Consider the following 230,686-nt stretch of genomic DNA (forward strand, 5'->3'; position numbering starts at 1 on the left):
GGTGTGTGCCGGTGGAGCAGACGCAGGGCGACGGATGGCTGGAGTCGGAGCAGGTGCGGGCCCTGCAGGGGTGGCTGGGAGAGCGGGTACCGGGGTATATGCAGCCGGCGATCTGGCTGGGCACGGCAGCGTTGCCGCAGACGCCGAACGGGAAGGTGGACCGTCAGGCGCTGCGCGCGCGGGCGCTGCCGGAGCGGGAACAGGAGCTAGAGCAGGCCCAGGGCGTCGACGCGGCACTGGTGCAAGGGGTGCGGATAGAGGGACTGCGTGCGCAACTGGAGTTGCGTCTGCAGGGGGTGTGGGCGCAGGTGCTGGAGCGGACGGCGGTAGGGCGGGAGGAACGGTTCCTGGAGGCGGGCGGCAACTCGGTGTCGGCGGTGCTGCTCGCAGAGCGGATCGAGGCGGAGTTTGGTCAGGCGTTCGCGGTGGCGCAGGTGTTTGCGCATGCGAGTGTAGCGGCGCAGGCGGCCTACCTGGAGGGACGGCGTCCGACGTCCACAGCATCGGCGGCTTCGGCAGCACCGGAGGTGGAGCTGGAACCGGTCGCGCAACGGCCCGTGTCGTTGGAGCCCGGTTCAACCGAAGCTGAACCCGAAACAGGAATTGCCGCAGACACCCTGGCGATCATCGGCATGGCATGCCACTTCCCCGGTGCCGAAGACCATCGCGCGTTCTGGGAGAACCTGCGCACAGGTCGCGACAGCGCGAAGGTGTTCAGCGCCGAAGCGCTACGCGCCGCGGGCGTACCGGAGCGGCTGATCGCCGATCCGCAGTACGTGCCGGTGCAGTACGGCATCGAGGGCAAGGCCTGGTTCGACGCCGAATTCTTCAACCTGTCGCCGCGCACCGCGGGCCGGATGGACCCGCCATTCCGCCTGCTGCTGCAGCACGCGTGGGCCGCGATCGAGGATGCTGGCTACACGCCCGAAGCAATCCCCGACACGGCCGTATTCATGGCGACGGGCGGCCCGCTGCGCGTAGCCGAGCCGATGGAAGAGGGTGCTCCTGGCAACTCCGACGATTACGTCGACTGGCTGCTGGCGCAGCCCGGCACCGTCGCCACCATGGTTTCGTATCAGCTCGGACTGCAAGGCCCGAGCTATGCCGTCCACGCCAATTGCTCGTCGTCTCTCGTGGGCGTGCACGCTGCCGCGCAGAGTCTGCGGAGCGGTGAAGTACGGACGGCCCTCGTCGGCGCGGCCAGCCTGTTTGCCGAGGACAGCCTGGGCTACCGCTACGAACCCGGCCTGAATTTCGCCAGCGATGGCCATTGCAAGACCTTCGACGCACGCGCCGACGGCCTCGTGGCCGGCGAAGGTGTGGCCGTGATCCTGCTCAAGCGCGCCCGCGACGCGGTGGCCGACGGCGACCATATCTACGCGCTGCTGCGCGGCGTGGCGGTGAACAACGACGGCGCGGACAAGGCCGGCTTCTATGCACCGAGCGTGCGCGGCCAGTCGGCGGTGATCGAACAGGCGCTGCGCCAGGCGCGCATCGATCCGGCGCAGATCGGCTACGTGGAAGCCCACGGCACCGGTACGCGGCTGGGCGACCCGATCGAAGTCACTGCACTGAGCGAAACCTACCGGCGTCACACGGACGCGCGGCAGTACTGCGCGATCGGCTCGGTCAAGAGCAACCTGGGCCACCTGGACACGGCGGCGGGGCTGGCGGGCTGCATCAAGCTGGCGCTGAGTCTGGAACACGGCGAGATTCCGCCGACGCTGCATTACCAGCAACCCAACCCGGCGATCGATTTCGCCGCTTCGCCGTTTTACGTTGCCGAACGGCTGCAGCCCTGGCCGCCCGGTCCGCGGCTGGCTGGCCTGAGCGCCTTCGGTATCGGTGGCACCAACACCCACGCCATCCTCGAGGCTTATCTGCAGCCGGCCACACGAACGCAGCACGAACCGGCGCCCGGCATGCTGCAGGTCCTGCCGTTGTCGGCGACGCAGGCGGAACGCTTGCCCGTGTATGCCCGCCGTCTCGCCGATTTTCTGCGCAGTCCGCAAGCGGCCGGGCTATCCCTCGCGGACGTCGCCTACACCCTGCAGACAGGCCGTCGGGCGATGAAGGCGCGTTGTGCCTTCGTCGCTGCGGATGTCGGCCAGTTGCTGGCGGCGCTGGATAGCTATGCCGGCTCCGCCGTGACAACGGATGCCACTGCCGCAGCCCCGACGGCCCTCGCAGCGTCGACGGATGCCACGGCCGCAGCCCCGGCGGCCCTCGCAGTGTCGACGGATGCCACGGCCGCAGCCTCAGCGGCCCTCGCAGTGACGACGGATGCCACGGCCGCAGCCCCGGCGATCCTCGCAGTGCCCACGGATGGCTGGCAACTGCAGCGCGACGCCCACGCCCTCGCCGCCGCCTGGCGACAGGGCGAGCAGGTGGACTGGGCGGTCCTGCAGGCGGCGGCGCCCTGGTCGGCGCGCCGCGTCAGTCTGCCCACCTATCCCTTCGCGCAGCAGCGCTGGCAGCGTGCGGAGGCTCGTTCGGCGCCAGCCGCGCACGCGGCCGTGCTGCATCCCTTGCTACATCGCAATACCTCCGACTTCGCCGGGCAACGCTACAGCTCGCGATTCAGCGGCAAGGAATTTTTCCTGGCCGATCACGTCATGGGCGGCCACCGTGTCTTGCCTGGCGTGGCCCATCTGGAAATGGCCCGCGCGGCGTTGATCCTCGCTGCGGCCGCGCCACTGGTTTCGGTCGAGTTGCGCGACGTAGTGTGGATTCGTCCGATCGGTGTGGATGCTGCACTGGACGTTCATGTGGCTCTGCGGCCGCAAGCCGATGGCGCAGCGAGTTTCGAAATCTATAGCCATCCCGATGGCGCGGGCGAACCGATCGTACACAGCCAGGGCCGGGCGATCCCGGTCCAGACAGTCGAGGCGGCGCGGCTGGAACTCGACGCGCTGCGCGAGCGGATCAACCGGCCGCATCTCGATGCAGAAGCCTGTTACCGCGGTTTCGAACAAAGCGGCGCGCACTACGGGCCGGCCTTTCGGGCTATGGAGCAGTTGTGGCTCGGTGACGGACAAGGCCTCGCCAGGCTGGTCTTGCCGATGGCCGCGCGCAGCGGCGCCGATCGCTACGGCCTGCATCCGGGCATGCTCGACGCTGCCGTGCAGGCGGCCTTTATCAGCATCGATGCAATGCGCGCCGCGGCCGGCGTCGCTGGGGCGGAACAGGGCGGCTCACTGCCCTTTGAGCTGAAAGCCCTGCAACTGCTGGCACCTTGCCAGCAACAGATGTGGGTCTGGGTGCGGTATGCCCAGGGCGCCGGTGTGGGCGACAAGGTGCAGCGCATGGATGTGGATCTGTGCGATGAAGAAGGTCAGGTCTGCGTGCGCCTGCGTGGCCTGGCCCGCCTCGCCACGTCGGCGCCGAAGCCGGCCGAGTTGCCATTGCCATTGCCGTTGCAACTGCCGCAATGGACGGACGCACCCCTCGATGCCGACGCCACCGAGCCCGCCTACGCACAGCGCCTTCTGCTGCTGTGCGCAGTGCCAGCACACGGACTAGAACCCGAATCGACTGTCGAGCGTATCGAGCGCGTGCGCTCGGGCCCAGGTCTCGACAGCGTCCAGGATTACGCCTTGCGTCTGCTGTCTCGCGTGCAGACCTTCGTGCGGGAAAAGCCGCGCGGACGCTGTCTGCTGCAGATCGTCATCCCGATCGACGGCGACCTGGCCTGTCTGGCGGCACTTTCCGGGCTGGTGCATTGCCTGCGCCTCGAGCATCCGGGCGTCAGTGCGCAGTTGATCACGGTGGACCCGGATATCTCCGCCCAGGCGCTGTCCGTCCTGCTGCGCGAAGAGCGCCGGCAGAACGCCGACGCCCATGTCCGCTATTGGCAGAACCGGCGCCAGCGCAAGATCCTCCAGGCCCTGGCGATCGCGGCTCCGGCCTCAACGCCGCAGCCGTGGCGGCAGGGCGGCGTCTATCTGATCACCGGTGGGGCTGGCGGTCTCGCGCGCGTGTTCGCGCAGGAGATCGCAGCACGTTGCGAAGGAGCCGGCATCGTCCTGCTGGGACGCTCGGCGCTCGCCCCCGCGCAGGAGGCCTGGATGGAGCGCCTGCGCCAGGACGGCACGCGGGTGATCTATCGTCAGAGCGACGTCACCGATGCCGCGGCGGTCGCGGCTGCAGTGCAGGCGGCGCAGGAACTGGGGCAACTGCGCGGCGTGCTGCACGCGGCAGGCGTTCTGCGCGACGGTCTGCTGTTGAACAAAACCCAGCAGCAGGCGCAGGCGGTACTGGCGCCCAAGCTGGCGGGAACCCTGATCCTGGATCAGGCGACGCGTCAGCTCGACCTGGATTTCTTCGTGTTGTTTTCGTCGGTATCGGCGCTGGGCAGCGTGGGCCAGAGCGATTACGCCGTAGCCAATGCGTTTCTGGACGAATTCGCAGCGTGGCGCCATGCCGGCGTGGCACGCGGCGAGCGCCGCGGACGCAGCCTTTCCATTGCATGGCCGTTGTGGGCGGAAGGCGGCATGCGGCCGGAAGCGGCCGCGCTCGCCGGGGTGCCCGATGCGTTGCTTCCGCGCGCGCTGTCCAGCGCGCAGGGGTTGGCCTGTTTTTACGAGGCGCTCGCCTGCGGTCATACGCAGGTCGTTGTCTCGGCCCCGGCCCAGGTCCCGGCCTCCGCGCCTGCCACCACGCCGGCGGCGCTCGCCACCGCTGCGACAGTGCCCACCATCACACCAGAGGCGTCCGCGCCGGCGCCGGCGGCGCGCATCAGTGCGGCGCTTTCCGCATCTCCGTCCTCGTATAAGGCTGCTTCCATGGCTAGCGCTGCCGTTTCCTCCATCGACACCGAGGCCCTGGGCGCGCGCCTGCGCGGCGTCGTGCTGGGCCTCGTCACCCAATTGCTGGGGGTAGCGGCAGGACAGGTCGACCTGGACGAAGAGTTCAACGCCTTCGGCTTCGACTCGATCAGCTTGACCAATCTGGCCAACCGCCTCAATCAGGAACTGCGGTTGAACCTGACGCCGGCGATCTTCTTCGAGCATGCCTCGGTCAATCGCTTTGTCGAGCATCTGCTGGACGAGCACGTCGAGCGCCTCGGTGCGCTGGTGCCGGACCGTCCGGTCGCCGCCGCGGTAGCGCCACCGGTCATTCAGCCCGCGCCTGTCATCGCGGCAGTATCGCCGGCCCTCGAGTCGGCGCCTGTCGCCGCAGCGATCCCGGCCACCCCCGACCCGACGACCGCCCCGGCCGCAGACACAGACGACATCGCGATCATCGGCATGAGCGGACGCCTGCCGATGGCCGAGGACCTCGACCACTACTGGGACAATCTGCTGGCCGGTCGCGACTGCATCAGCGAGATTCCGGCCGACCGCTGGGACTGGCGTGAGATCTACGGCGATCCCCTGCGCGAGCCGAACCGGACCGATGCGAAATGGGGGGGCTTCATCGACGGGGTCGCCGATTTCGATCCGCTGTTCTTCGGTATCTCGCCGCGCGAGGCCGAGGCGATGGATCCGCATCAGCGCCTGTTGATGAGCTATGTGTGGCAAGCGCTGGAGGATGCGGGCTACACGCGTCAGGCGTTGTCCGGCAGCGATACCGGCGTGTTCGTCGGGTTGGGCGGCAGCGATTACGGCCAGCGGGTAGTGGCGGCCGACGGCGGCGTGGAGGGGCACACCCTGATGGGTCTGCTGCCGTCGATGGCGCCGGCGCGCATGAGCCACTACATGAACTGGCACGGCCCCAGCGAATTCATCGATACGGCCTGCTCATCGTCGCTGGTCGCGGTGCACCGCGCAGTGCAGGCGATCAAGGCCGGCGATTGCGGCCTGGCGGTGGTCGGTGGAGTGATGGCGATTCTCTCGCCGACCTCGCACATCGGCTTCAGCAAGGCCGGCATGCTGAGCAAGGACGGTCGCTGCAAGACCTTTTCCAGCGAGGCAGACGGTTACGTGCGCGGCGAGGGCGTCGGCATGCTGGTGCTCAAGCGCCTGTCCGCGGCCCGCGCCGATGGCGACTGCATTCACGCGGTGATCCGCGCCAGCGCGGTCAACCACGGCGGCCGTGCCAACACGCTGACTTCACCGAATCCCGCGGCGCAAGCCGAGCTGATCGAGCGCGCGTATCGCAAGGCCGGCATCGCGGTCGAGCAGGTCGGCTATATCGAAGCGCACGGTACCGGTACGAAGCTCGGCGATCCGATCGAAATCAATGGACTGAAAAGCGCCTTCAAGGCGCTGGGGCACGAAGGGCGCAGCGGCTGGTGCGGGCTGGGCTCGGTGAAGACCAATATCGGCCACCTGGAGTTGTCCGCGGGGGTCGCCGGTTTGCTGAAACTGGTTCTGCAATTGCGGCACCGGACGCTCGTGGCCAGCCTGCATTGCGAACAGATCAATCCGTATATCGAACTGGAAGGCAGCCCGTTTTATCTGGTGCGTGAAAACCGTCCCTGGCCGGAGGGGCGCGACGCCGCCGGTCGGCCGGCGCCGCGCATGGCCGGAGTCAGCTCGTTTGGCTTCGGTGGCGTCAATGCGCATGTTCTGGTGCAGGAATACACCCCGCACATTAACGCGGTCGCCGACGACGAACCTGCGCTGATCGTGCTGTCAGCGCGGAACGAGACCTCGCTGCGCGAACGCGCCCGCGCGCTGCTGGCTTATCTCGAGCGCCGCGGGCTGGACACGGCGACGAGCGTTGCTGCCCCCGATGAGCGCGTCGCGCTGGAACAGCGCATACGCCTCGTGCTCGCCGACCTGCTGGGCGTCGATGTACAGGAGATCAGCGCCGAAGAAAGCTTCGAGAACTACGGCCTCGACACCCTGGCCAGGAACCGCCTGGCGGCGGCTCTCGAGGAGGTGTCGCCCACGGTGCTGGCCAGCGTGTTGCGCGCCACCTCGGCGGCGCAACTGGCCGAGGTTTTGCTGGCTGAGACCGGTCGTCCGGTGGCGTCGGCCGACGGCCCGGCGGTGCGCCTGCGCGATCTGGCCTATACGTTGCAAGTCGGACGCGAGCCGATGGAGCACCGGCTCGGTTTCGTCGCGGCCTCGTTTGCACAGTTGCGGGAGCGTCTGCAGGATTTCCTCGCGGGACAGGACGGCGTGGCGGAGCTCTATCAAGGGCAGTTCAAGGCCGGCAGAAACAGCCTGGCTCTGCTGAGTGCCGACGACGATATGGACAGCACCGTGGCCTCATGGGTGGCCAGGAAGAAATACGCGTTGATGCTCAGGATGTGGGTCAACGGTCTGGAGATGGACTGGCGCCTGTTGCATGCCGGCAGGCAGCCGCAGCGCATCAGCCTGCCGGGCTATCCGTTTGCCAGTCAACGCTGCTGGATAGGCGAGGCGCCTGCGGCGCCGGTGCAGGTGGATCAGCGCGCTTTTGCCATCGCTGAGCCGGGTGAAGCACCCGAATCGGCACAACTGCTGCTGCCCGTGTGGGACGCGGCCTATCCCGAACTGCTCGAAGCCGTGTCGCCCGCAGGACAGGTCCTGTTCTGCGGCGACGATCGGGCGCTGGACGCGTGGCGTGCCAACGGCGCAACCCAGCAACCGATCGTGGTGCCGCCGGACGCCAGCGTCGAAGCCCTCGCTGCGCAACTCGGTGCAGCAGGCGTCATCGGCGAAGTACTGTTCGTGGCCCCCGATGCGCTCGACGCCGGCGCTCATGATTCGATGCTGATCGAGGCGCAGCAACAAGGCGTGCTGCGCCTGTTCCGCCTGGTCAAGGCGCTGCTCGCCGCCGGCTACGGTTTGCGCGATCTGGTCTGGACCATCGTCACCACCCAGGCCGTGGACATCGGCGACGGCAGCCCGCTGCGGCCTGCCCATGCCGGCGTGCATGGCCTCGCTGGGGCGATGGCGCGCGAATATCCGCACTGGCGCCTGCGCGTCGTCGACGCGGCATCGGACGAGGCGATCGACTGGCCGTTGTGGCGCCGTCTGCCCTATGCCGACGATGGCGCCGCCTGGTGCCGACGTCGCGGCGAGTGGTTCCGCCAGAGCCTGCTGGCGTATCGTCCCGATCTTACGCCGACGCCGCTGCCTTACCGGCAGGGTGGCGTGTATCTGGTGATCGGCGGTGCGGGTGGTCTCGGCGAGGTATGGAGCCGGCACATGATCGAGCGCTACCAGGCGCAGCTGATCTGGTTGGGGCGCAGCGCGATGAACCCGCAGATCCAGCAGCGCATCGATGCGCTGGCGAAACTGGGACCGGCCCCGCGCTATATCCAGGCCGATGCCTGTGACGAGGCTGCCTTGCGCCGCGCGAGCGTCGAGATCGGCGCGGCGTATCCGCGTCTGCACGGCATCGTGCATTCGGCTCTGGTGCTGGCCGACCAGGGTCTTGCATCCATGCAGGAAGCGGAGTTCGCCGGCGCGCTGGCGGCCAAGGTCGATACGGCCGTCCTGGTGTCGCGCGTATTCGGCGGCGCGGCGCTGGACTTCGTGCTGTTCTTCTCTTCGATGATGTCTTTCGGACGCGCGGCGGGGCAGAGCAACTATGCCGCCGGCTGCGTGTTCACCGATGCATATGCGCGCCGCCTGGGCCAGCTGTGGTCCTGCCCGGTGAAGACCATCAACTGGGGCTACTGGGGCAGCGTCGGCATCGTCAAACATGCCGATTACCAGGCGCGCATGCGCAAGGCTGGCGTGGGCTCGATCGAGCCGGCTGAAGGTATGGCGGCACTCGACACGCTGCTGCGCACGCCGTTACCGCAACTGGGCTTCATCAAGACGCGCGCCGGCGTGTCGGGCGACACGGTGCGCCAGTATGCCCGCGAGATTCCCGCGCTGACCGCGCAGATAGTCCTCGATACAGCCTCGGTTCCGGCCGCGCCGGAACGCGCGGATCTGCTATTCGCTGACCCGCATCTGGAGCGCCTCGTCAAGGGATTGCTCGCACGTCAGCTCGATGCGTTAGGCGATCGTCCGGTCCTGCCGCTTTACCATCGCTGGCTGGCCGAGAGCCGGCGCGTGCTCGCCGAAGCACTCCCTCCCTCAGCTACGGCCGATGCGTTATGGCGCGAGTGGACGGCCTATGCGCAGACACATCGCCGCCGCGATGGCAGCGCGCCCGAACTGGAGCTGCTGCAGCATTGCCTGCAGGCGCTGCCCGAGATCCTGAGCGGACAGCGCCCTGCGACCGAGGTGCTGTTCCCGCAATCCTCGCTGGCGCTGGTCGAGGCGATCTACCGCGGCAATCCGGTCGCGGATCTGTTCAACGGCCAGCTTCAGCAATGGGTCTCGGCCTACGTACGTGAGCGCCTCGCGCACGACCCGCAGACGAAGCTGCGCATCCTCGAGGTCGGCGCCGGCACCGGCGGCACCAGCGTCGGTCTGCTGGCGGCCTTGCAGCCCTGGCGCACGCAGATCGCGGAATACAGCTTCACCGATGTCTCGCGGGCTTTTTTGATCCAGGCGCAGGAGCGCTTCGCCACCGATTTCCCCGCTCTGGTCACACGGCTCTTCGACGTGGAGCAGCCGCTGGCCGGGCAGGGTGTGCCCGCCGATCATTTCGACGTGGTGGTCGCCGCCAATGTGCTGCACGCCACCGGCGATATCCGGACTGCCTTGCGCAATGCGAAGGCAGCCTTGCGCAGCGGCGGGGTGCTGCTACTGAACGAAATCGCTGGTCAGTCGCTGTTCACCCATCTGAGCTTTGGCTTGCTGGAAGGCTGGTGGCGCTATCGCGACGAGGCCGTGCGGCTGCCGGCCAGTCCGGCGCTGAGTCCGCTGAGCTGGCAGCGTGTGCTGCACGGCGAAGGCTTTGGCGAGATCGGCTTCCTGCTGGAAGGGCAGCATGAGCTCGGTCAGCAATTGATCGTCGCTCAGAGCGATGGGCGGGTTCGGCAGTCTTCGGGCGGAGCTGGGGTGTCTGTAGTTGCTTCGGCAGCAACGGTGGCAACGATGGCTTCGGCGGCATCGGTGACTGCGCCGGTGGCGGCCGCCGTCGCCGATGAGGTAGCGGTTGCGATGGCCGCGCCGGTCGCGATCGACGCTGGCGTGGCGCGCGTACTGCTGGAAGCGCTCTGCCGCACGCTGAAACTGGATGCGGCGCAGGTCGATCCGCAGATGGCGTTCTCCGATTACGGCGTCGATTCCATCCTGGGTGTGGGTCTCGTCAAGCAGCTCAACGACCGTCTGGGCATTGAACTCAACACCACGATTCTGTTCGAGCACAGTTCGCTCGAGCGCCTGACCGCGCACATCCTGCAGCGCTACCGCAGCGAAGCGACTGTCGCCCTGACGGCAATTGCTGTTGCTGCACCGAACGCCAGTGCCTTGACATCCGCCGGCACTGCACCTGCCGCCGCTGTTCTGACAGCCGCCGTCACTGCACCGACCGTCGCTGCATCGGCATCCGGTATCACCGCACCAGCCGCCGCTGTTCTCGCATCCGCTGTCGCTGCATCAACTGCCGCCGTCGCGGCACAGCCCGTCGCTGCACCGGCCGCCTATGTCACTGCATCGAAACAGGAACCGGCTGACGCGCCCGGGCGTTCCGGGCAGTTCGACACTGTCCCGACCAGGCACCGCGAAACCGACACCACACCCATCGAAATCGCCGTGATCGGCATGTCGGCCCAGGTGCCAGGCGCCACCGACATCGAAGGCTTCTGGCACAACCTGATGCACGGCGTGGACGGCGTCACCGAGCTGCCCATCGACTACATGGACCGCTCGCGCAAGGACGGGGCGAGCCAGGCCTACTACCAGTGGGGCGGCACGCTCGCCGAGCGTGCCTGCTTTGATCCGCAGTTCTTCAGCATCTCCCCGCGCGAAGCGAAGTCGATGAGCCCGCACCAGCGCCTCGTGTTGCTCGAGAGCTGGAAGGCGCTCGAGGACGCCGGCTACGATCCGAAGAGCCTTGCCGAGCGCAACGTCGGCAGCTTCGTCGGTGCAGAGCCCGCCGGCTATTTTCACGAGACCTTCACCGGTTCGTCCGATGCCATCATCGCGGCGCGGCTGGCCTATTTCCTCAATCTCAAGGGGCCGGCGCTCGTGGTCAACACCGGCTGCTCCTCGTCGGCCACGGCGCTTCACCTCGCGTGTGAAAGCCTGCGCCACGGCGAGAGCGAACTGGCGCTCGCTGGCGGCGTGTTCGCCGTGCTCAACGAAACGGGCCTCGTCAGCCTCGCCCAGCTGGACATGCTGTCGGCCAGCGGACGCTGTCACAGCTTCGATGCCGCCGCCGACGGCACAGTGTTCTCTGAAGCGGTCGGCATGGTGGTGCTCAAGCGCCTCGACGATGCCGTGCGCGACGGCGATCCGATCTACGCCACCATCGTTGCCAACGGCATCAATCAGGACGGCGCCAGCAACGGCATCACCGCGCCCAACGGCATGGCGCAGGAACGGCTGCTGCTGGAAACCTGGCGCAAGTTCGGCATCGATCCGCGCCGCATCGGCTATGTCGAGGCGCATGGCACCGGTACGCGCCTTGGCGACCCGGTCGAGGCCAATGCCTTGCAGCGCGCCTTCCGCGTCCATACGCAGGACGAGCGCTATTGCGCGGTCGGCAGCGCCAAGGCGCATGTCGGCCATACCGCAGCCGCCTCGGGTGTGATCGGCCTGATCAAGCTGCTGTTGAGTTTCAGGGACGGCCGCACGCCTGGTCTGTTGCATTTCCGCGAACTGAACCCGCTGATCGAATGGCAGGAATCGCCGTTCTTCATCCCGACGGCCAGCCGCGAGTGGCCCGCAGAACCTGGGCGTCCGCGCATGGCCGCGCTCAACAGCTTCGGCCACAGCGGCACCAATGTGCATCTGGTGCTCAAGGAATATGTCGAGCCGGCCGCCGTGCCCGCCGTTGTGTCTGCGGTGCAGGGGCCGGGCTGGTATCTGCTGCCGTTGTCGGCGGCCAGCGAGCCGCGCCTGCGCGCTTATGCCGGCAAGCTGGCGCAGTTTCTGGAGCGCGAAGCCGTCACCCTGGGCGACCTCGCGCATACCTTGCAGTACGGGCGCATCGCGCTGAAGCGGCGCTGGTGCGTGGTGGCGCGCGACGTGCAGACCGTGCTCGCGCAGTTGCAGGCCTATGCCGACGGAAGTGCCAGTGACAGCGCTGGCGTGCACGGTCTTGCCGATGGCACCTTGCTGACAGATAGCATCGACGCCTCGATTCCTGCGGACCTGGCGGCGTTGGCCAGAGGCTGGGCCAGTGGCGAAAAGATTGCGTGGCCAGCCGCCGCTCATGCCGTGCGCCGCATCCGCCTGCCCAGTTATCCGTTTGCGAGAGACCGTTACTGGGTGGATGGGACGGTGGCCGCGCCCACGCCCGCGCCAACGGTCGCATCCACAGTCACGAGGCGCACACCGGCGCATCCGTTGCTGCACGAGCAGGTCGACATCGAGTCCGGCTCCCGCTTCAACGCCCGCTTCACCGGCGAGGAGGCATTTTTCCGCGACCACCAGATTCTGGGCCGTCCCACCTTGCCCGGCGCGGCGTATCTGGAAATGGCCGCCGCCGCCGCCGCCCGCGTACTCGGCACCGATGCGCTGCGTCTGAGCGCGGTGGTGTGGAGCCGCCCGCTGCAACCGATGGCCTCGGTAGACGTGAGCCTCGAACTGCGGGCGCAGGGAGAGAGCCTGAGCCGCTTGCGCTTCGAGATCTCCGCGGCCGGGCAGTTGCACTGCCATGGCATGGTGGCTATCGACGAGGCCAGCGAGCCTGGACAGCAGGACCTCGGCGCGCTGCTGGCGCGCATGGACGCGCAAAGCGTCGAGCACGCCGAATGCTATGCCGCCTTCGACGCCGTGGGCATCCACTACGGCCCCAGCCACCGCGCGATCGAGCGTCTGCATATCGGCAGGGACGAGGCGCTGGCGCGGCTGGTGCTGGATCGTGCGGCCGTGCAGGACAGCGGCGCGTATCGTCTGCATCCGGGCCTGCTCGACGCGGCCTTGCAGGCCACTCTGGGCTTGAGTACAGGGAGTGCGCGCGGCGCGTACGTGCCGTTTGCGCTGGAGCGCCTGGAAGTCCGGGCGGCGACCGGCCAGCGGTTGTGGGCCTGGGTGCGCTATGCGCAGGGAACCCGTCCCGGCGAGGCCCTGCGCAAATACGATATCGATCTGCTGGACGAGCAGGGTGGCCTGATCGCTCGCCTGTCTGGTTTTGCCTTCCGTCCCGCCGAAGCGCCCGCGTCCGTCGGCGCCGGCGACGGTGCCCTGCTGTGGCGCCGCGACTGGCAGCCGTCTGCGGCACTGGCCGACGGCGGCGCGACGCCGGTACGGCGCAGCGTGCTGATATCGGACCGCGCGGACCGGTTGTTCGACGATCCCGCCGATGGCTCCCTGCTCGCGCACCTCCACATCGACAGCGCGCAGGAGAGTCCAGCGCGGTGGTATGGGCGCGTGCTGGGCGAGTTGTTCGACCTGGTCAAGGCGCAGACGCAGGCGGCGCAGCCTTGCCTGTTGCAGGTCGTCGTGCCGAGCCGCGGCCAGGCGGAGTTGTTATCGGGTTTGTCGGGCCTGCTGCGCACGGCGACGCTGGAATTCCCGCGCCTGTCCACCCAACTGCTGGAGTTCGATGCCGCTCCGGTTGGTCTGGCAGGCCTGCTCCAGGACAACGCCCGACAACCCGCGCAGGCCCACCTGCGTTACCAGGACGGCGTGCGCCTCGCACCGGCCTGGGACGAGGTGGCGCACGCGGCCGATGTGCCCGCGCTGCCCTGGCGCGAGCGCGGCGTGTATCTGCTCACTGGTGGCCTCGGCGGTCTGGGCCGCCTGCTTGCCACCGAAATCCTGGCTCAGGCACCCGGCGCGACGGTGGTGCTGTGCGGCCGCGCCGCACCCGATGCGGACGCGGCACAGTGGCTTGCGCGCACGGGCGCGGCGGCTGGCGGGCTGGTGTATCGCCAGGCCGATGTGAGCGACGCCGCGCAAGTCCAGGCAATCGTCGCCGAAATCGTGGACCGCTTCGGCGCCTTGCACGGCATCGTGCACAGCGCGGGCGTGCTGCGCGACAGCTATCTGCCCGGCAAAACGCCAGCGCAGATCGCAGCGGTGCTGGCGCCCAAGGTGGCCGGCACCGTGCACCTCGATCAGGCCACCCAGGCACTGGACCTGGACCTGTTCGTGTTGTTCGCCGCCGGCGCGGGTGCCCTGGGCAACCCAGGCCAGGCAGACTACGCCGCCGCTAACGCCTTCCTCGACGCCTATGCAGGATGGCGCAACCGGCAGGTGGCAGTGGGTGGTCGCCGCGGTCAGACCGTGGCGATCGATTGGCCCCTGTGGGCCGACGGCGGCATGCGCATCAGCGACACCTTGCGCGCAGCGATCGAAGCCAGCAACGGCATGCGCGCGCTGGAGCGGGACGAGGGCATGAGCGCGCTGTATCGCAGCATTGCCAGTGGGCACGCGCAACTGCTGGTGGGCGCCGGCGAACACACGCGCCTGCGCGCATGGATGCAGCGTCTGCGCGCGGCGCCGGCCGTAGCTTCGGAACCCGTCGCAACGCAGGTTGCAGGTCGCGCGCTGAAGGACCGCACGCGCCAGTTCCTGCTCGACAGCGCGGCGGCCATCCTGGAGCTGCAGGCGCAGGACCTGGACCCGCGCGAAGAACTCAGCGATTACGGGTTCGATTCGATCACCTTTACCGAACTCACTCACCGGTTGAACCGCCAGTTCGATCTCGAACTGGTGCCTACGGTGCTGTTCGAATATCCGACCATCGCCAAGCTGACGGCACATCTGCTGGAGAGCTTCCCGGCAGCGCTCGCACGCGCTTTCCCGGATGGCCCGGCGGTTGCGCAGGCGGCCGCCGCGGAATCCGTCGTGGTGCCAATCCCGGCACCAGTGCCAGCAGCCGCTCCGGCGACAGCTGCCATGCAGCCGCCGACCCGGTCCGATGCAGCCCGTGGCGCCGTGGCGATCATCGGCATGAGCGGCCGTTTCCCCGGCGCCCCTGATCTGGCAGCGTTCTGGCAGGTTCTTGCCGAAGGTCGCGATTGCATCGAGGACATCCCCGCCGACCGCTGGGACTGGCGCGAGTACTACGGCGACGCCGCCGACGGTGGCAGGCAGACCACGGTCAAGCAGGCCGGCTTTATCGAAGGTGTGGCCGAATTCGATCCGCTGTTCTTCGGTATCACGCCGCGCGAAGCCGAACTGATGGACCCGCAGCAGCGCCTGTTGCTGACGCACGCCTGGGCGGCGATCGAGGATGCCGGTTATGCGCCCTCCAGCCTCGCGGGCGGACGCACCGCGATCTTTGCAGGCACCGCGCCCAGCGGTTACAGCAGCCTGATCGAACAGGCCGCGATGGGCCTGGACGGACATAGCTCCACCGGCTCGGTTGCCTCGGTGGGACCGAACCGCCTCAGTTATCTGCTGGATGTGCATGGCCCTAGCGAACCGGTGGAAACCGCGTGCTCCAGCGCGCTGGTGGCGATCCATCGCGCGGTGCGCGCCATCCGCCACGGCGATTGCGAGACCGCGCTCGCCGGCGGCATCAACACCATCGTGCTGCCCGAAGTGCATATCAGCTTCGACAAGGCCGGCATGCTCAGCCCCGACGGACGCTGCAAGACCTTCTCTCGCCACGCCGATGGTTATGGCCGCGGCGAAGGTGTCGGCATGCTGCTGCTCAAGGATCTGGCCGCCGCCGAACGCGACGGCGATGCGATCCACGCGGTGATCCGCGGGACAGCCGAAAACCACGGCGGCCGCGCCAGCTCCCTGACCGCGCCGAATCCCAAAGCCCAGGCCGAGCTGATCAAGGCCGCGATCCGCGATGCCGGTATCGATCCGGCCAGCGTGGGCTACATCGAAACGCACGGCACGGGCACCGAGCTTGGAGACCCGATCGAGATCAACGGGCTGAAGGCGGCATTCGAGGAACTGCGCATCGAGACGGGCGGCCCGGAGCAGGAGCCGGCCATCTGTGGGCTGGGTTCGGTCAAGACCAACATCGGCCATCTGGAACTGGCAGCGGGGGTGGCCGGGGTCATCAAGGTGGTGCTGCAACTGCGCCACCGCACGCTCGCGAAGAGCCTGCATAGCCAGGAGCCCAATCCCTACATCCGTCTGGGCGATAGTCCCTTCTATCTGGTGCAGCAGACCCAGCCCTGGCCTGCGCGCCAGGACGCCTCCGGCCGGTCCTTGCCGCGCCGCGCCGGGGTCAGTTCATTTGGTTTCGGTGGCGTCAACGCGCATGTGCTGCTGGAGGAGTATGCGACCGAGGCTGCACCTACCGCCGATGCGGGCGGCCCGCACCTGTTCGTGCTGTCGGCGAAACAACCGGCGCGTCTGCTGGAGCAGGCGGCGCGCCTCGCCGCCTTCATCCGGGACGAGTCGCGGCCCGGGTTCGCCGATCTGATCTACACCTTGCAGCGCGGCCGCGACGCGATGGAAGAGCGCGTCGCGTTCGTGGTTGCCGACTACCAGGAACTGGCGCAACGCCTCGACGACTTCCTGGGCGGCCGCGCCGGCGCCTGGCTGTATCGCGGCCGGGCGCGTCACGACAGTGAGGCGGCAGCACTCTTCGACAACGAGGAAGAGCAGCGCGAGACGGTGCGCGGCTGGATGGCCCAGGGTCGCCACGACAAATTGCTGCGGCTGTGGACCCAGGGCCTGGAGGTGGATTGGGGCGCGCTTTACAGCGGTGCGCTACCGCGCCGCGCGCATCTGCCCACCTATCCCTTCGCGCGCGAGCGCTACTGGCCCCGGTCCGCCCGAAAGGCCCAGCCCGAAATCCGCGCGAGCCTGCCCATGCAGGCCGCCCATCAAGACGAGCAGAGCCGGCACAGCGCCTTGCTGGACCAGCTCATCCACCGACAGATCAGCACCGACGAAGCCGTGCGTCTGGCGCTGAGTCAGGAACAGTCATGACCGATCAAGTTGCAGGGATTTACCGTCAAGTCGCCGCTGGCCAGATGAGCAAGGCTGAGGCGCTGCAGCGCCTGCGCGAACTGCAGGACAAGCCGTCCGGTAGCGGCGCCGCGCCGGTGTCCAACGCACGCGAGGCGGTGGCGCAGAAGCTGGCGGCACTGTATGCGGGCTTGTCCAAAATCGCCCTCGAAACCATCGATACGCTGGAGCCGCTCGCGTCCTACGGCATCGATTCGATCGTGATCGCCGGGATGAACCGCGAGCTGGGTGTGCACTTCGACGGTCTGTCCAAGACGCTGTTCTTTGAACACCGCAGCCTTGATAGCCTGGCCGGTTTCTTGTGGCAGCAGTATGCGGAGAACTGTCGCGCTTGGCTGAACCTTTCTGCGATTACGACGGTGCCCGCAACTACGATTGCGGACGCGCCTGCAACTTCGCCAGCAACTGCGACGTTGCCCACAGTTGCGACTGCGAACGCAACTACGACTGCGGATGCAACTACGCGCACAACTGCGACTGCGACTGCGCCCACTGCTGAAACAGCATCAGCAACGCCCCCCACCGACACCACCGCCTGGCCCCCGATCGCGATCATCGGCCTGAGCGGCCGCTACCCGCAGGCCGCCGACCTCGACGCGTTCTGGCGCAATCTGCGCGAAGGGCGCGACAGCATCGTCGAAGTGCCCGCCGAGCGCTGGCCGCTCGACGACTTCTTCGAGCCCGACCCGGACCGCGCGATCGCGAGCGGACGCAGCTACGCCAAATGGGGCGGCTTCCTCGAGGGCTTCGCCGACTTCGATCCGCTGTTCTTCAATATCTCGCCACTGGAAGCCATGGGCATGGACCCGCAGGAGCGCCTGTTCCTGCAGACCTCCTGGCACGCGCTGGAAGACGCCGGCTACACCCGCGACAGCCTCGCCGCCCGCTGCGGCAGCCGCGTGGGCGTCTTCGCCGGCGTTACCCGCAACGGCTTCGGCCTGCTCAGCGTCGAGGCCTGGCACGAAGGCAGCACGGTGTTCTCGCAGCCGGCCTTCAGCTCGATTCCCAATCGTGTGTCCTATGCGCTCGACCTGCGCGGCCCCAGCCTGCCGGTGGACACCATGTGTTCCTCCTCGCTGACAGCGATCCACGAAGCCTGCGCGGCTCTCCATCGCGGCGACTGCGTGATGGCGCTGGCCGGCGGGGTGAACCTGTGCGTGCATCCGGCCAGCTATGTGGGCCTCGCCACCGGCAAAATGCTCTCCACCGACGGACGTTGCCGCAGCTTCGGCGCGGGCGGCGACGGTTACGTGCCGGGCGAGGGCGTGGGTGTGGTCGTGCTCAAGCCGCTGGCCGCGGCGCTCGCCGACGGCGATCGCATTCATGGCGTGATCCGCGCCACCAGCGTCAACCACGGCGGGCGCACCAATGGTTTCACGGTGCCCAATCCGCTGGCGCAAGCGGAGCTGATCGCCGAAAGTTTGCGCAAGGCCGGCATCCATCCGCGCACGATCAGCTACGTGGAGGCGCACGGTACTGGCACGGCCTTGGGCGACCCGATCGAAATCAGCGGTCTCGCCCAAGCCTTTGCCCCGCATACCCAGGATCGCGGCTTCTGCGCGCTGGGGTCGGCCAAGTCGAACCTGGGCCATCTGGAGGCCGCCGCGGGCATCGCCGGTCTGACCAAGGTGCTGTTGCAGATGCGTCATGGCGAACTGGTGCCGAGCCTGCACGCCGAGGAACTGAATCCGAATATCGATTTCGACGGCACGCCTTTCGTCGTGCAGCGCTCGCTCGGCCCCTGGGCGCAACCGCATTTGAGCTTGGACGGCGAGGCGCGCAGCTATCCGCGGATTGCCTCGGTGTCTTCTTTCGGTGCCGGCGGCGCGAACGCACATCTGCTGGTTGAGCAATTCGAGGCACCGGCACACGCATCGACGCCGTCGGCATCTGTGCAGCCCCAGGCCATCGTGCTGTCCGCGCGCAATGAAGACCGCTTGCGGGCGATGGCGCAAGCCTTGCTGGAGGTCGTCGAAGGCGATGGTGATGGCGGTGTGGCTACCCCGGCGGCTGGGCTGAGCACCTGGTTGACCCACGAACTGGCCGCTATCGTCGGCGTTGATTCGTCGGCGATCGATGCACATGAGGCCTTGATCGATCTCGGCGTGGACGTTCTGCATCGCACGCGCTGGTATGAGCGGGTGCAGGAGCGCCTGCGCCTGTCCTGGTCGCTCAAGGATTTTCTTGATCAGGGCAGTGTGCAGCAACTGGTGGAAAGTCTGCTGCGCGAGCATGGCAGCGTGCTGTCCGCGCATTTCCCCGTTGCGTCTGTCACTACCGGGCTGTCGCTGGCCGACCTCGCCCATACCCTGCAGACCGGACGCGAGGCAATGCAGGAGCGCCTCGCTTTTGTGGCCGCCGATCTCTCACAGGTCGCCGCGGGTCTGCGCTGCTTTCTCGGTGATGGCGAAGCAGTCGAGTTATGGCACGGTCGCGCGCGGCGCGGCCGCTCGCTGCCGGCCCAGCCGGACGAGGCGCAGAGACTCGCCTGGGTTCGGGCGCAGGAATGGTCGCATCTCTTGCCTGCCTGGGTCGGCGGGCACGAGGTGGCGTGGCGGCAACTGCCGGGCACGCAGGGCGCGCGCCGCATCGGCTTGCCGGTCTACCCCTTTGCCACCGAGCGCTACTGGATCGATCCGCAAAGCCTGCGGCCGAGACCGGCTCGGGAAGTGGCAGCCAACCCCCGGCTGCATCCGCTGGCTCAGCAGCGCAGCGATGTCGCCGACGGGGTCGGTTTTCGCAGTCGCTTCAGCGGTGAGGAGAGTTTTTTTCGCGATCACCAGGTCGGCGGCCGGCGCATTTTTCCCGGCGTGGCCTACCTGGAAATGGCGCGCGCGGCGGCGAGTCTCGCTGCGGGCGGCACCGTGGTCCGTGGTTTGCGTAACGTGGTCTGGGCGCGTCCCGTCGAAGCCGGTGCTGAGGGCGTGGTGGTGGATCTGCGCCTGCAGTCGCAACAGGAGGGCGTCTGGCGCTATGAAGCGCTGGCCGCCGATGGCGCAAGCCACAGCCAGGGCCTCGTGAGCGCGGTGGCACCCGCAGCGTGTGCCGATCTGGATTTGACGCAGTTGCGCGCGCGTATGCAACACGGAACCGTCGAGGCCGCGACTTTCTACGAGGCCTATGCGGCGATGGGTATCGCCTATGGGCCGGCCCACCGCGGTTTCGTGCAGGCGGCGATCGGCGAGGGCGAACTGCTGGCCGAACTCTGTTTGCCTGCGGCTGTGCAGGTGGACGCACACGCTTATGTGCTGCACCCGAGTCTGCTGGATGCGGCCTTCCAGGCCACGCTTGGCCTGTACCTGCTCGGCTCGCGCGCGGATAGCGCCCAGGCGATGCTGCCGTTTGCACTGGAGACGCTGGAAATCCATCGCGCGTGCGGGGAGCGTGTCTGGGCCTGGATCCGCAGCAAGGGTGCCCGGGGTGGCGTAGAGAAATTCGACATCGAACTCTGCGATGCGCAGGGCCGTCTCTGCGTACGCATGCTGGGGTTCTCCTCGCGCGTGCTGGAGGCACCGGCCTCGGCTCCGGCTCTGGCAACCCCCAGCCTGATGCTCAGCACTCCCGCCTGGCGAGCCGCGCCGCTCGCGATGGCCCTGCCTGATCCCGCGCTCAAGCGTCGCGTGTTGCTCGTATCGATCGACTCGCAGCCAGGCTGGCAGGCGGCCGGCCTCGGTGAATCGCTCGAGGCGCGAGCAGCGCAGCCCGAAGAAGCCTGCGTCGCCCTGTATGCCCAGGTCTTCGAGCGGCTGAAATCGTGGCTCGAAGAGAAGCACCGCGAGACCTGCCTCTGGCAGGTCGCGATCGCGGGGCACGGCGTCGAGCTGTTGCTGGCGGGCCTGTCTGGCCTGCTGCGCAGCGCCGCGCAGGAAAGCCGCAAGCTGCTGGGCCAGTTGCTGATTCTCGAAGGGAACGAAGACCGGGCGAGCTTGCAGGCAAGGCTCGACGAGAATGCCGCCCAACCATTCGATGCGCTCGTGCGCTACCACGACGGGCGTCGCGAAACATGGTGTCTGCAGGAACTGCTCGCCGAGGCCACGCCGGCGCCGCTGCCCTGGCGGCAGGACGGGGTGTATCTGCTCAACGGCGGGGCGGGCGAACTCGGCCTGCTGTTCGCCGAGGAAATCACTCGCCGCGCGCCGGGCGCCACGCTCGTGCTGACGGGCCGCTCGGCGCTGGCGGCCGGCCGCCGCGCGCGCCTCGACGCGCTGCGGGAACAGGGCGTGCAGTACGTCTACGAACAGGTCGACGTGGCCAGGCGCGAGGCGGTGGAGGCCCTGGTCGCACGCATCACGGCTGAACACGGACGCCTCGACGGTGTCCTGCATATCGCGGGCGTATTGCGCGACAGCTACATCCTCAAAAAGGACCGCGCGAGCTTCGAACAGGTGCTGGCTCCCAAGCTGCTGGGCACGGCGCATCTGGATCGGGCTACCCGCGGACTGGCGCTGGATTTCTTCGTGATGTTCTCCTCCAGCGCGGCGATTTTCGGCAATTTAGGCCAGGTCGACTACGCGAGCGCCAATGGCTTCATGGATGCCTACGCGGCTTACCGGCAGGCCCAGGGCGGGTGCGGGCGCTCCCTCTCGGTGAACTGGCCGCTGTGGCGCGACGGCGGCATGGGCATGGAGGCGGCAACCGAGGAGATGATGCTCGCCAACACCGGCATGGTCGCGATGCGCACGCAGAGCGGCTTCGCCGCGTTCGCCCGCGCGCTCGTCAGCGGATTGCCGCAGGTGGCGGTGATGGAAGGGCTGGCTGAACGCATGCGTCAGAAGCTGCTTGGCGTGCCGGCGCCGGCCGTGGCGGCTGCTGCCACAGCTGCTGTTGCTGTCGAGTCGAAGGCAGTCGCCGCAGTGTCCACACCGCCCGCATCAGTTGCGCCCGCTGGGGTCGATCTGGGCGAACTGGTTGCGCGGGTGTCGCGCAGCCTGCGCCAGCTGGTCAGCGAGCTGCTGAAACTGGAGCTGGAACAGATCGACATCGAGGACGACCTGAGCGACTACGGTTTCGACTCGATCACCTTCACGAGCCTCTCCAACCGGATCAACAAGCAATTCGGCCTCGAGCTGATTCCGACGATCTTTTTCGAATACCCGGATATCGCCGGCCTTGCGGCCTATCTGGCCGAAGAGCACCAGGACGCCTTGATCGTCAGCCTGGGCATGGCTGTGCCCGTGGCCGGGGTGCTTCACGCGCCACCATCGGACGCGCTTTCCGCAACGCCTATCGACCGGCCCCACGACCCGCTTCACGAGTCATCTTCCGCGCCAGCCCTACCCACACCGGAGCTTCCCATGCCGCAGGCAGCAAGCCGCACGACGCCAGCGCCAGTGCCAGTGCCAGTGCCAGTGCCCGCGACGCCGGAGTCCGCGCCGCGCCGTGGCGTAGCCATCGTCGGCATGAGCGGTAACTTTCCCGGCGCCGATGGCGTGGATGCGCTATGGCAACTGCTGGAGCAGGGCGTCGACGCCATCAGCGAGGTGCCAGCGAGCCGCTGGGACTGGCGCAACTGCCTGCCCGCCGGAGAATCCGAAGCGGTGCGGGCGCGGGTGCGTTGGGGCGGCTTCATCGATGGCGTGGATCGCTTCGATCCGTTGTTCTTCGGCATCTCACCGCGCGAAGCCGAATTGATGGATCCGCAGCAGCGGTTGTTGCTCACCTATGCCTGGCTCGCCATCGAAGATGCCGGCTATGCGCCGCAATCGCTCGCCGGCAGCGACACCGGATTGTTCGTGGGCACGGCGGTGGGCAGCTACGGCAGCCTCGTCGTGCAGGCGGGGCGCAGCCAGGATGCCTATAACTCGACGAGTTCAGTGGCCTCGATCGGCCCGAGCCGGGTGAGCTATTTCCTGGACCTGCACGGCCCCAGCGAGCCGATCGAGACCGCGTGTTCCAGTTCCCTCGTGGCGGTGCATCGTGCGGTGCAGGCCATCGAAAGCGGCGCGTGCGAGTCCGTGCTGGCCGGCGGCATCAATACCATCGCCACGCCGGAGGCGCACATCGCCTTCAGCAAGGCCGGCATGCTGTCGGTGGACGGGCGGTGCCAGACCTTCTCCGCCAAAGCCAATGGCTATGTGCGCGGTGAAGGCGTGGGCGTGCTGTTCCTCAAGAACCTGGCCGCCGCCGAGCGCGACGGCGACACGATTCACGGTGTGATCATCGGTAGCGCAGAAAACCACGGCGGCCGCGCGACCTCGCTGACTGCGCCTAACCCGAAGGCCCAGGCCGCCCTGCTCAAGGCCGCCTACGCGAGAGCCGGCATCGATCCGCGCCAGCTCGGCTACATCGAAGCCCACGGCACGGGTACCGAGCTGGGCGACCCGATCGAGGTCAATGCGCTCAAAAGTGCCTTCAAGGATCTCTATCAGCGCGTCGGCGCCGATACCCCGGCGCAGGCGCACTGCGGCCTCGGTTCGATCAAGACCAATATCGGCCATCTGGAACTGGCCGCCGGCGTGGCGGGCATCATCAAGGTGTTGCTCCAGCTCAGGCATCGCACGCTCGTGCGCAGCCTGCACGGCGAGGAGGTCAATCCCTATGTGCAGCTCGAAGGCAGCCCGTTTTATCTGGTGCAGGAAAATCGTCCGTGGCAGGCGCCGCTCGATGCGCAAGGTCAGCCACAACCGCGCCGCGCGGGCGTCAGTTCGTTCGGTTTTGGCGGCGTCAATGCCCATGTGGTGATCGAGGAGTATCCGGCGCGGGCGCCGGCCGCAGCCGAGCCGGGGCAAGGCCCGGTGCTGGTGCCCTTGTCCGCGAAGAACGGCGCGCGCCTGCGCGAAGCGGCGGCGCGGCTGGCCGATTTCGCCGCAGCGCACGCCGACGATGCCGCGGTGGATCTCAGGGATCTCGCCTATACCCTGCAGGTGGGGCGCGACGCGATGGAGGTGCGCCTCGGCCTGATCGTGCAGGGCAAGGCCGAGCTGGCCCAGCGCCTGCGAGCATGGCTCGACGATGCAGCCAGCGGTGAGGTGATTCAGGGCGCGCGCGGCAAGGCGCAAAAAGAGGCGCTGGCCGCCTTCACCGGCGACGAGGAACTGGCCGGGGTGGTGGAGAACTGGTGGCACAAAGGCAAGCACGCCAGGCTGCTGGATGTGTGGGTCAAAGGGCTGGAGATCGACTGGACGCGTCTGCAGACAGGCGCCGGGCGCCGGCGCATCAGTCTGCCTGGTTATCCGTTCGCCGATGAGCGCTACTGGCTGAAGCCTGTGGTCACTGCGGCTGCTGTTGCGCCAGCCGATCGGCAAGCGGAACCGGCGTTGTTCTTCGAAGAATCCTGGCAGCAGTATCAACCGCAGCCACAGCCGCTCGCCGCCGCGCGGCCACGGACCCTGCTGTGCTGTCTGTCGCAAACCCGGCATCAACAGGCTTTGCGTGAGGCGCTGGCGCAGCGCTGCCCCGAACTGCAGGTGATCTTCCTGAGTCGTAGCCAGGCCGGGCAGGACCAGCCGCTGGATCCGCGCGAGCGGCGGGGCTGGACCGCTGCGCTGCTTGCGGCGGAGCAGGCCGGCGCGACGATCGATGCGCTCGCCTATCTGTGGCCGCTGGAAGAAGCTGGCCTGCGTCTTGCCGAGGCGGTGCCGGTGGGCCTCGTCCAGGCGTTGGGCGACATGACGACGCGGCCCGCGCGCCTGGTGCTCGGCGGCGAATACGCCGACGAACTCGAACGCAGCCAGCTGGAAGCATGGATTGGTCTCGAGCGTTCGCTGGGACTGGCGCTACCCGGCTGCAAGGCCGCGACGGTCTTGCGCGCAGCAGGGGATTCCGTCGATTGGGCGGTGTGGGCGCAGTTGCTGGACCTCAGCCTGAGTGAGGCCGAGCCACGCAGCCTGCTGGCCAATGAACAAGGCTTGCAGCGTCTGCGGGTGCAGCCGCTTGAGTTAACACAGGCCGGCACACCCGACCCGCAGGCACTGGGTCGTACCGTGCTGATCACCGGCGGCGCCGGCGGCCTCGGCCTGATCTTTGCCCGTCATCTGGCCGCCAGCCGCGGCTGCAATCTGGTGCTGGTCGGTCGCTCGCCGCTGGATGCCGCGCGCCGGGCTTCCCTGCAGGCGCTGCAGGCGGCGGGCAGCGAAGTCCTGTATCTGTCCGCCGATGTCGCCGACGTCGCGGCCATGCGTGAAGTGGTGGCACTGGCGAGAGCGCGCTTCGGCAGCATCGACAGCGTGATTCACGCGGCAGGACTGCAGCATGCCGTGCCGCTGGCCGACAAGCAGGCCGACGACGTTCGGCGCGTGCTCGATCCGAAGATCCGAGGTGCCCTGGTGCTGGACGAGGTGCTGGCAGCCGAGCCGCTGCGCTTCGTTTGTTACTTTTCCTCGAGTTCCGCCGTGCTCGGCGATTTCGGCTCCGGCGACTATGCCGTGGCCAATCGTTTCCTCGCCGCCTATGCGCTGGCGCGCGAGCAACGCCGTGCGCGTGGCGAATGCGCCGGGCGCAGCCTCGCGATCGAATGGCCGTTGTGGCGCGACGGCGGTATGGGCGTCGGCGACGATGAGCGCACGGCCTTCTACCTCAAGACGAGCGGCCAGCGTTTGCTGGAGCGGGCCGCGGGACTGGCGGTGTTCGAACGATTGCTGGCTGGCGCTCCGTCGCGTGTGCTGGTTCTGGTGGGTGAGCGCGAACGCCTGCATGGCTTCCTTGGCCTTGCCACCGTTGCCACTGTTGCGCCCGTCGTCGCGGCGGTGCCTGCTGTCGCGCCGCTGCTTCTGCCGCAGGGCTTGTCGCTGGAAGACAGCGTGGCCGCCGAATTGACCGCCTTGATCGGCCACCAGGTGAAGCTCGCGCCCGAGCAACTGGATGCCGATGCCAGCCTGGCCGACTTCGGTCTGGATTCGATCGGCCTCGCCGAGCTGGCCCGCCAGCTGAGCGCGGTTTACCGCATCGAGCTGGCGCCCTCGATCTTTTTCGCGTACTCGAATATCGCGCGGCTGGCCCAGTATTTTCTCGACAAACATCGTGGCGAGCTGGAGGCGCATTACCGCGAGTTGCGGTCCGGCGCGGTGGCTGTGGTGGAAGCGGAGCCCGTAGTCGCGCCGGCTGCGGCTTCTGGCGACGCTCAGGCCGCAGCGTCCGTAGACACTCGGGCAGCAGTGCCCATTGACACTCAGACGACGGTGCCCGGCGGCGCTCAGGCCGCAGCGCCTGTCGACACTCGGGCAGCAACGCGCGTCGACATTCAGGCAACAGCGCCCATCCGCACTCAGGCAGCCGTGCCCGTCGACACTCGGGCAACAGGGCTCATCGGCGCCCAGGCAGCAACGCCCATCAACACCCCCGCCCAGTCCGGCGTCCAGCCCACGCGGCGCGACGCGAACCCGTCACCGACGGCGCGCGAACCCATCGCGATCATCGGCATGAGCGGGCGCTTTCCCAAAGCGCGCGATATCGACGAGATGTGGCGGGTCCTTGTTGAAGGCATCGACGCGGTGGAGGAAATCCCGTCGGAGCGCTTCGACTGGCGCACCTACTACGGCGGCCGCGAAGTGCAGACGGGCAAGAGCAACAGCAAGTGGGGCGGTTGCATCGACGGCGTACGCGAATTCGATCCGCTGTTCTTCGAAATCTCCCCACGCGAAGCGCTCAGCATGGACCCGCGCCAGCGCCTGCTTCTGCAGGAGTCCTGGAATGCGCTCGAGGACGCCGGCTACGGCCCGCGCCAGTTGCGCGCGGGCACCGTCGGCATCTTCGTCGGCGTGGAAGAGGGCGATTACCAGCGCGTGGCGCCGGATCTGGGCGTGACGTCCAACCATAACGGCATCCTCGCCTCGCGCCTGGCCTATTTCCTCGATCTGAACGGCCCGGTGCTGGCGATCAATACGGCCTGCTCGTCCGCTCTCGTCGCGGTGCATCAGGCGTGCGCCAGCCTGTCGAGCGGGGAATGCGACACGGCTATCGCGGCCGGTGCGAACCTGATCCTCACGCCGGAACCGTATGTGGGCATGAGCCAGGCCGGCATGCTGTCGCCGGATGGCCAATGCCGCGCCTTCGATCAGACCGCCAACGGCATGGTGCCGGGCGAGGCCGTGGCGGTGGTGGTGTTGAAGCGCCTGTCGAGCGCGCTGGCAGACGGCGATCCGATCCGCGGCCTGATCCGGGGCAGCGGCATCAACAACGATGGCCACAGCAACGGCATCACAGCACCCAACGCGCTGGCGCAGACCAGCCTCGTGCGTCAGGTTCAGCGAGCCGCCGACGTGGTGCCGGCGCAGATCGATTATGTCGTGACTCACGGCACCGGCACGCGCCTCGGCGATCCCGTGGAAATCCAGGCGCTGGCCGAAGCCTTCGGGCCGTCGCCAGACGGCGAGGCCTATTGCGCCCTGACTTCGAGCAAGAGCAATTTCGGCCACACCTTCGCGGCCTCCGGTCTGGTCAGCCTGATCGGACTGATGCAGGCGTTCGAGCACGAAACCATTCCGCCCAGCCTGCATTGCACCGAGGAAAGCGACTTCATCGCCTGGCGCGACAGCGCCTTCTACGTCAACAAGACGACGCGGCCGTGGCCGCGCCAGACCCTGCGCCCGCGTCTCGGAGCAGTCAGTTCTTTCGGCATGAGCGGCACCAATGCGCACCTGCTGGTGCAGGAAGCGCCCGCGCTGGCCGTGCCCGTCGCGGCGGCGCCGCCCAGCGTGGTGCTGGCGCTGTCGGCCAAGACGGAAGCGGCTCTGCGCGAACGCCTGCTGGGCCTGCGCGACTGGCTGGCCAGCCCGGCGGCCGCGGCCTGCGAGCTGGCTTTGATCAGCCGTACGTTGCTGGATGGGCGTCATCATTTTGCGCATCGCGCCGCGGTCGTCGTGTCCGACAGGGCCGCGGCCATCGACGCGCTCGAACGTCTCGCAGCAGCGGATGGGACGGACGGGGCTGGCTACGCAGATGGTCCGAACTATCCGGACGGTCCCGCGTATTACCGGGGCAAGCAGCCGCGCGGCTTCAAGGGCGAGGAAGCCCTACGCCAACGTGCTGCGTCCTGGCCCGCGCAACGTCTGGACGATCCCGCTGCCTATCGCACACGGCTGCACGAGCTGGCGCAGCTGCATTGCCAGGGCTATGCCGTGGCATGGTCGGAACTGGACGGCCTGCAGGGGCTGCCCAGGATTCATCTGCCCGGCTATCCCTTCGCACGCGAATCGTATTGGCCCAAGGCGCGGACGCAATCGCTGGCCGAGGGGCCCGCCCAGTCGCCCACGGCTGCTGCTGCCTTCCAGGTAGCGACCCAGGCATCCACCGAGGTGCCCACCCAGGCACTCACTCAAGTGCCCGCAGCAGTGGCATTCGTTCAAGCACCTGCTCAAGCAACAACAGCGGCGGCACCCGCCCAGACACTCGCTCAAGTACCCGCGGCGGCGGCATTCGCTCGAGCATCGGCTCGAGCAACAACAGTGGCAGTACCCGCCCGTCCGATGCTGCGGCAAGACAGGTCCGACGAAACGCAGGGGCAATACACCGCGAACTTCAGCGGCGAGGAATTCTTCCTCACCGACCATCGCGTGCGTGGCCAGTCTGTATTGCCGGGAGTCGCTTACCTGGAGCTGGCGCGTGCCGCGCTCGAAATGCAGATCGGGCGTGCCGTGCAAGGCGGCTTGCAGGTGCAGCACGTTACCTGGGTGCAGCCTTTGCTGGTGGATGCGCCCGGAATCGAGGCGCGCATCGCCCTGCGTAGGCAGGAGAGCGGCGAATGGCGTTACGAGATCAGTAGCGGTGAAGTCGAGCGCCGTCTGCACGGCCAGGGCTTCTTGCGGCTGGACACGTTCGGCGAACCGGCCGCGCTGGATCTGCCGGGGCTGCGCCGCGCCTGCCAGTCAGGCACGCTCGACAGCGTGCCGTGCTACGCCGCCTACCAGTCGGTAGGAATTGAATACGGTCCCAGCTTCCGCGCCGTGCAGCGGGTCTGGGTGGGCGAGGGTGAGGCGCTGGCGCAGTTGCGCCTGCCGGCTACCGTCCAGCAGGGCAGCGACGCTTACGCCTTGCATCCGAGCATGCTCGATGGCGCGTTGCAGGCGAGCATCGGCCTGGCCATGGCGCAGGCGGCTCAGGGCGGGTCCGCGTTGAGCCTGCCGTTCGCTCTCGATAGTCTGGTCCTCTACCGGCCATGCCCGGCAGAAACCTGGGTGTGGATCCGCCCCACACCAGGCGCCCAGAGCAGCCGCGTGCGCAAACTGGATCTGGATCTATGCGACGCGCAGGGAAGGATCTGTGTCGCGTTGCGCGGTTTTTCCTCACGGCTGGTCGTGCAGCCGGCTGCGGCGCAGCCGGCCACTGGCGAAGCACCGGTTGAATCGAACAGTTCCGCCACGGCGCCGATGACCGGCGCGTGGCTGCCGGTCGGACCGACCGTGCTGGCGCCGGTATGGACGGCCCAGCTCGCCGAGCCTGCTCCGGCCTTGCCGGCGCCTGGGCGCCTGTTGCTGGTCGGCGGCGAAGCCGCCCAGCGCGAGACCTGGCAGCATGCCTGCCCGCAACTGATCACACTGAATCCGGACCCGGCGACGACGGTGGACGAACTGCGCCACCACCTCAGCGGGATCGGCGTCATCGACGAACTGGTGTGGATCGCGCCCGCACAAAGCAGCATGAATCCTGGCGACGAAGCGTTGCTGGAAGCCCAGGCTGGCGGCGCGCTGGCGCTGTTCCGTCTGATCAAGGCCTTGCTGGCCGAGGGCTACGCCAGCCGGCGACTCGCCTGGACCGTGATCACGCGCGCCACCCAGCAAGTGCATCCCATGGACGAAGTCGCGCCAGCTCATGCGACCGTGCACGGTCTGGCCGGCGCGCTGGCCAAGGAATATCCGCACTGGCCGCTGCGCTTGCTCGACCTCGATGCGCAGGGCGAGGACCCCACGCCGGCGCTGTGTCGCGCCGTGCCGCCCGGCGTGGGGGATAGCCGGGCCTGGCGGCGCGGCGAATGGTATGCGCGCGAACTGCTGGCGCTGACCGAGCCGACCCGCGGCGAGCGCCCGGCGCCGTATCGTGAGGCGGGCGTGTATGTGGTGATCGGCGGCGCCGGTGGTCTAGGCGAGGTATGGACGCGACATGTGATCGAGCATTACCGGGCCCAGGTCGTCTGGATCGGCAGGCGTGCGCCCGACGCGAGCTTGCAGGCACGCCTCACCGCCCTGTCATCCCACGGGCCGGCACCGGTCTACCTGCAGGCCGATGCCGGTGACCGGCTTGCTTTGGCCCAGGCCCGCGCGACGATCGTGCAGCGCTATGGCCGTATCCACGGCGTCGTGCATTCGGCGCTTGTCTTGCAGGACCGCAGTCTCGCGCGGATGGACGAGGCCACGCTGGAAGCGGCGCTGCGTCCCAAGCTCGACGTGAGCGTGCGCATGGCCCAGGTGTTTGCCGAAGACGCGCTGGATTTCGTGCTGTTCTTCTCGTCGATGATGAGTTTTTCCCGCGCTGCGGGGCAGGGCAACTATGCCGCCGGCTGCACCTTCAAGGATGCGCTGGCCGAGGCGCTCGGGCGCCACTGGTCCTGTGCGGTGAAGGTGATGAACTGGGGCTACTGGGGCAGCGTGGGCGTCGTCGCCGACGCGCGCTACCAGGAGCGCATGAGCCGGGCCGGCATCGGTTCGATCGAGGCGGACGAGGCGATGGCCGCGCTGGAGCGCCTGCTCAGCGGGCCGGACGCGCAACTGGGACTGATCAAGCTGAGCCGTGCCCAGAGCGTGGAAGGCATCCGCGCCGATCTGCGTGGCGAACGCTATGGCGCCCCGGTGCCCGCACTGTTGCCGCAGCTCGCCGCCCGGGCGCTGCCGCCCGCGCATAACGAGCGGCGCGCAGCTGCACAGGCAGCCCTGCCGCCGCAGGCGATGCAGGCGCTGAGCCTGCGCCTGCTGGGTCAGGTCTTGCGCAGCTTCTCGACGGATGGCCGGCATCTGTCTGGCCGCAGCACGGGTCTCGGTCTCGCCGGGCATTACCAGCGCTGGTACGACACCAGCCTGCGCCTGCTGGCCGCGGGTGGGCAGCTGGAACCGCTGACGAACGGCGACTATCGCATCCTCGGCGCGCAGCAGGACGCGTGGCCCGAGTGGGAAGCCGCCCGCGCGCCCTGGCTCGCGGATCCGCAGCAACAGGCCTGGGCGCAACTACTGGAAGTGTGCTTGCGTGCTTTGCCCGACCTGCTGGTGGGACGCCGCAAGGCTACCGACGTGATGTTCCCGAATTCCTCGCTGCGGCTCGTCGAAGGCATCTATCGCGGCAATCCGATTGCCGATCTGTACAACCAGATCCTGTTCGACGCAGTGGAAGCGTATGTGCAGGAGCGCCTCGCACGCGACCCGCAGGCGCAATTGCGCGTGCTGGAGATCGGCGCCGGCACCGGCGGCACCAGCGCCGGCCTGCTGCAACGGCTGGACCGCTATGCCGGGCATATCGCCGAGTACTGCTACACCGATCTGTCCAAGGCCTTCCTGCTGCATGCCGAGCAGCACTACGCGCCGGGCCGGGCGTATCTGCGCACCCAGCGCTTCAACGTAGAGGAGCCGCCGCAGAACCAGGGCATCGCCGTCGATACCTACGATGTCGTCGTCGCCGCCAATGTGCTGCACGCGACCGCGAATATCCGCTGCACCCTGCGGCACGCCAAGGCGCCGTTGCGCGCCGGCGGCGTGCTGGTGCTGAACGAGCTGGGCGAGCTGAGCCTGCTGACCCATCTGAGCTTCGGGCTGCTGGACGGCTGGTGGCTGTATGAAGATCCGGCGCTGCGCCTCGACGGCTCGCCGGGTTTGTCGGCGGGGAGCTGGGAGCGTGTGCTGGCTGAGGAAGGCTATGCGCCGCTGTGGCGTCCCGCCGCGGACTGCAACCTGTATGGCCAGCAGGTGCTGCTGGCACAAAGCGATGGCCGGGTAAAGCGTACCGTGGCCGTGCAGGCGCCGTCCGCCGCGGTGCAGCCGCCCGCCGGTTCGCAGCCGGCTGCGGCTGTTTCGGCACAGTCTGCGCCGGTGTTCGAGCCGGTGTTCGACGCGGTAATTGAGCCCGTGTTTGCACCAGCGCCGCAGGATCTCGAGCAGGCCGTGGCCGATCATGTGCGGGAGCTGCTGCGCGACTGCATCGGCCAGGGACTGGACCTGGATCCGGCGACCATCGAGGCCGATCGCAGCTTCTCCGAATACGGCGTCGATTCAATCCTGGCGGTGCAACTGGTCAACGAGATCAATCGACGGCTGGGCATCGTGCTGCAAACCACGGTCCTGTTTGACTACAGCCATCTGGACGCGCTGGCGGCACATCTGGAACAGGAATTTCAAGAGGCGTTGCGCGCGAGCCTGCCCAGGCAGGCTGCTGCTCCGGTGTCCGCTGCTCCCGTGCCCGTGCCTTCGCCTTCGCCTTCGTCGACGGAGCCAGACAGACGCTCGCCGATGGCTCCGGCCGCGCAGATCGCGCCGGTCGCACACGCCACACACGCCACACACACCGCATCGGCCGCACCGATCGACGGCACCCGCAGACGCGCGTTGATCAGCGGTCCCGGTCAGATTCAAGACCTGCGCCTCGTCGATGCCGAGCCAACGCCGGCCTTGCAGCCGCAGCAGGTGCGCATCGCCGTGCGTGCCAGCTCGCTGAATTTTTCCGACCTGCTGTGCGTGATGGGCCTGTATCCGAACATGCCGCCATATCCGTTCACGCCGGGCACGGAGGCGAGCGGCCTCGTGCTCGAAGTGGGCAGTGCCGTCGGCTCGCTGCGTCCTGGCGACGAGGTGGTCTGCCTGGGGCAGGGCTGTCATGCGTCCGAGGTGATCTGCAACGAGGCCCAGGTCTGGGCCAAGCCACCTCAATTGAGTTTCGAGCAGGCCTGCGCGCTGCCGGTGGTGGCCCTGACCATGATCGATGCGTTCCACAAGGCCGATCTGCAACCGGGCGAAAGCATCCTGATCCAGACCGCTGCCGGCGGCACGGGCCTGATCGCCCTGCAACTGGCCCGTCACTACGGCGCGACGATATTCGCCACCGCCGGATCGCAGGAGAAGCTCGACTACCTGGCGGCTCAGGGCGCGCACCATCTGATCAACTATCGCGAGCAGGATTTCGAGGCTGAGGTGGCCAGGTTGACTGGCGGCCGCGGCGTCGATGTGGTGATCAACACGCTGTCTGGCGATGCCATTGCGAAGGGCTTGCGCAGCCTGGCGCCTGGCGGGCGCTACATCGAGATCGCGATGATGGCCCTGAAATCGGCCCATGCAATCGATCTGTCGGTGCTCAATAACAACCAGAGCTTTTTCAGCGTGGATCTGGCGCGCCTGATCGCCGAGCGGCCGCGCAAGCTGGAGCAGTATCAGCGCGAACTGGCCGTGCTGGTGGAGCAGGGCGTGCTGCAGCCCACCGTGGCGCAGGTATTCCCCTTCGAGCAGTTGCACGAGGCGTACCGCTATCTGCAGGATCGCCGCAATATCGGCAAGGTGGTGGTGCAGGTTCCGCAAGCCGTCGAGCCCGTGCAAGGCGAGCGCGTGCCGACGGCCAGTGCGGCGCAGGCTCCGAATGCCTTCGATGAACCCATCGCGGTGATCGGCATGAGCGGCCGCTTCGCCCACTCTCCGGATCTGGCGAGTTTCTGGTCTCATCTCGCCGACGGTCACGACCTCGTCGACACGGTGTCGCGGTGGGAGCTGGAGCCGGGCGAGGGACGTTGCCGCCATGGCAGTTTCCTCGACGGCATCGATCGTTTCGATCCGCTGTTCTTCCGCATGTCGGGGCTGGAAGCCACCTACATGGATCCGCAGCAGCGCCTGTTCCTCGAAGAGGCCTGGCACACGCTGGAAGACGCCGGCTACGCGGGCGAGGCGGTCAAGGGCAAGCTGTGCGGCGTGTACGTGGGCTGCACCGGCGGCGACTATGCCCACCTGTTCACGAGCGCACCGCCGCCGCAAGCCTTCTGGGGGAATTCCGGCGCGCTGATCCCCGCGCGGATCGCCTATTGCCTGGATCTGCAAGGCCCGGCGGTGGCGGTGGACACCGCCTGTTCCAGCTCGCTGGTGGCGGTGCATCTGGCCTGCCAGGGTCTGCGCGCAGGCGAGACCGAACTGGCGCTGGCCGGCGGCGTCTTCGTGCAATCGACGCCCGGTTTCTATATGGCCGCCAATCCCGCCGGCATGCTGTCGGCGACCGGTCGCTGCCATACCTTCGACGCGAACGCCGACGGTTTCGTACCTGGCGAGGGTGTGGGCGCGATCCTGCTCAAACGGCTCAGCGATGCGATCGCCGACGGCGATCATATTCACGGCGTGATCCGCGGCAGTGCGATCAATCAGGACGGTCACAGCAATGGCATCACGGCGCCCAGCGCCCGTTCACAGGAGCGGCTGGAACGTCAGGTCTACGACCGCTTCGGCGTGCACCCGGAGACCTTGCAGATGGTCGAGGCGCACGGCACCGGCACGCGGCTGGGCGACCCGATCGAATATCACGCACTGAGCAAGGCCTTTGGCCATTACACCCAGCGCCCGGGGTTCTGCGCCCTGGGTTCGGTCAAGACCAATATCGGCCACCTGGCCAATGCCGCAGGCATCGCCGGGATACTGAAGATCCTGCTGGCGCTGCGGCACCGGCAACTGCCGCCTTCACTGCATTTCCAGCGCGGCAATCCGGCGATCGCTTTCGAAGGCAGTCCGTTCTATGTCAACACCGAGCTGCGCCCCTGGCCCGCTGGAGAGCGTGCGCCACGGCGCGCCGCGGTCAGCTCATTCGGCTTTAGCGGTACTAATGCGCACATGGTGATCGAAGAGGCACCGTCTGCGGTGCGTGTGCGTTCAGGTCGCATTGGGCGCGACCTGGAGCTGGTGGCGCTGTCGGCGCGCACGGCAGGGCAGTTGCGTCAGCAGGCGGAGAACCTGCTGGCTTATTGCCAGGCCGAGGCCCAGGCCAGCCTCGGCGATATCGCGCACACGTTGCTTACCGGTCGCGAGCATCGCGGCCATCGGCTGGCCGCGGTCGTGCGGAGTGCCGCCGAGCTACAGCAGGTGCTGACGGCGTGGCTGGAACGGGGCGAGCGCATCGGCCTGCATCTGGGCGAGCTGGACGAAGGCGGCGTGCGCGAACAGGTGGAGCAGCGCCGCCTCGGTCAGGCCGCCATCGACGCGGTCCGCAACGGTCAGTTCGATCGGCTGCAGACGGTCGCCGAGCTGTTCGTGCAAGGCTACAAGCTCACCTATGCAAGCCTGTTCGGTTCGGGTTATCGACGACTGGCTCTGCCGACTTATCCGTTTGCGCAAGAGTTGTATTGGGTCAACGATTCGCTGCAGCGTTCGCCTGCGCCGATGGGTGCCACCACGCCGGCGCCGACAGCAGTGGCGTCCCACGGGCCTGCCGCTGCGCCGGTCGTGGCTGTGTCCGTCGCTCAACCGCAGGCGGGCGTCGCGGCGCGGGCAGCGTTCGCGTCTCCCGTGTCTCACACATCGGCGGCCGTTTCCGGCAAGCCGACGGCAGCGCTACGCGAAGCCAGCGTGGCGTATCTGAAGCAACTGGTCGCCACCACCCTGAGGGTCTCGCCTGCCGAAATCAGTGCGCACGAACCGCTCGAGCGCTACGGCATCGATTCCATTCTGGTCGTGCAGCTCACCGATAGCCTGCGCCAGCATTTCGACAGCGTCAGCAGCACCTTGCTGTTCGAGGTGCAGACCATCGACGCGCTAGCCGAGCGCCTGCTCGCCACCGAGGCGCCCGCTTTGGCGCGGCAAGTGGGACTGGAAGTCGTCGCGCCGGCGCAAGCGGTGGCGGTCGCCGAGGAGCACGTGACGGCAGAAGCGCTGGCGGCAGAACCGGTGGTCGCACAGCAGCCGGTGATTGCGCAGCAACCAGTGGTCGTGCAGCAGCCGGTGATTGCGCGGCAACCAGTGATCGCAGAGCAGCCAGTGATCGCACAGCAACCAGCGGCCGCACAGCAACCGGTGGTCACACAGCCACCAGCGATCGCATCCACCGAATCAGAACAACCCGCAACCCGCGCCGACATGGCCGTGATCGGGCTCAGCGGCCGTTATCCGAAGGCCGCCGATCTGCACGAGTTCTGGCAGAACCTGCGCAACGGCCGCGACTGCATCGACGAGGTGCCGGCCGGGCGCTGGGACTGGCGCGAGTATTTCGACGCCGAACGCGGTCAGGCTGGGCACAGCTATAGCCGCTGGGGCGGTTTCATCGATGGTGTGGATCGCTTCGACCCGCGCTTCTTCCGCATCCCGCCGAGCGAGGCCGAGTACATCGATCCGCAGGAGCGCCTGTTCCTGCAGATCGCCTATCAGGCGATCGAGGATGCCGGTTACACGCCAGCCAGTCTGAGCGCAGACAAGCGAGTCGGTGTCTTCGTAGCGGCGGTCAACAGCACCTACACCTTGCTGCCCAGTCACTGGTCGATCGCCAACCGGGTGTCCTTTGCGCTGGATTTCAACGGCCCCAGCCTCGCGGTCAACAGCGCCTGTTCCTCGTCGCTGACGGCGCTGCATCTGGCGATGGACAGCCTCGCCCACGGCAGCAGCGAGGTCGCCCTGGTGGGCGGCGTAAGCCTCGTGCTGCACCCGGAGCATTTCAACCGGCTCGCGGCCATGGGGATGTTGTCCAGCGACGCCCATTGCCGCCCGCTCGGCGAGGATGCCGACGGCTTTGTCGACGGCGAGGGTGTCGGCGCACTACTGCTGAAGCCGTTGCAACGCGCGGTCGAGGATGGCGACCAGATCTACGGCGTGATCAAGGGCAGCATGCTCAACGCCAGCGGCAAGACCCGCAGCTTCGTGGTGCCCAATGCCGCCGCCCAGGCGCGCCTTGTGACCGAGGCAATGGCACGTGCGGGCGTTGCCGCGGAGACGATCAGTTACCTGGAAGCGCACAGCAACGGTGGCGTGCTCGGCGACCTCACCGAAATGCAGGGTCTGGCCGAGGCCTTTGCCGGCACGGCCGGGCAGGGCCATCGGTGCGCCATCGGTTCGGTGAAATCGAATATCGGCTATTGCGAGTGCGCGGCGGGCATCGCGGGCCTGACCAAGGTTCTGCTGCAGTTACGGCATGGCGAACTGGTGCCGACCCTGCATGCGCAGCGCGCCAATCCGAAGATCGAATTTGCCGGCACGCCCTTCGTGCTGCAGCAGGAACTGGGCGCATGGCCGCGCTCGGGTGATCATCCGCGCCGCGCGGGCGTGTCGGCCTTTGGCATGGGCGGCTCTTACGCCCATGTGATCGTCGAGGAATACATCGCACCGGTATCGCAAGAGCGCGAGGTGCCGGCAACGGCGCTGCCGATCGTCGTGTCGGCGGCGAATGCCGAGCGCCTGCGTGCGGTGGCCGGGCGCCTCGCCAGCTTCCTCGAGAGTGCGACCGGTCGCGAGCTGAGCCTGGCTGACCTTGCCTACACGCTGCAGGTCGGGCGCGAGTCCCTGAGTGAGCGCGTCGGTTTTATCGCCGGGTCGGTGGAGCAGGTGCGCGAGGTGTTGCGTGCCTATGCCGAGGAACGCGAGGTGCCGCTGCCGCTGGTGCGCGCGAGCCTGGGCACGGGTGGCGACGGTTGGGCGAGTTTCGCCGACGACGAGGACTTCGGTCGCACCGTCGAGCAATGGATCGCCCGCGAAAAATACGCCGCGCTGCTGGACCTATGGGGGCGCGGTTATCCGTTGGACTGGCGGCGCCTCCATGCCACACACCGTCCTCGCCGGGTCAGTCTGCCGGGTTATCCGTTTGCCGAGGAAAGCTACTGGCTCCCCGAGGCGTTGCGTTATGCCGGCCTGCTCGAGGACGAAGACGAGGACAACGACGAGGGCGAAACAGACGACTTCGACGCCACGCATTTCGAACCGGCCCAGCCGGCGGGAGAACAGTCTTGAAGTACGACCCGAACACCGGTTTCGGCCACGCGCCGCATTCGCCGGACGATGCCATGCAGACTCGCCCCGATGCCCTCGCGAGGCGCGGCCCGCCAGGGCATGTAGATACGGCCATCATCGGCATGAGTGCCCGCTATCCCAAAGCCGGCGATTGGCGCGCGTTCTGGGAGAACCTGCGCGCGGGGCGCGATTGCATCAGCGAAATCCCGCCTGAGCGCTGGGACTGGCGGGCTCATTACGACGAGTCGCGCGGCACGTCCGGACGCAGCTATACGCGCTGGGGCGGTTTCGTCGACGACATCGACCGCTTCGATCCGCGCTTTTTCTGGATCGCGCCCAGCGAGGCCGAGCATATCGATCCGCAGGAGCGCCTGTTCCTCGAGAGCGCCTACCTGTTGATCCAGGACGCCGGTTATACCCCGGCGAACCTGAGCACGAGCCGGCGCGTCGGGGTTTTCGTCGGCGCCTCGAACAGCAGCTACTCGCTGGTGGCCAGCCAGTCCCAATGGACGCTCGCCAACCGGGTGTCGCATGTGTTCGATTTCAACGGCCCCAGCATGGTGATCAACAGCGCCTGCTCGTCGTCGCTGAGCGCGATCCATGTCGCGCTGGAAAGCCTCGCCACCGGCACCAGCGACGTGGCGATCGCCGGTGGGGTCAACCTGATCATGCATCCCTCGCACTATGCCCGGCTGGCCTCGGTCGGCATGCTGTCGGCCGGCCCGCACTGCCGTGCGTTCGGCGCGGATGCGGACGGTTTTGTCGACGGCGAGGGGGTGGGCGCGGTCCTGCTCAAACCCTTGCAGCGCGCACTCGAGGATGGCGACCAGATCTACGGCGTGATCAAGGGCAGTGCGCTCAACGCCGGCGGCAAGACCTTCCGCTATACCGTGCCGAACCCGCTGGCGCAGGGGCGGCTCGTCGCCGAGGCGATCGCTCGCGCCGGTTTCACGCCGCAAAGCATCGGCTGTGTGGAGGCGCATGGTTCCGGCACCGACTTCGGCGACGCACTCGAGGTCCGCGGTCTCAGCGAAGCGTTCGGTGCGACCGCTGTCGCGGCCCCGTGGTGCGCGCTGGGTTCGGTCAAGTCCAATATCGGCCACGGCGAAGGCGTGGCCGGCATCGCCGGCCTGACCAAGCTGATCCTGCAGATGCGCCATGGCCAGTTCGCGCCCAGCCTGCATGCGCAGACGCTCAATCCCAGGATCGATTTCGCCGGCACGCCGTTCACCGTGCAACGCGAGCTGGCGCCGTGGCCGCGTCCAGCCGGCCATCCGCGTCGCGCGGGGGTTTCGTCCTTCGGTGCGGGCGGCGCGAACGCGCATCTGCTGATCGAGGAATATGTGGCACCCGCCGCGCCCGCCGCATCTGTGGCAGCCAATCCGGACGCGCCCGCGCTGATCGTGCTGTCGGCCGCGAATCCCGATCGCCTGCACGCGGTGGCCCAGCGCCTCGCAGACTTCCTTGATGGCGAGTTCGGCCGCGATATCACCCTGGCCGAGCTGGCCTACACCCTACAAGTGGGCCGCGAGGCCTTGAGCGAGCGCCTCGGTTTTGTCGCCGGGTCGCTCGCGCAGGTCCGCGTCTGTCTGGATGCCTTCCTGCACGATCGTGACGCCGGACAGCTCTTGCTGCGTACCAGCGTGGGCCGTGGCCGCGATGGCTGGACCGCCTTGCTGGAAGACGAGAGCTTCGCCGCCACCGTGCGCGGCTGGGTTGAACGCGGCAAGTACGATCTGTTGCTGAACCTGTGGGGGCAGGGGCAGGCGCTGGACTGGTCGATGCTCTACCGCGAGGCGCGACCGCGTCGTGTGAGCCTGCCGGGCTACCCGTTCGAGGGCGAGCGTTACTGGGCCCCCGCCTCGGTGCGCTATGCCGGGGCGAGGCGCAGCCGGCGCCGGCGACCCGTCGCCGGTCCCGCTGCTGCAGTTTCATCGGCAACTTCGTCGGCAACTTCGTCGGCAACTTCGTCGGCACCGGTCAGCGCAGCCAGCGGAGTGGCAACACCGTTGGCCGCACTGCAAGCCCAGGTGCGTACCGTGGTAGCGGCCCTGCTCAAGGTCGAGCCGGAGGAAATCGAGTCAGGGCAGAGCATCGGCGATTACGGCCTGGACTCGATCGGCCTCACCCATCTCGCCAACCAGCTCAACCTGCGCTTCGGCAGTGCGTTGCAGCCTACCGATTTCATGGAGCTGGAAACGGCCAGTGTCGAGCGCATTGCCCGTCTGCTCCAGCAGCAATTGCCCATCGCCGGCACGACCGGAACACCGGCCCGAGCCCAGCCGCATCCACCTCGCGACACCCAGTCGACGCGTTCCGGCCCAGGTTCCGGCCCGGCTCCCGGTGGCGTACCAGCGACGCACGGCGTACGCGCCACCCGTCACGGCGACCCGTTGCAGGAACAGGTGCGTCAGGCGGTGGCGGCCTTGCTCAAGGTGGACATCGAGGAGGTCGAGCCGGATCTCGACATCAGCGATTACGGGGTGGACTCGATTGGCTTCACCTACCTGGCCGACCGCCTTAACGAACAACACGGCACCCGTCTGCGGCCGACCGATTTTTTCGAACTGGACCAGGTCAGTGCGATCCGGATCGCACGCCTGCTGCGGCAAGCCTTGGCCACGCGCGACGTGAGCGAGGCGGCCCAATCCCTGGTGGCGGCTGGCGGGCGATGAACAGCGCCGCCGGCATCCCGATTCCAAGCTGAGTGGAGGACTTTTTGATGAGCGTTTACATGTTCCCCGGTCAAGGTTCCCAAGCCAAAGGCATGGGCGCCGACCTGTTCGCCGCGTTCCCGGAACTGACCGGGACGGCCGACGACATCCTCGGTTATTCGATCCGAGAGCTGTGTCTTGAGGACCCGCGGCGGCAACTGGGGCAGACGCGCTATACCCAGCCCGCGCTGTATGTGGTCAACGCGCTGTCCTATCGTCGGCGACTGCATGAGCACGGTACGCCGGCCTTCGTGCTGGGCCATAGCCTCGGCGAGTACAACGCGCTGGAGGCGGCGGGCGTGATCGATTTCGAGGCTGGCCTGCGCCTCGTGAGCAGGCGCGGAGAGTTGATGAGCGAGGCGCCGGCCGGCGCAATGGCCGCGGTGATTGGACCCGACGAACAGGCGATCGGCGAATTGATGGCGAGGCATGGCCTCGGCACGATCGACATCGCCAATCTGAATGGCCCCAGTCAGACCATCATTTCCGGGCTGAAGGAAGACATCGCCCGCGCTGCCCCGCTGTTCGAGGCCGAGCAGGCACGTTTCGTACCACTGAATACCAGCGGCGCCTTCCACTCGCGCTACATGGCCGCGGCCCAGCAGGCGTTTGCCAGCTATCTGCGCGAATTCCATTTCAACGCGCCGCGGATACCCGTGATCTCCAATGTCGAGGCGCTGCCGTATCTGGCCGAGCGTGCCGCCAGCCTGCTGGCGGCGCAGATCATCCGGCCGGTGCAGTGGACCCGTTCGATTCAATATCTGCTGGCGCAAGGGCAAAGCGAATTTCTGGAGCTGGGGCCGGGACAGGTGCTGACACGCCTGCTGGCCGATATCAGGAAACACGCGCCTGCCGTGGCTATCCCGGCCCCAGCCCCCGCTGCCGCGGTGGCGAGCGTCACTGCGGCGTCCGTGGTCACCACGCCAGCCTATGACCGCGATCGGGAAATCAGCAGCCTGCAACAGCGTATCGACGACTGGAACCGCCGTTATCCGGTTGGCACGCGCGTCAACGTCGACGCCTATCAACAGAGCCTGACCACACGCACAGCTGCGATGTCGCTGTTTGGGCATCGCGCGGCGATTTACCTGGAAGGCTACAACGGCTATTTCGAGCTGGCCGATGTGCATCCGGTCCACGGAGCCCCGGCATGAACGCAATCCCTAAAAATTACGCGGCGCTCAGCATCAGGATGGAACGGCTGGGCTCGGCGGCTTTCAAGCAGGACCACGGCGTCGACTATCCGTATGTGGCCGGCTCGATGGCGAAGGGCATCGCCTCGGCTCCGATGGTGATCAATATGGGCAAGGCCGGCTTCCTGAGTTACTTCGGTACCGGGGGAGTGGACCTCGCTTCGATCGAGCAGGCCATCCTCGACATCCAGGCCGCGCTGAGCGCGGGGCAACCCTATGGGATGAACCTGCTGAGCAACGCGTCCACGCCGCAGGCCGAAATGGATACCGTGGATCTGTTTCTCAAGCACGGCGTGCGCCGCGTCGAAGCCTCCGCCTACATGCAGATCACGGCGCCGCTGGTGAAGTATCGCGCCCGTGGCTTGCGACGCAACGCGCAAGGCGCCGTAGTCGCGCAGAACATGATTCTCGCCAAGCTTTCGCGCCCCGAGGTGGCCACGCTGTTCCTCAGTCCGCCGCCTGAAAAAGTGCTCGCCGAACTGGTGGCCGAGGGCGCGCTCAGCGCTGCCGAGGCCGAGCTGGCGAAGCACCTGCCGATGGCCGACGACATCTGCGTGGAGGCCGATTCGGGCGGACATACCGACATGGGCGTGCTGTCCACCTTGCTGCCGAGCATCGTGCGTCTGCGCGACGAGATGGTGACGCGTTACGGCTACACGAAGACTGTGCGTGTCGGCGGTGCGGGCGGCATCGGCACGCCGGAGGCGGCGGCGACCGCCTTCATCCTCGGCGCGGATTTCATCCTCACCGGCTCGATCAATCAATGCACGGTGGAAGCTGGTACCAGCGAGGCGGCTAAAGATCTGCTGCAGCAGGTCAACGTGCAGGACATGGACTATTGCCCTTCGGGCAGCCTGTTCGAGCTGGGCGCCAAGACCCAGGTGTTGAAGAAAGGGGTGTTTTTCCCCGCTCGCGCCAACAAGCTCTACGAGTTGTGGAAGAACCACGCGGCCTGGGAAGACATCGAGGCGAAGACCCGCGCGCAGATCCAGGAAAAGTACTTCATGCGCACCTTCGAGGATGTCTATGCCGAGACGCGCGCTTACTTCCTCAAGGCCGCGCCCGGCGAAATCGAGAAGGCTGAAAAAAATCCCAAGCACAAGATGGCGCTCGTATTCCGCTGGTACTTCGTCCACACGATGCGCCTCGCGATGAGCGGTTCGAGCGAGCAGAAAGTCGACTACCAGATTCACTGCGGACCGGCGATGGGTGCCTTCAACCAATGGGTCAAGGGCACCGAGCTGGAGAGCTGGCGCAATCGTCGCGTCGCTGACATCGCGCGTCTGTTGCTCGAAGAAACCGTGCAGCTGCTCAATCGCAGTTTTTTCGCCATGACCGGCTGAGTCGCGTGAGTTCGAGACACCCTCGGCCCCTGCGGTGCCCGGGGCTGCCTCGTTGTGTGTTTGCCTTAAATGCCCGATTGCACTGGCGGTGGCTGTTCTGGCCATCGCTGGTTGTTGAAGCCAGGAGAATGCAGTGCCCGATCTGATCAAGCGCGTGACCGATGGATATGTCTCGATCTCGTTGCTCGAAGCCTGCCGCGCGAGCGGCCTGTGCTCGTTGCTGAAGAGTCAGCCTTGCCTGCCGTCGCAACTGGCCGCGCGCTGCCGGATCGACGAGGCTGTGCTGGATGCCGCCTTGCAGGGCTTGCATGAGGCGGGCTGGATCGAATGGATTGATGGCAAGGTCGCGTTGATTGGGGCGACTGAGTCGTTCGAACTGGTTGAGCGCTGGACCGAAGCCATCGTCGCCTGGAGCCAGGCCGATCTGGTTGCGGCACTGCGCGAGCCGGACGGCCAGGTTCTGCGGCGGTGGCTCGGGCATTCCGCTTCGGCCTGGAAGGGTGTCGACACGGCTCAGGCCGAAGCACTGGACGCCGCCTGGCTGGCGCCGCTGCTGTTCGAGCTGGCGCGTCTCGATGACTCGGCGTTGCTGCAGGGTCGGGAAAGCGCACAGCTGTCTGCCGCCAATGCGGCGGCGCTGCAGGCCGATTTTCTGCGCCGTGGCTGGAGTCTCGCCGAGGGTCCAGGGCTGCGCCTGAGCGCGCAGGGGCTGAGCGTGCTTCAGCATGCGGCGGCGCTCGGGCCATTGCTATTTCTGGCGCGCCGTTTCGGCGCTGGTCGCGAGCGGCTCGCAGCGGCGATTGAGCTTTACCAGGCACAGCGGCGCTGGCGGCACGCGCTCGCCGGATTGCCCGCCGGGGTTGACGTGGTCGACGTGGCCGATGTGAATGACCCATGGCCGACCAGCGTCTATCTGATGGCCGCTGCCGCGATGGGCTGCGTGCCTGAGCGGCCCGACGCCGCGCAGCAACCCGTGCATCCCGGCCCGGCGCGATTCGCGCTGCACCGGTGGACCGCGCGTCCGTATCAGATTCGCCATCCCTCGCTCGATGACCTCGCTATCCTGCGCGCACTGGATCTGGCTAGCTGGCCCGACGGAATGGCCGTTCCCGAGGCCGAACTGCGGCGCCGCATCGAGGTGTTTGCGCAGGGCCAGTTGCTGATCGAGCAGGACGGGCAGGTCGTCGCGTCCCTGTATACCCAGCGCATCGATGCGCTCGATCAGTTGCGGCATACGCCCTATGCGCGGTTCGCCGGAATCCATCAGCCGCACGGCGCGCTGGCGCATCTGATGGGTATCTGCGTGGCGCCGGACCGGCAGGGCTATGGCCTCGCCGATCAGTTGATCGACTACGGTCTCGTCTATCTGGCCAGTTGCGAGGGTATCGACAGCGTGGCGGCGGTGACCCGCTGCCATGAGTATGTCGACGCCGACGGGACACGCTCTCTGGACGAGCACATCCGGAGCCGCGACAGCGAAGGGCGCTGGCAGGAGCCGATGCTGCAGTTTCACGCTTCGCACGGCGCGACGATCCACGAGGTCGTGCAGGACTTCCGCCCGGAAGACCGGGCTAATCACGGGACCGGCGTGCTGATCGAATATGTGCGCTATCGCCAGGGCGCGGCAGGGTCTGCGCCGGCGCAGCAGCGTGGCGCGGTGGCATCGGTCGGTGACGTGACGACCGGTGATCTGGCGATCGGTGACGTCGCGGCCGCGGTGCGGACCAGCATCCTGGAGGTGCTGGGTGACACACGTGAGTCTGCGTACGGTTTGCACGTGCCCTTGATGGAGATGGGCCTCAGCTCGTTCCATCTGCAGCAGCTGCGGCGTCGTTTGGGCGAACGCATGGGGCTGGCGCTGGAGGCGACGTTTTTCTTCCAGCACGGCACACCGGCGGCGGTGATCGAATTCCTGCGTGAGTACCTGCGCGAGCAGGCGGCGACGGATCTGGCTATCGCCAGGGAGGATGGTCGGCAGCAGGCACGTGAAGCGGCACCGGCCGCGCCGACATCAGACACCGCCGCGCCGGTGTCGGGTACTAAGGCATCCGTATCGAATACCGCAGGGCCGATGTCGGATACCGCCGCGACCGTATCCGGTACCGCAGGGCCGGTGTCAGATACCACCGCGTCCGTATCGGATACCGCTGGGTGGGCGTCGGATATCGACGCGTCCGCATCGGATACCACCAGGCCAGTATCGGATACCACCGGCTCCACCGAACGCATCGCGGTGGTCGGTGTGGCCTGCCGCCTGCCCGGCGGCGTCAGCAATCCGCAGCAGTTCTGGACCTTGCTGGAAAACGGTGTCGATGCGATCGGCACACGCAGCCCGGCGTCGCCGTTGTCGACAGACGCGCCGCGGCATGCCGGTTTCATCGACGATGTGGACAGTTTCGATGCAGGCTTTTTCCGCATCTCGCCACGCGAAGCCGAACTGGTCGATCCGCAGCATCGTCTGCTGCTGGAAGTGGTCTGGGAAGCGCTGGAGCAGGCCGGCATGGCGCCAGGGCGCCTCGCTGGCAGCGACACCGGCGTATTCGTCGGCGTGATGGGCCACGACTATGAGCGCCTGCTGCGCCAGCAGGGCAACGCGCAACCCGTCGATCCGTATTTCGCCACCGGCAATGCAACGTCGATTGCCGCCGGGCGCATCGCGTACTACTACGACTGGCATGGGCCGACCCTGGCGGTGGACACCGCCTGCAGTTCTTCGCTGGTCGCCACGCATCTGGCCTGCGAAAGCCTGCTGGCCGGCGAGTGCGGTCTGGCGCTCGCCGGCGGCGTGAACCTGCTATTGCACGAGGACATGTTCGCCGCGTTCGAGCAGGCCGGCATGTTGTCGCCCGACGCGCGCTGCAAGACGTTCGATGCCTCGGCCAACGGCTATGTGCGCGGTGAAGGCTGCGCGGTGCTGGTGCTTAAGCGTCTATCCGAGGCGCAGCGCGACGGCGATCCGATCTGGGCTGTTATTCGCGGCAGCGCGATCAACCAGGATGGCGCGAGCGCGGGGCTGACGGCGCCGAATCAAAAGGCCCAGCAGGCGGTGATCGAGGCCGCGCTGCGCAAGGGCGAGGTGGCGCCGCTGGAGGTGCGTTATCTGGAAGCGCATGGCACCGGCACCCGGCTCGGAGACCCCATCGAAGTGCTGGCCGCCGCCGCTGCGCTCGGCGCGGGGCGCCCGGCCGGACAGCCGTTGCTGCTGGGTTCTGTGAAAACCAATATCGGCCATCTGGAAGCCGCCGCCGGTGTGGCGGGTTTGATCAAGGTCATGCTGTCGATGCGCCATGGCGTGATTCCACGTCATCTGCATCTGCAGCAGCTCAATCCTCATCTGGACTGGGCCGGGCTACCGGTACAGGTGGTCGCCGCGGCGCAGGCCTGGCCGGCGGGACGCAAGCTGGCCGGCGTCAGCAGTTTTGGCTTCAGCGGCACCAATGCGCATGTCGTGCTGGAGGAGTACGTCGCCGAACCGGCGGCGCGCGCGTCGTCAGCGGTGCGGGCTCCGGCGTTGCTTCTGCTGTCGGCCAAACGCCCTGAGCTTCTGCACGCACAGGCGCGGCAGTTGCACGAGGCGCTGGCCGCCCTGAGCGACAAAGACTTGCCGGACCTCGCGTACACGCTGCAAGTGGGCCGCGACGCGATGGAATATCGTCTGGCGCTCGCCGGCAGCAGTCTTGCGGATGTGCAACAGGGGCTCGCGCGCTTCCTCGCCGGCGAAGCCGGCATTCGCCAGCTATGGCAGGGACGGGCCAGACAGGAAGGTGAACTGCTGGGCAGCTTTGTGCTGGACGAGGTCTTCAATGCGTCCATTGCGACCAGCCTCGCTAGCTGGTTTGCAGGCGGCGAAGTCGGGAAGCTGGCTGAGCTATGGGTGCAAGGTCTCGACGTGGACTGGAGCCGTCTGTATGGCGCGCTCAAGCCGCGCCGCATCGGCTTGCCGACCTATCCGTTCGTGAAGGAGCGTCACTGGTTGCCGCAGACGGCGCGGCCTGCCGCGTCGGATATCAGCGGCGCGCCGTTGCATCCCTTGGTACACCGGAATACCTCCGACCTGGCCGAGCAGCGCTACAGCACTCAGCTTAGCAACGACGTCTTCTATTTGCGCGATCACCTGGTGCAGGGACAGCACGTACTGCCCGGCGTCGCCCAGCTGGAATGGGCGCGCGCGGCGATGGCTTTCGCGCTGGGAGAAGCGCCGGCATCCTTGCGTCTGGAGCAGGTGAGCTGGGTGCAGGCGCTGACTGTAGAGCAGCCGCTGGAGGTGCATATCGGCATCAGCGCTGAAGCAGGCGGCCGGCTCAGCTATGAGATCTATCGAGGCCGTGGCGACGATGCCGAGGTCTATAGCCTCGGTTGGGGTCAGCCTGGCATCGACAGTGTGGCGCCCATTGTGGATCTGGCTGCCTTGCGGGCCCAATGCACGCAGCACATGGACGGCCCCGCGTGTTACGCGCGTTTTGCCCGCATGGGTCTCGCCTACGGCCCGGGCTTTCAGGTGCTGACCGAGCTGCGGGTGGGCGACGGTGTGGCGATCGGCCGCCTGCAGGCGCCGGACGGAATCGAGCTTGGGGAGTATCGCTGGTCACCCAGCCTGCTCGACGGCGCGTTGCAGGCCAGCTACGGTCTCGCCGACGAAGCCGCCGGCCTGCAACTGCCGTTTGCGGTCGACAGTGTGGAGCAATGGCACGCGCTGCCCGAACCCGCCTATGCCGTGGTACAGCGCGCCGCCGGCGACAGCGGCGCGCTGCGCAAGCTGGATATCGCCATCGTGGACGAAGGCGGCCGCGTGGCGCTGCGCCTCGCTGGCTTCAGCACGCGCGCCGTGCAGGCCGTCGTGCCGCCGCAGAGCCTGCTGCTGGCACCGCGCTGGCAGGCCCAGTCTGTCGCCGCGGACCGACCGGAGGCGGGTTATCCGACTCACCGCATCGTGCTGTGCGAGGTGGCTGCTGCTGGCCTGGATGCTGTTCTGCCCGCGGCGAGCTGGGTGCATTGGCAAGCTGAAGGCGCCCTGGCTCAACGCTATACCCGTTATGCCGGGCAATTGCTCGGCGAGTTGCAGGCGCTGGCGGCCGCTCAACCGCGGCATCAGGTGTTACTGCAACTGGCCGTGCCCGCGCAGGGAGAGGCGGCAGTGCTACAGGGACTCGGCGGCCTGCTGCGCACGGCGCAGCAGGAATACCCCTGGCTGCACACTCAGGTGATCGCTCTGCCTGCAGACGCTGCGGTGGCCACCCGTCTTGCACAGGAGGCCCGTGAGCCGGTGCCGCGCGTGCGGTATCGCGAGGGCACGCGGGAGACGATGGATTTCGTCGAAGTGCCGCTCGCCTCCTCGGCCATGCCCTGGCGTGAGGGCGGGGTTTACTGGATTACCGGTGGTCTGGGCGGCCTGGGTCTTCTTTTCGCTACGGCCATTGCGCGCCAGGTGCACGCACCGGTGCTGGTGCTGAGCGGCCGGCGCGCGGCTGGCGCCACCGGAGAAGCGCAGTTGCAGAGCCTGCGGGCTCTGGGTGCGAGCGTGGAATATCACGCGGTCGACGTCACCGACGTGGCGGCTGTATCTGCTTTGACGCAGGACATCGTGGCACGCCATGGCCGCCTGAACGGTGTGATCCATAGCGCGGGACTGTTGCGCGATGGCCTGTTGCACACCAAGACCGTCGACGAGCTGCAACAGGTGCTGGCACCCAAGGTAGCCGGCCTGACGGCGCTCGACCAGGCGACGGCAGCGCTCGATCTGGACTGGCTGCTGCTGTGCTCCTCAATGACCGCGGTGCTCGGCAACACCGGACAGGGCGACTACGGTGCGGCCAATGCCTACATGGACGCTTATGCGGTCTATCGCGACGAACGGGTGGCGCAAGGGCTGCGTCGCGGTCGCACGATTTCGGTGAACTGGCCGCTATGGGCCGAAGGCGGCATGCAGATCGATGCCGAGGGCCAGGCCCATCTGCGTCGAACCACGGGCATGCAGGCGCTACCCAGCGATGTCGGGCTGGTGGTGCTCGAGCAGTTGCTGGCCGAGCCGCGGGCTCATAGCCTGCTGCTTTACGGCGAGCGTCCACGGTTGCTGGCCAGCGTGCAGGCGCTCTATCGCGCGCCGGCGCGCATCGAGCCTGTGCGGGCCGCACCCGTCGCAGGGACCGCCGCAGGTATCGCAGAAGGCTTGCGCGAAACGGCGCAGCGTTATCTCACGCGCCTACTGTCGCAAAGCCTGAAGCTGGCGCCGCAGCGCATCGATGCACAGGCACCGCTGGAGCAGTACGGCATCAATTCGATCCTGGTGGTGAGCCTGACACGCGACCTTGAGGCGAGTTTCGGACGCCTGCCGGCGACGCTGTTCTTCGAATACCAGAGCATTGCCGCACTGACCGGCTACTTCCTCGAGCATCACGCGGCCAGTCTTGCGCAGCTGACCGCAAGCCCCGTCGTAGCCCAGCCTGCGGCGGCCACTGCTGGAACCGCTGACCGGGCTACGACCGAAGCGCCGGCCCTGCGTCGCCGCAGCCGTCGCACCTTATCTGGTCTGCCGGCCGCCACGGCGCCGGCGCTGACCGTGGGAGGTCCGCTCGATATCGCGATCGTGGGCCTGAGTGGACGTTATCCGCAGGCGCGCAGCGTGGCCGATTACTGGAACAACCTGCTGCAGGGCGTGGACTGCGTCACCGACATTCCGCCCGAACGCTGGGACTGGCAGCAGTACTTCGACGCCCGCAAGGGTCAGGAGGGTAAGAGCTATAGCAAATGGGGCGGTTTTATCGAGGGAATGGATGCCTTCGATCCCATGTTCTTCGGCATCGCGCCGCGTGAAGCTGAACTGATGGACCCGCAGGAACGGTTGTTCCTGCAATGCGCGTATCACGCCGTGGAGGACGCGGGCTACACGCGCGCAAGTCTGGCGGCATCGGCACGGGTCGGTGAGCGGGTAGGCCAGGTCGGCGTGTTCGTGGGGGTGATGTACGAGGAGTACCAGCTCTACGGTGCCCAGGCCCAGGCGCAGGGACAGGCGCTGAGTCTGTTCGGCAGTGCGTCGTCGATCGCGAACCGGGTGTCGTACCACGGCGATTTCCACGGACCGAGCCTGGCGGTGGACACGATGTGTTCGTCCTCGCTGACGGCAATCCATCTGGCGTGCCAGAGCCTGCGCCAGGGGGGCTGCGCGGTGGCGATCGCCGGTGGGGTGAACGTGACGGTGCATCCGAACAAGTACCTGATGCTGTCGGACCGTCAGTTCATGTCGAGCACGGGCCGGTGCACGAGCTTCGGCGAAGGCGGGGACGGTTATGTGCCCGCCGAGGGAGTGGGCGCAGTGGTGCTCAAGCCGCTGGCGCAGGCGCTGGCCGACGGCGACCAGGTGTACGGGGTGCTCAAGGGCAGTGCGCTGAACCATGGAGGCAAGACGAACGGGTACACGGTGCCCAATCCGGTGGCGCAGGCGCAGGTGATCGGCCAGGCACTGGCGGAGTCGGGGGTACCGGCGCGGGCGATCAGCTACGTGGAAGCGCACGGCACGGGAACGGCGCTGGGTGACCCGATCGAGATCGCGGGGCTGAGCCAGGCGTATGGCGGGAGCACGCAGGAACGCGGTTACTGTGCGATCGGTTCGGCCAAGTCGAATATCGGCCACGCGGAGAGCGCGGCGGGGATGGCGGGACTGACGAAGGTGCTGCTGCAGATGCGGCACGGCCAGCTGGTGAAGAGCCTGCACAGCGAGCGGCTGAACCAGCATATCGATTTCAGCCAGACGCCGTTCGTAGTGCAACGCGAGCTGGGTCCGTGGGTGAGGCCGGTGCTGGAGGTAGACGGTGGGCCACGGGAGTATCCGCGCATTGCGGGGTTGTCGTCGTTCGGAGCGGGGGGCGCGAATGCGCATCTGATCGTGGCGGAAGCACCGGCGTTGGAGCGCGAGGCCACGGTGGTGCCTGCTGCGGTGGTGGTGGTGCTGTCGGCGCGTAACGAGACGGCGCTGCGCACGCAGGCGGAGCAGTTGCTGGCGCACGTGCGGGGGCAGTCGCCGAACCTGGCGGATCTGGCGTACACGCTGCAGGTGGGTCGGGAGGCGATGGAGCAGCGGCTGGCGGTGGTGGCGGGCACGGTAGGCGAGCTGTGTGAGCGGCTGGAGGCATATCTGAAGGGCGATGCGGTAGCCGAAGGGGTGTACAGCGGTGAGCCGCGGCGCAGCCAGGAAGCAATGGCGGTGTTCGGAGGAGACGAGGAACTGCAGGAGGCGGTATCGAAGTGGATGGCACGCGGCAAGCTGGAGAAGCTGGCGGAGTTGTGGGTGCAGGGGTTGTTGATCCGCTGGGAGCAGCTGTACGGCCAGGCTCTGCCGCGCCGTATCAGCCTGCCCACTTATCCCTTCGCGCAGAAACGCTACTGGATCGATGCTGGTCAGACGGCACCCCGTCTGCCGGGTGCGTCCGTCCTGCATCCGCTGCTGCACTTCAATAGTTCGGATCTGCAAGGCCAGCGCTATACCACTGCACTGAACGGCGAGATGGGCTTGCTGCGCGAGCACCAGCTACGCGGTCAGGCCGTGCTGCCTGCCTTTGCCCAGCTGGAGTGGGCGCGGGCCGCGCTGGCGCATGCCCTCGGCGGCGCGACGGGCTTGCGCCTGCAGGACGTGCAATGGCTGCAGCCGCTGGTCGTTGACGCGCCCATGGACCTGCATATCGGCCTCGCCTGGGAGGACGACACGCGCATCGGCTTCGAGATTTACCGCGACGACCGCGGCGACGATGCGTCCCAGCAGGTCTACGCCCAGGGCTGGGCCGAACTCATGACTGCGCCGCAGGCGCCCCAACTGACGCTGGCGGTCCTGCAGGCGCAATGCACGCAACAGCTCGACGGCGGCGAGGCTTATGCGCGCCTCGCGACGGCAGGCTGGTCGCACGGTCCAGGCTTCCAGACACTGAACGAATTGCAGTGGAGCGAGGGACTCGCGATCGGCCATTGGCAGCAGCCCGCGACAGCGCCCACGCAAGACTATGCACTCGCGCCGAATGTGCTGGATGTCGCGCTCCAGGTCGGTCGTCTCGCCTGGCCGGAGCAGGACTGGAGCTGGCCGGCCGCCGTGCAGCAGATGCAGATCTGGGACAGCCTGCCCGCTCAGGGTGCGGTCGTGGTGCAACGACGCCCGGGCCAGGCGGAGCTGGATATCGATTTCGTCGATGACGAGGGCCGTGTGCTGGCGCGTCTGCAGGGCGTGACTGCGCAGTCCTCCGTAGTGCAGGCGTCGCCATCGCAGCAGACCTTGCTGCTGGCACCGCGTTGGACCGCGCAAGCCGCCCCAGCCGCGGGTGTTCGTCCGGACTACACCGCCCACTGGGTGGTGCTGTGCGAACTGGATGCGTCCGCGGCCCTCGAGGCCGAGCTGGCACCGGCGCGCTGCCTGCGCTGGCAGGCCGTCGGCGGGGTGGCCGAACGTTACGGCGTGTATGCCGGGCAGGCCCTCGCGTTGTTGCAGGAGATCGCCGCCAGCGGGCCTCGTGGCCACGTGCTGCTGCAACTGGTCTTGCCGGTCAGCGGCGAGGCGTCGCTGATGCAGGGCTTGAGCGGCATGCTGCGCAGCGCTCGCCTCGAATACCCGTGGCTGCAGATCCAGACGATCGCCGTGGATGGCGCACAAGGACTCGCAACCAGGTTGAACGCCGAAGCGGTCGCGCCGGTGCCTTCCCTGCGCTATGGCGAAGCCGGCCGCGAGGTGCTGGACTTCGCTTCGCTCACCGTAGCCGATGCACCGCCAGCGTGGCGCGATGAGGGGGTGTACTGGATCACCGGCGGTCTCGGCGGTCTGGGCCGGCTCTTTGCAGCGGCGATCGCCGCCGAGGTCAGCCGCCCTGTGTTGATACTGAGCGCGCGCCGCGCGCCCGATGCGGAGCAGACGGCCTTTATCGAGCAACTACGCGAGCAGGGTGCCCGCGTCGAATTTCGCGCGCTGGATACCGGCGATCCTGCCGCCGTCGCGGCGGTGGCCGAGGCCATCCTTGCCGAGCATGGCTGCCTGCACGGCATCATCCACAGCGCCGGCGTACTGCGCGACAGTTTGCTGGTCAACAAGCGCCCGGCCGATCTGCAGCAGGTATTGAACGCCAAGGTCAGCGGTCTGGTCGCGCTGGATCTCGCGACCCGCGACATGGCCCTCGACTGGTTCATGTTGTGCTCCTCGGTGGCCGGGGTGATGGGCAATGCCGGCCAGACCGACTATGCCGCCGCCAACGGTTTCATGGATGCCTACGCGACCTACCGTCAGGGCCTCGTGGCTCTCGGCCAGCGGCACGGTCGCAGCGTGTCGGTGAGCTGGCCGCTCTGGGCAGAGGGCGGTATGCATCTCGATGCCGCCGTGCAGGAGCAGATGCGCCGCAGCACCGGGATGCAGGCCCTGCCGAGCGCGGCAGGACTGGCGGCGTTGCGCGAGGCGCTGGCGGCGCCCGTGGCGCACGTGCTGGTCTTGCACGGCGAGCCGCAGGCCTTGCATGACTATGTCCGCGCGGCCCACCGGGTGGCGGAGAAAACCAGGCCGGCGTCCGCGGTCCCGGCGGGGCGCGGCTACCGACGCGAATTGAAGGGACTGGATCTCGCCGACTGCGTGGCCTGGGATCTCGTCGAGCACACCCATCAACTGCTGCGCATCCCGCGCGATGCGGTCGACACCGAAGCCAATCTCATCGACTTCGGCTACGACTCGGTGTCCTTGACCGCCTTCGCGGCGCGCCTCGACGAGCATTACGGTATCGAACTGACGCCGTCGCTGTTCTTCAGCTATCCCAACCTGGAGCAGTTTGCCGCCTATTTGCTGTCCAGCCATGGCGAAGCGCTGGCAGCGTTTTATCGCAGCGAATCCGACGGAGCTGGTTCTGCCGTCGTGTCTACCGCAGTACCCACCCCTGCGTCCGCGCCCGTCCGTCCGTCGATTCAGCGTCGACGCCGTTCCCCGGTGACCGCCGAGGCGCACGACACCGCCGAGCCGATCGCGATCATCGGCATCAGCGGCCGTTTCCCCGGCGCGCGTTCCGTGGACGAACTGTGGGAGATCCTGCGCGACGGCCGCGAAGTGCTGCAGGCGGCGGGTGCCGAGCGTTTCGCCGCCTGGCCGCCGGAGCAACAGCCGGCTTGCGACCGTATCGGCCTGCTGCCCGGTGTGGCCGAATTCGATCCGCTGTTCTTCGAAATTTCGCCGCGCGAAGCGGAAGCGATGGATCCGCGTCAGCGCCTGCTGCTGCAAGAAGCATGGCGCGCCCTGGAGGACGCCGGCTATGGCAGCAGCCAGTTGCAGCGTCACACCGTGGGCATGTTCGTCGGCGTGGAGCAGGGCGACTATCAGCTGCTCGGCAAGGCCGCCGCGGACGTCACCTCCAATCACGACGGCGTGCTCGCCACGCGCCTCGCGTATGCGCTGAATCTGCATGGTCCGGCCATGGCGATCAATACGGCGTGCTCGTCGGGTCTCGTCGCCGCGCACCAGGCTTGCCTCAGCCTGCGTGCCGGCGAATGCGACACCGCGATCGCCGCCGGCGTGAACCTGCTGTTGACCCCGGCCATCGTGCGCTCGATGGAGCAAGCCGGCATGCTGTCGCCGGAAGGCCGCTGCTACGCCTTCGATCGGCGCGCCAACGGCATGGTGCCGGGCGAGGCGGTCGTGGCCCTGGTGCTCAAGCGGCTGTCGCTGGCCGAAGCGGACGGCGATCCGATTCACGCGGTGATCGTCGGTAGCGGCATCAACTACGACGGCAAGACCAACGGGATTACCGCGCCGAGCGGCGCCGCCCAGGCCCGGCTGTTGCAATCGGTGTACACGCGCCACCGCATCGACCCCGCCGCGCTGGACTATATCGTCACCCACGGCACCGGCACGCCGTTGGGCGACCCGGTGGAAATCAACGCCCTGTCGGAGGCGTTCAAGCCTTATACGCAGCAGTCGCAGTACTGCGCGCTGACTTCGAGCAAGAGCAATCTCGGCCATACGCAGGCCGCTTCGGGTCTGGTCAGTCTCGTGAGCCTCGTGCAGGCCATGCGCCACGAGACCATTCCCGCCAGTTTGCACTGCGAACAGTTGAGCGACCACATCCCCTGGCCGCAGAGTCCTTTCTACGTCAATACCGCGTCGCGGCCGTGGCCGGAGCCGAGCGGTCGCGCACGAATGGGGGCTGTGAGCGCCTTCGGCATCAGTGGCACCAATGCGCATATGGTGCTGCGTGATTACGCGGTGCCAGCTAGCGCCGGGCGACGCGCGGCAGGACTGCCTCTGCTGCTCGCCGTGTCGGCCAAGACCGCCGAGGTCCTGCATCAACGCGTGCAGGACCTGATCGAGGTGCTGCAGGCACGCACCTGGGACGCTGCCGGGCTGGCCGCGATCAGTCACACCTTGCTGAGCGGACGTCAGCACTTCAAGCACCGCTGCGCGGTGGTCGTCCAGGATCGCGACGATGCGATCTATGGATTGCAGCAAGTCCTCTCCCAGGAAAGCCGCGCCAATCTGTTCCGTGGAGTGACAGGCCGCGAGTTCGTCGCGCAAAAGGCGTTGCTCGATTACGGCGATGAACTGGTTGGTCGGGTCGCGGCGTCGTATGAAGCCGCCGCTACGTCGGCACAGTCAGCACAGTCGGCACGGGAGGCCTTGCTTGCGCTTGCGGACATGTATTGCCAGGGCTACGCGCTGAGCTGGCACACGCTGTTCGGTGAGACGCCGCCGCAACGGGTCCACCTGCCCACTTATCCCTTCGCCCGCGAAACCTACTGGGTGGCGCAGGTGGCGACCGCCGACGTTAGCGCCGGAGCAACGGCGCAACTGCACCCGCTGGTCCATCGCAACACCTCCGATCTGAGCGAGCAGCGCTACAGCAGTCGTCTCAGCAGCGCGGCCTTCTTCTTGCGCGATCACGTGGTGCAAGGGCGCTGCGTCCTGCCGGGCGTGGCCCAGCTGGAGTGGGCACGCGCGGCAGTGGCGCTGGCGATGGGCGAAGCGCCGGCGACCTTGCGTCTGGGTCAGGTCGACTGGCTGCAGCCTCTGGTGGTGGAGGAGGCAGAAGAATTCCACATTGCGCTTGCGCCGCAGGAAGACGGCCGCATTGCCTTCGAGATTTATAGCGGCGCCGACGACGACAGCCAGATCTACAGTCAGGGCTGGGCAGAGGCGGTGAGCCCGGCGCAGGCGCCGCATATCGATCTGGCCAGTTTGCGCGCGCGCTGCAGCCAGACGCTCACGGGTGACGACTGCTACGCGCGTTTTGCCGGCATGGGCTTGAATTATGGTCCGGGCTTTCAGTCGCTGGTTGCCCTGCAGGTGGGCGAGGGCGTCGCCATCGGTCATCTGCAGTGGCCGGCGGGCGTGGATCAGCAGGCATACCGTCTGCCGCCGAGCCTGCTCGATGGCGCCCTGCAAAGCAGCATCGGTTTGTATGCGTCGTCGACCGGACTGATCCTGCCTTTTGCGGTCGAGACCGTCGACCAGTGGGGACCGGTGCCAGAGACGGCCTATGCCGTGGTACTGCCCGGCGCCGAAGATACTGAGTCGGTGCGCAAGCTGGATATCAGCATCGTCGATGCGCAAGGGCAGGTCGCGGTGCGCCTCACCGGATTGACCCTGCGCGTGGCCACGCTCGCAGCGCAGCCGCAGACCTTGCTGCTGACGCCGCAGTGGTTGCCGCAACCGGCACCGACGTCGAGCCTGGCGGCTGGTTATTCTGCTCATCGCGTGGTCTTCTGCGAGGTCGCGCCGGTGGATCTGCGGGCGGCTCTGCCGGCTGCTTCCAGTGTTCACTGGATGGCCGAGGGCAGCCTGGGCGAGCGCTATGCCCAGTACGCCGGGCAACTGTGCGCCGAATTGCAGGCGCTGGCCGCAACTCAGCCCCAGGGCAAGCTGTGGCTGCAGGTGGTGGTGCCGGCACTCGGTGAAGGCGCAGTACTGCAGGGCCTGGGCGGCCTGCTGCGCACGGCGCAGCAGGAGTATCCGTGGCTGGTCGCGCAGATCGTCGCTGTGGCGACGACCGAGGACCTGACCGCGCGGCTGGCGGCCGAAGCGGGCTCGCCGGCACCGAGGTTGCGTTACACCGAGGCTGGCCGTGAGGTATGGGACTACGTCGACACGCTGAGGCCCGAGGAGTCGCAGCCCTGGCACGATGGTGGCGTTTACTGGATCACCGGTGGCCTGGGCGGCCTGGGTCGTCTTTTCGCCACGGCCATTGCGCGCGAGGTCCACGCACCGGTGCTGGTGCTGAGCGGCCGGCGCGCGCCCGGCGCCGTCGAGGAAGCGCAGTTGCAGAGTTTGCGGGCCCTGGGTGCGAGCGTGGAATATCACGCGATCGACGTCACCGATGTGGCGGCTGTATCTGCTTTGGCGCAGGACATCGTGGCACGCCATGGCCATCTGAACGGTGTGATCCATAGCGCGGGACTGTTGCGCGATGGCCTGTTGCACACCAAGACCGCCGACGAACTGCAGCAGGTGCTCGCGCCAAAGGTAGCTGGCGTGATGGCGCTCGACCAGGCGACGGCAGGACTCGATCTGGACTGGTTGCTGCTGTGCTCTTCTGCTGCTGGCGTGCTGGGCAATGTCGGGCAGGGTGATTACGCCGCTGCCAATGCCTACATGGACGCTTATGCGGCCTATCGCGATGAACTGCTGTCGCTGGGGCTGCGCCATGGCCGCGCGATTTCGGTGAGCTGGCCGCTATGGGCCGAAGGCGGCATGCAAGTCGATGCGGATACCCAAACGCATATGCAACGCAGCACCGGCATGCAGGCGCTGCCCACCGAAGCCGGCCTCGCTGCCGTCGACGTAGCCTTGAGCCAGGCTGCCAGCCAGGTCCTGGTTCTTCACGGGGAGCGGGCGCGTCTCCTTGCCTATGTGCGTGCTGTTTATACGGCGCCGGCGTTAGAGCCGGAGCAGCCGGGCGCGCCCGAGTCCGGAATGCCGTTGCGCGAAACGGCGCAGCGTTACCTGACACGGCTGCTGTCGCAAAGCCTGAAGCTGGCGCCGCAGCGCATCGATGCGCAGGCACCGCTGGAGCAGTACGGCATCAATTCGATCATGGTGGTGAGCCTGACGCGCGACCTGGAGGCGAGTTTCGGACGTCTGCCGGCGACGTTGTTTTTCGAATACCAGAGCATTGCCGCGCTGACCGGGTACTTCCTCGAGCACCACGCTGCTGCTCTGCAGATGTTGCTGGGCCGGCCGCAGGCGGAAGCCGGCGCGGCCCTGCCGTCGCTCGCGCTGGCCACGCGCGCTGCGCCCGCCGCAGCCGCTGCGCCGGCCCTCCCGGCCCGCGCTACGCCGGCTCGTCGCCTCGCGCGGCGTAGCGTGGCGGCTCCAATCAAGCCACACCAACACGATGCATCGCCCGAGGCGCTGGATATCGCGATCGTGGGCCTGAGCGGACGCTATCCGCAGGCGCGCAGCGTGGCCGATTACTGGAACAACCTGCTGCAGGGCGTGGACTGCGTCACCGACATCCCGCCCGAACGCTGGGACTGGCGCACTCACTACGATGCGGACAAGGGCAAGCTGGGTAAGATTTACAGCCACTGGGGCGGTTTCATCGACGAGGTGGATGCCTTCGATCCGCTGTTCTTCAATATTTCGCCACGCGAAGCAGAACTAATCGATCCGCAGGAGCGGCTGTTCCTGCAATGCGCGTATCACGCCGTGGAGGACGCGGGTTATACGCGCGCAAGTCTGGCGGCATCGGCACGGGTCGGTGAGCGCCACGGCCAGGTCGGCGTGTTCGTGGGGGTGATGTACGAGGAGTACCAGCTCTACGGCGCCCAGGCCCAGGCGCAGGGACAGGCGCTGAGCCTGTTCGGCAGTGCGTCGTCGATCGCGAACCGGGTGTCGTACCACGGTGATTTCCACGGCCCGAGCCTGGCGGTGGACACGATGTGTTCGTCCTCGCTGACAGCGATCCATCTGGCGTGCCAGAGCCTGCGTCAGGGAGGCTGCGCGGTGGCGATCGCCGGTGGAGTGAACGTGACGGTGCATCCGAACAAGTACCTGATGCTGTCGGACCGTCAGTTCATGTCGAGCACGGGTCGGTGCACGAGCTTCGGCGAAGGCGGCGATGGCTATGTGCCAGCCGAAGGCGTGGGCGCGGTGGTGCTCAAGCCGCTGGCGCAGGCGCTGGCCGACGGCGACCAGGTGTACGGGGTGCTCAAGGGCAGTGCGCTGAACCATGGAGGCAAGACGAACGGGTACACGGTGCCCAATCCGGTGGCGCAGGCGCAGGTGATCGGCCAGGCGCTGGCGGAGTCGGGGGTACCGGCGCGGGCGATCAGCTACGTGGAAGCCCATGGCACGGGGACGGCGCTGGGCGACCCGATCGAGATCGCGGGGCTGAGCCAGGCGTATGGCGGGAGCACGCAGGAGCGGGGCTACTGCGCGATCGGTTCGGCCAAGTCGAATATTGGCCATGCGGAGAGTGCGGCGGGGATGGCGGGACTGACGAAGGTGCTGCTGCAGATGCGGCACGGCCAGCTGGTGAAGAGCCTGCACAGCGAGCGGCTGAACCAGCATATCGATTTCAGCCAGACGCCGTTCGTGGTGCAACGCGAGCTGGGTCCGTGGGTGAGGCCGATGCTGGAGGTGGAGGGAGGGCGGCGGGAATATCCGCGCATTGCAGGCCTGTCGTCGTTCGGAGCGGGGGGCGCGAATGCGCATCTGATCGTGGCGGAGGCGCCGGTGTCGGAGCGCGAGCGCGACGCTACGGTGGTGCCTGCTGCGGTGGTAGTGGTGCTGTCGGCGCGCAACGAGGCGGCGCTGCGCACCCAGGCGGAGCAGTTGCTGACGCACGTGCAGTCGCAGTCGCCGAACCTGGCGGATCTGGCGTACACGCTGCAGGTGGGTCGGGAGGCGATGGAGCAGCGGCTGGCGGTGGTGGCGGGCACGGTAGGCGAGCTGTGTGAGCGGCTGGAGGCATATCTGAAGGGCGATGCTGTAGCGGAAGGGGTGTTCAGCGGTGAGCCGCGGCGCAGCCAGGAAGCGATGGCGGTGTTCGGAGGAGACGAAGAACTGCAGGAGGCGGTATCGAAGTGGATAGCACGCGGCAAGCTGGAGAAGCTGGCGGAGCTATGGGTGCAGGGGTTGTTGATCCGCTGGGAGCAGCTGTACGGCCAGGCTCTGCCGCACCGTATCAGCCTGCCCACTTATCCCTTCGCCCGCGACCGCTACTGGGCGCCGAAAAACCTGCCGTCGATCACCGCGCAGGCGGCGCCCGCCGCCGTGCTGCATCCGCTGGTTCACCGCAACACCTCGCATCTGCGCGGCCAGCGCTTCAGCACCGAGCTGAGCGGCGAGTCGTGGCTCTTGCGCGAGCATCGGGTGCAGGGCCGCGGGGTGTTACCCGGCGCTGCCCAGCTCGAATGGGCGCGGGCCGCGCTTAGTCTCGCGCTGGAAGGCGCGGCGGTGCGTCTGCAGCAAGTCAGCTGGCTTCGGCCGCTGGCGGTGGAGGAGACGACCGAGCTGCATATCGCGATACACGCGGAAGACGATGGGCGTATCGGTTACCAGATCTACTGCGAACAGGATGACGATATCGTCGTCTATAGCCGCGGCTGGGCCGAGGCGCTGGCCGGGCAGGCGCCGGCGCCTGTGCTGGATCTGGCCGAGTTGCTCGCGAGCTGCACAGAGCGCTGGTCGCGCGAGGAAGGCTATGCGCGCTTTGAGGCTATGGGTTTGCACTACGGTGAAAACTTCCAGGTCGTAGCGGCCTGGGACATCGGTGACGCCGTGGCCATCGCAGAATTGCGCGCGCCCGACGCCGCCCGGCAGGCCGGCTACGACCTGCCGCCGCATCTGCTCGACGGTGCCTTGCAGGCGAGCCTTGGACTCGCGGCGGAACACGCTGGCCTCAGCCTGCCGTTTGCGGTGGAGCAGGTCGAACAGTGGGCGCCCGTGCCGAGCCCGGCCTATGCGGTTGCGCGCCGCGCGGCCGGCGATAGTGCCGCCGTGCCCAAACTGGACATCGATATCGTCGACGCGCAGGGCCGGGTCGCCGTGCGGCTGAGCCAGTTCAGCCGCCTCGCGGTGGAAGCCCAGGTCGGCGCCGTCATGACATCGCCGGTCACGGAGACAGGCAAGGAATGGACTCTGGCCCCCGCGTGGGAGAGCGTGGACACGGAGGTAGTGCCTGAAGGTTTGTCGCTGGAAGGCATGCTGGCGCTCGGCGAGGCGGACTGGACCGGTCTGGCGGGTCTACGACAGCTGGACTGGGCGCCCGAAGACAGCCGCGAACACCTGACCGCGCGCCTGCGCGACTGCGGAACCTTGCAGCACGTGATCTGGGCGGTGCCGGCTGGCGCGACACGCGTGGCGGTGATGGGCCTGCGGCTGATCCAGGCGCTGCTCGCGCTTGACTACGGCATGCGTCCGCTGAAGTTCAGCGTGATCACCCGGCAGGCGCAGGCGGTGTGGCCTCAAGAGATGGCGGACCCGCAGCAGGCCAGCGTGCATGGCCTGATCGGCAGTCTTGCCAAGGAATATCCGCATTGGCAACTCAGCCTGATCGACCTGCCGGCGCGGTCGACACAGCACGCACCGACCGCAGACCAGTGGCTGGCGCAGCCCGCGGATGCGCGGGGCGATGCACGCGCCTGGCGCGACGGACGCTGGTACCGCCAGCAACTCGTGCCTTGTCTGTTGCCCGCGGTTGAAGCGTCGGCCTATCGACAAGGCGGCGTCTACGTGATCCTCGGCGGCGCCGGCGGCATCGGCGTGGCATTCAGCGAATACCTGATCCGGCATTACCAGGCACAGGTGGTATGGCTGGGACGCCGCGCCGAAGACACGGCCATAGCCGGGGAGCGCGCACGTCTCGGTGAACTCGGTCGCACTCCCTGGTATATCCAGGCCGACGCGACCGACCGTACGGCGCTCGAACACGCTTACACGCAGATCCATGAGCGGCACGGTGCGGTGCACGGCCTCGTGCATGCGGCCATCGTTCTGGCCGATCGCAGCGTGGCCGGCATGGCCGAAGACGTCTTCGAAGCGGCGCTCGCCGCGAAGGCCGCGAGCGCCGAAAACTTCGATGCCGTATTCGGTGCCGATGCGCTGGATTTCCAGTTGTTCTTCTCTTCCCTGCAGAGCTACACCAAGTCCGCGGGCCAAAGCAATTACGCCGCCGGCTGCTGCTATGCCGATGCGTATGCACACGGGCTACAGCAGCGGCGACCGTATCCGGTCAAACGGATGAACTGGGGCTACTGGGGCAGCATAGGCATCGTCTCTGCCGCGGCGTATCGCGAGCGTATGGCGCAGGCCGGCGTCGCCTCGATCGAGCCACCCGAAGCGATGGCCGCACTGGAGCGTCTGGTGGCTTCGCCGCTGAATCAGGTGGCCTTCGTCAAGACCACCACCGGGCACATGCCGCCCCTGCTGGCAATCGACGTACAGGCGCGCATCCAGCTCGCCGAAGCCGCGCCCGCGCTGAGCTTGCCGGTGTTGATCGAACTGCCGAAACCGGAAGCCGCCTATGCGGAGCAGGCGGCAATGGAAGCCCAGCTCGCCCGGTTGCTGTGGGCAAAGCTGAAGGCCTGGGCATGGAACGGGACGCACGCACCTGGCCTCGCGCCAGCCTATGTGTCCTGGCACCAGGCCAGTCTGCGTCTCTTGCAAGAGCAGGAGGCACACGCAGCGACGCACACCGACGAGGCCACGCTGAGCGCGCAATGGCACGCCTACGTGCAGGCGCATCGTGAGGATCAAGCGCTGGGCGCGCACATTCGCCTGGCCGACACCGCACTGCAGGCCTTGCCCGCGATCTTGCGCGGCGAGCGCGCGGCCACCGAAGTGCTGTTTCCCCAAGGCAGCCTGAGCCTCGTGGAAGGGGTGTATCGCAACAATCCGGTGGCCGATTATTTCAATGCAGTGCTCGGTGAACGACTGCTGGCCTATGTACAGGCGAGGCTCGCCCAGGCACCACAGGCACGCCTGCGCATTCTCGAAATCGGCGCCGGCACCGGCGGCACCAGCGAGGGCCTGTTCCGGCGGCTCGCGCCACATGCCGCGCAGATCGCCGAGTACGCCTATACCGATCTGTCGGCCGCGTTCCTGAGGCACGCGGAACAGCACTACGCATCGCTGGCGCCTTATCTGCGCACGCAACGTCTGGATATCGAGCGTGCGCCACTCGCGCAGGGTTTCGACGCGGGCGGCTACGACGTGATCGTGGCCACCAACGTGCTGCATGCCACACGCGACATGCATCGCACGTTGCGCCATGCTAAATCCCTGCTGAAAGCAGAAGGCCGCCTGTTGCTCAATGAAATGGAGGGCACCAGTGTCTTCGCGCATCTGACCTTTGGCCTGCTGGAGGGCTGGTGGCTGGCGCAGGATCAGGCGTTGCGTATTCCCGGCACGCCGGCGCTGAGCTGGACGCGCTGGCAGGACGTTCTGACGGCCGAAGGTTTCCGCCAGGTTGTGGCGCCTGCGTTCGACGCACACCGCTTCGGTCAGCAGATTGTCGAGGCGAGTAGTGATGGGGTAATCCGGGTGCAGACTGCAGTGGCGTCGTCATCGTCATCTGCGTCTGCAGCGGCATCTTCATCTGCATCCGCGTTTGCACCGGCATTTGCATCGGCGGCTACCCCGCGTGCCGCGCGCCCAGCATCAGCGCCGCCGCGCGCACGCGCTGCTGCTGCGGGAATCGGTCGCCCGCAGCTCAAGGTGCGCCAGGCCATCCGCGAGAGCGTGATGCAGGCACTGAAGATGAGCGCCGACCAGTTGCAGGACGACCAGGCGTTCATGTCCTATGGCGTGGACTCAATCACTGGTGTGGCTCTGGTCAATACGATCAATGGGCAATTGGGCCTGCGCCTGCCGACTACCGTGCTATTCGACTACAGCACGATCGACCAGCTAAGCGCGCACATCAGCACCCAGTACGCGCCGCAGCTTGGCAACATCGAGCCGGAGCCGGTAACGTCGGTAGCGACGGTACCAGCGATGCCAGTGGCAACGACGGCGCCCGCGACCAGACCGGCGTACGCGACGGCACCCCTCGCTCCGCCAGCCGATCAGGCACCCCTGCGGACGCCGCACGTGCATCCGAGAGCGCAGCCGCTAACGAGACCACGGCCGGTCGGCGCAGGCTACCACCGCGTCTGGCTCGACCAGCCGGGCAGCATCGATGAAGTGCGCATCGTTGAGGACAGCCTGGCACCGCTGGAAGCGCATGAGGTACGCATCGCAGTGCGCGCGTTTTCGCTGAATTTCGGCGACCTGCTGTGCATCAAGGGTATGTATCCGACCCAGCCGGCGTATCCATTCACGCCGGGCTTCGAGGCCAGCGGCGTGGTGGTCGCGGTCGGCGCCGAAGTGAATCGCGTCGCGCCCGGCGACGCGGTAATGGCCATCGCCGGTACGGAGCTGGGGGCGCATGCCACCGTGCTGACCTGCACCGAGCAGCAGGTGTACGCCCTGCCTCAGGGCCTGTCCTTCGAACAGGCCTGCTCCTTGCCCGTCGTCGCGGTGACGATGATCGAATGCTTTGCCAAAGCCCAGCTCAAGGCCGGCGAAAGCATCCTGATCCAGACCGCCACCGGCGGCACCGGTCTGATCGCGGTACAGCTGGCCCAGCATGCGGGCGCGCAGATCTATGCGACGGCCGGTTCGGCGGCCAAGCTCGACTATCTGGCCGGGCTCGGCGTCGAGCATTGCATCAACTATCTGGAGCAAGACTTCGAGTCGGCGGTGATGCAGTTGACCCAGGGCCGCGGCGTCGACGTCGTGATCAATACGCTCGGTGGCGAGGCGGTGCAAAAGGGCTTGAACTGCCTGGCGCCAGGCGGCCGTTACATCGAGATCGCGATGACGGCGCTGAAGTCGGCGCGCGCGATCGATCTATCGGGCCTCAGCGACAACCAGACCCTGCATAGCGTGGACCTGCGCAAGCTGGGCCGTACTCATCCGGCTGCGCTGGAGCGGGGGGTGCGCGAAATGGTGCGTCTGCTGCAGGAAGGCGTGATCACGGCCACCTTGAGCCGTACCTTCGATTTTGAGCAGATTCAGGAGGCGTATCGCTGGCTGGAAGACCGCCGCAATATCGGCAAGGTCGTGGTCAGCGTGCCACCGGCGTATCGCTATGAGGAGGAAGGTAGCGGTGCACGTGCCGCGATCGAGCCGATCGCGGTGATCGGCATGAGCGGCCGCTTTGCCCGCACGGAAAACCTGCAGGCGCTCTGGCAGGCGCTTGCCGCCGGCGATGACCTGATCGAGGAAGTCAGCCGCTGGGATCTGGACGCGCAGTATGGCCCGGACAGCGAGCCGTACTGTCGCCATGGTGGCTTTCTGCGCGATATCGACGCGTTCGATCCGATGTTCTTCAACATCTCCGGACGCGAGGCGGCCGCGATGGATCCGCAGCAGCGGATCTTCCTCGAAGAGGCATGGCGTGCGCTGGAGGATGCAGGCTATGCGGGCGCGGCGATCGAAGGACGGCGCTGCGGCGTGTACGTGGGTTGCGCGGCGGGCGATTACCAGCGGTTGCTCGATCGGGATGCACCGGCCCAGGCCTTCTGGGGCAATGCGGGCTCGCTGATTCCGGCACGCATCGCCTATCACCTGGACCTGCAGGGACCGGCGGTGGCGATCGACACCGCCTGCTCCAGTTCTCTGGTCGCATTGCATCAGGCCTGTCAGGGCCTGCGTAGCGGCGAGGCCGAACTGGCGCTGGCCGGCGGCGTGTTCGTACAGAGCACCGAAGATTTCTATCTGCAGGCCAACCGCGCCGGCATGCTGTCGCCGCGCGGGCGCTGCCACACCTTCGATCAGCGCGCCGATGGCTTCGTCCCTGGCGAGGGCGTGGGCGTCGTCGTGCTCAAGCGACTGTCGCAGGCGCTGGCCGATGGCGACCAGATCTATGGCGTGATCAAAGGCTCGGGAATCAATCAGGACGGCGCCACCAACGGCATCACCGCGCCCAGCGCGCGCTCACAGACGCGTCTCGAGCGCGAGGTCTACCAGCGCCATGGCATCGACCCCAGACAGATTCAGGTGGTCGAGGCGCACGGCACCGGCACCGTGCTGGGCGACCCGATCGAATACCGCGCGCTGACCGAGGCGCTGCTCGACGGTCGGCCCTCCGGTGAGCACGAAGGACGCTGCGCGGTCGGTTCGATCAAAAGCAATCTGGGCCATACCGCGGCGGCGGCCGGTATCGCCGGTGTGATCAAGTTGTTGCTGGCTTTGCGGCACCGCCAGATTCCGCCTTCCCTGCATTTCGAACAGGGCAATGCGCATATCGATTTCGCCCAGGGTCCGCTGTACGTGCCCACCACCCTCGAGGCGTGGCCCGCGCCTGCCGGCGGACAGCGGCTGGCGGCGGTCAGTTCGTTCGGTTTTAGCGGCACCAATGCGCATGTGGTGATCGGCGAGGCGCCGGCGTCGAGTCGGGTTGTGCCGCAGCGTCCGGCTTATCTGATTGTGCTTTCCGCTCGCACGCAGGACCAGTTGCGTCAGCAGTTGCAGCAATTGCACGCCCACTTGAGCACCACGCCGTCCCCGCTGAGTTCGCTCAGCTACACCTTGCTCATGGGACGGCGCCATTTCGACTGCCGCTGGGCCTGCGTCGCGAGCGATGCGAATGCCTTGATGGAGCAACTGGTCCGCGCAATGGCTGATCAGTCGGGCGCGGAGCCGGATCGGCACGGAACGGCCAGCGGCCCGATCGGAGCCGGCAAGGAAATCACCGACGAGCAGCTCAGCGCGATGCAACGCCGCATGACCGAATACGCGGCCGCGACGACGCGCGAGGTGGCCTGCGATGCCCTGGAGCCGTTGCTCCACGGCTATCTGCAGGGCTTGCCGTTGAACTGGAGCGCGCTGTTCCACGGCGACACGTATCAGCGTATCAGCCTGCCCGGCTATCCGTTCGCCCGCGAACACTACTGGGCACCGGTGCGCCAGAGCGCCACGGTCACCACCGAAGCCGCGGTCCTGCATCCGCTGGTCCATCGCAATACTTCGGACCTGAGGGGCCAGCGCTACAGCACGCGTCTGAGCGAGGTGTCCTGGCTGCTGAGCGAGCATCGCATGCACGGGCGCAAGACCTTGTCCTGGGCCGCGCAACTGGAATGGGCCCGCGCGGCGTTGAGCATGGCGCTCGGCCATGCCGAAGCGATCCACCTCGAGCAGGTGAGCTGGGTGCAGGCGATGGCCGTGGAGCAGGCCCTGGAGCTGCACATCGACATCAACGCCGAGGAGGGCGGCCGGCTCAGTTATCAGATCTATCGCGGCAAAGGTGAGGAGGCCGAGATCTACAGCCTGGGTTGGGGCTGGGTGACCGACCCTGGTCAGGCGCCGAGCCTGGACCTGGCTGGCCTGCGCGCGCAGTGCACGCGGCATCTGGACGGCCCGGCCTGTTACGCGCGGTTTGCCCGCATGGGACTGGACTATGGTTCGCACTTCCAGGTTCTCGCCGGATTGCAGATTGGCGAAGACATCGCCATCGGCGAGTTGCGCGCGCCGGCACGACTCGACCTGCAGGAGTTTCTGTGGTCGCCAGCGCTGGTGGACGGCGCCTTGCAGGCCAGTTACGGCCTGCTGGACGAGCACGATGAACGCGTGTTGCCGTTCACCGTGGACTCGGTGCAGCAGTGGGCGCCTTTGCCATCCACGGCCTATGCAGTGGTGCAGCGCGCGGCGGGCGCCAAACTGGATATCGCCATCGTCGATGGGCAGGGACACGTCGCATTGCGCCTGGGTGGTTTCGCCAGCCGGCTTGCTGAGGCGCCGACAGACGCGCAGACCTTGTCCTGGGTACCGCAGTGGTGTGCGCGTCCGCTCGTTGCAGATGCTTCGGCTGCCGAGGGTTCGGTTCGTCGGGTGATCCTGTGTGAGCTGGATGCAACCGTGCCGTTCAGCATCGAAGGCGCGGATACGGTAGCGAAGTGGCAGCACGACGGAGACCTCGGCGAGCGCTATGCGCGTTACGCCGAACTGCTGCTGGCTGAGGTTCAGGAGCTGGCTGCCAGCCGTCCGCGCAAGCCGGTGTTGCTGCAGATCGTGGTGCCCGCCCACGGCGAGGGTGGCGTGCTGCAGGGCTTGAGCGGTCTGTTGCGAACCGCGGAGCAGGAATATGCGTGGCTGCATGGACAGGTGATCGCCGTGAATGGCAGCGAGGACCTGGACGCGCGCCTGAGCGCAGAGGCCGCGAGCCTCGCGCCCTGGGTGCGCTATGGACAGGCCGGTCGCGAGGTGCTCGAGTATCTGCAGGTGCCTGCGTCCGCGACTGTGACCACGCCCGTGACCGTGGCAACGCCCGTCTGGCGCGAGGGCGGGGTGTACTGGATCACGGGTGGCCTCGGTGGTCTGGGCGTGGTCTTCGCCGAGGCAATCGCGAAGCAGGTACAGCGTCCGACGCTGGTGCTCAGTGGACGTCGCCCAGCTACTGTCGAACAGGAACAGCGGCTCGAACAGTTGCGCAACCTGGGCGCCGACGTCGAGTGCCACATGCTCGATGTAACCGATGCCGACGCCGTGGAGGTGCTCGTGAAAACCATCGTCGCGAAGCACGGCCGTCTGAGCGGCGTGATCCATGCGGCGGGTGTCCTGCGCGACAGCCTGCTGCAGAACAAGCGTGCGGAAGATCTGCAGCACGTCCTGGCGGCGAAAGTGGCCGGCTTGCTGAATCTCGACCGCGCTACCGCCGGACTGGACATGGATTGGCTGCTGTTGTGCTCGTCGGTGGCGGGCGTGCTCGGCAATCCTGGCCAGGCCGACTATGCGGCCGCGAACGCCTTCCTCGACGCTTATGCCGTCTACCACCGCGATCTGTACGCGCAAGGCCGGCGCCGTGCGCGCATGGTCTCGGTGAGCTGGCCGTTGTGGGCGGAGGGCGGTATGCAGATCGACACGGCCACCCAGGACGCGCTATGGCGTGAAGCCGGGGTGCGTGCGATGCCGGGCGCGGCGGGTGTGCAGGCCTTGAACCGCGTACTGGGCGAGGACGCTGCCCACGCGGTGGTTATGCATGGCGATGCGCAGCGCCTGCGCCAGCTGTTCGTCAGTGCGGCAAGACGGCATGCGGTTGAGTCCGAAGCTGTGCCATCGCATGACGGCGATCTGCAAGCGAAGCTGGAGTCCGAACTGACCGCGATGCTCTCCGACCACCTGCAACTGCCGACGCAGGCGCTACGGCGAGAGGCGAAGCTCAGCGAATTCGGTTTCGACTCGATCAGCCTGAAAGCCTTCCAGCTGCTCCTGAACCGGCGCTATGACCTGGCATTGAGCGCGGCGGTGTTTTTCGAGGAGCCCAGCATTGGGGCGCTCGCGACTTATCTGCTGCGCGAACACCGCAGCGCATTCACGCCGGTTGCCGCTGGGGCTGTAGAGACGGTGGCGGCCATCGCTCTTGATGTTCCCGACGTATCCAATACACCCAACGCTCCCAACGCTCCCAACGCCGTTGAAGCGCCGCAGTCGGTCGTGCGCCTGCCACGTGGGCAACGCAAACGCACCCCGGCATTGCGCGAGGCGATTGCGGTGATCGGTATCGACGGCTATTTCCCCGCCGCCGACACCTTGCAGGAGTACTGGGAGAATCTTTCTGCAGGGCGCGACTGCATCACCGAGGTTCCGTCCGGGCGTTGGTCACTCGACGGCTTTTACACCGCAGATGTAGAGGCAGCGATCCAGCAACGCCGCAGCTACAGCAAGTGGGGCGGCTTCATACGCGATATAGCGTCGCTGGATCCGGTCTTCCTGCGCGGCATGGCGGCGAAGGCAAAACTCCAGTTGAGCGACGAGCAGAAACTGTTCATCGGCACGGTGGACCGGTTGCTGACTTCCTGCGGCTACACCGACTTCAAGCTCGACGCTTTACGTCAAGCGCGCGTGGGCGTCTATCTGGGCATGACGGCAGACCGGCCGGCCCAGGCCGCCGCGCCTGCTTCGGCAAGAAACGACTCGCCCGGCACGCTGGCCGGGATGGTGTCGCGGATCTTCCGCTTCAACGGGCCCAGCGTCGCGGTAGACGCACATAGCGCCTCATCGATGACGGCCGTGCACATGGCCTGCAATAACCTGCTGCATGGCGAATGCGATGCGGCGATTGCCGGTGGCGTGTCACTGCTCTATTCGGATACCTATCGAGACGGCTGTCAGATCAACCTGCTCGCGAGCCACCCGGACAGTCGCAGCTTCTCCGAGGAGAAGGACGGCGTCCTGCTTGCCGATGGTGTGGGCGCGGTACTGCTCAAGCGCTTGTCCAAAGCGGTCGAAGACGGCGACCGTATCCTCGCGGTGATCCGTTCGACCGTGGCCGAGTCGGTCAGCAGCGGCCTGTCGGACCTGCCTGAGCCGGATCTGGTCGCGGCATCGATCAAGGAGAATTTCGCCAGGTCGGCGGTCGACCCGCGCACCATCAGTTATGTCGAAGCCGCATCAGCGGGTTTCCCGATCGGCGACATCATCGAGATGTCTGCCACCACCCGGGCATTTCGCGCCTACACCGATCAGCAGCAGTTCTGCGCGCTGGGTTCGGTGAAGGCCAATATCGGGCACGCCACCGCGGCTTCCGGTATCTCGCAGCTGGCCAAGGTGGTTCTGCAGTTACAGCACGGGCGCCTCGCGCCTTCGATCAAGGCCGCGCCGCCCGACGCCCAGACCCAGCTCAGACATTCGCCGTTCTACGTGCAGCAACAAGCCGCGGTGTGGCAGCGGCCGTGGCTCGCGATCGACGGCAGGGAAAGGGAGGTTCCGCGGCGAGCCATGATCAATTCGATGGGGCACGGAGGCTTCTATGCAGGAGCGATCCTGGAGGAGTATCGCGGCCCGGTTCTTGAGAGCGAATAGCAGCGCGGCGTGATGCGTTTGCCGGTTGTTTTGTAGCGTGTTCGAACTTTTATCCCAAAGGGAGATTTCAGATGAGTGCAGAAGCCAATAAAGCCATCGTTACCGACATGTACGACGCCTACAGCAAAAGCGATGGAAAACGGCATTTCGGACACATGTCCGATGACGTCACGGTGACCTATTTCGGCAGTCACCGGTTCTCGCGGACGTATCACGGCAAACAGGATCTGTTCAAAAACTTCATCCCGCACTTCGTGGAGGTGCTGGACGGCCCGATCGATTTCCAGGTCAAGAACATCATCGCTGGCGACGAATACGTCGCGGTCGAAGCGCAAGGCTCGTGCCGGACCAAGGACGGTCAGGACTACAACAATTCTTATTGCATCGTGCTGCGTCTGGAAGAGGGCAAGGTCACCGAAATTCGCGAATACATGGACACCGAGCTGACGAAACGGGTATTCGGCTGAACCACGGCGTCCGATCTGTCGAAGGCGCTGGTGCAGCCGCGCCCTCGACAGATGCGCCCGCCTGGCGGGCGGCTCGGGTCGGCTTTTCGCCGAGCTCATGTCCCTTGAATCACTACCTGAATGTAAGAGGATAGCCATGAAGGACCTTACCCAGGGATCCATAACCCGCCACATCGTCGCTATGGCAGTGCCCATCGGGGTGGGTATGGTGTTCCAGTCGATGTATTACCTGGTTGACCTGTATTTCGTCGGTCGCCTGGGAGCCGATGCGCTCGCTGGAGTGGGCGCTGCCGGCAACGTTTCGTTTCTCGTGATGGCGCTGACCCAGGTGCTGGGCGCCGGCACGGTAGCCTTGATGGCTCAGGCAGCCGGCCGCAAGAATCAGGAGCAGGTTGGGCGGATCTTCAATCAGGCGCTGGTTCTCGCGATCACCAGTTGCCTCGTGATGATGTTGCTCGGCTATGTCCTGACGGGTACCTATATGCGGTCCACGTCGGCCACGCCGGGCGTCGTCGAACAGGGGCGCATCTATCTCTACTGGTTCATGCCCGGGATGGCCTTGCAGTTCGTGCTGACCACGATGGGTTCGGGGCTGCGCGGCATCGGTATCGTCAAACCGACCATGGTGGTGCAATTGATGACCGTGGCGCTCAATATCGTGCTGGCTCCGGTGCTGATCGTCGGCTGGGGGACGGGCCATGCGATGGGCGTGGCCGGTGCCGGGCTGGCCAGTACGCTTTCGCTCGCGGCCGCCGCCCCGGCATTGGCCTGGCATATTCACAAGCTTGGACAGCATGTGCAGATCAAGCGGAGTCTGCTGAAGCCCAGACTGGATGACTGGTGGCGCATCCTGAGCATTGGGCTACCCGCCGGTGGCGAGTACGCGCTCCTGTTTCTCTACTCGGCCGCGACCTACTGGGCCATTCGCGATTTCGGTCCGGCAGCCCAGGCTGGGTTCGGTGCCGGAGCCCGTCTGATGCAGGTGCTGATCCTGCCGGTGCTGGCGTTGTCCTTCGCCGTCGGGCCCATGGTCGGCCAGAACGTCGGGGCCGGCATGCCAGAGCGCGTCCGGCAGACCCTTGTCTCCACGATCGGCCTGATCAGCGCGATTACGGTGCTGCTGTGCCTGCTGCTGCAATGGGGGGGCGAGAGTTTGATCGGCGGCTTCGCGAAAGATAACGACGTGGTGGCACAGGGTACGCAATACCTGCGCATCGCCAGCTGGAATTTCATCGCCCAGGGCGTCATTTACACGTGCTCCAGCGTATTTCAGGGGCTCGGCAATACGCGGCCGGCTTTGCTCAGTTCCGCCGTGCGCCTGCTCAGCTTCGTCCTGCCGGTGGCCTGGCTATCCGCTCGAGGGGATTTCCATATCGTTGAGGTCTGGTATCTGTCCGTCGCCAGCATGTTCCTGCAGGCCGTGTTCAGTCTGTGGCTCGTGCGACGTGAGTTTCGCCTGAAGCTGACGCCCGCCCTGGGGGTGCCTTCGGTCTAGGCGGGTTCGATACTTCGAGAGACGGTGTGGGCCGGTCGTATCGACTGACCCCGTGAGCGGAACTGGGAGAGAGTGATGCTAAGTACCATTGAACAAGCCGCCACCCAGCGGAAGAACGAGCCGGTTAGCGCCGGCACGGTTTTCATGTACGGAGGACAAGGGACGCAATATTTTCAGATGGGGCGTGAGCTGTATCAGGCCAATCCCATGTTCCGCAGACACATGGATGCCTGCGATGACCTGATTCGCTCAGAGCTGGGTTATTCGTTGACGGAAGTCCTCTATCAGGGTGGGCGTTCGTCTTCCACCCCGTTTGAAAACATCCTGCATACGCATCCGGCGCTGTTCAGTATCGGCTATAGCCTGAGCGCCGCGCTGCGGGCCGAGGGCATCGAACCGGTCGCGGTACTCGGCTACAGCCTCGGCGAATATATTGGCCTCGCTAGCGCCGGGTGCCTGCACTGGGACGACGCTTTGCGACTCGTCATACGGCAGGCGCGGGTGTTGGCCGGGCACGGTGCGCCGGGCGGCATGCTGAGCGTATTTTCCGCCGCAGATCAATTCCGGCAGCGGCCCGGTCTCTACGCCGGCTCCGAGCTGGCGGTCGTCAATTTCGATGGCAGCTTCTGCGTATCGGGTGCTCAAGGGAATCTGGAACGGATCAAGCAGCGCCTCGATGACGAGGGAATCATCTCGATGGTTCTGCCGATACAGTTCGCGTTCCATTCCAGCGGTATCGACGGCATCGAGGAAAAGATCCGCGGCCTCGCTGCGGATGTGGTCATCAAGCCGGGCAGGGTGCCGGTTTACTCCTGCATGCTCCGGCGTGCGATTGGCTCTGCTGATCTCGCAGACCCGGGCGAGTATTGCTGGCGCGTCGTGCGCGGCAACGTTCAATTCGACGAGACCGCACGCCGGCTGGCTACCGAAATACCTGCGCCGTTCATGGTGGATCTAAGCGCCACCGGCTCGCTGGCCACCTTCATGAAGTACGCCCGCATCGATGGCGTGAAATACAGCCATTGCATCAACCAGTTCGGCAAGGACGTCGATGAATACAGGTCGCTGATGAGCCGGTTGGGGCGCGCCTAGAGTGCTTCGCTTTGCCGCCGCGTTTGTTTTACCAGACGTTTTACCGAAACCCAGTGCAAACAACATTCTGCTTAGGAGCCGTGCATGCCTTATCGATCGACGATCTATCTGGACTGGGGCGTATTTTTCCTGATCGAAGCCCCGCTGGCCGCGATCAAGCCATTGCTGGTAGCAGGCGTTGAGCCTGTGCTTGCACCGTCCGGCGCCGCGCTACTGACCTTGAACGTCGTGCATTTTCTCGAGGGCGGCGATCAGGTGGAAGTGCCTGCGAATCACGAGATCGACGTCGGTGTGCTGGTCGACCTGGACAACAGTAAATTCTCGGCCGATCTTCCGCAGGCCACGGTGGCCGTATACGTCATCAAGGTGGCTTCGACGGCACGTGGTTACATCGATCAATGCAAGGTCGCGGGCTATAGCGTGACGGACCCAACCACTGCGTTGTCGTTCGAGTTGAACGCATCGACACTCGATGTCAGCGTGCAGGACGCCGACGGCCCGATACTGACCTGCCGCCAGCTCGAGCACGAACTGGAGTACGGCGAATTCACCCGCATCGGCCAGGACGTGATGCACAACGCCGAACACGGGGTGCACCGCGCCAACTACATCTTCAGCGGCGAAGGTCTGACGAAACCCATGACGACTGCAATGGAGCTGCGTATCCATCCGCACCCGTTCCTGGCGGATCTAGGCGTGTCGCCAGGCGTGGTCAACTGCCTCGATCAGTTTGCCCTGAAGCCTTCGTCAAGAGGCTCACTGGCTTTCTATCGCCCGGATGAAGTGGAGGTCGATGAGACCACGCAAGGTGCGGAGAACCAGGCATAGGCGAGCGGCTTTCACGCAGCAGAGGTGCGAGACAGCCGGTAATCGCGAGCATGCTCGCTCACCCATGGAACGATCGTTGTCATCGAGAGCGCGGGCCGCTGCAGGGCGGTGCGCTCTATACATACCGCGGCGATGTGATCGGCGTCGGGCCACAGTTGCCAGAAGTGCCAGCGAGACGGTTCATCTTGCTGGTTCCGATGAACCCATAGCCGGATTCCATCTGTGTCATCGAGACGGAAACCGACCTGATCAAGTGGAATCGACATGCCCATGCCTCTGGCCTTGACGTACGCTTCTTTTAAGGTCCAGTGCTCGAAGAAGCGTTGCTGCCACAATTGCACCGGCATCGCATACAGGCTGCTGGCTTCATCGGAAGTGAAGCAGCGCTCGACGAGATCGAGTGCGTGTTCGCGCGCGCGGATGTGCTCGGTATCGACGCCAAGCGAGGTTCCGTATGCGACGCACAGAATGATCAGTCGTCCTGCATGCGTCAGGTTGAAGGTGAGGCCGCCGGTGTTCTCATTTGCAATCGCGGGCTTGCCGTATCGATTCGATGTGAAGACCCATGCGTCTGGTGCGATCCGGGCGTACTTCGACAACACGATGCGCACCATCGCGCGTGTCACCAGATAGCGGCGCCGATCATGTGCGAAATGCATACGCAATTCCTGCGCACGCTCGGCATCGGTGAGCAAATGCCGGTATTCACGCAGCAATGCTTCGTCGTTTATGCGGTCTGGTTCGGCGCACCAGATATCGATCTGTTGCTGGCCGGTTTGCGGGTTCATGATCGTGTCGTCAAACCGGAATCACATCAACCAGTAGCTATACCGCTTCAATTGAAGCGGCCCGTTCGCCAGATGATAAATCATCGAAGCGACGGCCACCCCGTCACGCGCATTCCATTCAGTTACAGGCCGAATTTCGGTAAGGCATGGGGATGCGCGCAGGACCGATTAGCGAACAGCTCACTCAATGACAAGGAGCAATCAGCATGGGTGCAAGAGTATTTATCACGGGCGGTGCTTCCGGTTTGGGCCGTGCGCTGGCCCAACGTTATGCTCGCGATGGCGCAAGCGTATGCATCGGCGATGTCGACGACATCGCGGGGCAGCAGACTCTGGCTGCATTACTGGCTGAAAACGTCACCGCCCACTACCTGCATTGCGACGTCACCCAGGAGCAACAGTTGCAGGACGCCGCTGCCTGGTTGCAGGCGCAATGGGGCGGCGTGGATATCGTGATCAACAACGCCGGCGTGGCGCAGATTGGCGGAATTACCGAGTCCCCTATCGAGGACTGGCAATGGGCTGTGGACATCAATCTGCTAGGCGTGGTGCGCGGCTGCAAGGCCTTCATCCCCTTGCTGCAGGCTCAGGGCGGCGGCAAGCTACTGAACGTTGCCTCGATCGCTGGTTTGCTCTTTATGCCGAGGTCCGCTGGCTACAACGCGACCAAGGCGGCCGTGATTGCGTTGTCTGAAACCCTGCAACTGGAACTGCACGATAGCCATATCCAGGTCAGCGTGGCGTGCCCCTCCTATTTTCGTACCGATCTAGCCCGCAATATGCGCGCGAGCAATGCGCAGATCAGGCACCTCACGCAACACCTGGTCGAGAAAGCGAGGCTAGGGCCGGAGGAGGTCGCCGAGTTGATTTTTACCGGCGTTGCTCGCGGGGACACGCACATCCTTACTCATCCGGTTACGCGCACCGCATGGCGATTGAAGCGCTGGCTACCGTATAGCTGGTATCTCGGCCTGGTACGTAAGCAAATGGCCAAGGCGGCGGCTAGTACGTCCGCCGTATGAAGTTCCGGTGGTGACTCGCGTAACGGGGAGTGTGCGACCGGTCTCTACGCACACTCACACTGCCTGTTGATCGACGCGGAGGCGCTTCCCGGCGCCTCGAGCACCGCCTTCCATGCGCAAGGCCTCGGAAAGCAAACCTAGGCTCTACACGCGATATCTGCCGGTCGAACGTCCAAAGCGGTGTATCTCTATCCTGATTTCACAAAAATCCGCAACAAAATTTGCAGCCAACCTTTCAATTGAAATTGATTCGCATTTATACTTGCGCCCATTCATCCGGAATATTTTGTAACTATTTCCGATAGCGGCGCACCTTCGTCCTGGTGGGGTATGTCGCGCGAAACGCATTCGCCGGACAGGAAGAAGGACATCTGGAATCATGATTTTTGCCGAACGCCGCAGCGTCGATGCGCTCAGCTCACTTACCCGTTTTGCGGCAGTTGCCGCATTTGCCTTTCTTGCTCAACCCGAGCGCGCATCCGCTGAGGACGCTTCCGCATCGACCAAAACCGCGACCAAAGCCGCGACCAAAACTGCAGGCAGTAGCGAGCCGGTCATGCTCGATTCGATCGTCGTCTCAGGGGACTGGCTCGGCTCCGGCCTCCAGAACAGCGTGAAGACCTTTGCCGGCGCACGCACCGTCGTCAACAAGGACGCGATCAACCAGAGCGGGGCGACGAGTATCGGCGATGTGCTGCGGCGTATTCCCGGTGTGCAGGCCAGCGACAATTCCGGCACCGCCGGCAGCGCGATCTCGCTGAACGTCGGCGTGCGCGGTTTGAGCGGGCGCTACACGCCGCGCTCGACGGTGCTGCTCGACGGCATTCCGCTTGCGGTCGCGCCGTATGGTCAGCCGCAGTTGTCGTTTGCACCGGTCAGCCTCGGCAATATCGAATCGATCGACGTGGTACGCAGCGGCGGTGCGGTGCGCTACGGCCCGCAAAACGTGGGCGGCGTGATCAACTTCAGGACTCGCGAGATTCCCAGCAAACCTGGCCTGACCGCCGACGCCTCGGTGCGGGAAAACATCTACACGAGCGGCGGTGGCAGCAACACGGTGTACAGCACGTTCCTCGGTACGCAACTCGACAACGGCTTGGGTCTCGCGTTGCTGTACTCGGGCATGACCGGGCGCGACTGGCGCGTCGGCAGCGATGAGCGCGTCAACGATCTCGCGCTCAAGTTTCGCTACGAGCTGTCGCCGACCTCCGAGTTCTACGGCAAGTTTTCGTACTACGACGTGAAGTCGCGCACGCCCGGTGGCCTGAGCGTCGCGCAATACAATGCCGACCCATTCCAGAACACGCGCCCAACCGACTTCTGGAACGGCGAGCGTAAGGCGGTCGATCTCGGCTACGTCAATACGTTGTCGGCCAATCAGGAATTCGAGGTGCGTGCGTATTACAACGAAAGCTTCCGCAGTAGTACGTTGATCGATACGACCGGCAGGCTGCTGCAAAATCAACCGCGTAACTACAACACGCTCGGTATCGAACCGCGCTTCACGCAGCGCTTCTCGCTCGGCCCGACGAAAAACGATGTAACGGTCGGCTATCGCTACATCCGCGAGCGCGGCGACGACAACATCAACAACCTGACGCGTGCAACAGGCGTGACTGTGCCGGTCAGCCGGTTCGACAACGCTACCGACGCGCACGCGTTCTATATCGACGATCGCATCGCTTACGGGCGCTGGCGTCTTACGCCGGGCGTGCGCTTCGAACACATCGAGTCGACTCGCCGCAACGACGCGCTCAATCAGACCTACGAGACGAACAACAACAAGCCGCTGCCGTCGGTGAACCTGTCGTATCTGTGGAACTCGTCGCTGACGCTATTCACGGACTACAGCACGTCGTTTGGTCCGGTGCAGAACATACAGCTGAACTCGCAATCCGCCACCAATCCGCTGCGGCCGGAACTGGCGAAGACCTATGAGGTAGGCGCGCGCTGGACGAGCAAACGGATTCACGCTGAGTTGACCGCCTTCAACATGCGCTTCGATAACCAGATCATCCAGATCCCGGGTATTGTGCCGGTCACGTTCCAGAACATCGGCGCGACGCGCCATCAAGGTGTGGAAACCGCAATCGATTACGCCTTCGCCGAAGATAGCGTATTGCGCGGTCTCGACGTGTACGCGAACTTCACCTATACGAAAGCGATCCAGGAGTCGGGTGCGACGTCCGGCCTCGATGTGCCGTTCTACTCGCGTTTCACCGACACCTTGGGCGTGCGCTACGCTACGCACGGGTGGACCTTCAACGTGTCGAGCACACACCAGAGTGCGCAGTATTCCGACACGGCGAACACCGTTGCGGAAACACCTGACGCACGCGTCGGCCGGATTCCGGGCTTCAGAGTGTGGGACGTACAGGCTGACTGGAAGATTCCGGGCTGGAAGGGCAGCAGCCTGACACTCGGCGTCAACAACATCGCGGACAAGCGCTACTACACCCGCAATATCGACGGCAACGCAGGGCGCATGGTCGGCGCGCCGCGCATGGTCTACGCGCAGGGGCATTTCGTTTATTGATGCCGGTTGTGATGCCCGTTATGCGGGGCTTGCATGACTGAAAGCCAGCCCCGCCTGATCCGGACATTGTAGTTTTGCGACAGATTCGGCTAGAATCGCGGTTTGCTGCGGGTTGGGTCATGCCCGCGGGGCCGTATCGTGGATCGTACCGGACCCGGTTTGGCACATGGTTTGAGGAGTGGTAGTTCAGTTGGTTAGAATACCGGCCTGTCACGCCGGGGGTCGCGGGTTCGAGTCCCGTCCACTCCGCCAGCACTGTTGAAAGGCGAACTCCGGTTCGCCTTTTTTATTGCCCGCTGTTGTAATATCGGGCGTTCTGTTTTTGGCACCTGCACGCATGCTCGATTTTTTCCGCAATCACCAACGCCTGATGATGTTCATGCTCATCCTGGTCATTCTGCCGGGACTGGGCTTCGTGGGTATTCAGGGTTTCCGCGGCTTTTTTGACGAGAGCGCGAACGTCGCGAGCGTCAACGGGCACAAGATCCCGCGCGCCGACTACGACAACGCAATGCGTCAGCAGCTCGACCAGGCACGCCAGGCGCTTGGCGCGCAGTTCGATCCGAAAGTGCTCGATACGCCGGAGCGTCGTCGCGATGTGCTCGACGGGCTGATCCAGCAACGCGTACTGGCCGACGAAACGCAACGTCTGCATCTGACCGCCTCCGACGACGCCGTGCGTCGCGTCCTGCTGAACGATCCGATCATCTCGTCGCTGAAAAACCCCGACGGCACGATCGACGTCAATCGCTACAAACAATTGCTGGCGATGCAGGGCATGACGCCCGAGCAGTACGACGAACGGGTGCGTTACAGCATCGCCTCGCAGCAGCTGCCGTCGAGCATCGTGGCCAGCGCGTTCACGTCGAAGACGCTCGTGCAGCATCTGACTTCACTGGCCGACCAGCAACGCGAAGTGCAGGGCCTCGCATTCCACGCGAAAGACTACGCCGCCAAGGTACAGCCTACCGATGCGCAACTGCAGGCGTACTACGACGCGCATCGCAACGATTTCGCCACGCCGGCCACCGCGACGATCCAGTACCTGGTGCTGTCGCCGGCGGCGCTCGCTAACGCCGCGCAGCCGGGTGACGCCGATCTGAAGAAGTATTACGACGACAACATCGCGCACTATCGCACCGAGGGTGAAGTGCGCGCGAGCCACATCCTGATCTCCGCGCCGAAAGACGCCAGCGCTGCCGACAAGGCAAAAGCGAAAGAGAAAGCGGAAGGCGTGCTCGCGCAGATCAAGGCCCACCCAGACCAGTTTGCGCAGATCGCCCAGCAGAATTCGCAGGACCCGGGCTCGGCATCGAAGGGCGGCGATCTCGGCTACTTCACGCGCGGGATGATCGCAGGCGGTCAGGCATTCGACGACGCGGTGTTCAAGCTGAAGAAGGACGAGGTCAGCGACATCGTGCAAACCGACTTCGGTTATCACATCGTCAAGGTGACCGATGTGAAGCCGGCGGTCACGAAGTCGTTCGACGAAGTGAAAGATTCGATCGTGAAGGACGTGAAGGCGCAGCAGGCAGCGAAGACGTTTGCCGACGACGCGGAAGGTTTCACGTCGACCGTCTACGAACAGGCGAAGAGCCTGCAACCCGCCGCCGACAAGTACAAGCTGCAGGTGCAGACCGCGACGGTCACGCCGAAGCCGAACCCCGCACTGCCGCCCGATAATCCGCTGAACAACGCGAAATTCCTCGCTGCAGTATTCGCAAACGACGCGACGACGGCACGCAACAACACGCAGGCTATCGATACCGGCAGCAACACGCTGATCGCCGCGCACGTCACGGATTACAAGCCGGCTGCGGTGCCGGCGCTCGCTACGATCAAGGATGCAGTGAGCAAGAAGGTGATCGCTGTGCAGTCGGCGGAACTGGCTCGCAAGGATGGCGCAGCGAAGCTTGCCGAGCTGGAGAAGTCGAAATCGACGGCCGGGTTCTCGTCGGCACTCAAGGTTTCGCGCAACGACGCACAAGGCGTTCCGCCCACCGCACTGAGCGCGATCTACAAGGTCGATGCGCAGAAGTTGCCGGCCTACGTCGGTGTCGATCTCGGCGACGATGGTTATGCGATCTATCGCGTGAATGCGGTATTGCCGGGAACGCCTGTCGATGGACCGCGGCTCGCCGCCGCCCAGCAGCAGATCGGGCAGGTCGACGCACAGTCGGAAGTGGAAGCGTATATCGAAGCTGTGAAGGCGCGCTCGAAGGTGAAAACGTACGGCAACCTCGACGGTTCGCAGGCCGATAGCGAGTAACGCGTTCTGCTGAGGCAAATAGAAAAGCCCCGCTTTAGCGGGGCTTTTCTTTTGCGGGAGAGTGGTTGCTACAGACGTGTCGAATTTACATCGCCACGAACCCAGTTACCCGTCGCATTCATCAGACGACGCATTACAGGCACGCGCTGATGCTACCCGAGGCGTCGCTGCTGGTGCCGCTGCCTGCACGGAAACCCACCCACGAACCCTGACCGGTCCGTCCCGGACGCACGACTGCGGCCGCGCCATTGGGCGGTTGCTGTCCTGGGACGTAGACGTCGACGGCCTGATCGTTGGCGAGTTCGTTTTGCGACACGACCTGCTGTTGCGTCGAATCAGCCCATTTCTTCGCGATGCATTGAGCGACCGCTCCCGGGGGCTGCTGGCTTTGTCCGACAGATTGCACATTGGCTGCCGGCTGCGCAGCGCACGCAGAAATGGCAACGGTCAAAGCGATAAGCGGTAAGTGTTTCACGTTATCTCCTTCCAAGATCGCTCAAGATTGAGCCGGATTTTCAAGGTCACGCGATAGCGTCGGATCAACCGACATCGGTGGTGTTCCCCGTATTTCGCAACAGGCTGTCAGCGCGCTTGTCAGCGCGGCGAAGCTGGGCGAAGCAGCGGCTTGAGGGCTGGCCACACGTTGTTCAGTAGCACGGGCTGTGCCTGAACAGTCGGGTGCATCTGGTCGGCCTGGAACATGTCCGGCTTGTTTTCAATGCCGGCAAGGAGAAATGGCACCAGCGGAGCACGCATCTGCTTCGCGAGATCGTCGTAGATAGCGTGGAACTTTTGGGTGTAGTCGGGGCCGTAGTTGGGCGGTACGTACATGCCGACCAGCACGACCTTCGCCTGTGCCTGCTGCGCGAGCTGGACGATCGAGCGCAGGTTGTTTTCGGTGGTAGCGAGCGGGATGCCGCGCAGTGCGTCGTTCGCGCCGAGTTCGACGACGACGATGGACGGTTTGAGTCGCTGCATCAACGCGGGCATGCGCGCGAGTCCGCCTGCGGTGGTGTCGCCGCTGATGCTTGCATTGGCGACGCTATAATCGATGCGCTCATCGGCAAGACGTCGGCGCAGCAGTGCGACCCAGCCGCTATCGCGCGGCAGGCCGTATTCGGCGGAGATGCTGTCGCCGAGTACGACGATGGCCGGTGCTGCCGGTGCTGCCGTTGGTGTCGTCGTAGCGGCTGCATACACCGCAGGCGTGACCGCAACAGTCGCAACAACCGCAGCGACGGTTCCCACTGCCACACCCAGTGCAACGAAGCACGCTCTCAACCTACGCTTCACCATGCAAAAGAAAACTGATCCAGTCATTGAAGTACGGGGTTTGTGCAAGAGGGTTCAGGATGCAACGGGCGAACTGACGATCCTCGATGATATCGATCTTTCGATCGAATCCGGCAGCAGTGTGGCGATCGTCGGTGCGTCCGGCTCGGGCAAGTCTACGTTGCTGGGGCTGCTAGCGGGATTGGACAGTGCAAGTTCTGGATCGGTTCGGTTGCTGGGTCAGGAGCTGACCGGACTCGGCGAGGACGAGCGCGCGGCGTTGCGCAATGGTTCGGTCGGCTTCGTCTTCCAGTCGTTTCAACTGATGCCACATCTGACCGCGCTCGAAAACGTCACACTGCCGCTCGAATTGCAGGGCGGGATGACGTCGCGCGACACCGCGTCGCGTGCGAGAGCGCTGCTGGAACAGGTCGGGCTTGGCAAGCGGACCGGCCATTATCCGAAGCTGCTGTCGGGCGGCGAACAGCAACGCGTCGCGCTTGCGCGTGCGTTCGTCACGCATCCGGCCATCCTGTTCGCCGACGAACCGACCGGCAGTCTCGATGCGGCGACCGGGCATGCGGTGATCGATCTGATGTTCGAGATGAATCGTGCGAACGGTGCCACGCTCGTGCTCGTGACGCATGATGTCGAACTGGCGCGGCGTTGCGATAGCACGGTGACGATCGAGGCGGGGCGACTCGCCTGAGTTCGTCCGAATAGCGGCACGTTCAAAAAAACGGCCCGCGCACTGGCGGACCGTATTCCAGCAGGCAAAGCGAAGCGGCTCAGTAGCCGCTTGCCTTCACCATCACAATCACTTCTGTGACTTCAATGCAGTACGCGCCCGTGCGATCAACGCGGACGTCGACGAGTCGTGCTTGCCTACAGCGCCATCCGGCGCAACCAGATCGGCGTCGACGACCTTACCGAGAATCTTGCCCAGCTCGACACCCCACTGATCGAACGGGTTGATATTCCACACCGACGCCTGCACGAGCACCTTGTGTTCGTACAGCGCGATCAGCGCGCCGAGCGAACGCGCCGTAAGCGCTTCGACGAGGATAGTCGTCGTCGGCCGGTTGCCCGGGAACACCAGGTGAGGCACGAGTTCCGGCTTGTCCGGGCCGGCAACCTTGGTCGCTTCTTCGACGGTACGGCCGAGCATCAACGCTTCGCTCTGCGCGAAACAGTTTGCCAGCAGCTTCGAATGATGGCCAGGCAGCGGATGCTCGGACGTGAGCAGCGCGATGAAATCGATCGGCACGATCGTCGGGCCTTGATGCAGCATCTGGAAGAACGCGTGCTGGCCGTTCGTGCCCGGTTCGCCCCAGGTCACGGCCGCGGTCGGGTAGTCGACCGTCACACCATCGAGCCGCGCCGACTTGCCGTTGCTTTCCATCTCGAGCTGCTGCAGATACGACGGCAGGAAATGCAGCGCCTCCGAATACGGTGCGACGAGATAGCTTTGCGAGCCGAAGAAGTTGCGATACCAGATGCCGATCATGCCGAGCAGCACCGGCAGGTTGTGCTCAAGCGGTGTTTCGCGGAAGTGCCGGTCCATGTCATTGGCGCCGAGCAGCAGTTCGTCGAACTGCTGCGGTCCGATCGCGATCATGATCGACAGCCCCACCGACGACCACAACGAGTAACGTCCGCCAACCCAGTCCCACATCTCGAACACGTTTTCTTTGGCGATACCGAACTTGACGACTTCGGCCGGGTTCGCGGACACACCGACGAAGTGTTTCGCGAGTTCGCCTTCGGGGCAGCCGCCCTGCACGAGCCAGTCGCGCATCGAGCGCGCGTTGGTCATCGTTTCGAGCGTCGTGAAGGTCTTCGATACGATGATCGCGAGCGTTTCTTCCGGATCGAGATGCTGCAACACGCGATACAGATCGGCGCCGTCGACGTTCGACACGAAGTGCGTCGAGATGTCCGGCGTCGACAGATGCTGCAACGCATGCGCGACCATCTTCGGCCCGAGATCCGAACCACCGATGCCGATATTCACCACGTGACGGATGCGCTTGCCGGTGTAGCCGGTCCATGCGCCGCTGCGCAGCTGGTCGGCGAACGCCGCCATCTTTGCGCGCTCGGCAAGGATCTCGGCGTGAAAGGGCGCTTGCGGATCGATCGCGCGCAACGCGGTATGCAGCGCCGCGCGGCCTTCGGTCGGATTGACGATCTCGCCTGCGAACATCGCGTCGCGGCGCTTCTCGACGCCGGCTTCACGCGCGAGTTGCACGAGCAGTTTTAGCGTTTCGCCGGTGACGCGGTTCTTCGAAAAATCGACGGCAAGACCGCCGCCCGCGAACGTGAAGCGTTCGGCGCGGGTCGGCGCAGGATCGTTCTCGGGAGCGAACCAGTCGCGCAGGCGTTGATTGCGGATCTGTTCGTAATGGGTTTGCAGCGAGGACCAGGCGGGGAGCGAGTTCGGCATCGTAACTGTCCGTCTAACGAAGAGGCAGGATGAAAGGCGGCGGGATGAACGCACCGCCCAAGGTGCGGCGCCGGTGTGCCGCTGCTTTAAGCGGCGCGCTTCGGGTAATCCGGCCGGCGCAGTTGTTGAGTATAGCGGCGTTGAGTGACAGCGGGCAGACGGAACGTCGCGGTTCACATAGTGCGATTCAATCGCGTGGTGGATAGAACAGCCGGTTCAGCAAGGTGCGTACCATCGGCGCGAGTTCGCCGGCCGTCAGACCGACGGGGCCGTCGCCGCGGGCGGTCAGCGTGTCGGCGGCGAGGCCGTGCAGGTAGACGCCCGCGAGCGCCGCTTCGTAGCGCGGCAGCCGCTGTGCGAGCAGCGCGCCGATCAGGCCACCGAGCACATCGCCGGTGCCGCCGGTGGCGAGCGCCGCGTTGCCGGTCGGGTTGATTGCGATGCGGCCGTCGGGCGCGGCGATCACCGTGCCGGTTCCTTTCAGCACGATAACGCTCGCGAACCGGGTGGCGAGTTCACGCGCTGCGGCGAGCCGGTCGCGTTGTACATGGCGTGTATCGCTCGCGAGGAGGCGTGCGGCTTCGAGCGGATGCGGTGTGAGCACGCAGGGATCGCCGCGGGCGCCGCATGCTGCGACCTCGGCGGCCAGCGATGCGTCATTGGCAAGCAGGTTCAGCGCATCGGCATCGAGCAGCTTCAGTCCGTCGAGACGCAGCACGTCGTGCAGCACACGCGCGGCAGGTTCGCGTGTGCCCATGCCGCAACCTAGCGCGAGCGCGTCCATTTCATCGAGCGGCAGGTTCTCGAGCGCGTGCAGCATCAATTCGGGGTGGGGCGGGTCGTAGGCGGGCGCGCCGCTGCCGATAAACGCCACATGCACTTTGCCCGCACCGGCATGGAGCGCGGCCCGCGCGGCGAGTATCGGTGCGCCGCACATGCCCGTGTCGCCACCGACCACCGCGAGACTGCCGAAGGTGCCTTTATGCGTGGAGAAATCGCGCGGCGGTAGATGCGCGGCGAAGAGGGCGGGTGCGTTGAGCACCGGCGTTGTGGTGTCGCCGTGCGCGGCTGCATCGAGTCCGATCGGCGCGACGCTGACCGCGCCCGCCAGATCGCGGCCCGAGGCCATGAAAAGCCCAGGCTTGGCGCCGATGAAGGTGACCGTATGGGTCGCGCGCACCGCCGCGCTGCCGTCGATCACATTGCCGGTGTCGCTGTCGAGTCCACTCGGTACGTCGAGTGCGAGCACGCGTCCGGTGCGGCGTGCGCGTTCGGACAGACGCTCGGCCAGCACGGCAAACACGCCGTCGAGCGGACGCGTGAGCCCGATACCGAACATGCCGTCGACGAGCCAGCCATAGCGCGCGAATGTTTCCGGTGGCGCTGCGGTGATCGGCACGCCTGCAGCACGTGCGTTGTCGAGTGCCCAGCGCGCGTCGTCGGGTTTGACCTCGACCGGCATGCAGATCTCGACGGCGATGCCGGCGTGGCGCAAGTGCGTCGCGACAACCAGTGCGTCGCCGCCGTTGTTGCCCGGGCCAGCCACGATCCACACGGGATACGCGGCATCGATGGAACCCTTGCGGTCGATCTGCGCGAGCAGGAAGCGGGCGGCGGCTTCACCGGCGCGTGCCATCAGCGTGTGCGGCGGCAGGTGGGACGCGGCTGCGCTTTCGAGCGCGCGCAGATCAGCGACGCTCAGCAGCGGCAACGGCTGATCGATGGGGGTTAGCAACGAGGAGAAATCGGACGACGCGTCGGTCATGGTGTGAGCGGAGGCCGGGGAAGGTCGGTGAATCCGCTCATGGTAGTGCGAATGGGCGCGCGCTGCCGCTATATCGCGGCCGTGCGGTGGCGCGGCCTTCGTTCAGCGTCTGGCAGATTGCTCGAAGCCCGGCGACCTCATCGCGCCGCAACCCTCAGCGTCCAAAACGCTCCGCGCGCAAAGCCGCGACCGTGTCGGGCGGCAGATCGGGCACCGTACCCGATACGAGATCCGCGACGAGCCGCGCGGAGCCGCACGCGAGCCCCCAGCCTGCCGGGCCATGTCCGAGGTTCACAAAAAGCCGCGGATGCAACGCGTTACCGACCACCGGCAAGCCGTCCGGCGACAGCAGCTTCACACCTTCCCACGGCATCGCAGCGGAGATCTTGGCCGCGCCGGGAATCCAGTCATGAGTCGCCTGGCCGAGCAGCGCGAGCGCTTCTTTGGTCAGCGGCTCACCGAGCGGCTTGTCGGTCTGGCCGACACTTTGCAGAACCGCACCGCCGGCAATGCGCAGCCGGTGATTGTTGCGCGTGATCGTAATGCGCTTCACCGCATCGATCACGGTGATGTGCGGTGCGCATTCTTCATGGGCGATCGGTGCGACGAGGGTATGGAGCCGCAATGGATGCAGCGGCAGACTCAGCCCAAGCCGTTCGAGCAACGGCAGACTGCCGACGCCCGCGGCCACCACGACCGCATCGGCGCTGATCACGTCGACTTCGCGCGAACGCAGCGGCTCGCCGACGCGCGGCACGAGTTCGACGGCTGCCCGCTCGCCGTCGACGCGGATCGCCGCCACCTCGCGGCCAAGCTGGAACTGGACGCCGCCCTGGGCATCGAGCGTCTGCTTGATGAGCTTCGCGAACAACGGGCAATTCGCCGTGCGTTCGGTTTCGAACAGCACGCCACCGGCAAAAGCGGGTTCGGTCGGCACGGAATGTTCGAGCGCCGCGCATTCGGCGGCGCTCAGCACGTGATGCGGCACTTCGAAGCGGCGCAGCAGATCGAGCGCGGACTGCGCGCGCTCCCATTCCTGCGCGGTGCGCACGAGATAAAGCTGACCGGTCGATTGTTCGAATTCGAGCCCGAAACGCGCTTCCATGTCGGCCATTGCATCGCGGGCCGACTCGACGAGCGGCCGCAGCCGCGAATATTGGCGGGCGAAAGCGTCGGGTTCCTGCAGCGTGTTCAACTGACGGACGAAGTCGCGTGCCGCGCCGTTAAAGCCGGTCTTGCGGATCACGCCGTTCTTCGCATCCTGGCGATGCGCCATGAAGGTGGGGCCGAACCAGACGTCGAGCGGCGTGGGCAGCACGGTGCCGCTGTGTCCGTAGGTCGCGCCCTGGGCGACGGTCGCGTGGCGTTCGACCACGCACACCCGATGCCCGGCTGCGCGCAGTTGATAGGCGGTGGCGACGCCGACGATCCCGCCGCCAATGACGATGACATCCATGTGTGTGCAATTGACCGGCACGACGCGAGACGTCCGGCGCTCCCCGTATTGCGTGACAGGCCGGGCACGCGGCAAGCCGTTGCACCGGGCTGGTGAAAGGCCGAATGATAGCAGCCAAACGCGCGCTCCGGCGGCGTGCACGCATGCGCGCTGCGTGGATTCGAAGGGCGGTGGGGGTTGCAGCCGGCGTACGCTCGTTGGCGTGCCGGCGCCTGTGCAAAAGAATGTTGTGGAGGGCTCCGGCGGCCGGGGACGGGACCCAGCCGACTGGCTGTGACATTGCCCCCACAACCGTTCCCGATTCAAGCCGGAATGCCATGGCACCGGCCTTGGGCGGGTCTTCCCGGGGTATAATCTGCGACTTCCTTCCGCCTCACGTCGCCCTACGCGCGACTCGTCGACGCAACCTAGCGACCCAACGTCAAGTCCATGGCCCACTTCTCGTGTTTCCCCGGTGCTTCGGCCCTTTCCGATTTCCGTCAAACCCGCCTGCTCGACACGCTGACCGGCATCGACGCCAGCATCGCCGGCGTGCGCGGCCAGTACCTGCATTTCGTCAATGCACAGACGCCACTGACAGCCGAAGATAGCGCGAAGATCGAAGCGCTGATGCACTACGGCGATCCGTTCGAAGCCGCGAACGAACGCGGTACGTCGGAGACGTTTCTCGTCGTCCCACGCTTCGGCACGGTGTCGCCATGGGCCAGCAAGGCCACCGATATCGCCCGGCACTGCGGACTCACGCAGGTGCGACGCATCGAGCGCGGCATCGAATACACGGTGACGCTGAAAACCGGGCTGCTCGGCGGCAAGAAGGCCTTGTCCGAGGAAGCGCGTGCTGCGGTGGCAGCGGCGCTGCATGACCGGATGACCGAAAGCGTTGCGCCGTCGCGCGATCACGCGTTGCATCTGTTCGACGAACTGCCGGCACGACCGCTGCAAACCGTCGACATCCTGAGCGCCGGACGCAGCGCGCTAGAAACCGCGAACGCTGAACTGGGCCTCGCGCTCGCCGACGACGAAATCGACTACCTGGTCGATGCATTCACGAAGCTCGGCCGCAATCCGACCGACGTGGAACTGATGATGTTCGCGCAGGCAAACAGCGAGCATTGCCGCCACAAGATTTTCAATGCGCAATGGACGATCGATGGCGAGGTGCAGGATATCTCGCTGTTCAACATGATCCGCAATACCGAGAAGCTGCATCCGGAAGGCACGATCGTCGCGTATTCGGACAACTCCGCGATCATGGCGGGCGGTATGGCCGAGCGCTGGTTTCCGCGCCAGCCTGGGCAGACGGGGGCGCTGGCTGAGCATTACGGGCGCCACGTCGAACTGACGCACACGCTGATGAAGGTCGAAACCCATAACCACCCGACCGCGATCTCGCCGTTCCCCGGCGCCTCGACCGGCGCGGGCGGTGAAATCCGCGACGAGGGTGCGACGGGCCGCGGTGCGCGCCCGAAGGCAGGGCTCGCGGGCTTCACGGTATCGAATCTCGAACTGCCCGATGCACGCGAAACGTGGGAAAACGCGCGCGATGCCGTGCAGCCGCTCGCACATCGTCGACCGGATGAACAACACGATGCGCAGCAGGAAGCGTACGGCCGACCGGATCGGATTGCGTCGCCGCTGCAGATCATGATCGACGGGCCGCTTGGCGGTGCTGCGTTCAACAATGAATTCGGCCGACCGAATCTCGGTGGTTATTTCCGCGCGTACGAACAGAACGTGGCGGGTCTCGTGCGTGGCTATCACAAGCCGATCATGATCGCCGGCGGCATCGGCAACATCTCGGACCAGCACACGCACAAGCACGATCTGCCCGACGGCACGCTGCTCATTCAGATTGGCGGTCCCGGCATGCGAATCGGCATGGGCGGCGGTGCGGCGAGCTCGATGGCGACCGGCACGAATACCGCGGAACTCGACTTCGACTCCGTGCAGCGCGGCAACCCGGAAATCGAACGGCGCGCGCAGGAAGTGATCAACGCGTGCTGGCAACTCGGTGAACACAATCCGATCCTGAGCATTCACGACGTGGGCGCGGGCGGTCTGTCGAACGCGTTCCCGGAACTGGTCGATGGCGCCGACAAGGGCGCGCGATTCGAACTGCGCAAGATCCAGCTCGAAGAGAGCGGTTTGTCGCCGCGCGAAATCTGGTCGAACGAAGCGCAGGAGCGCTACGTCATCGCCATCGCGCCGGCCGATCTGCCCGCATTCGAAGCGCTGTGCGAACGCGAGCGTTGCCCGTTCGCGGTGATCGGCGTCGCGACCACGGAGCGTCAGCTGAAACTGGTCGACACGGAGCTGCGCGACGACGACGCGCACCAGCCGGTCGATATGCCGATGGAAGTGCTGCTCGGCAAGGCGCCGCGCATGCATCGCGATGTCACGCGCGTCGCTGTGACGCTACAACCGGTCGACGTCACGACCGTCGCATTGCCCGAAGTCGCGATGAGCGTACTGCGTCATCCGACGGTCGCGAACAAGTCGTTTCTGATCACGATCGGCGACCGCTCGGTGGGCGGCACGACCGCGCGTGACCAGATGGTCGGCCCGTGGCAGGTGCCGGTTGCCGATTGCGCGATCACAACGATGGACTACGCCGGTTTCCGCGGCGAAGCGATGACGATGGCCGAGCGCACACCGCTCGCCGTGATCAATGCGCCGGCATCGGGCCGAATGGCGGTCGGTGAGGCGATCACGAATATCGCGGCGGCGCCGATCGTGTCGCTGGACAAGCTGAAGCTGTCGGCGAACTGGATGGCCGCCTGCGGCAGCCCGGGTGAAGACGCTGCGCTTTACGACACCGTGAAAGCGATCGGCATGGAACTGTGCCCGGCGCTCGGCATCAGCATTCCGGTCGGCAAGGATTCGCTGTCGATGCGCACGAAGTGGGACGACCGCGGCGTTGCAAAGGAAGTGGTCGCGCCGGTGTCGCTGATCATTTCGGCGTTCGCACCGGTTGAAGACGTGCGCCGCCATCTCACGCCGCAACTGCGCCGCGCCGACGTAGCGGGCGACAGCGTACTGATTGCAATCGACCTTGGCCGCGGCAAGCTGCGCATGGGCGGCAGCATTCTCGCGCAGGTCACGCAGCAGGTGGGCGATACGGTGCCCGACGTCGACGATCCCGAAGACCTGAAGCGCTTCTTCGCGGCGATCCAGGCGCTGAACCTCGACGGCAAACTGCTCGCGTACCACGATCGTTCGGACGGCGGCCTCTGGGCGACCGTATGCGAAATGGCGTTCGCGGGACACGTGGGCGTGTCGTTGAACGTTGACATGCTGACGCTCGATCCGGATCACGAATCCGATTACGGCGACGCGAAGGACTGGACGAAACAGACGAGCGGCCGTCGTGAGGACCGCACGATCCGTGCGCTGTTCAGCGAAGAGCTGGGCGCTGTGATCCAGGTGCGTGCCGGCGATCGCGACACGGTGCTGGCTGCATTGCGCGAACATGGATTGTCGGCGTGTTCGCATGTGATCGGCAAGCTGAACGACCGCGACACGATCGAGATCTATCGCGACGCGAAAAAGATCTACGATGCGCCGCGCGTCGAACTGCAGCGTGCATGGAGCGAAGTGAGCTGGCGCATCTCGCGTCTGCGCGACAACCCGGCATGCGCCGATGCGGAATACGACGGATTGCTCGATGCATCCGATCCTGGCATGACACCGCAATTGAGTTTCAATCCGGCCGAAGATGTAGCGGCACCGTTCATCGGTAAGGGGGCGCGTCCTCGGGTGGCAATCCTGCGCGAGCAGGGCGTGAATTCGCACCTCGAAACCGCGTATGCATTCGACCGTGCCGGTTTCGACGCGTACGACGTGCATATGAGCGACCTGCTGGCAGGACGCGCGACGCTGGCCGATTTCACGGGGGCGATTGCGTGCGGCGGCTTCTCATACGGCGACGTGCTGGGTGCCGGTGAAGGCTGGGCAAAGACGATCCGTTTCAATGCGCAACTGGCTGACATGTTTGCCGCGTTCTTCGATCGCAAGGACACGTTTGCGCTGGGTATCTGCAACGGCTGCCAGATGATGAGCAGCCTTGCATCGATGATTCCGGGCGCTGAGGCCTGGCCGAAGTTCACGCGTAACAAGTCGGAGAAGTTCGAGGCGCGTTCATCGCTGGTCGAAGTGCAGTCATCGCCGTCGATTTTCTTCGCGGGGATGGAAGGCTCGCGGATTCCGGTGGCCATTGCGCACGGTGAAGGATTCGCGGACTTTTCGCAGCAGGGCGACGCGAAGCAGGTCGCTGTGTCGATGCGGTTTGTCGATCATCGGGGGCAGGCGACTGAACGGTATCCGTTCAATCCGAATGGTTCGCCGCAGGGGATTACGTCGGTGACGACTGCGGATGGACGCTTTACGGTGTTGATGCCGCATATGGAGCGGGTGCATCGTACGGTGCAGATGAGCTGGGCGCCATCCGACTGGAATTCGGACGGGCTTGATGGTAGCCCGTGGATGAGGGTGTTTCAGAATGCTCGGCGGTGGGTGTCATAAAGGTTTTTACGCCTGTGCAGGCGGCTCTGCGTTAGCGCTTCTCTTTTGCCTATGCAGGCGGCTGCGATTTGGCGCCTCGCGGCGCAGGCGTTGCCCCTGTGCGGGGCGGCACTTCCTTTCTTTGCCGCGGCAAAGAAAGGAAGCAAAGAAAGCCGCTCGACACGATAGCGGGTCCTTTCCATGTGCAGCCTTCGTGGTCCGCACCTAAGTGTCGCCCTCGCACTGAAACGTTAGTGGTCCGAGACGAGATCATCTCTCGCACATTGAGCGGCAGTGACAAGGCCATCATTCATCCCGCTCGCACTACGTGCTCACGGTTGGGTGACCACATGGGAAAGCGATAGCGGGATGCAGAGGAAGACTGAGGACCGCAGCCGACAAAACTGCAGAGACAGCCGAAACGAAATCGCGGTGGGACGACCACGCGCGAAGGCGATGGTGGGTCGCAGAGGAAAACTGAGGAACGTAGCTGACAAAACTGCAGCGACGGCAGAAGCGAAATCGCAGTCGGATGACCACGTGGGACGGCGATAGCGGGACGGAGATGAGGGTCGAAGAACGCAGCCGCGAAAACAGCTGAGAAAGCGTCAGCGAGAACGAGAAGCAGAAAGCGGAGGTGGGGCAGCGTTGCGGAAGAGGGATCGCGCGCAACGAATGGCGTTATGCCCATCGGCGGCGAAGCTCGCCGGAGCGGATGAGCGCCTTGTCACTACTGTTGGCGGTGCGAGGTGTGATCTCGTTTCGGACCACTACCGTGTCGTTGCGAGGGCGACACTTAGGTGCGGGCCACGAAGGCTGCACACGGAAAGGACTCGGTAACGTCTCGAGCGGCTTTCTTTGCCTTCTTTCTTTGCCGCGGCAAAGAAAGAAGGTGCCGCCCCGCACAGGGGCAACGCCTGCGCCGCGAGGCGCTAAATCGCAGCCGCCTGCATAGGCAAAAAAACCGGCCGCGAGGCGCTAACAAGAAGCCGCCTCCACAGGCAAAAAGAACGCCACCCGCATGGGTAAACAAACCCAATGCCTACTGGCATACAAAGAAAGAAAAAGGCCGCCCGAAAAGGCGGCCAATTATCACTGGATCTTTGCGTTCTTCCGCAAACCTTCCTCAAACGCCTGCAGCTTCTCCTGCTGAATCTGCTGCACAACCTGCTGCTTAACCTGATCCAGCGGCGGCGGCGTTACAGCCCGCGTGTCATCCAGTCGAATGATGTGCCAACCATACTGCGTATGCACCGGCGCATCGGTCATCTGACCTTTCTGCAACTTCGTCGCCGCAGCCGCAAACTCCGGCACGTAAGCCTTCGGGTCCGACCAGTCGAGATCGCCACCGTTCTTACCCGATCCCGGGTCCTTCGAATATTGCTTCGCCAGCGCCTCGAAACTCGCGCCGCCCTTGATCTTCGCGATCAGGTCCTTCGCCTGCTGCTCGTTGTCGACGAGGATATGGTGCAGGTGATATTCCTTGCCACCCGCATTCTTCACGAGCGTGTTGTATTTCGCGGTGATCTCAGCGTCAGTCGGCTGGTTGTTCTTCACGAAATCTTCGATCAGCGCGCGCAGCACGACAGTTTGCTGCGCCACGGCAACTTCAGCCTTCACATCGGCACGCGCCGGGATGCCGCGACGAACCGCTTCCTGCATCAGCACTTCGCGGTTGATCAGTTCGGTGCGCACAGCAGTTTCCAGCTGCGGCGTGTCCTGCTGACCCTGTTTCCCAAGCTGCGCAATCATCGCGTCGGCTCGTGACTTCGGAATCGGCGTGCCGTTCACAACGGCGATGTTCTGCGCAAACGCAGGTGCAGCTGCAAACGCAGCCAGCAATACCCAGACGCGGGTTTTGTTCAAGGTCATCGGAAGTTTCCTAACGGGAATTGAATTCTTCTGGCGTGTAGGCCGTGATGGCAAGTGCATGAATGCCGCGCTGCATGGCGTCGGCCAGCGCATCATACACCATGCGATGGCGCGCAACGCGTGCGCGTCCAGCAAACGCAGCCGCGACGATCGTCACGCTGTAGTGGCCGCCCGCCGACGCACCCGCGTGGCCCGCATGCTGCGCACTGTCGTCACGCACCTCGAGCGATACAACCGGCGCGAGCGCCGCGCCGAGGCGCGCTTCGATCAACGCAATGCGTTCGGCGGCGTCGGCGTTCAGGAACGCATCGCTCATATCATTCTTCCTTCATGTACTTCGCGAGCCACAGGCTCTGTCCGACGATAAACACCACGAGGCAACCTGTCGCGCCGAACAGCTTGAAATTCACCCAGGCATCGGTGGTGAAGTTATAGGCGACAAACAGGTTCACGATGCCGAGCAGCACGAAGAAGATCGCCCACACGATGTTCAGCTGCCCCCACACCCGATGCGGCAAGGTGATCTGCTTGCCCATCATCGCTTCGATCAGGTTCTTGCCGAACGCCAGCTGCGAAACGATCAGCGCGACGGAGAACGCCCAGTAAAGCACGGTCGGTTTCCACTTGATGAAGGTGTCGTTGTGCAGCACGAGCGTCGCGCCGCCGAACACCGTGACGACGCCGAGGCTCACCCACAGCATCGGGTCGACCTTGCGGTGCCGGAACGCGACCCATGCAATCTGCACGAGCGTGGCGACGATCGCGACCGCGGTCGCGGTGAAGATGCCCCATATCTTGAACGCGACGAAGAACAGGATGATCGGGAACAGATCGAACAGAAATTTCATTGTCGGGTCGGGAAAAACGGAGAATGAACGAAGAGTGAAGCGCGCGGCAGGGCGCACGCTTCGGGTCGCGTTACTTGGGGCCGAATTGTAGCGCAGCCGAATTGATGCAGTACCGCAGCCCCGTCGGCGCCGGACCGTCTTCGAACACGTGGCCCAGATGCGAGCCGCAGTTCTTGCAGCGGACCTCGATACGCAGCATGCCATGCGTGCGGTCGGTCTTCTCTTCGATCACCTCACCGTTGATCGGTTTGAAATAGCTCGGCCAGCCACAACCGGCGTCGAATTTCGTGTCCGATTCGAAGAGCGGGGTGCCGCAGGCGACGCAGTCGTAGACGCCGCGGTCCCAGTGGTCCCAGTAGCGTCCGGTGAACGGGCGCTCGGTGGCCGCGTGGCGCGTCACTTCGTATTCGACGTCGGATAGTTGCTTACGCCATTCGGCGTCGTCTTTCTCGACGGGATAGGTGTCGGTTTTAGTATCTTCCGGGTTCATGGTCGGTCTTGTCTCCAGCTACGGTGAGGAACGCGGGCCGGCCTGTTGCCGGCAGCTCCGCGCGATATGCATGGAATGCGTGGAATGCAGTACGACAGCGCAGCACCTGCGCCTTACGACGAGCAACTGACCTCCAGCGTGCTCGCCCAGTCCGGCGGCAGCGCCGCGTACGCGTCGTGCTCCGGTTGTTCATCGAACGGGCGGCGCAGTACGGCTGCCAGCCGTTCGACTTCCGAAAAGTCCTTTTCCTTCGCATGCCGGATCGCCGTTTCGGCGAGATGGTTGCGCAGGATGAATCTGGGGTTCACCTGGTTCATTGCAATGGCGCGTGTCGCATCGTCGCGTGTTTCCTCGGACAACCGCGCGCGATAGTCGTTCGCCCACGCGTCGAATGCCGGGCGGTCGAGAAACAGGTCGCGCGCTGCAGTGTCGCCGCTCGCATCGTGCTTCGAGATTCGCGCGAGGTGGCGGAACGTCAGCGTGAAGTCCGCGCGGTTCGCCTGCATGATCGAGAACAGGCGGTTTGCAAGCGCGTCGTCGCCAGTGCGTTCGCTTTCCAGGCCGAGCTTGGCACGCATCCGCGCTTCGAGTGCGGGTGCGAAACGCGTCTTGAAGCCTTCCAGCACGCGCTGCGCGTCTTCGATCGCGCGCTCGCTGCGCACGGCTTCGTCGTGCGGGCCGCCGAGTAGCGGCAGCAACCCTTGAGCGAGACAGAACAGGTTCCAGTACGCGACTTGCGGTTGCCGCTGATACGCGTAACGGCCCTGCGTGTCGGAATGGTTGCAGATGTAGTTCGCGTCGAACCCGTCGAGAAAGCCGAACGGGCCGTAGTCGATCGTCAGGCCGAGAATCGACATGTTGTCGGTGTTCATCACGCCGTGACAGAAACCGACGGCCTGCCATTGCGCGAGCAGGTCGGCGGTGGAATGTACCGCTTCGTTCAGAAGCGCGAGGTACGGGTCGTCGGCTTCCCGGCAATGCGGATGGAAGCGGTCGATCACGTGGTCGGCGAGCATGCGCAATGCATCGGTATCGTCATTCGAGTAGAAATGCTCGAAATGGCCGAAGCGCACGAAGCTCGGTGCCACGCGTGTGACCACGGCCGCCGTTTCCATTTCCTCGCGGCGCACCGGCTGGTCGGAGCCGATGACGCAAAGCGCGCGCGTCGTCGGGATGCCGAGGTGGTGCATCGCCTCCGAACACAGGTATTCGCGTATCGACGAGCGCAGCACGGCGCGGCCGTCGCCCATCCGTGAATAGGGTGTGCGGCCGCCGCCCTTCAACTGCAATTCGTAGCGCCGGCCCGCATGGTCGATCTCGCCGAGTCCGAGCGCACGGCCATCGCCGAGCTGGCCGGCCCACACGCCAAACTGATGGCCGGAGTACACCGATGCATAGGGCAGCGCGTCGCCCGGCCAGTCGCGCGTCGTGTTGCCGGCGAACAGCTCGGCGAAATCCGGTTCGCCGGCGACGGACGGTTCGAGACCGAGCAGCGCAGCGGTATCCGCGGAGAAACCGACGACATACGGCGCCGGCAGCGGCGCCGCCGGCAGGCGCGTGAGAAAGCGGCTGCCGAGCTGCGCGAAGGCGCCGTCGCGCGGGCTGCCAAGCCCGTCGGCAAGCGCTTCTATCGACGCCGACAGGACGGAACTGCTTGGGGAAAACGACATATTGAGCGCCTCTGGGTTAGCCGATATTGTAAGGCGGCGCCTGCCGGCCCGCAGGACGTCGATTCGTCGCGCATACGGACGGGGATTGCCGGTGTGCCGCGACGGCGGCCGCGTAGCGAATCGTGTGGCTCGGGCCCGATACTTCAATCGATAACATGGCGAGGAGACGCCCGCATATGACGACGCCGTTGCTGGGACAAATGATGGATGTGCCGCTTACCGTGTCGTCGCTGATCGCGCACGCCGCGCGGCATTTCGGCGACACGGAAATCGTCTCGCGGCGCATCGAGGGCGACATGCATCGCTACACCTGGCGCGACTGCGAACGGCGCGCGAAGCAGCTCGCGCAGGCGCTGATCGCGCTCGGTGTGCAACCGGGCGAGCGGATCGGCACGCTCGCGTGGAACGGCTACCGGCATCTCGAGGCGTATTACGGTCCGCCCGGTTTCGGCGCCGTGTGCCACACGATCAATCCACGGCTCTTTCCCGAGCAGATCGCGTTCATCATCAATCATGCAGACGATAGCTACGTGTTGTTCGACATGACCTTTGCGCCGCTTGTGGATGGGCTCGCGCCGCATTGTCCGAAAGTGCGCGGCTGGATCGCGCTGGGCGATGAAGCGTGTATTGCAGAGCATCTGTCGTCGATGAAAACGCCGGTGCTCAGCTACGAAATGCTGCTCGCCGCGCAGGACGGCGAGTACACATGGCCCTCGCTCGACGAGCGCACGGCGTCCTACCTCTGCTACACCTCGGGCACCACCGGCAATCCGAAGGGCGCGCTGTACTCGCATCGCTCGAGTGTGCTGCACGCGTATGCCGCGTCGCTGCCGGACGCGATGGGTCTGTCCGGACGCGATTCGGTGCTGCCGGTCGTGCCGATGTTCCACGTCAACGCATGGGGCATTCCGCATGCCACAGCACTGACCGGCGCGAAACTGGTGTTCCCGGGTAAGGACCTCGACGGCAAGTCGCTGTTCGAACTGATGGAAGCGGAGCGGGTCACGTATTCCGCTGGCGTGCCGACTGTCTGGCTCGGCTTGCTGAATCACGTGAAGGAAGCGGGCAAGCGGTTTTCGACGCTGCAACGCACGGTGATCGGCGGCTCGGCGTGTCCGCCCGCGATGCTGCGTACGTTCGAGGATGTCTACAACGTCGAGGTGATCCACGCCTGGGGGATGACGGAGATGTCGCCGCTCGGCACGCTCGCGAAGCTCACATGGGAACAGTCGCAGCGTCCCCCCGAAGCGCAGCGCAAGCTACGCGAGAAGCAGGGCCACGTGATCTACGGCGTCGACATGAAGATCGTCGGCGAAGATGGTCGCGATCTGCCGTGGGATGGCGTCGCGTTCGGCGATCTGCACGTGCGCGGCCCGTGGGTGATCGACCGGTATTTTCGCAAGGACGATTCGCCGCTCATCGACGGCTGGTTTCCGACGGGCGATGTCGCAACGATCGATCGCGACGGCTTCCTGCAGATCACCGACCGCAGCAAGGACGTGATCAAGTCCGGTGGCGAATGGATCAGTTCGATCGATATCGAGAATGTCGCGATTGCGCATCCGGCGGTGGCGGAGGCCGCCTGCATCGCGTGCTCGCATCCGAAGTGGACCGAGCGGCCGCTGCTCGTCGTCGTGCGGCGCCCGGACATGAACGTGACACGCGATGAACTGATCGCGTTCTACGACGGCAAGGTGGCGAAGTGGTGGATCCCCGACGACGTCGCGTTCGTCGACGAACTGCCGCACACCGCGACCGGCAAGCTGCAGAAGCTGAAGCTGCGCGAGTTGTTCCGCGACTACGTGCTGCCATCGGCATTGGCCGTCGACAATTGCCCGCTTACCGATGCAGGGACCGACAAACCTGGAGCAAACCCTCTATAGCGACAATAAATCCGGCTGTAAGCTCAGTCGAATTGAACGAGCGTGCTTTTTTGTGTATCCTGCCTGCTGGCCCGCGAATGACGGACAATGATCCGGTTGGGGCGCGACAGCGCGTCGCGCCTTTCTCCGGTTCGCATCGAGGCATGGAGGCAGACAGATGGCAGTGGACTACACGACTCATGACGGCGTAGCCGTCATTACGCTCAACAATCCCCCGGTCAACGGGCTCGGTCTGACGACCCGGGCCGGTATCGTCGAAGGGCTCGAGCGGGCACAGAACGATCCGGCCATCGTGGCCATCGTGCTGACGGGCGCCGGCAAGGCGTTCTCCGGCGGTGCCGACATCACCGAATTCAACACCCCGAAAGCCACCCAGGAACCGACGCTCGCCACCGTCATCAAGGCGGTCGAAGGCAGCGCGAAGCCGGTCGTCGCGGCGATCCATAGCGTCGCGATGGGCGGCGGTCTGGAACTCGCACTCGGCGCGCACTACCGGATCGCTGCACCCGGTGCGCAGATCGCACTTCCTGAAGTCAAACTCGGCATCCTGCCTGGTGCCGGCGGCACGCAACGTCTGCCGCGCGCAATCGGGCTCGAAGCCGCGCTCAACATGATCGTGTCCGGTGCGCCGGTGCTGTCGGAAAAGCTCGCCAGCAGCGGGCTCTTCGATGAAGTCGTCCAGGGCGATCTGGCCGAAGCAGCATTGGCGTTTGCCCGCAAGGTCGGCGCGCAGGCGGGGCCGCATCCGAAGGTGCGCGACCGCAAGATCGAGCATCCGAACGCGGAAGGCTTCATCCAGTTCGCACGCAATAGCGTCGCGGGCATCGCCAAAAATTTCCCCGCTCCGCATAAATGTATCGACGCAGTCGAAGCCGGTGTGAAAGACGGTTTCGACAAGGGTCTCGCGTTCGAACGCGAGTGCTTCATCGCGCTAGTGCAAACACCGGAAAGCCACGCGTTGCGCCATGCGTTTTTCGGCGAACGCGCGGCGAGCAAGATTCCCGACGTACCGTCGAGCACGCCCGTGCGCGAGCTTCGCAAGATCGCCGTGATCGGCGCGGGCACCATGGGCGGCGGCATCGCGATGAACTTCGTTAACGCGGGCTTGCCGGTCACGCTGCTCGAGACGAAGCAGGACGCGCTCGATCGCGGTATCGCGACGATCCGCAAGAACTACGAAGGCACGGTCAAGAAGGGCAAGCTGAAACCCGAAGCGCTCGAACAGCGTATGGCGCTGATCACACCGACGCTGTCCTACGACGATCTGAAGGACGCCGACCTGATCATCGAAGCCGTGTTCGAAGAACTCGGCGTGAAAGAGCAGGTGTTCAAGCGGCTCGACGAAGTGGCGAAGCCGGGCGCGATCCTCGCCTCGAATACCTCGACGCTCGATCTGAACAAGATCGCTGCGTTCACGAAGCGTCCGCAGGACGTGGTCGGCATGCACTTCTTCAGCCCGGCCAACGTGATGAAGCTGCTCGAAGTCGTGCGCGGCAAGGACACGGCGAAAGACGTGCTCGCCACCGTGATGCAGGTCGCGAAGAAAATCCGCAAGACCGCGGTGGTGTCCGGCGTGTGCGACGGCTTCATCGGTAATCGCATGATCGAGCAGTACATCCGTCAGGCGCTCTTCATGCTCGAAGAAGGCGCGCTGCCTGCCCAGATCGACAAGGCCATCGAGAAGTTCGGCTTCGCGATGGGCCCGTTCCGGATGAGCGATCTCGCGGGTAACGACATCGGCTGGGCAATCCGCAAGCGCCGCTATCAGGAACATCCTGACCTGCACTACTCGAAGATTGCCGATCGCCTGTGCGAAACCGGCCGCTTCGGACAGAAGACCGGCGGTGGCTGGTACGACTACAAGGCGGGCGACCGCACCGCATACCCGTCGAAACTCGTCGACGAGATGATCGTCGGCTATTCGCAGGAAACCGCTACCCCGCGACGCAAGATCTCCGACGCGGAAATCGTCGAGCGTCTGGTGTATGCGCTGTCCAACGAAGGCGCGAAGATTCTAGAAGAAGGGATTGCCTCGAAGGCATCGGACATCGACATGGTGTACCTGACCGGCTACGGCTTCCCGCTGTGGCGCGGCGGCCCGATGCTGTACGCGGACACCGTGGGCCTCTACAACGTCGAGCGCGCCATCGGGCGCTATGCGGCGCAGGCGAACGGCGACGGCTGGCAGATCGCGAAGAGCATCGGCGATCTGGCGGCGCAGGGACGCGGTTTTAATAGCTAGAAGCAGCTGAGCGCAGTGTGGTGCGCGAGACTGGCGAGCGAGGTGCAGCGATGAAGGATGCGGGCGACGTGCTGCTGGTAATCGACGTGCAGAACGATTTCATGCCGGGCGGGGCGCTTGCCGTCGCGCACGGCGACGAGATCGTGCCGGTCGTGAACCAGCTCGCACGCGGCTTCAGGCAGGTGGTGCTGACGCAGGACTGGCACCCGGCTGCGCATCGTTCGTTCGCCGCGAATCACGCCGGTCGCCAGCCGTTCGATAGCATCGCGCTGCCGTATGGCAACCAGGTGTTGTGGCCGGTGCACTGCGTGCAGGACACACCGGGTGCCGCATTGCATCGCGACCTCGACGTGCCGCATGCACAACTGGTCATTCGCAAGGGGCTGCGCGCGGAAGTCGACAGTTATTCGGCATTTGTCGAAGCGGACCGCACCACCTCGACGGGTCTTGCCGGCTACCTGCGCGAAATTGGCGCGAAGCGCGTGTGGTGCTGCGGGCTCGCCACCGACTATTGCGTCGCCTGGTCCGCACTCGATGCACGCGCAGCCGGATTCGACGTTGCACTGATCGAAGACGCGTCGCGCGCGATCGATCTTAACGGTTCGCTCGACGCGGCATGGCGACAGCTCGATGCAGCGGGCGTGGCCCGCGTACAGGCTGTCGACGTGCTGCGCTGATTGTGCCGCTGCGTCTCGCTGTTCATGCAGCGAGGCGCGCGACGAACCTCATTCACATTGGAAGCAGGAGACACCATGACTGACGCCGTAATCGTTTCGACCGCCCGCACAGGTCTTGCCAAATCGTGGCGCGGCGGCTTCAACATGACGCACGGCGCGACGCTTGGCGGTCACGTCACGCAGGCTGCGGTCGAGCGCGCGAAGATCGACCCGGCCCGCGTCGAAGACGTGATCATGGGTTGCGCGAATCCCGAAGGCGCGACCGGCGCGAACATCGCGCGGCAGATTGCGCTGCGCGCCGGGCTGCCCGTCACTGTGCCGGGCATGACGGTGAATCGTTTCTGCTCGTCGGGGTTGCAGACCATCGCGCTGGCCGCACAACGCGTGATCGCGGGTGAGGGCGATGTGTTCGTCGCCGGCGGCGTCGAATCGATTTCGTGCGTGCAGAACGAGATGAACCGTCACATGATGGCCGATGGGTGGCTCGCGAAGAACAAGCCGGAAGTCTACTGGTCGATGCTGCAGACGGCTGAGACCGTCGCGAAGCGTTACTCGATTGCGAAGGAACGTCAGGACGAATATGGCGTGCAGTCGCAGCAGCGCGCCGCTGCCGCGCTCGAAGCCGGCCGCTTTGCCGCCGAGATCGTGCCGCTCACGGTGCTGGCCGGTGTCGCAGACAAGGCGAGCGGTCAGCTCTTCACGAAGGAGGTAACGGTCGCCGCCGACGAAGGCATTCGCGCCGACACGACGATCGAAGGTGTATCGAAGATTCGTACAGCGCTGCCCGGCGGCGTGATTACGGCGGGTAACGCGAGCCAGTTTTCCGATGGCGCGTCGGCTTGCGTGGTGATGAATGCGACCGTCGCAGAGCGCGAAGGGCTGCAGCCGCTCGGTATTTTCCGCGGCTTCGCGGTGGCCGGTTGCGAACCCGACGAGATGGGCATCGGTCCGGTGTTCGCAGTGCCGAAGCTGCTCAAGCAGGCAGGTCTCAAGGTCGAGGACATCGACCTGTGGGAGCTGAACGAAGCGTTCGCGGTGCAGGTGCTCTATTGCCGCGACAAGCTGGGCATTCCCAACGAACGGCTCAACGTGAACGGCGGGGCGATCGCGGTCGGCCATCCGTACGGTGTGTCGGGCGCGCGGCTGACCGGCCATGCGTTGATCGAAGGCAAGCGGCGCGGTGCGAAGTTTGTCGTCGTGACGATGTGTATCGGTGGCGGGCAAGGCGCTGCGGGGCTCTTCGAAGTCGTCTGAAGTCGTTCGCGTGTTGCGATGTGGCGGTACGGCGGGCGAGGGCACCGGACAGCCGGTGCCGAGCTGGTCGCTGACGCCGCCTGCGAACGGTTTGCCGTTCAATGCGAGATCGAACCCGTTCGAATCTGATGTTGCCGGGGCGCGCCGCACGCGCGGCTCCCGCGCATCGGAACAACCGGTAACGCAGGCCCACCAAGGGTGTGCGCGCAACGGTTTGCACGGTGTATGCTTGCCGCGTTCCCCCCGCGCGCCGTGTCGACACTCCATGAATCCGTCCAATCCTTCCCGCCTGTCCGGCGACGTCGGCCCGATCTCGGGTGCGCCGGTCAACCCGATCGCCGTGCCGACCGAGGAGAGCTTTCGCGCGCTGGTTCAGGCAATCGAGGACTACGCGGTCTTCATGCTCGATGCCACGGGCCGCATCATCAGCTGGAACGCGGGCGCGGCGAAACTGAAGGGCTATGCGGAGCACGAGATACTCGGTTCGCATTTTTCGCGCTTCTATACCGCGGAAGCGGTCGAGCGCGGCTGGCCCGCCTATGAACTCGAACAGGCGCGCCTGCTCGGCCGCTTCGAGGATGAAGGCTGGCGTGTGCGCAAGGACGGCACGCTGTTCTGGGCGAACGTGATCATCACGGCGCGGCGCGGGCCAGGCGGCGCGGTGGTCGGCTTTGCCAAGGTCACGCGCGATCTGACTACGCAGCGTGAGGCCGACGAGGCGCTGCGCCGCAGCGAGGAGCGCTTCCGCTTGCTGGTCGAAGGCGTGAGTGACTACGCGATCTTCATGCTCGACCCCGACGGTCGCGTAATGAGCTGGAACGCCGGTGCGGCGCATATCAACGGTTATCGGCGCGATGAAATCGTCGGTCAGCATTTTTCGGTGTTCTACACCGCCGAAGACGTGGCGACCGGCAAGCCGCTGCGCGAACTCACCATCGCGCGCGAACAGGGCCGCGTCGAGGACGAAGGCTGGCGCGTACGCAAGGACGGTACGACCTTCTGGGCCAACGTCACGATCACCGCAATCTACGACGAGGCTCGCGAGTTGCGCGGGTTCGCGAAAGTCACGCGCGACATGAGCGAGCGCAAGCGCCTGGAAGAGGTCGAGCAGGCGAGCCAGCGGATGAAGAAATTCCTCGCGACGCTCGCGCACGAACTGCGCAACCCGCTCGCACCGGTGCGCAACGCGCTCGCGGCGATGCAGCTCGAAGAAGGCGTGAGCGAGACAGTGCGCCGTTGCCGCGACACGATGGATCGCCAGATCACGCATCTGACGAGGCTCGTCGAAGATCTGCTCGATGTTGGCCGGATCACGTCGGGGAAGGTCGAGCTGCGAATCGCTCCGGTCGAACTGCGCGACGTACTGGTGCGCAGTGTCGAAGCCGCGCAGCCGTTTATCGATGCGCGCCAGCAGAGTATCGATCTGCAGATGGAGCGTACGTCGATCGTCGTGAGTGGCGACATGACGCGCCTCGTCCAGGTCATACAGAACCTGTTGCATAACGCATCCAAGTTCTCGCCGGAGGGAAGTTGCATCGGCATCCATATGGCGATCGAAAACCGCATGGCGGTGCTGCGCGTTTCCGATGCCGGCTGCGGTATTCCGCCAGACGCGCTGGATACGATCTTCAGCCTGTTCACGCAGATGCCTGCGTCGCAGAACACCGGCGAAAGCGGTCTGGGGATCGGGCTCACGCTGTGCCGCTCGCTGGTCGAACTGCACCACGGATCGATTTTCGCGGCGAGCGCCGGGCCTGGGAAAGGCAGCGTATTCACGGTGCGTCTGCCAGCGCATCCAGAGCTTGCGCCGCTGTCGACGGATGACAAGACGAGCGAGCCCCGGTACGGCACGCCTGGCCTGCGTGTGCTGATCGTCGACGACAACCGCGATTCGGCGGACAGCCTCGCGATGCTGTTCGAAATGAAGGGACATCGCGCGCAGGTTGTCTACCGCGGCGAACATGCAGTCGAGGCTGCGCGCCGGCTGACGCCGCACATCGCGTTGATCGATCTCGCGATGCCTGGCATCGACGGTTTCACGGTGCTGCGCATGCTACGCGCGCTGCCCGAGTTGCGTGGCACGCGCTTTGCCGCGATGACGGGCTTCGGCCAGAGCAGCGATCGCGAGCGTACGCGCGAGGCGGGCTTCGATGTGCATCTGGTGAAGCCTGTCGATATGGCGTTGCTCGACGAATTTATTGCGCTGGCTGCGACGCCGCGCGAAGCCGGTTGAGCGGCGATTACATGCGATTCGAACCTGCCCGCTCGCCGTACGTTGCCACCGTTATTTTGATAGGCTTACGCGCTCATAGCCTGCTGCATTGACAGAACCATCTACTGAACGACGAGGAACACCGTGATACGCCATATTGTGATGTGGAAGCTGAAAGAACACGCCGAAGGTGCGAGCCGTGCGGAAAACGCGCTGAAGCTGAAGGAACGGCTCGAAGGTTGCCGCAACATCGTGCCTGGCATTCTGCATCTGGAAGCCGGCGTTGCCGCACCGGGTCTCGATTCGACCTATGACGTCGTGCTGGTTTCCGACTTCACGGACAAGGCTGCACTCGATGCCTACCAGGTTCATCCGGTGCATGAAGCGCTCAAGTCGTTCGTCGGTGCGGTGCGCGAGACGCGCGAATGTGTCGACTTCGAAGTGTGATCCAACGCAATGACCTCTCCGCGTAAATCCGCCCCTGCCAGCGCCGGGCAGCCGATACTCGAAAGCCCGTTCGTCGATCATCTCGGTCTGCGTCTCGTCAGTGCGGCGGACGGTGCAAGCGAAGTAATGCTGCCGCTTGCACACGATCATATGAACACCTGGGACGTCGCCCACGGCGGCGTCACGATGACGCTCGCCGACGTCGCGCTTGCGATGGCCGCACGTTCACTCGCCGACGACGGCGTCGGCGTCGTCACCGTCGAAATGAAGGTCAACTTCATGCAACCGGGCCGCGGCGAACTGCGCGCGCACGCACGCGTGCTGCACCGCTCGACGACGATGGCTTACTGCGAAGGCGAGATCCGCGACAGCGAAGGCCATTTCGTCGCCAAGGCGCTCGGCACATTCAAGTACATGCGACGGCTTGCGGTCGGCCGTGATGTCAAGCTTCAACGTCTGCGCAGCGATCCGTCCGCGACACCCGGCCCAAGCGACGGCTGACGCCATTGCGCTGGTTTCGTCGATAGCTGCTGTGCCCATTTTTATCAAAGAGGTTCGTCATGACCCAGATCAACCGGCAGATCCTGCTTGCATCCCGTCCGCAAGGCCCCGTCACGCCGGACAACTTCAAGCTCGTCGAGACACCGCTCGCGCCGCTCGCCGACGGCGAAGTGCGCGTGCGCAATCACTATTTGTCGCTCGACCCGTACATGCGCGGCCGGATGAACGACAGCAAGTCGTACGCGGTGCCGCAACCGCTCGATGAAGTGATGATCGGTGGAACAGTCGGCGAGATCGTCGAATCGAAGCACCCGAAGTTCGCAGTTGGGGAGAAGGTTGTCGGTATGTTCGGCTGGCAGGAATATGGCACGTCGAACGGCAAGGGCCTCAACAAGGTCGACGATACCCATGTGCCGCTGTCCGCCTATCTCGGCGCCGTCGGCATGACCGGTGTCACCGCGTGGTACGGCCTGAACCGGATCATCGCGCCGAAGGCCGGCGAAACGGTCGTCGTTAGCGCGGCGAGCGGTGCGGTGGGCAGTGTGGTCGGGCAACTCGCCAAACTGGCCGGCTGCCGCGCGATCGGCATCGCGGGCGGCGCCGACAAGTGCCGTTATGTCGTCGACTCGCTTGGCTTCGATGCGTGCGTTGACTACAAGGCCGGCAATCTGTACCAGGATCTCAAGGCCGCCACGCCCGATGGCGTCGACGGTTACTTCGACAACGTCGGTGGCGACGTGCTCGACGTTACGCTCGCGCGGATGAATGCGTTCGGTCGCATCGCGTTGTGCGGGATGATCGCGGGCTACGACGGCGAGCCGCTGCCGATGAAGCGCCCCGCGTTGCTGCTCACGCAGCGCCTGCTCGTGCAGGGCTTTATCGTTTCGGAACACATGGAGGTGTGGCCGGAAGCGCTGGGGCAACTCGGCACGCTGGTCGCGCAGAAGAAACTGCATTACCGCGAGACTATCGCTGACGGACTCGAGAATGCGCCCGAAGCATTTATGGGTCTGCTGAAGGGCAAGAATTTCGGCAAGCAGCTCGTCAAGCTCGTGTGAGCGTGATGATGGTGTTGCGGCCTGGATGACGATACCGGGCCGTGTACCGAATGCGAGAGACAAGAACGATTCCATTGGGAGACAGCATGTTTCAGTTCGACGGCAAGGTCGCCGTGATCACCGGCGCGGCAAGCGGATTCGGTCGTGCCTTTGCAGAGAAGGGCGCGGCACTCGGTATGAAGCTGGTGCTCGCCGATGTCGACGGTAATGCGCTCGCGCAGACCGTCGAAGCGTTGCGCGCAACCGGCGCCGATGCGATCGGTGTGCCGACCGATGTCACCGATCCCACGCAGGTGGAAGCGCTCGCGCTCGCCGCGCTCGATGCGTTCGGCAAGGTTCATCTGCTGTTCAACAATGCTGGTGTCGGCTCGGTTGGCTTCGTCTGGGAGAGCAGCGCGAACGACTGGGCGTGGGTGTTCGGCGTCAACGTGATGGGCGTCGCGCACGGCGTGCGTGTGTTCACGCCGATCATGCTGCGGCAGAACGAACCGGCGCATATCGTCAACACGGCTTCGGTGGCGGGGCTGTTGTCGCCGCCGTCGATGGGTGTCTACAACGCGTCGAAGCACGCGGTCGTGTCGTTGACCGAGACGCTGTATCACGATCTGAAGCTCGTGGGCGGCCCGGTCGGTTGCTCGTTGCTCTGTCCGGCTTTCGTACCGACGGGCATCGCTAATGCAGAGCGCAGCCGTCCCGACGGGTTGCGCAATGACGCCGCGCCGACCCGTTCGCAGGTCGCGGCCGCCAAGCAACTGCATCGCGCGGTCGAGTCCGGCAAGCTGAACGCCGCCGATGTCGCCAACATCACGTTCGAAGCAATCGACGAGGGCCGCTTCTATATCGTCACGCATCCGCCGATCATGGCGACAGTCCGGATGCGGCACGAAGATATTGAGCAGTTGCGCAATCCGGTCGATCCGATGTCGCTGAAGCCCGAAGTGAAGCCCGACTCGAAGGCCGACTCGAAAGCCAGCGAATAGATCGAACGTGCCGCGCAGGGCGCACCGATGTGCGCCCTGCGTGCCGTCATGGCGCCGTGGCATCATACGGCGCTCATTCCACTGCGTGGCGCGAGCGCGCCGCTTCACCGACCCATGCCGCTGAATCCGAAGATCGCCCAGGTGCTCGAGTCGATCGAGCGTGCCGGGCGCCCGCCGTTTCACACGTTGACCGCGCAGCAGGCGCGCGCATCGTATGAGAAGAGCGCACCGATTCTCGAGATCGCGAGCGCGCCGATGTATGCGGTCGAAGACTGCGCCGTGCCGACACGCGACGGTGCGTCGATCCGCGCCCGGCTCCATCAACCGGTCGAACCGGGCTGGGCGGAGCCGGTCCCTGCGCTCGTTTATTTTCATGGTGGCGGCTTCACGGTCGGCAGCGTCGATACGCACGATGCGCTATGCCGCATGTTCGCGCGCGATGCACGCTGCGCGGTGCTATCGGTCGACTACCGGCTCGCGCCCGAGCACCGGTTTCCGGTGGCCGTGGACGATGCATTCGATGCGCTCACCTGGCTGCACGCCAACGCCGCACTGTACGGCATCGATGCAGCGCGGCTCGCGGTGGGCGGCGACAGTGCGGGCGGAACGCTCGCCACCGTGTGCGCGGTGCTCGCCCGCGACGCCGGTATCGCGCTCGCATTGCAACTGCTTATCTATCCAGGCACGGGCGGCCATCAACAGACCGCTTCACATGCGCGGCTGGCCGACGGTTTCCTGTTGTCGGGCCAGACGATCCAGTGGTTCTTCGAGCAATACGTGCGCGACCCGGGCGATCGCGACGACTGGCGTTTCGCGCCGCTCGACGGCACACGTGGGGCGCCAGGTTTCGGCGGCATCGCGCCGGCCTGGATCGCGGTGGCCGAATACGATCCGCTTTGCGACGAAGGTGTGGCTTATGCGCAGAAACTGCGTGCGGCAGGCAACGACGTTACGCTCGAATGCTATGCCGGGATGATCCACGAGTTCTTCAAGATGGGCGGCTTCGTGCCGGACGTTGCGCGTGCGCATGCGGATGCGACAGCCGCGCTGCGGCGCGCGTTTAGAACGTTTGGCAGCGACTGAGCCCACTCACGGACATGAGTCGCGCAGGTTGACCCAGCGCCGCTGCGCTACCGCTCGACGTTAAACGCGAAGCTACGCTCGAAATCGCCAGGCCGCACGATCCGGTGCGAACCGTCGTCGTCGCTGCGCTCGGCGGCGGTAACGCTGAGCTGCGCGCTCTGGATAACGACGCGCACTGCGGTCGTGCCACGCGTTCCGTATTCACTCCCTTCGATAAAAGCCGCCGACAACGCGCGTTCCCGTTCAAGCGAAAGACCGGTAGCGGGCAATTCGTCATCGCGTGCGAGGCGCGGATCGCGCATCAGGTCGATCAACTGTTCGAGCGGTGCCGCGGGATCTTCTGCGAGCAATGCCCCGAGTTCCGCACGCTTGCGCACGAGCTTCGGCCAGGCGGTGTCGAGTACCGCATTCGAGATGCCATGTGTGCCGGCTGCGAGAAGGGCAGGCGCGGTATCCGCGCGATTGCAGTACCACGCGAGTTCGCGCCGGGTCCAGTCGCCGACCAGCAGGTTGAAGCCGTTATACAGACTGCCGGTACGCGCGACCTGCTGCAGATAATCGAACGGCGTCTCGGCAGCGTCGCTCAGAAAACGACTGACGAGCGTGCCGCGGGTCGGCGCATCGGGCCGCATCTCGTGCGGTGCGCGATAGTTGGTGAGGGCCGCAAAGCGGCCGTCGCGGGTCATGCCGAGCCAGGTGCCGCCACCGGCGAGATCTCGTCCCGCGAGTAACCCCGGCGCATCGCTCCACCACTGCATCGGCTCGGCCGGGCGGCGGAAGAATTCATCGCGGTTTGCGGCCAGCGTGAAGAGCGCGCCGTCGGTTGCGTCGGGACGCCAGTCGAACACAATCAGGCACATCGGTCGAAGTCTCCGGAAGCGGCGGGCCGACCGCCCGCGGTCAACGCGTCAGACTTCAGACTTCGGTCGGCCACGCGTACGGCAGCGGCAGGAAGTGCAGCGCGGGGCCATCGGCGGCACCGAGATGCACCGAGCCGCCTTCGAGTGCCACGAGCTTGATCTCGGCCAGCACGTCGACGCCGCCCGCCGGTGCGGACGCGACATTGACGACCATCCCGCACGGCTGGCCAGGATCGGCGGAATGGAACAGCTCCGCGCCCGCCGCCACCGTCGACGTTTCGCCCGCGACATTCGCGAGCGCGGTACGCCGCTTGATCGTGCCGCGATACTGGCTGCGCGCGACGATTTCCTGGCCCGGATAGCAGCCCTTGCGGAAATTCACGCCGCCAAGCACGTCGAAATTGACCATCTGCGGCACGAACTGTTCGGTGACCGGCCCGGTGATGCGCGGCTCGCCGGCGCGGATATCGAGCCAGTCCCACACGGCCGGCGACACGCGCACGAGCTTGCTATCGAGCGCCGGCAGATGCGCCTCGACTTCGGCCCGCGGCCCGATCCATAGATAACGCAGCCGCGCTTCGGCATCGGGCACGCGGATCAGCGAGCCGAACGGCCCGTCGACTTTCACATGCACGCCATCGGGAATCACGTCGAAGATGCCGGCGAGCGCATGGCGCACGTCGCCGGCCAGACCGACTGCGAGCAGGTCGGCGCTGGCATCGCTGAGCTTCGCCTTGGCGCGCAGCACGAACATCGACAGGCGTTTCTGCACCACGGCCTGCACGTCCTTCGATACCAGCAGGCGGATCGCCTCGCTGTCGCGCCACACGAGAAACGACGCGAGCAGGCGGCCCTTGGGCGAGCAGTAGCCGGCGAGGCGCGCGTTGGCGGCGTCGAGATGCTGGGTGTCGCTCGTGAGCTGGCCGTGCAGGAACGTCGCCGCGTCGTCGCCGGATACCGAGATCACGCCGAACTGCGTGAGCGGCATATAGGCGCCACTCTTAAGTACGGCCTCGAATTGCGCGCTACCGGGGCGCGGCAGCACCGGCAGCGACGCTGCGGCAGCAGGCGACACGGCGGGCGACACGGAAGGGGCGGGAGCGGGTGCGAGCGGGGCGGTCATGGATTGGCGGAGCAGTCAGTTGAGACTTTAGCGGGGGCAAGCAAGTATTATATGGGGTCCTCCCCAGCCATGTTTTGCATGCCCCTCCTGAAAAAATGTCTCGTTGCCGGCACGGCGCTCGTCGTGCTGGCCGCGGCCGCAGCAGCCGGCGGATGTTACTGGTCCCAGGCTCCACTCGTACTGACCCCTCAGCAGCTCGACGTGACGATCAAGCCGCACAGCAGCCTGCGCAGTGTGACGCTGCAACTGCGGCGCGGCGGCGTGCCGGTCGCGACCGAACTGTTCGTGTGGATGACACGCCTGCTTGGCCTGCAGAGCCAGCTGAAGTCGGGCAATTACGAGTTCAAAAGCGGCGTGACGCCGTACGACGTGCTGCAAAAACTGGCGCGCGGCGACGTCAACGAGTATGTGGCGACGATCATCGAGGGCTGGACGTTTCGCCGCATGCGCTCCGAAATCGACGCGAATCCGGCGCTGAAGCACGACACGGCCGGTATGACCGACGCCGATCTGCTGAAGGCGATCGGCGCGCAGGAAGCGCCGACGGGCAATGCGGAAGGGCTGTTCTTCCCGGACACCTACCTGTTCGACAAGAACACGAGCGACCTCGACGTGTATCGTCGCGCGTACCGGCTGATGCAGGTGCGTCTCGACGAGGCATGGACCGCACGCGCGCCCGGTCTGCCGTACAAGAGCGCCTATGATGCGCTGACCATGGCATCGATCGTCGAAAAGGAAACCGGCAAGGCATCCGACCGCTCGCTCGTCGCGGCGGTGTTCGCGAACCGTCTGCGGCTCGGTATGCCGCTGCAGACCGATCCCACCGTGATCTACGGGCTCGGCGACAGCTACGCGGGGCGCCTGCACAAGCGGGATCTGCAGACCGACACTCCTTACAATACGTACACCCGTACCGGCTTGCCGCCGACACCGATCTCACTGCCAGGGGTGGCGTCGCTTCAGGCGGCGCTGAATCCGGCACAGACCAACGCGCTTTATTTCGTCTCCCGCGGCGATGGCAGCGGCCTAAGCATTTTTTCTGACACGCTCGGCGATCACAACAAGGCCGTCGACAAGTACATCCGAGGTCAATGATGGCGCGGGGCAAATTCATCACGTTCGAAGGCATCGATGGGGCGGGCAAGACGACGCACCTTGCCTGGTTCCACGAGCGGCTCGATGCGAAGGTCGCGCCCACCGGGCGCGAGGTGGTCATGACGCGCGAGCCGGGCGGCACGAAGCTCGGCGAGTCGCTGCGCGAGATCCTGCTGCACCGGACCATGGATCTCGAAACCGAAGCGCTGCTGATGTTCGCGGCGCGCCGCGAGCATCTGGCGCAGGTCATCGAGCCGGCGCTGGCACGCGGCGACTGGGTGCTGTCCGACCGTTTCACCGATGCGACGTTCGCCTACCAGGGCGGCGGCCGCGGCTTGCCGCGCGACAAACTCGAAGCGCTCGAGCGTTGGGTGCAGGGCGGTTTCCAGCCCGATCTGACGGTGCTGTTCGACCTGCCGCCGGGAACCGCCAGCGAGCGCCGCGGCGCGGCACGCGAGCCGGACCGGTTCGAAAGCGAGTCGGATGCGTTCTTCACGCGGACGCGGGCAGAATACCTGCGCCGGGCTGAAGAGGCGCCATACCGGTTTGCCATCGTCGATTCGACGCAGAGCATCCCGCAAATTCAGAGTCAACTTGAAAAACTGATTGCAACCTTATGATTTTTAACTGATATAAGTTGCTGTCATGAGCGCTGAAATAGCTCAGCCGATACAAAAGATTCACCTCGTAACTTATTGAATCAAAAGAAAACGATGATTTATCCGTGGCAAACCGACGACTGGAACCGAATGCAGCAACTGCGCGCGCACTGGCCGCATGCGTTGCTTCTCTATGGGCAGACGGGAATCGGCAAGCTGCGTTTTGCGCAGCATCTCGCGCAGGGCATGCTCTGCGAAGCGCCGCTCGCGAATGGCGAGCCGTGCGGCGCGTGCGCGGCGTGCAACTGGTTCGTGCAGGGCAATCACCCCGATTACCGGATCGTGCTGCCGGAGGCGCTGGCGGCTGAATCGGGTTTTGTCTCCAGTGCGGACAATAAGGAGGATCAGGCCGGCAAGGCCGACAAAGGCGACGATGACGGCAAGAAGAGCCGCGCGCCGAGCAAGGAAATCAAGATCGAACAGGTCCGGGCGTTGCTCGACTTCTGCGGCGTCGGCTCGCACCGCGGCGGGGCGCGCGTGGTCGTGCTGTATCCGGCCGAAGCGCTCAATGTCGCGGCGGCTAACGCGTTGCTGAAAACGCTCGAAGAACCGCCGTCGGGTGTTGTGTTCCTGATGGTGTCGGCGCGCATCGACCGGTTGCTGCCGACCATCATCAGCCGTTGCCGGCAATGGCCGCTCGCTACGCCCGGCGCCGATGTCGCCACCAGGTGGCTCGCCGCGCAAGGCATCGACGACGCACCGGCGCTGCTCGCCCAGGCGGGCGGCGCACCGCTGGCCGCGCTGGCGCTCGCCGCCGACGAAAACCGCGCGCTGCGCGACTGGACGCTCAAGCAGCTTGCAAGCGGCGCCGCGTGTGATGCATTCGCGTGCGGCGAGGCGCTGCAGAAGCTGCCGGTGCCGCTCGTGCTCGGCTGGCTGCAGAGGTGGCTATATGACCTGCTGGCGCAGCGCACGGCCGGCACGCCGCGTTATTTCCCTGAAGCCGCAGCGGCGCTGGAGCGCTGCGCGGCGCAGGTCGATGCGAGCACGTTCGCACGCTTTATCCGGACCGTGACGCGGCAGCGCGCGGTCGAGAACCATCCGCTCAATGCGCGCCTGGTGTTCGAGGAACTGTTCCTTGGCTATCGCGCGTTGTTTGGCTGACCTTCGCCCGAGGTTTGACCGCACGCGCTGATTGCATACCCCCCCGCTAGCCGATTTCACCGATGACCACGAATCTCCCCTACCGCAACGCCACGCTCGACGATCTGCCCGCCATCGTCGCCATCTACAACTCGACGGTGCCGTCGCGCAACGTGACCGCCGATCTCGAGCCAGTCAGCATCGAGAGCCGGCTCGCGTGGTTTCACGAGCACGGGCCGGACAAGCGGCCGCTGTGGGTCGTCGAGGACGGCGGGCAGATCATCGCGTGGCTCAGTTTCTCGAACTTCTACGGGCGTCCGGCGTATTCGCGCAGTGCCGAAGTGAGCATCTATCTGCACGAAGATGCGCGCGGCAAGGGACTCGGCAAGCAGTTGCTGGCGGCTTCGCTGGCAGCCGCACCCGCGCTCGGCATCGACACGGTGCTCGGCTTCATTTTCGGCCACAATGAACCGAGCCTGCGGCTCTTCCGCGGTTTCGGTTTCGACGTGTGGGGTACGCTGCCGCGCGTCGCAGTGCTGGACGGCGTGGAGCGCGACCTGGTGATCCTCGGGCACCGCGTCGTCGGATGAGCAACGCCTGAGCGCTACCTGAGCAAACGCCTTTCCCGATACATCGCAGGACACCCTCATGTTTGTCGACTCGCATTGCCACATCAATTTCGAAGGTCTCGCCGAGCGCCTGCCGCAGGTGCTCGAGAACATGCGCATGCATTCGGTGACACACGCGCTGTGCGTGTCGGTCGACCTCGAAACGCTGCCGTCCGTGCTCGAGATTGCGCGCACCTATGACAACGTCTACGCATCGGTCGGCGTGCATCCGGATCACGAGGATGCGCAGGAGCCGGACGTGGCCGGGCTGGTCGAGCTGGCCGGGCACCCGAAGGTCGTCGCGATCGGCGAGACGGGGCTCGACTACTACCGGCTCGAAGGCCGCACCATTGCCGACATGGAATGGCAGCGCGAGCGTTTCCGCACCCATATCCGCGCGGCGCACGCCACCGGCAAGCCGCTGATCATCCACACACGCGCCTCCGCCGACGACACACTGCGCATCATGGCCGAGGAACACGCCGACGTGCCCGGCGGCGTCATGCATTGCTTCACCGAAGCGTGGCCGGTCGCCGAGCGGGCGCTCGCGCAGAATTTCCACATCTCGCTGTCGGGCATCGTCACCTTCAAGAGCGCGACCGAGGTTCAGGACGTCGCGCGCCGCGTGCCGCTCGAGCGCCTGCTGATCGAAACCGACTCGCCGTACCTGGCTCCCGTGCCGTATCGCGGCAAGCCGAATGAACCTGCGTACGTCAGCCATGTCGGACGCTTCATCGCGCAGCAGCGTGAGATGCCGGAAGCCGCACTCGCCGCAGCGACCACAGCGAACTTCTTCCGGCTCTTCAAGATCCCGGTGCCGTGATCTTGATATTCAATATTATCAACAGGATAGGGAAGATACCTAAACTAGAATATGAGAAATAACTCCAGTCAGATCGTCATCGGTTCAGCCTCCGTCGTTCCTTTCATCCGCCTGTCCGCGTTCAAACGCGGGGCAGCCCGGCTCGCGCTGGCCGGCGGACTCGCGTGGGCGGCCTGCGGTGCGTTGCCGGTGCAGGCCGCGCCCGCCGACACGATGATCAAGGCCGTCAAGTTCGACGATGTGAAGGAAGTGACGAAGCAGCTCGCCAACGGCATGGATCCGAACATGACCGACGATCAGGGCCTGCCGCTCCTCGTGCTCGCTGCCCGCGAGAAATCCGACAAGGTCGCCGCCGCACTGATCGCCAATCCGAAGACCAACATCGAGATCGAGGACAAGGCCGGCGAAAACGCGATGATGCTGGCGTCGCTGAACGGCGACATCGACCTCGTCAACCTGCTGATTTCAAAAGATGCCGAAGTCAACAAGAAGGGCTGGGCGCCGCTGCACTACGCGGCATCGAACGGTCATGACGACATCGTGAAGCTGTTGCTCGATCACTCGGCGTACGTCGACGCCGGTTCGCCGAACGGCACCACACCGCTGATGATGGCCGCACGCGCCAATCATGTGTCGACGGTCAAGCTGCTGCTCGATAACGGTGCCGACCTGACCGTGAAGAACCAGCTCGGTCTGACCGCACTCGACTTCGCGAAGCACTACAAGGCACCCGATGTCGTCGAAGGACTGACGGCACGGCTCCAGCAAATGCAGAGCCAGCCACCGGCAGCCCCGCAAAACGGTGCAAAATAACGGTTGCGGCGCGTCCGGTGTCATGCCGGAACGCGCCGCCGGATGCGACACCAGATCGCCCGATAACCGCTTGCTCACATAAAGGATCACCATGCTGCGGGCTTTGATTTGCGCGAGCGCGCTGGCCATACCCTTATCGGCAGCCGCGTTTACCGCGAGCGACCTCAACAGGCTGTGTACGAAAACCGATATCGCGTCACGCAGTGCGTGCGCGGCCTACATCGAAGGCGCGGCCGACGGCGTCTTCAACACGATCGATGCGATCGGCGGCACGACCGGCCCACGGGTCGGCCAGTACTTCTGCCTGCCCGCCGACGCCCGTTCGCAACAACTGACGGACGCGGTGCGCCGTTATATCGCTGAAAATCCCAACGTGGCGGGCTACAACGCGAGCACCGCTATTTCACTCGGGCTCGGCAAGGCATTCCCCTGCAAGACGGGTAGCTGAGCGCGGGTGGCGTTCATGCTCACCACCGACGACATCGCGCGTATCGCCGATGCCCCGCTGCACACCTGGCCGGGCGCGGTCGTCGTTTCCGTCGTCGTCCTCGCGCTCGCGTTTGCCGTCCATCGCATCGGCGCGCGCATTCTCGTGCGGATCGCGCGACCGTATCCGTTGATGAGCGTGATCCTGCGCTATATCAACCGGCCCGCACTGGTCGTGCTGGCGATCGTCGGGCTCGAATTCATCTGGTGGGAAGCGCCCGATACGCTGCCGCTCGTCGGCGTGCTGCGCAACATGGCGGGTGTCGTGCTGATCGGCGCGCTGACCTGGCTGTCGATGCGCTCGGCCGCCGCGATCGGCGAAGCGATCATCCAGGCGCATCCGCTCGACACCGCCGACAACCTCGAGGCACGCAGGATTCACACGCAGGCGCGGGTGCTGGCGCGCTCGGTGATGGTGGTGATCGTGATCGTCGGTGTTGGCGGCGCGCTGATGACGTTTCCAGGCGTGCGCCAGATCGGCGCGAGCCTGCTGGCGTCGGCGGGCGTCGCCGGTTTGATTGCCGGTATTGCCGCGCGGCCGGTGCTCGGCAATCTGATCGCCGGGTTGCAGATCGCGCTCTCGCAACCGATCCGCCTCGAAGACGTCGTCGTGATCCAGGGCGAGTGGGGGCGTATCGAGGAAATCACCGGCACCTATGTGTCGGTGCGGTTGTGGGACCAGCGCCGGCTGATCGTGCCGCTGCAATGGTTCATCGAGAACCCGTTCGCGAACTGGACGCGCAGCAGCGCGCAGATCATCGGCACGGTCTTTCTGTACGTCGATTACCGGATGCCGCTCGCGCCGCTGCGCGAGGAACTCGGGCGCCTCGTCGAGGCCGCGCCCGAATGGGATGGACGTGTACAGGTGCTGCAGGTTACCGACGCAACCGAGCGTTCGATGCAGTTGCGCGTGCTGGTCAGCTCGGCGGATTCGGGGCTGAGCTGGGACTTGCGTTGCCGCGTGCGCGAAGGGCTGCTGGTGTTCGTGCAGACGCACTATCCGCAGTATCTGCCGCATTCGCGTGCTGAGGTGTCGGCGGAACTCGGGGCCGCTGAAGGTGCGCTCGACTGGTTGCCCGCGCATGCGCGTACGCCCGCGTCGAGCACCGCCGCGCGCACCGAAGCCGATCCGGTGGCGAATCGTGGTGGAAATCGCGGCCAGCGCGCCGCATCGGCTGCGAGCCGGCCGCCGGACGAAATTGCAAACGATCCGGCGGCGAGCCGGTCGAACTGAGCACTCCCGCTGCCGACGTTCACAGTAGCGATTCTGCCGCCTGCGAGATTGGCCAGCCACCCGTCACCGAACGCGCACGCCGCACGCGCGCCCGTCCGAACCGAGGAGAAAACACACCATGGGTCGACTGATCGTCGTATCGAACCGCGTCGCCACACCGACCGAAACGAAGGGCTCGGCGGGCGGCCTCGCGGTGGGCGTATTCGGTGCGTTGAAGGATGCCGGCGGGGTCTGGTTCGGCTGGAGCGGCGACGTCGTCAGCGAAACAGTTGCCCACGCCGGTCCGACGCTCGCCCAGGAAGGTCGCGTGACGTTCGCAACGGTGGGCCTCACGCGCAAGGACTACGATCAGTACTACCGCGGGTTCTCGAACGCAACGCTGTGGCCGGTGTTCCATTACCGCAACGACCTCGCGCGCTACGAGCGCGACGAATACGCGGGCTACCGGCGCGTGAATGCATGGCTCGCGCACAAGCTGACCAGACTGCTCGAACCCGACGACATCATCTGGGTTCACGACTATCACCTGATCCCCTTCGCCGAAGCGCTGCGCGCGGAAGGCGTGACGAACCGCATCGGCTTCTTTCTGCATATTCCGTTTCCGGCGCCGCAGATCATCTTCAGCATTCCGCCGCACGAGGAACTGGTGAAGTCGCTGTGCTGCTTCGATCTGCTGGGATTCCAGACCACGACCGATCAACTCGCGTTCCACGACTACATCACGCGTCATGCGCGCGGCACGGTGAGCGCCGACGATCGCGTCGAAGCGTTCGGTCGCCACTTGCGTACGGGCGTCTATCGCATCGGCGTGTTTCCCGATGAAATCGCCGAGCAGGCGCAGCGCTACGAAAGCCGTCAGCATGTGCTCGATCTGAAGCAGAGCCTCGAGGGACGCAAGCTGATCATGAGCGTCGACCGGCTCGATTATTCGAAAGGACTGGTGGAGCGCTTCCGGGCTTTCGAGCAGTTGCTCGAGCGCTCGCCCGAGTGGCGCGGCAATGTCACGCTCGTACAGATCGCACCGCCGACGCGCTCGGACGTCGAAACGTATCAACTGATTCGGCAGGAACTCGAAGGCGAGGCGGGGCGTATCAACGGACGCTACTCGGGCCTCGACTACACACCGATTCGTTACCTGAACCAGCGTTACGACCGCTGGAAGCTGATGTCGTTGTTTCGCGAATCGCAGATTGGTTTTGTGACGCCGCTGCACGACGGCATGAATCTCGTCGCGAAGGAATATGTCGCCGCGCAGAACCCCGACGATCCCGGCGTGCTGGTGCTGTCGATTTTCGCCGGCGCGGCCGCCGAGTTGAGCGGCTCGCTGCTCGTGAATCCACACGATGCGATCGGCATGTGCGAGGCGCTGCAGCAGGCGTTATCGATGCCGCTGAAAGAGCGTCAGCGCCGTCATCAGGTGAACATGGCGGCACTGCGCAAGAACGATCTCGGTGTGTGGCGCGATTCGTTCCTGCGCGATCTGCGTAGCGTGCCGGGGGGCGAGGGTCGTTGATGCGCGGTGCCACGCTCACGCTAGCCCGAACCTACGATGCTATCCATTCGAGCACGGGTGCGAGCGCCTCATCCGAGTATCCGAGATGCCAGTACTGACGGCCAAGAATGACCTCGACATTGCTCCCCACCAGCGACGGCGTCTCCATCACAGCGCCAATCAGAACCTGATCTTCGAGTCTTTGAGTCGCCCAGACATTCAGGCTGCCGGCTCCGCATAAGAGCTCAATACGCAAGGTCTCCTGGCCAACGTCTTTTGCGTTTTTACCGTTCACCCAGGGAACGAGCGCGGCTACCTCGGCGTCCTTGAGCAGCGATGCGCAGAGCTGTGCGGCGTGTCGCGGCGCCACTTCGAAGATGCGCAATCGTTTCGTCGTGAATTCCATCTTGGTCTCGAATTCGTGGGGCACATTTTTTCCAAAGAATAATGATGGTGACTATTTCGCCGCTACGCGTTCAAAACTGCGAAGACCTATTCGCTTTTGCGAACCTCGGCGGAGAAGCCTGAGTCAGACGGACGTTGTCCGCGTAACGGGCATAATTCCGTTTTCTGAAGCGCCCCGTACTTGCACACATGACAATCATGGAAGGTCCATGCTAACGACACTCGCCATTGCCGGTTACCGCTCGCTGCGCGAGCTGATCGTGCCGCTCGGCAAGCTGAATATCGTGACTGGACCGAACGGTAGCGGCAAATCGAGCGTTTATCGTGCGCTGCGTTTGCTTGCGGTGACTGCACGCGGTGGCGTGATTCCATCGCTGGCCCGCGAGGGTGGTTTGCAGTCCACGTTGTGGGCCGGCCCCGAGCGCTTCTCGCGTGCGATGCTGGCCGGCGAAGAGCCGGTCACGGGCGTACGCCGTCACGAACCGGTGAGCCTGCGGCTCGGTTTTGCCGGCGACACCTTCGGCTACGCGATCGATCTCGGGTTGCCGTCTCCTTCGGAATCGCAATTCGCGCTCGACCCGGTGATCAAGCGCGAATGCATCTGGAACGGGCCGATGCTGCGTCCGTCTGCGCTGCTGGTCGACCGGCACGGCGCGGTGCTGCGCGCCCGCGATGCAGACGGCGAATGGCAAACCGTGCCGCAGCCCGTGGCGAGCTTCGATAGCATGATGACGGAGTTCTCCGACCCACGAAGCGCGCCTGAGATGATCGCGGTGCGCGAACAGATCCGCTCGTGGCGTTTCTACGATCACTTCCGCACCGATGCCGAAGCCCCCGTGCGGCTGCCGCAAATCGGCACGCATACGCCGGTGCTCAGCGACGACGGCACCGATCTTGCTGCAGCACTACAGACGATCACCGAAATCGGTGAAGCAGCCGCACTCGATGCTGCAATCGACGATGCATTTCCCGGCTCGCGCCTCGAGATCGTCAATCATAGCGGCCGCTTCGAAGTGACGATGCGGCAGCATGGGCTATTGCGAGCGCTGAGTGCTGCGGAATTGTCCGACGGGACGCTGCGCTATCTGCTGCTGGTCGCTGCGCTGCTGACGCCGCGCCCACCGCAATTACTGGTCCTGAACGAACCGGAGACGAGCCTGCATCCAGACCTGTTACCGGCGCTCGCGCGGCTGATCGCACACGCATCGACGCGGTCGCAGGTACTGGTGGTGTCGCATGCGACGCGGCTGATCGCGGCGCTCGAGCGCGAGGAGGGCAGCCTGTCGGTGATGCTCGAAAAACAGCTCGGTTCGACGCGGATTGCCAATATCGACGAGTACGATATTCCCGCGTGGAAATGGCCATCCCGCTGAGTGCACATGACACCGCACGCAGTACTGAATGGCATATCGGTGCCGTGCCGCGGATGTTTCTCGACTGTAACAGCGCGCAGGAAATGCAAACCGTCGCGCGTTTGCGCGCACAATCGAGAATAATCGTCAGGTATGAGGCACAGGCGGGTCTGTCTGGCACGCTTGTCCGCATCGGCCCGCATTGATCGGTTGCCGCCACGCTGGCATACTCTGGCGCCATCGCTGGCCCCTGGTTGAAGCCTTGGTGCCTGTTGCGCACGAGGCACGCCCCGAACGGGCGGCCATCAGATTCATGGAGACACTCAATGAGAATTGCCCAGATCGCCCCACTGACCGAGTCGGTGCCCCCCAAACTGTATGGCGGTACCGAGCGCGTCGTGTCGTACATCACCGAGGCGCTGGTCGAACTCGGCCATGACGTAACGCTGTTCGCCAGCGGCGATTCGGTCACGAGCGCGAAGCTCGAAGCCGTCTGGCCGCGCGCGTTGCGGCTCGACCCCGGCATTCGCGATCGCGTGGCGCCGCACATGCTGTTGATGGAACTGGTGCGCCGTCAGGCCGACGAGTTCGATGTGCTGCATTTCCACATGGACTACTACTCGTTCTCGGTCTTCAAGCGGCAGGACACGCCGTTTGTGACGACGCTGCACGGCCGTCTCGATCTGCCCGAGCAGCAACCGGTATTCGATACGTTCAACACCGCGCCGGTGATTTCGATTTCGAATGCACAGCGCCATCCGCTGCCGCAGGCGAAATGGCTCACCACGGTCTATCACGGGCTGCCTGAGGCGCTCTATACGCCGCAGCCGGTCGAGCAGAAGTACCTCGCGTTCCTTGGCCGTATTTCGCCGGAAAAACGCGTCGATACCGCGATCCGCATTGCGGGCCGTTGCGGTATGCCGATCCGCATCGCCGCGAAGGTCGACGCCGCCGACCGCGAGTATTTCGAGCGCGATATCAAGCCGTTGCTCGATCTGCCGTACGTCGAATATATCGGTGAAATCGCCGACAACCAGAAGGCCGAGTTTCTGTCGGGCGCGCACGCGCTGCTGTTTCCGATCGACTGGCCGGAGCCGTTCGGTCTCGTGATGATCGAAGCGATGGCGTGCGGGACACCGGTGATCGCCTTCAATCGCGGCTCGGTGCCGGAGGTGCTGGACGACGGCGTATCGGGCTTCATCGTCGAGGATGAGATCGGCGCAGTGGCCGCCGTGAACCGCCTGCACAAGGTGCCGCGAGCGGGCGTGCGGCAGCGCTTCGAGGAGCGCTTCACGTCGCACCGGATGGCGCAGCAATACGTCGAAGCGTATCAATCGGTGATTCGCGCGCAGAAGCGTTCGCGGTTCAAGGTGATCGATACGTCGTCGAACTAGCTGGATCGGCGTGGCGTGCATCCGTGCATCAGGCACGCGCATAAAAAAACGGCGTTGCCTTGCGGCAGCGCCGTTTTGCCTTGCACCTCCGGTGGAGGGCCGTACTCCGACCATCCGGCCATCCCGCCGCCGGAGCGACAGCGCGCTAGATGTTCAGACGCGTCACCTTCGTGCCGGCGATCGAGATGTCGCCCATCAGGCCGGCATTGGTCATCACGAAGACTTCGACAGGAGCCGTCGCCGTGGTCGTGTCGATCGAGCCGTTGGCACCCATCTTCACGAGCGCCACGGAAGCATCGCCGCCAGCTGCCCAGCCGTCGGAATTGCGGAATTTGTCGAGCGAGTCCTGCGTCATGAACAGAAAGACGATTGCCTTTGACTGCGCACCGGCCTGCAGACCGAACGAGCCCGACGCCGTGCTGTAGTAGCCGACCGTGCTGCCGCCGACGCGCAGTGAGCCTTCCCCATACTGCCCACCGACGATCAGGCCCGCCTGAATGACCGACGGGAACACGAGGACGCCGCGCGCCTTCGAGACGAGTTCGCGTGAACCCGGTACCGTCGAATACAGCTTGGAAATCGTGCCATCGACGCTGGCGTTGATCGAGTCGCGCTTCGACGCATTGGCCGAGGCGGTGGGCGTGCTATTGGGCGTCGTCGTGCAGCCCGCGAGCGTAAGGCCTCCGAAAGCAAGCGCAGCGGTGGTTTTCAGAATGAAGTTTCGTCTTTGCATCTTTTTTCTCCATCGTGGTTCCAGGGCAACCGGATCAGTGATGACGGTTGGCCATTGGGTTATAACACATGAGAACAGTAGCAGCGCGCGTGCCTGACCGACGAAAAGCCTTGTCGCACGGGCGTTTGCGGGTAAGCGCACAAGCTAGGCGGCGTAACTTTGACCGATCTGCGGATGGGTCGAAGCGATGCGGCTACCGGCGTTTCGTAGTGATTTCGCCTGCTATCGCCCCGATTCTGGTGCACTGCTCGTGGCTCGCCGGAACGATCCCGCGGCCGGTTTTTTTTACCGGAAGTGCGCGGTTTATCCGTTCGATGAAAAGATTCTGAAAGCGTGGTGCGTCGTTCTCGACGTCGGGTTTTCGCAACGTGATCCGGCATCGATTACCGAACTTCAATGCGGCGCGCTGCTTTTTACAGTGGGTCGGCGCAGTGCGCGGCGAACCCCGGCGATCACCAGGCCGAAGCCGAACAGCACTGCGGCCGGCACGACCCAGTAGCCGACGAACGCGTGCCACAGGTAGCCGGCCAGCGTGCTGCGGCGAACCGAATACTCATCGATGGCGTCCTGCTGACGCGCTGCGTTGGCGGCCAGCACGTCGGCCGGGCAGCCCGCGGCGCGTGCCTCGTCGGGCTTGCCGTGACAGCGCGCGGGTGCGCCTGCGGCGCGTTGCGCATCGGTGAAGTCCCAGGTGGTCAGCGCGTGCTCGAGATCGACGGCGTTGTAGGCCATCTCCTCGTGGATCTCGCGGACCGCAACTATCAGTACCGGCACGGCCCAGAACACGATGACGACCAGCCATCGCCTGAACCAGCGGTTTTGTCTCCATGCCATTCTTGCCTCCGTTCAATGCGCGCTCGCATCAACGACAAGACGGCGGCCCTGTGGCGCATGATGTTTTATGTGGGGTGGGCCGTCTCCGCAGCCATCATAGAAGAAATCCGGCGGCGGCGCGCGTGTCGGGGCTCAGCGGAATGCCGAACAGGCACGATCGATGCTGGTTGGATGGTGTTACGTGGTGTCTACAGCGACAGCGAAGCGAGCGTTCCGAGGAAAGCGGAACCTGCTGAGGGAGGGGGCGCTACGGAAAAGGCCCGCCAGGCCGGCTGTGTCAAGCGATGCCGCCGGCCTGGCGGGCCTACAGACAAAATACTGTCGTGGCTCAGCCCTTGTTGCTGAGGCAGGTCTTCATGAACGCCTTGCGGTCGTCGCCTTTCTTGCCGGTCGCCTGCGTGTTGCACATCTTCATCTTGTCCTGCTGGCTCATCGGACCCGATGCGGCAACGGGTGCGCTCGACAGGCAGCTTTTCATGAATGCCTTGCGGTCGTCACCCTTCTTGCCGGTCGCCTGCGTGTTGCAGGTGGCCATCTTCGATTGCTGGGCATTCTGGGCAAAGGCCGGCGCGCTGGTCAGCAGACCGCCAAGGACGAGGGCAGCGATAGCGGATTGGATTTTCATTTGACACTCCCACGATATTGAACGTTATTGGTAGTCGTTGCGACGAGGCGTCTCAGTCATCCAAAGCCTGGCGCGATGACCATTATGGCAAAGCTGTCTGCCAGAACGGCTAAATAGTTGCATTGGTTGACAGCGGCGAGGCAGGATATTCCCTCAGCGCGATTGCCCATCCCGTGATTGTTCATCTATAGCCCAGGAGCCCGACCATGCACTATCTGATGTTCTATGACCTCGCCGCCGACTACCTGGAGCGGCGCGGCGACTACCGCGCGGCGCACCTGCAGCTCGCATGGGCCGCGGCGGAGCGCGGCGAACTGCTGCTTGCCGGGGCGCTGGCCGATCCCGTCGATGGCGCCGTGTTGCTTTTTAGCGGCGCGTCGCCGGCGGTCGCCGAGGCGTTTGCGAAAGCCGATCCGTATGTGCGCGAGGGGCTCGTCACGCGCTGGCGCGTGCGCCCGTGGACAACCGTCGTTGGCGAACAGGCGGCGACGCCGGTGCGCTAGCGGGCGATAGGCGGTAACGACTGAGCAAGGGCGTATCGGTGCGATAAAGCGGCGACGCAATCGCACAGGAATCCCAACGATGCAACGCGCATCATGTCGACGCCCCGTCTCAACCGCGCCAGGCAGTCGCGATGAATACCGTAGCGTCCATTCATGGCAGACCCGTGGCCGATCCGCGCCCGTTAATAAGTGCCGTTGCACCAGCCCAACGGGCGCGCAACGCGCCAATTCGCCCATCCCTCGGCCAATGCGCTGTCAGACCGCGTTTAGAGGCGCCGGGACCACCAACCCGTCTGCCCAGGCAGCAAAGGAAACGACGCAGCGAAAAGGACAAGTTTGTTTCTTTCCGTAACACTTGTCTTTGTCATATTCACGCAAACCCTGGGGATGGTATGCTTCGTGCACAAATTCTCCCATGCACGAGTGAGACCATGTTTTGTGCTTCGTCAATGGGAAAGTCCGCACTAAGGCTGTGCTGATTTTCGCAAACGGGCTAAAACGTAAAGCATATTGTGCAACCTGGGGCATAGCGCGAATGACGCCAGATCAATAATCGCGAGTGCCCCTCGCCGCGGCCAGGCCAGGCTGCGTGGAGAAACGCATGTTTTTCGATGAGCTAAGCAATGACGAATGGGCGCAGCTTGCTGTGCTTGTTTCTGATGAGCCGGCTATCCGTCTGAACAGACGTGGCCGACCCCGAGCCGAACCGCGCATCGTTGCGAATGCGGTCCTCTGGATCCTGACAACCGGTGAGCCCTGGTCGAAACTGCCAGGCCGCTATCCGTCAGGTCCGACGTGCAGACGTCGTTTTGAGGAATGGCAGATCAACGGCACGTTGACCGAGATGGTCCGTCTGCTATCGCAGGTCGGGCGCAGCTTCGCGTATGTGCCCGAACCCGGCGTACCCGTCGCCACACCTAAACCAGTTGTCGACACGCAGCCGCACACGCCCGCGCTGCGTGACGATGGTTTGCGTGGCGTGTTCTGGAGAAGTCCCGAGTCGTGGCAAAACTCTCCTCGTGCGGCACACCCCGCGCACGAGTGGCGTTCGCTCGACCCGATCGCCGACATCACACGGCAACTCTCCGGCACGGCGTCAGAAGAAACCACCGATGAAGAACTGCTGCAAGACCGCGCGCATGTCGGCGCGGAGCGGCCGCTCGATTGCGAGCATCGTCCGGTGTGGATGAACATGACTTCGCGCGGCAAGCAGATCGTCGACCGGCACGGCTATGTGATCTACGTTGCGGTCGAGCAGGTGCCCAATGCGATGTTCCGGGCATGGGCCGAGATCATGAAGGACGGCAAGCGTGTCGAGCGTTCGGGCCTGATCGGTCCGCGTTTCGCGCAGGCCGATGCGGCGCAGGAGTTTGCACTAGGTTGGGCCGCCGACTGGATCGACCGTCATTGCCGCACGCTCGATGCCGTTGCGGACATCGATGAAGCGGTGCGCGCAGCGGAACGTGAAGCACAACACGACGCAGTGCCGGCAGCACGGATCGAAGCCAGACACGATGCCGATGGCGTCAGACACGAGAGTGTCGTCGCAGCACCGCTGCAAAGTGCGCCACGCACACTGCCCGCCGTCCGTACCGTGCCGGAACCCGTTGCAAACAGTTATTCAGCCAACGCCCATGTCGCTGCGTACACCCACGCATGCAGGGTCGCGCTGCGCCGTTACCCGACCAGCACACCGGCCGGAGAGCAGGTAGACAACGCGGGCGATCGATTCCCGAAAGCCCCAGAACTCGTCTCCCACGCGGGATGAGCACAGCAGCAACCCGCGGACGGCAGGAGCAGCCGCCGCAGGATTCGCACTACCGCACTACCCGTTGAGCAAGTGACTTACTGCCGTCCGTACGTATCGTCGAAGCGCACGATGTCGTCTTCGCCAAGATACGAACCGGATTGCACCTCGATGATTTCCAGCGGCATCTTGCCGGGATTCTCGAGTCGGTGAGTGACACCAAGCGGGATATAAGCCGATTCGTTTTCGGAGACAATGAAGCGCTCTTCACCGCGTGTGACGAGCGCCGTACCGCGCACGACGATCCAGTGTTCCGCGCGGTGGTGATGCATCTGCAGCGACAGACGCGCACCTGGCTTCACGACGATGCGTTTCACCTGGAAGCGCTCGCCGGTGTCGACGGAATCGTAGTGGCCCCACGGGCGGTGAACCTTGCGATGGTTCGCCGCTTCGGGGCCTGCTTCACTGCGAATCCGGCCGACAATCTTTTTTACGTCCTGCACGCACGCCTTGTCCGCGACGAGAATCGCGTCCGCGGTTTCGACGACGACGAGGTTGTGTGTTCCGACGCAGGCAATCAACCGGCCTTCCGAATGCGCGAAGGTCGAGTCTGAACCTTCGAACATCACGCGTCCGCGGCCGACGTTTTCGTCTTCATCCTTCGGCAGGATCTGCCAGATCGCATCCCACGACCCGACATCCGACCAGCCCGCCTGGAGCGGTACGACCACGCCGGTGCAGACCGACTGATCGTTGCCGAGCTGCTCCATCACCGCGTAGTCGATTGAGTTCGACGGCGAGGCGACGAACGCATCGCGTTGCAGCCGGAAGAAGTCGCCATCCGTTTTGCCGCCGGCGTAGGCCGCGACACAGGCATCGTGAATCGCGGGCTGGAAGTGGGCGATCGCGGCGAGCCATGTCGACGCGCGCATGATGAAGATGCCGCTGTTCCACCAGTACTCGTTCGAGGCGACATAGCGCTGCGCGAGTTCGAGATGCGGCTTCTCGACGAAGCGATCGAGCCGGTGTGCAGCGACGCCCGGTGCGTTGACCGGACCCGTCAGCGCCTCGCCGATGCGGATATAGCCGTAGCCGGTTTCGGCGTGCGTCGGCACGATACCCATCGTCGCCACATGACCGTTCGACGCATGCTGCACGCCGGCCGCGACAGCCGCGTGGAACCCGGCGATATCGGTGACGGCGTGGTCGGCGGGCATCACGACCATGATGCCGTCGCTGTCTTCCGCGACGATCGACAGGGCGGCCACCGTCAGCGCGGGTGCCGTATCGCGACCGACCGGTTCGAGAATCAGCCGGCTCGTCTTGCCGCTCGTGCGCAGCTGTTCGGCTGTCGTGAAGCGGTGTTCTTCATTGCTGACCACAACCAGCTGGTCGGCGAGCAGATAACCTGCTTCAAGCCCATCGAGCCGGCGTGTCGTCGATTGCAGCAGCGAATCGTCGCCGAGCAGCCCGATCAGCTGCTTCGGATACTGTTCGCGCGACATGGGCCATAAGCGCGTGCCGGAACCGCCGGCAAGGATCACCGGATGAACCTTCAGCTTGACGTTCTGGGACGTGACAGTCGAAAACCGGGTGTCGGCGGCAGGCGCCGTAACCGGAACGGTCATGATGTACTCCTCGGGGCTGGGTCAATGCGATGAGTTGTATCACGACGTAAATAGTCAATAAAAGAACGAGAAATTTCCGTATCGGAAATGGAATAAGAAAATGATCAATTCCGGTCAACGTGCGACGGTTTTATTTCAATAAAAAATAGAATCGAAAAAAATAATCGACGAAATCCGCCAGGCGAAATTTTCTGGAATTTTTGCGGCTACGCAACATGTTCCGGAAGCGCTCCCGCAGAAGGCGGGAATTCGTACAGAAAACGGGGCGAAGGAGGGGCTTGGCGCCCTGCAACATCAGTAAAAAGGTAAAAATTGCCGAACAAAATTCAACAAAAATGGTGCAAGGATTACCGATACATTTTGAGATATTTTGCGGCCTTGCAGCGCGAATTTTAATGCCGCTTTATCTAACCCTGTACAGGGGTATTCACTCATTCGGACAACGATTCCCGTGCAACGCAACCAGGTGACGGAACTTGAATGACGAACTGAGGTACGGCTCATGCTGAGCGTGTTATCGAGAATCATCGACATTGCGATGGTCGGACTCGGCGCGTGGCTCGCGGCGGCGTTCCACAGCGGGCAATTCGGCTGGCTGAACGACATGCAGAGCGTCACGCTGGCGTTCAACTGCCTGCTGGTCGTCGTGTTCTTTCCGGCGCTCGGTATCTACCAGTCGTGGCGCGGCAAGCCGCTGTACGACCTGCTGTGGCGCGTGACGGGCGGCTGGTTGATGGTGGAAGGAACGGGCATTCTGATGAGCTTCAGCCTGCACCGCGCCGAACTGCTGTCGCGGCTGTGGCTTGCGTACTGGGCGCTGATCACGGTGCTGCTGCTGGTGATCACGAAGGTGCTCGTCTACACGGTACTGAAGGGTCTGCGTCGTGAAGGCTTCAACCTGAAGGCGGTGGCCATAGTCGGTGGTGCGCCGTACGGAAAGTTCCTGATCGAGCAGATCCGCAGCCGGCCGGAAGCGGGTTTCAGCCCGGTGGTCGTGTTCGACGAAGAAGGGTCGCGCAATCACCACGAGGACCCGGACGCGGCGGAAGCGATCGAAGGTGTGCCGGTGGAGCGCGATTACGCGGCGATGATCCGGCTGGTGCGAACGCGTGAGATTCGCGAACTGTGGCTTGCGTTACCGATTTCGAAGGAGCGTGCGATTCATCGTTTCGTCATGGAGTTCCGGCATGACTTCGTCAACATCCGCTTCATTCCGGATGTGCGCAGTCTGACGTTGTTCAGCCAGCCGATGGTCGATCTGCTCGGCGTGCCGGCGATCAACCTGGCCGCGTCGCCGATCACCGATCTGCGCGTGCTGCCCAAGCGCGTGTTCGACCGGTTGTTTGCACTCGGCGCGCTCACGGCGCTGGCGCCGGTGATGCTGGTAATCGCGGCGCTGGTCAAGACGACTTCGCCCGGGCCGGTGTTCTTCCGGCAGAAGCGCAAGGGGATCGACGGCAACGAGTTCGAGATCTACAAGTTCCGCTCGATGAAAGTGCACGCCGAGGTCGCGGGCAAGGTGACCCAGGCGACGCGCCACGATTCGCGCATCACGCCGGTCGGCGCGTTTTTGCGGCGTACGAGTCTCGACGAACTGCCGCAGTTCATCAATGTGTTGAAGGGCGAGATGTCGGTGGTCGGACCGCGGCCGCATGCACTCGAACACGACGACATCTACAAGGATCTGGTGAAGGGCTACATGCACCGCTACCGGATCAAGCCTGGCATCACGGGCTGGGCCCAGATCAACGGCTACCGGGGCGAGACCGACCGCATCGAAAAGATGATGGGGCGCGTGAAGCTCGACCTGTACTACATGCAGCACTGGACCTTCTGGCTCGACATCAAGATCGTCGTGCTGACGCTATGGAAGGGCTTCGCCGGCCGCAACGCCTATTGACCGGCGCGCCAATGCACTGGTGCACCCGGGCGGGCTGCCACAGGCACAGATCCATTCCGGCATGCGATGCCCGCGCATCGCAGCCCACTTTTTCCGTTTTGGACGCATTCAATCTCCGAGGTGTAATTCATGAACCTGACGATCATCGGTAGCGGTTACGTAGGCCTTGTGACAGGCGCCTGTCTTGCCGACATCGGCAACGACGTGTTCTGTCTCGATGTCGATCCGCGCAAGATCGACGTCCTCAACAACGGCGGCGTACCGATCCATGAACCCGGGCTGCTGGAGGTCATCGCGCGCAACCGCAAGGCGGGGCGTCTGAAGTTCTCGACCGATGTCGAAGCCGCCGTCGCGCACGGCGACATCCAGTTCATCGCGGTCGGCACGCCGTCCGACGAAGACGGTTCCGCCGATCTGCAATACGTGCTCGCCGCAGCGCGCAACATCGGTCGCTACATGACCGGCTTCAAGGTGATCGTCGATAAATCGACGGTGCCGGTCGGCACCGCGCTGCGCGTGCGCGAAGCGATCGCGGCAGAACTGGCCACGCGCGGCGAGCATCACATGTACTCGGTCGTGTCGAATCCGGAATTCCTGAAAGAGGGCGCCGCTGTCGAAGATTTCACGCGGCCCGATCGCATCGTGCTCGGTTGCGATGACGATGTGCCGGGTGAAAAGGCGCGCGAACTGATGAAGCGCGTCTACGCGCCGTTCAACCGCAATCGCGAACGCACGCTGTACATGGATGTGCGTTCCGCCGAATTCACCAAGTATGCCGCCAACGCGATGCTCGCCACGCGCATCTCGTTCATGAACGAACTCGCGAATCTCGCCGACCGCGTCGGTGCCGACATCGAGGCCGTGCGCCGCGGTATCGGTTCCGATCCGCGCATTGGCTACGACTTCCTGTACGCAGGCTGCGGTTACGGCGGCTCGTGTTTCCCGAAGGACGTGCAGGCGCTGATCCGCACCGCCGACGAATACGACGAGGGCCTGCGCATCCTGCAGGCCGTCGAGGCCGTGAACGAAGCGCAGAAGAAGATCCTCGCGCACAAGATCGTGGCTCGACTCGGCGACGATCTGAGTGGCCGCACGTTCGGTGTCTGGGGTCTTGCGTTCAAGCCGAACACCGACGACATGCGCGAAGCACCGAGCCGTCCGCTGATCGCTGAGCTCCTCGCGCGCGGCGCCACCGTGAAGGCCTACGATCCGGTGGCCAGCGACGAATCGCGCCGCGTGTTCGCACTCGATCTGCAGCACGCGCCGGAACAGCTCGCGCGGCTCACGTTCGCGAACGAAGAGATGGAAGTGGCCGACGGCGCCGACGCGCTGGTCATTCTCACCGAGTGGAAGGTGTTCAAGAGTCCGGATTTCGACAGCCTGAAACAGTTGTTGAAGAACCCGCTGATCTTCGACGGCCGCAACCTGTACGAACCGGATGCGCTGCGCGAACTCGGCATCGAGTATCACGCGATCGGTCGTCAGTACGCCGCGATCGGCCGCGACGAAGTGCAGCAGGCTGTGTCGCGGCAGCCTGCGCGTACTACTGCTGCAATTTGACGCGCGTCACGAGGAGCTGCCTATGTTCGCCAATGTCCTGATCGTCTGTCACGCCAACGTGTGCCGTTCGCCCGCGGCTGAAGCGCTCTTCAAGGCGCGCCAGCGCAGCGACGTGGCCCAACCGATCGCTTTTCAGTCAGCGGGCCTGCGCGCGAAGGACGGCGCCGACATCGACCCGGTGATGAGCTGGCTGCTGGCGCAGCAGGGTATCCGGGCCGGACAGCATCGCGCGCGGCGGCTCACGCGCCGCATCGTGCGCGACGCCGATCTGGTGCTCGTCACCGAACGCCGTCAGGTGGAAGACGTCGAGTCGCTGGATCCAGCCGCACGCGGCAAGGTCTATCCGCTCGGCAAGTGGGAAGACGCTGACGTCGCCGATCCGCACGGCCGCGCCGAGTCCGACTACCGCCAGAGCCTCGTGTTTATCGATCGACTGGTCATGGGATGGCTGAACAAAATATGCTGAATATGTTGATGCGCAAATTCATGCCGCTCACGTCGCTCGCGGCGCCCATTTTGCTGACGACCTTTCTGTCAGCCTGCTCGACTGTGCCGGGATACTTTCTCGACACGTCGCGGCTCAAGGAGGAACCGCGTTCGACGCCGCAGGAAACCTATCCGGTCAAGCTGATCGACTCCGATCTCGTGCTTGCCGAGGCGAAGGCGCAAGCGGCTGCGGCAGCGTCGCAAGCGCTGCCGCCGTCGCGCTTTGCGGACCCGGCACAGTACATCTACCGGCTCTCGCCGCAGGACATTCTCGGCGTGACCGTGTGGGATCACCCCGAACTGACCACACCTAACGGCACCACGCTGTCGGCGGGCGGCAATACCACCCAGTCGGTTGGCCAGGTACTGCAGCAGCCGTACACGACGGCGCTGCCCGGTCAGGCGGATCCGTTCGGCCAGACCATCTCTGCCGACGGCACGATCTACTTTCCGTTCATCGGCCGCATCCGCGCGGGCGGCAAGACCGCCGGCGAACTGCGCGACCAGATCGCCGCGGGTCTCACGCCCTACATCAAGAACCCGCAGGTCGACGTGCGCGTGCTGTCGTACCGCGGCCAGAAAGTCCAGGTGACCGGTGAAGTGAAGACGCCGGGGCCGCTCGCGATCAGCGACGTGCCGCTCACGCTCGTCGATGCGATCACGCGCTCGGGCGGCACGAACGCCGATGCCGATCTGCAGCGCGTGCGCCTCACGCGCAACAAGCAGCTGTATGTGCTCGACGCCAACGGCCTGCTCGATCGCGGCGACACGACGCAGAACGTGATGCTGCAGGCAGGCGACATCATCAACGTACCGGACAACACCAACAGCCGCGTGTTCGTGCTCGGCGAAGTGAAGTCGCCGCAGCCGATGTACATGCTGAAGGGCCGTCTGTCGATTGCCGATGCGTTGTCGCAGGCAGGCGGCATTCTCGACACCGACGCCAACCCGCGGCAGATCTACGTGCTGCGCGGCATGAAGGACAACCCGACGAAGCCTGAAGCGTACCGGCTCGACCTGACGCAGCCCGACGCAATCATGCTGTCGGCGCAGTTCCAGTTGCAGCCGCAGGACGTGATCTACGTCGGCACGGCCGCATCGGCCACGTTCAATCGCGTGCTGAACCAGGTGCTGCCGACGATCCAGACCATGTTCTACGTGAAGCAGTTGACCCGCTAGACGCCTGAACCGCCGCACGGCATGCGTTCCCTCCGGAGCGCATGCCCGGGGCGACCCACCCGGGACCGAATGATGAGTAATCAAGTAAATCCGCATCTGGCCTTGATGGCGAAGACCGAGGAAGAGGATGTTCTCCTCGGTCAGCTGCTGCAGGTCATCGTCGACGACATCTGGTGGCTGATCGGCATCGCGGCGATCATCGTCGCGATGGCCGGCCTCTACTGCTACATCGCGAAGCCGGTGTATTCGGCCGATGCGCATGTGCGTGTGGAGCAGTCCGACAACACGTCGCAGGCGCTTACGCAGACACAGACCGGCGCGGCCATCACGAGCGGTTCGACGGCGCTGCCTACCGATGCCGAAATCGAAATCATCAAGAGCCGCGGTGTGCTTGCACCGGTCGTGCAGCAGTGCAAGCTCAACTTCATGATCGGGCCGAAAACGCTGCCGATACTCGGCAGCCTCGCGGCGCGGCTCGCGACGCCGGGACACCCGGGGCATCCGTGGCTCGGTATGAGTTCGTACGCATGGGGCGGTGAAGTGGCCGACGTGGATTCCGTCGAAGTCACCCCGGCGCTCGAAGGCCAGAAGATGACGCTGACCGCGCTCGGCGACGGCCGCTATCAGTTGCAGGCACCTAACGGCACCGTGCTGCTGAATGGCGAAGCCGGTCAGCTCGCACAGGGCGGCGGTGTGTCGATCCTCGTGAATCAGTTGATCGCGCGGCCGGGCACGCAGTTCAACGTCATGCGCGCCAACGATCTCGATGCCATCACGGCGTTCCAGTCCGCGATCCAGGTGACCGAGCAGGGCAAGGGCACCGGCGTGATCCAGATCTCGCTCGAGAACGGCGACCCGGCGCGCGGCGCACAGATTGCCAACGCACTCGCGCAGTCGTATCTGCGCGAACACATCGCGACCAAGCAGGCCGATGCGAGCAAGATGCTCGACTTCCTGAAGAGCGAAGAGCCGCGCCTGAAGAGCGATCTCGAACGCGCGGAAGCGGCGCTCACCGCATATCAGAGCAAGTCCGGTTCGATCAACGCGAGCGATGAAGCCAAGGTCTATCTGGAAGGCAGCGTCCAGTATGAGAACCAGATTTCGTCGACGCGTCTGGAGATCGCCTCGCTCGAGCAGCGCTACGGCGAAGACCATCCGATGTTGAAGGCCGCGCGCCAGCAGCTTGCCGAACTCGAATCGCAGCGGACGAAATACAGCGACCGCTTCCGCGATCTGCCGGCAACCGAAGTGAAAGCGGTGCAGTTGCAACGCGATGCGAAGGTCGCCGAAGACATCTACGTGCTGCTGCTGAACCGCGTGCAGGAACTGGCGGTGCAGAAGGCCGGTACCGGCGGCAACGTGCATCTGGTCGATGCCGCGCTGCGTCCCGGTTCGCCGGTGAAGCCGAAGAAGGTGCTGATTTTGTCGGCGGCGACGATCCTCGGGCTGATCGTCGGCACCGGTTTCGTATTCCTGCGCCGGAACATGTTCAAGGGCATCGACGATCCGGAACACGTCGAACGCACGTTCCATCTGCCGGTGTACGGCCTCATCCCGCTGAGCACGGAACAGGCAGCGCTCGAACAGGCGGTGGTGCGCGGCGGCGACCGGCAGCGCGCGGTGCTGGCAGTCGCGCGCCCGAAGGATGTCTGTATCGAGAGCCTGCGCAGTCTGCGCACGTCGATCCAGTTCACGCTGCTCGATGCGCGCAACCGCGTGATCGTGCTGACCGGGCCGATGCCCGGCGTCGGCAAGAGCTTTCTGACAATCAACCTCGGCGTGCTGCTCGCGCATTCGGGCAAGCGCGTGCTGATGATCGACGGCGATATGCGGCGCGGTTCGCTCGAACGTCATATTGGCGGCCCGCAGGAGAACGGTCTGTCGGAACTGCTGTCGGGCCAGATCTCGCTGGAAGAAGCGATTCGTCCGACCAACGTTGAGCACCTGAACTTCATTTCGTGCGGCCAGCGTCCGCCGAATCCATCCGAGCTGCTGATGTCGCCGCGTCTGCCGCAATACCTCGAAGGTCTCGCGAAGCGCTACGACGTGATCCTGATCGATACGCCGCCGGTGCTCGCGGTGACCGACGCGTCGATCATCGGCGGCTATGCCGGTTCGACGTTCTTCGTGATGCGCTCGGGCATGCACAACGAAGGCGAGATCGGCGATGCGCTCAAGCGCCTGAAGGTGGCCGGTGTGCACGTGCAGGGCGGCATCTTCAATGCGATGCCGGCGCGTTCGCGCGGCTATGACCGTAGCTACGCGGCCGTGCAGGAATATCTGAGTACGTGAAATTCATCCGATAAGACTGGAGAACACAAGATGAAAGTGACGGTACTGGTCCCGACATTCCGCCGCCCGGCTGATCTCGCGCGCTGTCTCGCCGCGCTGCAGCTGCAGCAGCGCGCGCCCGATGAAGTTGTGGTGGTCGCGCGCGCCGACGACGACGCAACGCATGCCTGCCTGCGCGATCCGGCCGTCACTGGCAATTTGCCACTGCGGGTCGCGCCGGTCGCGTTGCCAGGCCAGGTGGCCGCGCTGAACTGCGGGCTCGATACCGCGACCGGCGACGTGATCGCCATCACCGACGACGACGCCGCACCGCGTGCCGAATGGGTGCAGCGTATCGCCGCGGCGTTTGCCGGCGACGCGCGGCTCGGTGCGCTCGGTGGACGCGACTGGGTCCACGAACGCGGGCGCATCCTTGATGGTTCGCGGCCGCTGGTCGGCAAGCTGACGCCGTCGGGGAAGATCATCGGCAATCATCATCTGGGCGTGGGCGAGGCACGCGAGGTCGATCTGCTGAAGGGCGCCAACATGAGCTACCGGCGCGCCGCGATCGGTTCGATTCGCTTCGATGCGCGGCTGCGCGGCAGCGGCGCCCAGGTGCACAACGACATGGCATTCAGTCTGAGCGTGAAGAACGCGGGCTGGAAGCTCGTGTACGACCCACGCGTCGCCGTCGATCACTATCCGGCCGAGCGCTTCGACGAGGACCGCCGCGACGCGCAGACGCTCACCGCGGTCCGCAACGCCGCTTACAACCTGCATCTGATCCTGCGCGAGAAGCTACCGCCGCTGCATCGCGAGACGGCTTGGTGGTGGTACGCGCTGGTCGGCACGCGTGTCTATCCCGGTCTCGCGCATGCGGTACTCGCGCTGTTGTCGAAACGCGGGCGCTCGCAATGGTCGCGCTGGCGCGCGGTGCGCGGCGGGGCGCATGAAGCGCGCCGCGCGCTGTCGTGAGCGTGATGGCTTCATACGTCGAGTCATTGCTGTCGATGCATACGACGAGCACTCACTATTGGCTGCGCTGGCGGTCCGGAGTATCTGCATGACGACGAACATTCACGTGCATCTGTTTTACGGCGCCGACCCGCGGTCTTACCGTAAGGGCGAGAACATCGGTTGCCTGTACGGCTATCACCACGCGGAATCCGACGAATTCGCGCTCAGCTATTCGCAGGACGCGCGCGAAAGCGCACCGGTGCGGCTGTTTCGTCGCGGGCTGAAGGCGGTGCTCGGTTTCGACCTGATCCACACGTGGCGCAACCGCAGCGAGATCCTCGCCTCCGATGTGATCTGGACGCATACCGAGCAGGAGTATCTGTCGGTTGCGCTGGTGCTGTTGCTGGCGGGGCGGCGTGTTGCGCCGCCGTTGCTGCTCGCGCAAAGCGTCTGGTTGCTCGACAAGTGGCCGCACTATGGCGCGTTGCGGCGCTGGTTGTATCGCAAGCTGATTGCGCGTGCCGACGTATTGACGACGCTCGCGAGCGAGAACGCGGAACTGTGCCGGCGCTATCTCGGCCGTGAAGCGACGCATGTGTACTACGGGCTCAACACCCAGGATTTTCCGGTGCAGACGCCCGCCGAATGGACACCGCACACACCGCTGCGCATTGCTGCGATCGGCAACGATCGCGATCGCGACTGGGAGACGCTGATCGCCGCGTTCGGCAACGACGCGCGTTACAGCGTGCGCCTCGCGACGCGGCGCAAGATCCCGCAGACGCTGCGTGCGCCGAACGTCGAAATCGCGCCCGCCGCGGGCCTGCGCAAGCAACGCGAGCTATACGACTGGGCCGACGTCGTAGTGGTGCCGCTGCGCCCGAACTCGCACGCGTCGGGCATCACCGTGATGCTCGAGGCTGCGGCCGTGGGCAAACCGATGATCGTGACGCAGGTCGGTGCACTGGAGGATTACTTTTCGGCGCAGGCGGCGGCCTACATACCGCCGTTCGATGCCACCGCACTACGCGAAGCCGCCGACCGCCTCGTTGCGCAACCGGCCCAGGCGCTGCGCCAGGCGCAATCGGCAGCATTGCAACTGATGTCGCGCGATTTCACCACGCGCCAGTTCGCGCTCCAGCACGTGCGCATCACCGAAGAACTGCTGCAGCGGAACCCCGCCGCGCGCGCCCGGCCGAGCGCCGGTGCAACGCCTGCATCACCGTCGCCCGCGACGGCGCAGCACACATCGTCGGGTGAAGCCCGCGGGGGCAGGTAAGCGATGTCGTCGATCATGCGAGCTGCCGCCGCCGGTGCGGCGCGTCCCTTCGGCGGCGATCCGCAGGTGTGGTTGCCACCCGTGCTGCTGTGGGTGATCACCGCCGTGCTGATCATCGCGCACCAGGGCACGGTGCTGACGCTCGCGTTCCCCGTGCTGTCGATCCTCACGGGCCTGTGGCTCTACTTCAAGAGCCCCGTGCGCTATGTCGGCTTCATGTGGTGGTTGTGGTTCCTGAGCCCCGAAGTGCGGCGTCTCGCCGACTGGTCGAAGGGCGGCTTCACCCCGACCAGCCTGATCCAGATCGCGCCGCTGGCGGTGACGATGATCAGCGGGTTGTCGCTGGTGCGTTACTACCCGGTGCTGGCGCAGCGCCGCGGCCTGCCCGTACTGCTGATCCTGCTCGGCCTCAGCTACGGTTTTCTGGTCGGTGTGATGTCGAGCGGGCCACTTGCTGCAGCCTACGATCTCGCCAACTGGATCTATCCGATCCTGATCGGCTTTCACATCATGGCGAACCCGCGGCAGTACCCGGAGTACCGCGACACGATCGTCAACACGTTCATCTGGGGCATGCTCGTAATGGGCGGCTACGGCGTCGTGCAGTTCTTCGTGATGCCGCAGTGGGACGCGATGTGGATGATCGGTTCGCAGATGAATTCGCAGGGTGACCCGGTGCCTTATGGCGTGCGCGTATTCAGCACGATGAATTCGTCGGGACCGTTCGCCTTCGCGATGATGGGCGCGATGGTCTATGTGATGGCGGCGAATCATCGCGTGCGCTGGATCGCGGGTGCGCTCGGCTTCCTGTCGTTTGCGCTGAGCCTCGTGCGCTCGACGTGGGGCGGCTGGGTGATCGCGCTGGTTATTCAACTTCTCAAGTCGAACAATCGTGTCCGCATTCGCATCATTGCGAGCGCGGTGCTGCTGGCTGGCCTGTGTGTGCCGCTGCTCGCGGTCGGGCCGGTCGCGGACCGCATGCAGGCGCGCCTGCAGACGCTCGTCAATCTCAACGACGATGCAAGTTACGCGGCACGCAACGAGTTCTACGCATCGTTTGCGAAGACCGCGTTTACCGATGTGTCGGGCGAGGGTCTCGGCGCGACCGGCACCTCGACGAAACTGTCGAACGACGGCGGCGACCTCGGCAAGTACGGCAACTTCGATAGCGGCGTGATGAACATTCCGTTCGTGCTCGGCTGGCCCGGCACGCTGCTGTATCTGTCCGGCATCCTGTGGGTGCTCGCGCGGGCGATCCGCGCATCGCTCCGCCTGCGCGACGACAAGTTCGTATCGGCCTGCGTGAGCTTGAGCATTGCGATCGTCGGGATGCTGGTGTTCACCAATTCGCTGGTCGGTACCGGCGGGTTGCTGCTTTTCATGAGCATGTTTTCGATTCTTTCCGCGGCCCACTGGCAAAAACAGAACCGCAGACGCAATCTGATTCTTAACGGAGGCACCTGAGTGAGAGTCGCCATTGTCACGCACGTCGTTCGCCATAACGACGGCCAGGGGCGCGTGAACCACGAGATCGCGCAAGCGGCGCTTAACGAGAACATTGCGGTGACGCTCGTCGCATCGCATGTCTCGCCCGATCTGCTCGCGCACCCACTGGTGCGCTGGGTACCGATCGAGATCGGCCGCTGGTGGCCGACCAATCTGCTGCGCCAGCAGGTCTTTGCGCTACGCAGCGCGTTGTGGTTGCGGCTGCATCGCCGCGAATACGACGTGCTGCACGTGAACGGCTTCATCACCTGGGCCACCGCCGATGTCAACACCGCGCACTTCGTGCACAGCGGCTGGTTGCGCAGCCCGTATTACCCGTTCGGTATCACGAAGGGCCTGTGGTCCGCCTACCAGGCGATCTATACGCGCCTGAATGCGTGGCTCGAACGCGGTGCCTATCGGCGCTCGCGCGTGATCACTGCGGTCTCGCAGAAAGTCGCCGCAGAGATCGAGGCGATCGGCCTCACTCCGGAGAACCGGCTCGATGTGATCTATAACGGCGTCGATACGCAGGGCTTTGCGGCGGCAGAGGGCGACCGCGCGAAGTTCGGTTTGCCCGCGGATGCGTTTCTGTTGCTCTTCGTCGGTGATCTGCGCACACCGCGCAAGAACCTCGGCACGGTGCTCGAAGCGCTGCGTCATTTGCCGGAGCATGTACATATCGCGGTGGCGGGCTATCTGCCTGGTAGTCCCTATCCGGAACAGGCAAAGGCGCTTGGCATCGCGCATCGCGTGCATTTTCTCGGGCTCGTGAAAGAGATGCCGGTGCTGATGCATTCGGTGGATACCTTCGTGTTTCCGTCGCGTTACGAAGCGATGAGCCTGTCGCTGCTCGAAGCGATGGCAGCGGGCTTGCCGGTGGTCACTGCGCGCACGGCGGGTGGTGCGGAGATCATTACGCCTGAATGCGGCATCGTGCTCGAGGATCCCGACGATCCCAAGGCGCTTGCTGCGGCGATCGCGAAGCTGGCCGGTGCCGACGATGCGCGCCGCGCGATGGGCGTCGCGGCTCATGAGCTCGCAACTGGCTTCGGCTGGCCGCGGATGGCTGCGCAATACATTGCGCTGTACCGGCAACTGGCGGGGCAGCGCACGGCACGATCCGGCTCCGGCAATGCCACCGATACCGCAAATGTCACGAACGTCGCTAGCGTGACGAATGCAACAACGGCTACAACCGTTACGACGGCGACGAACCTGTTCGCAGGTCACAACGCAGGCCACGAGGGAGCGAAATAATGCAGGCCACCACACTGAGAGCTGTTCCCCCCGCCACACCCACCCGTTCGATCCGCTCGCTGCAGATCGGAATGCACTGGTTTCCCGAACGCGCGGGCGGTCTCGACCGGATGTACTACTCGCTCGTCGGCGCGCTGCCGGGTGCGGGCGTCGCAGTGCGCGGCGTAGTGGCGGGCTCGGCACGGGTTGCCGCGGACACGGATGGTGCAATCGAAGGTTTCGGATCGGCTGCTCAGTCGCTGCCGCTGCGCCTGATGGCCGCGCGGCGTGCGCTGCGTCGGCAGATCGATGCGCAGCGCCCCGACGTGATCTCGTCGCACTTTGCGCTGTACACGTTTCCGGGTCTCGATGTGACGCGCGGTATTCCACAGGTATCGCATTTCCAGGGACCGTGGGCTGACGAAAGCCACGTGGAGGGCGCCGATTCGCTAGGTCAGCGTGCGAAGCGTTATCTCGAGCAGACCGTGTACGCGCGGTCGTCGCGCTTGATCGTGCTGTCCAGCGCATTCGGCAAGATCCTGACGACGCGCTATGGCATTCCTCAGGACCGCATCCGCGTGGTACCCGGTTGCGTGAATGTCGATCAGTTCGATCTGCCGATGTCGCAAAACGAAGCACGTCTCAAGTTACAGCTTCCGCTCGGGCGACCGATCGTGCTCGCGGTGCGACGTCTTGTGCGACGTATGGGGCTGGAGGATCTGATCGATGCGGTGAAGCTGCTGAAGCGCAGCGAACCGGACGTGCTGTTGCTGATTGCAGGGAAGGGACGGCTTGAAGGCGAACTGCAGACGCGTATCGATGAAGCGGGTCTTGGGGAGAACGTGAAGCTGCTGGGCTTCGTGCCCGATCAGCATCTGGCGGCGCTGTATCGGGCGGCGACGATCAGTGTGGTGCCGACGGTGGCGCTGGAAGGGTTTGGGTTGATCACGGTGGAATCGCTGGCATCGGGTACGCCGGTGCTGGTGACGCCGGTGGGCGGCTTGCCCGAAGCGGTCGCAGGACTGTCGCAGGATCTCGTGCTACCGACGACGGGCGCGGACGCAATCGCGGATGGACTTGCACGCGCACTGAACGGTTCGTTGAAGTTGCCGGACGCGGACGCGTGTAAAGCCTACGCGCGGGAGAATTTCGATAATAGTGTGATTGCCAGGCGGGTGGCCCAGGTTTATGAAGAGGCTATTCAAATAGGAGCGGCCTCGTAGGTTATTGCTGTTTTTTTGCCTGTGCAGGCGGCTGCGATTTAGCGCCTCGTGGCGCAGGCGTTGCCCCTGTGCGGGGCGGCACCTTCTTTCTTTGCCGCGGCAAAGAAAGAAGGCAAAGAAAGCCGCTCGATACGATAGCGGGTCATTTCCATGTGTAGCCGGAGTGGCCCGCGCCTAAGTGTCGCCATCGCAATGACGCGGTAGTGGTCCGAGACGAGATCATCCCTCGGACATTGAACGGTAGTGACAAGGCCGTCATTCATCCCACTCGCACTAGGTGCTCGCGGATGGGTGACCACAGCGGAAACCCGACCCGCGGACCGCAACGTCAGAGCCTAATGCGAAAGTTGAAGGCGGTTCGAAGCACAAGCCAGAATGGCAACCTGGCGACGAAGTTAAAGAGGCAAGTTGAAGCGCAACGAGGAAGGTTGAAGTCGAAGACACAAGGATGCGCTAAACGAAGACGAAGAGGGTTATGCCCATCGGCGGCGAAGCTCGCCGGAACGGATGAGCGCCTTGTCACTACCGTTGAAGGCACGAGGTGTGATCTCGTCTCGGACCACTACCGTGTCATTGCGAGGACGACACTTAGGCGCGGGCCACGAAGGCAGCACACGGAAATGACCCGCTATCGTATCGAGCGGCTTTCTTTGCTTCCTTTCTTTGCCGCGGCAAAGAAAGGAAGTGCCGCCCCGCACAGGGGCAACGCCTGCGCCGCGAGGCGCTAACGAAGAGCCGCCTGCACAGGCAAGAAAACACCTGCTGCAGGCAAAAAACCTAAAACGTCTCAGCGACCTGATTCCGGGCAACATCCGCAGCCACCATCATCTGACAAAGCTGCTCCAGCGTAGTCTCCGGCACCCAGCCCAGTTTCTCCCGAGCCTTATCAGCGCACCCGATCAACAGTTCAACTTCGGCAGGCCGATAAAAGCGCGGATTCACCCGAACCAGCACCTTGCCAGTGGCAACATCGACACCCGTTTCACTCTCCGCCTTGCCGGACCATTCCAGCTGATAACCCGCCGCAGCAAACGCCATCTGCACGAAGTCACGCACAGTCTCCGTACGATTCGTCGCAAGCACATACGTATCAGGCTCATCAGCCTGCAACATCCGCCACATACCGTCCACATACTCCTGCGCAAACCCCCAATCACGCTTCGCATCCATGTTCCCAAGCTCAAGCACGTCATGCTTGCCAAGCTTGATCTTGGCCACCGTGTCAGTGATCTTGCGCGTAACGAACTCACGTCCCCGCAACGGCGACTCATGATTGAACAGAATCCCGCTGGTCGCGAAAATATCGTACGACTCGCGATAGTTGATCGTCGTCCAGTGCGCGAACAGTTTCGCCACACCATACGGGCTGCGCGGATAGAACGGCGTGTCCTCGCGCTGCGGCACCGCTTGAACCTTGCCGAACATCTCCGAGGTCGAGGCCTGGTAATAACGCATCCGCGGGTTCAGGATGCGAATACCCTCAAGCAGATTCAACGCACCGATACCGGTGACTTCCGCGGTCGTCACCGGCTGGTCGAACGACACACCGACAAAGCTCTGCGCCGCAAGGTTGTACAACTCGTCGGCCTGCGCATTCTCGAGCAGCCGCAGCGTCGAACCAAGATCGGTCAGATCGTGTTCGACGAGCCGCAGATTCGGATGATCGGTCACGCCGAGTTCGTCCATGCGCCAGAAATTGACGGAGCTGGTGCGACGATAGGTGCCGGTCACCTGATAGCCCTTGCCAAGCAGCAGTTTCGTCAGATATGCGCCGTCCTGGCCGGACACGCCGGTGATGATCGCTTTGCGCTGGTTGGTCATGAGTTGCCTTCGGTAGTAAATAATCGGAATCTGCGCGCCGTTGCAAACAGCTACGAATAGCTACGAGTAGCTAGGAATTGCCACCAAGCATGCGCGTCACCAGCGGATCGAGCACGCGAAAGTCCTGCTGCGCCTTCAGTCGATAAAGCTCCGGCTTCGGATGCGCCCCGTCCGACATCATCGTCTGCCACGCGGGCAGACCGGTGATGTACGCAAACTGGTCGACGAGCGGCACGTGCTGTTCTGCGGCCACGCGTCGCGTCATCGCGACCATCTCCGCGAGTCGCGCGTTGCGCCGGCCGTCCGGCATCGGGTTCGACGTTTCGAGTACCGGTAGTTTGCCTTGTGCGCGCGCTGCTTTCACGAGCGCGGTTTCTGCTTCGTAGAACTGCTCGGGTGTCTGATTCTGCATCACTTCGTTGATGCCGTAGTTGAACGTCACGATCTGCGCACGCGATGCCGTGATCCGTTCGCTCCACGGCAGACCCGCGCCACGCCCGGTGCCACCGAGCAATTGCGTGGCCATCGTTCCGCCTATGCCGAGATTTGTCACGCTGACACGCTCGCCGTGCGCATCGTGCATCTGGTCCTGCAGGAACGTGACTGCGTTCTCCGTCTGCGGACCGCAACCGCCGTTGCGGCAGGTGATACCGAGCGTGGTCGAGTCGCCGTAGGCTTCGATCAGCACCTGTCGTGTGCCGGCTGCGACGCCGTGCAGCGATGCCGTCGCGGTCACCGCGGCGATCGAGATCCGGGCCAGCCACGCGGTAAAACGCGCGCGGCCGCTCATGCGCTGGTCCTCGTGGCATCGGCAGGCGCAGGGCGCACCGTTGCAACAGGTGCAGCTAACCCGCGGCGCGGCGCGCCATGAATCAACCGTCGCTCGAACGCGAACCAGCTCACGCTCGCATACGCCAGCGTGACGATCAACGCGAGCGCTGCGGTGACGAGGCGACTGTGATGCAGCGGCCACAGCGCATACAGCACGGTCAGGTGAATCAGGTAGATCGTGTAGCTGATAGTGCCGATATAGACGAGCACCGGGTTGCACAGCAGCCGCTTGACGATTCCTTTGCTTTGCAACGCGATGACGACAAGCGATGTGCACAGCACCAGCGAGACGCTATACAACGCAGCATTCGACAGCGGCGTATTCGCGGCACGAAAGCGCGGATAGTGCAGATGCAGCCACGCAAGCACCACCAGCGCAGCCACCGCGCCAAACACGGCGAGCAGCTTGAACGGTTCGAGCGCATCACGATCGCGCCGCACGGTGACCGCGAGCAATGCACCGGCGGCCAGCAGATCCATGCGAAATGGCGTCAGGTAGTAGATCGGCCAGAACGAATCGAACCACGGCGTCGCGATGGCGCGCAATACGGGCACGCCAACGATCAACGCCGCCGCGACCCACGCAAGCGCACGTTGCGGCACGAGCAGGATCACGAACGGCCAGACGATGTAGAACTGCTCCTCGACCGCCAGCGACCACAGCACGTTGAGGCTGTCATGGCCGCTCTGGTTCAGCGCATCGCCGATATTGGTCGCGAAGAACGCATACCACTGCCAGTGCTGCGCCCAGCCGAGGCCGAACAGCAGCGACGAGACGATCATCAGTAGCACGTAGGGCGGCAGGATGCGGCGTGCGCGCCGCGCGTAGAAGTAGCCGAAGTAGCTCTGCTGACGCGATTTGCGCTCGAGCAGGATGCCGGTGATCAAAAAGCCGCTCAGCACGAAGAACAGATCGACGCCCATCCACAGTGGCGCCTTGAGCGCGTGCTGGGCAAACACCGCGAGCACGGCGATCGCCCGCAAGCCGTCGAGCTGCACGATGCGGTGCTGATGGGAGGGTGGGGCAGGCAATGCGCTGGCTGTCATGAACCGTCCGGAAAGTGCACCGTACGGCCAGCGGAAAACACCCCATGCCGCGCGCATGACGCGCACACGCGGACGCTTTCCGCATGGCCACGGAAGTGGAGTCCATTCTAAGGAAAAGAAAGTGCAAAAAAACCGGAATGAAACAGGCGAATGCTGCGAATGACATCACCTCGTCATCGGGTGAATGCTCGTATTAACGGGTGAATCAGGACGAGTGAATCGATTGAGACTTCAGGATATATCTGCAAAAACTGCAAACCCGCTCCGCGCAAGGCGGTAAAAACGATCCACCCGGTACGCCATGCGCACAGATAACGCAGTTTGTTTCATTTCGATCTATTTCTTTCTGCTTATCGGGCGGATTGACGGAGTGTTTGAATATTTTTGAATTATTTTAGATTTTCTTTGGAGCGAGACTTGCACGTATCGTCTGTGCAGTCAGGGCAGGTCTGCCTGCTTGTTCCCGTTCGCTGTCCGTCCCGTTCGACCTCGCTACAGGAGATCCCCGTTTGCTGCGTCCCCGGTTTGCCCGGCTCCTGTGTGCGAGCCTTGTTTTTCTCGTCGCGTCGGCGGCCTGCGCGGAAACCGCGCTGAACGCGCGAACCTCGTGGATCGGCAACACGTTCGGGTTCGGCGACGGCACATGGACGCAGATCAACATCACGGCGATCGCCGTGGCGCCTGACGGCAAGGTGTACACGAATGCGCCGTGGGACGAGAGCGGCGCCGAAGCGAGCATCTATCAGGACGGCAAGATGCTCGGCTTTGCGGGCGGCACGCACGGCTGGGGCAACGGCGGCGGCAATGCGGTGGCGATTAACCGGCGCTATGCGTTTGTGGCGATATCGGTGGGCAACGAGAAGGGGCACCTGGTCGCGCAAGGTATCTGGCCGGAGAAAGGGCGTCAGTGGTACGGCATTTCGCGGCGCCCGATCAGCGACACCAAACTCAGCGCACCGTTTCAGCCGGTCGCAAACGCAACCGATCCGCGCGCGAAGCTCGCTGCCAGTTTCCTGATGATCAACGAGGTGCCGACGCCGACGCGTGCGACGGACGCGGTAAGCACGACGGATGACGTCACGCCCGTGAGCAGCGACATCGGCGGCCTCGCGGCAAGCGACACGACGCTGTACGTATCGAACACATCGCGCGACCGCGTCGAGGTCTATGACGCGGAATCGATGCTGAAGAAGTCGGCATGGACAGTCCACGAACCCGGACATCTTGCGCTGGCCGCGGACGGCTCGCTGTGGGTGCTGACCGATACGGCGACCGGCAAGAGCGCGCGCGTCGCGCACTTCAGCGCGAGCGGCGAGCGTCTCGGCGACACGCTGCCACTGCCCGCGGACACGGACGCCGCTGACATCGCCGTCGATCCGCGCGGCCGTGTGCTGATCGCGGACAACGGACCGCGTCAGCAGATCCTGTTTTTCAGCAAGGCGGACGGTGCAGGCGGGCGTTATACGCAATCGGGCACGCTCGGCGAACGCGGCGGTATTTTCTCCGGCATCGCGGGCAAGCCGGGACCGCAGCGCTTTAACGGCCTGACCGGCGTCGGTGTCGACGCGCGCGGCAATGTCTACGTGTCGACCAACGGCGTCGGCCCGCGCTTTGCATCGATCGGTGCGGGGCTCGGCGCGACGCTCGAAAGCTATGCGCCCGACGGCCAGCGGCTGTGGAAAGTGGAAGGGTTGCTGTTCGTCGACGGCGCATGGATGGATCCGTCGCGGCCGGACAGCGTCTATACGGGCAACAAGCGTTTCGAGCTGGATCTGTCGAAGCCGGCCGGCCAGGACTGGCGTTATGCGGGCTTTCTGTCGAACCGCTTCAAGTACCCGCAGGACCCCGTGTTCGACACCGACCGGCCAGGCCTGCCGTTCGCCCGCAAGCTGAAGGGCCATACGTTCCTGTATCTGACCGACATGTATGCGGACCATCTGGTGATCTATCGCTTCGACCCGGCACGCGACGGCGAAGTCGCAGCGCCGTCCGGGCTCATTGCGGGCCGCCCGCGCGGCGTCGCCCAGATCCCGAACGCGCCGGCTGGCGGCGACTGGATCTGGCGCGATGCGAACGGCGACGGCAAGTTCGACAGCGACGAATTCACGCCGAATACCAGTGGCCCGAAACTGGTGGGCGGCTGGGGCTGGTGGGTCGATACGAACGGCGACATCTGGCGCGCCCGTGACAACAAAGGTGTGTTCCGCTTCCGTTTCGGCGGGATCGATGGGCGCGGCAATCCCATCTATTCGTACGACAGCATCACGGCCTACCCGGTCCCACAACCATTCACGGAGTTGCGCCGCGCGATCTACGACCCCGCGACCGATTCGCTCTACGTCAGCGGCTATACCGCCGACCTGAAGTTCGATCCCGGCTTCTGGAAGGAGGTCGGGCGTCAGCTGGTGCGCTACGACCACTGGTCGACGGGCAAGCCGGTGCCGCGCTACACGATCACCTTGCCGTGGGACACGAAGGGCAAGCCGATCGTCACCGTGATCGGTTTAACGGTGGAAGGGCAGTACGTCTTCGCGGTGGAGCCGGTCGGCGCGGTGCACGTGTACGAGCGCGACTCGGGCAAGGAAGTCGGGGTGATCCGGCCGGGTCCCGAGGTCGGCCGCGCGTCCGGCTGGGTCGATGTACCGAACGGTATCAGCGCGTATCGCCGCAGCGACGGCGAGTACCTGATCTTCGTCGAAGAGGACGCGCGCGGCAAAGTGATGATGTACCGCTGGAAGCCGGCCTGACAGGCATCGACCGTGTATGCGTGACGCATGCAGGGGTCGATTTATTTTCATTTTCCGCACTGCACAACGCGCATTTTGACGTGCTCTACTCGATGCGATCGCGTGCCGCCAGGCGCGCGTGACCGAACCGGAAGGACTCGATGGACAAAGGCATCCTCAAGAACGTAGCGATCAATTTCTCCGGACTGGTATTGCCTACGTTCGTGTCGCTCGTCACGGTGCCGGCCTATATCAAGCTGCTCGGCGTCGAGCGCTATGGCGTGATCAGCCTCGTCTGGACGCTGATCGGCTACTTCGGGATTCTCGATCTCGGCATGAGCATGGCCGCGCAGAATCACATCTCGAAGGCGCGCGCGAGCGCGGACACCACCGAAAGCGCACGCGTGTTCTGGAGCGCGACGTGGCTCAATCTCGCGACCGGCATCCTGGGCGGCCTGACGATCTACTTCGGTGCGTTCATCTATACCGCGTACTTCACGAAGGTCTCGCCCGAGTTGCAGCACGAGGTCTACATGGCGCTGCCGTGGCTCGCAATCGCGATTCCGATTGCGAACGTGTCGTGGGTCTTTGCGGGGGCGATCAACGGTGCGGAGCGCTTTGGCATTTACAACACGAACCAGACGCTCGGCACGTTCCTGTTCCAGTTGCTGCCACTCGGCGCGGCATGGCTGATCGCGCCGAAGCTGCAGTTCGTGCTGGCGGCCGCAGTGCTCGCGCGTCTGGTCGCGGCGCTTCTGATGGGCTATTCCGCGCTGCAGGTGCTCGATATCAAACGCATTCTGGCGCCGCAGTTCGGCGTCGCAAAGGGGCTGTTCAGTTTCGGCGGCTGGATGCTGATTGCGAGCGTGACCAACATGATTGCCGAATCGCTCGATCGCGTGATGCTCGGCACGTCGCTGGGCGCACGCTTTGTCACGTACTACACGGTGCCGCAGAACCTCGTCACCCGTCTGAACATCGTGCCGACCGCCCTGGTGCGCACGCTGTTTCCGCGTCTTTCTGCTGTCGGCCGCGATCATGCAGACACGATTACGCGGCAGTCGCTCGAATTCCTTAACGGTGTATTCACGCCGATCGCGCTGGTCGCGATCATCGTGCTGGAGCCGTTCCTGCATCTGTGGGTGGGTAGTGAAATCGCGAATGCGGCAGGCCCGGTAGGACGGATCCTGATCGTCGGTGTGTGGCTTGTCGGGCAGGCCAACGTGACGCGCATTCTCGTGCAGTCGCAGGTCAATCCCGCCGTGGCTGCGCGAGTCGGGCTGTTCGAGCTGCCGTTTTACGCGGGCGCGTTGTGGCTTGGTATCTCGCACTTCGGTCTGGCCGGTGCGGCGGTGATCGTGGCCGCACGCGCGTTGTTCGATTACGGCGTGCTGCTGTGGCTGTCCGCGATCCGTATGCGTCCGATCGTGCTCGACATGCTCGCGCATCTCGCGTTCCTGCTCGGCACGCTGTGGCTGTCGACGTTCCTGTCCGGCATCGGCGCCGCGGCCCTTGCCGTGGTGCTGGTGGTCGGCGCAAACGTCGGCTGGTCGCTCACGATGACGCCTGCCTTGCGCGATCTCGCGCGTTCGCTGCTGGTGCGACTGAACTCGAGGAAAAGCGCATGAATCACGATCTCGTCGAAGAAGCCGCCTTGCGTCCTGCCGCGCGTAGCGGATTGACTGCGCCGGTGCTCGCGCAGGCTGTCAGTACATCGCTCGCCGCACGTACGCCGCAAGGTGCGCGTGGCCAGGTGCGCGTCGCGATCGTGCACGACTGGCTCGTCACCTATGCGGGCGCGGAGCGCGTGCTCGAACAGATCGTCGCGTGCTTTCCGGATGCCGACCTGTTCAGCCTTGTCGATTTTCTCGATGACCGCACGTTCCTGCGTGGCAAAACGGCCACGACATCGTTTATCCAGAACCTGCCGTTCGCGCGGACCCGCTACCGCGGCTATCTGCCGTTGATGCCACTCGCCATCGAGCAGCTCGACGTGTCCGCCTACGACGTCGTGATTTCGAGTAGCCACGCGGTCGCCAAAGGCGTGTTGACCGGTCCCGACCAGGTGCATATCAGCTACGTGCATTCGCCGATCCGCTATGCCTGGGACCTGCAGCATCAGTACCTGCAGCAGTCGCAACTGACGCGCGGTCCGAAGTCGATGCTGGCGCGACTGGTGTTGCACTACATCCGCAACTGGGATGTCCGCACGTCGAATTCGGTGGATTCGTTTGTCGCAAACTCGGCGTTTATCGCGCGCCGGATTCACAAGGTGTATCAGCGCGAAGCGGACGTGATCTTTCCGCCCGTCGACGTCGATGCATTCAAGCTGCACGAACAGAAAGAAGACTTCTATCTGACCGCGTCGCGCATGGTGCCGTACAAGAAAATCGATCTGCTCGTCGAAGCGTTTGCGCAGATGCCGGAGCGCAAGCTCGTCGTGATCGGCGACGGCCCCGACATGCAGAAGATCCGCGCGAAGGCGACAGCGAACATCGAGATCATGGGCTATCAACCGTTCGCGGTGCTGCATGACCGGATGCGTCGCGCGAAAGCCTTCGTTTTCGCCGCCGAAGAGGACTTCGGTATTTCGGTGGTCGAAGCACAGGCGTGCGGCACGCCGGTCATTGCCTATGGCAAGGGCGGTGCGCTCGAAACGGTCCGCGATCTCTCGCACCCGCAGCCAACCGGGTTGTTCTTCGGCGAGCAGAGCGTGGAGTCGATCGTCGCGGCGGTCGAAGACTTCGCCGATAATCCGCAGCGCTTTGCCGCCGCCGATTGTCGCCGCAATGCCGAGCGTTTCTCCACGGCGCATTTTCGCGAACGCTTCTTTTCCCATGTACGCGCGGCCGTGCCCAAGATGCAGGGCGCTTCGTTGCCTGCATTCGACGCGCCGCCCGCGGACGCCCATATACCGCTAGCGAATACCCCACGCATCCTCGCCGTCGATCAAAGCGGCGTGCTCGGCGGCGCCGAACTGTCGCTGCTCGAAATCATGAAAGCGCTGCGTGCGCGCGCCGAAGTCGTGCTGTTCGACGACGGTCCGTTTCGCACCGCGCTCGACCGGGCGGGTGTCACGGTCAACGTATTGAAGTCGGGCGCACTGCGTGAGGTACGCAAGCGCGGTGGTTCGGTACCGAAGTGGCGGGCCTTCAAGGACATCGTCGCGCTGGTTCGGGCAACGGTGAAACGGGCCCGGCGTGCCGATGTGATCTATGCGAACACGCAGCGCGCGATGGTGATCGGCGCGCTTGCCGGCCGCTTCGCCCGAAAGCCGGTGGTCTGGCATCTACGCGATATCGTCACCAGCGAGCACTTTGGCGGCAAGCAACTGGCGATCATCAAATGGTGCGCGAAGCTCGGACTCGCTCATGTGATCGCCAACTCTGCTGCATCGAAGCGCGCGTTCGTCGAGCTGACGAACTTCGACAGCAAGCGCGTCGACGTGGTGTTCAACGGCATTTCCGCTGCGCCGTTCGATGCGCTGGCCGATGTGCCGCAAGCGACGTTGCGCTCACTGCTGAATCTGCCGCAGCAAGCTTTCCTGGTCGGCTCGTTCAGCCGTCTCGCGCACTGGAAAGGCCAGCACGTGCTGCTCGAAGCCGTCGTGCTCAATCCGCATATGCATGCGGTGCTGGTCGGTGCGCCGCTGTTCGGTGAGGACGATTACGAAGCCACATTGCGGGCGTTCGTCGTCAATCACGGGATCGGTGACCGTGTGCATTTTCTCGGCTTCCAGAACGATATCGCGGCATGCATGCGCGCCGTCGACGTCGTCGTGCATACGTCGATTACGCCCGAGCCGTTTGGCCGGGTGATCGTCGAAGGCATGCTGGCGCAGCGTCCGGTCGTTGCGGCGCGCGCCGGTGGGGTGGTCGAGATTATCGATGACGGCGTGGACGGTTTGCTGTGTACGCCCGGCGATGCACATGGGCTCGCCGATACGCTCGCCGAACTGCGCGCGAATGAAAGCCTGCGCGAGCAACTGGTAGCGAATGGCAACCGCGTCGCACGTCAGCGCTTCGGTCCGGGCAACTATGTGGCGTCGGTCGAGCGGATCTTGAAGGCGGTGGCAGGCTGAGATCTCGCGCCGCACGTAACGAGCGCAACGATGTGTGCGTTACGTTTGTTTGCGGCGAGATCAGGAACGCACAGCGGTCCTGGAGGCGTTGCAGCGCTGACCGTTGCGCGGTGTCAGGCGCGTACTGTCGCGTTCGAGGTTTTGCCAGGATTCGAGTTGCGCGGTTTCAGGCTCGCCGACCACTTCATCGCCGGCAGCTCGACCAGCCGGTAGAACCCATAGGCAACCGGAATGGCGACCAGCATATAGCCGAACGATGGCCAGATCGACTGTTGCAGCGCCGAGCGGAACAGCAGCGACGACAGCAGTACGAAGATCGGCAGATGGACGACGTATAGCGAGAAACTGAAATCGCCGAGCCGTGACAGTGCGCGCATTGCGGTCCCGCCAGCGGTACGGCGCGTGTCGAGCGCGCGATACAGGTAGCACGCAAAGCCGAGCGCCCATAGCTGGAACGCAACGTACTGCCCGAAATGGAACGCGACACAGCCAAGCGCCGTGAACACCGCTGCCGCACCGTAGAGCAGCAACGACGGCGGCCGTGCAGAAGCAGCCGCATGCGCTTTCGTATCGGCAATCCATGCGCCGAGCGTCCACGACAACCAGTACGACGTGAAGAACTGGATGTCGTGACGCTCGAGACCGAACGCCGACACGACATTGACGAGCGCGACCAGCGCCAGCACCGGCGTGATCCCGATGCGCCTCCGCAAGGCGAACAGCAGCGGATAGATTACGTAGAACTGCACTTCGAGCGACAGTGTCCAGAGCGCGCCGTTCGAACCGTAGGTCTTGCCGGCCACACCTTGCAGCGAGAACAGATTGACGAGGAACGCCTGCAAACCGATCTCGCGCACCTTGTGGCTAACCGGCGGCAATTGCAGGCTGGCCCAGTCGAGCGCGAGCGTCAGAAGCAGGGCGGCGAACAGTACCGGATAGATGCGCGCAAAACGGCGTGCCCAGAAGTTAGTCGCATCGAGCCGCCAGGCCGGGTTCTGGGCGAGCCGCTGCGCCGCGCCACGATGAATGCAGTAACCGCTGATGACGAAAAAGATCGGCACGCCGGCCGAACCCCACGCCACCGGAAACGTCAGGTAAGCGACGATCGAACTGAAATCGAGCGATCTGCCCACCATCTGGTGAAAGCTTTGCATGCCGATCCATTCGACCTGCCGGCAATGGAAATAGGCCACCAGCAGCGCGGCGAACCCGCGCATGGCGTCGATGACATGATCCTTGCTGGCGCTTTCCGCGCGGGCCCCGCTGGCCGGCAGCGCCTGAAAGGGCAGCGAAGTGCCGGTTGCTTCGAAGGCCGAATCGCTCATGCGCGCTCCTTATCCATACCGCGTGATTTGCTTATATACACAGCCCAGACCCTGCACGCGACATGTTCTGCAGACGCAGGGCTACGCATGGTCTATCGTAGAACATCGGCAATTCGAAAAATGAATAAAAATTTCTCACGAACTGAAATAACAAGTCGAATTGATGACTCGAATGGATTGAAAAAATTAACTGCCGGGGTCGCCGAATTATTTGTCGATTTTGTCGTGCTAGTTTGAGTCTCGGATTCATTTGACCAGGAGTAAAGCCATGACCATGCACCTGCTCGCGGGGATCGCCGTCCTGCTGGTTCTGGTGGGCGTATCCGCCTACCGGGAAGCGTTGCGCAACGAACCGATCGGACGCTTCCGGATGAATCCGGGCAAGCTTCCGCAGTTCGACGAAAGCGAATAAGCCACGCCCGGATTTCACGTAATAATTGCGCGTTGAGTTTTACTCAAGCGCTTCATCGCGTAACTGTTCCCGATCAAATTTCGCGATGTGACAGCATGCGATCGACAGGCCCGATTCACGATCGGTCGCATGAATTCATTACGGAAAAACGAATATTTTTCCGCTAATCTTTTTGAGGACAGTTTCCGGCCTGTGTGGCGGCGCCCCGTGCCGTCCACGCTAACGGACCGCAAAGATTGATTAACCGATGTGGGAATGCAGACCATGCTGAAAGTCACCAAAGCCGTGTTTCCCGTGGCGGGCCTCGGAACACGCTTCCTGCCGGCCACCAAGGCCAGTCCGAAAGAGATGCTGCCCATCGTCGACAAGCCGCTGATCCAGTATGCGGTGGAAGAGGCCATCGAGGCCGGCATCACCGAGATGATCTTCGTGACCGGGCGCAGCAAGCGCGCGATTGAAGATCACTTCGACAAGTCGTATGAAATCGAGGCCGAACTCGAAGCGCGCGGCAAGGACCAGTTGCTCGAACTCGTGCGCGGCATCAAGCCGGCCAATGTGGATTGCTTCTACGTGCGACAGGCCACGGCGCTCGGGCTTGGACATGCGGTGCTGTGCGCCGAAAAACTGGTCGGCGAGAGCCCGTTCGCGGTGATTCTCGCGGACGATCTGTTGCACAGCACGCGGCCGGTCATGAAGCAACTCGTCGATGTGTTCAACCACTATCACAGCTCGGTGGTGGGCGTCGAAACGATCGCCCGCGAAGACAGCCGCTCGTATGGCGTCGTGGACGGACGCGAGTGGGAAGAAGATGTGATCAAGCTCTCGGGTATCGTCGAGAAGCCTGCGCCCGAGAAGGCACCGTCCAATCTCGGCGTCGTCGGCCGCTATGTGCTGATGCCGACCATCTTCAAGCACATTCGCGCGTTGAAGCCCGGTGCGGGCGGCGAACTGCAACTCACCGATGCCTTGCAATCGCTGCTTGCCGAAGAGCAGGTGCTGGCGTATCGCTACTTCGGCACGCGCTTCGATTGCGGCAGCAAGCTCGGCTATCTGAAGGCGACCGTCGAATTCGCGCTGCGGCATCCCGAGGTGAGGGCAGAATTCGAAGAGTATCTGCAGAACTATCTGCCGGTGCAGCTGGCTGCAGCGGCTGCTTAACGTGCACGAGTTGTGCAAGAGTTCGCCGTCGCTTTCTGAAAACGGCGGCGACTCATTCGGGTACAACTGCGCAGGCTAGCGGCGCTTCATCTTGAGGACGCGCGAAATCTGCGCAGCGGTGAAGCTGCTCTTATGCGCATAGGGCGCGCAGTCGAGCGGCGCAGTCAACGATTCGCCTACGGCGAATTGACCCACATAGCGAAACAGATCCGTTTCGAGCTTGAGGAAAACCGGGATCTCGCCAGCCTGTCTGGCGAGCGTTCTGCCGGCAGCACGAGCCGCAGCACCGCCATCACAGAGGATGACCTCCGGTGCCTGTGGGTTGAGATCAGGCCGCAGGCACGCGGCGACCACCTTGCCATTCTTCGTCGGAAGAAACGCTTGCTTGCTGCCGCCGCAAACAGTGTGGATGTACTCGCGGCTATAGTTCTTGTTCATTTCGAACATGAGAGACCTCGGTGAGATGCGTAGTGCAGGGTTGATGCGTAAAGTAATGACCTGGGATCGCTAGATACATAGCGAACCCGCATTCGATGCGCGCGCACGCATCCCGCCGCGCTGCGAGTTTCGCTCGCAAGGCGCGTTCATCCGGACGCGAGAAAAACCCGCGTTCAGGTGGCGCTAGATAAAGTGGCTGGAGAAAGCTACTGCGGCGCGCACCGTCTGCCTGCTGGCAAGACGGCGGCTAAAAGAATGGGCACGCGGACGTCCTGCCACTCAGGCAGTGAGATTCTTCGACGATCGACGACATCGGTTATTCATGGCACCCATTCGCTGTTTGACGTTGCCGATATTGTAGATATCTCTATCGCGGCGGCAAGTAAAAAGGTGGTAAAGAGCGATCCGGCAACTGCCGGATCGCTGTCATTGACTATCGCTGTTGCTGCTGCAGATACTGCCTGACATCGCTCATCGACACGCGCCCGGTATGAGCACTGTCGATCTCATCGAAGTGTCTGGCGACATACCCCAGACCACCGCTTTGCGCTTGCGCCTTCGTCACAGAAGCGCCATTGCTGAGCGCTGTATTAGCGCCGAGTCGTGCTTCGACGCGCTGCTGCGCCTGCAGTTGCAAGGTCGCGCCGGTGGACGGCGTGACGGCCGCCACGCGATTCTGCGGAAAGAACGGACCATCCACACCATGACTGCCATGCGGCAACGTGACAGGCGCCACCGCCTGAGGCGGCAACGCATGCGCGCTACTCATCACAGCACCGAGAACAATCAACGGGGAAATACGTCGCATCAAATTGATTAGAGACATGATCACTCGCATTGGATAGGCGAACAGCGGGTTTGCAGTAACAACGCGTACACCAGCGGCGCTCACGGCGCGGCTGCTGACGTCACCGCCGTGGACGTACTAACGGTCGGCGAACTCGCCGGGCTTTCGTCACGCCACGGCTGCGGCAGCGTCGTTAGCGTGAGAGCACCCGGAATCTGCTTGGCCGCGTAGAACAGCTTGAGATGTGCTTTCACCTGCGGCCGTGCCACATCATCCAGATAGATCATGTGACCGCCCTGAACGAAGTTCACCTGCAGGTTCGGATTCAGGTGAGGCACTGTCTGGAGTCGTGCGAGCTGTTTCTCGGTATTGAAGAACGGCGTGGCCAGATCGTGATAGCCGTTTTCCGACAGGATTTCGAGCCGTGGGTTAAGCGTCAGTGCGCCGAGCAGATCGGGGATCGTGTCCGGATATGACTGACCGCCGTGCGAGAAATCCCAGGTCATGCCGTCGTTCAACGGCACGTAGGTTGAGTTCGGTGCCGTGTAGCCGAGGTAGTCCGGCATCTGCGTCGCAAGGGCATTCGTGAACGGTTGCGAAATCAGGATGTCCGACGGATCGTTGTCGCTCTGCAGACGCGGGTCCGAGTCCGGCAACGTCACGCGTCCGTCATAACGGCCAATCTGTCCGTTGCTGACCAGTGTGTCCGAGAACCAGTTCTGACTGAAGTAGCTCTGCAATGCCTGCACGCTCATACCGGATGTGTGCGACCACGACTGCAGCGTGCGCAACGGCGGCGTGCCGTTGTTCAGATGACGATACTGAGCGGTCGAAAACTGCTCCATCTGCTGCGCGTAGGCGCTCAGGCTAACTGGTGCCGGTGAAACCTGGTTGTAGTAGGCCGATACTTCCGCATAGCTCGGCAGGTCATCGGCGGCATCGTCGGTCGACCCATAGTTCAGGATCGACGACTGCAACACGATCCCCGTCAGATGCACGCCTGCGGACTCGAGCGACAGCGCGAGCATGTCGGTGCGCGGCGTGCCATACGATTCCCCGTACAGATACAGCGGCGACTTGCTGCGATTGTTGACGGCGATATAGCGCTCGACGAAATCGCGGATCACCTTGACGTCCGGATCGCAGCCCCAGAAGACCTGGTTCGTGTTCGGCAGAACGGCTTCGGAAAGCCCGGTTCCCGGCGGATCGATGTACACCAGGTCCGACACGTCGAGCATGCTTTCCTTGTTGTCGACGAGCGGATAGTTCGGCCAGTTGTTGCCGAACAGCGGGTCGGGTGTGGCGACACGTGTCGGGGCAAACGAACCGAGACGCAACCAGATCGACGATGAACCCGGGCCGCCGTTGTAGATGAAGGTCACAGGCCGTGGTGTACCGTCGGCGCTCGGCGCGGTGTAGGCGACGTAGGACATCGATGCTTCTGGATTACCTTGCGAGTCGGCCGCCGTCAGGTGACCCGTGGTCGTCGTGTAGTTGATCGTCGTACTGCCGGATGTCCACTGATGCTGCATCACGGCGGCCTTTTCGGTGACCTGCGATGCAGTAAGTCCGTCGTTGGCGTTCATCGAATAAGCGATCGTATCGACGTAAGGTTGATTGCTCGCTGACGGGTTTGCCTGCTTGTTTGAGGTTTGCTTCAGGTTTGCGGCACTACTCGAGGACGAACCGCCATCATTGCCGCCGCACCCAGCCAGCGTCAGCATTCCGATCGTCACGATACTGAGTGCAGCTAGCCGGCCCTGCTTGCTGCCGTTACAGCTCCTGTCTGGCTTCATCTCTATCCCTGGTGAGTGAGTTTGGATACCGCTTTACGAAGGTCGCTTTCGCGATGGTTCGCTATATAGAGTCGTTCGGAAAGCATAAGAGGACCAGTAGCTTTGAGTATTGTTGAAGCTTGCAACATGGCGCGATCGTGCCAAAGCATCCAGTATCTGGAATCGTCATCAAAAGTTTGCACACCTCTCTATCCGCTGTGTATCGTCGCCCGGCAGTCCACAGTGATGTGGCTTAAAAAAACCGACTACGCAAAGTCGAACTTGCTGGAGGAGGCGAAATGGATAGAAGAAGATTTGTCTCGTTGGCCGCGCTGGTACCGTTCATGTCGGCATACGGTAGCGAGAACAATAGCGGCGCCCAGAATTCCGCAAACATGCTTTCCGCCGAATCTGTCAGTCCACGTGTGAGAGCGCGCCACACCTTCGCGTTCAGCCCGAATGGCAGCCAGTTCCTGCTGGATGGACGCGCGCTGCAGATCCGCAGTGGCGAGATGCATCCGGCGCGCATCCCGGTCGAATACTGGCGGCATCGGATCAGGATGGCAAAGGCGATGGGTATGAACACCGTCGCGTTTTACATCATGTGGAACTACCACGAGACGACGCCGGGTCACTTCGACTTCGAAACCGGAAATCGCAACATCGAAGCATTCGCCAGGCTTTGTCAGGACGAGGATATGTGGGTGCTGCTGCGCCCCGGTCCGTATATCTGCGGCGAATGGGATCTGGGAGGTATTCCGTCTTATCTGCTGCGCCATCCTGACATCAAGCTAAGGACGAATTCGGCTAACGATCCGCATTACATGGCAGCGGTCGGGCGTTATATCAACGAGTTGATACCACGCATCAATCCCTTGCTCGTCGCCAACGGCGGACCGATCCTGATGATCCAGATCGAGAATGAATTTGGCTCGTATGCGAACGACCCGACCTATATGGAAGAGGTCCGTCAGCTCTGGGTGCAAGGCGGAATCCAGGGTCCGTTCTATACGGAAGACGGCCTCTCGGAGCTCGAGCAGAATCATTCGAACGTGACAGGCGGCGCGATCGCGTTGAGCGGCGGAACGGCCGCGGACATCGCGGCATCGCGCCAGACCTACCCGAGCGTACCGGCGATGGCGGGCGAGGTCTATCCGGGTTGGCTCACGCATTGGGGCGACGCGGTCCTGCAAGGCACCGCCACCGACATCACCACAACGCTAACCGCGCTGATGCAGCAAAAGCTGTCGTTCAATCTGTACGTCATTCACGGCGGTACGAGTTTCGGCTTCTTCGCCGGCGCGAATACCGATGGCAATTCCGGCGAGTATCAGCCCGACATCACCAGCTACGACTACGCGGCTCCGATCAGCGAACAAGGTGTCGCGACCGCGCATTACACAAGGTACCGGAATCTCATCGCGGGCTATCTGCCATCCTCGCTCCCTGCGGTACCGCGACCGATCGCCACGATCACGCGCAACCGGTCCGACGCGCTCGCTCCGGTTCCCTATGCTTCTATCTGGGACAACCTGCCTGCGGCACTGCCGGCCTCCCAGACGGTCAACCCACAGCCGTTCGAGATGTATGGCCAGGCGTTCGGCTTCGTGCTGTACCGCAAGCAGCTGCCGCGCTACGCCGGCGGGGCGCTCACCGTCACCGACGTTCACGATTACGCGACGGTATGCATCGGCGATCAGTACATGGGGGGTATCTCGCGAGCGGCGATACCGGCCGACTACGCGCGCCGTCTGCACGTCACGCATCATGCGCCACTACCGTTGACAGCCTCGGTAACGTCGCCTTCTCCTGTGCTCGAGATCCTCGTGGAGGGCATGGGTCGTGTCAATTACGGACATGCGATCGTCGATCGAAAAGGCATTCTCGAATCGGTTGCACTGCAGGATCAGAGCGGCCAGAGTAGCGTGCTGACGGGCTGGGACGTGCGCCTGCTGCCCATGGATGAGGCATTCATCGCCAATCTTCGCCCTGGGGTCACGAACGCCAGAAAAGGCGGACTGTTCTTCAAGGTGGAGTTTCAACTGAACGAGGTGGGGGACACCTATGTCGATATGAGTCGCTGGACCAAGGGCATGGTCTGGGTGAATGGCCGCAATCTCGGCCGCTACTGGCACATCGGTCCGCAGACGAGACTCTATTGCCCCGCGCCATGGCTCAGGCTTGGTTTTAACGAAATCATCGTGTTCGATCTCCACCAGCTGGATGCGCAACCGATTGAATTCGCGGCGACGCTTGCCTGACGGCAGCCGCGCTGACGCATGGGCCATCCCTGTCGATGTACGTCGAATCTATGCAAACGAGGAACGTCATGAAACGAACTGGAAGTCGCACTTCGCTGATTGCGCTGGGCGCGGTCCTGTTTGGGCTACTGCAAACAGCGCCCACGCAGGCCGTTACGTTCGATGCATCGGCGCCGGTATCGATGAACGTCTACTCGGACAGTCCTAATTCGCTCTTCATCGATCGGGATGGCACGTTCTTTCTTGAGAACGCGTACTCGCAGTACGACGATGTCCCTGCAGATCACGTCTGGGATTTCTATAGTGGCGCGAATGTCGACTCCGTTTCGCTGTCACAGGCTCACTCCCAGTACGACACACGTGTGCTTTGCAACGACGGCAATCCGGTAGCAACCGAGCTGTTCGGAACACCGGTCAAATCACAAACCTCCTATACGCAGGCCGACTACTGCGACATGATCGGAGTGTGGGTCGATCCCGATACGGGGGACTGGTATGGCATCGTGCATAACGAACTGTTCGGCACCAATCCGCGGGTCGACGCGATTTCCTACGCGATCTCCAGAGACAGGGGCGCGAGCTGGACGCTGCAGTCTCCGATCGTGAGCTCGCCGTACGGCAAAGGCGACCCGCATACGCCTTACTACTACTATGGCGATGGCGACCCCCGGTTGTTCGTCGACTATGCATCGGGATATTTCTATATCTTCTACACGAGCAGAATAGTCGGTCAGAACGGCGCACCATCGGGTTTCGACAACTACATGTGGGCACATGTGGCAAGAGCGCCGATTAGCCGCAAGATGACGTCTTCGTCCTGGCAGAAGTTCTACAACGGGAAGTGGCAGCAGGTACTCGGCACCAACTGGACGTGCGATGCCTCGAGCGCGGCTACGGTTCCCTGCGCGCGCGCCCCCGTGTCGAGCTCGCTCGAAGCGAATCTTCAAGGCCCATCCACCGATCTGACTGCCCAGGGCGGCCCTGCCGCCGACACGACGGGAAGCGAGACGTTTGTCACCCCTGCGGATAACGCCGGCAGTTTGCTTGACGCAGGCTATACCAATGGAACGCTGCGGGTCATGGGCATTTCATGGAACGTCTATCTGCAGAAGTACATCGCGGTGGCCGAGGACAGAACGATCTCAAAGCCCGGAACCCCCAATTTCGATTACGGCCTGCCGGCAACGACGCTAAAACTCTATACGTCGAGTGATCTTGCTACCCAGCAATGGACCTATGCGGGCAGCGTCCCGTACAACTCGGCTTCCTGGTACCGGTGGTTCGTGGATAGCGCAACGAAGACGTCGTCCAGCCCGCTTGGCCAGACCTTCCGTGCCTATTGCGCGTTCAGCTGCTCGCAGTCTGACGGTGAATATATCGACATCACCGCGCACCTCGATCCGACGGTTGATCCCGTGTCGGTCTACTACTCGGATGCCAATGGTCACTCGATTACCGCTGACTCACCCAGCGGCCGATATTTCATTGCGCATCCCGGCAATCCGCAGGCTAATGTACCGACGCCCGCATCTGGCGCGTGGACGTTCAAGGCGACGGGCGACGGATTCTTTACCCTCTCGATCGGTGGTGCTTACCTCGGAGTGAACGATGGCGACGCGGGTCGAGCCTGGGGCGCGCCTGTCAAACTCTCGTCAACGGGTTCGTCGGTGCAGCAGCAGTGGTATTTCCAGAAAGTCGCCACCGGCGATGCTTCCGTGTTTCGCATCGTCAACCGGTTTAGCGGGCTTGCGCTGAGCTTCCCGGGTAGCGTGCTGACGAGCAGTCTGTCTGGCGTCGTGACCGCACCCATCAGGAGTTGGGATAACACCAGGCCTCGCTCGATAGCGGTGTGGGGATCGTTCGATCAAAGCATTATTCTTCAGCGGGGTCGATGATAGGGGCTTGCTCGGAACGGGACGGGGTCGGGCGCTTTGCGCGCCTGCTCCGGCGTTGCGACCGGGCACTCGAGTCGGCAACCTGCGTCGCTGTAGCTGACGGTTAGCAAAAATCGCTAGCGTCAATGGAAGTAAGTTGAAAGCTGTTCTGGCGTAATCCGCAAGTATCGAGGATCGATCGCGACCTGCGTTTACGTGATGGGCAACCACGTGGCCCGATAAATGCCGCGATCTGCGCCTGCGCGCTACGCAATCCCGCCTATATCGCCGAATTGACGGCGCTTCTCCCTCTTCATCGCTTGTTTGCGTGACGACACGCGTTGCTAGTCTGGTCTGGCAGTGCGGTTCGACACACGCCTTCGCGCGACCATGCTTGCATTTAGCTAACGAATTTATTCGGGTCCCCGACGATGACCAATGCCCTTAATTTCTCCGGCGGACCCGGCGCATTGCCGGAAGTGGTTTTGCGGCAGATCCGCGAGGAAATCGTTGTGTCGCTGTACAACGCGGTGACGGAAGCCACGGTCGATACGCTAACCGGATTCTCGTTGCAACACGTATGAGCACATTCCACACCGCGTGCAACGATGCGCTTGCGGTCGCTTCAAGGCCGGACTCACTAGCCGCGTTGATGCAACAACTCGACCGCGATCCACTCAATCTTGCGTTGCATGCCGCGCTGGCCGAAGCGCTGCAGGCAGCGGGCGACGACACCGGTTTTCTCGCCCACCGCATCGCACTGGCTACCTTCGATACGATCACCGCTGGCGAGCCGAACCTTGCAGCCATTCCGCTCTACAACCTCGCCACCGTCTACTACATGAAGGGCGAGTACGATGCAGCGAAGCACTGGTACGGCCACGCGCTAAAGGTGCATCCCGATCTCGCGATTGCCCACCAGAATCTCGCCGCGATTTTCGAGGCGCAAGGGCGGGGCGCGGAGGCGCAGCAACACCGGTCGCGTGCCTACAGTCTGCAACGCGTGTTTATCGAGCCAGCACAGCATGCACGACGGCATCTGCTGATCCTGTGTTCGGGCCAGGCATGCGGCAACGTGCCGTTCGAAACCTTGCTCCCACCCGATGTCACCTATCGGATCAAGTACGCGATCGACTACGCGCACGACACAGAAGACGCGCAACTACCGCCGTTCGATCTCGTGTTCAACGCCATCGGCGAGCCCGACATTGCGCAGCCCCTCACCGCGCGGCTGCAGCGTTTTGCGCAGCGCTGCGGGCGGCCGATGCTGAACCGGCCTGATAAGGTTGCCCGGACGCAACGTCACCGGATGGCACTGCTGCTAGCCGGCATCGACGACGTCGTGGTCGCACCATGCATTCGGGTCGACGCGCGGCCGCTTTCATACCGCGCGCTGGCAGAGCGACTCGAAGTAGCGGGCATCGGTTTTCCGCTGTTGATGCGCCCGCTTGCTACACACGGTGGCGACGGTCTCGTGCTGCATGAATCGTTCGACACACTATGGACCGCACTCAAGGCACTCGACGCACCGTGCTATCTGACGAAATTCATCGATTTCCGCAGTACGGACGGCCATTACCGCAAGTACCGGACCGTGTTCGTCGATCGTGAACCGTTTCCCTATCACCTTGCGATTTCGTCGCACTGGATGGTGCATTACTTTTCCGCGGATATGACGGCGGACCGCGCAAAGATCGACGAGGAACGACGCTTTCTCGACGACCCGCGAACGGCGCTCGGTGAACGCGCGGCGAAAGCGGTGGCGGCGATCGGGCGTCGGCTCGATCTCGACTACAGCGGCATCGACTTCACGTTGCTGCCCGATGGGCGGGTCTTCGTCTTCGAAGCAAATGCGACGATGCTGATCCATCGCGAGGCGGCCGATGGTCCACTCGCGCACAAGAATGCCTTCGTGCAACCGATCGTCGATGCCTTCGAACGGCTGCAGGTATCGCGTATGGGTACGCCGTCGCATGAGTAGCCCTCCGGCCGCTGCCGCGAATCCGGCGAATCCTGCGAATCCTGCGGATGGGCACGCAACGGAGGAGGGCATCGCCGCGTTACTTGCACAGGCGAAAACCCATCATCTGGCCGGCGATCTGACTACGGCACGCAGCCTCTACGAAGCAGTGCTTGCCGCGCGGCCTGCGCATGCGGACACGAGGTTCAGGCTCGGCATCCTCGACCTGCAATGCGGCGATGCCATGCGCGCGCTTGAATCGGTCGAATGCGCGCTTGCGAGCGAGCCGCAGGAGACACGCTATCGCTTTGGCCGCGCTCAGGTTCTGGTCGCGCTGCAGCGTTTCGACGACGCAATCGACGCCTGCCGTGATCTGCTTGCCGAACAACCGGCGTCTGCCGACATCCTCGTCGTGCTGGCCCATACGCTGCAGGCAAAAGGCGACACACGACCAGCCATCGACGCATGGCTTCACGTCCTCGATCTCGACCCAGCTAGCGTCGATGCGCTGAATCATCTGGGCAATGCGTATCAGCATCTCGGCGACGTAATCCCGGCAGAACAGGCGTATCGCCGCGCGCTGGCCGTGCAACCTGGTCACGCGGATGTGTTGACCAACCTTGGTAACGTGCTGCGGGTATCGGGGCGTTTCAGTGAAGCGATGCAGTCGCTGCGTGCGGCGGTACAAAGCGATCCATACAACGCGGCAGCACACGTGAATCTAGGCGTAGCGTTGTGCGAACGGCGTGAGTATCCGGAGGCGTTAACAACGCTTGAACGTGCGGTCGAACTCGATCCCGCTTCGGCTGACGCCGCGTATAACCTCGGCAATGCCGTCCACGCAGCCGGCCACCAGCGCGATGCGATTATCCAATACCGTCGCGCAATCGAACTGCAACCCGATCACGCTGACGCATACAACAACCTCGGCAACGCGTACCGCTCGCTCAACGAATTCGCGGCTGCAGCGGATGCATTCGACAACGTCTTGCGGCTGCGTCCCGACAGCGTCGCTGCTTGCAACAACCTGGGCAACCTGTATCGCACACTCGGTCGTACCAACGATGCAAAGACCTCTCTGCATCGCGCGCTGAAGATCGATCCTGCACACTCAGTCAGTCACAACAATCTCGGCAATGTGCTGAAGGACAGCGGTGCGCTCGACGATGCAATCGCGAGTTACTGGCGTGCACTCGATTGCGATGCGGACAATGTGATTGCGCACAGCAACCTGCTGTATGCGTTGACGTTCCAGTCCGATGATGCGCAGACGGTGCGCGACGAATCGCGTCGCTGGTCAGCGCGGCACGAAGTGGCGTTTCGGGCTACGCGGAAACCGCATTGCAACGATCGTTCGACGAACCGGCGCTTGCGCATCGGCTATGTCTCCGCCGATTTCCGCGACCATTGCCAGGCGCTGTTCACGACCCCGCTGCTCACACATCACGATCACGACGCATTCGAGATTGTCTGCTATGCGAGCGTCGAACGACCGGACGCGGTGACCGCGCGCATCGCCGCTTATGCCGACGTATGGCGCGACGTACGCACGCTTGACGACGAACAGCTTGCCCAGACGATCCGCGCCGACGGTATCGACATCCTCATCGATCTGACGATGCATATGGCCGACGGCCGTCCACTGCTGTTTGCCCGCAAGCCGGCACCGGTGCAGGTAGCGTGGCTCGCCTATCCGGGCACGACCGGTATCGACGCAATCGATTACCGGCTAACCGATGCGCATCTCGATCCGCCCTGGCACGATAGCCACTACAGCGAACAGTCGGTGCGCGCGCTGGAATCGTTCTGGTGTTACGACCCATTGACTGATACGCCCACGGTCAACGCATTGCCGGCATCGACGCGCACGAATAGCAGCGAAGTAACACTTGGCTGCCTCAACAATCCATGCAAGCTGACCGATCGCACGCTGGCGATGTGGGCCGGCGTCATGCAGGCGCTGCCGCACGCGCGGTTGGTGCTGATGTCAGCGGCAGGCGAGGGCCGCGATCGGCTCATCGAGCGCGCAGACGCACAGGGCATCGACACCGGGCGCGTGCGCTTCGTCCCGTTCCGACCGCGCGCAGCGTATCTGGCTACGTATCACGAGATCGACCTCGGTCTCGACACGTTTCCCTACAACGGCCATACGACAAGCCTCGACTCGCTATGGATGGGTGTGCCGGTTGTCACGCGGGTTGGACAGACAGCGGCGGGTCGCGCGGGCCTGAGCCAGCTCGCGAATCTCGGCCTGTCCGAACTCGCGGCATATACCGACGACGCATTCGTGCGCATCGCGGTCGACCTCGCGCGCGATCTGCCACGACTGTCGGCACTGCGCAGCCGCTTGCGTCCACGCCTTGAAGCATCGCCACTGATGGACGGCGCGCGTTTCGCGCGCCAGGTCGAGCGCGCATACCGGCAGATGTGGCAGACGTGGACAAGCCTGCAAAAATGATCTGCCCGCTGCATTGCGACAACTGCAGTGTTGATGATCGACGGGACGCTATTTGCTAGACTGGCTCACCGCGAACGTTGGGCGCGCAACGACACGCGCATTGCACGATTTCTTCCAGGAGACATCGCCCCATGAACACTGCCAGTCGACGGACGTTTCTAAAGAATCTCGGCGCACTGTGCGCGGCAAATTCGCTCACGCTTCTTGCCACGCATGCACAGGCGGCCACACCTGCCGCCACCGACTGGCAAACCATTACACCGGAAGCTGCCGGGTTTAAACCGGGTCTCGTGACCCGCTTCGACAGCCTGCAGGCAAGTGGCCGGCTTGCCGGCGTGCACGGTGTGGTCGCCCTGCGAGACGGCCGCATCGTCTTCGAGCGCTACTTCAAGGGCGACGATGCCAGCCGGCGCGGCCCGTTGGGCGACGTCGAATTTGGGCCCGACACGCTGCACGACATACGCTCCGTCACCAAGAGCATCGTCGGGCTGCTGTACGGCATTGCGCTCTCCCGCGGCCAGGTTCCCGCGGTCGAAGCGTCATTGCTCGCGCAGTTCCCCGAGTACCCCGATCTTGCTGCGGATCCGAAGCGTGCCCGTCTGACCATCCGTGACGCACTGACGATGACGGTCGGCATGCAATGGAACGAGAAGCTGCCCTACACCGATCCGGCGAACGGCGAGACCGCGATGGACAGCGCCGCCGATCGATACCGCTACGTGCTCGATCGTCCGGTGGTCGGCGATCCGGGCAAGGGCTGGATCTATAGCGGCGGCAACGTCGCGCTGGTGGCGAAAATCATCGAGAGGGGAACCGGTCGGAACTTGCCCGACTTCGCGCGTGAGGTTCTCTTTACGCCGCTGGGGATCGGTTCGACGGAATGGTCGAAGGCCGCCGATGGCGAAGCCTACGCCGCGTCCGGACTCCGGCTCACGCCGCGCGAACTGGCGAGGATCGGCCAGATGGTGCTTGCCGATGGCCAGTGGAACGGCAAGACGGTCGTGCCGGCGGCGTGGCTGCACGAGAGTTTCCGTCCGGCTGCGCTCGTCGATATCGGCTATCCGGGGCTGCATTACGGCTACCTCTGGTATGTCGGCGAAGCACTTCAGGAAGGTAAGGGCGGTAGCTACGGCGAACGCTTCGTCGCGGCGATCGGCAACGGCGGCCAGCGGCTCTTTGTCTTTCCCGGGCTCGATTTCGTGCTGTGCGTGACGTCGGGCAACTACAACTCCCCGGACCAGTGGCGGGCGCCTTCGGCGATTCTCTCCGAGGTGTTTCTGCCAGGTCTCGCGAGCTGAGCGGCACGGTGCCGACGACGGACGGCTGCAACGGCGAATCGTGCTGACGTCCGGGATGCACCTGCATCTGCCTTGCACCTGTCGCACCTGCATCTCGAACGCTAACGCGCCAGCCGATCACGCAGCACGCCGCATCCGCAAACGTCCTCCCTACACGTGTTCGCACCAGGTACACCACTTGCTTGAATGCTTCGGCCGGGTGCGCAAATCTGACCTGTTCGAAGCGAGATCGCTTCCAGCGCACACCGGTCGCGGCAACTTGTGCATTGCGCCGTGTCGTTATTACGTGACGGCAACCGTAACGCTGTGTCGTAGCGCTACCAGATGCCGTTTTTGCCGATCGCTCGCATGCAGGAGTTGACGGCGCGTAGCCGGGAGTTCGTGGAATGTGGATAACAAAGAGAGAACCGACCTGTAAGCCGGCGACACGTGTCCTCGCGTGGACGATCGCGTGTGGTTTCGGCGTGGCAGCGATGGCGCCCGCTCACGCGCAAACACCTTCACCCCTCGCGGAATGGCAGTATTCGGCGGGCGTGCCGCTGCAAAAGCTGTTTGACCCGGACCCCGCCAGCACACCCAACTGGCGGTTCAGTTTCGGTGCAGCGGCGACCTTCCAGCCGCGCTCCGATGGCTCGGACCGCTACCGCGTGATGGCCGGCCCGAGTATCGATCTGCGTTATCGCGACCTGTTCTTCGCGTCGACCGGCGAGGGCGTCGGCGCCAACGTGATCAACACCGACCACTGGCGCACGAGCATTGCGATTGCCTACGACCTGGGCCGCCGCGCCGCCGACGATCAGCAGCACCTGAACGGCCTCGGCAATATCAACCCGGCGGCCGAGATCAAGATCGCCACCGACTACGTCGTATCGAAAGACTTCCCGCTGGTACTGCGTGCGGATTTGCGGCGCAGCCTTGGCGGCACCGATGGATGGATTGGCGACATCAGCGCGTATATGCCGCTGCCCGGCAGCTCGAAGACGTTCTACTGGTTCGGCGGACCGACGGCCACGTTCGCCGATTCGCGCTACATGAACCGCTGGTTCGGCGTGACCGACGCGCAGTCCGCGCGTTCAGGCTATCCGCGCTATTCGGCCAATGCCGGACTGAAGTCGGTCGGCGCCGGTATCACGATGATCTGGTTCATCAACAAGCACTGGTTCATGACAGCAGATGGCGCGATCGAACAACTGGTCGGCCGCGCAGCGCATAGCCCGATCACGCAGCGTTCGACGAATGGGGTGGCGGACGTGTCGGTGAATTACCAGTTCTGATCGTGTATTGGATGCGCTCAGACGAAGTTCAGACCGATCGCGCCGAGCGGCCCGTAGTCGACATGGAAGGTATCGCCGGCGCGCGCCGGAATCGGACTCGTGAACGAGCCGCTCAGGATCACGTCGCCGGCATTCAGACGCTCGTCGTACGGCGCGATCTTGTTCGCGAGCCACGCCACACCGGTAGCGGGATGATTGAGCACGGCCGCCGCCAGCCCGCTTTCCTCGATTGCACCGTTGCGATAGAGCAGGGCGCCAACCCAGCGTAGATCGACGTCAAGTGGCCGGATCGGCCGGCCGCCCAGCAAGATGCCGGCGTTCGCCGCGAAGTCGGAGATCGTGTCGTAGACCTTGCGGGGCGCTTTGGTTTCGCGATCGAACTGCTCGATCCGTGCATCGATGATCTCGACAGCCGGTGTCACCCACGCAGTCGCATCGAGCACGTCGAACAGCGTCACGCCCGGTCCGGTGAGCGGACGACTCAGGATGAAGGCCAGTTCGACCTCGACGCGCGGCGCGATGAAGCGATCCGCGCGGATATCCTGACCGCTTTCGATAAACATGCTGTCGAGCAGCGGTGCGTAGTCGGGCTCGTCGATCTGCGATGCCCGCTGCATGGCGCGCGACGTGAGCCCGATCTTGCGGCCCTTCACGACCTGTCCTTCAGCCAGTTTCAGTTTCAGCCATTCGCGCTGGATCGCATAGCCGTCCTGCACGGTCATCTGCGGATAGGTGCGCGAGAAATGACGCAGCTGCGTGCGGGTTTTCTCCGCGTGGTCGAGCTGGGCGGCGAGGTCGCGAATGGTTTGGTCGTCTAGCATGAGGATCCCGTGCGGCGGTGTGCTCACTCAGGCCTTAAGCCGGGCGTGCAGGTTGTTGTGCTTCCACGTACCCGCTTCGCCGAACTCGTTGATTTCAAGCGATAGTGCGAGGCCGTGCTGTTCGTAATCGGCGGCGAAGTGCTGTTTGATGATCTCGAAGAGTGCGTCGCCGGTCGCACGCCGGACTGCTTCGGAGCGGCCGGCGCCGATCTTCAGGTTCGCATGCAGGAACGCGTTGTCGGGGCGGCCGTTGGCGACGCAGTAATGCTCGCAGCGGATCGCCCGCACGCGAATACCGCCGGTTGGAAAAACGCGTGCGCCGCTATCACTGTCGCGCTGCCCGTCGAGGCTGTGTGCAAGCGCTGTGCAGAGCAGGCCAATGCGGGTGTCGTCGGCGAGGTTTGCGCTGTATTCGAGCGTTAGATGAGGCATGGCAGACTCCTTATCGGTCAAGGTCAGGCAGGCAACGCCGTGACCGGAAAAATCGCATTGATCTGGCCGGTACCCGAACTGCCGAAATACGGCGTGATCACTTCGGCCTTGCCGTCGTAGCGGTCCCAGCCGAGTGCGCCGAGCAGCATCGCGGTATCGTGCATGCCGCCTTCGCCCCAGCATTTCTCGTTGTAGAGCGGCAGCATTGCGCAGAAGGTCGGCCAGTCGCCGGCTTCCCAGAGATCGACGACCTTGCGGTCCATCTGTTCGAGAAACGGACTCCAGACCTTGTGCATGAACTGCTCGGCGGTGCCGTTGTCCGCGAAATGATGGCTTAGCGATCCGCTGGCGAGTATCGCTACCGTGCCGTCGTAGCGCTCCTCGATGGCCTTGCGTACCGCGAGGCCGAAGCGCGCACTGGTCGCAAGGTCGTGCCACATGCACCAGCCGGCCACCGATACCGTGCGGAAATGTTGATCCGCGTTCATGTAGCGCATCGGCACCAGCGTGCCGTATTCGAGTTCGAGCGTGGTCTCGCTGTGCGCGCGGCTTTTTACGCCCATTTCGTTGGCGACATCGGCGATCAGATGACCGAGTTCGACGTTGCCCGGGTACACGTACGGCATGTTACGGATGAAATGCGGCAGCTCGTTACTCGTATAGACGCCTTCGAAATGCGGCGCACAGTTCACGTGATACTCGCTGTTCACGAGCCAGTGCACGTCGAACACGACGATCGTATCGACGCCAAGCGCGCGGCAGCGACGACCGATCTCATGATGACCGTCGATCGCTGCCTGACGACAACCTTTATGCGGACCGTCCAGTTCCGACAGATACAGCGACGGCACATGCGTGATCTTGGCCGCCAGCGCGAGCTTGCCCATCGATATCTCCAGTGTCGCGCCGCGCGGCAACGTAATGCTCGACGCGCGTGCCGATCGGTTATACGCCCCAGCGCGGAATGTGATGCAAACCGAGTGACAGACACACGTTCTTCGGCTCGAGGAACACTTCATAGCTCCATGTGCCGCCTTCGCGGCCCACGCCCGATGCCTTCGTCCCGCCGAACGGTTGCCGCAGATCGCGCACGTTCTGGCTGTTGACGAAACACATACCGGCTTCGATCGCGGCGGCAACGCGGTGCGCGCGACCGGCGTTCTCGGTCCAGATGTAGCTTGAGAGGCCGTAGGCGATGTCGTTCGAGAGCCGCACGGCATCGGCCTCGTCGTCGAACGGAATCAGACACGCGACTGGGCCGAAGATCTCTTCCTGCGCAATGCGCATCCGGTTGTCGACATCGACGAATACCGTAGCGGGCACAAAGTTGCCTTGCCGCAACGCATCGGGTAGATCGGGCACATCGAGCCCACCGCACGCGAGCGTCGCGCCTTCCTTCGGCCCCAGTTCGATATAGCTGCGCACTTTGGCGAGATGCGCCTGGCTGATCATCGGTCCGATAATCGTGCTGTCCGCCATCGGATCACCCACCGTGAGGCGTTTCGCGCGCTCGATAAAGCGCTCGGCAAAGCGTGCGTAGATCGACCGTTGCACGAGAATCCGCGAACCGGCCGTGCAGCGCTCGCCGTTGTTCGAGAAGATCATGAAGACCGCGGCATCGAGAGCGCGTTCGAAATCGGCATCATCGAAAATCACGAACGGCGACTTGCCGCCCAGTTCCATCGAGAATTTCTTCAGACCCGCGGTCTGCACGATCCGGTTGCCCGTTGCCGTCGATCCAGTGAACGACACGGCGCGCACGTCCGGGTGTGCGACGAGCGGCTCGCCGGTTTCCTTGCCATAGCCGTGCACGACGTTGAGCACACCGGCGGGAATGCCGGCTTCGAGCGCGAGTTGACCCAGCATCGAAGCCGTAAGCGGCGACAGCTCGCTCATCTTGAGTACTGCCGTATTGCCGAAGGCGAGGCAGGGCGCGACCTTCCACGTTGCCGTCATGAACGGCACGTTCCATGGCGAAATCAGCGCGCACACACCGACCGGATGGAACAGCGTGTAGTTCAGATGCGTATCGGTGGGGTACGTGTGGCCGTCGACCCGTGTGCACATCTCCGCGAAGTAATGGAAGTTGTCGGCGGCACGCGGCACCAGCTGCTTGCGCGTCTGCGAAATGGTCTGGCCGGTGTCACTGGTTTCCGCCGCGGAAATGTCCGGTACGTTCTTCGCGATCAGTTCGCCGAGCTTGCGGATCAGTTTTGCGCGCTCGGCAGCGGGTTTGCTCGCCCATGCAGGGAACGCCTCCTTGGCTGCCTGCACGGCGGCGTCGACTTCGGTGGCTGTGCCGCGTGCGACTTCGGCGAGTACCTGCTGATTCGCCGGGTTCACGGTTTCGAAATAGTCGGCGCCTGTTTGCTCGCGGCCGTTGATCAGATGTTCGATACGCATGGCAATGTCCTTGTTCTCGGGGAGCGGAGAGGATCAGGGCCGTGCCTGGCGACGACCGAACACCGCATCCGCTGCAATCGTGTTGACAAGACGCCCCAGTCCGTCGATCTCGCAGACGACTTCGTCGCCGCTATTGACGTTGACGACGCCCTCGGGCGTGCCGGTCAGGATGACGTCGCCTGGTGCGAGCGTCATGAAGCTGCTCAGGTATTCGATCAGCGCGGGGATGTCGGTGACGAGGTCGCGCGTATTGCCGCGCTGCTGCAATGTGCCGTTCACGTAGGTGCGCAACTCAAGTTGCGTGACGTCCGCGATATCGGCGGCATCGACAAGCCAGGGGCCGAGCAGGGTCGCGCCATCGCGATTCTTGACGCGCAGGTTGGGGCGGTAGTAGTTCTCGAGGTAGTCGCGGATCGCGTAGTCGTTGGCGATCGTATAGCCGGCGACACAGGCCATAGCCGCATCGCGCGAGACGTTGCGTGCCGTGCGACCGATCACGACCGCCAGTTCGCACTCGTAATGCATGGAGGTCACGCCGTCGGGGCGACGTGTGAAGCCACGATGTCCGAGCACCGCGCCTGGGCCCTTCAGAAAAACCAGCGGCTCTTCCTGCTTCGAGAATTGCAGCTCTTTTGCATGCTCCGCGTAGTTCAGGCCGAGCGCGAAGATCGTACCGACCTCGAACGGCGCGAGCCACACGACTTCGTCTTCGCGCAGCACGCGGCCGTCGGCGAGCTGCACGCCGTTGCCCGCAGGATGCGCTTCGTGAATCGCGCCGGCATAGGCCACGCGGGCGCGCATCATGACTGGCCTCCTTGTAGTGCGTCCGGGCCGACGAACGACAGGCGCAACGATGGCCAGTCCGCTATCGTCATCGTTGCCGTATCGCCGGCATGCGCAACCGGCGAGCCGAATGGCACACCGAGCGTCAGCACATCGCCCGCGGACAGCGTCATGAACTCGGTAACGTCGGCCAGCAGATGCGCGACGCTGCGCACGGTCGTTGCGGTGCTCGCCACGAACGGCGCACGGCCCTCGATGTGAACCGTGATCGATAGATCGTCCGGATCGACGACGTGGCGCTGCGCCACAATTGCAGGGCCGATCGCGCAGAAGCGATCCCGCGCGCGAAAACGCACTGAAGGGCGATACACGCTTGCGTGCGGAATGCTGAGATCCGCGACGATCGTGTACCCGGCGATGTAGTCGAATGCCTCGGTGGCAGCAACACGCGTTGCCGTGCGCCCGATCACGATGCCCAGCGATGCGCCTACCTCAATGCCAGGCCCGCTTGCTCCTGCGACGTTGTCCGGTACGGTAACGCACGTGCCATGACCGGTCAGCGTATTGCGCGGCTTGACGTAGAGGATGGGCGCTTTCGGCGGAGCCTTGTAGGGTGCTTCATGCACTGCATCACCGAGTGCGGACAATGCAGCGCGGTCGTTCAGCAGTGTGCCGTACACCGTTCCCGTAACAGGCACCGCGCACGTCACACGTTGCAACAGCAGCGCGGCCGCCGTCTGCGCATCGGTATCGCGCGGTAGCGGCTCACTTTCCAGATGAAGCAGATAGTCGGCAAGTGCGAACATGAGGATCAATAACGTCTGGAAACAAGGGGTAGTGCATCGCGGGTTGGCGAAACACTAACATGTTAGTATTATTGAGCCTGCCCAGATTGGCGGTCAACAGACTTTTCTTCAGGCACGGGTTTTCCCGGGGCTGACAGAGACAGTCGCTCCACCGCTGACTGTCCGTCAGCTTTTTCCCCTGCTATTTAACGGTCTCGTCATGCCAGTCACCGATGCCACTCGCGTTATGCACCGCAATCTACCGATGCTGCTGCTGCGGGCACGCGAAAAGATGATGGAGCGCTTTCGCCCATTGATCACCGCACACGGGTTGACCGAACAGCAATGGCGCATCATCCGCGCGCTCAATGAGCAGGGGCCGATGGAGCCGCGCCAGATCTCCGACATCTGTACGATTTCGAGTCCGAGCATGGCGGGCGTGCTCGCACGTATGGAAAGCCTCGGGCTCGTCACGAAAGAACGCTTCACCGACGATCAACGCCGCGTGCTCGTGGAGCTGACCGATGCGAGCAATGATCTCGTGCGTGTGATATCGAAAGATCTTGAGGCGAACTATCGCGAGCTGGAGCGTAGAGTCGGGCCTGAGGTTGTCGAGCGTGTGTATCGCGCGGTCGATGATCTGCTGGCGGGGCTGGAAGAGGATGAAGAAGCGTGAGCAAGGTGCCGCTTGCCATACTCGATCCCGCCATTGCCACGCGCGTCGTTCACGCAGATCTTCCGTCGGACGTCGAACTGTGGCGCCTCGATATTCCGCAAGACGAAGCCGCGCTACTGCCGATGCGGCATACGCTCGACACCGCCGAACTGCAGCGCGCCGATCGATACCGCCGTCTCGCGGACCGCGCATGCTTTGTCGTCACACGTCACATGTTGCGTGCGCTGCTGGCGGCGCGTACGGGCGAGTCCGCTGAAGCGCTGCAATTCGAAACCAATGCACACGGGAAACCGTCGTTGCGCGATTACCCGACGCTGGCGTTCAACGTGTCGCATTCGGGTAGTCAGGCGCTGATTGCGCTCTCGGCGCAACGCACGATTGGCGTCGACATCGAGAAACTCGATGCCGCGCTGGACTGGCGGGAAATATCGGAAGTTGCGCTAAGCGCGGATGAGCACACACAGGTCGAGAGCATGCCGGACGACCTGCAACCGCAGATGTTCATGCGCTGCTGGACCGCAAAGGAAGCGCTGCTGAAAGCGACGGGCCTCGGTATTGCGGTTGCCGATGTGCTGCGCGCCACGACCGTCGATCCTCGTTCGGAGGACGTGCAGTGCTTGCAGGTGCGCTCGCTGGAACGTGCGCCGCAGCCGCTGTGTTTTCGCTGGATCGATGGGGCGACGGGCTACGTTTGTTGCATCGCGTGGGGAGAGTAAGGGCGGCAATTGGCAGCGCGCAACTGCGCCGCTAGTTTGATCGCGACGGATGTCGCGCAGACACTGCAACCAACCCCACGCATCTGCGCAACGCAGGCTCGACCTAGTTGAGCGCCATACCCAACGGCGTCTGAGGTGCCTGCATATAGCGGATCCCATAGTGCAGCGTGCGTCCCCACAGCAGGCCCAGAAGCGCGATCGAGAACAGCGTGCCAACGGTGCCCGGCGAGCCCCCAGAAAAAAACAGCAGCTTGCCACCAAGACTGACCAGCACGACGATCAATGGAATGATTCCTCCGGGCCGTTCAACCAGCCCGCGTTCGTGATCGGCACGCACGGCGCCCGCGCTGCCTACGATCCAGCCCGCCCACAAACCGACGACAATCGCGACCGCCAGCAGCACGAAGGAAACCGCGTGCCCTTCGACGCGCTGCTCGATATTGCCCAGGCTCCAGACGGAAAACAGCGCGGGCAAAATCAGTAGCCGGGTCACGGACATGATTCTCGGGCGCAGCGAACGAACGGCACGCCAGACGACCAGCGCGAGCACGATCCAGAGCCAGAATGGTGTTGCTGAGTGTGAGTAGCTCATTTCGACATCAACAGTTCATGAACGGTTTGATGGGACCAGCATCGATCGACAGACCGATGGCGGCGACGATTCCGGTTTCAGATTGCATCCGAAGCAGAAGGTTTCCTGCATGTTCAACAAAGCGCCGTCCTTCGACATTCCGTTGAACGAACCCTATGTCACGCCATGTTATGGAAAAGGCATAACACGCTGCGGCGATCCATTTGACATCGGCGATCATTAAACCTGGCTTGCGTTGCGATGTCTGTCCCTGAAACAACTGACACCGCCGGTCAATCGCCTACCTCGTCGATCGATCACACATCGTGATTGCTGCCATAAAATCATTTCAATTGTTTGATCGATGCGCGACTTCTACGCTTGCTCCGACTATCTACGACAAATCGGAGACAACCATGCCGCGAATCCCGGTGTTCGTGTGGCGTCGCGTCGATCGCGATGCCGTGACGCAGTTATGCCGTCGTGCAACGTACGGTATTCGCAGGCGTTTAGCTGGGTCGATGTCTTTCACGATCGTACTGTTTGTCGCTGCACTTGCGGGCTGCTCCAGTGACGGGATCGAGACCAGCACTGCTACACCGGACTGTTCGAACCTGTTGCATGCGCAGATCGCCAGCACCACGATCACGACGGCTACGTTGATACCCGCGGGCACGGATCTCAAGTCCATCACCGGCGCGTCCGGTTCGTTAGCCGCGCCAACCTGTCGTGTGGTCGCGACGGTCAGCACGCAACCCGGAGAGCAGGTGGGGATAGAAGTATGGTTGCCGCAAAGCGGCTGGAACGGCCGCCTGTTTGGGGTGGGTTCGGGGGGCTTCGGCGGTGTGATCCCGTACAGCGGAATCGTGTCCGCCTCAGCGCGCGGTTTCGTCGCTGCGGGAACCGACACCGGACACATCGCTTCCACGACGTTCGCGTGGATGAACAATCCGGTTCAGTTGAGCGATTGGGGCCATACGTCGATCCATCTGATGACGGTTGCAGCCAAAGCGATTACGCAGACGTACTACGGGCAGGGTGCGCAGCATGCGTACTACGAGGGCTGTTCAACGGGAGGCGCCGAGGGCATGGAGGAAGCCGAATATTTTCCCGCCGACTATGACGGCATTCATGCGGGATCGCCGGGTATGGCCTATAGCCATCTGATGGAGAGTTTCATGTGGGGTGGCGTGCTTCCAGCGAAAGAGCCGGCGTCCCTGCTCACGTCGAGTGCGCTGTCGGTGATGAGTAGTGCAGTGCTGGCTAGCTGTGGCGGTTCGTCCGCGACCAAGGATGGCTACCTCGCCAATCCATTGGCCTGCCATTTCGATGTCACGCAGTTGCAGTGCAAGAGCGGGCAGGATGCTTCGTCGTGTCTGAGCGCCGCACAGGTGAGCCAGGCGCAGCATGTGTACTCGCCGGTGCTGGACGCGCGCAGCGGCAAACAGATCTACCCCGGCTTCGCATTGGGAAGCGAACCGGAATGGACCTTGATTCAGGGGATAAATGCGGTGACCTATGCGAAACCGCTGCTGGGCACCGTGCTCTTCAATAACCCGAACTGGGACTGGACATCATTCGATTTCGCCAGCGACGCGGATCTCGTCGACCAGAAGCTCACGCCGTACATCAACGCGACGAACACCGATCTCACGGCATTCCAGCAGCGCGGCGGCAAGCTCGTCATGACGCAGGGTTGGGTGGATTCGTTCAACGCGCAGACACTGCCGATCGAATACTTCGAGGACGTCGTGCAACAACAGGGCGACCTTGACACGACACAGCGCTTCTTCCGGCTGGTGATGGTGCCCGGCATGGATCACTGCGGAGGAGGACCGGGGGCGAATACGATCGGCGGCGCCGTTGCGCCCGTGAGCTACGACACGAGTCGTGACGTCGTGAGCGCGCTGCAGGGGTGGGTGGAGCAGGGGAGCGCGCCGCAGTCGTTCGTCGCGACGCACTATGTCAGCAACTACGTGCCTGCGTCGGGTGTCGCGTTTGAGCGACCCGTTTGCGTGTACCCGGCTTATCCGCAGTACAGCGGCACGGGCGACGCAAAACTGGCGAGCAGCTATCAATGCGTAGTGGGGCCACGTCTATCGGCGAGTAGCCCCTGAGTGCGCAGTGCGCCGGCCGGTTGTATGGCCCCGGCGGCGCTTACAGGAACGAGAGGTCACGAAGACTTCGCATCGCCTGCATCACGTGAAGCACATAGGCGCCATTTAGCCCTTGGCTCGGCCACGGTCTCGACGACGCGACGCCACCAGCGTTCGCCCTGATGCGGCGCGCGCAGATCCAGACGCTCACCGATGCGCGGCGTCGACAGCGCGACACCGCGCACGAGGGCCAGTGCCGTCACGCGTTCGAACGGCTCCTGCCAGCGATGCATCGCGAGATCGAACGTGCCGTTGTGAATCGGCACGAGCCAACGGCCGCGCAAATCGATGTGCGCCTGCACGGTCTCTTCGGGCTGCATGTGAACGTACGGCCATTGCGCGTCATATGCGCCTGTCTCGACCAGCGTGATATCGAATGGTCCCAGACGTTCGCCAATCGCCTTGAAACCATCGAAGTAGCCGGTGTCACCGCTAAAAAACACGCGCAGATCATCGTCGACGATCACCCACGACGCCCACAACGTACTGTTGCCATCGAACAGACTGCGGCCGGAAAAATGCTGCGCAGGCGTAGCGGTAAATTGCAGACCGTCGACCTCGGTGCCTTGCCACCAGTCGAACTGCTGCACCTTCGACGCATCGATGCCCCATTCGATCAACCGGTCTCCGACACCGAGCGTGGTGAGAAACACGCCCGTGCTTTGCGCAAGCTCAAGTACGGTTTCACGATCCAGGTGGTCGTAGTGGTCGTGCGACAGGATCACACCGCGCAGCGGCGGCAGATCGGCGAGGGCGATCGGTGGCGCATGGAATCGCTTCGGGCCCATGTTCTGGAACGGCGACGCGCGCTCGGCGAACACCGGATCGGTCAGCCAGAACTGGCCGCGCAGCTTGAGCAGAATCGTCGAATGACCGAGCCGGTAGAGGCTGCGATCGGGCGCCGCATCGAGTTGAGCGCGCGTCAACGTCTCGACCGGCAACGTGCCCGTCGGCACCGTGCCACGCGGTTTGTTGAGCAACAGGTTCCACGCAATACCAAGCGTCTTGCGAAACCCTTCGACCGGGCGCGGCTTGACGTTGTGAAAACGTTCGCCATCATGCTGCGGCGAGGAACTGAACAGCGTACGGCCGCGTTGCGCGGTAGTAACGCCGAGCGCGCGACGGACAAAACCCTGAAACGACGCCATGAGATAGCTCATCCGGAAGGAAATTACACTTCACAGTGTAGTTTATTTTCCAGAAAAGTACACTCATTAGTGTAAAATTAGACCATGAATTCGAGTGTGAACCATCAACGGCTGACTGACCGCAAGCGTAGCGCCATCATCGGCGCGGCCATCGAGGAATTCCTCGCAACCGGCTACGACGCGACCAGCATGGACCGTATTGCTGCCCGGGCGGACGTCTCGAAGCGCACGGTCTACAACCATTTCCCGAGCAAAGAACTGCTTTTCGCGGCGATTCTTCATCAGTTGTGGGATGCCAGCCAGAAGGGCGATGCGCCCGCTTACCGTGCCGACGAACCGTTGCGCGCGCAATTACTCGATCTATTGAACCGTAAATTACGGCTTCTGACCGACGAGTCTTTTCTGTCGCTGGCACGTGTGGCGATCGCGGCCGGCATCCATTCGCCGGACCGGGCACGTGACATGGTTGCGCGCCTCGGTGAACGCGAAGAAGACCTGACCGTGTGGATCCGGGCGGCTGCCGCAGATGGCCGCCTCAAGACCGACGATCCGCTCTTTGCGGCGCTGCAGTTACAGGCGCTGGTGAAGGCGTTTGCATTCTGGCCACAGGTGACGATGGGCCAGGGGCCGCTGGGCGAAGCTGAGCAAAAGCAGGTTGCCGAAGCGGCCGCGGATATGTTTCTGGCGCGCTACGCGTAGTTCATCAGCGCTGACTTGGACTGCGGAGCCGTTAGAGCATACGGGTTATGCGGTCAATCTGGTGGCCGATTGTGTGACATGCAATGGGGTGGTATTCACGTGCGTAGTCCGTATAAGGGAAAGGGGTTACTGCGCGAGCTGGCGGCTTATATCAGCAAATACGTACCGAAGGATTTTAAGGAACACACGGCAAACGAGAAACGCTATTGGAGTAATAAAGGCGTTGCCGTTCCTGAGGCTGTTTTGATCGAACATCGGCTGGATGGCTATCTGATAATAGCGGCAACTAAGGTCGCTGTTGCCGAGCCGCGGCGGGCAGGTGCCACGATGGACCACTGCCAGACGTTTCTCGATGACAAACTGGGTGCGTTCTGGCTCGCGACGCGAGAAACTGGTTAGAGCGCGTTAGGCCTGTCCATTCAGAACCCCGGCGGATGGCTTCTGCCGGAGTCAACGAATCTTAAATAGGCTTACCGGCAAGGCTTGCGCGAGCTTTGCTGGCATTTTCGCTTTGTTCTCGAGCCATCTGTTGTATCCGGCTGGCAAACTCCATTAAATCAGCCTTCAGGTCGTGCTGCCGTTGGTGTAGTGGATTTGTGAGAGGGGTGGCCGTTCCGGCCGGACCGCTCTGTTGATTGGGTCGCATGTCGGCGGATTGCGCGGCAGTCTCTATCGAATTCCTGTCGAAGCTTGCGAGATGCTCATCGAGAATTGAGGATGGTTCTGGCCGGGGTGAAAAGACGGAGTACCGCGGCTGTTGATGTGGTGGATCTGCGAATGCGGTGGGCGTTCCAGCCGGACTGCTCGGCTGGCTGGATTGCGTGTGAGAGGATTGAGCGTCGGTCTCTATCTGACTCTTCGCGAAACTTGCGAGGTGCTCACCGAGAATTGAGGATGGTTCTGGCCGGGGTGAAAAGACGGAGTACCGCGGCTGTTGGTGTGGTGGCTCTGCGAGTGCGGTGGGCGTTCCAGCCGGACTGCTCGGCTGGCTGGATTGCGTGTGAGGCGATTGCGCGCCGGTCTCTATCTGACTCTTCGCGAAGCTTGCGAGGTGTTCATCGAGAATTGAGGGTCTTTCTGGCGGGGGTGAAAAGATGCTCGACACGGGGCGTGAGTAGGTGTGGTGACCTTTGTTTTGCGCTGTGTCCGATGCTGCGAAGCTTGGGGGCATACCGGCCGGTGGCGTTGGCCGTGCCTGCGTCGATGAGCTTGCGCCGCGCGCCTGCGTGCCATTGTCTTCCTGTCGGGAATCACAATTCGGTGACCACGCAGAGGAGGTGCCTGCATTTGGTTGTGTGCGCATGAAATTCTCATTGAAGGTGAGGGGGAGAGCGACGTTGGAAGTGGTTGCTCCACTATGTGTTTGTCGGTAAGCACCGCTGTTTCGAACTCCACATGCATGGCATCGTGCCAACTGATGCACAGGTGCGTGCGTGTTGACGCGAAAACGCGTCAAACAAACCGAAACGATGCATCACAGGAAAACCCGACAAGCTCGGGGCTTGGGGTACAAAAAAACACCTGCTGGTTGCGGGCGTTTCGAAGCGGGAGATTCTGGATTTTCTAGCGTGTTGCCGGACCAGGCAGTGCAGGCGGAAGGGTTGCCTTGGCTGCGTTTAGTCTTGTACTTTCTCGACTCATCCGTGGGCAATATATGGTCATTATTGGCGTGTTGGCGTGCTTTATCGTGTTGATCGTGCTGGGTTCTGCTGGTGCTGCGAAGGGTCGGCGGAAGTCTGGCTCGGTTAGCTATGTGAGGCGATCTTTGATGACATCGCGGGAGCGGGAGTTCTTTGTTTTGTTGCGTGCCGCCCTACCGGTTGGGGTTGAGATTTACGCGCAAGTCTCGATGGGCGCACTTGTGGACGTGGCGCGTGGTGCGAGATGGGAGCGGAATCGATTTGATCGTAAGGTAATGGATTTTGTTGTGTGTGCCGTTGGTGGCGCGGTGTTGTATGTGATCGAGCTGGACGACCGTAGTCATGCTGGAGAATCAGCGCAGCGTCGTGATGCAGTGAAGAATGATATTTGTGCCGCTGCTGGTTTGCCGTTGGTACGTTATAGGAGTGTGCGGACGGAGGCGTCAACCTTGCGAGCAGATTTTGAGCGATTTGCGGGTGTTGCGGCGAGTGTGTCGGTGGGAGCAGTGTGGCCGGTGCTTCGGTGTGATGTTTAGTCGGATTTCCCATTGAGAAAAAGGAACGCCTGTTGATCGCAGGCGTCTCGGAGTGGGAGCTTCTGGATTTTTCTAGCTTGTTGCCACTTGAAGCAGTGCTGCGGAAAAGGTTGCCTTGGCTGCTCGCCGCAAACGGCGTAGCTTGGACAACAAACTTGACATAAGATAAATTAGCGATACAAAATGTATGACGCACAGCCCGGGAGCCGGACATGAACGGACGTGGATTCATCACGATAAGCATGCACGAGCTCGAGCGTGTGAAGGTCATCGAGGCAGTCGTTGAGCACGGTCTGGCGATCGTGCTGGCAGCCGAACGCCTGCAGCTATGTGAGCGTGAGGTCAGCCGGCTGGTGAAGCGCTATGAAGCCGCTGGTTCCACCCGGCTGCTATCGGCGCGACGTGGGCAGCCCACCACATGATCTAGATGCCGTTGCATAACCGCCGATGAAAAAGCCCCGCAGCATTGCGGGACTGTCTCATCTACGACCACATTCGGAATCACTTGCACTCGAGGCGCATCACCGGATTGTTCGATGAGTCAACCTTTAACGGTCCGCTGGAACACCGCAAAATCCCATCCGGCAGCTTCTTGGAGACGAGCACCAACCATTTCCCATAGCTGCACGACGCCCAGTACGATCGCCGACTATGATCGCCGGATAAATCCCAGGTCACTGCACCCTTCTTCCCGTCTTCGGGCTGCAAATCCCCCCTGTCAGCCAGCGGCCCGTCCGTTACGATCAAGCCATCAACCCAAAGCCCATCAGCACGCTGCGATACAGACCAGTCGTCCGGAACACCTTTGACATCAGCTACAGCCGAAACCTTCGCTGGACAGACTAATTCGACTATTTTGTATGCCTCAGCATTATTACTCGGGTCAACGTAGGTTCCGTTGGCGTGCTTCCCCTTCGGACATATTCTCCGCGACGAAATGGTCGGCTTGGTGATATCGCTAGCCCACTGATCCATTACCACTATGCATGCCCCCTCTTTTCTAAGAAAGAAAGCAGCATGGTTCCCGTGCGGGTGATTCGGGTAATGACCATTCACCATCGTTGCAATTGCAGTCACCGGCAAGATCAAGCCGCCATCCTGCACACGTGCCCCGACTTCCCAATTTGCTGTAGCAGGTGCCGCCGTGCGCTGACGCTCAGTTTGCGCAAGCGGCATATGAGGCCACAAAAATGCACAGAAGTATCGCCACATTTACTCGATAATCGCCCCTCCCTCGCCATACGCCATGCCACGTGCCCTGAGACACGGAGATCATCATGAAGTGGGGTGTACTGTTCATGCTGTTCGCACTGTCGGGCTGCTCGCTGATACAGGAAAATCCGATGCCCGTGTCATTTTCCGGCGACGGGCCCCCTTTTCTATTGCTGACCGAACCGTTCGGCTGGTAACACCGTTCTATCGACTGCCGTGCATTTCGCTCCCTGCCGCGTCAGATTTTCGGAAGCGATAGAGTAGTTAAAGCCGACTGAGTGCTACCCAGATCCAGGCGAAGCCAGTTTTCTTCGAGTTTTCGGCCACATTGGTTCCGATGAACTTAACAAAACCAAAGGGAATATATATCTCCACGTCATACTTCGTTCCAGCGAGCCACTGTGCCAGGCTGCTTAATGTCGATTTATGCTCGATGTCCTAAATTCAGGTGGAACCAATTGAAGCTCTGGATTCAACCCTGCTCGAACTGCGCCGATCTCCACGGTCGGCCCGCGACGACCGACGCACACGAACACCTGGCAAAAGTCAGCACCGACATGAACAACGATGTCGTACTAGAGGAGCACTACGTCTGCAAGCGTTGTGATTCTGCATTCGCCCGCATTATGTCGGGCGAACTTCGAATGCAGATATGGATGCTTCTGAACGCAGGGCAGCACTGACGTTCGGGATTCCTCACCCAGGCGATCTACCCTGCTCTACCGCGCGTCGACAGCAACCGCCCGATAGACCGCAACGTCATTGGACTGAATCTGCTCGGTAACGATATAGCTCGATCCCGAGCCGATATTGATGTCCCACTGTTTATCGGCTTGCGACGCGTGCGCATTGAATGCGCTGTCTGGAACGGATTCCATTCGGTTGTAGCGATACAGCCTGTACGCTACGTTGGGCTTAAGCCCAGAAACTTCCACCGTCAAGGTCAACGGCATCGGTGCCGGGCGCAGACTGGAACCCGGTTTGATGTCGGGTTTCTCGTAGTTATGGTTAACGGTCAAGCGGACAGGCACCGTTTCATTGTCCTGATCGATCACACCCGTGATCGCGATGCCGTAATTCGTGCCGCTACTGGATAGTGAATAGACAGAACCCGTCGGCGCATTGGCTTGCGCACGATTCTTCTGAAACTCGTCGAAGGAATAACTGTAAAAGTAAGCCGGCTTACCCGTCACCGGCCAGAGGCCGTTATCGCTGAAAGTGATGACGTCATCGCCAGAATAGGTGGCCGGCAGCGTCAGCGGATGCCTCGATGTGATACCCACTACCGGCACGATATGGTCGTATTCCGGATCACCGGCGTTGGGATCGCGAGATCCGTCGAACAGATAATGGTTGGTATAGAGGGTGATCAACACGGGGTAACTGGCCAGCACATTCTGTTTCACCCATGCGAGAAAGTCGTTCGTGTCGGTCTCGGTGGCGGTGTTCCACTCCACCGCCTTGAGATGCATCTGTCTAGCGGCATAAACATCGTTTACGCCGGGCAACAACTGGCTGCTCTGCTTGTATTGGGGCGTATTCTTGCTGGCGATGGCGCGTGCATCGTACTGGGAGACATATTGCCCGTAATAGAGCCCAGCCGAAATCATCGCGACTTCACCGCAGTAACCGAAATTCCCGCGCCACTGCAGGCGTGGCGGTATCGCGAGTTTCTTGCTGTATGCCTCTGACGCCTTCGACACTTTTGCTACCGAAGCGGTATTGCCCGGCGAATCGCCGCCGCAGGCCGACAGCGGCAGACAGATCACTAACGCCCAAAGTGCTTTCCGTGACGGAAGCACGTGCTGCACCGGCTTTCCAAAGGATAGGTTGGAATATTTTTTTGCTGTGGTTCGCATAAGGGTTTCACTGTTAGCAACCCGCTTGCCCGGGTCAGGACTCCCCGCTTGAGAATCGCTGCTTGATAGGTTCGAATTCGCAGTTGTTCGAAATATAGGGGGAGCGAGATCTAGTGATTGTTGAATTTTGTAGTGGCTCTGCCGTGTTTCGTGCCGCTACGCCCATGCATCAAATTTTTTCAACAACGTGTCGAATTCCAGGGCGGCTGTTCGTCGTGATAGTGAAAGCCGACCATCAAACCCCGGGTCGGACTAGCGAAGGGAGAAGACCATGAGAAAGTTAATCCTGATGATGTCCATGTCGCTCGACAGCTTTGTGAGCGGCCCCGACGGCGACATCAAATGGGTATTTACCGGTGACCAGGAGGCCGTGGCCTGGAAGGTGGAAAACTTGTGGAACGCGAGCCTGTTGATCATGGGCCGCAGCTCCTTTCAGGAGATGGCCACCTTTTGGTCCACCTCCACCACGGTGTTTGCACCGCCGATGAACCAGATCCCCAAGGCGGTCTTTTCAAAACAGCGATTGAAAGCGGCCGCCACGACCACGAAACCCGGAGATGCCCAGGCCCCGACCGCGCAACTTCAACCCGGCGCGGAAAGCTGGGCGCAGCCCTACGTGGCCAGCGGCGATCTCGCCGACGAAATCACCATGCTGAAGGCTAAGGGCGGCAAACCGATCATCGCTTTGGGAGGCGCTACCTTCGCGCGTAGTCTCATCGCCGGGAACCTGGTCGATGAATACGCCCTGCTGGTTCATCCGATTGCATTGGGCAAAGGCGTACCGATCTTCTCCGAGCTGCCCGCGCCGAGACCACTCAAACTGGTCAGCTCGAAAACCTTTCCGCTCGGCTCGGTGGCGCAGATTTATCGACCGGCTTGATGGTGCGCGACTACGCGCATTCGTTCTGACCTAGGCTCCCGATCAGAGCATCAGATCCGACATGCTGCGAAACGACAGCCAGACAAAAACGGCCGATCTCACGATCAGCCGTTCTACTTCGATGCAAGAAAGACCGTTAAGGTCTATCCCCAGCGCCCATTATCTGAGATCAAAACGATCGAGGTTCATCACCTTGTCCCAGGCCGCGACGAAGTCACGTACGAACTTCTCCTGCGCATCCGCACTTCCATAAACCTCGGTCAGCGCCCGCAACTGCGAGTTCGAACCGAAGATCAGATCGACCCGTGTGCCAGTCCACTTCACTGCGCCCGTCGCACGATCGCGACCTTCAAACACATCATTGGCGTCCGATACCGGCTTCCACTCCGTGCTCATGTCGAGCAGGTTCGTGAAGAAGTCATTGGTGAGCGCCTCGGGCCGCTTCGTAAAGACACCGTGTTGCGTCTGTCCGTAGTTCGTGTTCAGGACACGCAGGCCGCCGACCAGTACGGTCAGCTCCGGCGCGGTCAACGTCAGCAGTTGCGCCTTGTCGACCAGCAGTGACTCAACCGATACCGACGATTTGCCCTTCAGGTAATTGCGGAAACCGTCCGCGTACGGCTCGAGCACCGAGAAGGCTTCCACATCGGTTTGCTGCTGCGATGCGTCCATGCGCCCCGGTGCAAACGGAACCGTCACCGCATGACCGGCGTTTTTCGCGGCCTGCTCGACGCCCGCGCTACCGGCCAGCACGATCAGATCGGCCAGCGAGACTTTCTTGCCGCCCGATTGCGCGCTGTTGAACGCCCTCTGGATACCTTCGAGCGTCTCCAGCGTCTTTGCCAGCTGAGCCGGGCGGTTGACTTCCCAGTCCTTTTGCGGCGCGAGGCGAATGCGGCCACCGTTTGCGCCACCGCGCTTGTCCGAACCACGGAACGTCGACGCCGATGCCCACGCGGTCGAAACCAGTTCCGACACCGACAACTCTGACGCCAGGATCTTGCCCTTCAGCGCGCCGATGTCCTGCGCATCGATCAACACGTGATCGAGCGCGGGAATCGGGTCTTGCCAGAGCAGTTCTTCTGCCGGAACTTCCGGGCCGAGATAGCGCGCGAGCGGACCCATGTCGCGATGCGTCAGCTTGAACCATGCGCGGGCAAATGCATCGGCGAACTGGTCCGGATGCTCGTGGAAACGCCGGGAGATTTTTTCGTAGGCGGGATCGAAGCGCAACGAGAGATCGGTGGTCAGCATTGAGGGCGTGCGGCGTTTCGCCGGATCGAACGGGTCCGGCAAGGTATCGACCCCTGCCCCGCCCTTCGGCGTCCATTGATGCGCACCCGCCGGGCTCTTCGTCAGTTCCCATTCGTAGCCGAACAGGTTGTTGAAGAACTCGTTGCCCCACTTCGTCGGCGTGCTGGTCCAGATTACTTCCAGGCCGCTCGAGATCGCATCCTTGCCCGCGCCTGTGCCGAAGCTGCTTTGCCAGCCGAGACCTTGCTGCTCGATGGGCGCGCCTTCCGGCTCAGGTCCAACATGCGACGTAGGACCGGCGCCGTGCGTTTTACCAAATGTGTGACCGCCGGCGATCAGCGCGACCGTCTCTTCATCGTTCATCGCCATGCGCGCGAACGTCTCGCGAATATCGACGGCTGCTGCGAGCGGATCGGGGTTACCGTTCGGGCCTTCCGGGTTGACGTAGATCAGCCCCATCTGCACGGCGCCGAGCGGGTTCTCCAGATCGCGCACGCCCGTGTAGCGCTTGTCGCCGCCCAGCCACGTGGTTTCGGCGCCCCAGTAGACGGCTTCGTCCGGTTCCCATACATCTTCGCGGCCGCCGGCAAAACCAAACGTCTTGAAGCCCATCGATTCCAGCGCGACGTTACCCGTCAGAACGATCAGGTCGGCCCACGAGATTTTCTGGCCATATTTCTGCTTGACCGGCCAGATCAACCTGCGCGCCTTGTCGAGGCTGACGTTGTCAGGCCAGCTATTGAGCGGCGCAAAGCGCTGCTGACCGGAGCCCGCACCGCCGCGACCGTCGCCGGTGCGATAGGTGCCGGCGCTGTGCCACGCCATGCGGATAAAAAACGGTCCGTAGTGGCCGAAGTCGGCCGGCCACCAGGTCTGCGAGTCGGTCATCACCGCGAGCAGGTCCTTCTTTACTGCTGCGAGGTCGAGGCTCTTGAACTGCTCGGCGTAGTTGAAACCCTTGTCCAATGGGTCGGACAGCGATGAATTCGTGCGCAGAAGCTTCAGGGGTAGCTCATTGGGCCACCACTCGCGGTTCGTCGTGCCGCCGCCAGCGGTGAATTTGAAAGGGCATTTTGATTCAGTCGACATACGTCTCCTCCATGGATCATGCGGGGCTAGTCGGCCGCATGCAGCGGCCGCTCGATGCGGCAACTATTACATCCTAATGGCCCTCATCTTAGGGTGGAAATAGGTTTATTTCATGGCGACGCTACAGAAAAGCTAAGGACGCCGCCGCGTAGACGGTCATCTCAGTACCTCGAATCGCAACTGTGTGTTCTAGCCGCGGCAACAAATCTCCCGCGCAATTTTCGGTTGGCCAATTATAATGCCTAGTCAACTATTGATTAGTCACGTCAACAATGATCGAAATCGTTCCTCCTTCATCCGCGATCGGCGACTACGAACTGGGTGAAAACGTCGGTTACCTGGTCGGGCGCGTGACCTCGGCGCTCACGCACCTCGTTACGCAGCGCACGCTCGCCGAGCTCGACATTACGGCCACCCAGGGCCGCACGCTGTACATGGTCGCCAGCGGCCGATGCGTGCTCGCCGTCGAACTGGCGCGTGAGTTCGGCACCGACGCCAGCGCGGTCACACGCCTGATCGACCGCCTCGCGCAGCGTCAGCTGCTGACCCGGGAACGCAGCACCTCGGACCGGCGCGTCGTCCGGCTCGCGGTGACCCCGGAAGGTCAGGCCATTGCGGCCCGGATGCCGGCCATTTTCAACGACGTGCTTGACCGGTTGCTGACCGGCTTCACGCCCGAGGAAGTCGGATTTCTAAAGAACATGCTGCGCCGCCTGCTCGCCAATCACGCTCATTCCATCGAGATAAATCATGTTACGGCAACCAATTTTGATAGAAAATCGTAAGACATTAATTGCCATGTCCATTATTAAGCGGAACTTTCATACGTGTGGTTGGGTGATGCAGCGCCTTTCGCTGTCCGCGGCCGGGCTGTCCAGGCGGATGGTTCTCGCTGCCGCGACGACGGCATTCGCCCTTGCGGGATGCGCGAATTACAGCGGTATCAAGAGCGACAAGCAGATCGTGTCGCCTGCGCAGGTCGAGTCGACGCAAAGCCTGCCCGCCGAGGGCGGTCAATGGCCGTCGCTCGACTGGGCGACCCAGTTCGGCGATCCGCAACTGCCGAAGCTGATCGCTGAAGCGCTGGACGGCAGCCCGTCGATCGCGCAGGCCCAGGCGCGTCTCGCGAAGGCTTCGTCGTATATCGAAAGCACGCGCTCGGCGCTGTCGCCGAAGGTCGACGCCAGCTCTTCGTGGAACCGCGAGCTCTTCTCGACCAACGGGCTCTACCCACCTCCGTATGGCGGCACCTGGTATAGCGAGAACAACGCGCTCGCGAGTGCGTCGTGGGACCTCGACCTGTGGGGCAAAAATCGTCAGCGTCTTGGTCAGGCGGTGTCGCAGGCAAAGGCTGCCGAGGCCGACGTGCAGCAGGCTCGCGTGACGCTGGCCGCATCGGTGGCCAGTACCTATAACCAGTTGGCGCAGCTGTATGCGCTGCGCGATATCGCCCAGCGCGAAATCCGCAATCGCGAAGAGATCAGCCGGATCACCAACGGTCGCGTCACCGCCGGTCTCGACACCGACGTCGAGAAGCAGACCGCGGTCGGCAACATCGCGACAACGCGCTCGAACCTGAGCGATCTCGACGGCCAGATCACGACCACGCGCTATCAGCTTGGTGCGCTGCTCGGCAAGGGCCCCGATCGCGGCTTGCAGATTGCCGAACCGGTGCTGAGCGCCGGTGTGACGGGTGCCACGGTCGCGCTGCCGGACAACCTGCCGGCCGACCTCGTAGCGCGCCGCCCCGACATCGTCGCGGCACGCTGGCAGGTCGAAGCAGCCATGCACGACGTGAAGGAAGCAAAGGCCGAGTTCTTCCCGGACGTCAATCTGTCGGCCGGTTTCGGTTTCGATGCATTCGGTTGGGGTCGCTTCCTGACGTCCGCGAGCCGGCAGGCACAGTTCGGTCCTGCCGTGCATCTGCCGATCTTCGATGCCGGCGAATTGCGCTCGCAACTGAAGGGTCGCTATGCCGACTTCGATCTCGATGTTGCGAACTACAACCAGACCTTGATCAACGCGCTGACCGATGCGGCAACCCAGGTGTCGTCGATCCGTTCGATCGACAAGCAGATGGGCGACGCACAGCGCGCACTCGATGCCACGACCAGGGCGTACCAGCTCGCCACGATCCGCTACAAGGCTGGCCTGACCGAACAGTTGCAGGTACTGAGCGCCGATCAAAACCGCCTCGCCGCCGAACAGACAGTGACCACGCTCAAGATGAACCGACGCGATATGCAGATCGGCCTCATCAAGGCGCTCGGCGGTGGCTTCGATGCGACGCAGACAGCGCTCGTGGTACCGGGCGATGCTCCGGTCGCGGCGGCAGCGGCGGCGGCGGCGGCGAACACGCAGCAGAGCGCAGCGAACTGAACCCGAATTTCCATCCCGATGAACGACACCGATTCAAAGAGTCCGGAGCTCACCATGAACACCCCGCAGCAAGTTGCCGCTGAAACTCAACCGGCCAACAACAACGGCAAGCGCCAACGCATGACGGCGTTACTCGTCATCGTGATCCTGATCGCCGCGACTGCGTACGGTCTGTACTACTTCCTCGTCGCCCGTTTCCATGAAGACACCGACGATGCCTACGTGAACGGCAACGTCGTGCAGATCACGCCGCAGGTGAGCGGCACCGTGATCGCCGTGAACGCGGACAACACGCAGACCGTCAAGGCCGGCGATCCGATCGTCGCACTCGATCCCGCCGACGCGCGCGTCGCGCTTCAGCAATCGGAAGCGAATCTCGGACAGACGGTGCGTCAGGTACGCGGCCTCTTCGCCAACGACGATCAATACCTCGCCCAGGTCGCCGTCCGCCAGTCGGATCTGTCGCGTGCGCAGGACGATCTGCGCCGCCGGTTGACGGTTGCCGGCACAGGCGCCGTGTCGCAGGAAGACATCGCGCATGCACGCGATGCCGTGAAGAGCGCAGAAGCCGCGCTCGACGCTGCCCAGCAGCAGCTCGCTGCAAACCGCGCGTTGACGGCGAATACCACCATCGCAGGCCATCCGGACGTGCAGGCGGCCGCTGCGAAAGTCCGCGACGCGTACCTCGCGAACGCACGCAACACACTGCCCGCGCCGGTCACAGGCTATGTCGCACAACGCTCGGTGCAGGTTGGCCAGCGTGTGTCGCCGGGCACGCCGTTGATGGGCATCGTGCCGCTGAACGGCGTGTGGATCGATGCGAACTTCAAGGAAGTGCAGTTGAAGCACATCCGCATCGGCCAGCCGGTCGAACTGACGGCGGATGCATATGGGTCGTCGGTGGTGTTTCACGGCAATGTGGTCGGCTTCTCGGCCGGCACCGGCTCGGCGTTTTCGTTGCTGCCCGCGCAGAACGCGACCGGCAACTGGATCAAGGTCGTGCAGCGCCTGCCGGTGCGTATCGCAATCGATCCTCAGGAACTCGAGCAACACCCGCTGCGCATCGGCCTGTCGATGCAGGTCGACGTGGACATCAAGAACGACTCGGGTAGCGAACTCGCGAGTGCAAAGAACACCGTGTATCAGACCAGCGTGTTCGAGAACTACGGTGACCAGGCCGACGCAGAGATCGCCCGCATCATCGCCGAGAACGCTGGGAATGCCGGGACGAGCGGCGCCGCGCAAAAGGTAGCCGCGCACGCGGCAAAGGCCGGCGCATCGACGAACACACAGGTTGATCCGAAGCGGACGTAAGCAATCTCGACACCCACACCCTACGAGACTTCCCATGGCCCAGGCTCAGGCACCCGCCACACCTCCCCCACTGCAAGGCGGCAAGCTCGTTCTCGCCACGATCGCCGTTGCACTGGCCACATTCATGACCGTGCTCGACTCATCGATTGCCAACGTCGCGATTCCGAACATCTCCGGCGACCTCGGCGTATCCGTCGATGAAGGCACGTGGGTCATCACCATGTTCGCCGCCGCCAACGCCGTGTCGATTCCGCTGACCGGCTGGCTTACGCAGCGCATCGGCCAGATCAAGCTGTTCGTCGGCGCGATCCTCGCGTTCGTGCTCGCGTCGTGGCTGTGCGGCATGGCGCCGACGTTGCCGATCCTGCTCGGCGCACGGGTGCTGCAAGGCGTCGTGGCCGGTCCGCTGATTCCGTTGTCGCAAGCTATTTTGCTCGGCTCGTATCCGAAACAAAAATCGGCGACGGCGCTATCGCTGTGGGCCATGACCGCCACAGTCGGTCCGATCGCGGGGCCGCTGCTCGGTGGCTGGATCACTGACAGCTACAACTGGTCATGGATCTTCTATATCAACATTCCGGTGGGCATCTTTGCGGCGGGCGTGACATGGTCGATCTACCGCTCCCGTGAAACGCAGACGCGCAAGCTGCCGATCGATGTCGTTGGCCTGGGTCTGCTGATCGCGTGGGTCGCGTCGCTGCAGGTGATGCTCGACAAAGGCAAGGACCTCGACTGGTTCAATTCACCGACGATCGTCGTGCTCGGCATCACCGCGGTGATCAGCTTCGCGTTCTTCCTGATGTGGGAGCTGACCGAAGAGAATCCGATCGTCGATCTCCGGCTCTTCGGGCAACGCAATTTTCTCGGCGGAACGATTGCGATCTCGATTGCGTATGCGGTCTTTTTCGGCAATCTCGTGCTGTTGCCGCAGTGGATGCAGGAATACCTCAATTACCGTTCCGTCGATGCGGGGCTCGTCACCGCCCCGCTCGGTATTTTCGCAGTGCTCCTTGCACCGGCAATGGGTCGCATCATGGGGCGCCTTGACGCACGCATCATTGCAACGCTTGCGTTCTCCGGGTTTGCGGCCGTCTTTTTCATGCGCTCGCATTACCTGACCGACATCGATACATGGCATCTCGTGCTGCCTACTCTGCTGCAAGGTATTCCGATGGCGCTCTTCTTCGTACCGCTCACCGCCATCATCCTGTCGGGCCAACCGGCTCACCGCATTCCCGCGGCCGCGGGGTTGTCAAATTTCGCGCGGGTGTTTTGCGGTGCGGTCGGTACCTCGCTCGCGAGTAACGAGTGGAACAACCGGACTGTGCTGCATCACACGCGGCTCACTGAGCAGGCTAACGCCAACAATCCGCTGTTTAACCACTGGATCGATTCGACTCAATCGCTGCTGCATCTGAATGTGCAGTCCGCGCGCGCGCTGTTCGATTCGACGGTGAACAACCAGTCTGCGATGCTGGGCCTCGACGATGTGTTCTATATCTCCGCGGTCATCTTCATCGTGATCATTCCGCTGATCTGGATCACACGGCCGGCAAAAGGCGGTGGCGGTGCCGATGCGGCGGCCGGTGCGCATTGATCACTTCACCGCGAAAGCCGCCGACGGCGCGAGTGCGGTGTTCGGGTCCTGTCCGTTCCAGGACGCAACCCACGCATCGTTCGCCGTCGACCCCATGACGAAATCGAGTTTTCCGCCAGCACGCATTTCATCGTGAGTGATGTACGGACGATGCAACGCGGTGCCATTGAGCGTGACTGACTGCACGAAGCGGTTGTTCGTCGACGGCGGTTCGCCATTCGCTGTGTGCGCCGTAATGGTGAACGAGTGTGATTGGCCAAACGTCAGCGCGCCGCCGTTAGCAGTGGCATTCGCAACAGGAATGCTGATGGTTGCCTCGGCGAACAGGGGCGTGCCGAAGTAGTACACCCCGCCGACGGGATTCAGTGAATAGATACCCATCGCCGAAAGGACGTACCACGCCGACAACTGACCAAAGTCGTCATTGCCAGGAATGCCCGACGCCCGTACCCTGCGCGGATCGCCCTGCGCGACCTTCAGACTGGCCGCGCTCAGGTCCGCAGTGTCACGCGCCGTCAGGGTAAGCGAATACATGTCGTCCATCACGGTACGGACGATAGCTTGCGTTTTCGACGGGCGGCCGACGACATCGTACAGATAGGGAATCTGATTGGCCGGTTCATTGCCTGCCACGAATTCGCCGATACGGCCAGTCAGATCCGGGAATCCCTGGCCATTGAGAAAACTGAGCGGGTTGTTCGGATCGAACGTCTTGTCGAGTTGCGCCTCGGCCTGACTCTTGCCGCCGAGCGTGGAGATGAGTCCCGGGAAATCATGGAATACGTTCCACGTATCGATCCATGAGTTCGCCTCGGAATAGTCGGTCTTTTCCGCGGCAGTAGGATCAAAGTAGTCCGACCAGTTCCCCGAGCTGTCCTTCGGCACCGCGAATATCCAGCCGTTGTATTTGGCCGGGTTGTAGACATGTGCGTAGTTGAGGCTTCGTTTCAGATAGCTCTGGTAAACCGACGCATCCTTGCCCGCGGCCTTACCGACTGCAGCAGTAGCCCAGTCGTCGAACGCATAGTCCTGCGTCGTCGAAACCGACGCGTTGTCACCGGAGAAAACGTACCCGCTGTTCCGATACTGGTCGAATCCGTGCGCGCTGGCGCCTTGCGTCGTGGTCAGAGCCGTCCAGATGTCATCGATATTGGCGGACGTGATGCCTTTCAGATAGGCATCGGCGATCATCGGGATCGCTGGGTGGCCTGCCATCGTGAACGTTTCCGTTTGCGCCAGCGGCCAGACTGGCAATTCGCCCTTCCCGTTCTGCTTGAACTGCGTCAGCAACGACTTCACCCAGCCATCGACGCGCTCCGGCTGAACCAGCGTCATCAACGGCGACTGGGCGCGAAACGTATCCCATAGTGAGAATGAAGACGAATAGTCGAACCCGGGATTGGCGTGTTTGCTGGTGGTTGGCGGATTGGTGTTGCTGTTGTTGGTCGAATTCATTCCAACATAGCTGCCGTCGGCATTGTTATAAAGCGTCGGCCCCAGCATCGCGTGATAGAGCGAGGTATAGAACATGGTTCTCTGATCTGCAGTTCCTCCCTTGATCTGGATGCGATTGAGTGCAGTAGCCCATGTGTGTTGAGCGGCGTCTTTTACCTGGTCGAAAGTCTGCTTACCCACTTCCGCGGCGAGGTTGGCTGCCGCATCGGCCATGCTCGACGGTGAGATACCGACATTGACCGTGACGACTGCACTCGATGCGCCGGCGGCTTTGACAAAGGTCAGATATGCCGTGTTGCCGTCTACGCTGAACACGACATTGGGATCGAAGGGTTGCGAAAAATGCGCCGTAAAGTAAGTAGGTTTGTTGACGGCCCAGTTGTTCGTGATTTGCCAGCCGGCAATCGTCTGGTTGTCGACGATCTGGATCTTGCCGCTTTGCAGTGAGCCTCCAATCGGATTGGCGATACTCACGATCATGCTGCTCTTTTGCGTCGTCGCGCTCGGGAAATAGGTATAGCGATGCACGCCTGCATGCGAGGTCGCCGTCATTTCCGCGAGAATCGTGGCGCCCTGCACGTTCCAGGGCGGGCTCCCCGTCCCCTTCGGAGACACGCGAACGCTGTAGTATCCCGGCGCAGCGCTCTCGTCTGCATGGCTGAACTGCGCGTTGTAGGTGACCGATGTACCGGCGATCTTCGCCAGAGTCGCTTTGTCGACCGGCGCAAGCGTTGGCAGAAAGCTAACCTCACCGCCCGAACCAATCCCCGCGCCTGAAAGATGCGTATGCGCGAATCCGGTGATATAGGGATCGTCGTACTGGTAGCCGGAGGTGCGATCCCAGTCGTACTGCAAGGCGCTGGGTCCGCCAGTCGTATCGGGTCCTAGCTGGACCATGCCAAATGGAACGGTGGCACCGGGATAGATATGCCCGTGCCCGCGAATGCCGCTGCTCCAGTCTGCTGAAATGTCGAGATTCCCGGTGCCGATCATGGGATCGACGCTCTTAACAACCAGCATCGGATCGACGCTCTGAGCGATCGGCCCGGGAGCGACACTCGCCGGGCTTGCGTCGTTCACTGGCGTTGCTGCTCCGTTCAAACTCGAGGTGGTCGGTGCCTGGGCGAGTGGCACACTGTTCGCCGATGCGCGTGAGACGGGATTCACGTCACCGCCGCATGAGGCAACGCTAACGCAGACTCCTAGCAGCGCGCCCGTCACTTTCCATGTGTTGTGCATAATTCTCGCTCCGTGAAACCGTCGCTATCTTTTTTCTCCCGTGCCCGGGCTGTTTACTGTTGAAAAAGATAGTGCGTCTATTGCTTCAATTGACCGGCGACTGACCATTCGCTCAGACGTCCGTAGCATTTATCCAGAGGCGAGAATGTCTGAATAAACGCAGGCCTGCCACGGGAGACTTCCCCAATTTTTAGTGTGTTTAGATAAACATGGGATTGATTGGCACAATCAGACTAGCGACGTCAGGGCGATCCGATCGCTAGCACGTAGGAATCCTGCTGATGAGATCAGCAGCTTCGGTGAAGATGTGGCAGATTTCTAGCGAATCCTGGCCGCGTCCCGCTATCGTTCGATATGCACAATGAGTTGCGAACGATAGCGTGCGCGTTTCACTGCCGTGGATCGAAATCAAACTCGAGCCGGATACCACCCGGCTCATACACCATCGTGTGCCGCTTCGGCCCCTGCCGCAGATTCTCCGGAGCAAACTCGACCACAACCCCAGGCCATGTCGATACGCGCCTGAAAATTTCTTCGAGCGCTTCTTCGCTGCCAACCTTCATCGCCAGATGATGCAGACCGACGTTGGTTTTACGATCGAACTCGACACGCCCCTGCTGGTTCTGTACTTCCCATAGCGTCAGCACGGTGTGCCCGTCCGACACGAAAGCCGCCGGGTACTCGGGTCGTTCTCCAACCTGATTCCAGCCGAGGCAATCGACAAAGAAATCGCGCGTGGCCTTCAGATCGCGAACCGTCAGTCCGATATGGTCGACGCCTAGTGTCAGTGGTGTGTTCGTCATGGTGGGTATCTCACGAGATGTTCGAGGTTGCAGTCGACCTGCTCTCTTCCGCGCAGATCGTCCCTGGTGCCATTAACGTTCCGACAGTTCGGCGATCAATGCGGCCATCAGTTTTCCGGCGGACATGGCTCGGGCCAGCGGCGCACCCTGCCCCGCCCATTGAGCGCCGTAACCGAATTCTCCATCCGCCTTGCCAGCAGCATTCAGCGCTTTACCTGCGTCGTAGACGATTGGGTAAGCGGGAACGTCGTTTGGCGCCACGTTTTCTCCAAACGCGGTGAAGCGGTTGGCAAGGCACCGGGCGGGTCTTCCAGAAATGACCCGCGTCATCACCGTGTGGTGCGCCGCGCTACTGAACAGCGCAGCCCGGTATCCCGCGTCGGCGCTGGATTCGTCCGTACCGACGAACGCCGTACCGAGTTGCGCCGCGCTCGCGCCAAGCCGCAGCGCCGCGGCGATACCGGCACCGTCCATGATGCCGCCGGCGGCGATCACGGGCACATCGAGTTCGCGCGCAAGAATCCGCACGAGCGCCATCGTCCCCAGCTGCTCGTCGGCGCCATCCGGGTCGACCATCCCACGGTGGCCTCCTGCTTCATAACCTTGAGCGACGACAGCATGTACGCCAGCCGCCACCGCGAGACGCGCATCACGAAGATTCGTTGCAGAACCGAGCAGCACGATGCCCGCTTCGCGCAATGCCTGAATCCATTCACGCGACGGCACACCGAAATGAAAACTCACGACTTTGGGCCGTGTATCGAGCAGGACCTTGAACATCTCCTCGTCGACAATGAAGCTCTTGTAGATCTCGCGTATCGCGGTGGGAGGCTCCGCCTTCACCCGTTCGAATTCCGGACGCAACCGCTCGAGCCACGCGGCCTCGCGTATCGCATCGGCCTTCGCCGGTTGATGGCAAAACATATTGACGTGCAACGAGCGGCTGGAACGTTCGCGCACCGCGGCGATCAATTCGCGGGCGTTCGCTGGCGTCGCCGCGCCCAGGCCGAGCGAACCGAGTCCGCCGGCATTCGATACCGCCGCCACCATCGCGGGCGTCGCTATCCCGGCCATCGGCGCCTGGATGATCGGCCATTCAATATCGAGTAGTTCGAGTAGCGATTGCGACGATGAAGATGCCATGACAAAGCTCCTGAATATCTATCGTTTACTTAGTGCTTACCTGGCGCTGCGCGACTGAACCCACTGATTCAACACCGCACACAGCACGAGAAGTGAACCGGTCACAAAGAACACCTGATGCAGGCCGACATGCGCACCGATCTGTCCGCCGATCAACGGCCCGACAACCTGCCCGGTGAACTGGGCCGACTGCAAATACCCGAGTGCCTTGCCCGTACTGCGTTCAGGCACCGTCTGCCGCATCAGCTTCGCGATCGCGGGAAGCAGCCCGGCGATCGTCATGCCCATCAGCCCGCGCAACGCGGCGAGTTGCCACCAGTGTGTCACGAATGCCTGCGGCACCATCACGAGTCCGGTTGCGAGCAGACAGCCGATGATCACCTTCCAGCTACCAACCCGGTCCGCCAGCGCGCCGAGCCGCGCGGCGGTCAACAGGCTGCCGAATGCCGAAGCAGCCATCACGATGCCCGCGGTGCGTGCAACGTGGTCGTTCGCCACGCCGAGTTGCCCGATGAACACCGTGATGATCGGCTCGATCGACATGTTGGCGAGCAGCACCATCATCGCGGTCACCAGCAGCGCGCCGATCCGGCTGCGATCGGCTGCGGGCATCGGTGCGGTTGTCTTGGGCGCCTTGCTCTTCGCATCGGATTCGCGGTCGAAGTCTTCGCGAATCAGAAGGATCGTCGCCGCGGCGGCCACGGCAATCATCGCACCGCCGACAAAAAATGTTCCGCGAATCCCGACCCACGTGGGCAGAAATCCGCCGACCAGCGGCCCAACGAGGTTACCGGTCAACGCACCCGTCGACAGTATGCCAAGCGCCCAGCCGGCGCGCTCGCGTGGCGCCTGCGTGCCGATCATTACGATCGCCGCCGATGCGTATCCGCCGACCAGACCCGCAGCGAGCCGCAGCACGACCAGTTCGACGACGTTGTGCGCGACCCCGATCAGCGACATCACGATCGCCATGCCGATAGCTGCGCGAATCAGCATCGGTTTGCGTCCATAGCGATCGGCGAGATGCCCCCAGACGGGTGCCGTGATCGCGGTGCCAAAGAACGTCGCGCCAAACGCCACACCCGACCACTGGATCACGGCGGACGGCGACGTCACGCCGAGTTGCTGCACATACAACGGCAGGAACGGCAGCAGCATGCTGAGACTAACCAGCGTCGTGAACGAGCCGAATACGCAGACCGCGAGATTGCGGCGCCAGTGCGTGACGTTGCGCTCCGCATAACCGGGTCGACTGGCAGGAGTACCTATGCCGTGTATGGGTGGATCGACTGGAGTGGACATGTCTTTTACCTTGCCGACTGGAAAGCAATGGCTATCGAGTGCGAATTACGTGAAATCGGTCGAGCGGGACAGCGGCTCCCACGCCTTGATCTCGTTGCCGAGCGCGCGTAGTCGCGCCTTGACCCGTTGCAACGCATCGCTACCGAGCAACAGATGCGTGGGCGGATCGTCGGATTCGACGATCTCGAGCAGCACCTTCGCCGCTCGCACCGGATCGCCGTTCTGTTGGCCGCTGTATTGCCGGCGACGTTCGCGCACCGGATCGAACACCGCGTCATAGTCCGCGATGAAACGTCCCGAGCGCACCATCGAACGCCCGGCCCATTCGGTGCGAAACGAACCCGGTGCGATCGCCGTCACCTTGATGCCCAGTCCTTCGACTTCGGCGCTGAGCGCTTCGCTGATGCCTTCCAGCGCAAACTTGCTGCCGCTGTAGAACGAGATGCCAGGCATGCTGATATAGCCCGCCATCGAGGTGATGTTGATGATGTGACCACTGCGCCGCTCGCGCATCGTCGGCAGCACGGCCTTGATCATCGCAACCGCACCAAACACATTGACCTCGAACTGACGGATCAACTCGGTCATCGGCGACTCTTCGAGGATGCCTTCGTGACCGTAGCCCGCATTGTTGACGAGCACATCGATCGGACCGATCTCCGCTTCGATCTGGCGCACCATCGGCTCGATCGCCTCGAAACGCGTGACGTCGATGATCACGGCTTTCGCGCGCTCCCGGTGCAGCGCTTCGAACTCGATCCGGTCGTCCTCGCGGCGCACCGTGCCGACCACCATGTGTCCCGCTGCCAATGCCGCTTCGGCGAAGGCCCGACCGAAACCGGCGCTGGCGCCGGTGATCAGAAAGGTTTTCCTGTTGGACTCGTTCATGGCGTACTCCCGGTTGCTGCGCGATTGCTTGGTTAGATGCGGTGTTTCCCGGGAGGCCACTCCCGGGCCTTGGCCCGCATGCTAGCCAGCCTGTTCCTTGCGAATAGCAGTCGTCGTCCGGCCGCCGAAACCCCAGTTATCCGTATCGACTTCCTCGATCACGATGTGGGTCCACTCAGGCGGTTTGTGCAACACACGTTCGAGCGTATCGGTAACTTCCTTGATGACCTGGGCCTTCTGCTCCGCGGTAACCCCTTCGCGGGTGATACGAATGCTGACGAATGGCATGACTCGACTCCGTTCGGTTGTTTCCGCTGTTTGAGCCGGATGGATTCTGAAACGCGCACGTGACTGCTTGAGATGAATTCTATTGATACCGATGGAACCGATAAACGGGTGTTGGTACACTTCTCTTGATACATGGTGTAAAGAGTGCCCTCAACCCTGACGCAGCCTGACGCGGCCTGGCGCCTTTCCTGAGAGTCATGAAACGATATTTCGACGATCTCCAGCTCGGAAGCATCGAGTTGTTCTGCCTTGCCGCGGAAACGGGCAGCTTCACGTCCGCGGCCCTCGCCGGTGGGGTCACGCCTGCGGCGGTCAGCCGATCGATCGCGCGGCTCGAAAAGCGCCTCGGCGTACGGCTCTTCGTGCGCTCGACCCGCAGCATCCGGCTCACCGAGAGCGGCAAGTCCTACTACGAGGAATGCAGCCAGGCGCTGAACCAGCTTGTCGAAGCAGAGCGCAACGTCACAGGCGAACAGGCACAACCGGGCGGTACGCTGCGCATCACTGCGCCGACCACCTACGGCCATCACCGCCTGCTGCCGATGTTGCCCGCCTTCCGTGCGAAGTACCCATTGATCAAGCTCGAAGTGCACGTGGGCAACCGCAACGTCGATCTGCATGACGAGAACTACGACCTCGCCATTCGTGTGCGCGCACAACCTGATTCGACGATGATCGTGCGCCTGCTCGAAGATGCGCCGCTGGTGATGGTGGCGAGCCCCGCCTACCTGAAGCGTGCGGGTGTGCCGCGTACGCTCGCCGAACTCGAACAGCACGAGTGCATCCAGTTCGATCTGCCCAGCAGCGGGCGGCGGATTTCATGGCTGTTCAACGAGGATGGGCACGAGAAGGAAATGTCGTTGAACGGCAACTATTCGTGCTCGGAAGATGTGCTCGCCGGTGTGACGCTCGCGAAGGCTGGCGCCGGGTTGTTTCAGGCGTACCGGTTCGTCGTCGAGAAGGATCTGGCCGATGGGACGCTGATCGAGGTGCTGCAGCCGTTTGGAGGCCGCTCGCGGCCTTATAGCCTGCTCTACCCTCACGGGCGTTTATTGCCGCTGCGTGTGCGGGCGTTTATTGATTTCCTGATGGAAGAGATTGGGCGTTTGCAGGCGGAGACGGGTGTTTCTCTGGTCAAGGCGAGGCGTGCGAAACCGGCGACGCCGGCGAAGGTGGCAGCTTCGCGCCGCTAGCTGGCTTCTTGCCTGCTGGTTCTACATGGACGGGGTGTCGGTGCCTGACGATTTTGCCCATGCATCCCCGCACGAGTCACGTAACGTGACTCGTTAAACTGACAATCCAGTGAAAAACCGTCGCACCCACTACATAAAGTCCACAGGCAACCACCAGGGCTCGTAAGAATGGCTTTGAGGTATCGTCACTTGAGAAGCCCTGGATAGTCAGTCCAACGCCCAGAAACAGTTGAGACCACGACGTCGAGACGGCGTCTCTATGCCACGGAATCATGGGTGAACAAAAAATCGACATCAGAAACAAAACCGCGATAACCACATTCCAGACATTCGACGTTCTTATCATAGGCTGTCTGACCGAATTGAAGAGGCGCTGGTCGACCAGCCACCGTTTGATCGTGCTGTGGCGTGCAATCGCCACGCGCAGCATTCAGAAGGGAACCGCGCCTCCGCGCGGCCCCCTCACCACACCCTACCAACCTCAATTCAACTTCATCACCTCAACCACATTCGCCTTCGGCACCACCGGCATATTCACCGCCGTGTGATCCAGATCGAGCGTCACCTGAGCGCTCCCCTGGAAACCTTCGAGCTTCAAAGCGATCTTGCTGCCCGGTAACACCGTGAAGTCCCGCGGCATCATCTCGAGTGCGAAGCTGTAGTTCGTGCCCGGCACAATCGGCTGCGGATGTTCAAGACCCTTGTAGAACTGCGGATTAGCCCACCCGTAGGTCACATTGTTCCCATCCACCGACAGCGTCGCCTTAACGTTCGTCACTGCCGGCGAGAACTTTCCGGTCACGACAATCATGATCGTGCCGGCGTACCGCGTTGCATTGGCGAGCGGCGCGCTCGTATACGTCACGGTGTTCTTGCTATCGAAGCTGACCGCATGGTTGTCGACACCTTCCGACGGATTCGACGTGAACAGCCCACCAACCTTGCCGTCACCGCGCAGGTAGTACGGCGTCGTCGTTGTCGTCGGCCACGCGCTTTCCTTCACGATCAACTCACCGGTCGGAATACAGTCTCTCGGGTTGTGTCCGTCCTTGCAGTGCCCGGTCAACGTGTTGCCATTGCCGTCCGGATTGCTGCTCGTGTCGGAACCACCGGTCGGCTGATCGCCTGCCGGAGTTTCACGTGCATAGGTCGGTTGGGTTTCCACACCATTGTTTACGCCGAACAGATAGCGCGAATACCAGAGCAGTACTTCTTTTGCCCATTCCTTCTGCCAGACCGGATCGTCATGGTTGCGGCTATGCAGCCAGAGTTGCACGGGCTTCTTCAGCTTGAACAACGTGTCGTAGAGCTGCACGCCGTTTTTCGTCTTGACGTTGTTGTCGTCCTGCCCCTGCGTGACCAGGGTCGCCGCCTTGATCTGATCGGCGTGCGTTAGCGTATTGCGCACCTTCCAGAAGTTGTTATAGGCAAGTGTCGTATCGTCGGACCCGTTAGAGAGCGTCTGATAGAGCGATGCACACGCATTCGCGGTACGGGTCGATTTCTCCGCCTGGATGTAATCGGTGAGACCAATCGTGCCGATGACATCGGAGATCACGCCGTTGTAGCGGAAGTAATCGTAGCCATTGCTGATCCCTTCAACCGGCACGATCGCCTCGAGCCCCGGAACGCCGGTAATCGCGACCATCGACGGCAAAGTGCCTCCGTAAGAGATGCCTTCCATCGCGACGTGCCCCGTCGACCAGCTGGCAGCCAGCGGATTGCCCTTGTCGTCGAAGCCCGGTGCAGTCTTGTCACCGGTGAGCCAGCGAACCACCGCGGCCATCGCCTCGCCTTCGGTCGAATCCATCACCGACCAGCAACCATCCGAGAGATTGGTACCGAGCGAGTCCGCATAAATGACGGTGAACCCCATGCGGATATATTCCTCTTCGCCGAGGAACGGTCCGCGTTCGCTCGCGGCATAGTCCGGGTCCGCGTAGTAAACCGACGGTCGAACAATGACTGGCGTCTTCAACCCTTCAGCGACTTCCGCCGGCTGCACGATGCGCAGCGCGATGCGATCCTTCTTCCCGTCGTGGTCGGTATCGAACGGCGTTTCTACCGTCACGCTGTATTTTTTCGGCGCACGCATGGATAGCCACGGCAAGACCATGCCGTCGTCCACGGTCGGGCCGTCATGGCCGGGATACAGCGTGTTCAACGCGGGATAGGCAATGCCGGTCGGCGAGCTTGCAAACTGTGCGCCGACACCGGGCGCTGGCACAGGCGGCTTGAACGGTGCGGGGTCCGGTGCCGTCGTAATGGTTTGCGGCGGCGTGGCGGCAGCCTTGCTGGCTGCACTCGATACGTCGTTCCCGCCTCCGCACGCCGTCAGTGACATCAAGGTAATCAGCAACGACGCGCCGGTTTTCCGTGTCAGCCGCAATGGCAGCCATTCCGCATGATTCATACGCTCTCCTGTTGTGTTTTCTGGTTCTGACGTCTTCGAATCCCCTCCTCTTTGGCACACCTGAGCGGCGCAAACGGATCGAGGCTTCACGGGCGATGCGTGTAAAGACGTCCGCGCGAGCAACCAGGACCAGTCGGAAGACTAAATATTCCTCAAGTGCTGCCGCGAGCGATGCGCATTGAGAGCACGAAAAAATTTTTCGTCCTCGACTGGTCTCCTTTCATTTCGCATTCGTCTTTAGAACAGGATCGCCACGATCGGCTACTGGAGAAGCCGGTCGTTGCACGCACATCGATCGTCGCGTGGCTCATCGAATGTGGATCACGGCCGCCATCGCGTGGCAGCCGCTTATAACTACTCAACACAACCTAGAGGTTCTGGAATGGTCGACAGGATTCCAATGCGCCCGGTTACCGGCACACAAGAGACAAGGAATAAAGGCGCTTCAGCGCGGCGAACCATGCGCTTGCCGTTCGCCCTGGTGTTGACAGCAATGCTGATGGCCGCGTGCGGCGGGGACGTCGGCTCGTCAGCGTCGACGGCGGCCACGCAACCGGGCGCACCGGCAACCACTGCACCGCCCGGCACGCCGCCGGCGTCCAGCACACCCGAACAGTCTCTAGCGGCCGACAAGCCGTACAGCGATCCCCTCAGCTACTCCTCTGCGGCGAATGCGTCGTTGACCGCCCCCGTGGCCGAGCAAGCCGCCGTGGTCCATCGTCGCCTCAAGTTGAATGATGGTTCGACGCTGACCTACACCGCCACCACCGGACACCTGACCGCCAGCGACGCGAAGGGCAAGGCGGAGGCTTCCGTGTTCTACGTCGCCTATACCGCCGATGGCAAACCGCCAGGCAGCCGCCCCGTGACGTTCCTGTTCAACGGCGGTCCAGTCAGCGCAACCGTCTGGCTGCATCTCGGCTCATGGGGGCCGAAGCGCATCGTCACGCATGTGCCCGACGCGAGCACGAAGTCGTTTCCGCTAGTCGACAGTCCGGACACGCTGCTTAGCGACAGCGACCTGGTCTTCATCGACGCAATCGGCGTCGGCTATTCCGAAGCCATCGCACCGAACACCAACCAGACGTTCTGGGGCGTCGACGAGGACGCGGGGCTGTTCCGCGATTTCATCACGCGTTATATCGCGGTGAATCAGCGGCAGACATCGCCCAAGTACCTCTATGGCGAATCGTATGCGGGCATTCGCACACCCGTGCTGGCCAACATGCTGGAAACCGCCGGTGTCGATCTCGCGGGGGTCGTGCTGAATTCGCCGATCATGAACTACAACACCGCGTGCGACACGGGCTACGGCACCGACTGTACCGGCTTCCTGCCGAGCTTCGGCGCGGTGTCCACCTACTACGGCGTCAGCAACAAACCCGCGGCCACCACGCTGCCGACCTACATCCAGCAACTGCAGGGCTTTGCCTCGGGCTCCTATCAGCCCGCGGTCAAATCGTTCCTTGCCAGCAAGACACCGCCAACGGGCAGCCTGGTAGCGCAACTGACCGGCTACACCGGTTTCGCCTCGCAGGTCTGGCTCGACAACTTCAACATGGACCCCGGTACGTATCGCTCGAAAATCAAGCCGGGCTATGCGGTCGACGTCAACGACGGCCGGCTCAACGCGCTCGCGGGTAGCGAGACCAGCTACTACGACAGCGCGTTCTCCGACCAGATCAAGACGTATTTGCCGCAAGGGCTGGGCTATAGCGTGAAAACGAACTACTCGATGAGCGCGGGCGATACCTGGGACTGGCAACACGACGGCCTGCCGCAGCCCGATTCGGTGCCCGATCTTGCTTCTGCCATCGCGCAGAACCCGCCGTTGAAAGTGCTCGTGATGCATGGCTATCACGATCTCAACTGTCCGTATTTCCAGACCGAAATGGAGCTGGGCCGGATGGGCAATGTACCGAATCTGCGCGTGCGGCTCTTCGAGGGCGGACATATGACGTACCTCACGGAAAGCTCGCGAGGGCCGATGAAAACGGAGCTGCACACGTTCTACAACGCGACCGGCACCGCCGTCCGCTGACCCGACTATCGAGGTGCGAGGCGGCAACTTCAACGTCGCCTCGCACCTGAAAACCGAATCGAACAAGGAGCAGTCAGTGAAGAATTCTCGTGGTGTGTGGGCGTTGCTCGTGATGATCGGCGCCATGATTTCCGTTCCTCAGTTAGCCTATGCGGGCAGCGACGACGGCGCCGCTTCGGCACCGGATAGTGCGCAAAGTCCAGCACGTTCGCCTGAGCAGATTCACGTGCAGCCGGGTGTGCCGCGCTCAAGTCAGCCTGCGTTGTCGGGCAAGGCGCTGGACGCGCATGTTCTGACGCAATTGAAGCAACGCTTCGACGCCGCCGATACGGATCACACCGGACGAATCAGCGTCGATCAGGCCCGTAGCGCGGGATGGGGTTATCTCGTCAATCACTTCAGTCAGATCGACAAGGCCGGTCGCGGCACCGTCAGCTTCGACGAAATCGCGAACTACATGCGCGGCATGGGTGCGCGGATGTAATTGCCCGCGACCTGAAATTACGCGGGCGCGAAAATTTTCCGGGCCCGACTGGTCCCCTTTCAACTCGCATTCGTCTTTAGAACAAGATCGCAACGACTGGTTACCGGAGAGGCCGATCGTTGCACGAACATCGATCACCGTACGGCTCATCGAACGCGGACAGCCACGCGTCGCGTAGAAGCCGCTTATAACTACTCAACACCACTTAGAGGTTCTGGAATGGTCGACAGGCTTATTCATTACACTCGCTATGGATGTGCATTCGGTCTGCTCGTTTCACTGCTAAGCGCATGCGGCGGCGACAACAAGATCGCAAGCACTCCGGCATCGAACCAGGCGTCAGGTAGTCCGTCGCAATCCAGCCCCGCAGCGCCCGCGCCCGCCAGCGCACCCGCAGGGGCCGCTGATCAGGCGTACGCAGATCCGAATCACTACAGCACCGATCCCGATGACGCGCTGCCTGCCAACAGCGCCTTCGATCAGGCCGCCGTCACGCATCACTCGATGACGCTCAACGGCAAGATCGTGACCTACACGGCGACCGCCGGGCACTTGACAGCGATCGCGCCGAATGCCGATGCCTCCCAACCCGCCGACAAGGAAGTGTCGTTTTTTTATGTCGCGTATACGCAGGACAACCAGCCGCTCGGCAAGCGTCCGGTGACGTTCTTCTGGAATGGCGGACCGGGCTCGTCGACGATCTGGCTGCATCTGGGATCGTGGGGACCTAAAACGTTTCAGGTCGACGAGGCGAGCTTTACGCCCGACCAGCTGCAGACGCAGCCCAAGAGTTTCCCGATGGTCGACAACGACGTAAGCATGCTTGACGACAGCGATCTGGTTTTCGTCGATGCACCGGGTACCGGTTTTTCGGAAGCAGTCGCACCGCACAAGAACAGCGATTTCTGGGGCGTCGACGAAGATACCAAAGCCTTCCGCGACTTCATTACGCGCTACATCGCGGTCAACAAACGGCAGACCTCGCCGAAGTATCTGTATGGCGAATCGTATGGCGGTATCCGCACGCCGATCGTCGCAGACCTGCTCGAACAGGCGGGTAGCCCTGGGCAAGGCGGCCCCGCATTGACCGGCGTCATATTGAATTCGCCGATCCTGAGCTACAAGACCAACTGCGAACGATCCAGCAGTTTCTCGTGCGAAGGGTTCATCCCGAGTTATGGTGCCGTCGCCTTCTCGAAGAAGGTTGCAACCGATCCGCTGGCCGGCACGCTGGCACTGCCCGACTACGTGAACCAGGTGCGGTTGTTCTCGGCGCAGTACTGGGTTCCGTCGCTGTCGCCATACCTGCAGAACACGGCTAGTGGCAAATGGAAACCGAAGGACCCGAGCTCGTTTCCTCAAGACCAGCAAACACTGTTTGGCCTGCTCGCAGGGAAGACCGGGCTGAGTACCGCCAACTGGGCCGCCAGCTTCAATATGCAGCCGCAGAGATTCGAATCGAGCATGATCAACAAGCTTGGTCTGGGCAACAACGGCCGGCATATGGACCGGTACAACGGCATGGTCACCATCCCGGAGAGCGCGACCTACGATGCGCAGAGCTACAACGATCTCGCCTTCCAGAACCAGATCAAGGACTTTCTGCCGAATTTCCTGAAATACACGAGCAAGACGGACTACGCCGTGGAACCGGATGATCCGATCGATATGTGGAACTGGAAGCACGGCGCCGACAAGTCGAATCACCCGACGTCGTTACCGGATCTAACCGATGCACTTACGCTCGATCCGAAGCTGAAAGTCGTCGTGTTCCACGGATACCATGATCTGGCCTGCCCGCTTCATCAAAGCGAGCTCGATCTGGGCGGTGCCGATCTGGCCGCGACGGTACCCGTCAAGGCATTTCCTGGCGGTCACATGATCTATCTGACGAAGGACTCGCGGCACCCGATGAAGCAGGCGATCGACACCTTCTTTAATTCGGCGTCGACAGCGGCTCTCCAGGAATGACTTCGATAGCAATTACTTCGTTTGAAATGAGGCAGCGATGAAAACTCTTTGCTTGAATGCGCTTCTGGCCGCAGTCGGTCTGACTTCTGTGGCGGCAGCGCTAGCGAATCCGTATGTGAGCGTAGGCACAGCCGATGCCTATGCACCGATGCAGATGCTCAAGGTGGGTGACCGGATGGTTACGCCGCCCCCCGACCCTGTAGGCACCGCAGTCCCCGAGGCAGAGGGCCAGACGTTGCGCAATCAGGTGCTGGCCACCATGAAGCAGCGTTTCGACGCAGCGGCAGATCCATCGACCCACCTCCTCTCGCTCGCTGACGCAAAGCGTTCGGGATTGGGTTATATCGCGGATCACTTCAGAGAGATCGATCGCTCGGGTAGCGGTTACGTGAGCTTCGACGATCTCACGCGTTTTCTGAAGGCTAAAAAGGGCGCGGCGTTCGCGAACTCGTAGCCAGCTCGTAGTCACTAACCGCACGGTCCGGCGCGTCGTTTCATGCAGCAATGCGCGAACGACACGCCGGCCTGCGGGATCATCCTTCGATCAGATGCGTCCCGTGCGTGATCGCAGCCCCCGCACGCAGCGCTGCGGCGATAAAGGTCACTTCGGCCAGTTCGACTTCGGTAGCACCCGCCTTGACCGCAGCGCCCCGATGAATCTCAAGGCAGTACGGGCATTGCGTCGTCAGTGCGACGGCCAGTGCGATCAGTTCCTTGTACTTGCGCGGCACGGCGCCATCGGCGAGCGCTGCCTTATCGAACGCAACAAACGCGTCCCATGCGGGCGACGCTTTCGCACCCAGTGCGGGCAATTTCGTCATGTTCTTCATGTCGTACATGTGTCGTTCCTCCTGCTGTCGCTAGTTGAAATGCCATGCCGGAATGGCAATGGCGGCCTGTCTCCCCACGCAGCTAAAGACGGCTGTTTACCGGTCATTTTCAATTTTCGGCCGCACCATACGACTGTGGATTTCAACGGCTCGCCGGCAACCGCTCACGCTTAACCGACAATCGTCTTTCACTCTGTGCGCCAGCACACGTTGCACGCCAGCCGGTGCTGCGATTACCGGCCGTGACCAACCTTGCATCGCCAACCGGCCCGACGGCCCGGTCCCTGACGATTATTTCCCCCTTGTTACCGCGTAACTACGGGAAAAACACCCGTAACCCGCGCCCGAAGTAGTTTGCCTAGCATCGTCGCACGCTGCCTGCCCCCTGCTCCGACGATCGCAGATGAACCTCTCACGCCCCTTCATCGAACGCCCTGTGGCGACAACGCTCCTTGCTCTCGGCGTCGCGCTCGCCGGCATGTTTGCTTTCGTCAGACTACCGGTTGCACCGCTACCCCAGGTCGACTTTCCGACTATTTCCGTGCAGGCCAGTTTGCCTGGCGCCAGTCCCGATACCGTGGCCAACAGCGTGGCGAGTCCGCTGGAACGACACCTCGGACAGATCGCCGACGTCACCGAAATGACCTCGCAAAGCTCGGCCGGCTCTGCGCGCGTCACGCTGCAGTTTGGACTCGATCGCGATATCGACGGCGCGGCGCGCGATGTGCAGGCGGCGATCAATGCAGCGCGCGCCGATCTGCCGACGAGCCTGAAGAGCAATCCCACGTATCACAAGGTCAATCCCGCCGATGCCCCGATCCTGATTCTTGCGCTCACCTCGCACACGTTGCCGCGCGCCAGACTCTACGATCTCGCCTCGACGATCCTTGCGCAATCGCTGTCGCAGTTGCCGGGTATCGGCGAAGTCGACGTCAACGGATCGGCGAATCCGGCGGTGCGGGTCGAACTGAATCCGACCGCGCTCTATCACTACGGCATCGGTCTCGAAGATGTGCGCGCGGCGCTCGCGTCCGCGAATGCGAACAGCCCCAAAGGCGCGATCGAAAGCGAAGGCGAGCACTACCAGATCTACGACAACGACCAGGCGCGTGTCGCGGCGCAATACAAGGATCTGATCATCGGGTACCGCAACGGCGCGGGTGTCAAACTGTCCGACACGGCCGAGATCGTCGATTCGGTCGAAGACCTGCGCAATCTCGGCCTTGCGCGCAACAATCAGCCTGCGGTGCTGGTCATGCTGTACCGACAACCGGGCGCAAACATCATCGACACCGTGGACAGCGTGCGCACGCTGCTGCGTCAGATTAAGCCCGCGCTACCCGCCGACGTCGACGTGGTCGAAGCGTCCGATCGCTCGACCACCATCCGGGCCTCGCTGCACGACACCGAAGCGACCCTGCTGATCGCCGTCGGACTGGTGATACTGGTGGTGTTCATCTTTCTCGGCAACGGACGCGCCGCGCTGATTCCGACCGCGGCTGTGCCGGTGTCGATTGTCGGCACGTTCGCGTTCATGTACCTGCTCGGTTACTCGATCGACAATCTGTCGTTGATGGCATTGACCATCGCGACCGGCTTCGTCGTCGACGATGCGATCGTCGTGCTGGAAAATATCGCGCGCCATATGGAAGCAGGCATGTCACGCATGCAGGCCGCGCTGCTCGGCGCGCGCGAAGTCGGCTTCACCGTGCTATCGATTTCGATCTCGCTGATCGCGGTGTTCATTCCGATCCTGCTGATGAGCGGCATCATCGGGCGGCTGTTTCGCGAATTCGCGATCACGTTGTCGCTTGCGATCGTCGTGTCGCTCGTGGTGTCGCTGACGGTTACGCCGGTGATGTGTTCGCGTCTGTTGCGCACGCGCGGCGAACGACCTGTGGGGCGCATTGGCCGGTTTTTCGCGCGACCGTTAGAGGCGTTGTACGACGGTTATGCGCGCTCGCTCGACTGGTCGTTGCAGCATCCACTGCTGTTGCTCGCTGTGCTCGTCGCGACGATCGGGTTGAATGTTTGCCTGTACGCGGTGATTCCGAAGGGGTTCTTTCCGCAGGAAGACACAGGTCGTCTGATCGGTGGCATCCAGGCGGATCAAAGCATCTCGTTCCAGGCGATGGAGCCCAAGCTCAGGCAGATCATGAGGATCATCGGCGGCGATCCGGCGGTGGACAATGTGGTCGGCTTTACTGGCGGCAGGCAAACCAATACTGGTTCGGTGTACGTCGCGCTCAAGCCGTTGTCGGAACGTCGCGAAACCGCCGATCAGGTCATTGCACGCCTGCGGCCGCAACTGAATGCGGTGCCGGGCGGCCGGCTCTTTCTTCAGGCGGTGCAGGACATTCGCATCGGCGGCAGGCAGAGCAACGCGCAGTATCAGTTCACCCTGCTCGGCGATTCGCGTGCGGAACTGTATCAATGGGCGCCGCGACTCGCGCAGGCGCTGCAGGGCGCGCCCGAACTCGAGGACGTCAACTCGGATCAGCAGCAGGCGGGACTCGAAGCCGACGTGGATATCGATCGATCGACGGCGGCGCGGCTGGGTATCACCCCCGCACAGATCGACAACACGCTGTATGACGCCTATGGGCAGCGGCTTGTATCGACTATCTACAATCCGCTCAATCAGTATTACGTCGTCATGGAAGTCGCGCCGCGTTACTGGCAGCATCCGGAAACGCTGAACGATCTGTACGTGAGTACATCTGGGGGTAGCCCGAGCGGTACGCAATCGACCAACGCCGTCGCGGGTACCGTTACCGTTAGCACCACCGCCACGACCGCAGCCACAGTCGCCGCCGATGCCACCGATTCCGCGCGCAATCTTGCGATCAACTCGCTGGCAGCAAGCGGCCACTCGAGCGCGTCCGCCGGCACGTCGGTCAGCACCGCGATCGAAACGATGATTCCGTTCAGCGCGTTCGCGCACTTTGCACCGGGACACACACCACTTGGCGTCAACCACCAGGGCAACTTCGTCGCCACCACGATCTCGTTCAACCTGCCGCCTGGCGAACCGCTGTCGGTTGCTGTCGCGGCGATCGACCGGACAATGGCCGAGTTACGTATGCCCGCATCGATACACGGCAGCTTCGCGGGCACGGCGCGCACCTATCAGCAATCGCTTTCCGACGAACCGTTACTGATCCTTGCCGCACTGGCCGCGGTGTATATCGTCCTCGGCATCCTGTACGAGAGCTATGCGCATCCTCTGACGATTCTGTCCACGCTCCCCTCGGCCGGCGTCGGCGCGTTACTCGCGTTGATGCTGTTCCACATCGAGTTCACGGTCATGGCATTGATCGGCGTGATTCTGCTGATCGGCATCGTCAAGAAGAACGCGATCATGATGGTGGACTTCGCCATCGATGCCACCCGCGAAGGACTATCGTCGAGCGATGCGATCTATCAGGCGAGCCTGATGCGCTTCCGGCCGATCATGATGACGACCTGCGCGGCATTGCTCGGTGCGTTGCCGCTAGCGCTAGGACATGGCGAAGGTGCCGATCTGCGCCGGCCGCTTGGAATTTCAATAGTCGGTGGTTTGATCGTGAGTCAGCTGCTGACGCTCTATACGACGCCGATCGTGTATCTGTACGTGGACCGGTTGCGACTCAAGCTGCGCAGGCGTCGCGGCATGGTGCAATCTGGTTAAGTGATCAACCCGCCGACTTGCCGATACTCCAGTGCGTAGGCGTGAACGCGGTTTCGAAGCGCGACAGAAACGATTGTCCAAGCAGACCGTCCACGCTCTTTCCCAGCGTCGCCCCCGATTTAGTGTCAACAGAGACCGGCACATCCGCGGCCTGAACCTGACCGACGCTGACCGATGTCGCCTGCGTCAGGAGTCCTGTCGCCGGTCCGTTGGCTGTCTGCAGGCGGACCTTCTGCGCATGCGCCGTATCGATCCGCGCCCGATGCGCAAACGCATCCGTCAACGTCACATAGGTTGCACCGGTGTCGACGATAAACGTACCTGTCACGCCATTGATCTTTGCGACGACACGAATCGTATTGCCCGACGGTCTCGCGAAACTGTCCTTCCCCGAGGCATACGTGGACGGACACGACTGCTTGCCCGAATACGAGGCAATGATGTTCTTCGCCTGCGAATTGTCGGCCCGCTCTGGATCGGCCGACATCCACATCCTGATCATGCTGACCGCGTCGCAGTAGCGGCCCGCCTTCGCGTGCATGTCGGCAGCGCGGAGAAACAGATTGCTGGTGATTGTCGAGCGCTCGGGAATCAGCGCGATGGTCTGCATGTAGTCGGCCAGCGCCCGCTCGTGATCGCCCTGCCCTTCATAGGCCCTGCCGCGCGCGAAATAGTAGTCGGGTTCGGCCGGCTCGTTCGCGAGCAACTGGTTGGCGACTGTAACGGCGGCGCCGTAGTCGCTCACGGCCATCAGATCTTCCGCGGCCGCGCTTAGAAAACCATCGGCACGACCGCACGTCTTGACGAACTGGGTCAAGGAATTGGCAGACTCGCGCCGGTACCCTGCTTCGTCGAGGCGATACGAGAGCGCGCCCATCGCATCGCGGTTGCAGGGTTCGTGAGAAAGCTGCACGAGTGCGCGATGGGCGTCCGGTTTGGCCAGATCGGCTGCTTCGACACCGGTGAGCCGATAGTGGTCGACGGCGATTCTCGTATCGTCGGGAACCTGCTGACCGCAGGCGAGCGTAATCAGTGCGGCGCATGCGGCAAGCAGCCGGCCGGGTGCGAACGCGTTTCGCAACACGATCGCGCGCGTGGAGGTCGAAATTTTCATTGGAATCTGCGGAATTGTTGCGTTTACGCCGTGCGCGAACGACATCGGTTTGCGATTGTGGCCGCTATGATACCTGGCGTTTGCAGGGGTTTTGTCACATGTGATTCGACACGACGGATGCAGGTCCGATCACTGCATCGTGCAACCGGCTCCCGTGGCAAAACTAGAACCGGTAGTCAAGCAGGAGCGAACCCAGCAGCGGATTGGCCGAAATTCTCGTGGTGTTCGAGGCGAGCACCTTACCCGGCTGGTTGATATTGAGTGTGATGGTCGTTCTGAGCGGGATGTAGGTGACCATGCCCGTCAGCCACAGACGCCGGGTGAGCTGGTAACTCGTCCCGAGCATGAAGACCGGCGTCCACGTACTTTTGATCTGCGCCGAGACCGTCGTATGCGACGGCAACACCAGATTGGCGCCCGCCTGCAGCAGACTATCGATGGCATCCGGATTCTGCAGCAACGATTGCAGGTTACCAAGCGCATTGCCCGCGGACAGCAAACCGCCCAGCGATGCGAGCTTGCCCTGAAAAACCGAATTGAGATTCGTATTGGTGAAACGGGCATAACTGATGCCGATGCCGACGAACGGGCGAATCTTGTCCTCACGGCCGCCAAGATAGTATTTCATCACCGTCGATACCAGCAACGCACGCGAGGTGCCCAGCGGATTGCTGTTAGGATTCGCGAGATTGATCAGTGGCAGCTTGCCCTGAATGCCTGGAAATATCTGTCCGAGCGGCAAGCCGATGCTGCCGCTTCCGCGTAGCGTCAACATCGGCGGAAAGCCGGCGCCAATCTCGCTGGCAATGTGCTCGGTGAAAAAATGCGTGATGGTGAGCGCGACCGTATTCATGTTGCCGAGCGACACGGAACTACCGGGGTTGCTGAAACTGCCTAGCCCGAGTGCACTGGTCTTCGTGGTGATCGGCGTTGAGCGCCCGGTCGGCATGATGAAGTGCCAGCCGAGACCGATCATGTTGCGGTCGTCGCCGGTGAGTTGCTCCTCCCAGGTGGGGCCTTCCGCTGTCGGCAGATCGGGCAGCATGTCGGGATCGACCGGATGAAGTTCGTACGGCATCCGGTCGTATTTCACGCCGGCGATGAAGTGCGGCGACGATGCTGCTGGAGGACGGACAGGCGTCTCGTCATCGGTGGCGCAGGAAGCTGGATCGCACGCATCGTCGGGTGTCGGTACGTCGGAGAACCCGATGCCGCTACGGCCGCTGCTGCGCGAAGTGCGCGGTATGCCATCGCGTTTTGCCTCGCCTAATGTGATCTTTTCTGCGGAAAACTTGCGAAGGCGCGGGAGATGCGGGTCATCCTGCGGGTCCGCTAACGCATTCGTGCGCCCGCTTCGCTTCACACCCGGCGTCGGCCCCCACGCGTGCGCATCGAATCCCGGCACATCGCTATCCGGTAGAAAGCCAATGCCTTCCGCGCCGTCCTGCCAGCGCACTGATTGCCTGCCGTCTTCCGCGTGCGCGGGAGCCGTGCACGCGAGGACCGTGACACCGAGCCAGCACGACAGCGGGGCTCGCCAGCCGCGACGCGCGCTTTCGCGGCGTTGCTTCTTTCCGGTCCGCATCGGCGTCAGGCGGGCGTGCCGAACATGCGTTGCCGTATCCGGTAGAGCGGTTCGAACAGCCATTCAAGCAAGCTGCGCTTTTCGAGGACGATGTCGCCCCTGAGCGTCATCCCCGCTTTCAACGCAAGCGTTTTCCCTTCGAACACCGGTGTGCGCTCGGAAAGCTCCACCCAGCTCTTGAAGTAGGTTTGTGGCGATCCCGCATCCACCGGCAAATTCAATTCCCTGGCGGAAAAGGCGACCGGCGAAATCGATAGCAATTTGCCGCGGTAGGTCCCGAACTTTTCGACCGGATAGCTACCGTAGGCGAGCTTCACCTCCTGCCCCGGCTTCACGAAGCCCGCTTTCGACGACGGGATATATAGCTCTGCGATAAGACCGTCCGCCTTCGCCGGCAGGATCTCAACCACACGCGTACCTGGCGGATCGATCACGCTACCCTGCACGACGTCGAGCCGCACGATCTGCCCGTCGGCGGGTGCGTAGAGCACCTGGTTCACGCTTTCGTCGATGTTGAATTCTTTCGAGTTGAGCTCTTCCTGCTTGATCTTCAGTTCGGCATTCGACCCGTCGTACTTGCTTTGCAACGTCTCCAGATCGCCGCGCAACTTCATGACCTGCTTGATGAGATCGGCCTTGCGCAACAGCAAGTCCTGATAGGCCTGGCTAGCCTGCAGGTATTGCGTGTTCACCTGGTTGTACTGCTCGAGCGTCACGACCTGCTCGTTCAGCAACTGCTTGACCCGGTCGCGCCGCTCGCCGTCGTCGGAAACGATGCTTTTCTGATCTTCGATCTGCCTGTCGATAAGCGCCCTGCTCTGACCGAATGCACCGATCTGCTGGTTGATCTGCTCGATTGTCGAGCGGTATTCGAGCTTCGCGGCATCCATCTGCTGATCGACTTCCACGCGCTGACGTTTCAGCGCTTCGCGCATCCCTTGTACGTTGTTAGTCTGCGTAACGAAGCTGGTGTCGCGTGTCACGCTCATTAGCTTGTCGCCCGCCCTGACCTGCTGATCCTTGTTGACGAACACGTTGCGCACGGCCCATCCGGGCGGCGCAGCCACGCCGATCAGTCCCGAACGCGGCGTCAGCGTGCCCATCACGCTTTCGGTATTCGCGTAGCTCAGATGCACGAGTGCCGTGATAAACATCGCGAACATTGCAATCGACAGATAGCAAAAGAAACGCATCGACACCGGTACGTCAACGACGCCATTGATCACCGTGCCAAACGTCGTGCCACGCAGCAACTTGCGCGGTGTTTTCTGCTCTCGCAGCGTCGAGATCCAGCTGGGCATGAGTGGCTCTCCTCAGGTACCGTGCGGCGCGCGTTGAGTACGGGCTCGCGTGCTTGTTTCAAGCAACGGAGAAGGCATCAGGTAGGGCGTAAAGTGCTCCCAGAAGTGCCACTGCTCGGGTTGCCGCATCAGCGCTTCCTCAAGCCTGTCGACAATGCGCTGATGCATCGTCAGCACCGGCGAGCGCTCCTCGTCCACGCCCAGGATGCGCGCCGGCGCTTTGTGCTCGAGTTCGACGAAGTTCACGGTGCAGCGGTCGCGAAACGGCACACCGGTTGCGTACGCCACCAGCAACGGAATCTCGTTCTCTACGGCAAGCTTCACGCCACCGCCTGCCAGACGCACCCAGCGCCCGCCCAACCGGCACGGGTTCGTCTTGCCGAAGCGGCCGTGCAGATCCGAGAACAGCAGGAACACCGGCTGCTCGCGGCGCAGACTGACCACCAGCCGTCGCAGATGGACCCGCTGTTCGATATCGATAAACTCGACCTCGCCTGCGCCGTATTCGTTCACGAGACGGATCGCGTCGTCGAAGAACGCGCCCGGCGCATCCTTGTGCATGACGACCATCAGTTTGCGGTCGTCGGGAATCAGAAAACGTAGCTTGGTGACGAACAGCATCAGATTGCCGAAATGCAAACCCGCGAGCATCAACGGACCACCGCGTGCAAGCGCTTCACGCAATGCCGGTTCACCCGCACATTCCATGTGATCCACCATATCCTTCATCGATGCGAGGCTACGGCTCTTCAGCATCAGGCCCGCGGCCTCGGCTTCGAACAGCTCGCGCACGATACCGTTCGCTACCTGCCGGATGCGCAGCGGATCGTGATTCAGATGCGCACTCATCATGTGCTTGACGGAGATCTCGATCGAATAGCGGATCGCTGGGCACAACCGCAAGCACACCGCGGCGCACGCGCGCATCATCTTGATACAGCGCTCCGGCGACTGTCCTAGCGCAACCCGTCGTACGATGCGGCGGATAAAGAACGCGTATGAGAACGCGTTGAACAGAAAGAGGCGCATCAGCGTCATTCCGACACCTCCAGCTCGGGTCGCCTCGATGCCATTTCAGTCAGCACGCCGTCGTGCATCTGATAGATCCGATCGACCATCGACAGGATCGAATCGTCGTGCGTGACGAGCACGATCGTGCATGGCAGCGTCAGGACGTTGCGGCAGATTTCGTGTGTCGTGGCCTGATCGAGATTCGATGAAAACTCGTCGAGGATCAGCAGATTCGGTTCGCAATAGAGTGCGCGCGCAATCAGCAAGCGCTGCATCTGCCCCGCTGAGAGAAACTTCTGCGTGTCACCCAAAGGCGTGTCGTAGCGGTGATCGAGCTGATCGATCTCCTGATGAATGCATGCCAGCCGGGCCGATTCGAACATCGCGCTCAAACGCGGCGCCGGTGCGAAATTCGTGATGTTGTCGCGTATCGTGCCGCGAAACAGCTGGTCGGACTGCGTCACTGCCGCGATGTGCTTGCGATAAAGACGCAGGTTCACCTCGGACAGATCGACGTCGTTGACGAACAGCGTGCCGGGCGCTGCCGGATACAGGCCGCAGATCAGGTTAAGCAGTGTTGTCTTGCCGCTGCCCGTACGACCGACGATCGCGATCTTCGAGCCAGCCGGCACGTCGAGATTGATGTTGGAGAGGATCGGGCGCGTGCCGCCTTTCGGCGTATAGGACAGCGTCCGGATCGATAACGAGCCGTCGAAATGCTCGACGGAGCGCACCGGCGCATCGGCCGCGGGCTCCTCGGTTTCCGTCTGCAGCACATCGGCTACGCGATCCATGTGTACCTGCAGGACCCGGCGTCGCACGTAGAGCTGGATGGAATCGACGAACTTGTCGGCGAACAGGTTCTTGTACTGGATGAACGCATAGATGATGCCGATCGTGCTCTGGCCGTGCATCACGAGCCACGCGCCGTAAGTCACGATGACCAGTTGCTCGACGTTCACAATCGCTTTAGAGAACGCATCGAACAGCAGTTGCAGCCGTTCCTGCTGACGGATGGCCTGCAGCTTTTGCGTGAGCGCATTGACCCACAGGTTGCTGCGCGCACTCTCGGCGGACAGCAGTTTGATCGAATGCGCGGAGCGGATGTTTTCGATCAGCAGCGCATCGGCTTCGGCGCCGCGCGTGAGGATCTGCGACATCGCATCCTGCATCTGCGGCTGGATCGCAAGCCGGCTCAGCGCGAACAGCACCATGCCCGCGAGGCTGATACCCGCGAGCACCGGGCTGTAGTAGAACATCAGGACGAGCGTCAGCACACAGGTGACGACATTGAGCAACCCGCCAATCAGGCCGTCGACGAGAAACCGCCCGATCTCCGAGATCGACGACACCCGCGAGATCGAATCGCCGGTGTTGTGGAACAGGTAGTAACCGATCGGCAAACGGGCCAGGTGTCCGACCATATTCGACGACAGCTGCTGCGAGACGATGTTGCGCAGATAGCTCTTGATGTTGCCGACCAGATTCGAGTACAGCGTGTCGAACAGGAAGACGATGCTGAAAACGATCGTCAGCAGGTACAGGATGTCGACGTCGGTTTTCTTGAGCGCCTCGTCGATCGTCAACTGCACGTAGGACGGTCCGAGCAGTAACAACAGCTGCGCGGCCACCCCACCCGCCACGCCGATCAGCAGGCTCTTGCGGATGCCGGTCAGACCCGCGAGGTAATCGCGCAGGTGGATGCGGTCGCTCGCGCCGGTGTGCGTGAAACCGATATCGGGGTTCAGTTCCAGCGCGTAACCCGTGATGTTGGTCAGCGCCTGCGCAAGCGGCAGTTTCATTTCGCCGAGCGCCGGGTCGATGATGTGCACGCTGCCGTAACCGACTTTGGTCAACACGACGTAGTGATTCATCCCCCAGTGCAGGATGCAAGGCAGCTTGAGCGCATCGATTTCGCTCGCCTCGAACTGCAGGCCACGCGCGCGAATGCCGAGATCGTTGGCGATCTCGATCAGGTCGAAGAACGACAGCCCGGAATCGATCTTGACGGGATAGCGGTTGCGCAACGTGCGCAGGGTTGTCTCCCGGCCGTGCCACGTCGCAATCATCGCGAGACACGCCAGCCCGCATTCCGTGACCTCGTCCTGCAGGATGGGCCGGACTTTCTTTGTGTTGAACAGCATAGGTAGAGAACCGCTGAGCACAACAATGCTGATCCGGGCGCGACCTGGACGGGCTCGACGGCCCTCGCGCGGACATGGCATGGGCGCCACAACCGGTCGGGACACCGGTTGCAGCGGCGGCGAAGATCAGTTGGGGGTCAACTGGACATCAGCTGGACCCGAGCGCCACCTTGAACTGGTTCACGGCGTTGGCCTGGTATTCAGCCATCAGACCGTTGACCACGGGGCCGATCGCCTGATTGGCGAGTGCGACCGTATAGGCCGCGGAATCGGCGTACAAGGATCCGCCGCCGTTAATCTGGCGGGTTTGCTGTTCGGACAGATTTTGCATCGGAGTGGCCTTTCTTTTATAGAGATGTGATCAACTCCTGAATAGATTTTAAATGTACTTAAAATCCATCTTCAGAGAAGCCCCGACATCACTGTCTCCTGATTATCACCAGGTCCCAGCCAGAATTAATGAGATTTTATATCTGACACGGCGGCGAATGATTATTTACTTCAATTCAATGAATTTCACGCGGAGGGCGCCCTCCGCGCAAGGCAACCAGCTGGCTTACTTGCCGTTATTGTTGAATGACTTCGGGTTCTGCAGATAGCCACCCAGAGTCGGCAGGAACGTGCCAAGCGCGCTCACTACCGGTGCTGCAGCAACGGCGAGACTACCCAGAGAGCTAAGCGGGCCGCCACCATGCACACTTTTCGCCTGTTCCATCGTCATGACTTTCATAGCTATTCCCTCGTAAAAAATAAAAATGACGTCAAGAGTTTCAATTAACCATTAATGGCCGCAGATACAAAGTGACATTTATTTAATAATCGCCACAATTACGAACCGGAATCAGGCTATCATGTGCCCCACGAGGAAACAAGCCGGGCGGCTACCAACACTTGATATTTCTTGATGATTTAACAATCCCCAAAGAAGTGCATATGTTTTAAATCCCAACCTCGAGTGTTTCAAGGCAAGCGTCAAGACCTTTACACGAGCGGAAGATTGGAGACAACGATGTTTAAGATGGCGCAGTGGTATGACTCATCTAAATCAAGGCGTGCGGGTTTTCACTTAAAGCAAAGTAACCTCCGGAATCGTCTGGGTATTGCCGGTCTGACGGCATGCGTTGCAATCGCGCTACTCAGCACCGGTTCGACCGCCCACGCGTTCTGTCTCGACGAGGCTTACCAGCACGCCGCCGGCAACGACCCGAAGTTTCTGCAGGCCCAGGCGCAATACGACGCCGCCAGGCAGAAATATCCGCAGGCTCGCGCGCAGATGCTGCCGCAGGCGAGCGCGCAACTCGAATGGGGCCGCTATGGCACCAGCGCGAACCTGTTTGGCGTGAACGTCAGCGGAAGTAACTCGGCGGCGTACGGCGCAGCGCAGGTCACACAGGCGGTCTTCAACATGCCGGCCCTCTACGATCTGAGCCGCGCCAAGGAATTCGAAGAATCGGCCAGACAGCAGCTTGAAGTGGCAAAGCAGGAATTGATGATACGAGTCTCGGACGCGTGTTTCGATCTGCTGAGCGCCCGGGAAAAGCTGCAATCCGCCGACGACGAAGTAGAGGCGCTCACACAACTCGAAAGCGACACACGGCGCATGGCGCAACTCGGCATGAAGACAGTCGGCGACACGGCCGAAATCGAAGCCCGCCGCAGTCTCGCCCAATCCGACCAGGTGGTGGCAACGAGCGAAGTAGAGGCGCGCAAAGTCCGTTACGAAACGCTGCTTGGGTCGGAGATCGATTTCTCGCACTGGCCGCGCCTCGTCATGCGCGGGACGTCGCCGCGCATTCCAGCGGGCGAGTACCAGCCGCAGGACAACCCCTCTTATCAGCAAGCCTATCGCGATGTTCAGGTGGCCCGCTATGAGGCAAAGCGCATCAACGCCGAGCACTTGCCAACCGTCAACCTGTTCGGATCCTATTCGCGCGGGCCCAATCCGAACCTGCGTGGCCTCACCGATTCCTCCAATTTCCATCAGAGCGCCTTCGGTGTGCAGGTCAGTATTCCGATCTTCTCCGGTGGCAGCGTCCACTATCGTGAGGTCGAGGCATTACACGTCACTGAGCAGTATCAGGACCATCTGCTGGAAGTGTCACAGCAGTTGAGCGCTGATCACCGCGAAACGCTCTCTGCGCTCGAATCGATCGGTCAGCGCATTCGCGCGTTACAGCAATCGCTACAGGCCGCGCGCCTCGCCTACGATTCCTCGCTCAAGGCCCATCAGGTCGGCTACAGCACGACCTACGAAACACTGAACCTGCGCACGGATATTTCGAACACACGCCAGAAGCTCTTCGAGAGTTACCTCGATGCGTTGAAGCTGCAATTGAAGCTAAAGGGCATTCTCGGCACGTTGAACGAGCAGTCGCTCGTGGCTGTCGACAGCTTTCTGGTCGGCAACGCCGCTGCGGAATCGAAGTAAGCGAAGCAATCGTTTCATCGGCGGGCCAGACCAGCTAGCCCGCACGTTGCTCCTGCCTGCGAGCCATCGCGGGGCTGACCGCATGCACGGGATCGAAGCCGAAGAATTCCAGCACATGGCGCGCGACGGTGTCGCGGTCGTTGTCCGCGCAGATCATGTGATAGCTGTTCTCCAGCACGACACTGCGCGCATCCGGCAGCGCGGCTTGCAGAAACTCCGCCGAGCGCAGGCTGGTTAGTTCGTCTTCACGCGCATGCATGACGAGCGTCGGGCACGGCGTCGCCGGTGCGGCCGTGCGCACCCAGTCGCGCATCCGGTCGACCTGGCGGACACACGCGAGCGGCACCCATGGGTAATGAAAATTGTCACCGCGTTCGAACTTCTTCTTCACGATCGCGCGGATCAGCGGGTTCTTGATGCCGAACGGCTCGCCCTCGTCCACACGCATGCGCCCCGCGGTGCCCGGTACGAGATACACCAGATGGCGAAGCGCGCGGTACCAGGGGGTAGACCAGCCGTCGATGTACACCGGCGCGGCTAGCAGCGCGAGCCTGCCGCGCGCGTGCTGCACGCGATGACACAGCAGCAGCGCGACGAGCGCGCCCATGCACATGCCCGCCACATGCAACGTGTCGTACTCTTTCTCAAGCGCCCGGTACTGTTCTGTCACCGCGTCGAGCCAGGCTTCCGCGCGCACGCCGACCAGGTCTTCGGGACGCGTGCCGTGTCCCGGCAACGTGATCATGTGCGCGTCGCCACCTGCCCGCCGCACCGCCTTGTGCAGAGAGCCGAGATCGTATTGCGTTCCGCCGAGCCCGTGGATCAGTAAAACGCCGGTGCGGCCGGTCATGATGATCGTGCGCTCCGTGGTTTACTGATCCGCTGCCGCGTACTGGCGCTCGCGCTCGATCTGCCAGATACCCGCGACCACCGTGACGTCGAGGTTCGAATCGAGCAGCGGTGCGCCATGATCGGTGACGATGCGCGTGTCGCCGCCCGCTAACACGATGCGCAACGACACCGCGGCACGATTCTCGTCAACCGCTGCCACGCGCCAGTGGTGACGCAATGTCTTGTGATCGTCTGGATGAAGCCGTGCGAGTACGTCCGGCACGCTCGCAAGCGATTCCGTGCTGACCCCCACGCCGAACACCCGCTGCACGTCGCCGCTCCAGTCGATCCGTCCCGACTGCGGGTCGAGTACGTAAGCGACCTGGCCGGCACCCGCCAGCGCGAGTTCCATATTGTTCTGCACGATCGCCGCGCGCTCGTACACGCGCTCGGGGTTTGTCTTCAACGTACTGACGGTCAACACCAGCAGCGACGTGATGGCCAGGTACAGCTGCGCTTCGAGCAGCGAGCGGCCGTGATGTTCGTCGAGCAGCGCGAACGGGCCGTTGCCCTGCGCCGTTTGCAGGATCACGATCAATGCCAGCACGAGCACCGACAGCGACCCGATGCGCCCACCGAGCAACACCGTGATCACGACGGTCAGGAACATCGGCAGGTACGTCATCGCGTAACCTGCGCCGAGGCCGAATTTCTCGGTGCTGTCGCCGTTAAAGATCATGATCGAGCCGACGGCGAGCAGCACGAACGTCACGACGCCCAGTACCACATCGAAGCGTTCGTGATCGCCTGACCGGTGGGCGCGAAAGCGCGCCCACGATGCGAGCGCCGGGGTGATCAGCAGTACCCCGACGAAGTCCGATGCGGCCCACACGAAGCCGACATGCCAGAACGATGCGCCTTTGAGAATCGCGTACCAGCCCGCACCGCCGAGCGCGCCGAGCACCCCCGCGATCAGGCCGGACAGGATGACCGAACGCAGAAAATAGAGCCCTTCGAGCGAGAAGCGCACACGTTGCACGAGCCAGACGGCGAGCGCCGCGGCACCGACCTCGTCAATGGCGAACAGCAGCGCATTGAAGAGATTGCCCCGCTCGATTGCGGTCAGCGCCAGTTGTGCGACAAGGAAGGCCGCGCCGAGTGCGGGCCACTCCCGCACGGGACGCAGCATGAATGCGCCCACCGCGACGCCGGCGGGCAGCCAGATATAACCGGTCTGCTGGACTGGACCGTTGAACAGGTGCGAGATGTAGCCGCTGGCGAGATACAGCACCGCCCACAGCAACGCAGCCGCGAGCCCTGGTCTGGAGCGTGAGGTTTCCATCGCGATGTCCTGAAGGGTAATCGTACGTCGCGTACGTTTCGTACTTAGCGTACTTTGGCGTGTCAGCATACTCCGCACGCTCTCCGCGCGGAACCCGGATTGATCAGTGAGGCTGCTGCGATGCGCCCGTTGCCGCGTGCCGGTAAACATTAGGAGCAACACCGTGCCAGCGCTTGAACGCCTGCGAGAACGTCGACGCATCGCTAAAGCCGAGCTGTGCCGCAATATCCGCAATGCTTAAGCGCTGCTCTTTCAACAGTACTTCGGCCGTCGCACGACGCGATGTTTCGAGCAGCATCCTGAACGACGTGCCTTCGTCCTTCAACCGCCGCTTCAACGTGCGCTCACTGACGTTGATGACGCGCGCCATGGCGGCCAGATCAGGCGGAGGTCGCCCGGGTACGTTGAGATACTGCTGGACGATCGTCGAGAGACTGGACCCTGCCCGCCGACGCGCAATCAGGTCGGCGCACATCTGCTCGCACTGGGCCGCGGTGGTGGGGTTGGCGTGCGGCAGCCGCCGGTCGAGATACTCGAGCCGGAATGCGAGGCTGTTCGACGGCGCGCCGTAATGCAACGGTGCCCCGAGTACGCTGCGCACCTTGTGGCCGCGCACCGGCTCGGCGTTGAAGGTCATGCGCTCGATCGTGAAGTCCGGACCGGCCACTTCGGCAAGCAGCGTGGCCGCGGCCGCCATGTCGCCTTCGACGAGAAAGCGCGTCAGTTCCTGCTCCAGGTCTGGCTCGCCGAACGTGATGACGCCAAGGTCGTTTTCTTCGTGATACGAGATCGTCGTGAAGGCGAACGTTAGCGGCAGGAAACGCAAGGCGAGCTGCAACGCATCGCGCATCGTCGCGCTGCTGATCAGGCCAAAACCCCATACGCCATACGCAGAGAAGTGATAGCGCAAGCCCAGCTCGATGCCGAGTTGCGGCGGTGCGCCGGTCAGCTTCAGCAGGTTGCGAATCACCTGCAGTTCCTGTTCGGCAAACAGCGCGGCGTTCGGGTCGCCCAGTTGCTCGGGCGAAAGACCGCTGCCGCCGAGGATGTCGGCAGTGGAGAAGCCAAGCCAGCAGCCGTAGTCGAACAACATACGGGTGCGCGCCGGGCCGCGTGTAAAGTCCCAGAAACTCATCGGGAGATACCCTTAGAGAACACTATCTGGCCCAAATACTAATGCAGTTGTCCCGCCGCACCATTGGGGGATTCCTACTACGGCTTCACTATCACCCGCAATTGCGCTACGGACGTCAGGCGCGATGCGGTATGCGCAACGGATCGTTGCGAACGATGATGCGAGTCACCAGAAGGATCGATATGAAGGGTTTTAAGGGGAAAGTCGCGGCGCTGACCGGTGCGGGGTCGGGCATGGGCCGCAGTCTTGCTGTCGAACTGGCGCGGCGCGGTTGCGATCTCGCGTTGAGCGACATCAACGAAGCCGGGCTCGTCGAGACGATGAAGGCCTGCGTCGTGTATGGCGTACACGTGACCACGCAACGGCTCGACGTCGCCGATCGGGCGGCGGTGTTCGCATGGGCCGCACAGGTCGCGCAAACGCACGGGCGCATCAACCTGATTTTCAACAACGCAGGTGTGGCGCTAGCGGCGCCTGCGGAGACCGCGAAAATCGAAGACTTCGAATGGATCATGGGGATCAACTTCTGGGGCGTGGTGCACGGCACGCAGGCGTTCCTGCCGTACCTGCGCGCGTCGGGAGACGGCCATGTCATCAACACGTCGAGCCTGTTCGGTCTGATCTCGATGCCCACGCAGAGCACCTACAACGCGAGCAAATTCGCGGTGCGCGGCTATACCGAAGCGCTGCGGATGGAGCTTGAAATCGAGGGCATCCCTGTGAGCGCGACCTGCGTCCATCCGGGCGGCGTCGCGACCAATATCGCAACGGCGTCGCGGGTCGACGACGGCATCAGGAAGCTGACCGGACAGGATGCGGACGCACACCGGCGTTCGGCCAACCGGCTGATCAACGCCACGCAACCCGACGATGCCGCACGCCAGATCCTCGCCGCTGTCGAGCGCAACGCGCGGCGTGTGCTGATCGGCGGGGACGCAAAGCGCGTGGACCTCATCGCACGCGTGCTGGGTTCCGCGTACCAGCGGTACGTGCTGCGCTTTCACCGCAAGATGATGAAGCGCCGCGGTCAGTCTCACGCGACACGGCCCGCGTCGAGCGCTCTTCCCTCCCGCAAGGACATCGCATGACGCCCGCTACCCTCGAGCGTACGGCTTCGTCGCACGACGAACGGCAACGCGCATCGCGCACAACAACTAGCGAAACCGACTACGACGTGCTGATCGTCGGTGCGGGGTTGTCGGGCGTGGCCGCCGCACACTACCTGCAGACCCAATGCCCGACGGCCCGCTTTACGATCCTCGAAAGCCGCGAGACGATGGGCGGCACGTGGGACCTGTTTCGCTACCCCGGTGTGCGCTCCGACTCGGACATGTTCACGCTCGGCTATAGCTTCCGTCCGTGGGCCGGCGAAAAGGCGATTACCGACGGCGGTCTGATTCTCGACTACATCAAGGACACCGCACACGAACTCGGTATCGATTCGTCGATCCGCTTCGGTCATCGTGTGGTCGGCGCCGACTGGAATTCGTCGGAAGCGCGCTGGACCGTGCGCGTGCAGCGCGGCAGTGCAACCGACGGCGTGGCCGCCGACGAAATCCGCTACACGTGCTCGTTCCTCTATATGTGCAGCGGCTACTACGACTACGAAGAAGGCCATGCGCCGCGCTGGGCCGATATGGAGAAGTTCGCGGGCCGCGTCGTCCACCCGCAGCACTGGCCCGACGATCTCGCCTATGCGGGCAAGCGCGTCGTCGTGATCGGCAGCGGAGCGACGGCAGTCACGCTCGTGCCGGCGATGGCGCCCGAAGCCGCGCACGTGACCATGTTGCAGCGCTCGCCCACGTACATCCTGTCGCTGCCCGCACGCGATGCGATCGCGGACAGGCTGCGCCGCTGGTTGCCCGCGAAACTTGCGCATCGCCTGGTCCGCACCAAGAACGTGTTGCTGACGATCTTTCTGTACAACCGCTCGCGCAGCAAGCCTGAAGAAACGAAGCGGCTGCTGATCAAGGCCGCCGCGCGGCAACTGGGCCCCGACTTCGACGTCGCGACGCACATGACGCCGAAGTACAACCCATGGGATCAGCGTCTGTGCCTCGTGCCGAATGGCGATCTGTTCAAGACAGTGCGGTCGGGATCGGCCTCGATCGAGACCGACGAGATCGAACGGTTCACCGAAACCGGTCTGCAACTGCGCAGCGGCAAACATCTCGACGCCGACCTCGTGATCACCGCGACCGGGTTGAAGGTCAAGATGCTGGGCGGCGCAACGGTCTCTATCGACGGACGCCCGGTGTCGCTCAGCGATACCGTTTCCTACAAGGGCATGATGTACAGCGGCATACCGAATCTCGCGTCATCGTTCGGCTACACGAACGCATCGTGGACGCTGAAGGCGGAGTTGATTGCGCAGTACGTGTGCCGGCTCATCAATCATATGAAGTCGCACGGGTACGACAGTTGCGTGCCGCGGCTGGGCGACGACGAAACCGGCGAACTGCCGGCTGTCGACCTGACGTCCGGTTATATCCAGCGCGCCGCGAACATTCTGCCGCGGCAAGGGCTGCATAAGCCATGGAAGAACCATCAAAACTATCTGCGAGATCTCGCATCGCTGAAATTTGGAACCCTGAGCGACGGCGCGATGCAGTTTGAGCGACGCGATCAGACGGCGGCGGTGCCAGCAGCCTCGGCCGCGTCGAAACAAACCGTACAGGTGCAATCATGACCGTCGTGACA

139 protein-coding genes and 1 tRNA gene (1 of these 140 cut by a window edge) are annotated in these 230,686 nt (G+C 63.5%); 85 read left to right on the forward strand and 55 right to left on the reverse strand.

Features of this window, described 5'->3' with window-relative positions; all coding sequences use genetic code 11:
• Nucleotides 1–11 precede the first annotated feature (11 nt).
• From BWP39_RS00005 to BWP39_RS00050, 10 genes are all read left to right on the forward strand, one after another.
• A complete protein-coding gene (locus BWP39_RS00005) occupies nucleotides 12–16,796 on the forward strand; it encodes an SDR family NAD(P)-dependent oxidoreductase (RefSeq protein ID WP_207556499.1) in 16,785 nt (5,594 codons plus the stop codon).
• Nucleotides 16,793–37,639 (forward strand): SDR family NAD(P)-dependent oxidoreductase, encoded by a 20,847-nt coding sequence (locus BWP39_RS32040; protein ID WP_096716360.1) that lies wholly within the window; start codon nucleotides 16,793–16,795, stop codon nucleotides 37,637–37,639. The genes BWP39_RS00005 and BWP39_RS32040 overlap by 4 nt, the downstream gene beginning before the upstream one ends.
• Entirely contained in the window at nucleotides 37,636–40,314 is a 2,679-nt protein-coding gene (locus BWP39_RS00015; protein WP_170043813.1) for a beta-ketoacyl synthase N-terminal-like domain-containing protein, read from the forward strand. The genes BWP39_RS32040 and BWP39_RS00015 overlap by 4 nt, the downstream gene beginning before the upstream one ends.
• Nucleotides 40,315–40,361: 47 nt before the next feature.
• Complete coding sequence (gene fabD, locus BWP39_RS00020) at nucleotides 40,362–41,507, forward strand: ACP S-malonyltransferase (RefSeq protein ID WP_207556500.1); 1,146 nt, start codon at nucleotides 40,362–40,364, stop codon at nucleotides 41,505–41,507.
• Nucleotides 41,508–41,545: 38 nt separating this feature from the next.
• Nucleotides 41,546–42,889, forward strand: a complete 1,344-nt coding sequence (locus BWP39_RS00025) for a PfaD family polyunsaturated fatty acid/polyketide biosynthesis protein (RefSeq protein ID WP_207556501.1) — start codon at nucleotides 41,546–41,548, stop codon at nucleotides 42,887–42,889.
• 133 nt (nucleotides 42,890–43,022) lie between these two features.
• Nucleotides 43,023–70,673, forward strand: coding sequence for an SDR family NAD(P)-dependent oxidoreductase (locus BWP39_RS00030; RefSeq protein WP_096716363.1), 27,651 nt, complete (start codon nucleotides 43,023–43,025; stop codon nucleotides 70,671–70,673).
• 71 nt (nucleotides 70,674–70,744) lie between these two features.
• Complete coding sequence (locus tag BWP39_RS00035) at nucleotides 70,745–71,140, forward strand: nuclear transport factor 2 family protein (RefSeq protein ID WP_096716364.1); 396 nt, start codon at nucleotides 70,745–70,747, stop codon at nucleotides 71,138–71,140.
• 136 nt (nucleotides 71,141–71,276) lie between these two features.
• Nucleotides 71,277–72,635 carry an MATE family efflux transporter gene (locus BWP39_RS00040; protein ID WP_096716365.1) on the forward strand — a complete coding sequence of 453 codons (1,359 nt, stop codon included), beginning with the start codon at nucleotides 71,277–71,279 and terminating at the stop codon, nucleotides 72,633–72,635.
• Nucleotides 72,636–72,710: 75 nt separating this feature from the next.
• Nucleotides 72,711–73,727 carry an acyltransferase domain-containing protein gene (locus tag BWP39_RS00045; RefSeq protein ID WP_096716366.1) on the forward strand — a complete coding sequence of 339 codons (1,017 nt, stop codon included), beginning with the start codon at nucleotides 72,711–72,713 and terminating at the stop codon, nucleotides 73,725–73,727.
• 84 nt (nucleotides 73,728–73,811) lie between these two features.
• Nucleotides 73,812–74,555 carry a hypothetical protein gene (locus BWP39_RS00050; protein WP_096716367.1) on the forward strand — a complete coding sequence of 248 codons (744 nt, stop codon included), beginning with the start codon at nucleotides 73,812–73,814 and terminating at the stop codon, nucleotides 74,553–74,555.
• Nucleotides 74,556–74,566: 11 nt separating this feature from the next.
• Here BWP39_RS00050 and BWP39_RS00055 read toward each other — a convergent pair whose 3' ends face one another.
• Complete coding sequence (locus BWP39_RS00055) at nucleotides 74,567–75,343, reverse strand: 4'-phosphopantetheinyl transferase family protein (RefSeq protein ID WP_096716368.1); 777 nt, start codon at nucleotides 75,341–75,343, stop codon at nucleotides 74,567–74,569.
• Nucleotides 75,344–75,549: 206 nt separating this feature from the next.
• On the opposite strand from BWP39_RS00055, the gene BWP39_RS00060 reads away from it, so the two are divergent.
• The 4 genes from BWP39_RS00060 (at nucleotide 75,550) to BWP39_RS00075 (ending at nucleotide 81,170) form a co-directional block, all read left to right on the forward strand.
• Nucleotides 75,550–76,365, forward strand: a complete 816-nt coding sequence (locus BWP39_RS00060) for an SDR family oxidoreductase (protein WP_096716369.1) — start codon at nucleotides 75,550–75,552, stop codon at nucleotides 76,363–76,365.
• A gap of 379 nt (nucleotides 76,366–76,744) precedes the next feature.
• On the forward strand, nucleotides 76,745–78,901 hold the full coding sequence (locus BWP39_RS00065) for a TonB-dependent receptor family protein (protein WP_096716370.1): 2,157 nt from the start codon (nucleotides 76,745–76,747) through the stop codon (nucleotides 78,899–78,901).
• A 175-nt stretch (nucleotides 78,902–79,076) separates the two neighbouring features.
• Nucleotides 79,077–79,153 (forward strand) — tRNA-Asp (locus tag BWP39_RS00070).
• A gap of 85 nt (nucleotides 79,154–79,238) precedes the next feature.
• The gene (locus BWP39_RS00075) at nucleotides 79,239–81,170 is read left to right on the forward strand and encodes a SurA N-terminal domain-containing protein (RefSeq protein ID WP_096716371.1); all 1,932 of its coding nucleotides are present in this window, start codon (nucleotides 79,239–79,241) and stop codon (nucleotides 81,168–81,170) included.
• A 133-nt stretch (nucleotides 81,171–81,303) separates the two neighbouring features.
• Here BWP39_RS00075 and BWP39_RS00080 read toward each other — a convergent pair whose 3' ends face one another.
• The gene (locus BWP39_RS00080) at nucleotides 81,304–81,645 is read right to left on the reverse strand and encodes a hypothetical protein (protein ID WP_096716372.1); all 342 of its coding nucleotides are present in this window, start codon (nucleotides 81,643–81,645) and stop codon (nucleotides 81,304–81,306) included.
• Nucleotides 81,646–81,764: 119 nt separating this feature from the next.
• Nucleotides 81,765–82,466 carry an arylesterase gene (locus BWP39_RS00085; RefSeq protein WP_096716373.1) on the reverse strand — a complete coding sequence of 234 codons (702 nt, stop codon included), beginning with the start codon at nucleotides 82,464–82,466 and terminating at the stop codon, nucleotides 81,765–81,767.
• Here BWP39_RS00085 and BWP39_RS00090 point away from each other — a divergent pair.
• Nucleotides 82,378–83,151 carry an ABC transporter ATP-binding protein gene (locus BWP39_RS00090; protein WP_407944767.1) on the forward strand — a complete coding sequence of 258 codons (774 nt, stop codon included), beginning with the start codon at nucleotides 82,378–82,380 and terminating at the stop codon, nucleotides 83,149–83,151. The two genes, BWP39_RS00085 and BWP39_RS00090, sit on opposite strands and share 89 nt — an antisense overlap.
• A 108-nt stretch (nucleotides 83,152–83,259) precedes the next feature.
• Here the strand turns inward: BWP39_RS00090 and pgi are convergent, their stop codons facing one another.
• The 3 genes from pgi to BWP39_RS00105 form a co-directional block, all read right to left on the reverse strand.
• Nucleotides 83,260–84,885: a glucose-6-phosphate isomerase gene (pgi, locus tag BWP39_RS00095; RefSeq protein ID WP_096716374.1), complete on the reverse strand. Its 1,626-nt coding sequence runs from the start codon at nucleotides 84,883–84,885 to the stop codon at nucleotides 83,260–83,262.
• Between the two features lie 187 nt (nucleotides 84,886–85,072).
• Complete coding sequence (locus tag BWP39_RS00100; RefSeq protein ID WP_096716375.1) at nucleotides 85,073–86,650, reverse strand: NAD(P)H-hydrate dehydratase; 1,578 nt, start codon at nucleotides 86,648–86,650, stop codon at nucleotides 85,073–85,075.
• 154 nt (nucleotides 86,651–86,804) lie between these two features.
• The gene (locus BWP39_RS00105; protein ID WP_096716376.1) at nucleotides 86,805–88,106 is read right to left on the reverse strand and encodes an FAD-dependent oxidoreductase; all 1,302 of its coding nucleotides are present in this window, start codon (nucleotides 88,104–88,106) and stop codon (nucleotides 86,805–86,807) included.
• Between the two features lie 429 nt (nucleotides 88,107–88,535).
• Between BWP39_RS00105 and purL the strand changes: the two genes are divergently transcribed.
• Entirely contained in the window at nucleotides 88,536–92,627 is a 4,092-nt protein-coding gene (gene purL / locus BWP39_RS00110; protein ID WP_096716377.1) for a phosphoribosylformylglycinamidine synthase, read from the forward strand.
• A gap of 1,071 nt (nucleotides 92,628–93,698) precedes the next feature.
• On the opposite strand, the gene BWP39_RS00115 is transcribed toward purL, so the two are convergent.
• From BWP39_RS00115 to BWP39_RS00135, 5 genes are all read right to left on the reverse strand, one after another.
• A complete protein-coding gene (locus BWP39_RS00115) occupies nucleotides 93,699–94,478 on the reverse strand; it encodes a peptidylprolyl isomerase (protein WP_096716378.1) in 780 nt (259 codons plus the stop codon).
• A 10-nt stretch (nucleotides 94,479–94,488) separates the two neighbouring features.
• The gene (locus tag BWP39_RS00120; protein ID WP_096716379.1) at nucleotides 94,489–94,794 is read right to left on the reverse strand and encodes a BolA family protein; all 306 of its coding nucleotides are present in this window, start codon (nucleotides 94,792–94,794) and stop codon (nucleotides 94,489–94,491) included.
• A 1-nt stretch (nucleotide 94,795) separates the two neighbouring features.
• Entirely contained in the window at nucleotides 94,796–95,326 is a 531-nt protein-coding gene (locus BWP39_RS00125) for a septation protein A (RefSeq protein ID WP_096716380.1), read from the reverse strand.
• Nucleotides 95,327–95,396: 70 nt separating this feature from the next.
• Nucleotides 95,397–95,816, reverse strand: coding sequence for a peptide-methionine (R)-S-oxide reductase MsrB (gene msrB / locus BWP39_RS00130; protein ID WP_096716381.1), 420 nt, complete (start codon nucleotides 95,814–95,816; stop codon nucleotides 95,397–95,399).
• Nucleotides 95,817–95,929: 113 nt separating this feature from the next.
• Complete coding sequence (locus tag BWP39_RS00135; protein ID WP_096716382.1) at nucleotides 95,930–97,486, reverse strand: protein adenylyltransferase SelO; 1,557 nt, start codon at nucleotides 97,484–97,486, stop codon at nucleotides 95,930–95,932.
• Nucleotides 97,487–97,662: 176 nt separating this feature from the next.
• On the opposite strand from BWP39_RS00135, the gene BWP39_RS00140 reads away from it, so the two are divergent.
• From BWP39_RS00140 to BWP39_RS00185, 10 genes are all read left to right on the forward strand, one after another.
• Nucleotides 97,663–99,369: a 3-(methylthio)propionyl-CoA ligase gene (locus tag BWP39_RS00140; protein WP_096716383.1), complete on the forward strand. Its 1,707-nt coding sequence runs from the start codon at nucleotides 97,663–97,665 to the stop codon at nucleotides 99,367–99,369.
• Between the two features lie 157 nt (nucleotides 99,370–99,526).
• A complete protein-coding gene (locus tag BWP39_RS00145) occupies nucleotides 99,527–101,611 on the forward strand; it encodes a 3-hydroxyacyl-CoA dehydrogenase NAD-binding domain-containing protein (RefSeq protein ID WP_096716384.1) in 2,085 nt (694 codons plus the stop codon).
• A 50-nt stretch (nucleotides 101,612–101,661) separates the two neighbouring features.
• The gene (pncA, locus tag BWP39_RS00150; protein WP_096716692.1) at nucleotides 101,662–102,288 is read left to right on the forward strand and encodes a bifunctional nicotinamidase/pyrazinamidase; all 627 of its coding nucleotides are present in this window, start codon (nucleotides 101,662–101,664) and stop codon (nucleotides 102,286–102,288) included.
• Nucleotides 102,289–102,363: 75 nt separating this feature from the next.
• Entirely contained in the window at nucleotides 102,364–103,542 is a 1,179-nt protein-coding gene (locus tag BWP39_RS00155) for an acetyl-CoA C-acyltransferase (RefSeq protein WP_096716385.1), read from the forward strand.
• Between the two features lie 265 nt (nucleotides 103,543–103,807).
• Nucleotides 103,808–105,775 (forward strand): PAS domain-containing hybrid sensor histidine kinase/response regulator, encoded by a 1,968-nt coding sequence (locus BWP39_RS00160; protein WP_096716693.1) that lies wholly within the window; start codon nucleotides 103,808–103,810, stop codon nucleotides 105,773–105,775.
• Nucleotides 105,776–105,898: 123 nt separating this feature from the next.
• On the forward strand, nucleotides 105,899–106,201 hold the full coding sequence (locus BWP39_RS00165; protein ID WP_096716386.1) for a Dabb family protein: 303 nt from the start codon (nucleotides 105,899–105,901) through the stop codon (nucleotides 106,199–106,201).
• A 9-nt stretch (nucleotides 106,202–106,210) separates the two neighbouring features.
• Complete coding sequence (locus tag BWP39_RS00170) at nucleotides 106,211–106,702, forward strand: PaaI family thioesterase (protein ID WP_096716387.1); 492 nt, start codon at nucleotides 106,211–106,213, stop codon at nucleotides 106,700–106,702.
• Nucleotides 106,703–106,761: 59 nt separating this feature from the next.
• Nucleotides 106,762–107,760 carry an NADP-dependent oxidoreductase gene (locus tag BWP39_RS00175; protein ID WP_096716388.1) on the forward strand — a complete coding sequence of 333 codons (999 nt, stop codon included), beginning with the start codon at nucleotides 106,762–106,764 and terminating at the stop codon, nucleotides 107,758–107,760.
• 86 nt (nucleotides 107,761–107,846) lie between these two features.
• A complete protein-coding gene (locus tag BWP39_RS00180; protein WP_096716389.1) occupies nucleotides 107,847–108,740 on the forward strand; it encodes an SDR family oxidoreductase in 894 nt (297 codons plus the stop codon).
• Between the two features lie 114 nt (nucleotides 108,741–108,854).
• Nucleotides 108,855–109,823, forward strand: coding sequence for an alpha/beta hydrolase (locus BWP39_RS00185; protein WP_096716694.1), 969 nt, complete (start codon nucleotides 108,855–108,857; stop codon nucleotides 109,821–109,823).
• A 47-nt stretch (nucleotides 109,824–109,870) separates the two neighbouring features.
• Here BWP39_RS00185 and BWP39_RS00190 read toward each other — a convergent pair whose 3' ends face one another.
• Nucleotides 109,871–110,683: an NRDE family protein gene (locus BWP39_RS00190; protein WP_096716390.1), complete on the reverse strand. Its 813-nt coding sequence runs from the start codon at nucleotides 110,681–110,683 to the stop codon at nucleotides 109,871–109,873.
• A gap of 55 nt (nucleotides 110,684–110,738) precedes the next feature.
• Nucleotides 110,739–111,806: a CAF17-like 4Fe-4S cluster assembly/insertion protein YgfZ gene (ygfZ, locus tag BWP39_RS00195; protein ID WP_096716391.1), complete on the reverse strand. Its 1,068-nt coding sequence runs from the start codon at nucleotides 111,804–111,806 to the stop codon at nucleotides 110,739–110,741.
• A gap of 78 nt (nucleotides 111,807–111,884) precedes the next feature.
• Here ygfZ and mltG point away from each other — a divergent pair, with 78 nt between their 5' ends.
• The 9 genes from mltG to otsA all read left to right on the forward strand — a co-directional run bounded on the left by mltG (nucleotide 111,885) and on the right by otsA (nucleotide 120,120).
• Nucleotides 111,885–112,901, forward strand: a complete 1,017-nt coding sequence (gene mltG / locus BWP39_RS00200) for an endolytic transglycosylase MltG (protein WP_096716392.1) — start codon at nucleotides 111,885–111,887, stop codon at nucleotides 112,899–112,901.
• A complete protein-coding gene (gene tmk, locus BWP39_RS00205) occupies nucleotides 112,901–113,521 on the forward strand; it encodes a dTMP kinase (RefSeq protein ID WP_096716695.1) in 621 nt (206 codons plus the stop codon). Before mltG ends, tmk begins: the two co-directional genes overlap by 1 nt.
• Nucleotides 113,522–113,614: 93 nt before the next feature.
• A complete protein-coding gene (locus BWP39_RS00210) occupies nucleotides 113,615–114,664 on the forward strand; it encodes a DNA polymerase III subunit delta' (RefSeq protein ID WP_096716393.1) in 1,050 nt (349 codons plus the stop codon).
• 62 nt (nucleotides 114,665–114,726) lie between these two features.
• Nucleotides 114,727–115,233, forward strand: coding sequence for a GNAT family N-acetyltransferase (locus BWP39_RS00215; protein ID WP_096716394.1), 507 nt, complete (start codon nucleotides 114,727–114,729; stop codon nucleotides 115,231–115,233).
• 58 nt (nucleotides 115,234–115,291) lie between these two features.
• Complete coding sequence (locus tag BWP39_RS00220) at nucleotides 115,292–116,074, forward strand: TatD family hydrolase (protein ID WP_096716395.1); 783 nt, start codon at nucleotides 115,292–115,294, stop codon at nucleotides 116,072–116,074.
• 51 nt (nucleotides 116,075–116,125) lie between these two features.
• Nucleotides 116,126–116,887 carry an ankyrin repeat domain-containing protein gene (locus tag BWP39_RS00225; protein WP_096716396.1) on the forward strand — a complete coding sequence of 254 codons (762 nt, stop codon included), beginning with the start codon at nucleotides 116,126–116,128 and terminating at the stop codon, nucleotides 116,885–116,887.
• Between the two features lie 91 nt (nucleotides 116,888–116,978).
• Nucleotides 116,979–117,335 carry a Rap1a/Tai family immunity protein gene (locus BWP39_RS00230; RefSeq protein ID WP_091016687.1) on the forward strand — a complete coding sequence of 119 codons (357 nt, stop codon included), beginning with the start codon at nucleotides 116,979–116,981 and terminating at the stop codon, nucleotides 117,333–117,335.
• A gap of 15 nt (nucleotides 117,336–117,350) precedes the next feature.
• Nucleotides 117,351–118,607, forward strand: a complete 1,257-nt coding sequence (locus BWP39_RS00235; RefSeq protein ID WP_096716696.1) for a mechanosensitive ion channel family protein — start codon at nucleotides 117,351–117,353, stop codon at nucleotides 118,605–118,607.
• 118 nt (nucleotides 118,608–118,725) lie between these two features.
• Nucleotides 118,726–120,120, forward strand: coding sequence for an alpha,alpha-trehalose-phosphate synthase (UDP-forming) (gene otsA, locus BWP39_RS00240; RefSeq protein ID WP_096716397.1), 1,395 nt, complete (start codon nucleotides 118,726–118,728; stop codon nucleotides 120,118–120,120).
• 31 nt (nucleotides 120,121–120,151) lie between these two features.
• Here otsA and BWP39_RS00245 read toward each other — a convergent pair whose 3' ends face one another.
• Complete coding sequence (locus BWP39_RS00245; protein ID WP_096716398.1) at nucleotides 120,152–120,505, reverse strand: GNAT family N-acetyltransferase; 354 nt, start codon at nucleotides 120,503–120,505, stop codon at nucleotides 120,152–120,154.
• A gap of 208 nt (nucleotides 120,506–120,713) precedes the next feature.
• On the opposite strand from BWP39_RS00245, the gene BWP39_RS00250 reads away from it, so the two are divergent.
• Nucleotides 120,714–121,877, forward strand: coding sequence for an AAA family ATPase (locus BWP39_RS00250; protein WP_096716399.1), 1,164 nt, complete (start codon nucleotides 120,714–120,716; stop codon nucleotides 121,875–121,877).
• A 305-nt stretch (nucleotides 121,878–122,182) separates the two neighbouring features.
• On the forward strand, nucleotides 122,183–123,250 hold the full coding sequence (locus BWP39_RS00260; RefSeq protein WP_091016696.1) for a glycosyltransferase family 4 protein: 1,068 nt from the start codon (nucleotides 122,183–122,185) through the stop codon (nucleotides 123,248–123,250).
• 145 nt (nucleotides 123,251–123,395) lie between these two features.
• Here BWP39_RS00260 and BWP39_RS00265 read toward each other — a convergent pair whose 3' ends face one another.
• The 3 genes from BWP39_RS00265 to BWP39_RS00275 all read right to left on the reverse strand — a co-directional run bounded on the left by BWP39_RS00265 (nucleotide 123,396) and on the right by BWP39_RS00275 (nucleotide 125,442).
• A complete protein-coding gene (locus BWP39_RS00265) occupies nucleotides 123,396–123,983 on the reverse strand; it encodes a BPSL1445 family SYLF domain-containing lipoprotein (RefSeq protein ID WP_096716401.1) in 588 nt (195 codons plus the stop codon).
• A 393-nt stretch (nucleotides 123,984–124,376) separates the two neighbouring features.
• On the reverse strand, nucleotides 124,377–124,817 hold the full coding sequence (locus BWP39_RS00270) for a hypothetical protein (RefSeq protein ID WP_096716402.1): 441 nt from the start codon (nucleotides 124,815–124,817) through the stop codon (nucleotides 124,377–124,379).
• A gap of 328 nt (nucleotides 124,818–125,145) precedes the next feature.
• Nucleotides 125,146–125,442, reverse strand: a complete 297-nt coding sequence (locus tag BWP39_RS00275) for a PsiF family protein (protein WP_091016710.1) — start codon at nucleotides 125,440–125,442, stop codon at nucleotides 125,146–125,148.
• Nucleotides 125,443–125,648: 206 nt separating this feature from the next.
• Between BWP39_RS00275 and BWP39_RS00280 the strand changes: the two genes are divergently transcribed.
• Complete coding sequence (locus tag BWP39_RS00280) at nucleotides 125,649–125,945, forward strand: YciI-like protein (protein ID WP_096716403.1); 297 nt, start codon at nucleotides 125,649–125,651, stop codon at nucleotides 125,943–125,945.
• Nucleotides 125,946–126,546: 601 nt separating this feature from the next.
• A complete protein-coding gene (locus BWP39_RS32460; protein WP_096716697.1) occupies nucleotides 126,547–127,713 on the forward strand; it encodes a transposase in 1,167 nt (388 codons plus the stop codon).
• 77 nt (nucleotides 127,714–127,790) lie between these two features.
• Here BWP39_RS32460 and BWP39_RS00290 read toward each other — a convergent pair whose 3' ends face one another.
• On the reverse strand, nucleotides 127,791–129,320 hold the full coding sequence (locus BWP39_RS00290) for a mannose-1-phosphate guanylyltransferase/mannose-6-phosphate isomerase (RefSeq protein WP_096716404.1): 1,530 nt from the start codon (nucleotides 129,318–129,320) through the stop codon (nucleotides 127,791–127,793).
• Nucleotides 129,321–129,822: 502 nt separating this feature from the next.
• Here BWP39_RS00290 and BWP39_RS00295 point away from each other — a divergent pair.
• From BWP39_RS00295 to BWP39_RS00340, 10 genes are all read left to right on the forward strand, one after another.
• Nucleotides 129,823–131,220, forward strand: a complete 1,398-nt coding sequence (locus tag BWP39_RS00295; RefSeq protein WP_096716405.1) for an undecaprenyl-phosphate glucose phosphotransferase — start codon at nucleotides 129,823–129,825, stop codon at nucleotides 131,218–131,220.
• Nucleotides 131,221–131,349: 129 nt separating this feature from the next.
• Nucleotides 131,350–132,780 carry a UDP-glucose dehydrogenase family protein gene (locus tag BWP39_RS00300; protein ID WP_096716406.1) on the forward strand — a complete coding sequence of 477 codons (1,431 nt, stop codon included), beginning with the start codon at nucleotides 131,350–131,352 and terminating at the stop codon, nucleotides 132,778–132,780.
• A gap of 22 nt (nucleotides 132,781–132,802) precedes the next feature.
• A complete protein-coding gene (locus tag BWP39_RS00305; RefSeq protein WP_096716407.1) occupies nucleotides 132,803–133,246 on the forward strand; it encodes an arsenate reductase/protein-tyrosine-phosphatase family protein in 444 nt (147 codons plus the stop codon).
• Nucleotides 133,225–134,445, forward strand: coding sequence for a polysaccharide biosynthesis/export family protein (locus BWP39_RS00310; RefSeq protein ID WP_207556505.1), 1,221 nt, complete (start codon nucleotides 133,225–133,227; stop codon nucleotides 134,443–134,445). The genes BWP39_RS00305 and BWP39_RS00310 overlap by 22 nt, the downstream gene beginning before the upstream one ends.
• Before the next feature lie 72 nt (nucleotides 134,446–134,517).
• Nucleotides 134,518–136,737 (forward strand): polysaccharide biosynthesis tyrosine autokinase, encoded by a 2,220-nt coding sequence (locus tag BWP39_RS00315; protein ID WP_096716699.1) that lies wholly within the window; start codon nucleotides 134,518–134,520, stop codon nucleotides 136,735–136,737.
• A gap of 30 nt (nucleotides 136,738–136,767) precedes the next feature.
• Entirely contained in the window at nucleotides 136,768–137,691 is a 924-nt protein-coding gene (locus BWP39_RS00320; RefSeq protein WP_096716408.1) for a glycosyltransferase family 2 protein, read from the forward strand.
• An 88-nt stretch (nucleotides 137,692–137,779) separates the two neighbouring features.
• Complete coding sequence (locus BWP39_RS00325; protein ID WP_096716409.1) at nucleotides 137,780–138,952, forward strand: glycosyltransferase family 4 protein; 1,173 nt, start codon at nucleotides 137,780–137,782, stop codon at nucleotides 138,950–138,952.
• A 3-nt stretch (nucleotides 138,953–138,955) separates the two neighbouring features.
• Nucleotides 138,956–140,416 carry a glucose-6-phosphate isomerase gene (locus BWP39_RS00330; protein ID WP_096716410.1) on the forward strand — a complete coding sequence of 487 codons (1,461 nt, stop codon included), beginning with the start codon at nucleotides 138,956–138,958 and terminating at the stop codon, nucleotides 140,414–140,416.
• Nucleotides 140,417–141,697, forward strand: a complete 1,281-nt coding sequence (locus tag BWP39_RS00335; protein ID WP_096716411.1) for a glycosyltransferase family 4 protein — start codon at nucleotides 140,417–140,419, stop codon at nucleotides 141,695–141,697.
• Complete coding sequence (locus tag BWP39_RS00340) at nucleotides 141,697–142,899, forward strand: glycosyltransferase family 4 protein (protein ID WP_096716412.1); 1,203 nt, start codon at nucleotides 141,697–141,699, stop codon at nucleotides 142,897–142,899. Before BWP39_RS00335 ends, BWP39_RS00340 begins: the two co-directional genes overlap by 1 nt.
• Nucleotides 142,900–143,676: 777 nt before the next feature.
• Here the strand turns inward: BWP39_RS00340 and gmd are convergent.
• From gmd to BWP39_RS00355, 3 genes are all read right to left on the reverse strand, one after another.
• On the reverse strand, nucleotides 143,677–144,720 hold the full coding sequence (gene gmd, locus BWP39_RS00345) for a GDP-mannose 4,6-dehydratase (protein ID WP_096716413.1): 1,044 nt from the start codon (nucleotides 144,718–144,720) through the stop codon (nucleotides 143,677–143,679).
• Between the two features lie 70 nt (nucleotides 144,721–144,790).
• Nucleotides 144,791–145,510 carry an SGNH/GDSL hydrolase family protein gene (locus BWP39_RS00350; RefSeq protein ID WP_096716414.1) on the reverse strand — a complete coding sequence of 240 codons (720 nt, stop codon included), beginning with the start codon at nucleotides 145,508–145,510 and terminating at the stop codon, nucleotides 144,791–144,793.
• Entirely contained in the window at nucleotides 145,507–146,598 is a 1,092-nt protein-coding gene (locus BWP39_RS00355; RefSeq protein WP_096716700.1) for an acyltransferase family protein, read from the reverse strand. Before BWP39_RS00355 ends, BWP39_RS00350 begins: the two co-directional genes overlap by 4 nt.
• Nucleotides 146,599–147,107: 509 nt before the next feature.
• Between BWP39_RS00355 and BWP39_RS00360 the strand changes: the two genes are divergently transcribed.
• The 3 genes from BWP39_RS00360 to BWP39_RS00370 all read left to right on the forward strand — a co-directional run bounded on the left by BWP39_RS00360 (nucleotide 147,108) and on the right by BWP39_RS00370 (nucleotide 153,405).
• Nucleotides 147,108–149,345: an NHL repeat-containing protein gene (locus tag BWP39_RS00360; protein WP_096716415.1), complete on the forward strand. Its 2,238-nt coding sequence runs from the start codon at nucleotides 147,108–147,110 to the stop codon at nucleotides 149,343–149,345.
• A 140-nt stretch (nucleotides 149,346–149,485) separates the two neighbouring features.
• The gene (locus tag BWP39_RS00365; protein ID WP_096716416.1) at nucleotides 149,486–150,952 is read left to right on the forward strand and encodes a flippase; all 1,467 of its coding nucleotides are present in this window, start codon (nucleotides 149,486–149,488) and stop codon (nucleotides 150,950–150,952) included.
• A complete protein-coding gene (locus tag BWP39_RS00370; RefSeq protein WP_096716417.1) occupies nucleotides 150,949–153,405 on the forward strand; it encodes a glycosyltransferase family 4 protein in 2,457 nt (818 codons plus the stop codon). Before BWP39_RS00365 ends, BWP39_RS00370 begins: the two co-directional genes overlap by 4 nt.
• Nucleotides 153,406–153,518: 113 nt before the next feature.
• Here BWP39_RS00370 and BWP39_RS00375 read toward each other — a convergent pair whose 3' ends face one another.
• A complete protein-coding gene (locus BWP39_RS00375) occupies nucleotides 153,519–154,730 on the reverse strand; it encodes an acyltransferase family protein (RefSeq protein WP_096716418.1) in 1,212 nt (403 codons plus the stop codon).
• A gap of 268 nt (nucleotides 154,731–154,998) precedes the next feature.
• Here BWP39_RS00375 and BWP39_RS31905 point away from each other — a divergent pair, with 268 nt between their 5' ends.
• Nucleotides 154,999–155,142 (forward strand): hypothetical protein, encoded by a 144-nt coding sequence (locus tag BWP39_RS31905; RefSeq protein WP_170043814.1) that lies wholly within the window; start codon nucleotides 154,999–155,001, stop codon nucleotides 155,140–155,142.
• A gap of 264 nt (nucleotides 155,143–155,406) precedes the next feature.
• Nucleotides 155,407–156,300, forward strand: coding sequence for a UTP--glucose-1-phosphate uridylyltransferase GalU (galU, locus tag BWP39_RS00380; protein ID WP_096716701.1), 894 nt, complete (start codon nucleotides 155,407–155,409; stop codon nucleotides 156,298–156,300).
• 75 nt (nucleotides 156,301–156,375) lie between these two features.
• On the opposite strand, the gene BWP39_RS00385 is transcribed toward galU, so the two are convergent.
• The 3 genes from BWP39_RS00385 to BWP39_RS00395 form a co-directional block, all read right to left on the reverse strand.
• A complete protein-coding gene (locus tag BWP39_RS00385; protein WP_096716419.1) occupies nucleotides 156,376–156,747 on the reverse strand; it encodes a DUF6697 family protein in 372 nt (123 codons plus the stop codon).
• Between the two features lie 424 nt (nucleotides 156,748–157,171).
• The gene (locus BWP39_RS00390) at nucleotides 157,172–157,564 is read right to left on the reverse strand and encodes a hypothetical protein (RefSeq protein WP_207556507.1); all 393 of its coding nucleotides are present in this window, start codon (nucleotides 157,562–157,564) and stop codon (nucleotides 157,172–157,174) included.
• Nucleotides 157,565–157,626: 62 nt separating this feature from the next.
• Nucleotides 157,627–159,321: a S10 family serine carboxypeptidase-like protein gene (locus tag BWP39_RS00395; RefSeq protein WP_096716421.1), complete on the reverse strand. Its 1,695-nt coding sequence runs from the start codon at nucleotides 159,319–159,321 to the stop codon at nucleotides 157,627–157,629.
• A gap of 374 nt (nucleotides 159,322–159,695) precedes the next feature.
• Here BWP39_RS00395 and BWP39_RS00400 point away from each other — a divergent pair, with 374 nt between their 5' ends.
• From BWP39_RS00400 to BWP39_RS00425, 7 genes are all read left to right on the forward strand, one after another.
• Nucleotides 159,696–161,561 (forward strand): beta-galactosidase, encoded by a 1,866-nt coding sequence (locus BWP39_RS00400; protein ID WP_235851355.1) that lies wholly within the window; start codon nucleotides 159,696–159,698, stop codon nucleotides 161,559–161,561.
• Between the two features lie 68 nt (nucleotides 161,562–161,629).
• The gene (locus BWP39_RS00405; RefSeq protein WP_096716423.1) at nucleotides 161,630–163,456 is read left to right on the forward strand and encodes an RICIN domain-containing protein; all 1,827 of its coding nucleotides are present in this window, start codon (nucleotides 161,630–161,632) and stop codon (nucleotides 163,454–163,456) included.
• A gap of 410 nt (nucleotides 163,457–163,866) precedes the next feature.
• The gene (locus BWP39_RS31675; RefSeq protein WP_157915109.1) at nucleotides 163,867–164,019 is read left to right on the forward strand and encodes a hypothetical protein; all 153 of its coding nucleotides are present in this window, start codon (nucleotides 163,867–163,869) and stop codon (nucleotides 164,017–164,019) included.
• On the forward strand, nucleotides 164,016–165,416 hold the full coding sequence (locus BWP39_RS00410; protein ID WP_096716424.1) for a hypothetical protein: 1,401 nt from the start codon (nucleotides 164,016–164,018) through the stop codon (nucleotides 165,414–165,416). Before BWP39_RS31675 ends, BWP39_RS00410 begins: the two co-directional genes overlap by 4 nt.
• A complete protein-coding gene (locus BWP39_RS00415) occupies nucleotides 165,409–167,853 on the forward strand; it encodes a tetratricopeptide repeat protein (protein ID WP_096716425.1) in 2,445 nt (814 codons plus the stop codon). The genes BWP39_RS00410 and BWP39_RS00415 overlap by 8 nt, the downstream gene beginning before the upstream one ends.
• A 131-nt stretch (nucleotides 167,854–167,984) precedes the next feature.
• Nucleotides 167,985–169,151 carry a serine hydrolase domain-containing protein gene (locus tag BWP39_RS00420; RefSeq protein ID WP_096716426.1) on the forward strand — a complete coding sequence of 389 codons (1,167 nt, stop codon included), beginning with the start codon at nucleotides 167,985–167,987 and terminating at the stop codon, nucleotides 169,149–169,151.
• Between the two features lie 386 nt (nucleotides 169,152–169,537).
• On the forward strand, nucleotides 169,538–170,425 hold the full coding sequence (locus BWP39_RS00425; RefSeq protein ID WP_096716427.1) for a MipA/OmpV family protein: 888 nt from the start codon (nucleotides 169,538–169,540) through the stop codon (nucleotides 170,423–170,425).
• A gap of 17 nt (nucleotides 170,426–170,442) precedes the next feature.
• Here BWP39_RS00425 and hpaH read toward each other — a convergent pair whose 3' ends face one another.
• From hpaH to BWP39_RS00455, 6 genes are read right to left on the reverse strand one after another with little or no spacing between them, the layout of a single operon-like run.
• Nucleotides 170,443–171,246 carry a 2-oxo-hept-4-ene-1,7-dioate hydratase gene (hpaH, locus tag BWP39_RS00430; RefSeq protein WP_096716702.1) on the reverse strand — a complete coding sequence of 268 codons (804 nt, stop codon included), beginning with the start codon at nucleotides 171,244–171,246 and terminating at the stop codon, nucleotides 170,443–170,445.
• Nucleotides 171,247–171,273: 27 nt separating this feature from the next.
• Complete coding sequence (locus BWP39_RS00435; RefSeq protein WP_096716703.1) at nucleotides 171,274–171,678, reverse strand: 5-carboxymethyl-2-hydroxymuconate Delta-isomerase; 405 nt, start codon at nucleotides 171,676–171,678, stop codon at nucleotides 171,274–171,276.
• A gap of 23 nt (nucleotides 171,679–171,701) precedes the next feature.
• Nucleotides 171,702–172,565: a 3,4-dihydroxyphenylacetate 2,3-dioxygenase gene (gene hpaD / locus BWP39_RS00440; RefSeq protein WP_170043816.1), complete on the reverse strand. Its 864-nt coding sequence runs from the start codon at nucleotides 172,563–172,565 to the stop codon at nucleotides 171,702–171,704.
• A 58-nt stretch (nucleotides 172,566–172,623) separates the two neighbouring features.
• Nucleotides 172,624–174,081, reverse strand: a complete 1,458-nt coding sequence (gene hpaE, locus BWP39_RS00445; protein WP_096716428.1) for a 5-carboxymethyl-2-hydroxymuconate semialdehyde dehydrogenase — start codon at nucleotides 174,079–174,081, stop codon at nucleotides 172,624–172,626.
• Nucleotides 174,082–174,114: 33 nt separating this feature from the next.
• Nucleotides 174,115–174,885 (reverse strand): fumarylacetoacetate hydrolase family protein, encoded by a 771-nt coding sequence (locus BWP39_RS00450; RefSeq protein ID WP_096716429.1) that lies wholly within the window; start codon nucleotides 174,883–174,885, stop codon nucleotides 174,115–174,117.
• The gene (locus BWP39_RS00455) at nucleotides 174,882–175,670 is read right to left on the reverse strand and encodes a fumarylacetoacetate hydrolase family protein (protein WP_096716430.1); all 789 of its coding nucleotides are present in this window, start codon (nucleotides 175,668–175,670) and stop codon (nucleotides 174,882–174,884) included. Before BWP39_RS00455 ends, BWP39_RS00450 begins: the two co-directional genes overlap by 4 nt.
• A gap of 244 nt (nucleotides 175,671–175,914) precedes the next feature.
• On the opposite strand from BWP39_RS00455, the gene hpaR reads away from it, so the two are divergent.
• Nucleotides 175,915–176,325, forward strand: a complete 411-nt coding sequence (gene hpaR, locus BWP39_RS00460) for a homoprotocatechuate degradation operon regulator HpaR (RefSeq protein WP_096716705.1) — start codon at nucleotides 175,915–175,917, stop codon at nucleotides 176,323–176,325.
• Nucleotides 176,322–177,041 carry a 4'-phosphopantetheinyl transferase family protein gene (locus BWP39_RS00465; RefSeq protein WP_096716431.1) on the forward strand — a complete coding sequence of 240 codons (720 nt, stop codon included), beginning with the start codon at nucleotides 176,322–176,324 and terminating at the stop codon, nucleotides 177,039–177,041. The genes hpaR and BWP39_RS00465 overlap by 4 nt, the downstream gene beginning before the upstream one ends.
• A gap of 103 nt (nucleotides 177,042–177,144) precedes the next feature.
• Here the strand turns inward: BWP39_RS00465 and BWP39_RS00470 are convergent, their stop codons facing one another.
• Together BWP39_RS00470 and BWP39_RS31370 are read right to left on the reverse strand one after the other, a co-directional pair.
• Nucleotides 177,145–177,591, reverse strand: a complete 447-nt coding sequence (locus tag BWP39_RS00470) for a hypothetical protein (RefSeq protein WP_207556509.1) — start codon at nucleotides 177,589–177,591, stop codon at nucleotides 177,145–177,147.
• Nucleotides 177,592–177,640: 49 nt separating this feature from the next.
• A complete protein-coding gene (locus tag BWP39_RS31370; RefSeq protein WP_133116804.1) occupies nucleotides 177,641–177,853 on the reverse strand; it encodes a hypothetical protein in 213 nt (70 codons plus the stop codon).
• Between the two features lie 175 nt (nucleotides 177,854–178,028).
• Here BWP39_RS31370 and BWP39_RS00475 point away from each other — a divergent pair, with 175 nt between their 5' ends.
• Nucleotides 178,029–179,729 carry a tannase/feruloyl esterase family alpha/beta hydrolase gene (locus BWP39_RS00475; protein WP_207556510.1) on the forward strand — a complete coding sequence of 567 codons (1,701 nt, stop codon included), beginning with the start codon at nucleotides 178,029–178,031 and terminating at the stop codon, nucleotides 179,727–179,729.
• Nucleotides 179,730–179,785: 56 nt separating this feature from the next.
• On the opposite strand, the gene BWP39_RS00480 is transcribed toward BWP39_RS00475, so the two are convergent.
• Nucleotides 179,786–180,916, reverse strand: a complete 1,131-nt coding sequence (locus BWP39_RS00480) for an MBL fold metallo-hydrolase (RefSeq protein WP_096716706.1) — start codon at nucleotides 180,914–180,916, stop codon at nucleotides 179,786–179,788.
• Nucleotides 180,917–181,000: 84 nt separating this feature from the next.
• Here BWP39_RS00480 and BWP39_RS00485 point away from each other — a divergent pair, with 84 nt between their 5' ends.
• The 4 genes from BWP39_RS00485 to BWP39_RS00500 all read left to right on the forward strand — a co-directional run bounded on the left by BWP39_RS00485 (nucleotide 181,001) and on the right by BWP39_RS00500 (nucleotide 184,213).
• Nucleotides 181,001–181,615 carry a TetR/AcrR family transcriptional regulator gene (locus tag BWP39_RS00485; RefSeq protein ID WP_096716434.1) on the forward strand — a complete coding sequence of 205 codons (615 nt, stop codon included), beginning with the start codon at nucleotides 181,001–181,003 and terminating at the stop codon, nucleotides 181,613–181,615.
• Between the two features lie 78 nt (nucleotides 181,616–181,693).
• Nucleotides 181,694–182,014 (forward strand): hypothetical protein, encoded by a 321-nt coding sequence (locus BWP39_RS00490; RefSeq protein ID WP_096716435.1) that lies wholly within the window; start codon nucleotides 181,694–181,696, stop codon nucleotides 182,012–182,014.
• A gap of 1,207 nt (nucleotides 182,015–183,221) precedes the next feature.
• Entirely contained in the window at nucleotides 183,222–183,791 is a 570-nt protein-coding gene (locus BWP39_RS00495; protein WP_133116805.1) for a DUF2726 domain-containing protein, read from the forward strand.
• Between the two features lie 212 nt (nucleotides 183,792–184,003).
• Entirely contained in the window at nucleotides 184,004–184,213 is a 210-nt protein-coding gene (locus BWP39_RS00500; protein WP_096716437.1) for a helix-turn-helix domain-containing protein, read from the forward strand.
• A 79-nt stretch (nucleotides 184,214–184,292) separates the two neighbouring features.
• On the opposite strand, the gene BWP39_RS31680 is transcribed toward BWP39_RS00500, so the two are convergent.
• Nucleotides 184,293–184,967, reverse strand: a complete 675-nt coding sequence (locus tag BWP39_RS31680; RefSeq protein ID WP_157915110.1) for a BPSL0067 family protein — start codon at nucleotides 184,965–184,967, stop codon at nucleotides 184,293–184,295.
• A 101-nt stretch (nucleotides 184,968–185,068) separates the two neighbouring features.
• Here BWP39_RS31680 and BWP39_RS32465 point away from each other — a divergent pair, with 101 nt between their 5' ends.
• Nucleotides 185,069–185,200: a hypothetical protein gene (locus BWP39_RS32465; protein ID WP_268877157.1), complete on the forward strand. Its 132-nt coding sequence runs from the start codon at nucleotides 185,069–185,071 to the stop codon at nucleotides 185,198–185,200.
• 522 nt (nucleotides 185,201–185,722) lie between these two features.
• On the opposite strand, the gene BWP39_RS00515 is transcribed toward BWP39_RS32465, so the two are convergent.
• Nucleotides 185,723–186,862 carry a hypothetical protein gene (locus tag BWP39_RS00515; RefSeq protein WP_235851345.1) on the reverse strand — a complete coding sequence of 380 codons (1,140 nt, stop codon included), beginning with the start codon at nucleotides 186,860–186,862 and terminating at the stop codon, nucleotides 185,723–185,725.
• 271 nt (nucleotides 186,863–187,133) lie between these two features.
• On the opposite strand from BWP39_RS00515, the gene BWP39_RS00520 reads away from it, so the two are divergent.
• On the forward strand, nucleotides 187,134–187,742 hold the full coding sequence (locus BWP39_RS00520; RefSeq protein ID WP_096716438.1) for a dihydrofolate reductase family protein: 609 nt from the start codon (nucleotides 187,134–187,136) through the stop codon (nucleotides 187,740–187,742).
• A gap of 159 nt (nucleotides 187,743–187,901) precedes the next feature.
• Here BWP39_RS00520 and katG read toward each other — a convergent pair whose 3' ends face one another.
• On the reverse strand, nucleotides 187,902–190,085 hold the full coding sequence (gene katG, locus BWP39_RS00525) for a catalase/peroxidase HPI (protein WP_096716439.1): 2,184 nt from the start codon (nucleotides 190,083–190,085) through the stop codon (nucleotides 187,902–187,904).
• Between the two features lie 272 nt (nucleotides 190,086–190,357).
• Here katG and BWP39_RS00530 point away from each other — a divergent pair, with 272 nt between their 5' ends.
• From BWP39_RS00530 to BWP39_RS00545, 4 genes are read left to right on the forward strand one after another with little or no spacing between them, the layout of a single operon-like run.
• Nucleotides 190,358–190,870, forward strand: coding sequence for a MarR family winged helix-turn-helix transcriptional regulator (locus BWP39_RS00530; RefSeq protein ID WP_096716440.1), 513 nt, complete (start codon nucleotides 190,358–190,360; stop codon nucleotides 190,868–190,870).
• Between the two features lie 55 nt (nucleotides 190,871–190,925).
• On the forward strand, nucleotides 190,926–192,464 hold the full coding sequence (locus tag BWP39_RS00535; protein WP_096716441.1) for an efflux transporter outer membrane subunit: 1,539 nt from the start codon (nucleotides 190,926–190,928) through the stop codon (nucleotides 192,462–192,464).
• Nucleotides 192,465–192,518: 54 nt separating this feature from the next.
• Entirely contained in the window at nucleotides 192,519–193,778 is a 1,260-nt protein-coding gene (locus tag BWP39_RS00540) for an HlyD family secretion protein (RefSeq protein ID WP_096716709.1), read from the forward strand.
• Between the two features lie 34 nt (nucleotides 193,779–193,812).
• Nucleotides 193,813–195,375: a DHA2 family efflux MFS transporter permease subunit gene (locus tag BWP39_RS00545; protein WP_096716442.1), complete on the forward strand. Its 1,563-nt coding sequence runs from the start codon at nucleotides 193,813–193,815 to the stop codon at nucleotides 195,373–195,375.
• On the opposite strand, the gene BWP39_RS00550 is transcribed toward BWP39_RS00545, so the two are convergent.
• From BWP39_RS00550 to BWP39_RS00575, 6 genes are all read right to left on the reverse strand, one after another.
• Nucleotides 195,376–197,997, reverse strand: a complete 2,622-nt coding sequence (locus tag BWP39_RS00550; RefSeq protein WP_207556511.1) for a GH92 family glycosyl hydrolase — start codon at nucleotides 197,995–197,997, stop codon at nucleotides 195,376–195,378. It lies immediately after the preceding gene.
• 461 nt (nucleotides 197,998–198,458) lie between these two features.
• A complete protein-coding gene (locus BWP39_RS00555) occupies nucleotides 198,459–198,872 on the reverse strand; it encodes a VOC family protein (RefSeq protein ID WP_096716444.1) in 414 nt (137 codons plus the stop codon).
• Nucleotides 198,873–198,944: 72 nt separating this feature from the next.
• Nucleotides 198,945–200,015 (reverse strand): NAD(P)H-dependent flavin oxidoreductase, encoded by a 1,071-nt coding sequence (locus tag BWP39_RS00560; RefSeq protein WP_096716445.1) that lies wholly within the window; start codon nucleotides 200,013–200,015, stop codon nucleotides 198,945–198,947.
• A gap of 36 nt (nucleotides 200,016–200,051) precedes the next feature.
• Complete coding sequence (locus BWP39_RS00565; RefSeq protein WP_096716446.1) at nucleotides 200,052–201,317, reverse strand: MFS transporter; 1,266 nt, start codon at nucleotides 201,315–201,317, stop codon at nucleotides 200,052–200,054.
• Nucleotides 201,318–201,362: 45 nt separating this feature from the next.
• Nucleotides 201,363–202,205 carry an oxidoreductase gene (locus BWP39_RS00570; protein ID WP_096716447.1) on the reverse strand — a complete coding sequence of 281 codons (843 nt, stop codon included), beginning with the start codon at nucleotides 202,203–202,205 and terminating at the stop codon, nucleotides 201,363–201,365.
• 81 nt (nucleotides 202,206–202,286) lie between these two features.
• A complete protein-coding gene (locus tag BWP39_RS00575) occupies nucleotides 202,287–202,538 on the reverse strand; it encodes a tautomerase family protein (protein WP_268877160.1) in 252 nt (83 codons plus the stop codon).
• Nucleotides 202,539–202,690: 152 nt separating this feature from the next.
• Here BWP39_RS00575 and BWP39_RS00580 point away from each other — a divergent pair, with 152 nt between their 5' ends.
• Together BWP39_RS00580 and BWP39_RS31685 are read left to right on the forward strand one after the other, a co-directional pair.
• Complete coding sequence (locus tag BWP39_RS00580) at nucleotides 202,691–203,686, forward strand: LysR family transcriptional regulator (protein WP_096716448.1); 996 nt, start codon at nucleotides 202,691–202,693, stop codon at nucleotides 203,684–203,686.
• 272 nt (nucleotides 203,687–203,958) lie between these two features.
• Nucleotides 203,959–204,234 (forward strand): hypothetical protein, encoded by a 276-nt coding sequence (locus tag BWP39_RS31685; protein ID WP_157915111.1) that lies wholly within the window; start codon nucleotides 203,959–203,961, stop codon nucleotides 204,232–204,234.
• On the opposite strand, the gene BWP39_RS00585 is transcribed toward BWP39_RS31685, so the two are convergent.
• On the reverse strand, nucleotides 204,168–205,865 hold the full coding sequence (locus BWP39_RS00585; RefSeq protein WP_235851357.1) for a CocE/NonD family hydrolase: 1,698 nt from the start codon (nucleotides 205,863–205,865) through the stop codon (nucleotides 204,168–204,170). The genes BWP39_RS31685 and BWP39_RS00585 overlap by 67 nt on opposite strands.
• Before the next feature lie 694 nt (nucleotides 205,866–206,559).
• Here BWP39_RS00585 and BWP39_RS00590 point away from each other — a divergent pair.
• The 4 genes from BWP39_RS00590 (at nucleotide 206,560) to BWP39_RS00605 (ending at nucleotide 211,049) form a co-directional block, all read left to right on the forward strand.
• On the forward strand, nucleotides 206,560–208,140 hold the full coding sequence (locus tag BWP39_RS00590) for a S10 family serine carboxypeptidase-like protein (RefSeq protein ID WP_207556513.1): 1,581 nt from the start codon (nucleotides 206,560–206,562) through the stop codon (nucleotides 208,138–208,140).
• A gap of 76 nt (nucleotides 208,141–208,216) precedes the next feature.
• A complete protein-coding gene (locus BWP39_RS00595) occupies nucleotides 208,217–208,624 on the forward strand; it encodes an EF-hand domain-containing protein (RefSeq protein ID WP_133116806.1) in 408 nt (135 codons plus the stop codon).
• Between the two features lie 219 nt (nucleotides 208,625–208,843).
• Nucleotides 208,844–210,595, forward strand: a complete 1,752-nt coding sequence (locus BWP39_RS00600; RefSeq protein WP_096716451.1) for a S10 family serine carboxypeptidase-like protein — start codon at nucleotides 208,844–208,846, stop codon at nucleotides 210,593–210,595.
• A 37-nt stretch (nucleotides 210,596–210,632) separates the two neighbouring features.
• On the forward strand, nucleotides 210,633–211,049 hold the full coding sequence (locus BWP39_RS00605) for an EF-hand domain-containing protein (RefSeq protein ID WP_096716452.1): 417 nt from the start codon (nucleotides 210,633–210,635) through the stop codon (nucleotides 211,047–211,049).
• A gap of 79 nt (nucleotides 211,050–211,128) precedes the next feature.
• On the opposite strand, the gene BWP39_RS00610 is transcribed toward BWP39_RS00605, so the two are convergent.
• Nucleotides 211,129–211,434 carry a carboxymuconolactone decarboxylase family protein gene (locus BWP39_RS00610; RefSeq protein ID WP_096716453.1) on the reverse strand — a complete coding sequence of 102 codons (306 nt, stop codon included), beginning with the start codon at nucleotides 211,432–211,434 and terminating at the stop codon, nucleotides 211,129–211,131.
• A gap of 394 nt (nucleotides 211,435–211,828) precedes the next feature.
• On the opposite strand from BWP39_RS00610, the gene BWP39_RS00615 reads away from it, so the two are divergent.
• On the forward strand, nucleotides 211,829–215,095 hold the full coding sequence (locus BWP39_RS00615) for an efflux RND transporter permease subunit (RefSeq protein ID WP_096716454.1): 3,267 nt from the start codon (nucleotides 211,829–211,831) through the stop codon (nucleotides 215,093–215,095).
• Nucleotides 215,096–215,099: 4 nt separating this feature from the next.
• On the opposite strand, the gene BWP39_RS00620 is transcribed toward BWP39_RS00615, so the two are convergent.
• From BWP39_RS00620 to BWP39_RS00650, 7 genes are all read right to left on the reverse strand, one after another.
• Nucleotides 215,100–216,209 carry a retroviral-like aspartic protease family protein gene (locus BWP39_RS00620; RefSeq protein WP_157915112.1) on the reverse strand — a complete coding sequence of 370 codons (1,110 nt, stop codon included), beginning with the start codon at nucleotides 216,207–216,209 and terminating at the stop codon, nucleotides 215,100–215,102.
• Between the two features lie 163 nt (nucleotides 216,210–216,372).
• Complete coding sequence (locus tag BWP39_RS00625; protein ID WP_096716456.1) at nucleotides 216,373–217,794, reverse strand: OmpW/AlkL family protein; 1,422 nt, start codon at nucleotides 217,792–217,794, stop codon at nucleotides 216,373–216,375.
• Between the two features lie 5 nt (nucleotides 217,795–217,799).
• Nucleotides 217,800–219,095, reverse strand: a complete 1,296-nt coding sequence (locus BWP39_RS00630) for an HlyD family secretion protein (protein WP_096716457.1) — start codon at nucleotides 219,093–219,095, stop codon at nucleotides 217,800–217,802.
• Nucleotides 219,096–219,107: 12 nt separating this feature from the next.
• Nucleotides 219,108–220,133: a lysophospholipid acyltransferase family protein gene (locus BWP39_RS00635; RefSeq protein WP_096716458.1), complete on the reverse strand. Its 1,026-nt coding sequence runs from the start codon at nucleotides 220,131–220,133 to the stop codon at nucleotides 219,108–219,110.
• Nucleotides 220,130–222,250, reverse strand: coding sequence for a peptidase domain-containing ABC transporter (locus BWP39_RS00640; protein WP_096716459.1), 2,121 nt, complete (start codon nucleotides 222,248–222,250; stop codon nucleotides 220,130–220,132). Before BWP39_RS00640 ends, BWP39_RS00635 begins: the two co-directional genes overlap by 4 nt.
• A 148-nt stretch (nucleotides 222,251–222,398) precedes the next feature.
• Nucleotides 222,399–222,581: a hypothetical protein gene (locus tag BWP39_RS00645; protein WP_096716460.1), complete on the reverse strand. Its 183-nt coding sequence runs from the start codon at nucleotides 222,579–222,581 to the stop codon at nucleotides 222,399–222,401.
• A 225-nt stretch (nucleotides 222,582–222,806) separates the two neighbouring features.
• Nucleotides 222,807–222,980, reverse strand: coding sequence for a hypothetical protein (locus tag BWP39_RS00650; RefSeq protein WP_096716461.1), 174 nt, complete (start codon nucleotides 222,978–222,980; stop codon nucleotides 222,807–222,809).
• Nucleotides 222,981–223,259: 279 nt separating this feature from the next.
• Here BWP39_RS00650 and BWP39_RS00655 point away from each other — a divergent pair, with 279 nt between their 5' ends.
• Nucleotides 223,260–224,678, forward strand: a complete 1,419-nt coding sequence (locus BWP39_RS00655) for a TolC family protein (RefSeq protein ID WP_096716711.1) — start codon at nucleotides 223,260–223,262, stop codon at nucleotides 224,676–224,678.
• Nucleotides 224,679–224,712: 34 nt separating this feature from the next.
• Here the strand turns inward: BWP39_RS00655 and BWP39_RS00660 are convergent, their stop codons facing one another.
• The 3 genes from BWP39_RS00660 to BWP39_RS00670 form a co-directional block, all read right to left on the reverse strand.
• Nucleotides 224,713–225,528 (reverse strand): alpha/beta hydrolase, encoded by an 816-nt coding sequence (locus BWP39_RS00660; protein WP_096716462.1) that lies wholly within the window; start codon nucleotides 225,526–225,528, stop codon nucleotides 224,713–224,715.
• A 21-nt stretch (nucleotides 225,529–225,549) separates the two neighbouring features.
• A complete protein-coding gene (locus BWP39_RS00665) occupies nucleotides 225,550–226,851 on the reverse strand; it encodes an MASE1 domain-containing protein (RefSeq protein ID WP_096716463.1) in 1,302 nt (433 codons plus the stop codon).
• A gap of 103 nt (nucleotides 226,852–226,954) precedes the next feature.
• Nucleotides 226,955–227,986 (reverse strand): AraC family transcriptional regulator, encoded by a 1,032-nt coding sequence (locus BWP39_RS00670; RefSeq protein ID WP_096716464.1) that lies wholly within the window; start codon nucleotides 227,984–227,986, stop codon nucleotides 226,955–226,957.
• 182 nt (nucleotides 227,987–228,168) lie between these two features.
• On the opposite strand from BWP39_RS00670, the gene BWP39_RS00675 reads away from it, so the two are divergent.
• The 3 genes in view from BWP39_RS00675 to BWP39_RS00685 are tightly spaced (each overlapping or abutting the next) and all read left to right on the forward strand, a layout consistent with a single transcriptional unit that may run on beyond the window.
• Entirely contained in the window at nucleotides 228,169–229,074 is a 906-nt protein-coding gene (locus BWP39_RS00675) for an SDR family NAD(P)-dependent oxidoreductase (protein ID WP_096716465.1), read from the forward strand.
• Nucleotides 229,071–230,675, forward strand: coding sequence for a flavin-containing monooxygenase (locus BWP39_RS00680; RefSeq protein ID WP_096716466.1), 1,605 nt, complete (start codon nucleotides 229,071–229,073; stop codon nucleotides 230,673–230,675). Before BWP39_RS00675 ends, BWP39_RS00680 begins: the two co-directional genes overlap by 4 nt.
• Nucleotides 230,672–230,686, forward strand: the 5' portion of a protein-coding gene (locus tag BWP39_RS00685; RefSeq protein ID WP_096716467.1) for an alpha/beta fold hydrolase. The gene runs 969 nt beyond the window's last position; only the first 15 of its 984 coding nucleotides appear in the window; it begins with the start codon at nucleotides 230,672–230,674; its stop codon lies off the right edge, out of view. The genes BWP39_RS00680 and BWP39_RS00685 overlap by 4 nt, the downstream gene beginning before the upstream one ends.

This window comes from Paraburkholderia acidicola, from assembly GCF_002362315.1.
Lineage (GTDB): Bacteria > Pseudomonadota > Gammaproteobacteria > Burkholderiales > Burkholderiaceae > Paraburkholderia > Paraburkholderia acidicola.

What these genes read in the sequence shown, in the direction of transcription:
- BWP39_RS32040 (WP_096716360.1), top strand. Translation starts at nt 16,793, where the DNA reads ATGACCGATCAAGTTGCAGGGATTTACCGTCAAGTCGCCGCTGGCCAG.
- fabD (WP_207556500.1), top strand. Translation starts at nt 40,362, where the DNA reads ATGAGCGTTTACATGTTCCCCGGTCAAGGTTCCCAAGCCAAAGGCATG.
- BWP39_RS00025 (WP_207556501.1), top strand. Translation starts at nt 41,546, where the DNA reads ATGGAACGGCTGGGCTCGGCGGCTTTCAAGCAGGACCACGGCGTCGAC.
- BWP39_RS00035 (WP_096716364.1), top strand. Translation starts at nt 70,745, where the DNA reads ATGAGTGCAGAAGCCAATAAAGCCATCGTTACCGACATGTACGACGCC.
- BWP39_RS00040 (WP_096716365.1), top strand. Translation starts at nt 71,277, where the DNA reads ATGAAGGACCTTACCCAGGGATCCATAACCCGCCACATCGTCGCTATG.
- BWP39_RS00045 (WP_096716366.1), top strand. Translation starts at nt 72,711, where the DNA reads ATGCTAAGTACCATTGAACAAGCCGCCACCCAGCGGAAGAACGAGCCG.
- BWP39_RS00050 (WP_096716367.1), top strand. Translation starts at nt 73,812, where the DNA reads ATGCCTTATCGATCGACGATCTATCTGGACTGGGGCGTATTTTTCCTG.
- BWP39_RS00055 (WP_096716368.1), bottom strand. Translation starts at nt 75,343, where the DNA reads ATGAACCCGCAAACCGGCCAGCAACAGATCGATATCTGGTGCGCCGAA.
- BWP39_RS00060 (WP_096716369.1), top strand. Translation starts at nt 75,550, where the DNA reads ATGGGTGCAAGAGTATTTATCACGGGCGGTGCTTCCGGTTTGGGCCGT.
- BWP39_RS00065 (WP_096716370.1), top strand. Translation starts at nt 76,745, where the DNA reads ATGATTTTTGCCGAACGCCGCAGCGTCGATGCGCTCAGCTCACTTACC.
- BWP39_RS00075 (WP_096716371.1), top strand. Translation starts at nt 79,239, where the DNA reads ATGCTCGATTTTTTCCGCAATCACCAACGCCTGATGATGTTCATGCTC.
- BWP39_RS00085 (WP_096716373.1), bottom strand. Translation starts at nt 82,466, where the DNA reads ATGGTGAAGCGTAGGTTGAGAGCGTGCTTCGTTGCACTGGGTGTGGCA.
- pgi (WP_096716374.1), bottom strand. Translation starts at nt 84,885, where the DNA reads ATGCCGAACTCGCTCCCCGCCTGGTCCTCGCTGCAAACCCATTACGAA.
- BWP39_RS00100 (WP_096716375.1), bottom strand. Translation starts at nt 86,650, where the DNA reads ATGACCGACGCGTCGTCCGATTTCTCCTCGTTGCTAACCCCCATCGAT.
- BWP39_RS00105 (WP_096716376.1), bottom strand. Translation starts at nt 88,106, where the DNA reads ATGGATGTCATCGTCATTGGCGGCGGGATCGTCGGCGTCGCCACCGCC.
- purL (WP_096716377.1), top strand. Translation starts at nt 88,536, where the DNA reads ATGGCCCACTTCTCGTGTTTCCCCGGTGCTTCGGCCCTTTCCGATTTC.
- BWP39_RS00115 (WP_096716378.1), bottom strand. Translation starts at nt 94,478, where the DNA reads ATGACCTTGAACAAAACCCGCGTCTGGGTATTGCTGGCTGCGTTTGCA.
- BWP39_RS00120 (WP_096716379.1), bottom strand. Translation starts at nt 94,794, where the DNA reads ATGAGCGATGCGTTCCTGAACGCCGACGCCGCCGAACGCATTGCGTTG.
- BWP39_RS00125 (WP_096716380.1), bottom strand. Translation starts at nt 95,326, where the DNA reads ATGAAATTTCTGTTCGATCTGTTCCCGATCATCCTGTTCTTCGTCGCG.
- msrB (WP_096716381.1), bottom strand. Translation starts at nt 95,816, where the DNA reads ATGAACCCGGAAGATACTAAAACCGACACCTATCCCGTCGAGAAAGAC.
- BWP39_RS00135 (WP_096716382.1), bottom strand. Translation starts at nt 97,486, where the DNA reads ATGTCGTTTTCCCCAAGCAGTTCCGTCCTGTCGGCGTCGATAGAAGCG.
- BWP39_RS00140 (WP_096716383.1), top strand. Translation starts at nt 97,663, where the DNA reads ATGACGACGCCGTTGCTGGGACAAATGATGGATGTGCCGCTTACCGTG.
- BWP39_RS00145 (WP_096716384.1), top strand. Translation starts at nt 99,527, where the DNA reads ATGGCAGTGGACTACACGACTCATGACGGCGTAGCCGTCATTACGCTC.
- pncA (WP_096716692.1), top strand. Translation starts at nt 101,662, where the DNA reads ATGAAGGATGCGGGCGACGTGCTGCTGGTAATCGACGTGCAGAACGAT.
- BWP39_RS00155 (WP_096716385.1), top strand. Translation starts at nt 102,364, where the DNA reads ATGACTGACGCCGTAATCGTTTCGACCGCCCGCACAGGTCTTGCCAAA.
- BWP39_RS00160 (WP_096716693.1), top strand. Translation starts at nt 103,808, where the DNA reads ATGAATCCGTCCAATCCTTCCCGCCTGTCCGGCGACGTCGGCCCGATC.
- BWP39_RS00170 (WP_096716387.1), top strand. Translation starts at nt 106,211, where the DNA reads ATGACCTCTCCGCGTAAATCCGCCCCTGCCAGCGCCGGGCAGCCGATA.
- BWP39_RS00175 (WP_096716388.1), top strand. Translation starts at nt 106,762, where the DNA reads ATGACCCAGATCAACCGGCAGATCCTGCTTGCATCCCGTCCGCAAGGC.
- BWP39_RS00180 (WP_096716389.1), top strand. Translation starts at nt 107,847, where the DNA reads ATGTTTCAGTTCGACGGCAAGGTCGCCGTGATCACCGGCGCGGCAAGC.
- BWP39_RS00185 (WP_096716694.1), top strand. Translation starts at nt 108,855, where the DNA reads ATGCCGCTGAATCCGAAGATCGCCCAGGTGCTCGAGTCGATCGAGCGT.
- BWP39_RS00190 (WP_096716390.1), bottom strand. Translation starts at nt 110,683, where the DNA reads ATGTGCCTGATTGTGTTCGACTGGCGTCCCGACGCAACCGACGGCGCG.
- ygfZ (WP_096716391.1), bottom strand. Translation starts at nt 111,806, where the DNA reads ATGACCGCCCCGCTCGCACCCGCTCCCGCCCCTTCCGTGTCGCCCGCC.
- mltG (WP_096716392.1), top strand. Translation starts at nt 111,885, where the DNA reads ATGCCCCTCCTGAAAAAATGTCTCGTTGCCGGCACGGCGCTCGTCGTG.
- tmk (WP_096716695.1), top strand. Translation starts at nt 112,901, where the DNA reads ATGGCGCGGGGCAAATTCATCACGTTCGAAGGCATCGATGGGGCGGGC.
- BWP39_RS00210 (WP_096716393.1), top strand. Translation starts at nt 113,615, where the DNA reads ATGATTTATCCGTGGCAAACCGACGACTGGAACCGAATGCAGCAACTG.
- BWP39_RS00215 (WP_096716394.1), top strand. Translation starts at nt 114,727, where the DNA reads ATGACCACGAATCTCCCCTACCGCAACGCCACGCTCGACGATCTGCCC.
- BWP39_RS00220 (WP_096716395.1), top strand. Translation starts at nt 115,292, where the DNA reads ATGTTTGTCGACTCGCATTGCCACATCAATTTCGAAGGTCTCGCCGAG.
- BWP39_RS00225 (WP_096716396.1), top strand. Translation starts at nt 116,126, where the DNA reads ATGAGAAATAACTCCAGTCAGATCGTCATCGGTTCAGCCTCCGTCGTT.
- BWP39_RS00230 (WP_091016687.1), top strand. Translation starts at nt 116,979, where the DNA reads ATGCTGCGGGCTTTGATTTGCGCGAGCGCGCTGGCCATACCCTTATCG.
- BWP39_RS00235 (WP_096716696.1), top strand. Translation starts at nt 117,351, where the DNA reads ATGCTCACCACCGACGACATCGCGCGTATCGCCGATGCCCCGCTGCAC.
- otsA (WP_096716397.1), top strand. Translation starts at nt 118,726, where the DNA reads ATGGGTCGACTGATCGTCGTATCGAACCGCGTCGCCACACCGACCGAA.
- BWP39_RS00245 (WP_096716398.1), bottom strand. Translation starts at nt 120,505, where the DNA reads ATGGAATTCACGACGAAACGATTGCGCATCTTCGAAGTGGCGCCGCGA.
- BWP39_RS00250 (WP_096716399.1), top strand. Translation starts at nt 120,714, where the DNA reads ATGCTAACGACACTCGCCATTGCCGGTTACCGCTCGCTGCGCGAGCTG.
- BWP39_RS00260 (WP_091016696.1), top strand. Translation starts at nt 122,183, where the DNA reads ATGAGAATTGCCCAGATCGCCCCACTGACCGAGTCGGTGCCCCCCAAA.
- BWP39_RS00265 (WP_096716401.1), bottom strand. Translation starts at nt 123,983, where the DNA reads ATGCAAAGACGAAACTTCATTCTGAAAACCACCGCTGCGCTTGCTTTC.
- BWP39_RS00270 (WP_096716402.1), bottom strand. Translation starts at nt 124,817, where the DNA reads ATGGCATGGAGACAAAACCGCTGGTTCAGGCGATGGCTGGTCGTCATC.
- BWP39_RS00275 (WP_091016710.1), bottom strand. Translation starts at nt 125,442, where the DNA reads ATGAAAATCCAATCCGCTATCGCTGCCCTCGTCCTTGGCGGTCTGCTG.
- BWP39_RS00280 (WP_096716403.1), top strand. Translation starts at nt 125,649, where the DNA reads ATGCACTATCTGATGTTCTATGACCTCGCCGCCGACTACCTGGAGCGG.
- BWP39_RS32460 (WP_096716697.1), top strand. Translation starts at nt 126,547, where the DNA reads ATGTTTTTCGATGAGCTAAGCAATGACGAATGGGCGCAGCTTGCTGTG.
- BWP39_RS00290 (WP_096716404.1), bottom strand. Translation starts at nt 129,320, where the DNA reads ATGACCGTTCCGGTTACGGCGCCTGCCGCCGACACCCGGTTTTCGACT.
- BWP39_RS00295 (WP_096716405.1), top strand. Translation starts at nt 129,823, where the DNA reads ATGCTGAGCGTGTTATCGAGAATCATCGACATTGCGATGGTCGGACTC.
- BWP39_RS00300 (WP_096716406.1), top strand. Translation starts at nt 131,350, where the DNA reads ATGAACCTGACGATCATCGGTAGCGGTTACGTAGGCCTTGTGACAGGC.
- BWP39_RS00305 (WP_096716407.1), top strand. Translation starts at nt 132,803, where the DNA reads ATGTTCGCCAATGTCCTGATCGTCTGTCACGCCAACGTGTGCCGTTCG.
- BWP39_RS00310 (WP_207556505.1), top strand. Translation starts at nt 133,225, where the DNA reads ATGGCTGAACAAAATATGCTGAATATGTTGATGCGCAAATTCATGCCG.
- BWP39_RS00315 (WP_096716699.1), top strand. Translation starts at nt 134,518, where the DNA reads ATGAGTAATCAAGTAAATCCGCATCTGGCCTTGATGGCGAAGACCGAG.
- BWP39_RS00320 (WP_096716408.1), top strand. Translation starts at nt 136,768, where the DNA reads ATGAAAGTGACGGTACTGGTCCCGACATTCCGCCGCCCGGCTGATCTC.
- BWP39_RS00325 (WP_096716409.1), top strand. Translation starts at nt 137,780, where the DNA reads ATGACGACGAACATTCACGTGCATCTGTTTTACGGCGCCGACCCGCGG.
- BWP39_RS00330 (WP_096716410.1), top strand. Translation starts at nt 138,956, where the DNA reads ATGTCGTCGATCATGCGAGCTGCCGCCGCCGGTGCGGCGCGTCCCTTC.
- BWP39_RS00340 (WP_096716412.1), top strand. Translation starts at nt 141,697, where the DNA reads ATGCAGGCCACCACACTGAGAGCTGTTCCCCCCGCCACACCCACCCGT.
- gmd (WP_096716413.1), bottom strand. Translation starts at nt 144,720, where the DNA reads ATGACCAACCAGCGCAAAGCGATCATCACCGGCGTGTCCGGCCAGGAC.
- BWP39_RS00350 (WP_096716414.1), bottom strand. Translation starts at nt 145,510, where the DNA reads ATGAGCGGCCGCGCGCGTTTTACCGCGTGGCTGGCCCGGATCTCGATC.
- BWP39_RS00355 (WP_096716700.1), bottom strand. Translation starts at nt 146,598, where the DNA reads ATGACAGCCAGCGCATTGCCTGCCCCACCCTCCCATCAGCACCGCATC.
- BWP39_RS00365 (WP_096716416.1), top strand. Translation starts at nt 149,486, where the DNA reads ATGGACAAAGGCATCCTCAAGAACGTAGCGATCAATTTCTCCGGACTG.
- BWP39_RS00370 (WP_096716417.1), top strand. Translation starts at nt 150,949, where the DNA reads ATGAATCACGATCTCGTCGAAGAAGCCGCCTTGCGTCCTGCCGCGCGT.
- BWP39_RS00375 (WP_096716418.1), bottom strand. Translation starts at nt 154,730, where the DNA reads ATGAGCGATTCGGCCTTCGAAGCAACCGGCACTTCGCTGCCCTTTCAG.
- BWP39_RS31905 (WP_170043814.1), top strand. Translation starts at nt 154,999, where the DNA reads ATGACCATGCACCTGCTCGCGGGGATCGCCGTCCTGCTGGTTCTGGTG.
- galU (WP_096716701.1), top strand. Translation starts at nt 155,407, where the DNA reads ATGCTGAAAGTCACCAAAGCCGTGTTTCCCGTGGCGGGCCTCGGAACA.
- BWP39_RS00385 (WP_096716419.1), bottom strand. Translation starts at nt 156,747, where the DNA reads ATGTTCGAAATGAACAAGAACTATAGCCGCGAGTACATCCACACTGTT.
- BWP39_RS00390 (WP_207556507.1), bottom strand. Translation starts at nt 157,564, where the DNA reads ATGTCTCTAATCAATTTGATGCGACGTATTTCCCCGTTGATTGTTCTC.
- BWP39_RS00395 (WP_096716421.1), bottom strand. Translation starts at nt 159,321, where the DNA reads ATGAAGCCAGACAGGAGCTGTAACGGCAGCAAGCAGGGCCGGCTAGCT.
- BWP39_RS00400 (WP_235851355.1), top strand. Translation starts at nt 159,696, where the DNA reads ATGCTTTCCGCCGAATCTGTCAGTCCACGTGTGAGAGCGCGCCACACC.
- BWP39_RS00405 (WP_096716423.1), top strand. Translation starts at nt 161,630, where the DNA reads ATGAAACGAACTGGAAGTCGCACTTCGCTGATTGCGCTGGGCGCGGTC.
- BWP39_RS31675 (WP_157915109.1), top strand. Translation starts at nt 163,867, where the DNA reads ATGACCAATGCCCTTAATTTCTCCGGCGGACCCGGCGCATTGCCGGAA.
- BWP39_RS00410 (WP_096716424.1), top strand. Translation starts at nt 164,016, where the DNA reads ATGAGCACATTCCACACCGCGTGCAACGATGCGCTTGCGGTCGCTTCA.
- BWP39_RS00415 (WP_096716425.1), top strand. Translation starts at nt 165,409, where the DNA reads ATGAGTAGCCCTCCGGCCGCTGCCGCGAATCCGGCGAATCCTGCGAAT.
- BWP39_RS00420 (WP_096716426.1), top strand. Translation starts at nt 167,985, where the DNA reads ATGAACACTGCCAGTCGACGGACGTTTCTAAAGAATCTCGGCGCACTG.
- BWP39_RS00425 (WP_096716427.1), top strand. Translation starts at nt 169,538, where the DNA reads ATGTGGATAACAAAGAGAGAACCGACCTGTAAGCCGGCGACACGTGTC.
- hpaH (WP_096716702.1), bottom strand. Translation starts at nt 171,246, where the DNA reads ATGCTAGACGACCAAACCATTCGCGACCTCGCCGCCCAGCTCGACCAC.
- BWP39_RS00435 (WP_096716703.1), bottom strand. Translation starts at nt 171,678, where the DNA reads ATGCCTCATCTAACGCTCGAATACAGCGCAAACCTCGCCGACGACACC.
- hpaD (WP_170043816.1), bottom strand. Translation starts at nt 172,565, where the DNA reads ATGGGCAAGCTCGCGCTGGCGGCCAAGATCACGCATGTGCCGTCGCTG.
- hpaE (WP_096716428.1), bottom strand. Translation starts at nt 174,081, where the DNA reads ATGCGTATCGAACATCTGATCAACGGCCGCGAGCAAACAGGCGCCGAC.
- BWP39_RS00450 (WP_096716429.1), bottom strand. Translation starts at nt 174,885, where the DNA reads ATGATGCGCGCCCGCGTGGCCTATGCCGGCGCGATTCACGAAGCGCAT.
- BWP39_RS00455 (WP_096716430.1), bottom strand. Translation starts at nt 175,670, where the DNA reads ATGTTCGCACTTGCCGACTATCTGCTTCATCTGGAAAGTGAGCCGCTA.
- hpaR (WP_096716705.1), top strand. Translation starts at nt 175,915, where the DNA reads ATGCTGCTGCTGCGGGCACGCGAAAAGATGATGGAGCGCTTTCGCCCA.
- BWP39_RS31370 (WP_133116804.1), bottom strand. Translation starts at nt 177,853, where the DNA reads ATGATCGCCGATGTCAAATGGATCGCCGCAGCGTGTTATGCCTTTTCC.
- BWP39_RS00475 (WP_207556510.1), top strand. Translation starts at nt 178,029, where the DNA reads ATGCCGCGAATCCCGGTGTTCGTGTGGCGTCGCGTCGATCGCGATGCC.
- BWP39_RS00480 (WP_096716706.1), bottom strand. Translation starts at nt 180,916, where the DNA reads ATGGCGTCGTTTCAGGGTTTTGTCCGTCGCGCGCTCGGCGTTACTACC.
- BWP39_RS00485 (WP_096716434.1), top strand. Translation starts at nt 181,001, where the DNA reads ATGAATTCGAGTGTGAACCATCAACGGCTGACTGACCGCAAGCGTAGC.
- BWP39_RS00490 (WP_096716435.1), top strand. Translation starts at nt 181,694, where the DNA reads ATGCAATGGGGTGGTATTCACGTGCGTAGTCCGTATAAGGGAAAGGGG.
- BWP39_RS00500 (WP_096716437.1), top strand. Translation starts at nt 184,004, where the DNA reads ATGAACGGACGTGGATTCATCACGATAAGCATGCACGAGCTCGAGCGT.
- BWP39_RS31680 (WP_157915110.1), bottom strand. Translation starts at nt 184,967, where the DNA reads ATGCCGCTTGCGCAAACTGAGCGTCAGCGCACGGCGGCACCTGCTACA.
- BWP39_RS32465 (WP_268877157.1), top strand. Translation starts at nt 185,069, where the DNA reads ATGAAGTGGGGTGTACTGTTCATGCTGTTCGCACTGTCGGGCTGCTCG.
- BWP39_RS00515 (WP_235851345.1), bottom strand. Translation starts at nt 186,862, where the DNA reads ATGCGAACCACAGCAAAAAAATATTCCAACCTATCCTTTGGAAAGCCG.
- BWP39_RS00520 (WP_096716438.1), top strand. Translation starts at nt 187,134, where the DNA reads ATGAGAAAGTTAATCCTGATGATGTCCATGTCGCTCGACAGCTTTGTG.
- katG (WP_096716439.1), bottom strand. Translation starts at nt 190,085, where the DNA reads ATGTCGACTGAATCAAAATGCCCTTTCAAATTCACCGCTGGCGGCGGC.
- BWP39_RS00530 (WP_096716440.1), top strand. Translation starts at nt 190,358, where the DNA reads ATGATCGAAATCGTTCCTCCTTCATCCGCGATCGGCGACTACGAACTG.
- BWP39_RS00535 (WP_096716441.1), top strand. Translation starts at nt 190,926, where the DNA reads ATGCAGCGCCTTTCGCTGTCCGCGGCCGGGCTGTCCAGGCGGATGGTT.
- BWP39_RS00540 (WP_096716709.1), top strand. Translation starts at nt 192,519, where the DNA reads ATGAACACCCCGCAGCAAGTTGCCGCTGAAACTCAACCGGCCAACAAC.
- BWP39_RS00545 (WP_096716442.1), top strand. Translation starts at nt 193,813, where the DNA reads ATGGCCCAGGCTCAGGCACCCGCCACACCTCCCCCACTGCAAGGCGGC.
- BWP39_RS00555 (WP_096716444.1), bottom strand. Translation starts at nt 198,872, where the DNA reads ATGACGAACACACCACTGACACTAGGCGTCGACCATATCGGACTGACG.
- BWP39_RS00560 (WP_096716445.1), bottom strand. Translation starts at nt 200,015, where the DNA reads ATGGCATCTTCATCGTCGCAATCGCTACTCGAACTACTCGATATTGAA.
- BWP39_RS00565 (WP_096716446.1), bottom strand. Translation starts at nt 201,317, where the DNA reads ATGTCCACTCCAGTCGATCCACCCATACACGGCATAGGTACTCCTGCC.
- BWP39_RS00570 (WP_096716447.1), bottom strand. Translation starts at nt 202,205, where the DNA reads ATGAACGAGTCCAACAGGAAAACCTTTCTGATCACCGGCGCCAGCGCC.
- BWP39_RS00580 (WP_096716448.1), top strand. Translation starts at nt 202,691, where the DNA reads ATGAAACGATATTTCGACGATCTCCAGCTCGGAAGCATCGAGTTGTTC.
- BWP39_RS31685 (WP_157915111.1), top strand. Translation starts at nt 203,959, where the DNA reads ATGGGTGAACAAAAAATCGACATCAGAAACAAAACCGCGATAACCACA.
- BWP39_RS00590 (WP_207556513.1), top strand. Translation starts at nt 206,560, where the DNA reads ATGCGCTTGCCGTTCGCCCTGGTGTTGACAGCAATGCTGATGGCCGCG.
- BWP39_RS00600 (WP_096716451.1), top strand. Translation starts at nt 208,844, where the DNA reads ATGGTCGACAGGCTTATTCATTACACTCGCTATGGATGTGCATTCGGT.
- BWP39_RS00605 (WP_096716452.1), top strand. Translation starts at nt 210,633, where the DNA reads ATGAAAACTCTTTGCTTGAATGCGCTTCTGGCCGCAGTCGGTCTGACT.
- BWP39_RS00610 (WP_096716453.1), bottom strand. Translation starts at nt 211,434, where the DNA reads ATGTACGACATGAAGAACATGACGAAATTGCCCGCACTGGGTGCGAAA.
- BWP39_RS00615 (WP_096716454.1), top strand. Translation starts at nt 211,829, where the DNA reads ATGAACCTCTCACGCCCCTTCATCGAACGCCCTGTGGCGACAACGCTC.
- BWP39_RS00620 (WP_157915112.1), bottom strand. Translation starts at nt 216,209, where the DNA reads ATGAAAATTTCGACCTCCACGCGCGCGATCGTGTTGCGAAACGCGTTC.
- BWP39_RS00625 (WP_096716456.1), bottom strand. Translation starts at nt 217,794, where the DNA reads ATGCGGACCGGAAAGAAGCAACGCCGCGAAAGCGCGCGTCGCGGCTGG.
- BWP39_RS00630 (WP_096716457.1), bottom strand. Translation starts at nt 219,095, where the DNA reads ATGCCCAGCTGGATCTCGACGCTGCGAGAGCAGAAAACACCGCGCAAG.
- BWP39_RS00635 (WP_096716458.1), bottom strand. Translation starts at nt 220,133, where the DNA reads ATGACGCTGATGCGCCTCTTTCTGTTCAACGCGTTCTCATACGCGTTC.
- BWP39_RS00640 (WP_096716459.1), bottom strand. Translation starts at nt 222,250, where the DNA reads ATGCTGTTCAACACAAAGAAAGTCCGGCCCATCCTGCAGGACGAGGTC.
- BWP39_RS00645 (WP_096716460.1), bottom strand. Translation starts at nt 222,581, where the DNA reads ATGCAAAATCTGTCCGAACAGCAAACCCGCCAGATTAACGGCGGCGGA.
- BWP39_RS00650 (WP_096716461.1), bottom strand. Translation starts at nt 222,980, where the DNA reads ATGAAAGTCATGACGATGGAACAGGCGAAAAGTGTGCATGGTGGCGGC.
- BWP39_RS00655 (WP_096716711.1), top strand. Translation starts at nt 223,260, where the DNA reads ATGTTTAAGATGGCGCAGTGGTATGACTCATCTAAATCAAGGCGTGCG.
- BWP39_RS00660 (WP_096716462.1), bottom strand. Translation starts at nt 225,528, where the DNA reads ATGACCGGCCGCACCGGCGTTTTACTGATCCACGGGCTCGGCGGAACG.
- BWP39_RS00665 (WP_096716463.1), bottom strand. Translation starts at nt 226,851, where the DNA reads ATGGAAACCTCACGCTCCAGACCAGGGCTCGCGGCTGCGTTGCTGTGG.
- BWP39_RS00670 (WP_096716464.1), bottom strand. Translation starts at nt 227,986, where the DNA reads ATGAGTTTCTGGGACTTTACACGCGGCCCGGCGCGCACCCGTATGTTG.
- BWP39_RS00675 (WP_096716465.1), top strand. Translation starts at nt 228,169, where the DNA reads ATGAAGGGTTTTAAGGGGAAAGTCGCGGCGCTGACCGGTGCGGGGTCG.
- BWP39_RS00680 (WP_096716466.1), top strand. Translation starts at nt 229,071, where the DNA reads ATGACGCCCGCTACCCTCGAGCGTACGGCTTCGTCGCACGACGAACGG.